Below are 191,868 nucleotides of genomic sequence, written 5' to 3'. Positions count from 1 at the left end.
TTTCATAAATGCTTAATGATGTATTATGAATTTAAATCTAATAAAAATTTGTATTCTTAAATGGCTGTATTTTATAATTTTAATTTTTATGAAAATTTTTTAAATTTCCCTTGACTTTTACATTGTTTTGATATATAATTGCCACTTCACAAAACAGGTGCTGGTGTAGCTCAGTTGGTAGAGCTACTGCCTTGTAAGCAGTGGGTCGGCGGTTCAAGTCCGTTCACCAGCTCCATTTTTTGTAACAGTGTTTGACCAGAAAATACCAAAATAGTTTATTAATGTTTAAGGTGAGATACTCAAGCGGCCAACGAGGGCAGACTGTAAATCTGCTGACTATGTCTTCCGTGGTTCGAATCCACGTCTCACCACCATTGTTATGCGGGAGTAGCTCAGTTGGCTAGAGCATCAGCCTTCCAAGCTGAGGGTCGCGGGTTCGAGCCCCGTTTCCCGCTCCAAAATTTGGGAAAATAAACTGGGAGCTGTATCTAGATTTTACTAAACACAGTTATTCCTTACTTTATTTTCAAAATTTTTAGTTGTTTGTATTATTTAATTGGAATCATCTCTGCCAAGCGTTTTTCGCTCATATGGCTCAGAGGTAGAGCACTTCCTTGGTAAGGAAGAGGTCGCGGGTTCAAGTCCCGCTATGAGCTCCACTGGTTAATATGATTTTATTATGATTATACAAATTTGGTAAGAAAAAGACATATATCACATACGGAGGAAAAGATGGCTAAAGAAAAATTTTCACGTAACAAGCCGCACGTAAACATAGGTACTATTGGTCACGTAGATCATGGTAAAACTACATTAACAGCTGCAATATCTGCTGTTCTTTCACGCAAAGGACTTGCTGAGCTAAAAGATTATGATAATATTGATAATGCTCCAGAAGAAAAAGAGCGTGGTATTACAATTGCTACTTCACATATTGAGTACGAGACAGAGAAACGCCACTATGCTCACGTTGACTGCCCTGGTCACGCCGACTATGTAAAAAATATGATTACAGGTGCTGCACAAATGGATGGAGCTATTCTGGTTGTTTCTGCAGCTGATGGCCCAATGCCACAAACTAGAGAGCATATTTTGTTATCACGCCAAGTTGGTGTTCCATACATTGTTGTTTTTATGAACAAAGCTGATATGGTTGATGATGCTGAGCTTCTTGAATTGGTTGAAATGGAAATCCGCGAATTACTTAATGAGTATAATTTTCCAGGCGATGATACACCTATTGTTTCTGGTTCAGCACTTAAAGCTCTTGAAGAGGCAAAAGCTGGTCAAGATGGCGAATGGTCAGCAAAAATTATGGAATTAATGGATGCAGTTGATAGCTATATTCCAACTCCAGTTCGTGCAACAGATAAAGACCTTCTTATGCCAATCGAAGATGTTTTTTCGATTTCAGGTCGTGGTACAGTTGTAACTGGTAGAATTGAAAAAGGTGTTATAAAGGTTGGTGACACAATTGAAATTGTTGGTATTAAGCCAACTCAAACAACAACAGTTACTGGTGTTGAAATGTTTAGAAAAGAGATGGATCAAGGCGAAGCTGGTGATAATGTCGGCGTTCTTCTTCGTGGTACTAAGAAAGAGGATGTTGAGCGTGGTATGGTTCTTTGCAAGCCTAAATCAATTACCCCTCATACAAAATTTGAAGGCGAAGTCTACATCTTGACAAAAGAAGAAGGTGGTCGCCATACTCCTTTCTTTAATAACTATAGACCACAATTCTACGTAAGAACAACTGATGTTACTGGTTCAATTACGCTTCCAGAAGGAACAGAGATGGTTATGCCAGGTGATAATGTAAGAATTTCTGTTGAATTGATTGCTCCAGTAGCACTTGAGGAAGGCACTCGTTTTGCTATCCGTGAAGGTGGTAGAACCGTTGGTTCAGGTGTTGTTTCAAAAATACTTGGTTAATTTATAAAAATTTGTCAAAGGGAGGATATTCCCTTTGATATCTTGATAAGGACTTATATGAGAATTAAAATTGGTTTAAAATGCTCCGAAAGTGGTGATATAAATTATACAACAACAAAAAATAGTAAAACTACTACAGACAAAGTTGAGCTTAAAAAGTATTGCCCGAGATTAAAAAAACATACTATTCATAAAGAAGTTAAATTAAAAAGTTAATTAAGAAGCTATTAGGGCAATAGCTCCAACGGTAGAGCGCTGGATTCCAAATCCAATGGTTGGGGGTTCGAATCCCTCTTGCCCTGCCACGACTAAGGTTAAGATTATGGAAAAAATTATAAATTATATTAGGCTTTCTAAATTGGAAATAATGAAGGTTATCTATCCTACAAAAGAACAAATTAGAAATGCTTTTTTTGCAGTTTTTATCGTAGTTGCTGTTGTATCACTTTTTTTAGCTCTTGTTGATGTTATTATGTCCTTTGTTTTATCTAAAGTTATATGATATAAGGAAAAAAGTAATGTCACATAAATGGTATGCTATACAGACTTACGCTGGAAGCGAAATGGCAGTAAAAAGAGGAATTGAAAATTTAGTAAAAGATCATGGAATAGAAGATCAACTAAAAGAAATTATAGTTCCTACAGAAGACGTAATAGAAATAAAAAATGGTAAGCAAAAAATCAACGAAAGAACTCTTTACCCAGGTTATGCTTTTGCGTGCTTAGATCTTGATACGGCTCTTTGGCACAGGATTCAATCTTTACCAAAAGTTGGACGTTTTATTGGTGAGGCCAAAAAACCTACGCCATTATCTGAAAAAGATATAAATACTATTTTGGAAAAAGTTCAAAAAAGGGCTGCACCAAAACCTAAGATATTCTTTGAGGATGGTGAGAGTGTTCGTATAACAGAAGGTCCTTTTGCTAACTTTACAGGTATTGTTGAAGAATATGACATGATACATGGCAAACTTAGACTTAATGTTTCTATTTTTGGTAGAAGTACCCCTGTTGATATTTTGTATTCACAAGTTGAGAAGATAATTTAAGGAGCAAGAAATGGCTAAAAAAGTTATAGGTGAAATAAAATTACAAATTGCTGCAACAAAAGCAAATCCTAGTCCACCAGTTGGTCCAGCTCTTGGACAAAAAGGTGTTAATATTATGGAATTTTGTAAAGCCTTTAATGAAAGAACAAAAGACATGGTTGGGTTTAATATTCCAGTTGTTATAACTGTTTATGCTGATAAGAGTTTTACATTTATCACAAAACAGCCTCCTGCTACAGATCTTATTAAAAAGGCTGCAGGTATAACAAAAGGAACTGATAATCCTTTAAAAAATAAAGTAGGTAAATTAACAAAAGCTCAAGTTCTGGAAATAGTTGAGAAAAAACTTGTTGATTTGAATACAAATGATAAAGAGCAAGCAGCCAAGATTATTGCTGGCTCAGCTCGCTCAATGGGTGTTGAAGTAGTAGACTAAAGCCTTTACCGTCAGGTTGATTAGCAAAAGACGGAAGCAATATATATGCGGAGAAATTTATGGGAAAAACTAGCAAGAGATTTCAAGAATTGCTCAAAAAAGTAGAGCAAGATAAAATTTATAACCTTAGCGAGGCTATTGACACAGTTAAAACTCTGGCTTCTGCTAAATTTAATGAAACAGTTGAGATCGCATTAAAATTAAATGTTGATCCAAGACATGCTGATCAAATGGTTCGTGGTTCAGTAGTTTTGCCAGCTGGTACAGGTAAAACTGTAAGAGTTGCTGTTATTGCAAAAGATGCTAAAGCTGATGAGGCTAAAGCAGCTGGTGCTGATATTGTTGGTGCAGATGATTTAGTTGAAGATATTCAAAAAGGTATAATGAATTTTGATGTTCTTATAGCTACTCCAAATTTAATGGGCCTTGTAGGTAAGGTCGGTAGAATTTTAGGACCAAAAGGATTAATGCCAAATCCAAAAACTGGTACAGTTACAATGGATGTTGCACAAGCAGTTAATAATGCAAAAAGTGGTCAAGTAAATTTCCGTGTTGATAAGCAAGGAAATATACATGCAGGCCTTGGTAAAGTTAATTTTACTAAAGAACAATTAAATGAAAATATTTCAACATTTATTAAAGCGATCAATAAACATAAGCCTGCAACTGCAAAGGGTAGATATGTTAAAAATGCTTCGTTGTCTTTGACAATGAGCCCATCTATAGCTCTTGATACTCAAGAAGTTATGGACTTAAAATAAAACTAAAAATTAAAATTTATATCTTAGATTGGAGATAGCCGAGGCCATTGGGCTTAATTGATTCGACCCGCTCTGCTTGAAATTACCGGTCGGAAAGGAGAAAAAGTGACACGTAACGAAAAAACTGAAGTTGTTGCAAAATTAGAGAGTGAATTTAAAACTGCTGAAGCTATTATAGTTTGTGACTATCGTGGCCTTTCAGTAAAGAAACTTGAAGTTTTAAGAAATTCTGCTAAAGAACAAAATGTAAAAGTTCAGGTTATTAAAAATACTCTTGCAAATATTGCTCTTAAAAATTCTGATAAAGTCGGAATGGAACTCAAAGATACAAATATCTATCTTTGGAGCGAAGATCAATTAGCAGTAACTAAAGTAGCCGCAAAATTTGAAGAGTCTAATGCTGATCTTTTCAAAATAAAAACAGCTTATATTGATGGCGAAGTTGCTAGCGTTGATAAAGTTAAAGCTCTATCTAAAATGCCTAGCCGTGATGAGCTTATTGCGATGCTTTTACAAGTTTGGAATGCGCCAATTCAAAATTTCACAATTGGTTTGAATGCGCTTAAAGAGAAAAAAGAACAATCAGCTTAATTTAAATTAAAAAAAATAATAAGGATTAAAAATGGCAATTACTAAAGAAGATGTATTAGAGTTTATATCTAATCTTTCTGTACTTGAACTTAGTGAACTTGTAAAAGAGTTCGAAGAGAAATTTGGTGTTAGCGCTGCTCCTGTAATGGTAGCAGGTGGTGCTGTTGCAGCAGGTGGTGCAGCAGCTGCAGCAGAGGAAAAAACAGAATTTAACATTGTTTTGGTTGATTCTGGTGATAAGAAAATCAACGTTATTAAAGTTGTTAGAGCGCTTACTGGTCTTGGTCTTAAAGAAGCTAAAGACGCAGTTGAGGGAACACCATCTGTTCTTAAAGAAGGCGTTAGCAAAGATGAGGCTGAGGCAGCTAAAAAAGAGCTTGAAGAAGCTGGTGCTAAGGTTGAACTTAAATAATTTTTTATTATTTGAGCTTAATATTTCAAGAGAGGGCAAAGCCCCTCTCTTTTTTAAATTTTAGATGCCTTTTTAAAAGGCTATACTTTTCTTTCAAAATTACCACGAGGTAGATGCAATGTTAAATAGCTTATACTCAGGAAATCGTCTTAGGGTTGACTTCTCTAATGTCGTTAAGGAGATAGACGTTCCGAACCTACTACAACTACAAAAAAAGAGCTTTGATAATTTTTTAAATTTAAATAACAATCAAGCAGAAAGCGGTATAGAAAAAGTTTTTAAATCAATCTTTCCAATACATGATCCGCAAAATCGTTTGACTTTAGAATATGTTGGCTCAGAAATTGGAAAACCAAAATATACGATCAGAGAGTGTATAGAAAGAGGTCTTACATACTCTGTAAATTTAAAGATGAAAATACGCCTTATCGTTCATGAGAAAGATGATAAGACAGGTGATAAAGTCGGTGTTAAAGATATAAAAGAACAAGAAATTTTTATACGTGAAATTCCACTAATGACTGATAGAATTTCATTTATTATAAATGGTGTTGAGCGTGTTGTTGTAAATCAACTTCATAGAAGCCCAGGTGTTATTTTTAAACAAGAAGAGAGCGCGACCGTTGCAAATAAATTAATTTATACAGCTCAAATAATACCAGACCGTGGCTCTTGGCTACACTTTGAATATGACACAAAAGATATTTTATATGTTAGGATAAATAAACGCAGAAAAGTACCAGTAACTATATTATTTAGGGCACTTGGATATAAAAAACAAGATATTATTAAGTTGTTTTACCCGATACAAAATTTAATTATTAAAAATAACAAATTTTTAACTCTTTTTAATCCTGAAGATTATTTGGGAAGAGTTGAATATGATATAAAAAACGAAGATGGAGAAATTCTTCACCAAGCAGGCAAACGTCTTACTAAGAAAAAAGCTGACAAGTTGATCGAGGATGGAGTAAAATTTGTTGAATACCCAGTTGAAGCACTTATTGGTAGATATTTGGCAAATCCTGTAATAAATACAGAGAGTGGAGAAATTTTATATGATACACTATCTGCTCTTGACGAGAATAAACTTGCAAAAATTTTAGCTGAGCATGAAAGTATTGAGATTATAAATAACTCTGCTGCTGGTGTTGATGATGCAATTATAAATTCTTTTATAGCTGACAACGATATGCTTAAGGTTTTAAAACAAACTGAGGGCGTGGATGATGAAAATGATCTTGCGGCTATTAGAATTTATAAGGTCATGAGACCAGGAGAGCCAGTTGTTAAAGAGGCTGCAAAGAGTTTTGTAAATGATATGCTATTTAACCCTGAGAGATACGATTTAACAAAAGTTGGTCGTATGAAAATGAACCATAAGCTCTCTCTTGATGTGCCAGAATACGTTACTTTATTAACAAGTGAAGATATCATAAAAACTGCGAAATATCTTATAAAAGTTAAAAATGGACAAGGTCACATTGATGACCGAGATCACCTTGGCAACCGCCGTATAAGGTCAATCGGTGAGCTACTTGCTAGCGAACTTCACCTCGGTTTTGTAAAGATGCAAAAGGCAATCCGCGATAAATTTACAAGCTTAAGCAATAATACTGAAGAGATTATGCCATACGACCTTATTAATCCAAAAATGATTACTGCTACGATTATGGAATTTTTTACGGGTGGTCAGTTAAGCCAGTTTATGGATCAGACAAACCCACTTAGTGAAGTTACTCACAAGCGCCGTCTATCTGCGCTTGGCGAGGGTGGATTAGTAAAAGAACGTGCTGGCTTTGAGGTGCGTGACGTTCACCCAACTCATTACGGCAGAATTTGTCCAGTTGAGACTCCAGAAGGTCAAAATATTGGTCTTATCAATACACTTTCAACCTATGCAAAAGTGAATGATCTTGGCTTTGTTGAAGCGCCTTACAAAAAAGTTGTAGATGGCAAAGTGACTGATGAGATAGTTTATTTAACTGCAACTCAAGAAGAGGGCAATGTTATAGCTCCAGCATCAACTAAACTTGATGAAAATGGACACATCGTTGAGGACTTGATTGAAGTTAGAAAAGATGGCGAGATGATGCTTGCCCGTAGAGAAGATGTTACTTTGATTGACCTTTGTTCTGGTATGATAGCTGGTGTTGCGGCTTCACTTATTCCATTTCTAGAGCATGATGATGCTAACCGTGCTCTCATGGGTTCAAACATGCAACGTCAGGCAGTGCCACTACTTCGCTCAACTGCTCCTATTGTTGGAACAGGTATGGAAAGCGTTATCGCAAGAGATGCGTGGGAAAGCGTAAAAGCAAGACGTAGTGGCGTGGTTGAAAAGGTTGATAATAAAAATATATTTATTTTAGGCGAAGACGAAGCTGGTCCATATATCGATCATTACTCTTTGGAGAAAAATTTAAGAACAAACCAAAATACGACTTTTTCTCAACATCCGATAGTTAAAAAAGGTGATGAGATCGTTGCTGGTCAAATAATTGCTGACGGTCCAAGTATGGAAAAAGGCGAGCTAGCCATTGGTAAAAACGCACTAATTGCATTTATGCCTTGGAATGGCTACAACTACGAAGACGCGATCGTCATTAGTGAAAAAATGATACGTGAAGATGCTTTTACAAGTGTCCATATCTATGAAAAAGAGATCGAGGCTCGTGAGTTAAAAGACGGAGTTGAGGAGATAACAAAAGATATACCAAACGTCAAAGAAGAGGAGCTTATGCACCTTGATGAGAGTGGTATTGTCAAAATTGGTACAGAGATCAAGCCTGGCATGATCCTTGTTGGTAAAGTATCTCCAAAAGGCGAGGTTAAGCCAACTCCAGAAGAAAGATTACTACGTGCGATCTTTGGTGAAAAGGCTGGCCACGTGGTAAATAAATCGCTATACGCTTCAGCTTCAATGGAAGGCGTAGTTGTTGATGTTAAAATTTTCACCAAAAAAGGATATGAAAAAGATAGCAGAACAAATAAAGCTTACGAAGAAGAGAAGACTCTTTTAGAAAAAGAACATCACGATAGACTACTTATGCTAGACCGCGAAGAGATGTTAAAAGTTACAGCACTTCTTTCTAAAAATCCACTAGCGAGTGATCAAGAGGTAAATAAAAAAGAGTATAAGAAGGGCTCAAAGATCAATAAGGCTGATCTTGAAAACATAAATAGATTTACTCTAAATGCTATCGTTAAAAGCTTTTCAAAAGATATCCAAAAGAAATATGATGAGCTAAAAAATTACTTCCAAAATGAGAAGAAAAAGCTCAAAGAAGAGCACGATGCTAAGATAGAAATTTTAGAAAAAGATGACATTTTACCAAGTGGCGTTGTAAAACTTGTAAAAGTTTATATAGCTACAAAACGCAAACTAAAAGTTGGCGATAAAATGGCTGGACGTCACGGTAATAAAGGTATTGTTTCAAATATTGTAAGAGAAGTTGATATGCCTTACCTTCCAAGCGGTCAGATCGTAGACATCGTGCTAAACCCACTTGGTGTTCCAAGCCGTATGAACATCGGTCAAATTTTAGAGAGCCACCTTGGTCTTGTTGGCTATCGCTTAGGTGAGCAGATAAATGAAATCTTTGAAACTAAAAAAGGCGAGTGGATAAAAGAGCTAAGAGCTAAGATGATAGAGATAGCAGGTGTTGCTAAGCTAATGGACGCTAAAAAAGCTCTTGGTAAGATGAGTGATGAGAAGCTTCTTGAATATGCAAAAGATTGGAGTAATGGCGTAAGATTTGCAACTCCGATTTTTGAAGGCGTTAAAGCTGACGAATTTGCAAAACTATTTGAGATGGCAAAGATAGATAGCGACGGCAAAACTGAACTATATGACGGACGCACAGGCTCAAAGATAAGAGAACGTGTTAATGTTGGTTGTATGTATATGCTAAAACTTCACCACTTGGTTGATGAGAAAGTTCACGCAAGAAGTACTGGACCATATAGCCTTGTTACACAGCAACCTGTTGGTGGTAAGGCACTATTTGGCGGTCAAAGGTTTGGTGAGATGGAGGTTTGGGCACTTGAGGCTTACGGCGCCGCCCATACACTAAGAGAGATGCTAACTGTAAAATCAGACGATGTTGAGGGAAGACTATCTGCTTATAAAGCTTTAACAAGAGGCGAAAACGTTCCTGAGACTGGTATCCCTGAGACGTTCTTTGTTCTAACAAACGAGCTAAAATCACTAGCTCTTGATGTAGAAGTATATGATGAGGATGAGACAAATGAAACTAACTAATTTAAAACCAGTTGAGATAAAAGAAGAGCATAGACCTCGTGATTTTGAAGCTTTTCAACTTCGTTTAGCAAGTCCTGAGAAGATAAAATCTTGGAGTTATGGCGAGGTTAAAAAACCAGAGACTATCAACTACCGTACGCTAAAACCTGAGCGTGACGGCTTATTTTGTGCGAAAATTTTTGGACCGATCCGTGATTACGAGTGCCTTTGTGGCAAATATAAAAAGATGCGTTATAAAGGCATCAAGTGCGAAAAGTGCGGTGTTGAAGTAACAACATCTAAAGTTCGCCGCTCTCGCATGGGTCACATTGAGCTTGTAACTCCAGTGGCTCATATCTGGTATGTAAATTTCTTACCAAGCCGTATTGGCGCACTTCTTGGTATTAAAATGAAAGACCTTGAGCGTGTACTTTACTATGAGGCATACATTGTTGATAATGCTGGTGAGGCTTATTACGACAATGAAAATTCTAAAAAAGTTGAGAAATACGATGTTTTAAACGAAGAGCAATATCAAAGCCTAGCTTCAAGATACGAAGAGACTAGTTTTACAGCTAGAATGGGTGGCGAGGTCATCTATGATATGCTAGCTGAGCTTGATTTGATGGAAATTTTAAATCAACTAAAAGAAGAGATGGAGTCTACAAATTCAGAAGCCAAGAAAAAAACTATAGTAAAACGTCTAAAAGTTATCGAGAGCTTTTTAAATTCAGGTAACCGCCCAGAGTGGATGATGATAACAAATTTACCAGTTCTTCCACCTGATCTTAGACCGCTAGTCAGCCTTGATGGTGGTAAATTTGCTGTTTCAGACGTAAACGACCTATATCGCCGCGTAATAAACAGAAATAGCCGTCTAAAACGTCTACTTGAGCTTGACGCACCTGAGATCATTATCAGAAATGAAAAGAGAATGCTTCAAGAAGCTGTTGATGCGCTATTTGATAATGGCCGCAGAGCAAATGCAGTAAAAGGTGCAAATAAGCGCCCACTAAAATCACTAAGCGAGATCATCAAAGGTAAGCAAGGCCGTTTCCGCCAGAATTTGCTAGGTAAGCGTGTTGACTTCTCTGGACGTTCTGTTATCGTCGTTGGCCCAAAACTAAAAATGGATCAGTGTGGTCTTCCAAAGAAAATGGCTCTAGAACTATTTAAACCACATTTGCTTGCTCGCCTTGAAGAAAAGGGCTATGCAACAACTGTTAAGCAAGCGAAAAAGATGATAGAAGATAAGACAAATGAGGTTTGGGAGTGCCTAGAAGAGGTCGTTAAAGACTATCCAGTCATGCTAAACCGTGCTCCAACACTTCACAAGCTTTCCATCCAAGCGTTTCACCCAGTGCTTGTTGAAGGCAAGGCGATTCAGCTTCACCCATTAGTTTGTGCTGCATTCAACGCGGACTTTGACGGCGACCAAATGGCTGTTCACGTACCACTATCACAAGAGGCTATCGCTGAGTGCAAAATTTTGATGCTTAGCTCAATGAATATTTTGCTTCCAGCAAGTGGTAAGGCTATCACAGTCCCTTCACAAGATATGGTTTTAGGAATTTATTATTTAAGCCTAGAGAGAAATGATGAAAAAGGTGCAAATAAAATTTTCTCAAGCGTTGATGAAGTAATGATCGCTGAAGAGGCTAACACTCTTGGCCTTCACGCTAAAATCAAGACTATGGTTGATAATAAGATCATCTTTACGACGGCTGGTCGCTTGATTTTAAGAGCTATACTTCCTGATTTTGTTCCTGAAAATATGTGGAATAAGATCATGAAGAAAAAAGATATTGCAAATTTGGTTGATTATGTTTATAGAAATGGTGGTCTTGAAGTAACGGCCGATTTTCTTGATAAGCTTAAAAATTTAGGCTTTAGATATGCGACAAAAGCGGGAATTTCTATCTCTATCGCAGACATCATCGTGCCTGATAGCAAGCAAAAATATATCGACGAAGCTAAGAAAAAAGTTCGCGAAATTCAAAAGCAATACGGCGCTGGTCTTTTAACAGATAGTGAGAGATATAACAAGATCATTGATATCTGGACAGATACAAATAACAGCGTTGCAAGCGAGATGATGAAGCTTATTCAAAGTGATAAAGGTGGATTTAACTCAATTTATATGATGGCAGACTCAGGTGCGAGAGGTAGTGCAGCGCAGATTCGCCAGCTAGCTGGTATGCGTGGTCTTATGGCAAAACCTGATGGTTCGATCATCGAAACGCCGATCATTTCAAACTTCCGTGAAGGTCTAAATATAATGGAGTACTTTAACTCTACCCACGGAGCTAGAAAAGGTCTTGCAGATACAGCGCTAAAAACAGCCAACGCCGGTTATTTAACAAGAAAACTAATCGACGTTGCTCAAAATGTTAAAGTAACAATGCACGACTGCGGTACGCACGAGGGCGTTGAAATCACAGATATTACTGAGAGTGGCGAGCTAATAGAAAGCCTTGAAGAAAGAGTATTAGGCCGTGTTTTAGCAGATGATGTGATCGATCCTATAACTAATGAAATTTTATTTAGTGAGGGCACACTACTTGATGAAGAAAAAGCTAGAGCTATAACTGAGGCTGGCATAAAATCAGTGAGCATTAGAACTCCTATTACTTGCAAAGCACCAAAAGGCGTTTGTGCAAAATGCTACGGCTTAAATTTGGGTGAAGGTAAACTTGTAAAACCAGGTGAAGCAGTTGGTATCATTTCAGCCCAATCTATCGGTGAGCCAGGTACACAGCTAACACTAAGAACATTCCACATTGGTGGTACGGCTTCTACTGAGCAACAAGATCGTCAAGTAATTGCTCAAAAAGAAGGTTTTATCAGATATTACAACCTTAATACTTATGATAACGGCGATAAGAAGATCGTTGCAAATAGAAGAAGCGCAGCTGTACTACTTGTTGAGCCAAAGATTAAATCAACGATTGACGGTAAAATAGAGATCGAATATGCCCACGAAGATGTAAATATCGTGATAAAAGGTAAAAAAGAAGAGGTTAAATATACAATTAGAAGAAATGATCTTGCTAAACCAAATGAATTAGCTGGTGTTAGCGGAAAGATCGAAGGAAAGATGTATATACCTTATGTAAGTGGCGATAAGGTAAAAGAGAATGAAAGTATCGTTGAGATCATAAAAGAGGGTTGGAATATCCCAAATCGTATCCCATACGCTAGTGAACTTAAAATTTCAGACGGAGATCCTGTAACTCGTAAAATTTTAGCCGACGCAAATGGTGTGGTTAAATTTTTCATATTAAAAGGTGATTATCTTGATAGGGTTAAAGATATCAAAAAAGGTCACAAAGTAACTGAAAAAGGTTTCTTTGTGGTTGTTTCTGATAAAGATGGACGTGAGGCGGTTCGCCATTATATCCCAAGAAATTCTATCATCCAAGTTTCTGATAATGATGCAGTTGAGAGAGCTACTGTAGTTTCATTACCTGAAAAAGATGATAAGTTGATTATTGCTGAGTGGGACCCATACTCAACTCCAACTATTGCTGAAGAAGCTGGTGTGGTTAGCTTTGAAGATATTGAACCAGGATATAGTGCGACTGAGCAAGCTGATGAGGCGACTGGACAAAGACGTCTTGTTATCAATGAATACTTACCAAGCGGTGTAAAACCTGCGATTATTATCGCTACTAAAAAAGGAAATTTAATCAAGTATCCGCTTGATCCAAAAACTGCGATCTTTGTCTCAAGTGGTGATGAAGTAGCTCAGGCTGATATTTTGGCTAAGACCCCAAAAGCTGTTGCTAAGTCAAAAGATATTACCGGCGGTCTTCCAAGAGTAAGTGAGCTATTTGAAGCAAGACGCCCTAAAAATACAGCTATCGTTGCAGAGATTGATGGCGTGGTTAGATTTGATAAGCCACTTCGCTCAAAAGAGCGCATAATCATCCAAGCTGAAGATGGCACAACTGCTGAGTATTTGATCGAGAAAAGTCGTCAGATCCAAGTAAGAGATGGGGAATTTGTCCATGCTGGTGAGAAACTAACTGATGGACTAATCTCAAGCCACGATATTTTAAGAATTCTTGGCGAAAAAGCACTTCATTATTATTTGATTAGCGAGATTCAACAAGTTTATCGCCGCCAAGGTGTTGCGATCGCAGATAAACATATCGAGATCATCGTCTCTCAAATGCTTCGCCAAGTCAAAATCGTCGATAGCGGAAATACAAATTTCATAGTTGGCGATATGGTCTCAAGAAATAAATTTAAAGAAGAGAACGAGCGTATCATGAACATGGGTGGTGAGCCAGCTATTGCTGAGCCGATCCTATTAGGTGTTACAAGAGCAGCTATCGGAAGTGATAGTGTGATCTCTGCTGCATCGTTCCAAGAGACAACTAAAGTCCTAACGGAAGCATCTATCGCTGCTAAATTTGACTATCTTGAGGATCTAAAAGAGAATGTTATCCTCGGGCGTATGATCCCAGTTGGTACTGGTTTTTATAAGGATAAAAAAGTAAAAATCAAAGAAAACTAATACTTCAAGCCCCTATTTTTGGGGCTTAACCTCTTTATAGAATTAAATCAATTAAAAATTTACAAGCTATTAACTATCACCTAATAAAATCCTTATCTTTAAATCACATCATGGAGAATTTATGAAAAACATTGATCTTGGACTTTTATTTATACGTTTAGGACTTGGTATCTGCCTTTTTATGCATGGTTTTGGTAAAATTTTACATGGACTTAGTGAGGTAAAAGGTATATTAGTAAATGCTGGTTTGCCTGGATTTTTGGCATATTTTTCTTACCTTGGAGAGGTCTTAGCGCCAATTATGTTAATTATTGGTTTTTATTCAAGGGTAGGCGCTATCCTAGTTTTAGGTACTAGTATTACTATTTTATACTCGTACTATGGATTTGCAAATTTATTTGCATTAAATGAAGTTAATGGTTTTAAATCAGAACTTATTTACCTTTATATTGCTATTTCACTTTGTATTCTTTTGATAGGTAGCGGCAAATATGCTGTCAAGCAAGACTAATACAAAATAAAGACAGCAGAGTTTTTATAAAATCAAGAATTATATGAGTAAGTCTAACTTATTAACCGTTATTTAAGTTTATTTTAAATAAAATTAGGTCTTTTTAATAAATTTAGTTGAAAGGAATTATTGTGCCAACCATAAATCAATTGGTCAGAAAAGAACGCAAGAAAGTGACTGTTAAGTCAAAATCTCCAGCGTTAAAAGAGTGCCCTCAAAGAAGAGGAGTTTGCACTAGGGTTTATACTACAACTCCTAAAAAACCAAACTCAGCTTTGAGGAAAGTTGCCAAAGTTAGGCTAACAAGCGGTTTTGAAGTCATCAGCTATATCGGTGGCGAAGGTCATAACCTACAAGAACACAGTATCGTTTTAGTTCGCGGCGGTAGGGTTAAAGACTTACCAGGTGTTAAATATCACATCGTTCGTGGTGCGCTTGATACTGCTGGTGTTGCAAAAAGAACAGTTTCTCGTTCTAAATATGGTGCAAAACGCCCTAAAGCTGGCGCTGCAGCTGCAACAAAAAAGTAAAAATTTAGGTTCGCAGACGTTGCTAAAATTTGCAAACGTTTGAGTAAAATTTCATAAAAATTTGAAGGAAAGATCAAAATGAGAAGAAGAAAAGCCCCTGTAAGGGAAGTCTTACCTGATCCGATTTACGGAAATAAAATAATCACTAAATTTATTAATTCTCTTATGTATGATGGCAAAAAAAGCGTCGCTACTGAGATAATGTATGGTGCTATTAAAGCCATAGAAAAGAAAAATGTTGAGGTTAAAGGTATCGACGTTTTTAATGATGCTATTGAAAATGTAAAACCTATTTTAGAAGTTAAATCACGCCGTGTTGGTGGTGCTACTTATCAAGTACCAGTTGAGGTTCGCCCAGCTCGCCAACAAGCTCTTGCTATCCGCTGGCTTATAACTTACGCCAGAAAAAGAAGCGAAAGAACTATGATAGATAAACTAGCAAATGAGCTCTTAGATGCGGCAAACTCAAAAGGTGCATCTTTCAAGAAGAAGGAAGATACTTACAAGATGGCAGAGGCTAATAAAGCATTTGCTCACTACCGCTGGTAAGAAAGAATTAATATGGCAGAGAGAAAAACGCCTTTACATAAGGTAAGAAATATCGGTATTGCGGCTCACATTGATGCTGGAAAGACAACTACTAGTGAGAGAATTTTATTCTTTACTGGCATGAGCCATAAAATAGGTGAGGTTCATGATGGTGCTGCTACCATGGACTGGATGGAACAAGAAAAAGAGCGTGGTATTACTATTACTTCGGCTGCAACTACGGCATTTTGGAAGGGTTATCAAATAAACCTAATTGACACTCCGGGACACGTTGACTTTACTATCGAAGTTGAGCGTTCTATGCGTGTTCTTGACGGTGCTGTTTCAGTATTTTGTTCTGTTGGTGGTGTTCAACCACAATCAGAAACCGTTTGGAGACAAGCAAATAAATATCACGTACCAAGAATCGTTTTTGTTAATAAAATGGATAGAATCGGCGCAAATTTCTTTAGAGTTGAAGAGCAGATTAGGGAAAGACTAAAAGCAAACCCGATACCTATTCAAATTCCTATAGGTGCTGAGGATAACTTTAGAGGTGTGGTTGACCTTGTAAGAATGAAAGCTTATGTTTGGAATGATGAGAAAAAACCAACTGACTATGTTGAAGAAGAAATTCCAGCTGAAGTTAAAGATAAAGCAGAAGAATATCGTGCGAAACTAATCGAAGCAGTTTCAGAGACAGATGATAGCTTGATGGAGAAATTTTTTGCTGGTGAAGATCTAAGTGAAGAAGAGATCAAAAAAGGTATAAAAGCAGGCTGCTTGAGAATGACTATCACACCTATGCTTTGTGGAACTGCGTTTAAAAACAAAGGAATTCAACCTCTACTTGATGCTGTTGTTGATTACTTGCCGGCTCCAGATGAAATTGAAGCTATTAAGGGCGTATATGAAGATGGCACTGAAGTAACTGTTGAAAGCACTGATAATGGTGAATTTGCAGCTCTTGCATTTAAGATTATGACTGACCCATTTGTTGGACAGCTAACATTTATTCGTGTTTATAGAGGAAGCTTGGAAAGTGGTAGCTATGCTTATAATACCGTTCAAGATAGTAAAGAGAGAATCGGTCGCTTGCTAAAAATGCACTCAAATAAACGTGAAGAGATTACTGAGCTTTTCGCTGGTGAGATCGGCGCTGTTGTTGGTCTAAAAAATACTTTAACAGGTGATACTCTAGCTAGTGAAAAAGATAAGGTTATCCTTGAAAGAATGGACTTCCCTGAGCCAGTTATTAGTGTTGCAGTTGAGCCAAAGACAAAGGCAGACCAGGAAAAAATGGCGATCGCTCTTCAAAAACTAGCTCAAGAAGACCCAAGCTTTAGAGTTAGCACTGATGAAGAGAGCGGACAAACTATCATTAGTGGTATGGGTGAACTTCACCTTGAGATCATTGTTGATCGTATGCTTCGTGAATTTAAGGTAGATGCTGAAGTTGGACAACCACAAGTTGCTTATCGTGAAACTATTCGTAAGACAGTTGAACAAGAGTATAAGTATGCTAAACAATCAGGCGGTCGTGGTCAATACGGTCACGTATTTTTACGTATTGAGCCGCTTCCAGCTGCTAGTGGATTTGAATTTGTTAATGATATCAAAGGTGGTGTTGTTCCAAAAGAATATATTCCAGCTGTTGAAAAAGGTTGCAAAGAGGCACTTCAAAGCGGTGTTCTTGCTGGTTATCCAGTCGAAGATGTTAAAGTTACCCTTTTTGATGGTAGCTACCATGAAGTTGACTCATCTGAAATGGCATTTAAACTTGCTGCTTCAATGGGCTTTAAGGAGGGTGCTAGAAAAGCAGGTGCTGTTATTCTTGAGCCTATGATGAAGGTTGAAGTTGAAACTCCAGAAGAGTATATGGGTGATGTTATAGGCGACCTTAATAAACGCCGTGGACAAGTAAATTCAATGGATGATAGAAATGGTGTGAAGATCATTGCAGCTTATTGCCCATTAGCTCAAATGTTTGGCTATTCAACAGATCTTCGCTCAATGACTCAAGGCCGTGCAACTTATTCAATGGAATTCGATCACTACGAAGAAGTTCCTAAAAACGTAAGTGATGAGATCATTAAAAAAAGAAATGGCTAATTAACCAAAGAAGGGCAGAGTAATCTGTCCTTTAAAAATTAAATTCTTATAAAGTCTATCTACAAAATATATGAATTGTCCTCATAGCTCAGCTGGATAGAGCGTAGAATTCCTAATTCTAAGGCCACAGGTTCGAACCCTGTTGGGGACACCATCCATCATGCAATCATTTTTGTAAAATATAAAGTGCTCAAACAAGTGTTTTTAAAATATACTAAAACGTATAATAAGATATAGCAATTTATAAAAAATATTCTTATAAAGATCGGCATAACGCAGGTTAAGGGAAAAATAAAAAGAATAAACTTTTAAGAATAAGATCATAAGTGATATGCAAATAAGATCACTAAAATCAAAGAAAAATTTTTATAAAATATGTGTAATGGTAAGCAGCTATATTTTTTGGTTTATCTATATATGCATTCGTAGTGGGTTTAGCTTTTTTATCAACACATTATATTATTAATTTTTATCTAAACTAATAAATTTTATCAACAAAAATTTTTATATATTTAATAATCCGTGCTAACATTTCAAAAATTTATTTAAGGAGAATAGATGAAAAAAATTTTACTTTTAGGAGCCGTTTGTTGCATGTTGTCAGCTGATGTTAAAACCGTTAACATAAGCCCAGATGAGATCAAAAAATATGATCAGATTATCGATATAAGAACTCCATCTGAGTGGCAAGAGACTGGCGTTATCGCAGGTGCAAAGACTATAACTTTTAATCCAAACGATAAGAGTGCATTTTTGGAGGAGCTTTCAAAGGCAGTTGATATCAAAAAACCTATTGCTCTTGTTTGCAGAAGTGGCAGAAGAAGTACGGCAGCAGCCGCAGTGATAGATAGCTCAGATCTTAAGATAATAAATTTAGATGGAGGTATGAGTAGCTTGATCGAACAAGGCTATAAAACTACGCCTTATAAAAAATAGATAAATTTTGTGATCCTACATTTGACTACAAGATAAATTTATTTTGTAGTCAAATTTTTATATCAAATAATAAAATTTATTATTTGATTAACTACCGATTAACTCTAGCTATATATAATTTCATCATATTTACAATAAAGAAGGAGACAAAATGTCAAAAGTTATTTTACAGTTAAATGTTATTCAGGCTGATGCAAATGCACTTTATATTAAATTTCACGACCTTCACTGGAATGTAAAAGGTATTCAATTTTTTAGCGTTCATGAATACACAGAAAAAGCTTATGAAGATATGAGTGAGATATTTGACGATGCAGCTGAGAGAGCTCTTATGCTTGGTGGCAGACCTATCGTCAAGGCTGAGGAGCTAGCAAAAGTTACTCATATCAAACACGAGCCAAAAGAAATTTACACTCCAACTGAGGTTTTAGAGATTGTCTTGGCTGATTATAAACACCTTTTGGGTGAGTTTAAAAAGCTTGACGAGCTTGCAGAAGGCGATACAACAACTCAAATGTATGCACAAGATCAAATCGCAAAATTTGAAAAAGCAATTTGGATGCTAAACGCAACACTTAGCAAATAACTACTAGCGGGAGTTTTCCCGCTCTATCTAAATAAATTCTGCTTTTTGGCGATATTGATTTTATAAATTTTAAGGGAGCCAAAATGAAAATTTCTCAAATCGCAAACTCATATAATAATTCAAGCCTAAAAGAAAATGTAAAATCAGAAATTTCGCTTCATAAAGATGAAAAGGATATCTCTAAAAAAGAGTCAGAAATTACAAATTTAACGGCCAAAGACATTTCAAATAGCTACTTTTTGCAGTATCAAAAAGAGATCGTTAAAAGTAGTAGTTCAAATTTATTAGCTCAAGGTGGCTTAAGCTTTAATGTGCCTAAAAATTTATCAGAAATTTTATCAGGACTTGATTTTGCAAGTATCGGCTATAACGGTAAATCCTTAAATGAGCTAAGTAGTGACGAGGCAAATGATCTTATTAGCGAGAATGGATTTTTTGGTGTCACAAATACGGCTGATAGGATAGCTAGCTTTGTGTTAAATGGTGCAGGTGATGACGTGGAAAAACTAAAAGCTGGTAGAGAGGGTGTGGCAAAGGGCTTTGAGGATGCGAAGAAAATTTGGGGAGGTGAGCTTCCTGAAATTTCTCAAAAGACTATTGAAAAGACCCTTGAGACACTTGATAAAAAGATCGCCGAGCTTGGCGGCAACGTTTTAAATGTTTCAGCTTAACTATCTTAGGTAGGCTCGCCTAAGATAAATTTGTATGATCGTGTATATAAATTTAAATACAAGCCTTTAATTTCCCACAAAATTTATTTAATCTTAAAAGTTATACTTTGCCGTTTTACACTAAGGAGAAGAGATGAAAGCTAAAATTTTACTTCCACTGGCAACTGCTATCATGTTTTTGGGTTGCTCATTTTTTGAGGACAATCCACCAGTGCGAAAACAGCCAAGACAGGTCATGCAAAATACACCAGTGAAAAGCTCGATCAAAGGTTTTATAAAAGAGGTTACATATAAAGATTCAAAATACTGCTATGAAATAGTGGCGAGCGATACAAAAAATCACAAACTCAATAAAGCAAATTTTTGTGCAAATAGATACTATTATGATAAAGGTGACTTGGTCTATGCGACCTTTTATGCAGATAAACTTATAGATATGCTTCTTATAAAAGAGGGCGGCTCTCGTGGCTTATATAATGGTATAAAAAAGCCGCAAAATGATGTAATTATTAAAAGAAAAAATGTAAAAACAAATATCGAAGTGCCAAAAGAGGAAAAAATTTCTTTTTAATTACCGTTGATTTACTGCTTGCTTATATAATTTCAACAGCAATCAAAACTAGAACTCCTTTTAAGGGGCAAAGCAACAGCCCCTTTTTCTTTTACTCCATTTTTTAGAGATTGTTTTTAAGGTTAAATCATCAAAATATACCTCTTTTTTGTCAAAACAGGTAAACGATCGGTAACTGAAATTAAAAATTTTAAGCTTCATATTAAATTTTATTGATTATAATCGTCAGCACAAAACCTTAAAAGGAGAAAAAATGAAACTAACAAAAATTAGTTTAGCCGCTTTGGTTGCTTTAGGTGCATTTTCAAGCGTAGCAAGTGCTACCCCACTTGAAGAAGCTATAAAAAATGTAGATCTTTCAGGATTTGCAAGATATAGATATACAAATACTCACAATAAAGATACAGATCAAAGTGATGTTGTAAAAAAAAGTAAAGCTAATCATCAATTTAGAATGGTTACAAACTTTAAAGCCGCTATTGATGATAACTTTTTTGGTGTTATCGGCCTAAGATACACTGCTAATGATGGTTCAGGCGATAATGCAGCTGGAACAGATACAACAAATACAACTGAAAAATTTAATGTTCATCAATTTTACCTAGGCTACAACGTAGGTGGTACTACTATCACAGCCGGTAAACAAGCTATTGGTTCATACTTTACTGATGATGCGGTTGGTACAGGTATAAGAATAGTAAATAAAGATATCGAAGGTCTTACACTTACAGCTTTAGCATTTGATGCGATTGAGAACGAATGGGTTGATGGCGAACTTCATGAAAAAATTGCTGCGAAGAGCTATGACGTAGGTAACTTATATGCAGCTGGTATCGCTGGCTCATATGATCCTATTAACTTCCAACTATGGTATGCTAGCTTAACAAATTTAGCTGACTTACTTGCAGCTGATGTTTCAGCAAATTTTGCTATTACTGATGATGTTTCTTTGGGTGCAAGACTTAACTATGTAAATAGTACAGCTGACGTTAGTGCAAAAAGCAAGCTTGGCTACAATGATGGTAACTTCTATGCTGGCGAACTTTCAACTTCACTATTTGGCTTTGATTTGGCTGGTGGTTATATCGGTTGGAAATCTCAAGATAAAGCTATTTCAGCATTCTCATTTGAAGACCAAGGTGACCTAATAGATGTTGGCGAAGATGTATTTGACTGGACACATGCAGAAGGCAAAGGTAACTTCTTCTATGCAACAAGTGCATATGCATTTGATAAATTTACAGTTGGCTTGGATTATGTAAAAGGCAATATAAAAACTGCAGGAGCAAATAATCAAGATGTAAAAGAGAAAATAGAAGAATTTGTTCCAAGATTTGCTTATCAATATAGCAAGAAGTTGAAATTTAGCTCATTCTATTCTTTCCAAACTCATAAAAAACCTAATGATGTGAAGGAAAAAGAAGACAAATTTAGATTTGAAGCTAAATACTCATTCTAATCGTAGCTCATTAATCAACTTATGATATAATCCCGGGTCGGAGCAATCTGATCCGGGATTTTTAAATTTAGAGCAAAATTTCAAGGAAAATTATGAAAAGTATTAAAATTTCTTTTTTGGCGTGTTTTTTGGTGGCAAATGCCTTTGCAGCTTCACAAGTCTACTATATAGAAGCTCGTGGTGAGTTTGGTAAAGAACTTGCTGAAATGGCAAAAAAGCAGGCTAATGATAGAAATGAAAAAGTAAATGTCTATGTTGATGAAGATCCAAGACGCTATAAAGATAATAGAATTTTAAAATTAGGCGTTGATAGAAAGGGCAGATATAGTGTTTCTTTAGGTAAGGAGCTTTATGAAAAGCAATGTGCTAGCTGTCATGGCGAGAATGCTGATAAAAGGCCATTTGGTTCAACGCCTCTAAAAAATATGGATGCTAAGGATATTGAAGATAGCATCATCTCTTATAGAAGTGACTCAAATTTTGGTGGAAGCGGTAAAAATGTAATGCAAAACCAAGCCAAAATTCTTTCAAATAATGACCTTGGTGCGATTCTTGCCTATCTAAAAGGTAAAGATGCATTTGCTGAACAAGACGCAAATGAAAACAAACCAGTCTCTACTCAAACAAAGCAAGGCAGTTATTTAAGATAAGTTTTACTTTGATAGCTTTGTCATAATATAAATAAAAGGAAGCAGATGTTAAATCCAAAATCATTATTTTTAAGTATGGGCTCAGCTATCATTTTGATGATAATCTTTGCCATAGCTAGTGGAGCCGCTACGATAATAGAAAGTAAAACTAGTACAGAAGCTGCATGGTACTATGTTTATGGTGCCAGCTGGTTTGCTCTCATTCAACTACTTCTTGGTATAAATTTGACCTATAATATCTTTAGATACAACTTAATAGATCCTAAAAAACTCCCTTCGCTTATCTTCCACCTTGGTTTTATCGTTATCTTAATCGGTGCTGGAATAACAAGATATCTTGGCTTTGAGGCTGATATGCATATAAGAGAAAAAACTCAGTCAAATATCGTTACGACAAAAATATCCTATTTAAATTTAACCGCATTAAACGATAATGGAGAAGAGATAAATGCTGCTTTGCCGTTAGGACTTTCTGATGTAAAAAAAGGTTTTGATCTAAAGCTAAAAATAGCAGATAATGAAGCTAATTTAAAATTTAAAGAATTTGTGCCAAATGCAAGCTATAAGTTTGTGGATGATAAAAATGGGCAACCAGTAGTGGAATTTGTGGTTTCAAACGAGAGTGAAAGCGAAGAAATTTTCTTATTGGAAGAAGAGGAAGCAAGAGTTGCAGATATTAGTTTTATCTTTAATGCTAAGCCAGACGAGAGTAAAAAATATGTGCTTTTTAAATTAGTGGACGGAAATTTCACAGTTACTTCAAATACTGATCTTTCAAAATTTACAATGAGCGATAGCTCAAAAACTGAGTTAAAAGCTGGTAGTGTAAATGATTTTGGCATGGGCAGTCTTTATACTATTTCAAATATAAATTTTGCTCCAAGATTAGTTTCAACTCATGCTTTAAGAAAGCTAGTTAGCACAAAAGATAGCGAATTTAACGCCTTGATAGCTGAATTAAATTATAAAGGCGAGAGTAAAGAGATGCATATTTTTTATAACTTAACAGAGCCTTCACGCTTAGCTGTGGCTGGACAAAAATTTAACGCTTCATGGGGTGCGCAGCAAGTTAAACTTCCGTTTAGCCTATACTTAAAAGACTTTGAGCTTAAAAGATATCCTGGTTCAAATTCGCCTATGAGCTACTCAAGTGAAGTTATTGTAAAAGATGATACAAACATGTCGGGGCTTGACTATAAAATTTATATGAATCATGTGCTTGACTATGATGGGTATAGATTTTTCCAAAGTTCATATGATACAGATGAAAAAGGAACCATTCTCTCTGTAAATAAAGATCCAGGCAAGATACCAACTTATATCGGCTACTTTTTGCTTGGACTTGGCTTTGTGTTAAATGTTGTAAATCCTGGTAGCCGTTTTAGAAAGCTAGCTAAGTTAATAGACAATGAATCAACAAAAGGCGGTAAAAAGGTTGTTGTTATCATTGCCATTATGCTTTTAAGTTTAAATTCTAGCTCATTAAAGGCTGAAGACTTTTTGCCTAATATCAGCAAAGAGCACACACAAAAGCTTTCTAGGCTTATTGTGCAAAGCTCAGATGGTAGAATGAAGCCATTCGATACTCTTAGCAAAGAAATTTTAAATAAAATACATAGAAGCGAGAATATAAATAGCCTAAACTCGAATCAAGCGATGCTTTCAATAATGGTAACGCCTGATTTTTGGCGAAATGAAAAAATTATCTCACTTGGGCAAAGCAAGGAGCTAAAAAAAGAGCTTGGCATAGATGAAAATGCAAAATATGCAAGTTTTAATGATTTTTTTAGAGCCACAAAAGATGGCGGAAGTGAATATAAACTCACAAAATTTGCCGAAATTGCTAATCGTAAGCATCCTGGATCACGCAATACATTTGATAAAGATGTGATAAAGATCGACGAGAGATTGAACGTTTTTTATATGATATTTATTGGTGAAATTTTTAAAATTTTTCCAAAACAAGATGACTCATCAAACTCTTGGTATTCGCCTGCTAGTGCTATGATGTACTTTCCGCCTAAAGAGGCCGATCTAGTCATTAATATGATGAGAGAGTATTTTGCAGCAGTTGATGCAGCAACAAAAGATAATGATTGGAGTAAGGCTGATGCTGCACTTGATAAAATTTCAGCCTATCAGCAAAAGTATGGTTCTGCTGTAATGCCAAGTGAAGAAAAGATAAATATAGAAATTTTGTTTAATAAAATTCAAATTTTTGAGCGATTGACACCGGTTTATCTTTTGGCTGGCCTTGCGCTTTTATTTTTTGTTTTTGTCAAAATGCTAGCTCCAAAAGTTCAGATAAATGGCATTGTAAGAGTTGTATACATTATAAATTTACTAGCTTTTCTTGCTCATACTGTCGGACTTGGACTTCGTTGGTACATTGCTGAGCATGCGCCTTGGAGTAATGCTTATGAATCGATGGTCTATATCGCTTGGGCTCTAGGACTTTCTGGTATCGTCTTTGCAAAACGTAGCCCTATCGCTCTTGCTCTTACGTCAATATTGGCTGGTGTTACATTGTTTGTTGCGCACCTTAGCTGGATGGATCCACAGATCACTACACTTGTACCAGTGCTTCAAAGCTACTGGCTAACAATACATGTTTCTGTCATTACTGCAAGTTATGGATTTTTAGGGCTTTGCGCGTTACTTGGTGGCTTTACACTATTGCTTATCATTTTACAAAATAAGAAAAAGCCAAATCCAGAAATTTCTCGCAATATCCTCGAAGCTACCCGTATAAATGAGATGGCTATGATACTAGGACTTAGCTTGCTTACTCTTGGAAATTTCCTAGGCGGTGTTTGGGCGAACGAGAGTTGGGGCAGATATTGGGGCTGGGACAGCAAGGAGACTTGGGCGCTAGTTTCGATACTTGTTTATGCCGCAGTTCTTCATATAAGATTTATCCCAAAACTAAACAACCAGTATGCGTTTGCAGTGGCTTCATTTTTTGCTTATTGGTCGATTATTATGACTTATTTTGGTGTAAATTTTTATTTAGCTGGCATGCACTCGTATGCAGCTGGCGATCCATTGCCAGTGCCTGATTTTGTCTGGATTAGTATCGTGATAATGGTGCTTATGAGTGTTTTAGCATTTACAAAGCGATCACTTTGCTCAAGGCTTTAGATGCTAATAAAAGGTCTAATAGTTTTCTTTATTGTATTGCTATTAATTGCAATTTGTGCGTTAATCTATATACTTTTAAGAAATAGAGATTATAGCACCGAAACAAAGGAACTTGCATTAGAAAAAGAAGAGATAACGATCGAAAAGCTTGAAAAGCTTGCGGGTGATAATAGTTTAAGTAAAAACGAGCTTTTCGAACTTATTCAAATCTTTGTAGGAAATTTTAGTATACCAGCCAAAAATAACCAAATCATGCCAAAAGAAGCAAATAACTATATAAATTTCATAATTTTAATCTGCTCTCATAAAAATTCTGATGCGAAGCTCATTAGTTTTTTGGACAAAGAAGCTAAAAAGAAAAACCCAAGCTACATTGTCGAAATAGAAGAGAGTGAAAAAATTGGCATAGAAAATCGCAAAAATCGTAGATAAATTTATTCAAAAAAGTGTAGTTAAAATATCTTAAAATTAAGTTTGGTATAAAATGAGTTCTTATGATATTGATTCTATGTACGTGATATTTCTTATTTTCTTTTTAATCGTATTGCCTATATTTTTGATAATTCCTGCAGGTAGATATAATATAAAGGTTTATGCGAGTAAATTTGATCTAATCGGACTTCATCTAATTTTTCCAATCATTATATTACCTACTTTGGTAAGTGCTTTTATTTTAGTTTGTAGCTTTTTAAATATTTCAGATTATACTGGTTTAAGCTTTGTTTTCTATGCTTTTTTGATTCTAATGATAGCTTATATAATTTATGGTTTTTATGTTTGTATCAGATATAACTACGGCTTTTTTCATTGTATCGTAGCGCTTTTTTTAAGATTTAATTATGTTACCCCGCTTGTTTATCTACTCTTTTTAGGTGGAAAAAATTACAAAGATGACGAAGGGATAACCTCTAAAAATATTAAGGGCTTAAATCTTTTCGATCAGTTTAGATTTTCTATTTATAATTTAATTGCTATTAGAAACTAAAAGTATTTTAATGGCATTAAAGGTTTTGCAATTAGAGAAAATGCCAAAAAGCAAGAGAAATTTTCATATTTAGCTTTTGCTTAGTTTTTATATCTTTCTTATCTTTAAAATTTTAGTCCAAAGCAGGCTTTTGTTTTGTCTTATCATTTTTAAGCTTATCTTTTTTGGCTTCAAACTCAGCTATTACATTTGCATCAGGAAATAAATATCCATCCTCAACCATCAGATCAACTGCCTTTTTAAACATAGGCAAGGCACTTTGAGCGCCGAAGTAGTAGTAAGGTCTTTTAGGATCCCTTGCTAAAACGCCTATTGTGTAGCTATTACCTCTTGTGTCGTTCACAAAGCCAAAAAATGAGCCATTGTAGGTGTTGCTGTATCCACCACTACCTGAAGCAATGTGTGCAGTTCCAGTCTTGCCACCTATCTCAAGTCCTGGCGTAAAGGCTTTTAGTCCAGTACCTTTTTCAACCGTTTTTATTAAAATTCTCTTCATTATCTTTGCGGTTTCTTGTGATATAACTTGAGCTGGCTCGGACTTTGGCAAATCGTATCTTTTTCCATTTCTCTCTAAGTAGGCAACCATGTGAGGAGTAACTTCAATGCCTTTATTATTAAATGTATTATAGGCTTTTAAAAGCTGCATAAATGTAGCTTGCAAGCCGTATCCGTAGCTCACAGTCGCCTTATATGTCGATGAGTTTAGCTTTGTAACTGTTGGCATCATACCTACTTGCTCGTAAGGTAGATCTATGCCTGTTTTTCTTGAAAAGCCAAAATTTAAAAGTCCTTGATAAATTTGTGGCCCATTTAAACGTTCAACAAGCTGAATCATGCCAATGTTTGAACTGTGCACGATTATATCTTCAGCACTCATAAAAGGCTCTGGATGGGTATCTTTGATTATCCTTTTGCCAAGTTGGTATCGGCCATTATAGGTATTTACAAGCTCGAATGGATTTACTTTCTTCTCTTGAAGTAAGATAGAAAATATAAATGGCTTAAAAACCGAGCCAACTTCATAAGCATATTCGCTAACGGTCGAATTTAGAGCGCTATAATCTTGCTTTCTTATGTTTGAAGGATCATATCTTGAGCTAGAAGCTAGGGCTAAAATTTCTCCATTTTTGCTATTCATTATGCATATGACTAGCTCTTTTGCATCTAGAAATTCACGCTTTTCATCTAAAATTTGCTCTAGTTTTGTTTGAAATTTTAATGGTATAGAGAGCATCGCATTGTAGCCATCTACTCTTGTTGCTAAATTCGAGTCACTTGTTAAAATGATATTATTTCCAATATCACGAGGCCCTAAAATTTTTGCATTTTGTATAGGGGCTAAATAATCTTCATAATATCTCTCAAGACCTTTTACACCTTTGCTTTTTGTAAGCGCGTCACTTTCAGTTTTGCTCACGTAGCCAATAGCTGGTGTGAGGGCATCCTTTGACATAAATTTACGATTTTGGCCGCTCTCCATTACTCTCATGCCCTGAAATGAAGCAAGGCCTGTTTTTGGGTCAAGATATGAAACCAAAATACTCTTGCGATTTAGCTTTCTTGAGAGCTCTTGAAGGTAGGTAGCACCCTTTGCATCAATACTATATGAGAGTGTAACGATGCCTTTTGTATCATTTATGATCTTTCTTACTTTGTTTGGATCATCGCCGCTGTAAAGCGAATATAGTTTGATAAACATCTCTTTTTTATTAGGATCGATGTTTCTAGTATCAAGCATCACTTTGTAGAGCTTTTGGCTTGAAGAGATGCTAAAGCCATCTTTTGTGATTATATTGCCACGAATTGCTGTGTTTATATCGCTTGTTTGAAGCCTAGGAAGCTTTCGCTCGATGCTTGCTCTATAAAATATGACAAGTACGAATATTGAAATTCCAAAAGTAATTAATAAAAAAAGTATGGTTATTTTTGATTTTCTGGAATTCATTAATGACTTAAATTTGTGTTCTAGAAATTTCTTTATAAGCACTTAGTGCTTTGTTGCGAATTTCTAGCATAAGCTTCATGCTAGTCTCTGCTTTGCCTATCGCGATAGCTGCTTGGTGCAAGTCTTTTACTTCGCCAGTTGCAAGATCAGCGATGGCTTTATCAGCATTGATTTGAACCTTGTTTAGCTCTTTTAAAGAGTCGTTTAATGCGTTTTCAAAGCCGCCTTCTTCGCCTGCTTTTGCTATTTTGTTTGAATTTTCGTTTTTATTTAACTTATCTAAATTTATACTATTTATCATTATGCTTGTCCTGAAATAAGTGATATCGCACTTTGTGCTATTGTTTTTGCGTTTTGAAATGACGCTACATTTGCTTGATAAGCCCTTGTCGCCTCGAGCAAGTCAGCCATCTCGATGACTGGATTTATATTTGGAAATGCGACGTAGCCATTTGCATTTGCGTCTGGGTGGCTCGGGTCATATTTTAGCTGAAAGTCCTTATCGTCACGCACCACTTTATCTACGATCACGCTAGTTAGAGCAGGGTGAGCGTTTCTTGGTGAGCTTGGGTCGTCGAGTGGATTTTCATACTCGAGTAGACTTTGTGAGCTTTTAAGCTGATCGTTTAAAATTTTATCAAAATTCATCTCTTTAAAGATGACCTCTTGCCTTCTATAAGGGCCACCTTCAGCCGTTCTTGTGGTTTGAGCATTTGCTATGTTTGAGCTGATGACGTTCATCCTGAAGCGTTGCGCACTTAGTCCGTATCCACTAATATCAAAATCATTTAAGTATGACATCATCTCTCCTAGTTCTTAGCACTTGCGTCTATTACGCTTTTAAAGATATTCCCCTGTGCCTTATAAGCACTATCAAGGGCATTGATCATAACTGTGTTTTTACCCATTTCTGTTGTCTCGACGTCAAGATCGACTGTATTTGCGTCATTTCTAGCCATGTGACCGTCACGCAAGAAAATTTGAGCTGTGTCACTTTTTGGAAAATCAACTGCAGCCATATGTGCTTCGTTTGTCTTAGCAAGTTGTAGTTTTTTTTGGCTTGAAGTGTTATAAATTTCATTTGCTTTTTCTTTTAAAACATCTTCAAATCTTATATCTCTAGCTTTATAAAATGGTGTATCAACGTTTGCAAGATTACCAGAGATTAGTTTTTGGCGTAGTTCTCTGCCTGCAAGAGCTGATTCAACAAGTGGGCTAGATTTTGATTTATCTAAAACAAACATTTAAAATCCTTATGAAATTTCACATTTTTATAAGCAAACGATGTTCCAAATACAATGCAAATTTATTTTGTCTCATAAATTTTTGCCAGATCTTCTTTCATTTTAGTGACTTTTGTGCCACCTAGATAATACTTAACTCCGTATTTTCCGCTATCAACGTCTGTTAAAACTTGATATTCGCCATTTTTTATCACTACTTTAAAAGGTAGTGCGATCTCGTGTTTATATTCGATATCTCTTACGATTTGCTCGGCAAGTCTGTCATTTATCTTTTGATCGTTTGTTATGAAATAATAGGCGTTAAATTTTTGCATAAATTCGTGCAAAACATACTCATTTGTGACATTTTCAAAATGAGTTAGTCCAATTAGTGTAAATTTATCTTTGTTTTCAAGCTGGTATTTTGTAAGCTCAGCTGCCTCTTTTTGACAAGGCGGGCAAAATGTACCAAAAATATCGATCATTAAAACCTTATTTTCATCATTTTTGATAGCAAAGCCATGATTTTTTCGAACTAAAATAAGCTCCTTGCCGCTTACGTCTATAAGCTTAACCTCTTCATTTGGGCTAAATTCTTTAAAATTTACGCTGCTGCTCTCATCATCGCCGCAACCAAAAAAAGTAAATAAAGTGATTATTAAAACAAGCAAATTCTTCATCTCATCCCTTAAACGTATCTTTTTATGGCAGCTCTTGCCTCTTTGTCTGCCTCGCGTCTTTTTAAAGTCTCACGCTTGTCGTGTAAATTTTTACCTTTTGCAAGGGCTAGTCTTGCTTTTACGATGTTTTTATCGCTTAGATAAAGTGCCAAAACAACTAGTGCTAGTCCATCTTGCGAGACTTGACCAAAAATTTTATCGATCTGCTTTCTATGCATCAAAAGTTTTCTAGCTGCTCGCTCATTTGGACGAAATGCGCTATGCGTAGTCTCAAGATAGCTGATATGGGCGTTTAGTAAGAAAAGCTCGCCCTTTATGACGCGCACAAAGCTATCTTTTAGATTTGCTCTACCAGCCCTTAGAGCCTTGACCTCGCTGCCTTTTAAAACGATGCCAGCCTCAAAGGTTTCAAGTATGCTAAAGTCATGCAAAGCTTTTTTGTTTTTTGCTAGATCTTTTATCAAAATTTTACCTTTTATTTTACGCTAAATACGCTACTGCCGCTGCCACTTAGAAATTTATCTTTAAACTCATTCATCTGTGGATAGAGTTTAAAACATGGGGCAAAAAGATCGTTTAACTCCCCATTTTTATAAATTTCAAGTAGCTCTTTGCTTTTTAAATTTTGCATCTTTTTTGCAGCATTAACGTCTATGTATTGTAAGAAATTGCTTCTAAATTCTTGATAAACCGCCGGTGTAGAGCAAAAAACATTTGGCGTGAAGATATTTAAATCAGGTACTTCATCATCAAATTCTTCTATGATCTCACCTATGCCGCTTACATTTGCCGCCTTGTAGCCACATACGAAAAAAGCGACATCTGCACCGATTTTAGACGCTATTTGCATCAAATTTTCATGTTTTATATTTAAATTTAGCTCATCATTTATCATTAGCAAAAAGGTGGCGGCATTTGAACTACCTCCACCAAGGCCCGCACCAATTGGGATATTTTTGTTGATGATGATTTTATGAGAGCTAAAAAACTCGTCAAGCTCGTTTGAAAAGCCGGCTCTTTTTAGCTCATCTATCGCTTTTTGAATGATGTTATCTTTTATATCGTGGTTGTTGCATTCTATAGCAAATGAATTTGACTTTTTAAAATAAATTTCATCAAAAAGCTGCTCACAGAGGATAAAGCGCGATAAAATTTCGTGGTAGCTGCCTCTAGTACCAACTATCTTTAAAAATATATTTATCTTTGCAAAGCTTTTCATTTCTCGATTTTTTTAGCTAGCTCATGAATATCGGCTTCACTTGCAGTTTTTGTGGCATGGATATTTTCATTTTTGATATCATTTGCTAGTTCGCTTCTTAGTATCATTGTATTTCGTGGCGCTTCGATACCGAGTTTAACAGTGTTTTTTGAAATATTTACTATGACAACTTTTATGTCATTTCCTATTAAAATTTCTTCATTTTCTTTTCTTGCTAGGATTAACATTTTTCAACCTTATTTAGAGTGTAATTTATAGTATCATCCGTGATTTGGATTACGCTCATAAATTTATCATAATTTAGCAAATAAATTCCTTGCTTTTGTGTTTCAAAATCGTTAATTTTTAATTTCTTGCCATCAAGAATATCATTTATATCCCCAAAGTATGTATTTTTCTGAATGTTTAAAAAATCACAAATATTCAAAAATTTTTCATTTTCGTAGCAAAATTTGCCTTCACTTATCCTTTTTAATGAGCTTAAAGTTACATTATAACTAAGCTTTTTTCCAAAAATTTCTGCATACGAACGGATATAACTTCCTTCGCTTACGCTTAGACGGATAGTTAAAAATGGGTGCGAATAGTTTAAAATTTGGCTATCAAAAATTTCCATCGTTTCTGTCTTTAGCTCAAATTCTTCACCATTTCTAGCTAGCTTATAGGCTCTTGTGCCATTTACGTGCTTGGCGCTAAATTTTGGCGGGATGTAGCTTATCTTGCCAGTTAGCTCGCTTTTTATGGCTTCAAGTTTTTCTAAAATTAGCTCTTTTACATTTGAAATTTCAGTGATATTTTCATTATCCATGCTTGGACTACTAGCACCTAGCCAGATCGTAGCTTCATAGACTTTTGGACTTTTGTCTAAAAATCTAAAAAATTTCGTATACGAGCCAAAAGCGACTATTAGACAGCCACTCGCAAATGGATCAAGTGTGCCTGAAAATCCAGCCTTTTTAACGCCGTATTTTTTCTTTAGTCGCCCTAAAAAGTGGTTTGAGCTCATACCAGCAGGCTTGTTTGCCACGAAAATGGCGTTCATACGGCCTTTTCCACGAAGCTTGACATTATCTCTCTTACATTGCCACCAAAATTTATAGTTAGTTTAAACTCTTTTTTGATCTTACTAACTGCGCTCACCCTGCCGATACCAAAAATTTTATGCTTAACAAGGTCGCCTTTTTTAAATTCATTGCTCTGCTCGATGACTAGCGAGCCATGCGTGATGCCACTCTCGCTTAAAAATCTACTTTTATTTAGTCTTGTTCGCTGACCCTTGTAAAAGCGTGAGTTTGCAAAGCTTAGACTAAGTGTCTTTTTGGCTCTTGTGATCGCCACGTATGCAAGCCTGCGTTCTTCTTCGATATCGCTGCCGTCGCCAATGAGTGGAAAAAATCCCTCTTCAAGACCGATCACAAAAAGGTGCTCAAACTCAAGTCCCTTGCTCGCATGCACGCTCATGATACTAATAGCCTCATCGCTAATGCCGTCTTGCTCACTTGTCAGCGTGATTTCGTTTAAAAACTCTTCCAGATCAAAGCTTGGATTTTGCTTGATCTGATCTTTTAAAACAGCGTAAAACTCGTCGATGTTCGCCGCTCTTTCAGCACCATCTGGCAAGCTCTCGTAGTATTTTTTCACGCCAAATTTAGCTTCAAATTTATCTATTAGGTCAAAAACTGAGCTGCTTTCTTGAAGCTCTTTTAGATTGTTTGCAAACTCAACAAGAGCTGATCTCACCTTTTTGCTAAAGGCTTCGTCGTTATCAGAGATGTTTGAGATCGCCTCGTAAATGGAAATTTTGCCTTCAAATGCCATTTTTTCAAGCTTATCAAGACTCACTTTGCCTAGCCCTCGTTTTGGGCGATTGATGATGCGCCTTATTGAAAAGTCATCGTTTGGATTATTTATAAGCCTTAAGTAGCTTATGATATCTTTAATCTCGGCCCGTTCGTAAAATTTTACGCCACCGACCATTTTATAGGCGATCTGCTCTTTATTTAGCCCATCTTCAAGCGAGCGAGAGAGCGCGTTTATGCGGTATAAGATCGCGATATCTTTTGCCTGCACGCCTTTACTTAAAAGCTCTTTTATGTTTTTTGCGATCTTGCCAGCCTCGACGCTCTCATCAAAGCTCTCTATCAAATTTACAGCCTCGCCTTCGCCTTTTGTGCCCACAAGCTTCTTGCCAAGGCGGTTGCGGTTATGATCTATTAGTTCGTTTGCAGCTTTTAGTATCGCTTCGCTCGAGCGGTAGTTTTTCTCAAGTCTTATGATCTTTACATCTTTAAATTGATCTTTGAAATTTAAGATATTATCTATCTTTGCACCGCGCCAGCCGTAGATACTTTGATCATCATCGCCCACTACGCAGATGTTTTCGTGGCATAGACATAGCTTTTTTAGCAGTTTATACTGAAGGTCGTTTGTATCTTGATACTCATCAACCATTATGTATTTGTAGCGGTTTGAAATTTCTCTCGCGAGATCTTCGTTTTCGTCTAAAATTTTATATGTAAGCCCCAATAAATCGTCAAAATCAACAAGATTATTTGTTTTGAGATAATCTTCATATTTTTCATAAATTTGAGCAGCTTGTTTGTAAAAGTTATCTTTGCTCTTGTCAAATGAAGAGAAATTTGCGTTTTTATAGACCTCTTCGACGCTTAAAAGTGAGTTTTTATAGTTTGAAATTTCACTTGATAAAATCGCCGTGGCGACTGAACTTTCAAAGCTTTTTATGATGCGCTTTTTATCGTCTGTGTCGATAATGACGAAGTTGTTTTTTCTGCCAAGCTTTTCTATGTAGAGCTTTAAAAATAAAAGTCCAAATTTGTGAAATGTACAAAGTAGCGGCGAGTAGTTTTTGCCGCTTTGGCTTAGCATCGCCATGGCTCTACTACGCATCTCGTTGGCGGCTTTGTTTGTAAAAGTAAGAGTTAGTGTATTTGCCGCATCTATACCGACCTCGCCGATGAGGTAGGCAAGCCTAGTTGTGATGGTCTTTGTCTTGCCGCTACCAGCTCCTGCAAGTATGAGCATCGGGCCATCTATGTGGGTGGCTGCTTCGCGCTGGGATTCGTTTAAATTTGATAGTAATTTTTCCATTTTTTGCTTTTTAAATTTTCTTTTGATTTTAGCCAAAAATGCTTAAAATTACTATTTTTTCTTAAATATATCTTTATTTTTAGGATTTTGTAAAAAGACTGAAACCGATTTTTTTGTGTGGTCTGCTTGCTTCTCTTTAGGCTTATGGATGGAAAAATTTACAAGAATTGGGCTATTTTCAACCAAAATTTGAACCACTGCACCGAGTGGAAAAGAGACCACAGAGGCAAAATTTTCACTACCAAAGCCGGCCTCAAAGCTAAGCTCATCTTGCGTTAACTTCGCACTCTCAAGCGTATAACCACCAAGTGAAAACATAATGACTGGCATGCTAAAGCTCCTGCTTATCTCATCTGGTAAGCTTGGCTCAAAGCTAACTAGCGGTAAATTTGCCATAACTGAGAAATTTGCTCCTTTTTCAAGCAAAAAATCAATGCACTCATAGACGTGCATTTTCATCAAAAGCGAAAATTTCTCATCATCTAAAATTTCGTCTAACATCTTAATCCTTTGAAATTTCTAAAAACTCATCTACTAGCTTTTTAACCTCGTTTATGCCGATCTGCCAGAAATTTTTATCATCGATATCAAAGCCAAATTTAGCCACAAGCTCCTTTGGACTAAGGCTGCCGCCAAGGCTCAAAAACTCGGTGTAAATTTCAACAAAATTTTTGCATTTGCCGCTTTTATAAAGCCCAAAAAGCGCAAGCACAAGAAGCTGCGCGTAAGAGTAGGCGTAGCAGTAAAATGGCGTGTGGATGAAGTGCGGGATGTAGCTCCACCAAATTTTGTAGTAGTCATTTAGTGTGACGCTTTTGCCAAACATCTTTTTGCTCTCTTTTAGCCAAATTTTATTTAGCTCGTCTAGACTGATCTCGCCCTCATGTGCGTGCACAGCTCGCTCAAAAGTGGTGAAATTTATCTGGCGGTAAAGCGTGGCAAATATATCCTCGATCTTGCCAGCAAGTAGTGAAATTTTCTCTTTTTTGCTAAGGCCGTCTTTTACGTGGTCAAAAACTAGCATCTCGCAAAAGACTGAAGCCGTCTCAGCCGTGGTTAGAGGAGTGTCTGAGTTTAGGTAGCTTACATTGTATGATAGCTTTTGATGCACGGCGTGCCCAAGCTCGTGAGCCAGCGTGAAAAGATCTCTTCGCTGGTTTGTGTGATTTAGCAAAACATAAGGGTGAGTGTCGCTTGATCCTGAGTGAGAAAACGCCCCACCTCGCTTGTTTGGTGCTGGATAAACGTCGATCCAGCCGTCACTAAAGGCGCTTTTGGCTATATCGCCAAATTTAGGTGAAAATGTCCCAAACGCCTTTAAAACTATCTTTTTGCACTCATCAAATTTATACTCGCCCTCGCTGCTAAGAGGAGCGTATCTATCGTAGTCATAAAGCTTTTTAAGACCTAAAATTTGTTTTTTTCGCTCGTAAAATTTAGCAACTAGATCAAAATTTTTCTCAGTTACGGCAATGAGCGAATCAACGCTTTTTTTGGTGATTTGATTTTCAAGGTGTCTCGGCTCTTCAGGAAGCTTGAAATTTCGTAGCTCGCAGCTTGTTTTTAGATCAGTCTTTATCATATTGTATATGTAGCCAAGAAGGTGCTGATGTTTGCTAAGCTCGTTTGAAAGGCTTTTGGCGGCTAGTTTTCGCACGCTTTGATTGTTGTCATGAAGCTTTGCTAAAATTTCCTCTTCGTTTAAAAGTTCGCCTTTAAATTTAAACCTCATCTTGCTCATACTCTCATCAAAAAGCCTTGAAAAGCCCTCAGCCCCAGTACTTGCTGTACGAAGTAATACTCTTTCTTCGGCAACGCTTAGTTGGTGCGGTTTTGCTTTAGCGAGATTGCTTAGATAGTAGCCATATTTTTTAGAGCTTTTTATGATCTCTTCTTGTTTTTTAGGGCTAAACTCATTAAATTTGATCTCAAAAAATATCAAATTTTCATTTGCTTTTGTCGCTATCTCATCGATCTTTGCGTAAAACGCACCCTTGCTTGTATCTTTGGCAAAATTTAAAAAAGCATAAGTCATTACTTTTGAAATTTTAGCGATCAAGTTTTCATATTCGCCAAATGCCTTTAAAAACTCGTCTGTTTTTAAATTTTCATAATTTTCAAGGTATTTATCTTTAAATTTCTCGCACTCTTTTTGTAAATTTAGTGCGTTTTGCTCGCACTCTTTTTCGTTTGCAAAAAGTGCTTTTAGATCCCAAATTTGCATATTTATCCTTTAAATTTTTGGGACATTTTACAAAAAAATGGATAAAAGTAAAATTTCAGCCAAAATTTAGCTGAAATTTTATGAAGGTTAGTTTGAAGTCTCTGAAGCTACTGCTGTAAAAAGAACGTCTGATGAGCTATTTAACGCAGTTTCGACTGAATCTTGGATGACGCCAATAGTAAAACCAACTGTTACAAACTGCATTGCTATGTCATTGCTGATACCAAAAAGACCGCACGCTAATGGCACTAAAAGAAGTGAGCCTCCAGCCACGCCAGATGCACCACAAGCGCCAAGAGCTGAGATGAAGCAAAGAAGCAGTGCGTCACCAAATGTGACTGTTATAGACGGGATAGAATTTACCGCTGTGAGCGCTAGAATACTGATCGTAACTGCTGCACCACCCATGTTTATAGTAGCTCCTAGTGGGATAGAGATAGAGTAGAGTTCCTCTTTTAACCCAAGCTTTTTGCAAAGCGCCATGTTTACAGGGATATTTGCAGCTGAACTTCTTGTAAAAAATGCTGAAATAGCACTCTCTTTTAAACAGATCATGACAAGTGGATAAGGATTTTTTCTAGTTAATACAAAAACCATGGCCGGATAGATGATAAATGCGACAACAAGCATTGCCCCAACAAGAACTAAGATCAGTTTTAGATATCCTGCAAGTACTTCAAATCCAGTTTCATGAATGCTGATAGTAACCATACCAAAGATACCAAATGGAGCTAGTCTAATGATAAATTTAACGATATGAGTCACACCATCGCTTATGTCTTTAAATACTTTTTTGGTCTCAGCTGTGGAATTTCTAAGTGCTATACCACTACCAACTGCCCAGGTGATGATACCTATATAGTTACCATTTGCAAGAGCGTTTATCGGATTTTCGACCATTTTATAAATGAGATCTTTTAAAACGTTAGTAATTCCTTGAGGTGCTGACATATCAGCACTTGCAAGACCTTTCAAAGAAAGCTCCACTGGGAATAAGAAACTAGCAACAACTGCAACAACGGCTGCTAAAAATGTACCAATTAGATAAAGTGTAATGATCTTTTGCATACCTTTTGTATGACCAAAATCTCTTAAAATGATAGATGTTGCCACTAAAACAAAGACAAGAATTGGTGCGATAGCTTTTAAAGCGCCTTTAAATAAATCTCCTAAAACTGAAGCTGAAGCCGCAATAGAATCGGCTGAACCGGCTTTTTCTTTGGCTTCGTTTAGCTGCTTGGCTTCATCCTGATTAAGGCGAGTTTTTATAACTTCATCTACGCTCAAACCACTTTCGTTTTGAATAGTTTGAATTTTAGCTGAGATCTTGTTGTAAGGAGCAGCTTCGTAGTGTGTGTAAAAGCCAACTAGGGCACCTAGGATGATACCAACTAAAATTTGAACTATCAAATTTCCATCGGCGTATCTTCTTGCTATATTTTTAAGCATATTCATTTGACACCTTAATAAATTAGTTTTTTGTTGATTTTAGCTAAACAATTTTTAAATATAAAGAATTTGATAAAGATTAATAAGCTTTTTAAATAGATTTGTTACAATTGCACAAAATTTAGTCAAGAAAAAAGGATGAAAATGTATCTATTTACCTCTGAAGTTGTAAGTCCAGGTCATCCAGATAAATGTGCTGATATCATCGCTGATAGCATAGTGGATACTATTTTAACGCAAGATCCAAATGGACGCGTCGCAAGCGAAGTTTTTGTGGCTGGGAAAAATATAGTAATAGGTGGAGAGATAAACTCAAAGGTAAAACTCTCTTATAAAGACTACGAAAAGATTGTAAAAGACGCTCTTGCGCATATTGGATATGATGGAAAGAGCAATTTCACAAAAGAGCAGTGCTTGCATCCAGATGATATCGAGGTTAAAGTTTGCATAAATCAACAAAGTCCAGATATAAATCAAGGCGTTGATCAAAGTAGTGGTGAGATCGGAGCAGGCGATCAAGGTATTATGTTTGGTTTTGCAAGCTGCGAAGCAAAAGAATTTATGCCAGCAGCTATAACTTACGCAAGAATGCTTTGCGAAAAAGTCTATAAATTTGCCAAGGCAAATCCTGATAAGCTTGGTGTTGATATAAAAACACAAGTTACTATTGATTACGGTAGCAAAGACAACTTTGAAAACTGCAAACCTCAAAGCATCCACACTATCGTCGTCTCTGCGCCTTGCGTGGAGAGCATGAAGATAGAAGAGCTTCGCGCACTAATACAAAATTTAATAGATGAAACTGGTCTTCCAAAAGAACTATATAATAAAGAAAAAACGATCATCTATATAAACCCAACAGGTAGATATGTAAACCATAGCTCACTTCACGATAGTGGCCTAACAGGCAGAAAACTAATCGTTGATAGCTTTGGTGGATATAGTCCAATAGGTGGCGGTGCTCAGTCAAGTAAAGACTACACGAAGGTTGATCGCAGCGGACTTTATGCGGCGCGCTGGATAGCTAAAAATATCGTCGCAGCTGGACTTGCTAAAAAGTGTATCGTCCAGATAAGCTACGCGATCGGTGTTGCAAAGCCAACTTCGGTTAGCGTTGATACCATGGGAACTCATGCAAACGGCGTAAATGACGATATGCTTTCAAATTTTGTAAGCGAGTACTTTGCTCTAACACCTCGCTGGATAACAAATAAATTTGGTCTTGATAAACCAAGCAAAGAGACCTTTTTATACGCAAAAGTAGCTGCAAAAGGCCAAGTGGGAAATGCAAAATACCCTTGGGAAAAGCTTGACACTGTCGATACTTTCAAAGCTTTACTAAAAAATAATCAAAAAAGTGGCTTTATCTAAAAAGCCACTTTAAATTTCTTTTAAAACTCATCCCAAAACGCTTTTTTAGGATTTATTATCTCACTTTTGGAACCATTTACGCTGTGATAGACTGCTTTATTATATTTTGTGGCAAGGTGTTTTATAAGTAGTTTTTGAAGCACAGGTTCGCTACTTGGCACAAACCAGCCATTGTTTGTGATAGCTACAACCACGTCAAATTCACCATTATAAAGCTCTTCTCTTGTCACCTCGTAGCAGATAGCGTTTCTGATTTTAACTCCGTCTATCTCATAGTCACTAAAATTTTCAGCCTTTTTAAAGTCACTAGCTCCACCAAAAAATAGCTTATTTACTGCGTCTTGCATAAATTTTGGCAAAGGAATTTCTTCGCCAAATGGCACTAAAAATTTCTTATCCATTCGCCTAAGAGTGCCATCTTGAAACAAAAAGGTAGAGTTATAAATTTGCTTATTTTCATAGGCAAGCGCGCCAGCTACGATAGTTATCTTTTTAGAAAGCTCTTTTAGCTCATCAACAAGTAGTGGCTCATTTGTCATAAATAGTGGAAATGCGCTCTCTGGCAGCACGATAAGGCGTTTTTGCTCGGCTACTGCGCTATTTATCAAGTCTAAATTTTCATTTGTAAATTCCATGCGTAAGCTTTTATCCCAGCGCACCCTTTGAGCGACATCGGTGTTTATTAGCTCCACGTCAAATGGCAAAGTCTTTGCCTCACCACTTTTAAACTGCAAGGCAGCGATGAGGCAGATAAAAGCTAGGATAAATTTTAAAATTTTACCTTTTAAACTCAAAGAAATGGCTGCTAAAAATATAAATATAAGCCCCCTAGTGCTTGGCTCAAAAGCTCCTAAAACAAGCGTGGCTTCAAGGTTAAACCAGTTAAAGCCAAATGGATGAACGTAGCTTACTAAAAATAGTAAAACAGCTCTTAGCACGACAAAACTAGGAAAAGAGGCTATCCAAAATATAAATCCGTAAACAATGGCTACAAAGAGAATGACAAATGGTATAAGCCAGATCAGATCGTAGTAGATAAAACTAAAGCTGATCCAATAAAACCATAAAATTCCTGTGAAAAATCCAGCCACGAAAAAACCAGCTCTGCTTAAATTTATTATAATGCAAATTCCAGTCAAAGTTAAAAATGGCGAGATAAAATTTAAGAGTAAATTTTCGAAGAGGCTTAAAAAAATAAAGTTAGAGAGCAAAAAAGCACCGACAAAGGCTTTTATTATAATTTTAGTGCTAAAATGCCCATTTAAAAATCTTACAAATAAGGAAATCCATGCAAAACGCTGATTTTTTAACATCTTCACCATTACTATTTTTTGTTGTGCTTTTCGCCATATTTTACTTTTTGGTTATCAGACCTCAACAAAAACAACAAAAAGCCCACGCAGCAATGCTTGCAGCTCTTGACAAAGGCGATAAGATAGTAACTAATGGCGGACTTATATGCGAAGTGATTAAAGCCGAAAATGATTTTATCAAAGTTAAACTTAACGATGATGTAATCGTTCGCATAGCTCGCGAGTTTGTAGCCAAAAAGATCGAAGATAAATAATGCGTAACGCAAGAGTCACATATAGGCTAATTATCTTAATATTAGCCTTGATTTTTGGTTTTGGCTTTTCGGTACCATCTTTTTTTCAAACTCAAAATGGGGCTAAAATTTCACTTGGCCTTGATCTTCAAGGCGGCCTTCATATGCTGCTTGGTGTTGAAACGAGCGAAGCTATTCACTCAAAAATAAAATCAATAGCTGGAAGTATAAATTATTATGCTAAAAAAGAAGATGTGTTAATTGATAAATTTAAGATTAAAGAAGAGAACATTGACTTTACTCTCCTTGATGGCGACGAGGCTCCAAAAGTAGATAAAGCACTAGCTGAGATAAAGGGGCTTGATATAAAAAAAGATGGTTTAAATTACAGCATATCTTTAACAGAACAAGAAAGAGTGGATACGATCGAATATGCGATCTCACAAGCTGTTGAGACCATTAGAAACAGGCTTGATCAGTTTGGTCTAGCTGAGCCAACGGTCGCAAGACAAGGTAAAGATAATATCCTAGTCGAACTTCCTGGCATAAAGACCGAAGAGGATGAGCAAAGAGCAAGAGATCTCATCGCAAAGGCTGCTCACTTGCAGCTTATGGCGGTTGATGATAAAAGACAAGATCAGGCTAATACAATGAGCGAGGCTGAAGCTGAGAGCTACGGCGACGTGATCTTTAAGGATGCTAAAAATGACCGCGTGAAATATGTCGTTAAAAATATCCCAGTGCTTGACGGCTCTATGCTAACTGACGCAAAGGTTGCATTTTCTCAGCAAAATAACCTACCGATCATAAATTTTACACTAAATTCAGAAGGCGCTAGAATTTTTGGTGATTTTACTGGCGCAAATGTGGGTAAAAGGCTTGCTATCGTGCTTGATGGTAAGGTTTATTCAGCTCCTGTTATAAATGAAAGAATAGGTGGCGGTAGTGGTCAGATAAGTGGTGGCTTTACCCTTGATGAGGCTCACGATGTAGCGATCGCTCTTAGAAGTGGCGCACTTTTAGCCCCTGTTAAGATGCTGGAAAAAAGAAGCGTTGGCCCATCTTTAGGACAAGAGAGTATTAACCAAAGCATGGTAGCTCTTGCTGCTGGATCTATCTTGGTTGTGCTATTTATGCTTGTTTATTACGGAATTTCTGGAATTTTTGCAAATATCGCGCTAGTTGCAGATGTTGTTATATTAGTCGCTGTGATGGCACTTTTTGGAGCAACACTTACACTTCCTGGTATGGCCGGTATCGTACTAACGATCGGTATGGCGGTTGATGCAAACGTCATCATAAATGAACGTATTCGCGAGCTTTTACGTGAAGGTGTTGCGATAAGAACAGCTGTGCAAAAGGGTTATGAGCACGCCATGAGCGCGATTATTGACTCAAACTTAACTACTATCATCACAGTTGCGGTACTTTACGCTTATGGTACTGGTCCAGTTAAAGGCTTTGCAGTAACAATGGCAATAGGTATCATGGCTTCAATGCTAACAGCTATACTTGGCACTCATGGTATGTTTGATGCTGTTATGGATAAGATAGAAAAAAGTGGAAATACCAGACTTTGGTTTGGTTATAAAAGGAGCTAATGATGCAAATTTTTACTAAGGCAAAAGTTTATGATTTTATGCGTTTTAGATTTGCTTCACTAGCATTTTCTATATTTTTATTTGTTGGCTCTATTGTTTTACTTGCTACAAAGGGGTTAAACTACGGCATTGATTTCTCTGGTGGTACGCTTATTCAGCTAAAATACGACACCAAAGCACCACTCGATAAAATCCGCGACGCTTTTGGCACAAATGAAGTACTTAAAAACGCCTCTGTTACTGAGTTTGGAAGCGAAGATGAGGCTGTTATTAGATTTTCAGGTTCAAGCTCAAATTTAACTGGCGACATCGGCACTGAGATAAAGCAAATTTTAAAAGATACTGGAAATTTTGAAGTAAGACGTGTTGATATCGTTGGTCCAAAGGTTGGTGACGAGCTTAGGCAAAAGGGCTTGATGGCTCTTGGAATTTCACTAATTGGAGTACTTCTTTATATAACATTTAGGTTTGAATGGAGATTTGCACTAGCTGCGATCGCAACTGAGATTCATGATATAGTCATAACTGTTGGTGCTATTTCGCTATTTGATATTGATGTAAATTTGGACACATTAGCTGCTGTTTTAACGGTTCTTGGCTACTCACTAAATGATACGATTATTATCTTTGATAGGATAAGAGAAGGCATCAAAGAGAGTAAGAGAACTGATATTGAAGGTGTTATAAACGAGTCAGTCTCAGCCACACTTTCTAGAACTATCTTAACTTCAGCAACTACGATGATGACAGTTCTTGTGCTATTTTTATTTGGTGGAGATATGATACATGGATTTTCATTTATTCTTATCGTTGGTATTGTCATAGGAACGATCAGTTCGATCTACATCTCTTCGCCGTTTCTTATCTGGTTTAAATTTAGCATCGAGCATTTTAGAAGTAGAGAGACTGAAAAACAAAAGATAAAAAAAGAGCGCGAAAAAGAGCGTGCTATGTTTGAGAAAGGCGTTGTGTAAGGAGGGATAATGAACTGGGGAAAAGTTATCTACATATTTTTTGCATTGATGAGTCTTACGACTACGGCAGAATTTTTATATGATAAAAACGAGATTGCACTCTTTGTGGCGGCTAGTATAAATTTGGTTTCAACGCTACTTAAGATCGGTGTTAAAAATTTACTCTCAGCTGAGCTTTTTGCAAGCTCGCTGGTTGCTGACTTGCACCTTATACCAGCTTTTGTTATTTTGCAAGTCTCTGAAAATATAACACTTAGCTACTCTTTAGCTATCGGTGCAGTCATCGCAAATATATTTTCACTAGCCTTGGTTTTAATAGAATCAAGTAAAGCTCAAGAAGAATTTTAGGAGAAAAAATGGCTGAAAAGAGAAAATATGAGCCTTTAAAGATAGAAAAAAAATGGCAAGAAATTTGGGATAAAAATGAAGAATTTGAACCAAAAGACGATCTAAGCTTGCCGAAAAAATATATCCTAAGTATGTTTCCTTATCCAAGTGGACGCATACATATGGGGCATGTAAGAAACTACTCTATCGGCGATGCACTTGCTAGATCATATAGAAAAAGCGGCTACAACGTGCTTCATCCTATTGGCTTTGATAGCTTTGGCATGCCAGCTGAAAACGCAGCCATAAAACATAAAATTCACCCTAAAATTTGGACCTATGAAAATATCGACTATATGAAAAAAGAGCTAGCAAGCCTTGGCTTTTCATTTTCTAAAAAGAGAATTTTAGCCACATCTGACCCACTTTATACAAAGTGGGAGCAAAGCTTTTTTATAAAGATGTTTGAAAAAGGGCTTGTTTATAGAAAAAATGCAATTATAAATTGGTGCGAATACGATCAAACTGTGCTTGCAAACGAGCAGGTGGAGGATGGCAAATGCTGGAGATGCGGTAATGATGTTGTACAAAAAGAGCTTCCAGGATATTACTTTAACATCACAAAATACGCTAGCGAGCTACTTGATGATCTAAAACTTCTTGAAGGCAAATGGCCAAATCAAGTAATTACAATGCAAGAAAACTGGATCGGCAGAAGCTACGGCTTGGAGTTTAAATTTTATCTTGATGAAGCTTCAAAAGAGGCTTTAGGTGGTAAATTTGATGGCTTTAAGGTATTTACTACAAGAGCTGATACGATTTACGGCGTTAGCTACACAGCCCTTGCACCTGAACATCCCATTGTAAAAGCATTGCTTGAGAGTGATAAAATTGATGAAAACAAAAAGACAAAGATAAAAACAATCCTGAACCAAAGCCCAAGAGAGCGTCAAGCGAGCGAAAAAGACGGAGAATTTTTAGGAATTTATGTTGTTCATCCGCTCACAAATGAAAAAATCCCAGTTTGGGTTGCAAATTTCATCCTAGCTGACTACGGCAGTGGCGCTATCATGGCTGTCCCTGCGCATGACCAAAGAGATTACGAGTTTGCAAGTAAATTTAATCTTCCTATAAAGCCAGTCGTAAAGCCACTTGAGGGCGAGAGCGACGGTTCTAAAGCATACTCTGAGTATGGAATTTCTATAAATTCTGAGCTTATAAATGGACTTACTTCAGAAGAAGCTAAAAATTTCATAATAGAAAAATTTGAAAAAGATGGTTTAGGCAAAAGAATCACAAACTACAAATTAAGAGACTGGGGAATTTCTCGTCAAAGATATTGGGGTGCGCCAATACCAGTAGTGCACTGCAAATGTTGCGGCGTAGTGCCTGAAAAAGAGGAAAATTTACCTATCGCGCTACCTGAAGATGTCGAGATCACAGGCGAGGGCAATCCTTTAGATAAACATCCAACTTGGAAATTTACAAAGTGTCCAAAATGCGGTAAAGATGCGATCAGAGAGACTGATACGATGGATACGTTTGTGGAGAGTAGCTGGTATTTTGCTAGATTTGCAAGCGATGAGATGACGTGGGAGCAAAAAGCGCTTGATGAAAAGAGCGTGAATTACTGGATGAATGTAGATCAGTATATCGGCGGTATCGAGCATGCGATATTGCACCTTTTGTATGCTAGATTTTTCCAAAAGGTCTTAAGAGATCTTGGTTATCTAAGGGATGACGAGCCATTTGAAAATTTACTAACTCAAGGCATGGTTTTAAAAGATGGTAAAAAGATGAGCAAAAGCAAGGGCAATGTCGTAGATCCTGATGATATTATCAATAAATATGGTGCCGATACGGCAAGGCTATTTATCCTTTTTGCAGCACCTCCTCAAAAAGAGCTTGAGTGGAATGACAGCGCAGTTGAGGGTGCATTTAGATTTTTAAATAGGCTTTGGGAGAAGGCACAAACTATTAAAAAGATAGATAAATTGCCTGAGATAGACCATGAAAGTCTAAACAAAGATGAGAAATTTGCAAGGCTAAAAATTTATGAAGCACTTAAAAAATCAACCGAGGTTTTTGGCGACACATTTGCTTTTAACACGTTGATTGCAGCCTGCATGGAGGCGCTAAACGCTATAAATGCTCAGGATAACGAAGATGTAAATGCTGAGGGCTTTTTCATCATCTTAAATTTATTAGAGCCTATCGTGCCACATATCGCAAATGAGCTTAGCGAAGAGCTTTTTGGTAGAAAAAATTTCACAAAGATAGCCGTAAAAGAAGAAGTCTTTGTAAAAGATAGCATCGCTCTTGCAATTACAGTAAATGGCAAAAAAAGAGCCGAGTTTGAAGTGGCAGCGAGCCAGAGCGAGGGTGAAATTTTAAAGCTAGCTAAGCAAAATGTGGCTAAATGGCTTGAAGGAAAAGAAATTTTAAAAGAGATTTATATAAAAGGCAAATTAGTAAATTTTGTCATTAAAGGATAAATTTTGAGATACTTTTTAGCTTTTTTTGTAGCGATATTTATCTGTGGGTGTGGCTATAAACCAGTATCAAAGATCACACATGATCTAGTTGGCGATAAAATTTACGTTGATGTGATTATCAGTAAAGAAGAGCCAAAAAATAGTGTTTGGATAAAGGATGCTGTAAAAGAGGGCATGGTCGCAAGGCTAAATAAAAATTTATCAAGTAAAGAGAGTGCTGATACTTCGATAATTGTTTCGGTAAAAAATTTAAATTACGAAGCAATTATTTATGATGAATTTGGCTACATTACGTCATACAAAGCACATCTTAGCTTAAATTATAAGACTAAATTTAAAGATGGTAGCGTGGTTGATATTCCAGCCACTGGCGAGTATGACTTTAGTGTCGCAAGACGTCAAAAAGATGTAAGATTTGCTGATAGCGTTCTTAGTGATACTCAAAAATACGAAGCTATCAAAGAGGCATCAAAAGAGGCCTTTGATGAGTATATCGCAAGTTTAGCGGTAAAAGGATATAGAAATGGCAGCAGTAACCGTTAGTCAAATAGTCAAGGAAGCCTTAAATGAGATCAAAGATCGCCATTTGATGCTAACGCCAGAGAATTACACTGAAGTCTATAATGAAATTTCTAAAAAACATGGCTTTACAACAGAAGAGAGTAAAAAGATAGAAAAATATATCTCAAGGCTTGGCGATGAATATAAAAATCAAGCCCTAAGCCTTCATATAAAGACGGTCGATGAGTTTGTCGCTTTTATGACTGCCAGGCTCTCTAGAGGTGCTCAACAGGGAGTAGGACTTGCGACTGATGATAAAAAACTACAGTCACTAAATGCATTTGCTAGAAGAATTCTACAAGCTATCTCAATGCTTCACAATAAAGATGCAAAAAGCTTAGCAGAGCAAAGTATGCAGCTGCTTGCCAGAAGATATGATGAGAAAAACCTTGAAGAGATGTGCCTTAGATGGTTTGATTTTGTTAGCTCGTATGACACTGAATTTTTAGAATTTTTGAAATATTATGGTGTTAGAAATTTTGATGATTTAAAGACAATGAGTTATGAACTTGAGAAATTTCTTACACAAAAAGACGAAAATGGCGAAGAGGATGTTTTGATTCAGCTTTTAAGCCTTACTCTTGAGCCTTCTATCACAAAGGATCTTGATGAAGAGCTTAGCACGATAAGAAGTGCTTTAAAACAAAATCCTAAAACTTTAAATAGCAAAGAATTTCAAGAAAAGGTAAAGGCATTCGTTGATCGCAGAATAGAGGAAGATAGAACAGAGATCATAGAAAAAGTTGGTTCGCTAAATAATGTCTTACAAAATATAAGCGAGAGAATTTCTGATATTGCAGTTAGTTCACAAAGTAGTTCTGATAAAGTAAAAAGCATTAAAAATGATCTAAAAAATGTAAATTTAAATACAAATAGCATTGATCAAGTAAGGAGCATGCTTATTGAGATCGCTGGTGCTTTGGAGATCGAGAGCAAAGAGCTAGGTATCGAGATGCACAATAGACAAGCTACTATTTTAGAGCTTCAAAATAGAGTGAACAGCCTTGAAAAAGAGCTTGAGGAAGCTAAACTGGAGAGCAAAGAGGACTTTTTGACAAAAGTATCTACTAAACGTGCTTTGATGAATGAGATTCAACGCATTGAAGAGGCATATAAACGCTATGGGACTGATTACTCTATATGCTTTGTTGATATTGACTTTTTCAAAAGCATAAACGATACTTATGGGCATGAGGCTGGAGATGTTATTCTTTCAGCAGTGGCTCAAGTACTTAAGAAAAACGCTAGAAAGGTTGATTTTGTTGGTAGATATGGTGGTGAAGAATTTGTAATCTTGCTTCCAAGCACTGGCTTAAAAGATAGTGTTAAATTTGGAGATAAGCTAAGAAGTATGATAGAAAATTTTAAATTTATCTATAAAAACGAGCGTATCAAGGTTACTATCAGCTCCGGTATAGCGACAAGAAGTGCAAATTTAAGCGAGACGATGACGCTTGAGGCTGCTGATAAGATGCTTTATCTCTCAAAAGAAAATGGTAGAAATCAAGTAATGCCAAAGATAATCGAGGAAAAATGAGCCTAGCTAAATTTCTTGATGGCAAACCACTTTACTATAAAGAGATTGACTATGGCAGGATTATTAGAGCGTATGCGACTATAAAAGAGCACATAAAGCCATTTAAGATTATTCACATAATAGGCACAAATGGCAAAGGTAGCAGCGGCCGCTTTTTAGCACAAATTTTAAGCCAAAATGGCGCAAAAGTAGGGCACTACACAAGCCCTCATATATTTAAGTTTAATGAGCGATTTTGGCTAAATGGCGAGGTCGCTAGTGATGAAATTTTAGAGGCAGCTCATGAGCGCTTGCAGGCTCTTCTAAATGATGAATATAAGATAAAAACGAGCTATTTTGAGTATATGACATTGCTTTCTGCGGTGCTTTTTGAGGGTTGCGACTATTTTGTCTGCGAAGCTGGTATGGGCGGTGTGCTTGATGCGACAAATGTTTTTGAAAAAGAGCTAAGCATCTTTACTCCGATCGGCTTCGACCACACGGTGATACTGGGTAGTAGCTTAGAAGAAATTTCACGTACGAAATTTGAAGCCATGGGCAAAAGAGCTATTTTAAATGATGAGATGAACGAGATAAGCGTTGCTATCGCAAAAGAGATCGCAAGCGAGAAAAAAGCGGTTTTAAGCTTTCCAAGAGAAATTTTGACCAAAGAAAATTTAAATGAGATCGCAAACTATGCAGATAAATTTAATCTACCAGAGTTTTTGCGCTCAAATTTAACTCTAGCCTACGCCGCAGCTAAAATTTTAGATAGCAGCATAGATATCAAAAAGCTTGGCGCTCTTACGCTTCGAGGCAGATGCGAAAAGATCGCTTCAAATTTATACGTTGATGTCGGTCACAACGAGCTTGGCGCAAAAGCTGTTGCTAAGAAATTTAGCCAAGGTGAGTTTACCGGCAAAAAGCTTACCTTGGTCTATAATTCGTTCTTAGATAAAGATTTCAAGGCGGTTTTGGCAGCTTTAAAGCCAGTCGTTGAGGAGGTACTACTTTATCACTACTACTGTGAGGGTAGGGAGCTTGGCGGAGAGCTCATAAATAAAGCGCTAAATGAGCTTGAAATTTCACATAGAGAGTTTGAGTCAAGCGATATGAACGATATAAAAGAGGCAAAAAATGGTAAAATTTACCTAGCATTTGGCTCGTTTTACCTGGCCGAAGCCTTTTTAAAAGAGTACTATGCAAGCAAAGGTCTATGAGTATCTTTTAACACACGCCCCACAAATTCTCATCTGCGAAGATGACAAAGAGGCGGCACTCTGCGCTGATGCGGCCAGTTTTGCTGGCTTTAGCGCCTTTAAACTACCTGATTTTAGAGCTAAAAAGGGCGATGATCTAAGAAGCTTTAACGAAGAGCTCTTTGAAATTTCATCCGTTCTTAGCAAATACTATAAATTTGATGGCAAAAAGATCATCATAAGCCCATTTAGCACGCTTTTAAACCCACTTCCAACGCAAAAAAACCTAGAAAGCTCAACGATCAAGCTAAAAGATAATCTAAATTTAAGCGAATTTGCCGACTTGCTCATACGATTTGGCTACGAGTGCGTCGATATCGTTGAGAGCGTTGGTGAGTTTAGCATACGCGGCGAAGTGATCGACATTTATGGCGTAAATATGGACGATCCTGTTAGAATTTTACTCTTTGGCGATGAGGTGGAGAGCATTAGAAACTACAACACCGCCACGCAAATTAGCAACAAAAATGAGCTAAGTGAAGCCGAGATCGTGCCGTTTATCGCAAATTTGAGCAAAGATGAGTTTGAAAAAGTTAGCCAAAAGATCGAGGATATGCAAAGCGATGCCTTAGTGAATGACCTAAATTCGCTTGGATTTTGGGCGATAGATAGCTTTAGTGACTACTTGAAAGAATTTGACTCAAAGCTTGTTAAAAAGATCGATTTCGAGATTTATGATGTGCCCAAGGAGAAATTTAAGGGCATTGAAATTTTGCCTGAGCCAAAGGTTTATAAAGATCTAGAGGTTACTTTAAATTTTGACTTTTTTGAGCTAAATAAGAGTAAAAGTATAACCGTTCTTTCAAAAAATGAAGGACTTTTTAAGGGCTATGAGCTTGATGGCTTTGCAAATGTAAAGCTTGAAATTTCGCCTCTTGTGGTAAATATAACTTCAAGCGACAAGATCGTAGTCTCACTTAATAAATTTGAGAAAAAAAGGCGAGTTAAGCGCTCAAGCCTCGTGGTGGATGAGCTAAAAGTAAATGACTATGTCGTGCATGAAGATTATGGTATAGGACGTTTTTTGGGGCTTGAAAAGATCAAGGTTTTGGGCGCGACGAAAGAATTTGTGGTTATCGCCTACCAAAATGACGATAAGCTTCTTTTGCCAGTTGAGCATCTAAATTTGATAGACCGCTACATCGCTCAAAATGGCTCTATGGCGGTGCTTGATCGCTTGGGTAAGGCAAATTTTGCCAAGATAAAAGAGAAGGTTAGAGAAAAACTCTTCGCGATCGCTTCAAAGATCGTAGCAATGGCGGCAAAAAGAGAGCTGATCGCAGGCAAAATTTTGCAAAAAGAGGATATCTCTTATCTAAATTTTGTCCAAGACGCTGGCTTTTCATACACGAATGATCAGCAAAAGGCGGTAAATGATATAAAAGATGAGCTAAAAAGCGGCAAGGTGATGGATAGGCTACTTAGTGGTGATGTTGGTTTTGGTAAGACTGAAGTTGCGATGAATGCCATATTTACCTGCATAAAATCAGGCTTTAGTGCGTTTTTCTTTGTGCCAACGACGCTTCTTAGCTCACAGCACTACAAGACGCTAAGCCAAAGATTTAGCAAATTTGGCATAAAGGTCTTTAGACTGGATCGCTTCTCAAGTGCTAAAGAAAAGGCGAGCCTACAAAAAGCGCTAAAAGAAAATGAGCCGATAGTTTGTGTGGGAACGCATGCGCTTCTTGGTGTAAAGGCTGAAAATTTAGGGCTGATCGTCGTTGATGAGGAGCATAAATTTGGCGTTAAGCAAAAAGAGCAGCTAAAAGAAATTTCTCAGCACTCACATATCTTAAGTATGAGCGCCACGCCGATACCAAGAAGCCTAAATATGGCGCTTAGCAAGATAAAAACATATAGCATTTTGGCCACTCCTCCAAGCTCAAGGCTGGATGTTAGAACAAGTGTGAGAGAGTGGGACGAAAAGGTTGTCAAAGAGGCGATCATGCGTGAGCTAAGACGTGGTGGGCAGACTTTTTACATTCACAACCACATCGCAGACATAGAGCAGACAGCAAATGATCTAAGAAAAATTTTGCCAAAGCTTAGGATATTAATCCTGCATTCAAAGGTAAATGCGAAAGTCACTGAAGATGAGATGATGAAATTTGAGCGTGGCGAGTACGACTTGCTACTTTGCACCAGTATCGTTGAAAGTGGTATTCATTTGCCAAATGCAAACACTATAATAGTAGAAAATGCCAATAAATTTGGCATGGCTGACCTGCATCAGCTCCGTGGTCGCGTGGGTAGAAGCGACAAGCAGGCCTACTGCTACTTTTTGGTGGAAGATAAAGACGCCATTAGTAAAGACGCGCTAAAACGCCTTGTAGCACTTGAGGGTAACTCATTTTTGGGCGCTGGCTCAGTGCTTGCCTATCACGACCTTGAGATAAGAGGTGGTGGTAACATCATCGGCGAGGCGCAAAGCGGCCACATCGAGGCTATCGGCTACTCGCTATATCTAAAGATGCTAGAAGATGAGATAAATAAGCTTCTTAATCAAGGCTCCGCAAAGCTTGACAAGATCGATCTAAAACTTAGTGTGAGCGCCTTTTTAAATCAAGAATTTATAAGAGAAGATAGACTACGACTTGAAATTTATAGGCGCCTTAGCAAGTGCAAAGAAGTGAGTGAGGTCTATGAGATACAAAGTGAGCTTGAGGATAGATTTGGCAAGATAGATATATTTACAAAGCAGTTTTTAGACGTCATTATTATCAAAATTTTAGCTCTAAAAGCTGGTATAAAAACGATCTCAAACAGCGAGCAAAATATATTAATAACAAAAAATGATGATGAGAAAATCAGGCTAAAGTCTCGTAGCAAGGACGATGATGATGTTTTGGCTGAAATTTTGGTCTATCTAAGAAAGGATAAGAAATGATAGATTGGGGTGTGAAATACGCAGCGATTTATAGAAGTACAAAAGGGATGTTAAAGCCGGTTGAGGATATCGATTTTGTCGATATCGACTCGCTTTATGGGCTAGAGAAACAAAAAGAAATTTTGCTGAAAAATACTCTAAATTTTATAGAAGATAAAGATGCAAATCACGTGCTTCTTTGGGGTGAGAGAGGATGTGGCAAGTCAAGTCTCGTAAGGGCTGTTTTTACTAAATTTTATAAAGCTGGGCTTCGTATTATTGAGATCGGTTGCGAGGATCTAAAATATCTTGGCGACATCATCGATGAGATCAGAAAAAGCGAGTTTAAATTTATCATTTTTTGTGATGATCTAAGCTTTGAAAATGGTAGCAATGAGTATAAATTTCTAAAGTCTATCATGGATGGCTCTATCCAAAAGCCGCCAAAAAACGTCCTTTTATACGCTACATCAAATCGTAGACATCTAATAAGTGAGTTTAAAAGTGAAAATGAAAACTCAGAGCTAATTGACGGAGAAATTCACTACAGCGACGCAGCTCAGGAGAAAATTTCTCTCTCAGATCGCTTTGGCCTTTGGATCAGCTTTTATCAAGGTAACTACGACGAGTATCTAAAAATGGTTGATTTTTACTTCAAAGACTACGCAGGTGACAAAGAGGAGCTTCATACGCTTGCTAAAAATTTTGCCACGCTAAGAGCCAGCAGAAGTGGTAGGACAGCAAAGCAGTTTTATCTAACTTTTAAAGAAAATTTAAAATGACTTCAACCGATCTATTTTTAACCTTATTTAACCACAAAGGCAAAAATTTTGACGAGCTAAAATGGCTAGGTGAGGGCACTTTTGAGGTTATTTTGGGTGCGATCCTAGTGCAAAATACCAACTGGAAAAATGTAGAAAAGGCACTAAATAATCTAAAAAAAGCTGGAAAAGACAGTTTAGATGGCATTTGTGCGCTTGAAAACAGCGAGCTTGCCACGCTTATAAAGCCAAGTGGCTTTTACAACACAAAGGCAAAACGGCTAAAGATGCTTTGCTTAGCTATAAAAAATGAATTTGGTGACTTTGAAAACTTTAAAGAAAACGTAGGCCGCGAGTGGCTCATAAGCGTAAGAGGCGTTGGCGCAGAGACTTGCGACGCGATACTGGCATATGCTTGCGGCAAGCCTTATATGGTCGTTGATGCTTACGCGCTTAGGATAATGGCGTATTTCGACTACACTTTTGAGAGCTACGACGAGGCAGCTGAGTGGTTTAGCTCACTTGATTATGATGAAATTTATAAAATTCTTGATAGCGAGGAATTTGATGAGGTTGAAATTTTAAAACTCTATCACGCTCTTATTTTGGAGTTTTGTAAAGAGAATTTCAAAGGTAAAATTTTAAGCCAAAATGGCCAAAAAATATTAAGCAGCATTAAAAATTAAACTACTAATATGTAACAACTCTTTATAAATTTGCCAAAGACTGGGGCTTTTTATAATCTATTTTAAAATTCTGTGCTAAATTTACACAAAATTTATCTTATTTAATTTAGGAGGAGTGATGATTTACGATAACATCGTTAAAACGATTGGTAATACACCTATTGTAAAGATAAAAACAGGTGCTGATGAAGCCGAAATTTACGTAAAATTAGAGTTTTTTAACCCAGGTGGCTCTGTAAAAGATAGGATTGCATTTAATATGATAACTAAGATGCTAGCTGACGGCACGCTAAAACATGGTGATACTATCGTTGAGCCAACGAGTGGAAATACTGGTATTGGTGTAGCGATGTGCGGTGCTGCACTTGGCTTTAAAGTGATCCTTTGCATGCCAGAGAGCATGAGTATAGAAAGACGCAAAATAGTAGCTGCTTATGGTGCACAGCTTGAGCTAACTCCTGCGTCTGGTGGCATGAAAGCAGCGATCGTAAGAGCTACAGAGCTAGCAGCTCAGCCAAATCACGTAATGCTAAGCCAGTTTGAAAACAAGTATAACCCACAAGCTCACGAGCTAACAACAGCAGCTGAAATTGTGGCTGATTTTAGCAAGCTTGATGCATTTGTAGCTGGCGTTGGCACAGGTGGTACAATAAGCGGCGTAGCAAAAATTTTAAAAGAAAAAGGCTATGATACTAAGATCATCGCAGTAGAGCCTGAAGCATCGCCGGTTTTAAGTGGTGGCAACCCAGGACCGCATAAAATTCAAGGCATTGGAGCCGGATTTTTACCAAATACTATGAATATGAGCTTAGTTAGCGAGGTAGAAAAAGTAAGCAACGATGACGCACTAAACGCAGCTAGAGCAATTGCAAAAAGTGATGGACTCATGATAGGTATAAGCGGTGGTGCTGCTTACGTGGCTGCAAAAAGAGTAGCTAAAAGACTTGGCGCTGGCAAAAAAGTACTTTTCATAGCTCCAGATAATGGCGAAAGATACTTAAGCACAGAGCTTTACGGAGCATAAAATATGTGGGAGAGTCTAAAGGAGCTAGTTCAAACTGTTCGTGAAAAAGACCCATCGGTACATAAGTGTTGCTTTTTGGCAATACTTATAAACACTCCTGGCATCCATGCGGTTTTGTTTCATAAAATTTCTCATTTTTTATATAAAAAAGGGCATTTTTTTCTAGCTAGACTCATCTCGCAAATTGCAAGATTTTTAACGGGCATCGAGATCCATCCTGGAGCAAAGATCGGCAGGAGATTTTTCATAGATCATGGCATGGGTGTGGTTATCGGTGAGACAGCTGAGATAGGCGATGATGTAATGATGTATCATCAAGTAACACTTGGAGGCACCGGAAAAGAGTGTGGCAAAAGACACCCGACTGTAAAAAATGGTGTGACTATCGCAGCTGGCTCAAAGATACTAGGTGCCATAACGATCGGCGAAAATGCCAAGATCGGCGCAAACTCAGTCGTGTTAAAAAATGTCCCAGCAAACGCGACAGTCGTTGGTATACCAGCGAGAATAGTTCGAGTAAATGGGACAAAATTTGAACCAGAGTTTATTATCTAATCTTAAGGATTAGATAAATTTATTCTTACTTTTTATGCTTTAAAATTTGAGCATAAATTTCGTCTTTTAGTTTTAACTTCTCTTTCTTTAAATTATCAATTTCAGATGGTTTTGCTAGATTGTCGTCTATTTTTTTATTTAGCTCATCATGTTTTTTGCAAAGAGTAGCAAAACGAGCATCGGTTTTCTTTAGCTCATTTATAAGGTCTGTATATTCATGTAACATATCGGCTCCTATAAAAATTTGAGAAATTTTATCAAGACTTTGTAAATGCTTGGATATAAAAAAGGTGCCAAGCCATTGCTTAAATTTTTAAAAAGAGTGAGTAGAAAAATTTATTTTATACGTATTTAAATTCTTCAGGTTTGTGTTTGCTTTTTACAACACGCTTAGTTAGACGTATTCCATCAACGGTACCGATGACTAAAAGCTTTGATCCTGTTCCTACTAATGTATCGCCATTTGGCATTGGCACAAAATTATTATTTATATCTCTAATGCCTACTATGTCCGCATTTGTTATGTTTCGTAGATGAGTTTCTTTTAATCTTTTAAATCTTATCCAAGAGTAATCAGGCACAAGAATTTCTTCTATATCGATAGGTGAATTTTTTGTATACAAAAACTGCTCTAATAAATTTTCCATGTCCGGCCTTACGCTCATAGCACTTAACCGCTGCGCGACTAATCGAGATGGGCTTACTACATTGTCAGCGCCTAATTTTTTTAATCTTTGCGTATCGTCTTCTGTCTCTGCATTTGTGATGATATGATAAGGCTTTCTGCGACCTATCTCTTTTTCATAAAGTCTTACAGATGCTATAAGGGCGATGTTATCAGCAATATTTGAGCTAAGAGTTATAAGACCTTTTGCACTTGATAGATGTGTTTTTAAAAAGGCAATTTGTGTATGTGGCTGAGCTTTTATGAAATATGGATATTTATAAATTTGAGCTAGCTCTGCGATATCTTCTCTATCATCGACCACTACAAAAGGTATATGATTTTCGCGAAATTGAGCACTAAGTTCGATTGTGTATAGATTGTGATAACAAATAACGAAGTGATTCTTTAGTCTTGCGATCCTATAAAGCATGCGTCGTTCCTTTAAAATGCTAATTAATGTACCTCTTTTTAAAACCTCAACCACAATACCAATCGATAGTGTAAATATAATAAAACCAATAAGTATAAATGTGATAGTAAAAATTCTGCCCTTTGGAGTTATTGGAGCAACTTCGGTAAAACCAACTGTTGTAAAAGTCATGCCAGCTTGGTAAAAGGCATCTATTAGCGAGAAATTATCTATTAAGACATAACCTAATGTTCCAAAAAGTAACAGCAATACGACTGAAATTAGTGGAAATCTAAAAGGTTTTAATTGTTCGTAAAGCTCAGTATCTAGGCTTATTTCTGGTTTTGTAGAGTTCGACCAGTTGAGGAATTTTAAAAGTCTTGAGAGAAAAGACATAAATTCCTCTTCATTTTATATTCTTAGTTTGATTGTTTTTTCATCGTTCTTAGAGTAGAAGCAGCAACTTTTATCTTTCTTGTAGTACCATCTTCTAGTGTAATACGAATCGTTCTAAGATTTGGCAAGAATCTTCTTTTAGTTTTATTGTTAGCGTGGCTCACATTGTTGCCTATCATCGGTCCTTTGCCTGTTATCGCACATCTTTTTGACATTTTTTTTCCTTATAAACAAAAATTTCTGCTGATTTTATCTAAAACAAACAAAAGTAATGCTTAAATAGATTCTTTTTTAAAAGAATTGATTTTTATTAATAATCTAGATAAAATAACATCTTTGCCTATAATTATAAATAGCAAAAATATTTAGAAATCTTGAGTGATACAAAATGCTTAGTAAAGAGTTGATCGAAAAAAATGTTGATTTTGTTTTACAGATGCCAACTCTTTTTGAAAAGGTCGAGCACTTTTTGTTAGCTGGTAATGTAACTGAGGCAGTTGCTACTTTACAAAATATAGCATCTTTTAAAACTTATTTTAGCTCCATTTTTAAGCGTGCAAAATTTGATATTCCTTATGATGGCAACGATTTGGTAGTAATAGCAAATATGCTTGGCATTGATGCTTTTAGAGCGATAGTGCTTTCTTATTTTATATTTTTAAAATCTCCAAAAATTTATAAGGTATTTAATTTTAAAATCGTCGATTTGATCGAGCTTAATGCTAAAATTTTATCAGATTGGCTAAAGGTATTAAATTCTTTTAAAGAAAAACACTATAACTATTTATCACTTGCTCCGTATTCTATGGCCTGTATTATAGTGTGTGAAAATTTATTTTCAAAATATCCATCTTGTATGTCAGATGTTATTTTGTATTCTGATGTAAGCTATAATAAAATTTTGCAAAAAAAATATGGCTTTAGTCTTTGGGATATTTTTTTAAAAGTAATGAATATGAATAAACAATCATTAAGCAAGATTGATAAAGAGATGCTTTGCTTTTTTGAGATTTTGCTCTCTTATGAGTCCAGCAGGCCTGAATTTTATGATTTTGGAGTTGATAAAATTTTAGATATCAGTGTTTATCCAGAGATGCAAACTATTATATTTATTAAAAAAGCTCTACAAAAATGAAATTAACTTTTAATGGTTCTATGGCAATTATAAGGCCTTTTGGTTTTTTGGAAGCAGAGAACGTTCCATTAAAATTAAGTGAAAAATATATAAACCAAATTTCATCGCGCGATATCAGCGCTATACTGCTCTCACTAAAAAATGTTACATTTTTTAGTCCTATTTGGCTTGGTAGAATAATTGAAAATTTAAGCGAAGAAGCGCAAAAGCTTGGCGTAGTATTTGCGATTTGCGATTATAATGAAATTTTTTATGAATTGATGATGAAAACAGTTAAGAATATTTTAAATATTTCGATGTTTGAAAGTGAAAATATCGCAAGCTTGTTTTTAAATAAATTTCTAAATAACGCAAATGACAAAGTTTTTATTTATAACTCAACTGAGCAGTATAAGCACTATTTGGCCAATTATCTCAAAAATCGCTCATTTGATGTGGTTGAGGCTAGAGATGCGACCGAGTTTAATAAAAAAAAGAATTTATATAGTTATGCAGTGTCACAGCTAAATCATGTGAGATTAAGACAAAATCAGATAGATACTTTTATAAAAGATGGTGTCGTTGTTTATGCCATAAAAAGTTTTATGGACTCAGATTTTATTGAAGATTTTGATATGTCAGCTCATGACATTATGCTAAAAATCGGATATAAATTTTTTATTTTATGGGTAAATATTTCTGGTGCTTTAAATATAAGGGGTGCAAAATTTCTAATCAAACTTGCTAGCATTAGCAAAAGATCAGGTGCATTTATTTCGCTTTGTGGTATAAACGAATCAAATTTATCTATTGAATTAGTAACGTATCTTAAAGATGCAAATATATTTATCTATAAAAATTTAAATGACTTTTATAAAGATGACACTATTTTTTATCTTAAAAAAAGAGACTTTAATGCAGAGCCAGTAGATATCAACAAGAGCGTTGCTCAAATTTCATCTTATGTGACGCAAATTGCGAGCAAAATTATCTCACAGTTAACAGAAGAAGAAATTTTGTGCGTTGATACCAAAGTTAGTGCCCTTGACATAGAGGACGAGTGCGATTACTTGCGTATTTGTGTTCAGTATTATGGTGATATTTACGCAAGAGTGCTATTTGGAGTAAAAAAAGATAAATTAGACAAAATTTGCTCTATTTTTATGCCTGAAGGCGATGATTTAAATGATTATTTAAGTGGATATTCTCAAATTTTTAGTATCATTACAGATAAATTTTTGACTCATCTTTGGCAAAAAGGCATAAAAGTAAAAGTCAGCTTGCCTAAAATTTTATCCGATGATGTTTTTTTTGATCACAATAGTGTAGGCATCATGAATAGACTAGATGTAAAAGATGACGAAATAGGCTTTGTATTTGTAACCAAGTAAGGAGAAGAAATGTACGTTGCACCTAGTATTTTATCGGCTGATTTTGGAAATTTGGCAGCTGAGATAAGAGCCATTTGCGAGGCTGGGTGTGATCTGGTGCATGTTGATGTTATGGATGGACATTTTGTGCCAAATTTAACTATCGGACCAGTCGTGGTAAATGCCGTTGCAAAAGCAGCCACGAAGCCACTTGATATACATTTGATGGTTGAAAATAACTCATTTTTTGCTGATCTTTTCTTGCCACTAAAGCCAAAATTTCTAACCTTTCACATCGAAGAAGAGAAGCATCCATTAAGGCTCATCGATCACATCAGAAAAAATGGCGTTGGCCCTGGTATCGTGCTAAATCCGCATACGCCAGTTAGTGTGATCGAACACATTATCGATGAAGTCGATATGGTACTTTTGATGAGCGTAAATCCTGGCTTTGGCGGTCAGAAATTTATGCCAGTCGTGCTTGAAAAAACAAGGGCGCTACGAGAGCTGATAGAACGAAAAAACGCTAAGTGCCTCATCGAAGTAGATGGCGGCATAAACGGACTAAATGCACCTGATCTTGAAGAGGCCGGAGCTGATATTTTGGTGGCTGGCAACTACATCTTCTCATCAAATTCCTACGAACAAGCCATCCGCGCCATAAAGCTTGAGTTTTGAAACCAAAAAAACAGCGTTTAGAAAATAGCATAGAAATTTTAGCTAGGCAAAATTTAAGCTATCATGAGTTTATTTTAAGATTTAGCGATATCGAGGAAATTTCATCTATTATTGACGTGCGTGACCTTGATATGTGGCGAACTCTTGGGCTTGACATCACTAGAAATGAAGAGAATGAGATCGAGCTTGGTACGAGATTTCGTGATATTAGTGATCAAGAATTTTGCGTGGTTGATATCGAAACGACTGGCGGTACGACGAGCGGACAGATCATTGAAATCGGTGCGATAAAAATGAAAAATAGCGTTGAGATAGGGCGTTTTGAAAGCTTTATTGCAGCTCCTGTGGTGCCTGAAAATATCACCGAACTAACTGGCATAAAGGCGAGTGATCTAGTTGGTGCACCAAATTTATTAAACGTGCTTGAGCGGTTTAAAATTTTTCTAGGAACTAGCGTCTTTATCGCGCACAACGTAAATTTTGACTATGGCTTTATCTCTCACAGCCTAAATGAGATCGGCCTTGGCATGTTGCTAAACAGAAAGCTTTGCACCATCGATCTTAGTCGCCGCACTATCGCTTCGCAAAAATACGGACTTGGCTCGCTAAAAGAACTCCTTGGTATAAATAACACCCACCACAGAGCTCTAAATGACGCAATAGCAGCAGCTGAAATTTTTAAAGTCTGCCTCACATGCCTACCTTTTAGTATCCAAACTACAGAGGATCTCATAAGCTTTAGCAAAACAGCTCCAAGCGTGAAGCTAAAACCTGAACCAGTTTTGTGTGCGAATTAGCGGTAAAAAATTATCCATAATCCTAAATTTAATCATTAATTTTTATGCGATCTTTGTTTTTAAAGGATTGTGGGCAGTTTGCTAAATTTTACAAAAAAGGAGGCAAATGAGTCAGAAAAATTTAGTTTCAAATTTTATCTCAGCTGACGATGAGATGCTTGCTTTTTTATCAAATTTTAGCAATAAGTGGTGCGTGAGTAACGATGGGGCGAAATTTATAGAGCAAAATTTTACCTTCATTGGCTCAAAGCCAGTTTTGCAAAATTTAAAAGGTTACAAAACGGCTGAATATAAAAATTTTACCGACATTAAAAAATTTCTCAGCTCAAATCCAAGCATCAAAAGTAAAATTTTAAGTGGCGAGATAAGCTACATCGGCGACAACTTAACAAATATAGAGGTTAAATTTGCACCCGAGTATTTTTATGATTTTTTAAAATTTATAGTTGAAAATATCCCAGAACATCACTATTTTTGTAGTCCCAAGGATGGCTGGATATTGTTTATTGCAACAGAGGGATATGTAGAATTTGGTGTTTTGCACTAATAAATTTATTTTTAAGCAGTTGTCTAAAATTGTCCATAAAAACAAAACGTGAAAGAAAAATTATTCGTAAAAATTCTTAAAATTAACAAAAAACTGGGCTTGCATCCCAACACCGCTTGTTGCTAGCAAAATTTAATCAATTTTTTTATATAATCCCTATTTTTCACAAAGGCAAAAAGATGGATAGAAAATCTTGGAGTTCAAGGCTCACATACATTTTAGCTGTTGCAGGAGCTACGGTCGGCTTTGGTGCGACGTGGCGTTTTCCGTATTTGGTCGGGCAAAATGGCGGCGGTGCCTATGTACTCGTGTTTTGCATCGCTATGATCGTGATTGGCATACCGATGATTTTAGCCGAAAACGCGATCGGTAGACGTCTAAAATGCAACGCTGTGGATGCTTTTGGCGGATCGATAAATGGTAAAAAGATCAGTAAAAAGTGGCAGATCGTTGGCTGGATGGGACTTATTGGTGCATTTGGCATTATGGCTTATTATATGGTTATCGGCGGCTGGGTGTTAAACTACATTGCCCAAATTTCATTTGGTTTGCTTGACCTATCACATGTGGTTAGTTTTGAGGAGACAAGTGTGTTTTATGAGCAAAATATCGTGAACAATCCACTTGCTATAAGCTTTGCGACACTTGTTTTTGTGCTAGTTAATTACGCTATTTTGGTGCAAGGCGCGGTCGGCGGTATCGAGCGATCAGCAAAATTTTTAATGCCACTACTTTTTATTTTAATGCTTATTATGATCGCTAAAAATATCACGCTTGATGGTGCAATAGAAGGCGTAAAATTTTACTTAACGCCTAATTTCTCAAAGATAAATTTAAAGCTTTTCGTTGATGTTTTGGGGCAGGTCTTTTTTGCTCTTTCGCTTGGTTTTGGTGTGATGATCACACTTTCTAGCTTTGTGAAAAAGGATGAGGGTTTGGTTAAAATTTCTATCATTACAGGTATTTTAAATACGGTAATTGCCGTGCTTGCAGGATTTATGATTTTCCCTTCTCTTTTTAGCTATGGTGTATCGCCGGATAGTGGTCCAAGTTTAGTGTTTAAATCACTACCAATTGTTTTTTCTCACATGCCATTTGGTGGTTTTTTTGCGGTTGCATTTTTTACACTATTAATGATCGCTGCACTTACGACATCGCTACCAATATATGAAGTAATAATCACAACACTTCAAGAAAAATTTAAGATAAAACGCAAAAAAGCAATATTTTTAGTCCTTGGGGGTATATTTATTTTAGGAAATTTACCTTCGCTTATGGCCACAAATATACTAAGCCATGTAAGCATTTTTGGTAAGAATATTTTTGACGCATATGATGCAATAAGTGCAACGATATTTTTTGTATTTACTTCATTTGGGTGTGCAATATTCGTAGGTTGGGTGCTAAAAGATGATGCAAAAAAAGAAATTTTGCAAGGTAGTGAAAAACATGCAAAACTAATAAATGTCTGGTTTTGGTATATCAAATTCGTCGTACCGTTTATCATTTTGGTGCTTTTTATCAGCTCGTTTTACGATAATTTTTTAAAATAGGGCGTAAAAATATGTTTTATTTTTTACTCGGTATTTATTTTTTTTACGTCGCCGCAAAGGTGTGGCTAGCGATTTTGCAGATAGGCTTTATCCGTGCAGAGGCTAAAAAGCCGGCCGTCGTGCTAGAGCAGGGGGAGTATAAAACCGCAGCCGCCGCAGCGATAAGCAATCAAAAATTTGAGATAGCTAGCCTATTTTATCACGCCACGATATTTATGATGTGGGCGTGCTGGGGGCTTGGCGCGATATCGGAGCATGCCTATAAAACGGGAGATATAGGCGATAACGTCTTTATGGTTATGGTATTTTTGCTAGTTTCGTCGCTGCTGGAGCTACCGCTAAATATCTACGAAACCTTCGTCAAAGATAAAAAGCTCGGCTTTTCGAACGTAACGCCTAAAATTTTTGCGCTTGATCTACTTAAAACTCTCGCGCTAACGCTGGTGTTTGGTACGCTGTTTGTGTGGCTAGTGCTGCTTTGCATTAGATTTTTGGGCGATTTTTGGTGGTTTTGGGCGTTTTTGCTGAGCTTCGCGGTCGCGCTCGTGATAAATCTCATCTATCCGACGCTCATCGCGCCTATCTTTAATAAAATGCAGCCGCTAGAAGAGGGCGAGCTAAAAAGCCGTATAGAAGGACTTTTGACGCAGTGCGGCTTTAAAAGTAGCGGCGTTTTTACGATAGACGCCAGCAAGCGCGACAACCGCCTAAACGCCTATTTCGGCGGCCTTGGCGCGACTAAGCGCGTCGTGCTTTTCGACACGCTCGTTAAAAAACTAAGTTTAGAGGAGATAATCGCCGTTTTGGGGCATGAGCTTGGGCACTTTAAGCACAAAGATATCCTAAAAATGATCGCCCTAAGCGCGGTTATGCTTTTTGCGATGTTTTTTATATTCGGCAACATCCCTGACGAGGCGTATCAGGCACTGGGGCTTCATAGCGGAGGCGGCGGAGTGATCGTGTTTTTGCTACTTTTTTCGCCGATTTTTGGGTTTTTATTCTCGCCTATTAGCTCGTATTTTAGCCGCGCGAACGAATTTGGCGCCGATAAATTCTCAGGCGAAATTTCAAACAAGGCCGACATGATAAGCGCACTAAAAAAACTAGGCAGCGAAAACAAGGCCTTCCCGAAGGCTCATCCGCTTTATGCGTTCGTCTATTACTCGCACCCAAGCCTTTTTGAGCGTATAAACGAGCTGGAAAATGAAAATTGAAGAGGCTCTTAAAGAGGCTAGTTTAAGGCTAAGCTCACTTTGTCAAAATCCAAGCAGAGTGGCTAAAATTTTGCTTATGAACTATCTTGATGTAAGCATTGAATGGATATTTTTAAATCAAAAAAATGAATTTGATGAGAGCGGCTATTTTGCTCTAGTTAAAAGGTATGAAAACTACGAGCCTCTTGAATATATAACTGGTAAAGCTAGCTTTTATGGGCTTGATTTTTACGTGGAAAGCGGAGTGCTGATCCCAAGACCTGAAACAGAAATTTTAGTGGATAAAGTAATAGAAATTTCACGCGAATATAATGAACCAAAGATCGCAGAAATAGGCGCAGGAAGTGGAATTATTAGTATCATGCTAGCTTTAAAAACAAATGCAAATATTGTAGCGACAGACATAAATGAAAAAGCTTTGATGCTTGCTAAAAAAAATGCAGATAAATTTGATGTAGGTGGGAGGATCAAATTTTTAAACTGCTCTTATGTGGATGAAATTTTAGAAGATATTGATATTTTGGTTTCAAATCCGCCATATATTGCAAGAAGCTATAAACTTAGTAAATTTGTACTAAATGAGCCAGAAAGTGCGCTCTTTGGAGGCGAAGTAGGAGATGAAATCTTAAAAGACATTATTCTCATAGCCAAAGATCGTAATATCAAAAACGTTGCTTGTGAGATGGGGTACGATCAAAAAGCAAGTATGCAAAAATTCTTAGAGGCCAATGGTTTTGAGTATAGCTTTTACAAAGATTTGGCTGGCTTTGATAGAGGCTTTTGTGCGAAGTTAAAAATATAAAGGAGAGAGTTTGAGAGGAATTTATTTTTTGCTTTTGGCAGTACTTATAGGGGCTGAGCTAACGCTTGGTATTTTGGTAGCGCCAGTCATATTTTTTCCGCAAAACATCATAGGAGATGGCGTACTTACGCATTTTATGAGCGGTCAAATGATGACAAAGATATTTTTGAAATTTAATTATATTTTGCTTTTTGTAAGCATAGTTGTAATGATTGGTGAACTATTTGATCTTAGAAAAAAGCTTATTTTTTCACTAAAATTTAGCATGTTAATGCTTGCCTTTTTAAATTTGGCTTTAGCTTTTAGCTTTGTATTTTTCTTTACGCCTTTTATAGTTTATGCTCAAAATTTGGGGGTCGATGCGACGCAGACGGCTGAATTTGCCAAAATGCATAGTGCGAGTGAATATGTGATGAAAATCATGCTTGTTTTGCAAATCATTTTATTTTTTGTGAAATTTAAGATTAGCCAAAATGAACGCAAAGCCTGATATTCAAGTCTTAACAAATTTTCTAGCCGAATACACGAGTGCGATGGTGAGCGCTGGCACCTACACAGCGCGCGTCGAAAAGTGCGTTGACCGCATAGCTAAACACTACGGCTACGATATTAGCGTGACGATTTTCGTGAAGTATTTTACGATTAGCGTCATGGATTCGGCCGACAACTCCCTGCGCCGAACCTACGTAAAAAAGATCCCGCTGGGACAGGTGAGCTTTAACCGTATTTCCGAGCTTTCGTCGCTTAGTTGGCGAATTTTGGATGAAAATTTAAGCTTAAACGAGGCCAAAGAGCAGTTTGAGGGCGTCATGCGAATAGGGGCGAATAAATTTACAAGCTCGCTTATTTTGATCAGCCTTGCAAATGCGGCGTTTTGCAGGCTTTTTGGCGGCGATGCTGGCTCGGTAGCTTGCGTATTTTTCGCGACGCTCGTGGGTTATAGCCTTAGATTTGCGCTTGCTAAAATGGGCGTAAATTTAAAAATTCAGTACGTTTTGGTATCGTTCGTCGTCTCTTTTATCGCCTATCTTGGCGTATTTTACGGCTTTACGCACACTAGCGACGTGGCGATCGGCTCGTCGATACTATTTTTGATGCCGGGCGTTTTTCTCATAAACTCGGTCTTTGATATCCTAAACGACAACACTCTCGTAGGCATCAGCAGGGCCGTGAGTACTGGCATCCTGATACTTTGCATCGCGGTGGGCGTCTATATCACGCTCTCGCTTAGCAATGCGGAGATTTTACATGTTTGAGCTTTTTACCGCGACGCTTATAGACGGCGCTTTTGCGGCGGTGGCGGGGCTTGGCTTTGCTTACGCTAGCTCGCCGCCTAAAAGGACTCTCGCATTTTGCGCGCTGCTTGCGGCATTTGCGCATGCTAGCCGCTTTTGGATCATGCAGATGGGATTTTTTAACATCAGCGTCGCCACTCTTGTCGTCTCATTTTTAAACGGGATTTTAGGTATGCTCTTTGCCAAACGGCTCAAAGTGCCCGCCGAGATCATCGCATTTCCGGCGCTTTTGCCGATGGTGCCTGGAGTTTACGCGTATAAGGGCATTTTGGCGCTGTTTTCGTTTCTAAACGAGCCTGATATCGCTAAGAAAAACGAATATCTAATCATATTTTTCGACAACGCCATCACGACCACTACTGTCTCGTTAGCGCTTGGCGTCGGGGTTTCGGTGGTGCTTATTTTATTTTACGATCAGTCCTTGATGATTACTCGCGGCGCTAAGTGCGATCTGGCGACGAGAAAAGCGAGAGAAAGGTAAAAAGTAGATGATGGATAACCAAGACTTTTTAAATACTCGCTAAGATACTTAGGTGTAATAAAAGAGGCCTTTTAAAAGAATAATTAAATAAAATGAAGCTAGAATTTGAAATAGAAAAATACCGGAAAAGGAATAAAATTAGGATGGGACATTTAATAACTATTAAAGAAAAGCAAGTTCCGACTAAGTTGGAAGAGCATCAAGTAATGATGACTTATGTTTTTGACAAATTAAATTTACCGCATAAAGATATATTTGTTTCAATAGATGAAAGGAAAGTTGTATTTGATAATATTGAAAAATTATTAAAGCCGATTAAAACCTCTGCTAGGAATGAGTCATATTATATTTCAAAATTTTTGGCAGCAATATCTTCTGGTTTATTTGATGCTGCCCTTAACTATATTTGGGATGAGGCAATCTCAAATTTAAGACAAAAAATTTTGAATTATGACTTGGATTATTTTTTTGATCAAATAACAACATCTATGGATAAAAAATCTAAATTTAAAGAAGATGATTTAGATGGGGTTTCAGATCAGGAATTAATCGAAGGCGCTAGGAAGATAGAACTAATTTCAGAAGTTGGATATAAGCAATTGGATTTAATTAGGTATATGAGAAATTTTGCAAGTGCAGCACATCCAAATCAAAATGGCTTGTCGGCCTATCAATTAATGGGATGGTTTAGTGTGATTATTAAAGAAGTAATTGCTATTAATGAACCTAGCACAGCAGTTAATATTAAACAATTACTAAGTAACATAAAGATTAATAAGGTTGACAACGAGCAAAAAGCTAAAGAAATGATAAGCTTTTTAAAAGGTGCACCTCAGATACAAATAAACAATCTATGTAGAGGGCTATTTGGTATTTATACAAGACAAGATGCAAATCAAATATCAATAGATAACATCAAGTTGCTGTTGCCAAAAATATGGTCTCTTGTGGGGGATGATACTAAGTTTGCAATCGGCATTAAGTATGGTAATTTTGTGGCAACTAATGATGTTAAAAGCGCAGACAAAGCAAAAGAATTTCTATCTATATGTCCAGATGGATTGCAATTCCTGCCAGAAGGAACAAGAATATTGGAAATTGAAGAGACGCTTGATGCATTAAGTAGAACACATAATGCAATGAATAATTTTTATAATGAAGTAATTTTTGCAAAAAAACTTTCAAATATAATAGGATCCACTAGTATTCCCAAGGGCATAGTTGAGAAATATGTATTAACCTTAGTAAATGTTGCTATATCAAATGGTTTTGGGGTTGCGCAAAGCGCTAACCCTATTTATTTTGATTTAATATCAAAATTTGATACAGAGCAGACATCAATTGCAATTTTGTCATTTCAAGATGAAAAAATTTCTTCAAAACTTGTTAGTAGGCTTTGTAGGCAAAAATTTCTAGAAATTATCGAGAAAATGAAAGAAAAAACAGTAAACTCATTGGAAAAAAATATAATTGATGCGATTATTAACTTTTCTGCGCCTTTTGACAAATTGAAAAATGATACAAAAATAAAATTACTTGTTAAGGCAATCGAGGATACAAAATAAAAACTGACGATTACGCTAATGTACAAAATTATACTAGTTGTAACTTTATAATATAGTATATAATGATTGAAATTGTTTTGTGCAAAAATGTTGATTGTCGAGATATAAATTTAGTATTTATGCCTATTCTTTGCGATTAATGTAGTATTTAATTGGGCTGAATATATAAATAATATCATGCAGTTTTTAATTTAGAGGAAAACATGAAAATACGAATCTACTACGAAGATACTGATGCTGGTGGCATAGTCTATCATACAAACTACATAAAATTTTGTGAGCGAGCTAGAAGCGAAGCATTTTTTCAAGCTGGGCTAAATTTCACAAAAGAGAGTGGATACTTTGTAGTTTCGTCGCTTGAGGCTAAATTTATAGCTTCTGCTGTGCTTGGCGATGAAGTATTTGTTAGAACCAAAATTTTAGAGCTTAAAAAAGCTAGTCTTGTTTTGGAGCAAGAAATTTATAAATTTGATGACAAAAATGCCGAAAAGCTACTTTTTAGAGCGACGATTACGTTAGCCTTTATGAAAGAAGAGAAGCTTGCTAAGATAAATGACGAGATAAAGAAATTTTTGGAGAATTCTAAATTTTAAATCGTGGCTAAGTTTAGAAATTTAGCTTTAGCCACTTTGTGCTTTTACATTGAGCTATTTTGATCGAGCAAAATTTCTTGATTTGCTTCGTCAAAGTGGTCGCCTTTTGCGTTATAAATTTTAACTCCATATAAGACTTGAGAGTTTTCAACTCTTTCGGCAAAAATTCTATCAGCGCTTTTATCTATAAAATTTGTGTATATATACTCGGCGCCAAAAGCACTTGAATAGCCGATTTGTGAATATCTAAAATCTACATCAAAAAGATCACCAAGTCCTAAAAACAAGTCGTTAACAGGACTTAGTGAGTTTGCGATGAAAAGATTTTGTCTATCTCTTTGCGCGATGGCATTAAAGATATTTGGTAAAAAATTTATCTGTGTGCTTAAAAGTGCGTATGACTTTATTTCAAAGCCTCTCATCTGCGTTGCTACAAGAGAAGCTTTGACGATCGGAATGTTTAAAAATATACTTGCATTATCAAACTTGGATTTTTTACTTAAAGTGTCGTTTAAATTTATATCTTTGCCTACGATAGAGGCTTCATGATAATCGCTACTTTGCATGCGGACATATTCATTTAGCTTTTGCCCTAATGAACTGCCATCATCAAATGCAACTATCTTTTCATTCGAGTAAGCTAGCAAAGCTAAAATTTGGTCTTTATAATTAATGCCACCAAAAATTAAATTTGGCTTTGGATTTATGATAAAAGAGCTATGAACGCTTGGAATGTAGATAAGCTCATTTGGTAGAACTAGCGAATTTATAATGTTTGCACCATTTGATGTAAGGGCTGCGATAAAATAATTAAAGCCTTGGGCTCTAGCCGCTTGCATAGCATTTGTAAGACTTTGTGGGCTTTCATCTTTGCTATTTATAAATTTGATCTCGATATCTGCGTCTTGCTTTAAGACATAGCTTAAGACCGCATTTGATACAACATTTGCATAAGATTTTATAATCTTTTGTGGGATGATTACAGCAATTTTGCCGTTTTTATTAACTTTTAAAATAGCTTCACCACCAAGAGAGATATAAAGCTCTAAAAGAGCGTTATCGTCTATTTTTGCTGGCTCAAATCTCGCCATAAAACTAGCTAGTAAATCGGCTTTTATAAGCTCATTTAAGCAGGCATTATCACAGAATTCTGGTTCTAAATTTATATAAGTAATCTTTGCTGGAGGTATGCTTGATAGACTTTGGTTTTTTGTAACATTACTCTCAAAATTTATCTCATCTTGCGATGCAAGAATAGTCGAAAAAATAGCTAGAAAAAGTAAAATTTTTCTCATATCACTCCTTTGATCTTTCTTAAATCATCTATAAAAATATTTTCAAAACTAGGATTTTTGCTGATCCACTCTGGCGAAAACGTTGGCAAAATAAGGCTATTTTCATTTTTTAAAATACTACCTCTTATGCTTGCAAATCCGCCTTTTAATAATAAATTTGGATATAAATGCATAAAAGCTTTCTCTCCTAAAGTCACGATTATCTTTGGCTTTATCAGCCTAATCTCTTCAAGCAAATAAGGACGACAAAGCTCGATAGAACGGCTTAAAATCGGACTTTTATCATCATTTTGCGAAATTTCACAACGAAGTAGAGAGCTTATATAAATTTCTTTTATATCTAAATTTAAACTATTTTTTATGGCATTTTCTAAAAATTTTTTACTGTTATTTTCATAAGAATCATTTTTTTTAGAAAATAATATAAACATGATTTTGCTATTTTCATTGCCGATACCAGCTGTTACGCCTTTTGAGCTATTTCGCAAAGAGCAAAGAGAACATTTTTTTACTTCGCGGTTTAGCTCATCAATATTGTTGTAATCATGATAATTACTTAGACTAAGAAAATTTTTATCAATAAACTTATAGCCAATTAGTTTTAAGAAAAATAATTTTTTTAAAAGCCTATTGTCTTTATTAAAATTCATTTTTGGATTATAACTTGATTTGCTTAAAGTTTGAGTTATGGCTTTTTAAGCTAAGTTATTCAAAGGAATTTAAGTATTGCTTTGATAAAATCCCACTTTTTATATTAACTTTAAGGATAGAAATGAAAAGGACTTATCAACCTCATAAAACCCCTAAAAAACGCACTCATGGCTTTCGCTTAAGAATGAAAACTAAAAATGGCCGAAAAGTAATAAACGCTAGACGTGCCAAAGGTAGAAAAAGATTGGCTGCTTAGCTGGTTTTGAGTCGTTAAGCGGCTCAAAAGAATTCTCTCAAGTTTATAAAGAGGCTAGCAAGTGGCATTGTGATGCTTGCATTGTTTTTTATAAACCAACAAATGAAAAAAAAATAGCAGTAGTTGCTAGTAAAAAAGTAGGAAAAGCGGTAGTTAGAAATAGAGCTAAAAGACTTTTGAGAGCCGCTTTTTTTAACATTTCTAGTGAATTAAAAGATGGCACATATATTATGATCGCAAAAAATGGAATTACAGAGATTCCATTTGAAAAAATTTGTAAAAATTTAAGTTGGTCTACAAAAAAAATGGGATGTTTAAAATGAAAAAAATTGCGATTAAAGCTATCGCTTTTTATCAAAAATATATTTCCATACTTCTACCAAAAAGCTGTCGCTATTACCCGACTTGTTCACAATACGCGATTTGGGAATTTCAAACAAATAGTTTTTTTTCTGCTTTTTTTGCAACATTTATGCGAATTTTAAGATGCAATCAACTTTTCAAAGGCGGTATCAATTACCCAATCATCTACAAAAAATTTAACTTATGTTTTATATCTCAAAAAAGTGATACCAAAAATATAAATTTTTGGTTTGTCCCTTGTCAGAATAGTAAATTTTATGTCGTAAAAGTATTAGATAAATTAAAGGAAAAAAATTAAAATGGAACAGATGTCTATGCAAAAAAGGTTGCTTCTTGCAGCACTTTTATCTATTGTTTTTTTTATAGTGTATGATTTTTTTATGCCAAAAAGAGTGATGCCTGAGCAAAACCAAACTACAATGTCTCAAACAATAGATCAAAATAAAGCTCCAAATATAAATCAAAATACACCAAAATCAAATGAAAATTTAGCTTCAAATGAGATAATCGCTACTATCAAAGGTCAAAGCTACGAAGCAAAAATAGATAAGCTAGGAAGAATTTCAAAATTCTATCTAACTGAAGAGAAATATAAAACAGAAGATGGCAACAAAATTGAGCTTGTCTCACAGAATCCATTGCCACTTGAGCTTAGATTTAATGATAGCACGCTAAACGCTGATGCTTTTAAGGTTGCATATAGCAGTGACGCTAGCGAGATAGATGCTAGCAGCGAGCCTAAAACTATAAAACTTACTCAAAGCTTAGATGGCGTTACGATTACAAAAAATATCAAATTTTACCCAAATGGCAGATATGAAGTTGAAGTAAATTTAAGTAAAAGTGTTAATTATTTCATCACTCCTGGCTTTAGACCAAATATTGCGATAGATAGTTATACAGTTCATGGTGTTATGCTTAGAAACACAGATGATAGCCTAAATATTATAGAAGATGGTGACGCCAAAGAGGTTAAAAACTATACAAATACCACAATAGCGGCCGCATCTGATAGATACTATACGACGCTATTTTACTCATTTGAAAAGCCATTTGAAGTAGCCGTAGATAAAGATTCTAACAATAATCCTATTCTTTTTGTAAAGGCAAATGATAATTTAAAATTAGGCGCATATATCGGACCAAAAGAGCATAAAATTTTAAGTTCGATGGATGAGAGGCTAAATGATGTTATTGAGTATGGTTGGTTTACATTCATAGCAAAACCGATGTTTGCATTTTTAAATTTCTTGCATAACTACATTGGCAACTGGGGCTGGGCTATAGTTGTGCTAACACTTGTTATAAGGATAGTTTTATTCCCGCTTACATACAAGGGTATGCTATCTATGAATAAGCTTAAAGAGCTTGCTCCAAAGGTAAAAGAGCTTCAGACAAAATATAAAGATGATAAGCAAAAAATGCAGGTTCATATGATGGAGCTTTATAAAAAGCATGGTGCAAATCCGATGGGTGGCTGCTTACCGATCTTGCTTCAGATTCCGGTATTTTTTGCAATCTACCGCGTCTTACTAAATGCGATCGAGCTAAAAGGTGCTCCTTGGATACTTTGGATACACGATCTTTCAGTAATGGATCCATATTTTGTATTGCCTATTTTGATGGGTCTAACGATGTTTTTACAGCAAAAGCTTACACCAACGACATTTACTGATCCTATGCAAGAAAAGGTGATGAAATTTTTACCTCTTATATTTACATTTTTCTTCGTGACATTCCCAGCTGGTCTTACACTTTACTGGTTTGTGAATAACGTTTGCTCGGTTGTTCAGCAAGTGTTTGTAAATAAACTTTTTGAAAAACATAAAAAAGCTACGGAGGTAAAGGCTTAATGAAAATAGAAGCAAATACCCTTCAAGAGGCATTTCAAAAGGCAGCTGAGCAGCTTAATTGCTCAGTAACTCAGCTTGATATAAAAGTTTTACAGCATCCAAGCAGTGGTTTTTTTGGATTTTTTAAAAGAAGTGCGATCATTGAAGCAAATTTAGAAAATCAGCCAAAACCACAACATAAACCAAAAAATGATAGAAATTTTACTAAAAAAAATGATGAGAGTGAGAGTGTAAAAGAAGAGAAAAAGCAGAGCAAAAAGCACGATCATAATGATAAAAAGCGAAATCCTAAAAAGCATAAAGATGAGAAAAATGAGGCTAAGTCTGAGCAAAAAGAGCATAAAAATGAAAAGTCAAATTTAAGTGAAAAAAATGAAGCTCTAGCTAAAGATGCATTTGCTCAAAAGAGTGAAGAAGAGGCTGAACCAGGATATGTGATAAAGAGGCTTGATGAGTCAAAAGAAATAAAGGAGCCACAAGCTGGTAAAAATACTCCTAAAAATATTTTAGATAATTCTATTATTGAAAATTTTAACCAAACTGATGAAGAGAGTGCAGCTCAAGCTTTGCAAAAAGAAAAAAAAGAAAAAGCAGCAATCGACTTTGATAAAATTTTACCTGAGATCAAAGATGGCATGAATCGTCTTTTTAAGGCAAGTTGTTTTGATATTAGCAAAATTGAAGTTAGAAAATTTGACGATGAAACGGTGCTTATAGAGCTTGATGGAGCTGATGCAGCACTACTCATAGGCAAAGAGGGCTATAGATATAAGGCGATATCTTACATGCTTTATAACTGGTTAAACTCAAAATACAACCTTGCTATCCGCCTTGAGATCGCACAATTTTTACAAAATCAAGAAGCGATGATGGATCAGTATCTAAATGGCGTGATCGAGCGTGTGCAAAATAGCGGTAGAGCCCAGACGAAGCCACTTGATGGGGTTTTGGTTAAGATCGCACTTGAAAAACTTCGCGAGAAATTTCCGGATAAATATGTCGGCATAAAAAGCGGCAATGACGGTAAATTTGTCGTTGTAAATGACTTTTTCAAAAAATGAGTGAGACCATTGCAGCCCTTGCCACAGCTTATGGCATCGGCTCAGTTTCTATCGTAAGGCTTAGCGGCAAGGACGCCCTGGCCACCTCTTTAAAACTTCTTAAACTTTCAAATTTAGAGCCAAGATACGCGAAACTAGCCAAAATTTACTCCCTTGATGATGAAATTTTAGACGAGGGCATCGTTATATATTTTAAGGCTCCTGCAAGCTTTACTGGCGAGGATATCGTCGAGTTTCAAACTCATGGTGGCGTTATGGTGAGTGAGAGAATTTTAAACGAGCTAATAAAAGCTGGTGCAAGGCTTGCTATGCCAGGCGAGTTTAGCAAGCGAGCATTTTTAAATGGCAAGATGGATCTAGCTAAGGCTGAGGCTATGCAAGGACTCATCACTTCAAAAAGCGAGATCGCAGCTAAAATTTTAACCCGCCAGATGCAGGGCGATCTTAGTAAATTTGTAGGCGAGATCAGAAGTGAAGTGGTCAAAACTCTTGCCTTTGTTGAGACGATGATTGACTATGCTGATGATGATTTGCCTGCAAATTTACTAGAGCAGACCAAGCAGATGCTTTTAAAAAATAGCGAGAAACTAGAGCGCATAGCCACTCTTAGCGAGCAAAGAAGGGGGCTAATAGATGGCTTTAAGATCGCTATCGTTGGCAAGCCAAATGTTGGCAAAAGCTCCATTTTAAACTCATTTTTGGCATACGAAAGAGCGATCGTTAGCGACGAAGCGGGCACGACTAGAGATAGGATAGAAGAAAATTTCAAGATCGGCTCGCATCTAGTTCGCATAATAGATACCGCTGGCATCAGAAAAGATGCTGGAAGGATCGAACAAATCGGCATAAACTACTCGATTTCTGCCATAAATGAAGCTGACATCATCCTAGCTGTCTTTGATGGCTCATCTGTAAGCGACGAGCAAGACAAAGAGATAATAAAGCTCGTTTCTAACTCAAATAAAAAAGCCTTTTTTATCCTAAACAAAAGCGATCTGGCATTTAAATTTGACATAGAGTTAGAGGGCGCTATCAAAATTTCAGCAAAAAACGATACGAGCGTAGTTTTAAAAGAGCTTGAAAGCTACCTCAAGACGCAAGACACCGACGAGATCATGCTAAGCTCAAACCGCCAAATTTTAAGCTGCAAAGAGGCGAGCGAGGCTTTAAAAAGGGCGTTTTTAAGACTAAGCGAAGAGGAGCTAGAAATTTTTGCTTATGAGCTAAATAGTGCGATAAAGGCGCTTGCAAGCATCACAAAGCCATTTGAGAGAAGTGAAATTTTAGACGAGATGTTTAGCAGCTTTTGTCTAGGCAAATGATCAAATTTACTCTCTAGAAAAGGAAAACAATGAAAAAAATCATATCTATAGCCGCTCTAGCTGCGTTGCTGGGCGGTTGCATGCCTTCACAGGATCATCTAACGGCTAACGTAGTATCGCCTGAACCGGACTGGATTAAATATCTAGAAAACGACGGCACCGTCGGCGATGTCGCATTTTTCTCAGAAAATTTGAGCGCAACTTATGCGCAAAAAAACGGCGATATCATCGGTATGGCGATCGTAAAAAGGGCTGATATGGCGCTGAAACTGGGCGATATGTATGCGCTAAACGGGATTTCGTTTACGGTACTTGAACTTGACGACAAGGAAAAATTCGGCTATCACTACGTAAATATGCGCGATAAAGCCGAGCATGAAGCCCTCAAAAAGGCAAAAACGGTCAAATTTTATCAGTTTGGTGGCGGCATATTAGAGAGCGTAGTTTTTAGCGCGGACTCGGGCGCCGTGTGCGAGAGTTTTGCGGCGGGCAAGACGTTAAAAGCTCATGCAGTCACTAATTATTACGATAAAGAAAGCGCCGACAATAGCGAATTTTTCGCGACTCTGATGGATATCGGAGTGAAAAAAGGCAAAAGCGCCGAGATCAAAAATCTAGACTTTAAATTTTTCGTTAGCGACGGCAAGCTTGCTAGTGCGCAAACGCGGGCTCGCTCGGCAGATTTTAGAAGCGAAGTCATAGAGGCCGACGCTAAAAAACAGGAGCAAATCCTATCAAACATCGTGTGCGCCGCGCCTAAAAACTGATCGCTTTTATCAAATTTAAACGCGAGCGCGAGATGAAAAAATTATTTCTAGCGGCTATTGCGGCATTGGCGTTTTGCGGTTGCGCGGCCATCACAGGCGAGATGGGCGGCGAGAGAGCGTGGCGTACGTATATGGAAAACGACGCTAGTATACAGCAGATCGGATTTATAACCGAGACTACGGTCTATGAGGCGAGCGGCGGCAAAAAAGAGGAAAAATTCGGCGACTATAAGGGTGGGGCCGAGGTGAAATCGCCTGGCGAGAGCGACTCGGCGAGCCAAAATCTAGGCTGGGTTTACTCAAGCGGCGACGGCGTAAAAACCCTGATAGTGATTGATCTAGATAGCGGTAGAAATGTAGATTTGAGCGATAAAGACGAGATAAAAAAGCTGTAAAACTCAAAGAAATTTAAGTTTTACGAATTTGGCGGTGGGATCCTTGAGAGCGTGATTTATAGTGCGCAAAAATCTCCCGTTTGTAAGACGTTTTTTAGCGGCGAACCTATAAGCGCCAGAAGCGTAACGAACTACTACGTGGGCGCGTCTGACGAGTTTTTCGCTACCGTGATCGACGCGAAGATAGTCGGCAATAAGGGCTTTGAGATAAAAAATTTGGATTTTAAATTTAACCTGCCAAGCGGCAAACTAGCCGAAGCTAAAGAGCAGGCGACCTCTGCGAAATTTAGAAAAGATGTCATCGAGCAAGACCTCAAAAAGCAAGGGCGTATCCTGCTAAACATACTTTGCTACTATAGCATGCCGAACAAGTAGGCGTTTGTGGCGGGTAATCACCCGCCGAATTTGATGCAGAATCGAATTTGCTTGCGTCAAATTTAGGCTACTAATATATTTAAATTTTAATTTCCACAGCTATTTCAAATTTGGCATTTGTCTAAAATTTGAGCCGCTCGCCGTGACCCGCACTGCAAAAATGCCGATTTTCTGTCAAATTTAAAGCCGAACCAACAATTATAAACAGAATATTTTTAGCTTGCCGTATGAAATTTAGGCTCTTGTTTTATTTGTCAAATTTGTCTCGTTTTCGTCCCTTTGGTTTATCAAGTTTTTATGCGAATTTAAGTAAAATCAACCAAAATTTTTTAAAGGCTAAAAATGGACAAAACTACTGTAGAAGCGCACAAAATCAGCGATCAAGAGTATGAGGAGATCCTAAAGATCCTAGGCAGAGAGCCAAATTTGCTTGAGCTTGGCATATTTTCAGCGATGTGGAGCGAGCACTGCAGCTATAAATCAAGTAAAAAATACCTAAATGGCTTTCCGACAAAAGCTCCTTGGGTCATACAAGGGCCTGGTGAAAATGCCGGCGTCATCGACGTTGGTGACGGGATCGCAGCTGTGTTTAAGATGGAGAGTCACAACCATCCAAGCTTTATCGAGCCGTTTCAGGGCGCTGCAACTGGAGTTGGTGGAATTTTAAGAGACGTCTTTACGATGGGCGCAAGAGTTGTTGCGAACATGAATTCACTTCGTTTTGGTGAGATAAGAGGCGAGAACGAGCTAGCGAAAAAACATAGATATTTGCTAAAAGGAAGCGTGGCTGGTATCGGACACTACGGCAACTGCATGGGTATCCCAACAGTTGGCGGCGAAACTACGTTCGATCCTAGCTTTAATGGCAATATCCTAATTAATGCCTTTGCACTTGGCCTTTGTAAGAGTGATGAAATTTTCTACGGCAAAGCTGAAGGTGTTGGTAATCCAGTGATCTACGTGGGCTCAAAGACCGGCAGAGACGGCCTTGGCGGCGCTGTTATGGCGAGCGATAGCTTTAACGACGAGAACAAATCACTTCGTCCAACGGTGCAAGTGGGCGATCCGTTTGCTGAAAAGCTGCTTATGGAAGCTTGCTTGGAGCTCTTTAAAAAAGACTACATCATCGGCATCCAAGATATGGGTGCAGCAGGACTAACAAGCTCTAGCTTTGAGATGGCAGGCAGAAGCGGCAGTGGTATGAAGATGTATCTAGACCGCGTGCCAATGCGAGAAACTGGCATGACCCCTTATGAGCTAATGCTAAGCGAATCCCAAGAGCGCATGCTAATATGCGCCAAAAAAGGCTATGAGCAAAAGGTGCTTGAAATTTTTAGAAAGTGGGACCTTGACGCTGAAATCATCGGCGAGGTCACAAGTAGCGGCGTGATGCAGCTTTATTGGCATAATGAGCTTGCAGGTGAAATTCCTATCGGACCACTTAGCGAGGCAGCTCCAGTGCTTGATCGCCCAGTTGCACGTCCAAAATACCTTGATGAGATAGCAAATTTAAAAATTCCAAATAATATTGATAACAAAACTGCATTTTTTAAGCTTTTAAAAGAGCCAGAAGTGCTGAATAAAAGCTTTATCTACGATCAATACGACGCAAATATTCAGACAAATACTATAAAACAGCCTGGCCACTTAGGTGCTGCAAGTATCAGAGTAAAAGGCACTAAAAAGGCCGTCTCTATGGCCGCGCAGTGCGATCCTAGAGCAAATTTCGTTGATCCAAAAATTGGTGCTGCAAGAGCCGTCGCTGCAGCTGGTAGAAAAGTAGCGATGAGCGGTGCTGTGCCACTTGCGATCACCGACTGCCTAAACTACGGCAACCCACAAAATCCAGAGGTGATGTGGCAGTTTAAAGAGGGATGTGAAGGCATAAAAGAGGCTTGCCGTGAGCTAAATACGCCGGTCGTTAGCGGCAACGTGAGCCTTTATAACGACACAGATGGCATAAGCGTCTATCCAACGCCAGCCATCGTCACAGTTGGCGTAAATGAAGATGTGAACTTAAATCTAAAAAGCACATTTTTAAGCGAGGGCAGGGCGATTTACCTTCTTGGTGAGACAAGTGGAGAATTTGCTGCATCACTTTACGCAAAGGCGCTATTTGATGTAGTCGGCGGCAAGTTAAAAGAGGTTGATTATAAAGCTGAGCGAGCTCTTTGGGACCTAGTGACCTGGGCAAATAAAGAGCAAATTTTAGAGTTTGCAAATAGCATAGGCGTAGGCGGTCTTGCTATTACGCTAGCAAAAATGGCTAGTATCTCAAATATCGGCGTAAACTGCGAGGCTAAATTAAAAGAGTCAAATTTCATCTTTGATGAAAGCTTTTCAAGAGCAGTTGTTGGCGTGAAAGATGAGGCTAAATTTGAAGCGCTTGCTGCTAAATTTGGTGTGAAATTTGAAAAGATCGGCGTTAGTGGCGGCAGAAGATTTAAACTAAATGATATTGATGAGAACATGGACGAGATAAGAGAAATTTATCTAAATGAGTTTGTAAAAATCGTTAGAAAAGAGGATTAAAAAATGGCTTTGAAAAAGGGCAAGGTCGCTGAGGCTGAAAATGAGCAAAAGGAAGCAGAACAAGTTGAAAAACGAGGCGTAGCAAAGCCGCCAGTACTTTTTAGTAAGACACAAAATTTAATAAAATCAATCGAAAAAAGACTAAACGCTACTTTGATAACTTACTATAATTCAAACGCTGGTAGTGTTTGCGGCAACGACGCAAGTGCTATGTATGAAATTTTAAAGGGTAAAAAGATAGATACTGCTTATCTTTTTATAAAAAGTGACGGCGGAAGTGGTATTGCCGCTCTTAGGATCATCACTACGCTTAGAAATTACTGCAAAAATTTAATAGCTCTAATACCTGCAAACTGCGCCTCGGCTGCTACTATGATGGCACTTGGGGCAAATGAGATCGTCATGGGCCCACTTGCCTATCTAACGCCTGTCGATACCTCGCTCAAACACGAGCTTAGTCCGACAAACAAAGGTAATGAGCTTGTGAGCGTTTCGATGGATGAACTAAGTCGCGTGGTCAAGCTTTGGAAAGAGCAAGATAAAGATAGGCCAAACGACACAAACCCTTATAACTCACTTTATGAGTATATCCATCCGCTAGTATTTGGTGCGGTTGATCGTGCTAGCTCGCTATCTCTTAAAATTTGTACCGAGCTTCTTAGGTATCACATTGAGGATGATAAAAAGATCGCAGAAATTTCTGAAAGACTAAATGGCGACTACCCAGCTCATGAATATCCAATCCTCTTTAGGGAGGCGCACGAGATCGGCCTTCATGTAAAAAAGATGGATGATGATCTAAATGAAATGCTTCAAGAGTTAACGCTACTTTACTCTGAGATGGGACAGCGAGCTTTTACTGACTATGATGAAAATAGCTACCACGATAACAATATCGCAAATATCATTGAAACAAATGGCAAGCAAATTTACTATCAGATAGACAAGGACTGGTTTTATCGTCCTGAAGAGCGTCGCTGGAACGTGATGAATGACGAGAGCTCTTGGCGTAAAAACGAGCTAGTAAATGGCAAAATAAAAAATACTATCTATCACTTGTGGTAACATGTCTGGTATCTTATTTTTATTGATACTAGGCGGTGCTATATTTTTGCTGCTAAAGGTACAGTTAAGCAATAACCGCAGAAAACAAGCAAACGTAAATGAGGCTAAATTTTTAGTCTCACTCTTGGCAAAAGTGGCTAAAAGCGACGGTAGAGTAGGCGAATTAGAAGCTAGGCTTATTAGTCAGGTGCTTGATGATCTAAGTAAAAAAGTTAGTGGCGTTAGCGGTGTGCGTGAGTATCTAAAAGATGTCTATAACAGTCAAAAAGAAAATGTAGATAACGCCTACGAAACCGCCAGAAACTATAAGCGTGCGTTTAATCTAAACTACGATATTTGTGTCGCCAGACTCACATTTTTTCTAAATTTAGCCTATATTGATGGTGAGTTTAATGCAAGTGAGCAAGCCGTCATTCGAAATATCGCTTATGGATTTGGCATTGACAAAGATACACTTGATGAGATCATCTTAAAATTTGATAATTTTTATAGTTCAAGATTTAAGACAAATTCTAATACCGGTATAGAAAAAAATGATCCATTTGAGGTTTTAGGACTTAGCAAGAGTGCAAATTTTGATGAGGTAAAGCTTCGTTATAAAGAGCTTGTTAGGCAGTATCATCCTGACATCTTGATGGGTAGAGGCGAGAGCAAGGAAGTGATAGAAAGCTCGACCAAAAAGCTTCAAGAGATAAATGAGGCTTATGGGCGATTAAAAGAGAAATTTGGAGTTTAGATGAAGAAATTTATTATTTTGCTGCTAGCGGTGGCTGGCTTTTGTAATGATTTTAAAGTGATAAATGTCGATGGAAAAGAGATAAAATTTAAGCTTACACAAAGCGAGCTTTATCAAGATCAAAGGTTGGTTATCAGCAACTACGATGTTAAAGATAGCAATGTGAGCATAATATTTGTCGATAAAGATGGCAACAAGAGCGATATTATGTCAGTTCAAGTAAAAAAATTAAATGAAATTAGTGAGTATATCTTTTCGTATGATCGCGGCATAAAGGTGATGAAATTTAGCTCGAAAAAGCCGATATGCGAGGCGCTTGAGAAAGAGGAACCTGTAAATTTAAGCGTATTAGATGCGAGATATTTTGATGGCAATCAAATTTCAAGCTATGCCTTTAGTGTTGATATTGCTGGTCAAAAGCGTGAAAACTTTGTAGAGAGAAAAGACTATTATATAGATGCAGCTGCAAATGTTATGGTTACGCTAGAAGCCTTATCGATAAAGAATATCGCAAAGGATATAAAAATGGGGCAGCTTCTGCTAGTAAAAGGTATGTGTTTAACAAAAAGATAAAAAATTTAATAAAGGAGAAAAAATGAGAGCATTGCTTAGCGTTAGCGATAAAGAGGGCATTGTAGAGTTTGCAAAGGGGCTAGAAGAGCTTGGCTGGCAGATACTTTCAACTGGCGGTACATTTAAGCTTTTAAAGGAAAATGGCATAAAAGCTACTGAAGTTAGCGAATTTACGGCTTCACCTGAGATGTTTGAGGGCAGGGTAAAGACGCTTCATCCAAAGATACATGGCGGTATTTTACATAAGCGTGACGATGCTACACATGTGGCTCAGGCAAAAGAGCATGGCATCGAGGGCATTGACCTAGTTTGCGTAAATTTATATCCATTTAAAGAGACTACGATTAGGACTGATGACTTTGCTGAGATCATCGAAAATATCGACATCGGCGGCCCAGCCATGGTAAGGAGTGCTGCTAAAAACTTTAAAGACGTGCTCATCGTCACAAACGTGCTTGACTACGATGAAATTTTAAAGCGCCTAAGAGAGAAAAGCGATGATTTTGAGTTTAGAAGATCGCTGATGATAAAGGCATTCGAGCACACAGCAGCTTATGATAGCATGATCGCAAACTATATGAATGATAGATTTAATGGCGGTTTTGGCGATGCTAGATTTATCGTGGGAAGCAAGGTTTTTGATACAAGATACGGAGAAAATCCACACCAAAAAGGGGCGCTTTATGAGTTTGATTATTTCTTTACAAATAACTTTAGAGCCTTAAAAGGCGAGGCAAGTTTCAATAATATGACCGATATAAACGGCGCATTGATGCTTGCAACTAGCTTTGATGATGCTCCAGCAGTGGCTATCATCAAGCATGCTAACCCTTGCGGCTTTGCGGTAAAAGATACATTGCTTGAGAGCTACGAGGCTGCGCTTAAATGCGATCCGATCTCAGCTTACGGCGGTGTAGTCGCGATAAATGGCACACTTGATGAGAAGCTAGCAAAAAAGATAAATGAAATTTACGTTGAGGTAATAATAGCTGCAAATGTCGATGATGCTGCGCTTAAAGTATTTGAGAGTAAAAAACGCATCAAAATTTTCACTCAAGATAATAAATTTTTAGTACGTTCAGATGATAAATTTGACTTTAAACATATTGATGGTGGCTTTGTATTTCAAGAAAGAGACTTTGTAAAAGACGAAGAGCTTGAAAATATGAAGCAAATGAGCAAAAAACATGCAAGTGGTAACGAGCTAAAAGACGCTCAGATCGCGTGGAAAGTGGCTGCACTAACAAAGAGCAACTGCGTGGTTTATGTAAAAGATGGCGCGATGGTGGCTATTGGTATGGGTATGACTAGCCGTGTGGATGCTGCACGTGCAGCCGTAGCAAAGGCAAAAGAGCTTGAGATCGACCTAAATGGCTGCGTGCTTGCAAGTGAGGCATTCTTTCCATTTAGAGATAGCATCGACATCGCTAGTAAGGTTGGTGTAAAATGCGTCATCGAGCCAGGTGGCAGTATCAGAGATGATGAGGTGATAGAGGCTGCTGACGAGCATGGCATGTCGCTATACTTTACTGGCGTTAGACACTTTTTACACTAAAATTTAGGGGTGCTTGCCCCTTTCTTCACACTTTATAACTTTAATTTTCGTATAATCTTTCAAAAACGAAAGGAGATAGAATGAAAAAGATCTTAAAATTTATCTTAATGGCGGTAGTGTTTTTTGGTCTAAATTTGATGGCAAAAGATGAGCTTATAAAGGAGCAGACGATGGCAGGGCAAAATTTGAAAGAAATTTATCTAGCAGGCGGTTGCTTTTGGGGTATGCAGGGGTATTTTAAAAAGATATTTGGCGTAGTGGATACAAAGGTAGGCTACGCAAATGGCAAGAGCGAAAATACTAGCTACCGCGAGCTTCATGAGAGCGATCATGCTGAGACGCTTTATGTAAAATACGACGAAAATAGAGTCGCTTTGGCTGAAATTTTGGCTCATTTTTTTAGAGTAATCGACCCGACCTCTCTAAATAAACAAGGCAATGACGTCGGTAGGCAGTATAGAAGCGGAATTTACTATGTGAGCGAAAGTGATCTGCCAACGATAGAGAGCTTTATGAAAATAGAGCAAAAGAAATTTAAAGATAAGATCGTGGTTGAGGTGGCGCCACTTAAAAATTTCGTCTTAGGTGAGGAGTATCATCAAGATTATCTTGATAAAAATCCTTTTGGATATTGTCACATCGATCTAGGTTTAGCCGATAAACCGCTTTACGATGAAGCGAAATTTAAGCCGCTTAGTAAAGATGAGCTAAAGAAAAATTTAAGTAGCGAGCAGTATGCCGTGACGCAAGAAGCAGCGACTGAGAGGCCATTTAGCAGTGAGTATGATAAATTTGATCAAAAAGGCATTTATGTAGATATAACGAGCGGAAAGCCACTTTTCTCAAGTGCAGATAAATTTGATGCAGGATGTGGCTGGCCAAGCTTTACAAAGCCTATCACAACAACAGCTCTTTCATATAAAGAAGACAACTCTTTTATGATGAAAAGGGTCGAAGTTAAGTCTCAAAATAGCGATGCGCACCTTGGGCATGTTTTTGATGATGGTCCAAGCGATAAGGGCGGGCTAAGATATTGCATAAACGGTGCGAGCCTTAAATTTATACCGCTTGAAGATATGGCTAGGCTTGGATATGAGGAATTTATACCTTACGTAAAATAGCTTTTGTTGAAGCAAATCAATAGTTTAAAAAGTTTAATCAGAGTATAATTCTCCAAAATTAAAAGGAGAAAAAATGAGTGTTTTTTTCAAAAATGCGGAGCAGTTTAATGTCGATGGTGCAACCGTGCCATTTTATAAATTTAATGAAAATGGTGTAAATTTTGTTGGCTTTGACTCACGTCCTTGCGTGCCGCCAGAGCCAATGGTCAATGCATTAATCGCTATTAAATTTGCTGATAAAAACACAAAAATTATGATGCTAAATCATAAATTTCCAGCTGGTCTTATACCAAAGATAGATAAGAGCTTTGACATAGAGCGTGAAGATATAGATGGTGGGGCTGTAAAGATGATTTTTAGCCTAAAAGACGGCGCAAACATAGAAGACGTAGATACGAGTCTTTGTCACTAAGATGCTTTTAAATACTTATGCGCCACCATTTAAGTTAGTCGGTGGATATTTTATTGCTGGAATTTTGTTTTTGGCATTAAGTGTGCCGGTATTCTTTTATGCAGATTTTGATGCGATTAGCTCACTAAACACAGCTGGTTTTTTGCATATATTTTTTGTTGGCTTTGTTATGAGCATTATCATCGGAGCGCTCTATCAGCTAACCTCAGTCATTTTAGAAAAGCCATTTTTTACCGCAAAAGGTGCTATTTCAAATTTGGCTATTTTTTGTCTATCATTGCTGGGCATGTGCTACGGGATGTTATTTTCTGAGGCTAAAATTTTACAAATTAGTGGAGTTTTGCTTTTTTGCTCACTTGCCTTTTTTGCTACGACTTATGCACTAAGCTTTATGGATAATGAAAAAAAGAGCTTTGCGGCCTTTGCACTTTTTGTTTCAGCTATCTTTTTGCTAATTGGAATAACGCTTGGTTTTTGCTTGCTTATGATACTTAGTGGCACGCTGATGCTTGATTTTGAGATGACACTAAAATTTCACGTTTATTTTGTGCTGGGATTTGTATTTCTTGTGATACTTGGAGCTGCTAGCGTACTCCTACCTATGTTTGCGCTAGCTCACGATCTAAAATTTACACTTAGTAAAGCCTCACTAGCATGCTATATTTTGGGTGGTATCTTACTAGCTTTTAATGAAAATTTATCTATTTTGTCAATATGCGTGGCAGCTTTACTTTTTATAGCTCAAGCACTTTATATTTTAAAAAAGCGTGTTAGAAAGGCGTATGATTACTGGAATGTAAATATCGTACTTTCATTGGTGGCTTTGCTTGGTACTGCTATTTTTATAGCCTTAGGCAAATTAAATTTAGCTGCATATTTTTTAATATATGGCTTTTTATTTGCTTTTATAGTAGCCCATCTTTACAAGATTGCACCATTTCTCATATGGTATCACTACGTAGCACCTTTTGTCGGAAAGGTAAAAGTGCCACTTCTTGATGCTATGATACTAAAAAAGATAGCTTATTTTGGTATAGCTTTTAATGCTATCTCGCTTCTTTGCTATCTTCTCTCAACTTGCTTTGAACTAGAAATTTTAGTACATGTAGGTATTATTTTTATAGCTCTTAGTATAGTTTTGCTATCAATCAATATAATAAATATTTTTAGATTTACTGGTTTTAAAGGATAAAAAATGAAAGAAAAAATTTATAACGCACTGTCAAATATCGTTGATCCAGAAGTTGGCTTTGATATCGTTTCGCTCGGACTTATATATGATGCGAGCTGCGATGAGAATGGCAAAGCAAAAGTTACTATGACGCTTTCAACTAAATCTTGCCCACTGCACGAAATGATACTTGGCTGGGTAGAAACAGCCGTGCTTAATATAGAAGGTGTCAAAGAGTGCGAGATCGACCTTGTTTGGGAGCCTGAGTGGAATATACAAATGGCAAGTGATTTTGTAAAAGCACAACTTGGAGTTTAATTTTTAAGTTTTTAGATTTGAAAGTTTGTAAATTTTTATAAGCTAGAGAGCAAAAGCTCTCTAGAAATTTTAAGGAGTTTGTTTTTTTATTAGTCCATTTGATGGCGCATAAATGATGGCACATCAAGTTGCGACATATAGTCTTCGTCATATCCACCACTAACTTTTTTAAGTCTTAATATACGCTCTTTTTTTATGATATCGTTTGCATTAGAAGTTTGTACTTCATCTTTTTTCTCAGCTTCTTTTTGTGAGCTTTGAAAACCTGTGGCTATTATTGTAACTTCAACTTTATTATCTTCTATTTTGTCATCAGTTGTTGTACCAAATATAATTTCAGCATCTTCATCCGCTGCCTCATGAATAATACTCATCGCATTATTGATATCAGCTAGTGGGCAACTAGGGCTTATTCTAAAATGAACTAAAATACCAAATGCACCATTTATTGTCATGTTATCAAGAAGTGGTGATTGTATAGCATTTTTTATAGCTTCTTGCGCTGCATCCTCGCCACTTGCTTCGCCAACACCCATTAAAGCTAGTCCTCTATGGCTCATAATCGTTCTAACATCTGCAAAGTCTAGATTTATGTCGCTTTTTCCTGAGTCAAGTACGATCGTACTCATACCATTGACGGCTCTTGCAAGTACTTCATCAACCATTTCAAAGCTTTCTTTTATGCCAGCATTTTTATCAATTAATGTTAGGAGTTTATCGTTTGGAATGACAACAATAGAATCGCTTTCTTTCCTGAGCTCTTCAAGGCCACAATCAGCCAATTTTCTACGTTTTTTTCCTTCAAACATAAAAGGCATAGTAACAACTGCAACTGTTAGTGCACCAATATCTTTTGCAGCTTGAGCAACTACTGGAGCTGCACCTGTACCAGTTCCACCACCAAGTCCTGTACCGATAAAAACTATATCTGATGTCTCAAGTGCACTTTTTACTTCATCGTAGCTCTCTTCAGCAGCAGCTTTTCCTATTTCAGGTCTCATGCCTGCACCTAGACCTTTTGTCGTCTTTTCTCCAAGCTGTATTTTTGTATGTGCAAGAGAATTTTCAAGAGCCTTAGCATCTGTATTAGCAACAATAAGATCTATATTTAAATTTGGATTAACTCTTATTATATGGTTGACCATATTGCCACCACCTCCACCTACACCTACGACCTTTATCTTTGCACCATAGATGCTTTTATTTTCTTCTACTGTGAAGCTACTCATTTTTGAAATTCTCCTTAAAATAATTGTGTAATACTATACCAAAATTTTGCAAAAGCATTTGGCTTTTTTTCTTGTTTGCTAATATCTGCAATATTGGCAAGTTCTTCTTTGCTTTTTGATTTATTTGCTACCTCTAATTCAAAATCTTTATCAGAAAAACTATCCTCTTTTTCATTTGGATCCTGCGTCTCTTGTCCAAAATTTTGTACATTTTCCTCTTCTGCAAAAACATTTCTAAAATTTGCTTTCGGTTTTGAGGCTATTTCCCCTTGGTATCTCATTTTTTTCTCAGAATCAATCTCGTATGGGCTAAAGTTGCCAGCACCATACAAACAAAGCCCTATAGCACAAGAATTTGCTGGATCTCTTAAAATTTCAAATAATCCATCCATTTCTTTTGGTTTTGCTATACGAACTGGCATTTTGTCAAATATTGCGGATGCAAGATCTCTAATGCCTTCTAACTTAGTCATACCGCCAGTAAGTATTATTCCAGCACCAATGCTATCTTTATAGCCGCTATCTTCTAGCATCTTAGCAAGTACCATAAGGGTTTCTTCTGCTCTGGCATATATAACATTTGATATTATGTCTAGTGAAACTTCGTGGCTTTTTGTTTCATCTCCAAGGATCGGGAGCTCTATTAGATCAACTGACTTATTTATTAAAGCGCCATAACCTAATTTTATCTCTTCTGCCTTTGGAAGAGGTGTATGCAGAGCCATAGAAAGATCATTTGTAATGTTTGCTGAGCCAACAGGTAAAAATTCATTGTATCTTATAGAATTTCCAGAATGTACCACAAGATTACAAGTCGCACCACCCATATCAACAAGTGCGGCACCAAGTTCTTTCTCATCTTTTGTTAATGTTGCTATCGCAGAAGCATATCCTGAAAGTACTATATTATCTAGTTGAACACCTGCTAAATTTACGGCTTTTCTTAGGTTGCTAATAGATGACTTTTGTACTGTAACAATATGTGTTTGAACTTCTAGCCTACTACCGTTCATACCTATTGGATCTTCAATATGTTCTTGTCCATCTACTTTAAAATTATAAGGAAGAACATGTAGTTTTTCATACTCATGAGGTATATCAGCAGTATGATCGGCCATTTGCATAGCACGCTCGATCTCTTTTATACCTATTTCATGATTTGGTATATTCACTACACCACTACTGTCAACGCTTTTTGTATACGCACCAGAAATAGAAACTATAACTTTTTCATAGCGTGTTCCTGCAACTCTTTGTGCTTCTATTAATGCATTTTTTATTGACTTTGCAGCTTGCTCTATATTAGTTATAACACCTTTTCTTATTCCCTGCGTTTTTTCAGTTCCAATTCCAATTATCTTAATACCATTTTCATCATGTTGTGCTATTACTGCACAAATCTGGAAAGAGCCGATATCTATACCTAAAATTTTTGTACTCAAGATAAATTACCTTTTGATATATTCTTTAATTTCATAGTATTTTTTAAGTTTGTTTGTTAAATCTTTTATTAACTCATTATTTTTAAGCATTGTAACGTTTTGCTGTGTTATTTGCTTATAGTTATTATCTATATTATCTACAAGCAACCTTTGTTCCAAAATATCGTATATAACGGCCTTATCTTCTAATATAACATAATCTTTTTTGTTGTTAGTTTCAAAAAGTTGAGAAACAAAAGCTCTAGTTTCGCTTTCATTTAGTCCTGAGATAGAGCTATTTATATCTCTACTAATAAAGCCTATATCAGTTCCTTTGAAATTTTGTAAAGACTCTTTCGCTATGGTTGTTAAGTTTTCTTTTTTCTTTTTATCTTTGTAAATTTCAAGTACCATTGCTCTTGCTTGTTCAAAACTCATAGGCTGTGGAGGAGTTATGCTTTTTACTCTAACTATTAAATATCCATCTTTATATGTAAATGGTTTTATAACCTCACCAACTTTTGCACCTTTTATTTCATCAAGCGAGAATGTTGCATTATCTTCATTTATACTAATAAATTCATTTGTTGCAAGCTCAGCTTTTTTTATAGAGGTATATTTTTTTAAAGCATCAGTCTTGCTTTTCTCGATATTGTAGTCTTTAATAACTTCAGTCTTTACTTCGTCAAATGATTTGATTTTATCATCAGAGCCTTTATATCTCTCCTTGTTTTCGTTGTAGTAGTCACTCAAAGTAGTTTGATTTACATCATTTTTGTTTGACTCTATAAAGTATGTTTCAAGACCGTATATAGTCTTTGTCATATAGTTGTTTTTATTTGTTTCCCAAAGATCCTTTAGCTCTTTTTCATCTATTTTTATATCACTTTGATTAGCATTTATTATCTGTATTGCTAATTTGTCTTGCATAAAAAAGCTTGCTTCCATCATTGCAATGTCTTCTTTGTTGGCTGGTAAATTTAAAATAGTTCTAAGTTTATCAAGTAGTATTGTTAGTTTTAAATTTTCTTCAAAATCAGTTGGATTTATTCTAGCTCTTCTTAAAATATCGTAGTATAAATTTTTATCAAAAGCACCATCTTTTTGAAATGTTTGATCAGCGATTATATATTTTAAAATATCATCTTTACTAACACTAAGACCTATATCGTCTGCGAAATTTAATAGTAAATTTTCTTGAATTGTAGCCTGAAGCGCAGCATTTTGTAAGCCTAACTCATTAGCCTTTTCTTGCGTTAATTTGCCATCGAAAAGATTATTGTAGTATTGATATAAATTATCGTATTTTTGTTGTAGTTCTTGAATGCTTATATTTCTGTGTCCTACTTTTGCTACTGAAGTGGCTCGATTGCTGTTTAAATCATATGCTCCCCAGCCTACAAAGCCTGCTCCAACAAAGGCTATTGTACTTACCCAAATGGTAACAACTAGGTATTTTTTATGTTTTTGCATCCAAGACAACATTAAATTTTCCTTTAAAAGACTAACGAAATTTGTATGATATATTATATAAAATTGCCTTAAATAAGCTTAAAATAGGGGCTTTAAAAATATCTTTGTGGAGGATTTCGCTAACAATTTTTTAGTATTGTTAGCAAAATTTTAAATACTATAATCGCTATAACCACTAGTTAAATGAAGCAATTTGCAGCTATTTTCTAGCAAAGCTATCTCTTTTGCAAGAAGCTGAGGGCTTCTACTGTATGCGTAAATGCCATATCCTTTAACGATAATAATGTTTGTGTTTTTTTCTAGCATATATCTATAAATTTCAGTTTCTGCACGTTCATACCAGTCATCATATTGTTTTGGATCATAGACTAAAATTTCATTAAATCTCATATATCCAAAATAATCTTTCGGTACAATTTTTTCATGTTTCATTGCGTAGGCAGTTGCGTATGGTGGCATCGCGTAGCAAACAAATCTTGCCTCATTTATATTTTTATAAATATTTAAGTGTATATCAGCATCAAGACTAGCTTCATTCCAGCGATAGTCTTTTTTTGATGAAAGAAGCGTCAAATCATCATCTTTTAAATTATCAAAAATGGCATTTTGTTTATTGATTATAAATTGATTTTTTTCGACTCTTGCCGAAATTGAGCCATGAAAGACACCAAAAAAATTCTTTCTGAACATAGAAAGTGATATCGTTTTTATCTCATTTATTGAGTGTTCTAGCTCCATTTTTCCTCCTACGTTTAAGCGATTATATTTAAGCTAACTTAAAATTTATGTAAAATTTTGTGTAATGATAGCTTTTTAAGTAAAATTTCGATAAATTTTCCACACTATTTACTATAAAGAGGCAGCGTTGCAAAGTCCACATATCAGTGTTTTACTTGATGAAGTTCTATCTTTTTTTAAAAATTTAAATGGAAATTTTATAGATTGCACGCTTGGATATGCCGGACATTCTAGTGCCATTTTATCTCAAAATGAAAATTTAAATTTAATTGCCTGTGATAGAGATAACGAAGCTATAAATTTTTCACTAAAAAAACTTGAGCCATTTGGTAGTAGGGTTAAAATTTATAAAAGTAACTTCTCTGAATTGACTAGCAAGCTAAGTCAAGAAGAAATTTTAAATGTTAGAGGAATTTTGGCTGACATTGGTGTTAGCTCGCTTCAGATAGATAAAGATGATAGGGGCTTTAGTCTTGGCTCAAGCACGCTTGATATGCGCATGGACAAAGAGCGAAATTTTAGCGCATATGACGTTGTAAATGGATACTCTTTTGACGAGTTGGTTAGAATTTTTAGAGATTATGGCGAGCTAAAAAATGCTGCCGGGATTGCAAACAAGATTATAAATGCTAGAAATTTTGGCAAGATAACGAGTGCAAAAGAGCTTGCAAATTTAATAGGTACAACTCAGATAAAAGGGCGCGGAGTTAGCCCTGCGATACTTGCCTTTCAAGCCATCAGGATAGAGGTAAATGGTGAGCTAGATGAGCTAACAAATTTACTTGATAGTATAGAAAAATGTGGGTTTAAAGATTGTCTTGTGGCGATTATTACATTTCACTCGCTTGAAGATAGGATCGTAAAAGAGCGTTTTAAAAAATGGGCAAATAGCTGTATCTGCCTACCTGGCATCTACCGATGTGAGTGCGGAAATAACCACGAATTAGGAGAAATTTTAACCAAAAAGCCACTAACAGCAAGCCAAAATGAGCTAAAGATAAACTCACGAAGCAAGAGCGCAAAACTGCGGGTTTTTAAGATAAAGGGATAAAGATGCAAGAAAAAGAAGAGCTACTAACGCTTCACGACGAGGAGCAAAAACGTGAGGTAAATTTAAGCTTTAAGACATTAGTGATGGTCTATTTAGCTGTTTTTATAGCTCTAGCTATATTTTTGCCAAAAATTTACATAGCAAATCAAATTTATTATATAAGTAGAGATATAGCGGACATTAGCGGTAAGCGGGATATGCTTTTAGAGGAAAATAGAGCTCTTAATATAAAGCTTGAAAATTTACGTTATAAAAATCAAATTTTAAATAATATGCAAGAGCGTCAATGGAAATAACGAAACATTTAAAGTTTTTTAAATTTTGGCGATTCAATTATATTGGCAAATAATATAGCCATTTTGTATATAACTGCGTAAAAATAAAATCAGCTCAATAAACAAAGCTTATTTTTAACTTGCTAATTGCTTTCTTTTTGAGAGATTAGCTTTTCATATATATATTGTTCTAAATCTTTTTTTGATATGTCATTTTTTATAGCAGTATTATAAATTTCTTCGACCTTGCTTGAGTATTTTTCATAGCTAAAATAAGGAAAATGCACACTCCAAGCTTTTTTGATAAGATCGTGGCTTATCTCTCTTCTTGCCCAAACTTTAAACATATCAAAGCCAATGAAAACGGCCGAAGTGACGACAGCAGTCGCTATTATCGATATATGCGCGTCAGTTTTTGCTAAAAAATGATGCGTGATGATTAACAATGGAAATAAAATGACAAAACAGATAAGTGCGTAAATCTGATAGAGCTTGATGTGGTTAAATCTAAAATTTAGCTTTGCTCCATCTATTAGCATACCTTCGTTAAAAAGGGCATTCGCTTCAAGTAGATCCCTAAATAAAACTGGCTGTTTTGAAACAAAAAAAACGTTTTTTATGATTCTATCTTTTAAAGTTTCTTGCATTTTTTATAGACTTTTTACCTTTGAAATTTTGGCTCATTATATCTAAGAATCTATAAATTCAAACAAAATTAGATACAATTTGCCCAAAATTTAAGGAGCTAAAAATGGCAGATCAAGCTTTACAAACCGTCTTTTTAAATGGAGAATTTTTGCAAAAAGACGAGGCAAAAGTTAGTGCTTTTGATAGAGGATTTATATTTGGCGATGGAATTTATGAGGTTGTGCCTGTAATAAATTCAAAAATGGTTGATAAAGATGGATTTTGGGCGAGATTTAAAAGAAGCTTAAATGAAATAGATATAAGTTTGCCCTACGAAAAGGAAAAATTTGAAGCGATCTTAAATGAGATAATCACTAAAAATGGCCTAAAAGAAGGCGGAATTTACATGCAAGTAACAAGAGGCGTGGCGTTTAGAAATTTCTATTTTATAGAAAATTTAACACCAAGCGTCTTTATCTTTTGCTACGAGAGTGAAATTTTAAACAATCCTGCTGCAAAAACTGGCATAAAAGTCGTGAGTGTCGAGGATATCAGGTGGAAAAGGCGTGATATCAAGTCTATCTCACTTCTGGCTCAGTGCTACGCTAAAAATGAAGCTCATAAAAAAGGTACAGATGAGGGCTTTATGGTGGAAAATGGCTTTGTGACAGAGGGCTGTAGCTCAAGTGCTTTTATTATCAAGGATAAAACACTCATAACCAAACCACTTTCAAATGAAATTTTGCCAGGCATTCGCCGTATGAGACTTTTAAAGATCGCCAAAGATATTGGCCTTAAGATAGAGGAGCGAAAATTTAGCATGGATGAAGTTTATAGTGCTGATGAAGTCTTTATCTCGGCTGCTACGCTCATACTTTTGCCAGTCGTTTATGCTGATGGCAAGGCGATAAATGGTGCAAAAGTAGGAGAAATTTCAAGCAAACTTCGTGAAATTTATGCTGGTGAACTTTTAAAAGAAGCCGGGCTTTGAGAGAAAAAATCTTAATAAGTGCTTGCCTAGCTGGCATAAACTGCAAATTTAACGGTGAAAATAATCTTTTAAATAAAGATGTTTTAGATGAAATTTCAAAGAGATTTCATCTGCTTTTTGTTTGTCCTGAAGTTTACGGTGGACTTAGCACGCCAAGGGAACCGGCTGAGATGAAAAATGGTGTGGTTGTTTGTAAATTTTCAGGCAAAGATGTGAGTGAAAATTTCAAAAATGGAGCAGAAATTTGCCTAAAGATAGCTAAACTAAATGGCTGCAAAAAGGCTATTTTAAAATCAAAAAGTCCAAGTTGTGGAAGTGGGAAAATTTATGACGGAAGCTTTAGTAAGAGGCTTATTTTAGGCGATGGCATCACAGCAAAACTGCTAAAAGAAAATGAAATTTTAGTTTACAGCGAAGATGAGATAGTAGGGCTTGATGTTTGATAGGCTAAAAGACAACATTATACTTGAGGTGATTTTTAAGTACATCATCTTGTTGCTGCTTTTTATCTGTGTGATCGGTCTTTTTATGAGCGGCGTTCTTTTCTTGAATGGGGAGATGAGTGAAAATTCGCTGAATTTACACATTTTCTTTGGCTTTAGTTTGGTTGTTTTGACGATCGTTCATAGTTATGTTAAGAAGAAAAAGTTAAAAAAGCTTAGCCTTGAGTTTAAAAATATTTTAAATCACAAGCCAGTGCAGATGGATTGCAACACTACTAGATTTTTAAACGCTCTAAATGATTTAAAAGTGGGCGAGCTTTCAAAGAAATTTGGCTCTGATATTGTAGGAATTTTAAGGTCAAATGACATAAAAGTAAAAAGCGAGAATGAGACTATGAAACAAATTTGTAAAAATAACGATGAAAAGATGTTTTATATTTTTGTTTTGATTGTAGAAGCTATTTTTAAGGATAAGGAAAAAAGTTGAAAAAGGGCATATTTTTAGCATTTAGTGTTGCTTTGTTTTTGGGATGTTCGCAGACCCAGCCAAAGCCAAGTGTGCAAAATTCTTTACCGGATGAAAATGTATATAAGCCAAATGAACGCATTAGTTTGCTTGATTTTGAAATGAAGCAAGATGCCTCGTCGCTACCGCAAAATATGCAAAGTGCAAGCTTTGACCAAGAAGAAATTTTAAAAAGAAGGTTTAAGGTTTTTACATTAAGGGGCGTAAAATTTAATTCAAACGATGTCTTTTGGGCATTTAATATATATAAGCCAAGTGAGAAGAGAAAGTATTTTGGCTCAAATTTTAGACAGATACCTCAAAGCTGGTTTGACGCACAAAAGGATAATGCAAATTTTTCAGCTCTTTCAAGCATCTCTGCTTATGCTTTAACTTCGGCAAACACAGCTTTAAGAAATTTTCCAACCGATGAGCCGATATTTTTAAACCCGCAAACTCCAGGCGAGGGCTATCCGTTTGATTATCTACAAGAATCAACCCTAAGCATCGCTCATCCACTTTTTGTCTCACATCTTTCTAAAGACAGGGCTTGGGCGTTTGTTAGTGATGATGCGGTTTGGGGCTGGGTAAAGGTCGAGGATATAAAATTTATAAGTGATGATGAGGCAAACGCCTATCAAAAGTCAAGTTTTGTGACTATAAAAACGGATAAAATGCCAGTTTATGACAAGGCCGGAAATTTCTTGTTTTATTCAAGAGTTGGAGCGATACTGCCTGTTTTGGCACAAAATAGTAAAAACTACTACGGTAAAATTTATGTAAGAAATCTCTTGAGAGAATTTGTGTTGCCAAAATCTCTTGGCGCTCTTTTTCCTCTTAAATTTAATGACTCAAATCTAAAAACACTTATTAGCTCCCTTCTTACTCAGCCTTATGGCTGGGGCGGGGTCGATAAGCTAAGGGATTGCTCGCTTTTCACCAAAGATTTGCTAGCAAGTTTTGGCGTGTGGTTGCCCAGAAACTCAAGAGCTCAAGCAAATATGGGACAAAAATTTGATCTAAAAGGACTTAGTAACGCCGCTAAGACAAAAGAGATAAAAGAAAAAGGTGTGCCATATCTTACGCTTGTGCATCTGCCAGGACATATCATGCTTTATGCCGGATACAAGGGCGATGATATATATGTGGTGCATGATGCTTGGGGGTTAAAAACCGAAAATAACGGCAGGGCATTAATCGGTGCTACGGCAGTAACTACGTTAAATATCGGACAAAGCAGAAGCGATATACAAAACTCAAATTTGCTCATTTCAAAGGTCGATTCTATAAATGTGATAAAGCCTGAAAATGTAATAAGCGATAAAGCTAGAAAAATTTCAGCTTTACAAAGGGCTTATGATGTTAAGGTTGAGGATAATCTGGTCAAATTTGGTGATGGAACAATATTTGTCTATGATGACTTTAAACAAAAAGATGATGAGTGTAGTATTGGTGCTGATATAGAGGATATGAATGCGCTTGATTACGCCGCATTTTCGCCGCTTAGCACCGCACTAAGCGATGCTGGTAGATGTAGAAATTATGAATTTTTAGGCAAAATTTATGGCTCAAGCGAGAGTGAGGTAAAAGCAAATTTGGTAGATGTTGTTTGGCTAAAAGATAGCCTTGCTCTAAAGCTACCATTTAGCTCTAAAAATGGAGCCGCGGCTGCTTTGCAAGACGTAAGCAATGAGCTAAACGATATGGTTAAAAGTGATGCTAGTTTGCTTGAGTATTTAAAAAATCCAGGTGGAACATTTAAGTGGCGAGTGATTGCTGGCACAAACCGCTTGAGTTCGCACAGCTACGGTATCGCGATCGATATAAATGTGAAAAAGAGCCACTATTGGCAGTGGAGCAATGGCTACCAAAACCTCATCCCTGAAAAGATAGTGCGTGTTTTTGAAAAACATAAATTTATCTGGGGCGGACGCTGGAAGCACTTTGATACGATGCACTTTGAATATCGCCCAGAGATGTTTGAGTAGATGCTAGAACAAATTTTAGAAATTTTATCTCGCTCAAACGTCTTTTTAACAGGCGGCGGTGGTGTTGGCAAGAGCTATCTAACGGCCTCTGTCATCAGGCACTACAAAGAAAATTTTAAAAACGTCATAATCCTTGGCTCAACTGGTATAAGTGCCGTTAGCCTTGGAGGAGTTAGTTTACATAGCTTTTTTAAATTTGGCTACTGCAAGGACTACGAGGAGCTAAGGCGCTTTGACTATCATCAAAAAGATAAACTAAGCAAGCTAAGAAATATGCTAGATGCTTGTGATTTGCTTGTAATTGATGAAATTTCAATGGTGAGCTCAAGTCTCATGGAGATGATAAGATATCGCCTGCTCACCTCTAAATTTAAAGGCAGGGTGCTTATAGTGGGTGATTTTTATCAGCTTCCACCAGTGCAAAAAGAGCAAAACGAAAATAGGCTTTTTAATTTTTTATACGCTTTTAACTCCAGTGCGTGGGAGGATATGAAATTTACAAATGTCGAGCTGCTCGTCTCAAAACGCACAAATGATCTTAAATTTTATGAGATTCTCTCTAGGCTGCGAGTAGGCGAGCTAGATGATGAAATAATGAGCTATGTAGAGAGTTTAAGAGTGGCCAAGATAGAGCCAGATGATGATACGAGTGTGCTTTTTGGTATAAACGCCGAGGCTGAAATGCTAAATCAAAAAAGGCTTTTAGAACTTGACACACCACTTGAAATTTCAAATTCAGATGTGAGCATTTTGGATGAAAATTTAGATAAAAAAGAGTTTGAAAAGTGGGCAAACACACTAAATATCTCAAGGGATTTGGAGATGAAGATAGGGGCAAAAATCATCTTTACTTCAAATAAATGGGGCGAATATTACAACGGAGAGCAAGGCAAGATCATGCAAATTTTAAAAGAAAATGGTATTATTTCAAGCGTGATCGTGAAAAAAGATAGCGGCGAAATTTGTGAGATAGAAAAAGCTGCTTATACATTTAGTGCGTTAAATTTAAATGAAGATGAGATCGAAGAAAATGTACAAGCCTCGCTCTATCAGTTTCCATTTAAGCTCGCTTACGCTCTAACCATCCATAAATCTCAAGGAATGAGCATAAACTCGCTCATTTGTAATATCAACCATATTTTTGCCAAAGGACAACTCTACGTCGCACTTTCTCGTGCAGTAAGTCCTAAAAATTTAAAACTTTTTTATGATAAAAAAAGTGATTTTAGGCAGCATTTAAGAAAAGTGGTTAAAATTGACGACGAAGTTAAGAAATTTTACCAAGAAAACGTATTTTTACATATTAAGGAGAATTTATGAAAAAGCTATTTTTAAGCCTTGCTTTTTGTGTTTTTGCATTTGCAGACGTGCTAAAAGTAAGAGATTTTCAAACAGATATCTACTCAAAAGCTGGACAAAATTTAACAAAAAAGATAAATATGAACCTTGAGGTTGTCGGACGTGATGTTGAAGAAAATGAAGCGTATGTGCTTGATGCTTTAAACATAATAGTTGGTAGCTTTTACGTGGAAGATATTTTAACCTCAATGGGAAAAGAGAAATTTAAAGAGCTTTTCATAAAATACGCAGTCAAAAAGCACTCGCTTGACATCGATGATGTGCTTATCTTAAATATAAAAGTGATAAATAATCTTGAGCTAAGCGAGATCATAAAAGCGATAAAAAGCCAAAATTTATGCTCCGATCCAAGTGTTAATGAAGAGATTGTAACAAAACCAGAAAAGAAGAAAAAGGGCAATGAGATCATCATCTCGCCAGATCCAAATGATGTAGTTCAAAAGCCTATTGATCTAAATAATGTGCAAGAATTCGGAAAAGACTTCGGAGAGAAGTGAGTAAATTTGACTAAAAGCTAGCCAAATTTATTGATTTACAATGTCATAACCTTGCGGGATAACTGGAGTTAGCGTTTCCTGTGGTATGAGCGCATCTTTTACTGGGTTGCTTAAGGTTATCTTTATTTTATTTGAAAGCTTATCTTTATAGTCAATCGTCGTTGGAAGCGTGTTTTTAATAGTTATAAAGTACTCAACTCCGTCATATATCGCTTTGTAAAGTGTTGGTTGAATTTGCTCTGCGTGAGCTAAAATTTGCGTCAAATTTGGCGTATCATCAAGCTTTGAAATGATGGCTTGCTCAAGCTCGTCTTCAATCACGATCACACGCTCTTTGTTAAAATAAATTCTCTTTGGCGTTGGACTTTCATATATCCAAAGTGCAGTATTGTCGTTTTTTGCGTAAAATCTACCCTTATAATTTATGCTTTTGCCTTCGCTAAAAACAGTTTGAGTAAAGTCACTTTGAAGGCTTTTGAAATTTAAGCCAGCACCAAATGAGCAAACTGCGACGAGAGATGCAACTAGAAATTTTCTCATTTTTTATCCTTTTTTGGCGTATTCTAGCCCAGTTTAATTAAATAAATAGTTAAACTATGCTAATATCCAAAGTTTAAAAATTTAGGAAGGTAAAGTAATGATTTCATCGGTATTTAGAAAGATTTTTGGCACGAAAAACGATAGAGAAGTCAAAAAATATATAAAACGTGTGGCGCAGATAAATACGCTAGAGCCTACTTATGAGAAGATGAGCGATGATGAGCTTAAGATCAAATTTAATGAGCTAAAAGCCCAAGTAGTAGAAGAAAAAGTCACTTTAGATGAAATTTTAAATGATGTTTTTGCGATCGTTAGAGAGGCTAGCAAAAGGGTGCTTAAGATGCGCCATTTTGACGTACAGCTAATAGGCGGCATGGTACTAAACGAGGGCAGGATCGCTGAGATGAAAACGGGCGAGGGTAAGACCTTGGTGGCAACTTTGCCAGTTATATTAAACGCAATGAGCGGCAAGGGCGTGCACGTAGTAACAGTAAACGACTACCTCGCAAAGCGTGACGCTACACAAATGGGCGAGCTTTATAACTTTTTAGGCTTAAGCGTCGATGTGATACTAAGTGGCGGATATGATGATAACGTAAGACAAGCTGCTTATAATGCCGACATAACATACGGCACAAATTCAGAATTTGGCTTTGACTATTTACGTGACAATATGAAATTTGAAGCTGGTCAAAAGGTACAAAGAGGCCATAATTTTGTTATCGTGGACGAGGTCGATAGTATCTTGATAGACGAGGCTAGAACTCCGCTTATAATCTCTGGTCCAACAAACCGCACACTTGATGGCTACATAAGAGCAGATCAGGTCGCAAAACAGCTTACTAGAGGTACTCCAGCTGATCCAAACGTACCAGGCTCAAAGCCAACAGGGGACTTTATAGTCGATGAAAAAAATAGAACGATAATGATCACAGAAGCTGGCATCAGCAAGGCTGAAAAATTATTTGGTGTTGAAAATTTATATAACCTTGAAAATGCCATACTAAGCCACCACTTAGATCAAGCTCTAAAAGCTCACAACCTCTTTGAAAAAGACGTTCATTATGTCGTAAAAGATGGCGAGGTAGTCATTGTTGATGAATTTACTGGACGTCTAAGCGAAGGCAGACGCTTTAGTGAGGGGCTTCACCAAGCACTTGAGGCAAAAGAGGGCGTAAAAATCCAAGAAGAGAGCCAAACTTTAGCCGACACAACATATCAAAACTACTTTAGGATGTATAAAAAGCTTGCAGGTATGACTGGTACGGCTCAGACTGAGGCCACTGAGTTTTCTCAAATTTACAACCTTGAAGTTATCTCGATCCCTACAAACCTGCCAGTTAAGAGGATCGATCAAAACGATCTTATCTATAAAACTCAAAATGAGAAATTTAAAGCAGTTATTGATGAGGTCAAAAAGGCTCACGAAAAGGGTCAGCCAGTACTTGTGGGAACTGCAAGTATCGAGCGCAGCGAAGTACTTCACGAGATGCTTAAAAAAGCTAGCATCCCACACTCTGTGCTAAATGCTAAAAACCACGAAAAAGAGGCCGAGATCATCGCTCAAGCTGGTGTAAAAGGTGCTGTAACTATCGCTACAAACATGGCAGGACGCGGTGTTGACATTAGGATCAATGATGAGGTTAGAAATTTAGGCGGTCTATATATCATCGGCACCGAAAGGCACGAGAGTAGAAGGATAGATAATCAGCTCCGTGGCCGTGCTGGACGTCAGGGCGACCCTGGTATGAGTAGATTTTATCTAAGTCTTGAAGATAATCTTTTAAGAATTTTTGGTAGCGACCGCATAAAGGCGATCATGGATAGGCTTGGTATCGACGAGGGCGAAAGCATCGAGAGTCGAATGGTAACAAGAGCTGTTGAAAATGCCCAAAAGAAAGTTGAGAGCTTACACTTTGAGGCTAGAAAGCACTTGCTTGAGTATGACGATGTGGCAAATGAGCAAAGAAAGACCATCTATAAGTACCGTGACGAGCTACTTGATAAGAGCTACGATATGAGCGAAAAGATTACCCAAAATAGAGTCGAATACGTTACAAATTTACTTGATACGGCTGAAATTTTCCACGGTGGCTTGAAAGATGACTATGACATTAAAAATTTATGCTCTATCATCCTTGCAGATTGTGGCGAAGAGATCGACGAGAGCGAACTAAAAGGGCTAGAGTATAATGAACTAGTAGAGAAAATAGCGCAAATTTTAGAGGTTAGATATAACGAAAAGATGAGCGTGCTAAACGAGGAGCAAAGAAGGGATATAGAGAAAATTTTATACCTTCAGGTGCTTGATAATGCGTGGAGAGAGCACCTTTATCAGATGGATATCCTAAAAACTGGTATCGGCCTTAGAGGGTATAACCAAAAAGATCCATTAGTGGAGTATAAAAAAGAGAGCTACAACCTCTTTATGGAGCTAGTTGGTAGGCTAAAAACTGAGAGCGTTAAGACGCTTCAAGTTGTTAGATTTAAGAGCCGTGAGGAACAAGAAGAGCAAGCTAGGATGATGCTAGAAGCTAGCCAAAATGCTGAAAATGAGCCCCTAAGCTATAATAACCAAGGTGGAGATGAAAATTTCACACCAGAAAAAAAGATACCAAGAAACGCTCCATGCCCTTGTGGAAGCGGTAAAAAATATAAAGATTGCCACGGAAAAAGTGGCCCTAAAAAAGGCATATTTGCTTAAAATTTCTACTTTTAAGGCGTAAAAAGCGCCTTAATCTTTTAAAGGCTATTTGATGACAAGCTTACCAAAGTACCTACTTTTTAAATATTTAAGATTTGATAAAACTCAGCCATTTATCACTCTAAGTGCCTTGCTCGCCTTTCTTGGTGTTAGTATTGGACTTATGGTCTTAATAGTTGCGATGGCGATCATGAACGGATTTGATAAAGAATTTGAGCGCAAACTTTTTACGATGAACTATCCTATAACCGTTCAAAGCGCTTTTAAAGGCTCTATTGATGATGGCTTTGTAGATGAGCTAAAGGCTAAATTTAGCGACCTAAAATTTAGTCCATTTATAAGCACACAGGTCATTTACCGCTCGGCAAATGCGCTTGAAGGTGGGCTAATTTATGGTGTAAATTTTAAAGATGAAAAGCAGATAAACTCGGTTGTAAACGAAGCTTTGAAAGAAAAAGAGCTAGAGAGCTTTGAGATACTTGTGGGAAGTGGCATAACGAGTGAGTTTAGGCTAAGAAACGATGAAAAACTAACGCTTATCTTTACAAAGGCTGATCCTGCTGGCTTTTCGCTAACGCCAAAGATGAAGCGCTTTGATATTGGCGGCTCATTTACATCTGGGTTAATCGCCTATGACAAGGCATTTTCATATACTTCAGTTGATGCTTTGAGGAAAATTTTAGACTATCCAAAAGGCGTTTATGATGGAATTCATATCTTTTCAAATAAGCCATTTGATGATATAAAAAGAGTGCGTGAGGGACTTCCAGTTGGTACGGTGGCTATTGGCTGGTGGGAGCAAAACGGCAACTTTTTCTCAGCGCTCGCACTTGAAAAAAGGGCGCTTTTTATCGTTTTGATGCTAATTATCCTTGTGGCGTCGCTAAATATCATAAGCTCACTACTAATGACTGTGATGAACCGCAGGCAAGAGATCGCCTTGCTTCTTGCACTTGGGGCTAGTAAAAGTGAGATAAAAAGAAGCTTTTTCTATCAAGGGCTAGTAATCGGCGGGGGTGGCATTATATTTGGCTTAGTGCTTGGCTTTTTAGGGCTATTTTTACTTGGAAATTTCAACATTATAGACTTACCAGCTGACGTTTATGGCTCAAGCAAACTACCACTCGAGCTTTCAACCATCGATCTTGTGCTTATTGTGGTTGGAGCTGTATTTATCGTGGCTATCTCGTCTTATTATCCAGCTAAAAAAGCCACAGAAGTAAATGTACTTCAAACTTTAAGAAATGAGTAGAGCCTAGAGACTTAGGCTTGCTCGTTGCTTGTAAAAGTTATTTTTAAAAGATTATTTTAAAACCGAACATAAACTCGTAAAATTCTAGAATAAATTTATACTTTTACGCTCTTATATCATGATCGATTTTGCATTGAAGAGCCTCGTGCACTAGTGTTTTTGCCATGACACGCTCTTCATTTATTAGGTGAAAATTTTTACCTAACTCACCAAAGATATCTTTATTACCCTCGCCATTTATTTTTATTATAGTTTGGGTATTTACGCCGTAGTCTTTTATCTTTTGCGCGATGAGCTCCACTCTTTGCTCATTATTAACAGTTATAATAACAGCAGCTGCATCGCTTAGGCAGGCATTTTCAAGTGTGTGACTTTGAAGAACGTTACCTAAGAATACATTTTCCCCGCGGCTTCTACCAAGCTCAACTAGACTAATATCGTTATCAAGCACAAGGTACAAAAGCTTTGTCTCTTTTAGTCTTAAAACGACCTCTTGCCCAAGCCTTTCATAACCAAAGACTACGATGTGATTTTTTATTTTTTGCGGCTTTAGAGTTTCATTTGGTTCAACAACGATCTCACGTTCTATGAGGTCTGCTATCGCGTCTAGTTTTTTAAGTATAAAAGGCGTAGCAAACATCGATACAACTGATGCTGCGATAAAAATTTGAGCTGTTTGTATATCAAGTAAATTTCTAGTAGTCATTAGTCCAAAAACAGCTAGTGCAAATTCGCCTATTTGACAAACACTAAGTGCAGTTTTTGCAGCAACTCTTCGCTTTAAGTAGATGTTTAAGATAGCAAAAACGACAACTGCTTTTATCACCATGACACTAAATACTAGGCCAAGGACAAGCCAGATGTTTGAGATAACTACAGCAAAATTTATCTGCATACCAACGGTTATAAAAAATAGCCCTAAGAGCAAATCTCTAAAAGGTATGAGATCAACTTCGATTTGGTGTTTATACTGTGTCTCAGCCATCATCATACCGGCCAAAAATGCACCCAAAGAGTATGAGAAGCCAAAGAAGTGAGCCAAAGTGCTAGAGCCAACGACCATAAATAAAATCGTAGCTATAAAAACCTCTTGCGAATTTGTTTGAATAACTTTATAAAATATCCAGTTGATGACATATTTACCAAGCAAAAATAGCACAACGATAAGAATAATCGCACTTGTAAATGTCTTTAGCAAAAGCTCATTTATTGAAGCATCTTGCGAGCTAAACATATCAATCATAAGTAAAATAGGGATGACCGCAATATCTTGAAATAGTAAAATTCCAAGTGCTTTTCTGCCGTAAATTTTACTCACATCGCCACTATCGTTTAGCGTCTTTAACACGATCGCGGTTGATGAGAGTGCAAGCGCAAGACCTGCAATAAGTGCTGTTTCGTCTTTTAAGCGAAGGACATAATAAAGCATCACACCCATTATAAAGCCACTTAAACAAACCTGTAATCCGCCATTTAAAAAGACCTCTTTTTTCATGCCCATTAAGTGCTTAAAGCTAAACTCAAGCCCAATGGTAAACATCAAAAATGCGATACCAAATTCCGCGATATGAGAAATTTCATCATTGCTTTTTAGATTGAAAAATTCTGATATAAGCGTACCAGTTACGATGTAACCGATGATGGTTGGTATCTGAAATTTCTTAAAAATGACGTTTAACGCGACTGAGATCGCTGCAACAAGCAAGAAACCTTCTAAAATTTGTTCCATATATTATTTTTTGCCTTCATAAAATACAAGATCAAAGCTACTTTTTCTCTTTACAAGCGATCTTTTGGTGCTTGTTTGACTGGTAGCTTCGTGTAATTTTTTATTTAGCTCATCAATAGTTGATTCTAAATCGTCAATTTTTTCTTTCAACTGAAGTATCACATCAACGCCGGCTAAATTTACACCTAATTCGCGGGTTAAATTTAGTATAGTTTTTACGCGATCAACGTCTTTTTGTGAGTAGAGCCTCATCTTGCCATCTGTTCTTGATGGCTCGATGAGTCCCTCTCTTTCATATTGTCTTAAAGTTTGTGGATGTATGCTTAAAACCTTTGCAACAACGCTTATTAAAAAAAGTGGTTCTTCATAATTTTGCATTTTTTACTCCGGTAATTTTTCTTTTAACTCTTTTGCTAAGCCTTCATCAAGCTCACTGATATTTGGAAGTTTTACTCTAGCTTTTAAGTAAAGATCTCCATAAATTCCGCTCTTTCTATTTTGTACACCATATCCTTTTAAGCGGATCTTTGTGCCTGTTTTTGAGTTCTCAGCGATCTTGATCGTGACATCTTTTTTGTAAGTATGTACATTGACTTTTCCGCCAAAAAGCATAGTTTTTAGTGGAATTTCTATATCTTTATAAAGATCGTCTCCGACTCTTTCATATTCGTCGCTTGGCTCAACGCTAATAGCAAGTATAAGATCGCCTTTTTGACCACCAGCGCTTTTACCTTTGCCTTTTACGCGAAGCTTCTCACCACCTTCTATACCGCTTGGAATTTTTATCTTAATGCTTTCGCCATTAAAATTTATCTTATGTTCGCCACCAGTTACAGCTACGTCAAAGGGTATAGAAATTTTTGCATTTACGTCTAAATCAGCTCCGCCAAAGCCAAATCCACCACTACTAAATCCGTCAAAGCCTCCAAAATTACTACCAAATCCGCTGCTAAATTTAGCTCCACCGCCGCCAAATCCGCCTGAGAAGATATTCTTTAAAATTTCATTTAGATCACCCATATCGGCTGAGCTACTAGCAAAGTCGTGAAAATTTTGACCGCCAAACATAGTATCGCCGTACTGGTCGTATTGAGCTCGTTTTTTATCGTCGCTTAAAATTTCATAAGCAGCATTTATCTCTTTAAATTTATCTTCTGCTCCAGGGTCTTTGTTGATATCTGGGTGATATTTTCTAGCAAGTTTTCTATAAGCTTTTTTTATCTCGTCGCTTGAGGCACCCTTTGAAACTCCTAAAGTCTCATATAAGCTTTCACTCATATATTCTCCTTATATTTTTTTGATACGGATTATATCACAAAGCTTTAGTCTATGCAAGTCAAGTTTATTTTTGTTTAATAACAAGAAAAAGTGTTAAGATTTTATTTTTTCACTATATTTATAATTTGCAAAAATTTTTAGTTTAAAGGAAAAAAATGAAAAAGATTGTGCTAATTTCATTAGTAGCAGCTTCTTTTTTAGTGGGGGCTGATATTAAAATTAATGAAGCTAACTCTAATATCACGAGAGTCTCGCCACTTAGCGATAAAAATAGCGTACTTTCTTATTATGACTCGATCGCTCAGGCAAAGCTTTCAGTTGTAAATATCTCAACTACAAAAACGGTAAATAACGCTGGCATTGAGCAGATGTTTAATGACCCTTTCTTTAATGAATTTTTTGGATTTAACTTTGCAAAACCAAAAGAAAAAGAAAAAACTACTTCGCTTGGTTCTGGCGTTATTATCTCAAATGATGGATATATCGTTACAAATAACCACGTTATAGAAGATAGCGATCAAATAGTCGTAACTCTTGCAAATGGTGGTAAAGAATTTAAAGCCAAATTAATAGGAAGTGACCCAAAAACCGATCTAGCCGTCGTAAAGATAGAAGCAAACGGGTTAAATGCTATCACTTTTGCAGACTCATCAAAACTACTTGATGCAGACGTTGTATTTGCAATAGGCAATCCATTTGGCGTTGGTGAAAGTATCACTCAAGGTATCATTTCAGGTCTAAATAAAGATAATATCGGCCTTAATCAATATGAAAATTTCATCCAAACAGATGCTTCGATAAACCCAGGAAATTCAGGTGGAGCTTTGGTTGATAGTAGGGGATATTTAGTCGGAATAAACTCAGCCATACTTTCAAAAAGTGGTGGCAACAACGGCATTGGTTTTGCTATCCCATCAAATATGGTCAAAGATATCGCTAAAAAGCTGATAACTGATGGCAAGATCGAGCGTGGCTTTATCGGAGTTACGATTGCAAATTTAACAGATGAGCAAAAAGAGCTTTACACAAATAAAGAGGGTGCTTTAATAAGTGGCGTAGAGCAAGGCATGCCAGCAGATGAGGCTGGGCTAAAAAGAGGCGATTTGGTCATATCAGCTAATGATAAAGCTATCAAAAATGCAAATGATCTTAAAAATTTCATCGGTTCACTAACTCCAAATAGCAGCGTTGATATAACTTACGAGCGATCAAATAAAATAATGAATGCAAAAATCAAGCTTGCAAACGCTGATCACAATTCAAAAGACATAGCAAAAAGCATTATCATCGAAGGACTTAGCGTTAGCAATCTAAGCGATGAGATAAGATATAAATACAAAATCAGCCCAGATACTCAAGGCGTGCTAGTAACTGATGTGAAATCAGGCTCAAAAGCTGAAGACTTTGGCTTTGAAAGAGGCGATGTGATCGTGCAAGTTGGTGAAGAGAGTATAAAAGATCTTCAAACATTTGCAAATACGGTCAAAAATACAAAAGGTAAAAAGACACTAGTGTGGATAAATCGCGGTGGTATCATACAAGGTCTTGTTATAAAATAATCATCTAAGAGCTGAAATTTCAGCTCTTAACCCTTTTAAATTTTTAAAATCTTAATCTGCTATAATCCTTAAAAATAAATTTACAACAGGAAAAATCATGACTAGAATTTTAATGATAGAAGATGATATGGAGCTTGCTGAAATTTTAACTGAATATCTAGAAAACTATGATATTGAAGTAGTGACTGCCGAAGAGCCATATATCGGACTATCTACGCTAAATACAAGTAAATTTGACCTAGTGATACTAGATCTTACGCTGCCTGGTATGGACGGATTAGAAGTTTGTAAAGAGATCAGGAAAAATCACAATATTCCTATTATCATATCAAGTGCAAGGCATGATATAACAGATAAGGTAAATGCTCTTGATAACGGAGCAGATGATTATTTGCCAAAGCCATATGACCCACAAGAGCTTTTGGCTCGTATCAAAAGTCATCTAAGAAGGCAGAGTATCACCCCAGCAAATGAAGCGAGAAATTTAAATAAAGACTTAGTTTTAAAAGAGTTTGAACATGAAATTTTATTTAAAGGCAGCGTCTTAAATTTAACTGCCGCAGAATACGATATCTTAAAATATCTACTTTTAAAAGAGGGCGGAGCGGTTACTAGAGAGGAACTCATCTATAACTGCGAGAGCATAAATGAAGATAGCTCAAACAAAAGTATAGATGTCATCATTGGCAGGATTCGCCAAAAATTAAATGAAAATCCAAAAGAGCCAAAATACATCCACGCGATCCGCGGTATCGGCTATAAATTGGTTCTTTGATGCCAAGATCTTCTATATTTATCACGATAACGTTTATCTTTGGACTCGCGCTAGTTTCGATATTTCTAGCTTTTTTGTGGCTCATGGGTTTTGACAAGCAAAACTATACAAGAGAGCTAAATAACAAATACTCAAACGTTGCTAGGACAAATTTATTTTATATGGGTGGCATCATAAATAAAGCTCAGTATGATCGCCAGCTTTCAAATATCGATATGCCAGAGATAATAGACGAGAAGAGAAAAGATGAAATTTTAAAGCAAGCGACCGTTTTAGAAGAAATTTCAAGCGATCTAGGCTCAAGTGCGATCTTGCTTTATGATAAGCATCATTACTTAAGGATTGAGCATTTAGACGAGCTAAAGCTTTTAATGGATAAAGAATTTCAACCTTACAGATACGAGGTGATAAAGGCTGTTTTTTTGGTAGTCGCGGTCATTTTGCTAGGTGCTTACATTTTTGTCATATATAAGATAAAACCACTTAGAAAGCTAAAGCGTCAGATTGTGAAATTTGCAAATGGCGAGCTTGATGGCGTACAAAATGTCGGCAATGGCAAGGATGAAATTTCTGAAGTTTCAGAGGCATTTTATGAGGCGGTTTGTCAGATCAAGGCACTTAATGACTCAAGGCATCTTTTTTTAAGAAACATAATGCATGAGCTAAAAACTCCTATCACAAAAGGCCTGATAGCCGCTCAAATGATAGAAAAAAGTAAAAATCAAGAGAGGCTGATCTCTGTCTTTCATAAGCTTGAAAATTTAATAAACGAACTTGCAGCGATCGAGCAGATTACTTCAAAAATAGGACTTAGCAATAAAACGCCATGTTTTATGAGGGATCTTATCGATGAGGCTATTGATATAGCCATGGTTGAAAAAGAGTGTGTTGGTGTAAGCGAGCTTGATGAGGTTAGGGTGCTTGTTGATTTCAAGCTATTTTCAGTCGCTATAAAAAACATGATAGATAATGGCATAAAATATTCAACTGATAAACATGTAAATATCATCGTTAATAAAGAACACATGAAATTTATAACTCAAGGCGAGAAGCTAAAAAATGATCTTGACTTTTATGTCCAGCCATTTATCAAAGGAGAGGATACTCAAAAGAGTTTTGGCCTAGGTTTATATATAGTTAGCAATATACTTGATGCTCATGGACTCAAATTTAGATACGAATATAAAAACGGAATGAATGTCTTTGTTTTTGAAAATTTACAAGATATAATAGTGACTTAAATAAAACATAATAAACAAAAGAGGGCTAAAAATGGCAGCAAAAATTTTCTCACCAGATGATATCTTATCAATAATAGATCTTGAAATAGCTTTTATAAATCGTTATAAAAATGTAAAAGATTATGCAAAAAATTTATCTTTGATATATTTTTCTTTGCCAAGTACTAAAGAGTATAGTGAACTCTTTGAAAAATTTTTAAGACAAACTGATGTTGTTGTAAGAGAGAACGAGCATTATGTGGTCGTGCTTCATGGAACAAATGAAAGAGGAGCTAGTGAGCTATTATCTGGTATTCAAGAGTTTTTAAACGCTGAGCCAATTGATTTGATTGTAAGCTATCCAAAAGATGGAAGAAATGCCAAAGAGCTTACTACTAAGCTTCAAGATGAGATAAAAGATAACTATGGTGTATTGCTTGAAATTCTTTCAAATCAAGAAAAATTTGAAGCTTTTGAAAGCATGATTTAATATAAAATTGTGGAGTTGGATTGGAGAATTTACTACTATTTTTTGCGGTTTTGCTTATAACCAGTATTCTTCTTAGTAAGATCTCTGATAAATTCGGAATTCCATCTTTAATAATATTTTTAGGTGTTGGCATGCTGGCTGGCTCAGACGGCTTGCTGGGTGTAAATTTTGATGATCAAATGATCGCTCAAAATGTCGGCATGCTGGCACTCATATTTATACTTTACGCTGGTGGGCTAGATACTGATTTTGCAGCGATTAAACCTATTTTTGCTAGAGGTTTAGCACTTGCTACACTTGGTGTTTTCTTAACCGCGCTAGCTATCGCTCCAGTTGCAAAATATCTGCTTGATTTTACTTGGGCAGAGGCATTTTTACTAGGCTCTATCATCTCTTCGACAGATGCAGCAGCTGTGTTTGCCATACTAAGAGCTAAGAAAATTTCACTTAAAAATAGAATTGCGCCATTGCTTGAACTTGAATCTGGCTCAAACGATCCAATGGCGATATTTTTAACTATGACGATCATTCAAATGATCTCACTAAATAGCACTCCAAGTGCGTCAGAGTGGGCGATTACACTGGTTAAGCAGTTTGGTATAGGTATTGCTATGGGCTATCTATTTGGCGTTGCTTTGCCAGCTATCTTTAATAGACTTCGCCTAAAAAGCTGGGGTCTTTATCCAGTTTTTTCTATCGCTTGGATATTGCTTTTATACACACTTTGCTTTAAGGTTGGTGGCAATGGCTATTTGGCTGTTTACATAGCTGGAATTTTCATAAACAAAAAAGAGTTTTCTCATAAGAAAAATTTAGTCGGTTTTTACGATGGTATCGCTTGGACGATGCAGATAGTTGTCTTTTTGACGCTTGGTCTTTTAGTAAATCCTTCCCAGCTTCCGGCAACAGCACTAATGGCACTTGTTTTGGCCTTGTGGCTTATGTTTTTTGCAAGGCCACTTGGTGTTTTTGCATCGCTTGTATTTTCAAAATTTAAGATAAATGAGCAAATTTTTATCTCTTGGGTTGGGCTAAGAGGTGTTGTGCCAGTTGTGCTAGCTACTTATGTTTACGTCGATGGCGTACGTGATGCGGATATGATTTTTAACATTATATTTTTTATGGTTTTGATTTCGATTTTGATACAGGGTATGTCACTTGGCTTTGCGGCTGATAAATTTAAGGTCAAAGAGAGCGAGCAAGAGGATGTTAAGCCGGTAGAAAACTCGCCGATCTTAAGCTACACACTTCGTCAGCATACCATTCACTATGGTTCAAAACTAATTGGCAAAGATTTGGCTCAGCTTGAGCTTCCAAGCGAATTTTTAATAATCTTAATAAAACGAAAAAATGAGTATCAAAAGCCAACTGGCTCAACAATCTTTGAAGAAAATGACCTGCTACTGATACAATGCGAAAATCAAGTGCTTTATCAAGATACGATTAAGTATTTAACGTATTAAAATTTTTGATAAAAATTGCCACATTTTATTTCTCTTTGTAAATTTTAAAACTTTACTCGCTCGCCTTAGCAGACTACTAAATTTAGGCTACACTTCGTTTAGCACTAAATTTAGAGCCGTGATATGCTCGCTCATAAATTTTAAAATTTACCAGAGTTTTTAATAGTATGCGGCGCTTTAGCACCTTTGCGTGCTACCTCTAATATGCGAGTGATTTTAGTGGATTTAAAAGAGAGATAAGGAGACGACTTCTCGTATCTGCCGTGTAGTTGCGAGCCTGCGAAGTAAAATTCAAGCCCCCTTGTCTCCATTTTGATGAAACAAAACTTTAAATTTCTAAAAAATATTTTTGCAAATTTTAAAATTTCATTCACTCGCAAGAATTGACTACTAAATTTTGGTTTCGCAAAGCTTGCCACTAAAATCAGAGCTGAAATTAATCGTTTATGAAATTTTAAAATTCGATAGACCTTTAACTAAAGCTATGCGATGTGGCGCATTTTCAGTATATGAGAAAATTTACATTGATTTATTATTTTGATCAAAAGCATACAGAAGGTTTAAAAGTTGAGTTAAATTTCTAGCCCAAAATGAGCTAGAAATTTCTTTATTCTAAAGCTTGAGCTAGATCAGCGATCAGATCCTCGGCGTTTTCAAGACCTATGCTAACTCTTATTAGTTCTTTTGTGATGCCGGCTTTGATGAGCTCTTCACTGCTTAGCTGTTGGTGGGTCGTTGAGGCTGGGTGTGTGATGAGTGACTTTGTATCGCCGATATTTACCACGATCTTAAAGAGTTTTACGCGCCCTAGCATCTTTTTTGCGCGCTCAAAGCTATCAGTCTCAAAGCAAAATAGTCCATTTGCCATGCCATCTTTAAAGTATTTTTGCGCCTTTGCGTGATCTACGTTGTCGGCAAGCCCTGGGTATGCCACGCTTTTTATATGCTTGTGAGAGTTTAGAAATTTAGCCACTTTTAGTGCATTTTGTGAGTGCCTTTCAACTCTAACGGCAAGCGTTTCAAGTCCTTGTATAAGCTGCCAAGAGTTAAATGGAGAGATCACGGCGCCGATGTCGCGCACGATGGCAAGCCTCATTCTTAGCGTATAGATATCAAAACGATCCGTCATATCAGCATATACGATGTCGTGATAGCTCGCATCTGGGACGTTAAAGTGCTCATATCTCTTGTTGCCTTTTAGCTTTTCGTTTAGGTGATTTGCGCTTACAACAACACCTGCTAGGCTAAGACCCTGACCGCTCATATATTTGCTAGCACTATGCACGCAAACATCGACACCGTGGCGAAGTGGCTGAAAGATGATAGGCGTTGGCACGGTGTTATCGGTAATGCTGATGATGCCATATTTGTTTGCGATTTCTACGATTTTTTCGATATTTGGGATAGAAATTTGCGGATTTGAGAGCGTTTCAAAAAATATAGCCCTCGTTTTATCATCTATCAAGGCCTCCAGATCATCAGCAGTGTCGCTGTCAAAGACTCTAGCCTCTATGCCAAATCTTTTTAGTGTGTGCGTAAAAAGTACTGTCGTGCCGCCATAAATTTTTTTGGCGATGATGATGTTATCACCTGCCTGGGCTAAATTTATTATGCTGTAAAACAAAGCTGACTGACCGCTTGCAGTCGCTATCGTAGCGGCTCCGCCTTCAAGTGCGGCAACCCTTTTTTCAAAGATATCTGTCGTTGGATTGCCAAGTCTTGTGTAGATGTGGCCGCCATCTTTTAGATCAAACCTAGCTGCGGCTGTCTCGGCACTTCCAAAGTCGTAAGCCGTGCTTTGAAAAATAGGCACAGCCATCGTGCCAAAGCCCTCATGTGTGTCGTAGCCTACGTGGATCGCAGCGGTTTCTTGCCTCATTTTTGCTCCTTTTAAGGTGATTTTGGCGTAAATTATACATTAGCAAAGCCAAAATTTAGGGGATAAAATCAAATTTTGATATAATTTGCCAAAAAAAGGAAAAATTTGAACCAAGTTACGGACAAATTTAAACGTGTAAAATATCTTCGTGCGCTAGAAAAATTTGCAAAATCAGCGATAAATGGGCTAAAAAGAGATGACTTTGACGAGGCTGAATTTCGCCAAAGAGTGGAGAAAAACGCGAAAGTCATCGAAAAAGTCGAGGCTGTCTATCTTGATCAGCCATACTCAAAGGCGCTAGAAAATTTTATAAATTTGCTTATCAAAAACGCCCCAAAAGAGGAGCTTTTAAAGGCGGCAAATCTGCTTGATAAGCTAAAAAATCAAAAGACGTATAAAAAAGAGAAGCATAAAAATAAATTTAAGGATGAGGATTGAAAGTAGTTATTTTTGATATGGATGGCACAGTGATCGATAGCGGTGAGGCGATATATAAAACGGTAAATGAAGTAAGAGATGAGCTAAATTTAGCGCCACTTGAAAAAGAATTTATCATAAAAGCGATCAATGAGCCAGGTAGAAATTTGGCCCTTGAGTTTTACGGCATCGACACGCCAAGCAAGAGTTTAAAAGAGGGCTTTGAAGAGAAATTTAAGAAGTTTTACGATGAGTATGCGACTACATATGAGGGTATAAAAGAGCTTTTGAAAAAGTGCAGAGAGGATCACTATAAGGTCGTTTTGGCAAGCAACGCACCGCACGATACACTAGAGAAAATTTTAAAGAAAAATGAAATTTATGAGCTATTTGACGAGGTCATCGGCGCTAGCAAAGAGATACCACAAAAGCCAGATCCTGCAATGCTTCACCTAGCTGTTAATAAAACTGGAGCCAGCAAGGCGATCTTTGTTGGAGATAGTCTAAAAGACGAGCTAGCTGCCAAAAATGCAAACATGCCCTATGTGCAAGTTTGCTGGGGATTTGGCGAGGAGAGCAAAACAGCGACCTATAATGCTAAAAACGTTAGCGAGGCTTGGGAGATAATATTAAATTTTTAACTTAGTTTTAATTGGCTATAATCTTAAGAAATTTTCAAAGAAACAGCGATGATAGATATATTTGAGGGCAGCGCGAGGGATAAATTTTATGACATTTTGTTTAACGCAAATGCCGTTTTGGTTAAAAATGAAATAGATAAAATTTTTGAGAAATTTGTGGCTATGAGCGAGCTTTGCGAAAAGTATGGCATTAGCGAGGATGAGATCAGAAATTTTATAGTCTCAGAGCAAGATAAAATTTATAACGGAGTAAATGACCTATATATCGAGCTTAGCGGAGAAATTTTAAGCCAAAATGAGTAGAATTTTTGTGCTCATTGCTTTGCTAACCGCTCTTGTCTTTGCAAAAGAGCCAAATTTTGATCCAAGCTCAGTGCATACATTTGAGCTTAAAAAAGATGAGTGGGCGCGGGTCTTTATAACTGAAAAGCGAACTCAAAGGGTTGAAACGTTTGACTTTCGCTGGACGCTATTTGATAGCACAAATATCACCGTGCAAAGCTTTTTTAGGCGTTATCCAAGGCAGATGGTCTTTTCGCTAAGACAAGGGCAAAACACCTATATGCAGCAAGTTTTGCCTGATTTTACGATGCCGCCAAATGAGAGCGTAAGCCTTTACATATCATTTATTGATTTTAAGGACAAAAAGGCGCATTTTAGGGTGGCTCTGCTAGATGAGAGCAAGCGTGTGGATGTGGGTTTTAGAGATCCAGATGAGGCTAAATAGAAGGATAAAAATGGATAAAATCGATGAAATAATGGGTAAATTTATAAGCGAGCTTGGCTACAAAGAGGCGTTTGATATGTTTTTAAAGATAAGCTCAGGCAAGAAGCTACGCTCAAAGCTTCTTTTAAAGATCGTGGGCGAGAGCGAAATTTCACTTAAACTTTGCGCTATCATCGAGCTCATCCACCTTGCAAGCTTGCTGCACGACGACGTCATAGACGAGGCAAATATAAGACGCGGCAAACCAAGCATAAACGCACTTTTTGGTAGTAAAAACTCAGTCATGCTAGGCGACATCCTCTACTCAAAAGCCTATTTTGAGCTTACAAAATTTGATCCAAATATCGCAGCTGTCATCTCAGATGCGGTCAGTAAGCTAAGTATCGGCGAGATGATGGATGTGAAAATGGCTGAAAATTTTAATGAAAATGAGCAAGAATATTTAAAAATGATCTACTATAAAACAGCCGTTTTGATAGAAGCCACGGCTATTTGTGGGGCAAAGCTAGCTGGCAAAGATAGTGAGAAATTTGGAATTTATGGTAAAAATTTAGGTCTTGCATTTCAGATCGTTGATGATATATTAGACATAACTCAAGATGAAAAAACGCTTGGCAAACCAGCACTTAACGACTTCGTTGAAGGCAAAACGACACTTCCTTACATTTATATTTATAAGAGCTTAGACGAAGCTGGCAAAGCAAAGCTTAGATCGCTTTGGTCAAAGAAGCTAAACGCGGGCGAAATTTCATGGCTAAAAGAGGAATTTGTTAAGACAAATTCGCTTCAAAAAGCAGTAAATGAAGCAAAAAGGCTTGGGATTGAAGCGATAGAATCGATAAAAGAGTATAAAAATGCCGAGCTTGAAGGGATCATAAAAAGTATGATAGATAGGGAATTTTAATGCACTATTTAGATATAAGTTTTACATATAAAAATACTGATATTTCAGTCAGAGAAAAGCTTGCATTTGATAGCGATGAGAAAAAAGAGCAAATTTTAAAACTACTAAGATCAAACAAAAGTATAAACGAATGTATGGTTTTAAATACATGCAACCGCGTTGAGATAATTGCAAGCGTTAGTGATCTAGAAAGTGCAACGACGCATGCATTTAGGTGCATGTCTGTATTTTCAGGTGTTTTTGAAGATGAGCTTTATGAAAGGGCTGATATTTATGAAGATAGCGGAGCCGTGCACCACCTCTTTGCCGTGGCAAGCTCGCTTGATAGCCTAGTCGTCGGCGAAACTCAGATCGTTGGTCAGTTAAAAAATGCCTTTAAATTTGCTTACGATAGCTCAGCTTGCGGCGAACAAATCAGTAAAATCATCCATTATGCATGCAAATGTGCTGCTAAAGTTAGAAATGAAACTCAAATTTCTAAAAACCCGATCTCCGTTTCAAGCGTTGCTGTGGCAAAAGCAAAAGAAATTTTTGGCACGCTTGAAGGTAAAACTGCTATCGTCGTAGGCGCTGGTGAGATGGGCGAACTAGCAGCAAAACACCTAATCTCAAGTGGCGCAGAAGTTATCATTATAAATAGAAGCTCCGAGCGTGTTGAGCAGCTAGTTGATAGCCTTGGTGACAACGCTAGCTGGGATAGCATTTTAAAATTAAAAGAGTATGTAAATAATTATGATCTAATATTTTCAAGCACCGCAGCCCCACACGCTATCATCACAAACGCCATAATCGAACCAAGAGAATTTCACAGATACTTTTTTGATATTGCCGTACCAAGGGATATTGATCTTATAAATACAGAATTTATTAGTGTCTATACGGTCGATAGTTTAGAGGAGATAGTAAGGAAAAATTTAGCTCTAAGAGAGGAGCAGGCACAAAAGGCTTATTCGATCGTAGGTCAAGGCACAAGCGAATTTTTAAAAATTTTAAAAGAAGATATGAGCGTGCCACTCATAAAATCGATCCGCAAACAAGCTGAAATTTGCGCTAAAAACGAGCTAGAAAAAGCGATAAAAAAAGGATATTTAAAGCATAGTGATTATGAGGAGGCACAAAAGCTTATTCATCAAGTTTTTAAAGCCTTCTTACATCAGCCAACGATGAAGCTAAAAAGCCTTGCGGACGAGGAGAGATCTAGCGAGCTCTCAAATGGAGTTAGATTTTTATTTGATATAAAAGAAGAGCAAAATTTTCAAGTGGGAGATATAGATGAGATTTAGTAAATTTTATGCACCAACGACCAAAGAAGCACCAAAAGACGCCTCTTTACCAAGTCATAAATTTTTAATAAGAGGTGGATTTGTCGAGCAGATAGGCTCTGGTCTTTATAACTATCTGCCGCTTGGAAAGATCATGCATGAGAAAATTTCTCGTATCGCACGAGAGGAGATGGATGAGGCTGGTGCGCTAGAGGTTAGCTTTAGCGTGGTTACTTCAGGCGAGCTTTGGAAGCAAAGTGGACGTTACAATGTCTTTGGCAAGGAGCTTTTACGCTTTAAAGACAGAAAAGAAAATGATTTTGTTATAAGCCCTACAAACGAAGAAGCAGCCGTTGCCTTGGTGCGTGGTAAGGTTACTAGCTATAAGCAGCTGCCATTAAATTTATATCAGATAAATACTAAATTTCGTGACGAGGCAAGGCCACGCTTTGGCTTGCTAAGAGGGCGTGAATTTACTATGAAAGATGGCTATAGCTTTCACTCAAGCAAAGAGGATCTAAAGCGTGAGTTTGACCTTATGGAGGCAACTTATAGTAAAATTTTCACTCGTTTGGGGCTAAATTTTAGAGCCGTTGAAGCTGATAGTGGAGCTATCGGTGGCAGTGGCAGTAAAGAATTTATGGTGCTTGCAAGTAACGGAGAAGATGACATTCTTTGCTGTGAGGCTTGCAAATACGCTGCAAATATAGAAGCTGCTAGAAGAAAAGCTAGAACAACCGATGCTGAAGCGCCAGAGGCTGATGCGGCTAAATTTAAGACACCAGATACAAAGACTATAAAAGGTGTGGCTGAGTTTTTTAAAGTTAGCGAGTTTTACTGCATAAAAGCTGTTATTAAAAAAGCTATTTATGAAGACAAAGAAGAGGTTGTGGTCTTTTTTGTAAGGGGTGATGACGAGCTTCAAGAGACAAAGGCACAAAATGCTTGTAATGCACTCGAGCTTGTTGATGCTAGCGAAGAAGAGATTATAAAAGCTGGGCTTGTGGCTGGATTTTGCGGACCAGTTGGGCTAAAAGATGTGAAATTTTACATAGACAACGAGCTAAAAGGCGCAAATAATATGATATGTGGTGCCAACGAAAAGGATTACCACTTTGTTGGCGTTAGTGTTAGTGGGTTTAACGAAGAGAGATTTAAAGACCTTGTAAAGGTAAAAGAGGGCGATAAATGCCCAGAGTGTGGCGAAAATTTAAAGCTTAGCAAAGGTATTGAAGTCGGTCACATCTTTCAGCTAGGCGATAAATATTCAGCTGCGATGAATGCGACATATCTTGATGAAAATGGTAAAGCTAAGCCATTTTTGATGGGCTGCTATGGTATCGGTATCAGTAGGCTAATAGCCGTAATGATAGAGGCTAGCCACGATGAGAAGGGCTGCATCTGGAAAAAAGAGTGTGCGCCGTTTGACGTGGAGATCATCATCTCAAATTTAAAAGATGAGGCGGGCGTGGAATTTGCATTTGAGCTTTATGAGAGCCTTAAAAAAGCTGGCGTTAGCGTCATCATAGATGATAGAAACGAGAGATTTGGCGTTAAGATGAATGATTTTGAGCTTATCGGCTTTCCTTATGCGCTGCTCGTGGGTAAAGAATTTGCAAATGGCAAGGTTGAGTTTATAACAAGAGATGGTTTAAGCAAAGAAACGATCGACGAAAATGAAGCCTTTAAAAAGATAAAAGAAAGCTTATGAGATTTTTCGCATTTTTATTTTTTTTGATAGAAGCGATATTTATCTATCTTTTTATTGATAAATTTGGCTTTTTAAACTACTTTCTTGAGGTGTTAGTCTCTGGATTTGTGGGTATCGCACTTCTTTTAAATGCTGGATTTTCTAGCTTAAATTTGCCTCAAGTGGCGCTTAAAAGCTTTCTTGGCGGAAATTTATTTAGTCAGTTAGGGCTTAGCTTTGGCGGAATGCTTTTGTTTCTGCCAGGAATTTTAACAGATATTTTTGGTATAGCCGTAGTCGTTTTTTCTTTGATATTTAAGAAAAATGTGGCAAAAAACGAGAGTTATCAGGAGTTTAAATTCCAAAATTTTAGCGAGCAGAGTGCTAAAAAAGATGATGGCGAGATTATCGACGTTGAGGTCATAGAAGAGCCAAAAAGAGTAAATTAGGAGAGACGATGAAAGAGATAAAAATAGCAACTAGAAAGAGCATCTTAGCTCTTTGGCAAAGCGAGCATATCAAGGCTAGGATCGAGGCGCAGCACAATGGAATGAAGGTCGTGCTTGAGGGTATGAAGACAAAGGGCGATGTGATACTTGACGCGCCACTTGCAAAGATCGGTGGCAAGGGGCTTTTTACAAAAGAGCTTGAAGATAGCATGCTAAAAGGCGAGACTGATATCGCCGTGCATAGCCTAAAAGACGTGCCGGTAGTCTTTCCAAAAGGGCTTAAACTTGTAGCGATTTGCTCACGCGAGGATACAAGAGATGCGATGATAAGCGAGAAATTTGCTAAATTTAGCGACTTGCCATATGGAGCTAAAGTTGGCACAACGAGCCTACGCCGTAAGATGCAGCTACTTATCATGAGGCCTGACCTTGAGATTATCTCGCTTCGTGGAAACGTGCAAACTAGACTTAGAAAGCTAAAAGAGGGCGAATTTGACGCGATTATTTTGGCGATGGCTGGCATAAATCGCTTAAATATCAAGGCTGAAGTGGCACATATCTACACATTTGGTTTTGACGAGATGATACCTGCAATGGGGCAGGGTGCTCTTGGGATAGAAGCCAGAGATGAGAAGAAAATTTTAGATGAGATCTCTTTTTTAAACGATGAAAATGCAGTCATAGAAACGACTATAGAGCGTGACTTTGTAAGCGTTTTGGAGGGTGGCTGCCAGGTGCCAATAGGCATAAGCGCAAGACTAAAAGGCGATGAAATTTCTATCGATGCGATCGTTGGTCTGCCTGATGGAAGTGAGTTTATAAAAGATAGCTTAAAGACTAGCAAAGATAAATTTCAAAGTGTCGGCAAAGAGCTAGCGCATAAATTTATAGAAAAAGGGGCGAGAGAGCTTTTAAAACGCGCCGAGGAGATGGTGTAGAGGCGTGTTTGAGCTAAATTTTAAAGCAAAAGTCATAGCCGCTACCAAAAACAGCAAAGACAACTACTATATGATCGGTCTTGCAGACGACAAATACGACTACAAAAACTACATAATCTTTCAAAGACCGATCAAACTCAAAAAAGATGACGACGAAAACTCCGACATAAACGGCATATACGCAGAGTGTAATGGCGACGTTTGCTACAACGCTTGCAAATGCGTAACTATCACTGATAAAACTATCATTTTTGAGGTGCAAGATAGCGTTATTAGCATTGATATAGAGGGTGTTAAGCTTAGTGATCGCTTTATAAAATACAGCAAAGAGATATTTGGCGAGCTACTAAAATGTAATATGTCGGAGTAATTAATAAAATTTACTGCCGTTTTTAAAACCACGATGCTATCTAGCGTTTAAAAAAATTGTAATGAATCACTTTGGAAAAGACGTAAGTATGCCGGCGATGTGTGGCTGTGCGTTGAGTACCAGTTTGCGGACGTTATGACAATGGAGTATAAATTTAGTGCTTGTATCTATTTAAACAATGAGGCAATACCGCAAAGACTGCGTCCGAAATAGCGATCGATACTCTGATAGCTATCGGTGCGTGCAGCAAATAATAAATACTCGCTTTGCTTAGCCTTTTTCAGCTATTTTTGGCTAAAATCGCCCAAAAATCAAAAAGGCGAAATATGGACTACATCAAGCTTTTAAAAGAAAATAATCTACTTCGTGTTATCGACGAGCCAACAGATATTGATCTTGAGATCGCGCACGCTAGCTACATCGAGGTCAAGCGTGAGGGCTCGCAAGCGCTACTTTTTAAAAACCCAGTCTGCAAAAAAACTGGGCGTAAATTTGCTCCAGTGCTTACAAATATCTACGGCTCAAAACGCGCACTTGAGCTGATATTTGGCGTGCAACCTGATGAGATCGCAGCCGAGATAGAAAAGCTTTTAAAGCCCAAAAAACCTGAGAATTTCAAAGAAAAGCTTGATTTTTTGGCCTATCTTTTTAGCATGAGAAAGATTTTTACTAAAAGGCTAAAAGGCGAGGGTGAGTGTCAGCAGGTAAAATTTATAGGCGAAGATGCTGATTTGCTATCACTTCCAGCACTAAAAACATGGCCGCATGATGGTGGCGCTTTTATTACGATGGGGCAGGTCTATACGCAAAGCTTGGACGGCTCTTTGCAAAATTTAGGCATGTACCGCCTACAAATTTATGACAAAAACCGCCTTGGCATGCACTGGCAGATCCACAAAGACGGCGCAAATTTCTTTCACGAGTACAAGCGTGCAGGCAAAAAAATGCCAGTCTCTGTAGCCATTGGCGGCGATCCGCTCTATATCTGGTGCGGTCAGGCGCCGCTACCAAAGGGCGTGTTTGAGCTGCTGCTTTACGGCTTTATCCGCAAAGAGCCCGCCCGCCTCGTAAAGTCGCTAACGAACGAAATTTACGTCCCGCACGACGCGGACTACGTGATCGAGGGCTTTGTGGACACGACTAAGAGCGAGCTTGAGGGGCCATTTGGCGATCATACTGGCTTTTATACGCCTATTGAGCCTTTTCCGGTGATGGGTGTAACGGCGATAACTAGCAAGCATGAGTCGATATTTCACGCGACTGTGGTTGGAAAGCCGCCACTTGAGGATAAATATATGGGCTGGGCGACTGAGCGGGTTTTTTTGCCGCTTTTGCGAACGACCGTGCCTGAGCTTTTAGACTACAATATGCCTGAAAATGGCGTCTTTCACAACCTTATCCTAGCTAAGATCAACGCACTTTATCCAGCTCATGCAAAGCAGGCTATGCACGCATTTTGGGGCGTTGGGCAGATGAGTTTTGTAAAACATGCCATTTTTGTTGGAGCCGATGCGCCTAAGCTTAAAGATTATGATGAATTTACTAGCTTTGTTCTAAATCGTTTTGGTAGCCAGAGTGTGCTAATAAGCCAAGGTGTGTGTGATCAGCTTGATCATGCTAGTCCAAATTCGTGTTTTGGTGGCAAACTCGGTGTAGATGCGACGCAAGATTTTTGTAAATTTAGCCCTGTGGTTTTAAGCGACAGCGAGCTTTTGGCTAAGTTTCAAAGTATAGCGCCAAATGTAAAAGAGCTTAAGCAGTTTAAAACGGATGCCAAAACGCCTATTTGTGTGGTGAAATTTGAAAAAGATTGTGTGGTAAAAGAGCTTTTTGACAAACTTTTGACATTTAGAGAATTTTTCAAACTCCTTATCGTTGTGGATATGCAAAATCACCTTGAAAACCCATATATGCTACTTTGGCGTGTGACAAATAATATCGATGCTTTGCGCGATATTTTCATAGATGGTGAAAATTTCTGCGTAGATGCCACTAGTAAAGATGAGCGTGAGGGATATACGAGAGGTTGGCCATTACAAACGGATTGTGACCGCGAAGTGGTTGCTGATCTAGTTAAGCGCGGTATAGTAAAAGATGAGCCAGAGTTATTTAAAAAATTTGAAATATTTGGTTAGCTTTGAGATGCTCAAGTAAATTTATAAATTTTGCTTTTTGCTGTAGATTTGAAATTTTTAATAAGACTTGCTTAATCAAATACTAGTGCTTGTTTGCTAATTTAAAGATAGCTTTTAGACTAGGTCTAAAAGCTTAATTTATTTTTAACTCTCTTTTAAGAGCTTGCTTGCGAGCATATCGGCTTTGGCTTTGTCGGTATCTTTCTTGACGGATTTGTAAATTTTAGAGATGTAGTTTTCTAAAACTTCGTGGCAAGATATTACTTTTTCATTTTCACCTCTTGCTACTTTTACGTATTCACCACTATTTTGTAGCTCAAAAGCTAGGTCGTTATCGCTTAGCTGAAGCTCTAAAATTTCAAGCAACCTCTCTTGAAGTCTTGGCTCAAAGATAGGCGTCATAAGCTCCAAGCGACGCTCTAGATTTCTTGGCATCCAGTCAGCACTTGAGATATAAATTTTTGGCTGAGCATGTTTAAAGTATAAAATTCTAGCGTGCTCTAAGTATTTGCCGATTATTGAGCGAACTTTTATATTTTCGCTTTTGCCTTTTATGCCAGGCCTTAGTCCGCACACACCACGAACTATGAGATCGATCTTCACACCTGCGTTTGATGCGCGGCTAAGCTCATTTATCACATCTTCATCGATTAGCGCATTCATTTTGGCAATGATCCTACCCTCGCTGCCTTTGCTTGCTTCCACTCTTATCTTTTCAATGATACGCTCTTTTATCTGAAAAGGCGACATGCTAAGAGCGTTTAGGCGACGGTTTTTATTATATCCTGAGAGGATGTGAAAAAACGAAGTCGTGTCTTGGCTAAATTCTTCTTTGCTCGTAAATAGGCTCACGTCGGTGTAAATTTTAGCCGAACTGCCGTTGTAGTTGCCTGTGCCAAAGTGCATATAAAATTTAAGCTTATCGCCGATTTGGCGGATGACCTGGCTAACTTTTGCATGCACCTTAAAGCCTGTAATGCCATATATCACATGCGCGCCTGCATCTTCAAGTGCCTTTGCCCAGTGCAGGTTATTTTCTTCATCAAACCTTGCTTTTAGCTCAACCATCACAGTTACTTGTTTGCCATCACTTGCGGCGTCTATTAGGCTTTGAATTATTGGTGAGCTTTTATCGACTCTATAAAGTGTCATTCGAATAGATATGACTTTTGGATCTTTGCTAGCTTCTTTGATAAAGCTTACAACTGGATCAAAGCTCTCAAATGGATGCACTAAGAGCACATCTTCTTTATCTATGGCGTCAAATACTGAGATGCCATTGCCAAATGGTGGCAGTGTCTTTGGAACATAAGGTGCATTTGCTAGGTGGGTAAAATTTTTACTTCCAGCTATTTCCCAAAGTGAGCTAAGAGTGAGCGGAATGCTTGAAAAATAGACATCTTTATGAAAAATTTTCATATGAAAATTTAAGAAGTCTAAGATATCAGCGTCTACGTTTTTATCGATTTGCATACGAACAAAAGCCCCTTTTCTGCGAAGCTTTAGCCCTTGCTCAAGTATCATCATAAAATCATCTGCTTCTTCTTCTTCGATGACGATATCAGCGTTTCTTGTCACTCTAAAAGCAGCCGAGCTAAGTAGCTTATACCCTGGAAAAATTTCTTCTGCGTGGCGATGTACGATCGTTTCAATCGGCACAAAAACATTGCTACTTGGCTGTGTAAAACGTGGCAAGACTCTTGAAATTCTTATCATGCCGTATTTTAAAATTTCTGGATGCTCTATATCAGCAAGCTTAACGGCAAGAGAGAAGCTAAGGTTGTTTAGGTGCGGAAATGGATGAGTCGCATCGACAGCGATAGGAACGATGACTGGCAAGATATTTGAGAAAAAGTATTCGTCGCACTTTTGCTTCAAGCTATCGTCAAGCTCGTCATAATTTTTTATAAAAAGCCCCTCTTTGCTAAGAGCATTTACTGTTTTTTTATAGTGATCTTCTACTAAATTTTGCTCATTTTGTAGATATTTTCTAATCTCTCTTAGCTGATCAAGTGGGCTCATGCCATCGCCACTGCTCGTAGTAGCTCCAGCTGCAAAAAGCTGCTTTAAGCCAGCGACTCTAATCATATAAAACTCATCTAAATTTGTCATATAGATCGCTAAAAATTTTAGCTTTTCAAGTAAAGGAATTTCCTTTTCACATTGAGCGAGTACCCTTGAATTAAAGCGTAGCCAGCTTAATTCTCGGTTTATAAAAAGAGTTTCCTTTTCGCTCATCTTTTCTCCTTGTATAGTTTTTTGTTATTTTATGATATATGCGGTTATAAAGTTCTTACTTTATTTAAAATTTTGGTTACAATAAGCCAAAACTTAAATTTAAAGGCTTATTATGTCTGATTATGTGATATTAGTTGGTATCTTTTTAGTGGCAGTCGTTGTTTTTGCGCTTATTAAAAAGATATCGTTTTAGCTTTTAAATTTCTCCCACCACAAATAAGCAAAGATAAGCCCAAAGCCTTTGACCTTGCTCTCGTCAAAGGCAAATTTAATCATATCTTCTCTTTTTATGAAAACAAGCTCGATATCTTCGCCATCGACGCCACCGCCAGAATTTACCTTCATGCTCTCATTGATCTTTGCGTAAAACATAGTTTGCATGTTGCCTCCAAAGCCAAAAGCACCGTATGTCATTGTGATACGCTCTATCTCTTTTAGCTCATAGCCCACTTCTTCGATCGCTTCTTCTCTAGCTGTTTGCTCTTCGCTAAGTCCTTTATCCATAAGCCCTGCACAAAGCTCGTAAGTAAAGCCTTGCTCATTTGTTTTGATGCCTTCTTTCTCTTGCGAGTACCAAACTGCAGGACGAAACTGCTTGACAAATAAAAAGGCATCTTTTTGCTCGTGATATAAAAAAATACTAACGCTATTCATCACTTTTACGCAGTCCCAGTCTCTTTGGACACCATTTTGCATAAATTTCATCTTAAATGGCTTTAGATATTTTGACTCACCAAGAGGCAGAATTTCTAAATTAGTTATAGTAGTATCCATTTTGCAAGTCCTAAAAAGCTAAAAAATCCTATCGCATCAGTAAAAGTAGTAAGAATGACGGCTGAGCCGACTGCAGGATCTATGTTAAAGCGCCTTAGTGTAAGAGGTATGATCGTGCCAAAAAAACCAGCAAAGAATAAATTCGTAACCATACTAAGTCCGATAACAACGCCAAGCATACCTTTGTCAAACCAAACAGAGGCGATTATGCCCATTACCACACCAAAGATTAGTCCATTTATGAGTGAAATACTAACCTCACGTTTTAAAACATTTTTGGTATCTTTAAACTCGATCTCGCCAAGTGCTAGACGGCGAACTGTAACGGCAAGTGCTTGTGTACCGGTATTTCCGCCCATTGATGCAACTATTGGCATTAAAACAGCAAGAGCGACGTAGGCTGCGATTGTCTCGTCAAAAAGTCCGATTATAGACGAGCTAAAAAGAGCTGTTAGTAAATTTACACCAAGCCAAACCGCACGACCACGACCAGCCTTAAAAAGCGTATCGTCCTCTTCTGACTCGTCATCAACGCCGGCCAGGTTATAAATTTGCTCAGTTGCACTCTCTTGAATGTAGTCGTGGATGTCATCAGACGTGATACGACCAAGTAAAATTCCAGTGCTACTAGTAACTGCAATAACGTTTAAATCGTACTCTTGAAACATATCAGCGACATTTTGCATAAGGTCCATATCATTTGCAATATGTGGCTTGTAGTGATCAATCTGCGCTAACTCGATATTTTGCTTTAGTGTCTTTGTAAAATCAAAAAGTATAAGATCCTCAAGTGGGATAGCATATTGTAAAACACCGTCTTTATCTATAATGAAAAGCTGAGAGATATTTTCTAACTTACCTTCTTGCTTTTCTCGTCTAAGCCTTGCTACTGCATTGCCAAGCTTTTCTTCAAGGTGAGCCGAAAAAAGCTCTGTTTGCATGTGCGCACCGGCTCTATCTTCTTCGTAGCTTCTAAGTCTTAAAATTTCATTTTGGTTTTCTCTATCAAGCTCGTTAAAGAGCTCTCTAGCTTTATCCTCGTCGATATCCTCGATGTATTGAAGCAAATCAGTCGCATCATCACTCTCTAGTTCTTCAAGTGCTTCTACGATTTTTTCAGCTGGAAGTTGTTCGATCACATCTTTTAGCATGTGATCAGGTAGCTCGATAGCAACATCACCTAAAATTTCAGGATCTAGCTTTTCAAGATAGTGAGCAAAAAGCTCTTCGTCGTGTTTTTTAAGTGTTTTTAGGTGTTGGGCTAACTCGTAAGGCGAGAGTTCGTTATCTTCTAAATTTTCATCTAAATGCTGATCTATCAGCTCTTTTGCTTCTTCTAGTTCTTGGCTCAAGTTTTACCTTTAAAATTCTATTACATTAGGAAAAAATTCCACTTTGTGGTACTCTTTTTCATTATTTAAAGCATTTTTTATTAGCTCGTCATTTTTACTAACAACTGCTTTAAATTTAGCTGATTCTTTTTTGTCTTCAAGGCTTTTAACGACCTTTATTGCACTTTCTGGATTGATAGGCTTATTATCTCTATAAAGACCAAAATGCAGGTGCGGTCCTGTACTCATACCACTTGTGCCAACGTAGGCTATAAGTGTACCTTGCTTGACTTTTAAACCAACTTTCATACCTTTAGCAAAGCCATTTAGGTGAGCATAAAGTGTCTCATAGCCGCCAGCATGAGAGATGATGACGGTTCTGCCATATCCGCTTTTTTGTCCGACAAATTTTACTGTGCCATCACCTGCTGCCTTGATAGGTGTGCCTTTTGGAGCACCGTAGTCAACGCCAAGGTGCGCTCTATATCTTTGTAAAATAGGGTGCCATCTTTTTAGGGTAAAAGCCGATGTGATTCTGGCGTTTGAAAGAGGGCGGACTAGTAAAAATTTATCATTTTTCTTGCCATTTTTATCATAAAATTTATCTTCAAATTTATACATGACATATCGTTTATTTTTTGTTTCTATCATCGCAGCATAAATTTCTGGAGTACCAAAAGAGCGGCCCATGCGTATTTTTTGATTATAAACGATAGCAATCGTATCGCCTTTGTTTATCTTTTTAAAATCAATGCCACTTCCTTTAAAAATTTCTTTAAAGCCAAGAGCTAGCGTGCCAGAGCCAGTGTAGTCAAAAATGTCTTCAGAGACTGATTTGTCCACCTTTAAGGCTAAAAATTTATCTTCGCTTTGATAAGAGATGGGAAGAAATTCTAGCTTAAATTTATCATTGTCATCTCTAAAAATATGCATTTGAAGCTCGTCACTAACAGGGATTAGTACTTGTTTGGTGTTGCCGTTGTCGTCTTTATAAATTTGATACTTTGTGCCAGCGATGATCTCTTCTGTTAGTTCTTGATCTTCGGTTGCTAAATTATAGTAAAGTGAAAGTGGGATTTTGTTTGTCTCTAAGAAATTTAAGAAGTTACTTCCATTTGGCCAGCTAAGCTCGTCGACACTTGGCTTTATAGCGTATAAATTTATAGATAATATTGCAAAAATTATAAAAATACGAGGCATTAATGTCCTTTTAAAAAGCTGGTGGGATTTTAACTAAAACTTGCTTTAATTTTGCAAAAGATAAAGCATTTTAGGCTATAATCGCTCTAAAAATTTAAACTTAGGAGATATTTTTGAAACGTATATTTGTGATTTTATCGCTAGTTTTTGGCTTTGCTTTTGGGGCTAATTTTTCTTTAAATGAGTATAGAACTCCTATAATTAGCGTCGATAGTGATGGTACAGCGACGATAGTTGATAGTCCAGAAATTTTAATCGGCTCAAGTGGTGTCGTACTTCATAAATTTGACACTGATAGCTCTATCATCGCGAGAGTTAGCGTTATCTCAAAAAATTCTGGCTTTGCTAAGATTAGATTTGAGGTGTTTGATCTGCTTGAACAAAAGGCGCTCCCACTTCCAGGCATTGCGCCTGCAAATGGCGATATGGTCGTGCTAAACTATCTTTATAACCGCTCATTAATCATCGTACCAAATAAAGAAATTTATGAAGAGATCACATCTGCGTTTCCAAATATGATATTTATCCATCCAGATCTTATTGGAGCATATCTAAGCTACGAGTACAAGCCAAATCCAAGCAGAGATGACTTTAGAAAGATGTGCGCTCAAAGTGCAGCCGGTTTAATTTTCATAGCAATGGACGGCAGAAGTGTTTTTGCTGATTGCCAAAGTTTTAATGTGCTAAAAGAATTTAAAAGCGGCGAGGTTGAGTACTATCAGCTTCCTTTTTATACAAGAGTTAGTGATATAGACACTGTGTTTTGGAAGCTAAATAGCGAGCACATCAACAACTACGATGCTCACTACGAAAAACTTTTTGAAGAAAACAACTAATAAATGAGCCGTTTGTCCTTAAGCAAGCAAAATTTAAAGGAGCTTTTAAATTTGCTCCCAACACTTAAGGACAAAGAGCTCTTTCACTACGCCTCAAGCCTTAGTTTTCATACGATTTTATCGATCATTCCGATGCTTCTTATATCGTTTTCTATTTTTACAAAATTGCCTAGCTTTGAGGAATATTACGCCAAGATTCAAGATTTTATATTTTCAGCTCTTTTGCCAAGTAACCAAGAGATCATCTCAAACTATTTGCAAAATTTCTTAAAAAATAGTGGAAATTTAGGTATAGTTGGCTTTGTAGCGATGATATTTACATCGGCCATGTTTTTTAGCGACTATGAATATGTAGTTTTAAAAGTGACACGTGCAAGTAGAGCTAGAGGATTTTGGTCAGCACTTAGCTCGTATTGGACTCTTATCACGCTTGCGCCACTTGGTCTTGCTGGTAGTTTTTATCTTTCAAGCCTCATTCAAGAGATGCTAAACTCAAACGTAATCACAAGCTCGATAAATTTTTTGAGCATATTCCCATATCTCATCATCTGGGCGATATTTTGCATCACATATCTCATCTCAGTAAATGACGAGATAAAGTTTAAAAGCGCACTTTTTAGCTCGTTTGCAGCCTCGCTTGTTTGGTATCTTGGAAAGTCAGCCTTTGTCTACTACGTCCTTTACAACAAAACCTATCTAAGCGTCTATGGCTCGTTTTCGGCTGTGCTTTTTTTCTTTGTTTGGATCTATATATCGTGGATCATCTTTTTATATGGGCTAAAGCTTTGTGCTTATCTCTCAAATAGCTCAAAATTTAAAAGATAAATTTAATAGTTCACACCAACTGGCAATATATTTTTATAAATTTACCAACTAGTGTGATTTGTATTATTTTATGTAAAATCTTATGTAAAATCAGCGTTTAAACTCGCAAATTTCTATCTTTACGCCAAGTTCTTTGCTAAATTCTTTAGTCTTTTTCTCTAGCTCGTCTTTGTCAAAGCAGATAAGATCTATGTAAGATCGCATCTCGCCATTTGCTTCACCTATGATCTCGCAAATTTCACTCTCTTTTAGTGCATCTGAAATTTTGTTTTTGCTATCAACGCCAAACTGTATGTCGCCACCGTGAGATATGGCTAAAAAGCAAAAATTTATGCCAAGCTCAAAAGCTTCGTTATAAGTATCGCTTGCACCGTCGTAGTACTCGTTTAGTAGCTCGCTAAGAGATGTAAATCCTGTGAAAACGTCGTCACGTAGCTTGTTTGAACGAGGCTCTAGCTCATAGACCATAAAATTCTTAAGCGGCTCGTTTGAGGCTTCTTTACCAAATTTCTCATCTATAAGATCGGCAAAGTCGATCAGTGGCACGCCTTTTTCTCTTGGCTCGTCTATTATCTCAAATTCTCCAAGCATATTTATCATGATCATCTCGCCAACTACGTTGTCACAAAGTATGAGCGATAATGTATAAGCCTTATTTTCATCTTCGCTTTTAAGCTTGCTTAGAGTTTCGTTATATAGGCACATATCTACACTTTTGTCGTTGAAATTTGCATAGACCATGACCTCATTTGCATCAACGCTTGCGCCATACATTTGTATAGTAGCGACGTTTCGTGGTGCACGTGGTTTGCCAAGTGTGCAAGCAAGCTTTGCCTCATACTCTTTTGGCATGCGCGATTTGATAAATTTAAGCCACAAAAGCCTATGTTTAAGTCCTTCTGGAGTGAGTACTAGATCGATCTTGCCATCAATAAGGCCTATCATAAAAGTTGGATCAACTAAACATAAATTTAGCGCTTCTTCGGTCATTTTGCTTGCAGCTTCAAAATTTTTATCTTCTAAATTTTGTTTGATGGCGTCTAAATTTTTGCCAAACTCGCTCCAAAATTTATCAACTCTGCTTGCAAAGCTAGAGCTCTTTTTAGAAAACCACATTTTTTATCCTTGTTTATTAAAATTTTCAACATTTTTTTGCGTATAAATTTTCATCGATGGAAATTCTAAGGCACTTAGCTCGTCATATCCTTCTTCGTTAAAAACACATCCTGTATCGATATTGGCGCTATTCGTATAGAGCTTAGCCTCACGCACTGGCGTATGTCCGTAGACATTAAATATACCTTCAACTTGCATCATATCGCCTCTGCCTGATAGTACATGCCTTCTAAACTCATCTCTTGAGCTATCATCATCTCTTAAACCCCAAAATTTACCAACAGCCGAGTGCGAAACGACCAAATGCTCACCGTTTTGGTTTTTGTGGTCTTTAAACTCTAAATATACTGGAATACTCTCTAAAAATTCTATGTGTTTTTCTCTAAAATTTATGCTTTGAATTAGATATGATCTGTATGTCTCTTCGCCGCCATTATTGTAAAACCAACTTGTATCAAATGGTATTTTATTTTTTAAAAAGAAATCTTTGTTGCTTAGCAGCCTTCGCTCGTGATTTCCCATGACCATTTTGTAGCCATTTTGTATGATTAGCTCGAGTGTCTCGCAGCTACAAGGCCCTCTATCTATCACATCTCCTACAAAGCAAATTTGTGATTTTTCTTTGTTTGGAAACTGCTTGATAAGCTCTAAAAGCGTGTTAAAACAGCCGTGAACGTCGCCGATAATGTAAATTTGCTCGCTCAAATTTTCTCCTTTGCGCCAAATTTTAGTCTATTAAACTTAAAAATAAAGATTGTTAATTGTTGATAAATTTAGAAAGAAATTTTATTTATGAAATTTAAAGCAGTAGGGAGCCTAAGCCCCCTAAAATCATTGTGCGTAAAAGCCGCTAACCTTGCCAGTAAGGTCAATCATGATGTTTTTCATCTGAGTGTAGTGCTCAAGTATGATCTTGTGTGTCTCGCGGCCTATGCCTGAGTTTTTATATCCGCCAAATGGGCTGCCTGCTGGGATTTGATTATAGGTATTGACCCAAACTCTGCCAGTCTCCATAGACCTTGCCACGCGGAGTGCTTTTGTGATGTCTTGCGTGAAAATTCCGCCACCTAGACCATATTCGCTATCATTTACCATTTTGATAAGCTCGGCTTCATCTTTAAATTTGATGACAACGCCAACTGGTCCAAAGATTTCCTCCTGAGCCACTCTCATATCATTTGTCACATCAACTAGCAGCGTTGGCTCGACAAATGCGCCCTTGTCGCAACCATTTGCTGTGTAGGCTTTGCCACCGACTGCCACTTTTGCACCTTCTTTTTTGCCGATCTCTACGTAGTTTAAAATTTGCTCAGCTTGTTTTTTATTGATCTGAGAGCCCATTTGAGTCTTAGGATCAAGCGGATCGCCAACTTTTATAGTGCTAAATTTCTTAACCGCAGCCTCGATAAATTTGTCATAAAAGCTCTCTTCTACGAAAATTCTAGATCCTGCGCAGCAAACTTGACCTTGGTTAAACAAAATTCCAAGCTGAAGACCATCAAGCGCCTTGTCTAAATTTGCGTCGCTAAAGAAGATATTTGCACTCTTGCCACCAAGCTCAAGTGTGGCTGGGATAATGCGACGTGCAGCAGCTATGGCGATATCACGGCCGATCTCGGTTGAGCCAGTAAATGCTAGCTTGTCAAGGCCTGGGTGGTTTTTGATCCACTCGCCACTCTTGCTGCCTCTGCCTGTTACTATATTTATTAAGCCTTTTGGCAAAATTTTATCTATCAGCCTAAATAGCTCAAGCACGCTTAGGCTTGTCTCGCTTGAAGGTTTAAACACGCTCGCATCGCCTGCTGCGATAACCGGAGCTAGCTTCCAAGCTGCCATTAAAAATGGAAAATTCCAAGGCACGATCTGACCCACTACACCTATTGGCTCGCGTAAAACGATAGAGAGTTGCTTCTCATCAAGCACGTTTGCGCTGCCTTCTTCGCCCATGATAACGCCAGCAAAGTACCTAAAATGCTCGGCTGCAAAAGGGATATCGACATTTAGCGTCTCTCTAATCGGCTTGCCGTTGTCCATACTCTCGACTTTTGCGAGGTGCTCTTTGTGCTCATCGATGATATCAGCGATCTTGTTTAGTAGCTTTGCTCGCTCGCTAATTGTGGTGTGTTTAAATTTCTTAAAAGCCTCACGTGCAGCACGAACTGCGTCATTTACATCTTCTTCGGTAGCGTCAGCGATCTTTGCAAGGTGCTCGCCGTTTGCTGGATTTTTGGCATCAAGTGTAGCGCCGTCTTTTGCATCACGCCACTCACCATTTATGAAAAGCCCGTATTTTTCAAGTAGTTTCATACTTTTCTCCTTGATTAAGATTTTGTAAAAGGATTATAATATTAATAAAATTTATCAAAAATAAATTTTGGACATAAATTCTCTTTTTTAATAAATTTTATTATTTAGAGTAGGATTGTTTTAAATTTAACTCTGCCAGGAGAGCGAAAACGTAGTCTTGCCATCAAGCTCACTTTGGCATTTTACGGCGATACCGTTTTTCTTGCAGCACTCTTTAACTAAATTTAGCCCTATGCCAAAGCCACCTTGATCGTCGTTAAATCTCGTGTAACGATCAAAAATTTTCATCTGCTGCTCTTTACTGATGCCACGCCCAGTGTTGCTTATGCTAAAGAAATTTGGCTCTAAAATGATGCTAACTTTTGAATTTGGTGCTGCATATTTTGAGGCGTTGCTTAAGAGGTTGTCTAAAATTTTACTCACATCTTCAAGGTCTGCGTTTATAAAACTAGGCTTTAGGCTAGCATCTATCTTAAGTCCGCGTTTGGCAAAAAAAGGCGAGAAATAGTTCAGCCTTTGTTTGGTTAGTAAATTTAGGTCTATGAGCTCTTTTTTGCTAGGCTTATCTAGGTTAAAGCTTAGATGAACGAGCGCGTCATAAATGTTATTTAGGCTCTTTGCAGCAAGGCTGATGTTGTTAAAGCGCTTTAAATTTCGCTCATTTAGGTTGTCAAGATCGGCTGTTTCTATGCTCATTGAGATGACGCTTAGAGGCGTGTTTATCTCGTGTGTTGAGTCTTTTATAAAGCGGTTTAGCGTATCTATCTTTTCATAAAGCGGTCTTAGGCTCAGTTTTGCTAGGTAAAAGGCGACAAAGAGCAGAGCAAAAAAGAAAAAGAGTGCCTTTAGCGTGGTTGAAATTTGTAAAGATAAAATTTCAGCCTTGATATCTTTACCAACTAGAAAAATATCTGCGTGTGAGAGCTCGTCTGTAGTGTTGTCGTCCATGTACTGGATATTTTCAAATATCGCGACCTTGCCGCCGATCAAATTTACATTTTTGCTTTTGTCGATCTTTTGGCAGTCAAAGTCTTTATAAATTTTCTCACCATTTTTTAGCACGATGCAAGCATGCACGCCTTTTTCTTTTGTTAGACTTGAAATTGAGTCAAGTCCATTCATTCTAGCTTTCATGTAAATGCCCATTTTTATCTCTTTTAAAGACTTCACCTCGTTTAAAATGAGCGTTTCTTTTTTGTTTTTATAGTCATGTATGAAAAAATATCCTAAAAATAGCACAGTGCTAACAAGATAAAGGGATAAAATTTTAAATAAAATTTGTGTCTTTTCAGACATATACATAGCCGTCCCCACGCCTATTTAAAATGGCATCTTTGCCTAAAATTTGGCGTAAATTTTTGATATAGACACGAAGGCTAAGCTCGCTTGGCTCCTCGTCAAATTTCCAAATTTTATTAAAAATCTCATCTTTGGTTAAAATTTTGCCTTTGTTTTGCAAAAATAGCGCGAGTAGGTCGCTCTCTTTACTCGAGATATTTACATTTTTACCATCTTTGCTTAGTGTTTTGCTCTGTGGATGAAAGCTAAATTCGCTTGAAATTTTGATCGCATCGCCACTGTGATGCGAGAAATTTCTCTTTAGAAGTGCTTGTATACGTATGAGTAGTTCTTTTAGCTCAAATGGCTTTTTTAGATAGTCGTCGCAGCCACTTTTGTAGCCTTTTTCAAGATCATCAATAGTATTTAGCGAGGTGGTAAAGATGCTAGGTGCGCTAACACCTAGCTCTCTTAAGGAAGAAAGAAGTGAAAAGCCATCTCCTTTTGGGAGCTTGACGTCAAGTATAAGCAGGTCGAAATTTTGCTCGTAGGCGAGATCAAGCGCTTCTTTTGCGTTATCTGAAGTGGTGACATCGTAGCCATTTTCGACTAGATACTCACTGATGAGATCAAGTAAAATTTCATCATCTTCAACGAGCAAAATTCTAACCATTAAGCACCTTTACATGCCTTTTTTCATTTCGTCTTTTTTCATACCCATGTCGTCTTTTTTCATTTCGTCTTTCATGCCCATGTCATCTTTTTTCATTTCATCTTTTTTTATCATGGGTTTTTTGCCCATGTCATCTTTCATCATCTGCTCTTTCTTCATCATCTCGTCTTTGCCCATGTCATCTTTTTTCATCATTTCAGTAGCATTTGCAAGACCACCAAGCATAAACATAGCACCAAGTGCAACTAGTAGTAATTTCTTCATAACGTCTCCTTTAAATGAAATATGATGAAATACTATCTCTTTAGTGTTAAGTGAGTGTGAATTTACGCAAATACAAAATAGATAACCGGAAGCGTGATAAATGAAAACAGCACGCCTATGGCCACTGACGAGATGGCTAGCGAGCTATCAAGCCCAGCTTTTATGATCATTGCGCTTGCAAGGGCTGATGTTGGCATTGCACATTGAAAAAGACCAACTACCCATGTTCTATTCATTTGGATACCTGAAAATTTTAATATGATGAAAAATATGATAGCTGGCAAGATCATCTTGCATAAAAGCACGACACTAACACCTTTGTATGTGCTTGTGATACTGCTAAAGTTAAGTCCAACACCAATCGCAAAAAGTGCCACCGGAGTAACGCTACCTTCAAACATCCTAAGTGGCGCAAAGATAAAATCTGGAAGTGGGACTTCTTTTAAGATAAGAGCCATAATAAGCGCAATAAATGGCGGAAATTTTAAAATTTTCATCGTATTTTGAAATAGAGAAACCTTCTCTGGTGCAGCAAAAGAGAGGATAAGTGGCCCAAGGATCGAAAGTGGGATACCAGTGGCTATTTGATCGTAAAAGATGACCTCATTTACCATCGCATCGCCAAAGAAGCCTTGAATGACAGGCATACCGACAAATAGGGTATTACCAAAAAGGCTTAGCATGACCATACTAACAGTTGTTACTTTAGTAAATTTAAAGATCTTACCAAGTACCAATGCCATGACAGCACTGATAGCTGTTGAGCCAAAGCCAATTAAAATTGTATTTATAAGCGAAACATCGACGTTTACGTGATAAATTTTGTCAAAGATTAGCGCAGGCATTGCAAAACAAAGGACAAAATCCACAAATGGGATCGAGTGCTTTTGCTCAACAATGCCGACTTTTTTAGCAAAGAAACCAGTTGCGATTATGAAAAAAATTGCAAAAAGTGGAGTAAAGTTCATGGCATTCTCTTTATAAATCTAAATTTTTACGGAAAATTGATTATAGGACCCATAAGATTAAATTACAATAAACCTTTTTTAAAATTTGCTCTCAAAATTTATGCCTTAATATCAATCTTTTTATAAAATTTATCTCTCTCATCTATCTTTTCTTTACTCTTTAAATCATTTTCAAGATAGCTGATATTATAAATTTCTCTTGTAGATATGCTTTTGCCATTATTTAGACTGATTAAAAATTTACTCTCAAATTTATTAGATAGATTGGCAATAGCGATCGCTCCAGCATCTTTTAGGCTTACGATTTTATCACCTTGCATGAAGCCAATATCTTTAAAATCCAAGCTATTTAGCTGCACATTATTCATCTCTTTTGCCTCTAAATTTATGCTAGTTTTTAGCTCACTTGATGTATTTAGCTTGCCAGTATCGTTATAAAGCTCTTTTACGTCTATCTCTCTACCACTATCAAATTTTAGTCTTATGGTGCCATCTTTGTTTAGCTTCATAGCTATGACACTATCGCTATCTTGCAAAGATGCGGCAGCTGTGGCTTCATTTGTTATAAAAGCCTTTTTTACTTTTTTTAAATTTGAGACACTAAACTCAAGTCCAGTTGCTTGCTTAAATTCATTTTCCATCGCGATCATTTTGGCTGATTTTGTCTTCTCAAGCTTTGATATATAAGCGTCTGCATTTTCTTCAAATTTCTTTAAATTATTGCCAAGATTTTCTATCATCTTGTTATATGCGTCAAACTCAGCGTTATAATCTTTGTAAAATTTCATAAAACTATCTTTTTGAAATTTTGTATATGAGAAATTTTCATCTTTTTTGTAATCTTTGCTCGGCTCAATGATTGGATTAAACTCGCTTAATCTTGCAGTATCATCAAAACCCACTTTAAGATAGGCAAAATTTTTAAAAGAGCTATCTTTGCCAAAGATATTATTGTGTCTTAGATCGACCCAGCCGTCATTTTGGGCATATTTTTTAAAGAAATTATTTATATCATTTTTCTCTATCTTTTCATATCTGTTTTCTGCAGCGAATAAAGTATTTGGATCTGAGGCGTAGTAAGAGTGTCTATAGTCAATATCTTTTGTATCTACGTAAAGATCGGGATTATTTGTGATCATTGCTTTACGATTTAGCTCTTCTCTTTCTATTTGGTTGTGATTTATGATGTTTGTGCTTATAAACTGCCTAAGATCAACCCTTGGCATCACATCGCTTAAATTTGCTATTTTTTCATTTCCATCTTTGTCGTAACCCCTTACTTTTAGCTTATCAAAGAGTATATCTTTTTGGTCTAGCACGCCGTCATTGTTGCTATCAAAGCTAAAAAGATAGCTATTATTTTCTAATTTTGTAGTGCCAAGCTTATCGTTATCGCCGTAAATATCTAAAAATACTTCTACTTCGCCATATTTTGTTTTTAAAGTGTTTGAGTAAGCGTAATCGTTTAAATTTTTAAATTTTGTATTTTCTAAGTATCCACTTTTTAGTGTAGATAGCATGCTGCTACTATCTGAAGCTTTTATATTTTCAAAGTAGGCATTTTCACTAAAATGATATCCTCTAGAAAGTTCATCGGAGTGAATTTTATTGTTGCTGTAGATGAGATTTTTTGAGTAGTTATTTAAAATTTCTTCTACTTTTTGTAGGATTTTGTGTCTATTTTGCTCTTTGATCTCGGAATCAGTGATATTTATAACCTTGCTTGCCTTGATACTTTCTTTTAAATTCGAAATTTGTTCGTTATTTATCTCTAAACCTTGTTTATTTTTAAAGGCATGGAGCATATCTGTAGGATTTTCTAAATCTTTTAAATTTATAAAGTTATATTTTAAAGATGCAATATTCATCTAAAATCCTTTTTAAAGATGTTGCAGATAATATCGGATAAATTTAGAAATTATTTAGGTAAATAATGGTGCCCGAGGTCGGATTAATATGTAAGCATAAATGGTTGATTGTTTTAGCTCGTTCTTCTCTCAAAGCAAAGCTACTAAGGAGAGCTTGGTGGGTTTTGCCGATGCTGGTCGGACGATAGGAAAGGTTTTTGTGGCGGTTATAGATTTCGTAACTAAGCCGCTTCAGTGGATAATAGGCGCGATAAAAGATATATTTAATTTCATAGTTGACTCTAAGCTAAGAAAATGGATAAGCGGAAAAACGGGCTTAAGCGAGGCGAAAAAACGTCTCCGGCGCGATCGGCGAACAAACTACAGCCGGGTCTGTGGATAAAATCGCGCAGGATCGCCGCGAGATGAGGTCGCAAATGAGCCAAAATCAAATAACCGATAACAAAAAGATCGATATAAATTTATACGGATCGCAAGCTACTCCGCAAGCTGTGGCGCAGGCCGTGAGCGATAACGGGTATAGTTTTGGGGATTAGCCGTGAGTAGTCGCGGCTAAATTAGGCAAAGACGAGAGATATTAAAACCATTATTATAAGGCAAAGATACAGCGGCGCCAGAGACCAAGAGAATATAATGCAACAATAATTAAATTTCGAATTTTTAAGTCTCTCTTTTGCGCTTAGATTAAAAAGCTCGTATTTTTCTCCTTTTATAACATCGTTATATATATCTCGGTAAGCCCTCTCCATCCTTAAATAATAAGCATCCAATATCCAAAATATCAGTATCATGGCAATATAAAATACCAGCGCCGATTTATCGTAGTTTTTGTTGTAAAAAAACGCTATTATGGCGGATGCTATAGTAATGGCAAAGGTTTTTATCTGAAATGAATTCGTATTCATCCTTGTTATAATGTTTTGTAAAAATTCAAGATATTTAAGCATGTTTTCGTTAGTCTTCTCCATTTTAATATCCTAATTCTTTAAAATACTTAACAAGATCATTTATGCCGGAAATTTCATCAAAAATGTCACTATCTGGCTTGTAATCAACTGTTATAAGCTTTATTAATGCCTGACTTTCATTTATTGATTCTAAATTCAAAGATCCTTTAGGTTTTTTATAAAAAATATTTTTAGCTATTTGGTTTTCAAAATATAACCAAGGCGAGTCCATTCTGTCAAGTTTTATTGAATTATCAGTTTTTATAAAAATAAAAAATTTACTATTTAATAATGCTTGATTTAATGACGTAGATAGTATAATATCAAATGCCCTATAAAAGTCTCGGGTAATACAACAACTATACTCTCTTGTTATGTGTCGCTCTAAAATATTTATATTTGCCCAAAGTTCAGAATCTATAAAGCCGGTAAAATTAAATTTATCCCATAGAACATCTCTTAATTTTTTAGCCAGGCCTATGTCTGCATGAGAATGAGATATAAAAATATCGTATTGGTTGTCGCTATTGAAGTGGTTATTTCTTATAACCTCTGCTTTTATTTTTTCGTATTCGAGCAGCGAGACAATATATTCTTCAAAAGCTCGCTTCATCTCCCCTTGGTCTGTTTTATATGATAACCCTTTACGATCTCGGTCATTTATTAGGGTATCTTTATTGTAGCTATTTTTGCCGTGAAGTACTCTGCACCAATTTATCCCAGCCCAAAAAACGGTTTTTTCTAGTTCTTTCATTCTTTCCTCCTTAATTAGTTTTATTCTTTTGCGAAAACGTCTTGAACTGGATAGCTTTTTAAAATTATTGCTTTCCATATTTTTTATAATCCGCCATTTTTATAAAAATTTCTAATTTCTGCTAGCTTGAGCTCATCTATACCCTTTATACTAAGTATTTGCTCATCGCTTAGTTTTTCAATATCCTCTAAATTTTCATATCCTGCTTTTACAAAAGCGGCGGACGACGGTAGTCCTTGCAAGTTTTGAATTTTTGAGATCATGTCTTTATGGCCATGCCATTTTTTGTTATGCCGTCTTTTACGAGCGTTTTGAAACGTCCTTTACTGTGATTATAATCTTCTAGGGTAATCTTTTTAAAAAATCTCTTTTCGGTATCGGTTAAAGCCCTATAATCTTGCGGGTCGATTATTTCGCCTATGCTATGTATAATATTTTCGGTGGGACATTCGTAATAAAATACGGTTTTTAAATTTAATGGAAAATCTCCGAATTTTATATAATACCCGTAAGGTTTGTGGCATGCTTTATAGTAAGCTATGCGGCGCGGATCGTTAAAGTTGAGATACGAAACGCCGCGCCCCAGCTCGCTCAGTTCCTGAGGAGTCGTTATGCCGTCGGCTATAATATCGGCCTCTGTTAGCTCCTCTTGGGTCGCATCGGGTATCTCTTCTGTTTCGCCTACGTTCATAAATTTAGTAAATTTGCCATCGTTTAGATCCTTTGTTAGGTCATTAATATTATATTGCTCTGGCTTTTGGTTTAAACTTTTTTCAGATTGTTTTAATAGATCGCTTAAAGATTGGTTGGATTCTTGAATTTGCTTTAATACGTCATCGCTACTATTGTTTGATTGGAGGCGATTACTGGCATATATATTTTTATCGCTTTGCCATTCTATATCCGCGTTTTCCTGATTAACCTTCTTTTTTGTTTGTTTTGACGCAAGCGCCCAAATCATTAAAATGGACGGTATCAAAAAGCTAAACCCTCCGCCTATATCGCCGACATAAAACATCGATATGCTCATAATAATGCAAAAGAATGAGATTATAGCGCCTACAATAAAGAGCATTTGCTTCTCCTTAAAATTTAAACTATACTCTTTACTACTTTACCCACGATTTTAAAATGCTCCTGGGTTTCGTTTAGATCGATCTCGTAGCTTTGAAAATTCGGATTAACCGAAACGATTTTAAGCATGCCGCGCGGCGTGAGTTGCAGGATTTTTACCATGAGCTGATCGCTAAAATTTACCACGTAAAGCCCGTCTCCGGCAAATGCGCCGTCCTCGCGAAAAATAACCCAATCCCCGCTCCTTAGCATCGGCGTCATGCTCTCGCCGTCCACCTCCATGCTACTCAGGTTTTTGCCGGGCGGAACTTTAAAGAAGGCCTTGGCAATCGGCATCAGCTCGCCCGTTTGGTAGCTCTTCACGCCCTCTAGCTCGTTACCGCCGCCCGCGCTTGCTTTAACGGATGTCGTTTTACGGATGAAGTAGAGATCGGCATCATCCAAATTTTGATGACTACTGTTTTTTTCTATACTAATTTTTAATAAGTATTTTGTGGGTATTTTTCTATCTTTTCTCCAAGCTGCTATTGCCGAATTGCTACTTAACGCAAGTTTTTTAGATAGCTGATTATCGTTTGCAACACCGTAATAATCATATAATTCTTGCATTTGCCCATCAAAAGCGTCCATTTTACCCCTTTCTCTAATACTAAAAATAATTAGTAAAATACTAAATTTATCTTGATATACTCATAAAAATTTAGTATAATTCAAATATTAATTAAGCAATTATATCAAAAAGGATGAAAAATGAAACTTCAAAACGCAGTTAAGCTCTTGAAAAGAGTTCGGAGAGGTTAAGGAGCACGAATGCGGCGCGATATAGTAGGCTGATTGCCAAATTTAATTTAAAAGCGAATAGACCGCTTCATCATCTCAAGCAGCCTTTTATCTCTATATAGGGTATTTGGCTCTACGCTAGCGGCTTTTATTTCAAGCTATCTTTGCGCGAGCTTTTTAAAATTAGCCTACTCGTTTATCTAGCTCTCACGTTTGACGTCGATGCTGTCTCTTACCTTTTGCTCTAGCTTAAATCTCTCCTTGCGTACCATGGCCAAACTAAACTCGGGAGGGGTCTCCTAAATTTAGCCTTTTGATTTTATTATCGGCCGGGCTTTTGTATTCGAGAGCAAAATATTTACGACCGCAAGGATCCACGAAAATATATAAACCTCTGACGTCGCATTTCTTACAAATCTTATCCTTCGGCTTTTAGTATCCTGATCTCTCTATCCGTTAGCGGTGTGTGTATCTTTGGCATTTTTTTACGGAGTCCTTTTGTGCTTTTTTATTTTACTCCATTATTATTTAGTAAAAAATGATTATTTGCAAATATATTTTTATATCCTTTGGTATTTTAAAATATACGCAAAAATATCTTTAAAATCCGTCTATATCGGGAATTTTTATACTTTTGGATGTTTTTGGGAAGTCTTAAGATTTAGTGTTATGGTGCCCGAGGTCGGACTCGAACCGACACAAGGTTGCCCTTACCAGATTTTGAGTCTGGCGCGTCTACCAGTTTCACCACTCGGGCTAAAGTAAGATTGAAATTTAAATTTTGTGTGAGAGGAAAAAGGGGAGAGTTGCTCCCCGAAAAAGAAATTATTTCTTTTTACCTTTTTTAGCAGCACTAGCAGCAACTGCTTCTTTAAGTTTTTTGCCAACTTTGAATTTAACTGCTTTGCTAGCAGGAACGTCGATAACTTTTTTAGTTCCAGGAACTCTAGCTTTTCTTGCAGCTCTGTCAGCAGTACCGAAAGTACCAAAGCCTATAAAGCTAATTGTATCGCCTTTTTCAAGAACTGCTTGGATTGTCTCCAAAGTAGCATCAACAACTTTTAGAGTATCTTTTTTTGAAAGACCAGCCTTATCGGCAACAGCTTGAATAAATTCAGCTTTTTTCATGAACCATCCTTTTAAGAAGTTATGTGGCTATATTACACTCTTTTAAAAAAAAATACAATACTTTTTCCCTAAATTTAGCTCTTTTTTACGTTTTTTTAACAAAAAATGCTATTTTTTTAAAAATTTACTCGCAAATTTCAAACATAAGCTCGGTCTTTAGATCAATCTTTTTCATATCAATAAGCTTTAAATTTTTAAAATTTAAGCTCATTAGTTCATCTTTATTTTTTATAAGTTTATTTGCTATCTGGCGCAAGACTTCGCCTCTATACGCTTTTGCGTGATGACTCACTATTTTTTTATTTTTTACAAAACAAAAAGTTATGTATTCTTTTTTTATAGTGTAAAATTTTTCATAAAACTTAGCTCTAAGGTCTAAGATCTCATCATTTTGTAAAAAATCATCAACCGCTTTACTAAATTTTTTTTCATAAAATTTTGAAATTTCAAAGCTACCTAGCTTTTCACCTTGCTTTAGTTTGTATTCAGCTATCTCATCTTTTGCTAAGATAGGTCCAAATAAATTTGAAAATATTAAAACATTATTATCTATATATTTTTGCGCCTCATTGTCTAAACCACGATAGTTTAGATGTTTATAAGCCACTCCATCATACCTTAAAATAGCTTTTATGCTGCCTTTTTGAGATAGGCTTTCTCGCAGCTGCTTACTCTCTTCAAGCTCTTTTAGTCCAAAAAGCTTTTTTATCTCGTCTAAATTTGCGTTTTTTAAAAACTCATCGTATCTGTTTAAAATTTCAACTCTTTCGTCAAAAAGCTCTGGAAATATCAAATCCTTACCATTAAATTTATTATTCGTATTTAGAGAAATTTTACTTTCGCTTGGGGAAAAGAGAATTTTTAGTGCCATTTTTCTTACCTATTTTATATATAAATTTTTATTGGATTATACAATAAAATTTTTGTGCTAAAAAAAATCAAATTTTTACCGATATAAAAACAAGCGGAATCATTTTTGCTTAGAGTGAATAAAAATTTAGGAAAAAATTATGAGAATAACAAACCAACTACGTTTTAGTCAGACTTTGCATGACTACCAAAAAAATATGACTGGTGTAAATAAAAGCTATAAGCAGCTCTCAAATGGTTTGAAAATTCAAGATCCATACGATGGTGCTGCGACTTACAATGATGCGATGAGGCTTGATTATGAAGCGACTACTCTCACTCAAGTAGTTGATGCCACTGGCAAATCTGTAAATTTCTCAAAAAATACAGATAATGCATTGCAAGAGTTTGAAAAACAGCTTGAAAATTTTAAGACGAAAGTAGTCCAAGCAGCTAGCAGCGTGCATAGTAAGACATCGCTAGAGGCTTTAGCAAATGATCTTCAAGGCATAAAAAATCACCTTGTGAATATTGCAAACACTTCGGTTAATGGACAGTTCTTGTTTTCTGGAAGTGCTGTTGATACAAAGCCAATAGATGGTGCAGGAAAGTATCAAGGTAACCGTGATTATATGAAAACATCAGCTGGCACTCAGGTTGAGCTTCCTTACAATATCCCAGGATATGATCTATTTTTAGGAAAAGATGGTGATTACAGTAAAATTTTGACTACAAATGTTCGTTTGGCTGATCAAACTAGAACCGACATCTCTTATGCGCCAAAATTTCTAAACGATAACAGCAAGATAAAAAATATGATCGGACTAAATTACGCTAGTGATTCAGTGGTTAGAAGTGACGGCTCTTACAATGGCACAATAAATCCGGATTATGATTTTTTAGATAATTCAAATGTAAATTTTCCAGATACATATTTTTTCATGCAAGGCAAAAAGCCAGACGGCACGACATTTACTAGCAAATTTAAGATGAGTGCAAATACAACAATGGCTGGACTTATGGAAAAAATCGGTATGGAATTTGGCAATACAAAAACGACAAAAGTTGTTGATGTAAGCATAAATAACGATGGACAATTTAATATAAAAGATCTTACTAAAGGTAATCAAACTATTGACTTTCATATGGTTGCAGCCACATCAGTAGCACCAAATCGCGGCGCAATCGCTCAAAACAACGCGCTTGATGCGGTAAATTCTCTTGAAGACCTTGAAACTATGGCAAATAACGTTCCAAAAACGGTTCATATCACTGAGTTTGTAAAGAGCAAATATACCGATAAAGATGGAAATGCGACAAATGCATTTGACTATGATAAGGTTAGATTTGAAAGAAAGGATAATGAGCTAATTGCAAATTTACCTCAAGTAGCCAGAAGAACGGGCGAATATGCAACAGATCAGACAAAGCTAAGCGAAGTCTCTGGTACAAAAGAGAGCTACGATAGAAATTTATATCCAAAAGATGTTGATGCTAGAAAGAGAGAGCTTTTTAATATCGACAACCAAGAGATAAATTTACAAGTAAAGTCAATCACTGGTACAAAATATGACATAAAGGTAAAAATGGGCACAGCAGGGGGTATAGATACTCCAGTACAATTTGAAATAACATCTACACCACCAGGCGGCACACCTTCTGCAACTAGAACTTTAACAGTCTATAACTCAGATGAGTTTGGAAGTTACAGAACTTACGCTAGCGATTTTACTTATAGGCAGCTCATGGATATCGTTGCTATGGCAGCAAGCGACAATATCCCAAACCCTCCACATGCAGAAAACGCAAATTTTGATACAGATATTGAAAGGGTAAAAAGAGATCAAAACTATAATGCCTATAAAGAGGCTTTGTCAAAAACAAAGGGCGCAGTAGAGACAACTTTAGATGATAAAGGCAGAATGGTTTTAACTGATAAGACAAAATCAGTAACAAACATAGAAGTAACTATGCATGATGCAAAAAATAGCGATAAATTTGATGGCGATAGCACTGGTAGAGATACGGCTGGTAATGCTGGCCACCCTCAAGGAAAGGGTTCTGTCTTTAGCTTTAATGAAAATAATGCTTTAACTATTGATGAGCCAAGTACGAGCGTTTTTCAAGACCTTGATAATATGATCGAAGCTGTTAGAAAAGGATATTATAGAGCTGATGCAAATAGTAATGACCCACGAAATACCGGCATGCAAGGTGCATTACAAAGGCTTGATCATTTAATAGATCATGCAAATAAAGAGCTTACAAAGATCGGCTCTCAATCAAGACTTTTAACAGCTACAAAAGAGCGAGCCGAAGTAATGAAAGTGAATGTGCAAACTGTTAAAAATGATGTAATTGATGCAGACTATGCGGAGTCATATTTGAAATTTACGCAGCTTTCACTATCTTATCAAGCAACCCTACAAGCAAGTGCAAAGATAAATCAACTAAGCTTGCTAAATTATTTAAATTAAAATTTAAATCAGCAGGCCGCCTAGCTTGCTGATTTTTTAAAATTAAACTCAAGCGTGCTATAATAAGCCTTTTTTATAAAGGATCTAAAATTTTACGACATATATTATTTACAATTTTTGTTTGCATTTTTATATATTTTGGTATCGCTACAGCTGCTCCAACTGCTGATTTTGTTGGCTCGCTTGGACAAAGCCTTGGTATTTTAAATATCAAATATTTTGGACTTATCGCGTATGTTTATCCATTTTTATTGATCATTTTGGGCTATTTTGTCTATAAAAATTTTAAGAAATTTGATTTTGATTTTGCTCAGTTTTTGGTAGGAATTTTTCTCTTTTTTATAGCTTTTTTGATGTTTCAAGCCTTGAGTGCTTCAAGTACAAATGGCGGTATAATTGGAAATTTTATAGTTAGTGCCTTAAAAGAGGTGATCGGCTCTATCGGCACTGCGGTTGCTATACTTATGATGTTTATTATCTCACTTGGGCTTGCTTTTAGGGAAAATTTTATCATTGTTTTAAGAAAGGCTTTTGTAGATAAAGAGATAAAAGTCCATGAAGAGAGAAATTTAAAAGAGATAAAACAAAAACAACTTCCAAAAATCGAACGCAAAAGACAAAAGAATAATGATATAAAAGAAGAAGAGCTTATAGAAGCTCAGGTACTAAATGATGATGAACAGAATTTAGATGAAGAGCTAGAGCCTGAGCCAGAAATAGAGAGTAGGGCCTCAACTATAAACGGAGTTGAAATTTTAAACGAAGTGGCTGAGAATAAGAAGTTGCTTGATCAAATAGAGCGAGGAAATGTGGAAAAGCCAAAGAATTTTGTCTTACCACCGCTTAAATTTTTAAACGATCCACCAAAACGCTCGCACAGCGTAAATGAAACGGAAATCGATCAGCAAATTTCTAATTTGCTTGATAAGCTCCGTAAGTTTAAAATAGACGGCGATGTGGTTAGAACTTATACTGGGCCTATCGTTACGACATTTGAATTTCGTCCAGCTCCACATATCAAGGTAAGTAAAATTTTAACACTTCAAGATGACCTAGCGATGGCACTAAAGGCTCAAACGATCCGTATCCAAGCGCCGATCCCTGGTAAAGATGTCGTAGGCATCGAGGTGCCAAATCAAAATTTAGAAACTATATATCTAAAGGAAATTTTAGAGAGCGAAGTCTTTAAAAATGCAAGTAGCCCGCTAACTATGGCACTTGGTAAAGATATCGTCGGTGCCCCTTTTGTGACTGATCTTAAAAAACTACCTCATTTGCTAATCGCTGGAACTACAGGATCTGGCAAGAGTGTGGGTATAAACGCGATGCTTTTAAGTTTGCTTTATAGAAATAGCCCACAAACTTTGCGCCTAATGATGATCGATCCAAAAATGCTTGAATTTAGCATATATAACGATATTCCACATCTTCTAACTCCAGTTATTACAGAGGCTAAAAAAGCGATCACTGCACTTGCCAATATGGTCGCTGAGATGGAGCGAAGATATAAGATAATGAGTCAAACTCGTACGAAAAATATAGAGAGCTACAATGAAAAGATGAAAGAGGAAGGTGGTGAGCAGTTCCCGTACATCGTTGTGATCATTGACGAGTTAGCCGATCTTATGATGACTAGTGGCAAGGATGTGGAGCTTTATATCGGCCGCCTAGCACAGATGGCAAGGGCTAGTGGTATCCACTTGATAGTCGCCACTCAGCGCCCAAGTGTAGATGTCGTGACTGGGCTTATAAAGGCAAATTTACCAAGTAGGATAAGTTATAGAGTAGGGCAGAGGATCGATAGTAAGGTTATCCTTGATCAAATGGGAGCTGAGAGCTTGCTAGGGCGCGGTGATATGCTGTTTACACCTCCTGGAAGTCCTGGAGTGATCAGACTTCATGCACCATTTGCTAGCGAAAAAGAGATAGAAACGGTTGTAAATTTCTTAAAAGAGCAACAAGATGTAGTTTATGACGAGAAATTTTTAATAGAAGAAGGTACAAGCGGAAGCGTGGCTGCTGGTGCTCTAGGAGAAGATGAACTTGATGAGCTTTATGAAGAGGCTAAAGAGATCATTTTAAGTGAGCAAAAAACGTCGATCAGTTATCTGCAAAGACGTCTAAAAATAGGCTACAACAAAGCTGCAAATATAATAGAGCAAATGGAAAAAATGGGTGTTTTAAGTCCAGTGAATGCAAAAGGTCAAAGAGAAATTTTATAGCTAAAGTCATAAATTGCTTTAATTTTAGAATTTTAATTTTTATTAAAATTCTAAAAAGTCTTGACAAAGCACATTAAAATCTATATAATTACAACTCTTAAAAACATTGGGGTATCGCCAAGCGGTAAGGCAACTGGTTTTGGTCCAGTCATTCAGAGGTTCGAATCCTCTTACCCCATCCACTTTTTAAATCCAAAATAATACTTATCGCGGAGTAGAGCAGTGGTAGCTCGTCGGGCTCATAACCCGAAGGTCGGCGGTTCAAATCCGTCCTCCGCAACCAAATGCCCATTTTATCGATATTTGAAACACTTTTTAAAATGCTTAAACTATCCTGAAATTGATTTTAGTAAATTTTCGATAGTTTCTTTAGATTTTTTAACGTTTGCAGTAATATATTTTTGTGTTGTAGTTATATTTGTATGCCCCAATGTAAATGATACTTGCTCGATCGGAATTTTTAAATAATTAATTGAATATGTGCCGATCAAATGCCTTATATCGTGAAGCCTGATTTTAGGTAAGTTATTCTTTTTAAGAAGTGAAGCCCAGCTTTTACGCAAGTCTTTAAATTTATCGTTAGTCATAGGATTAATAAAGACATAATCGTTTAGCTTATTTTCTTTCTTAGCTATCAAAAATCTTTTATAAAGACGATTAAAAAGCTCATCGCTCATTTTATAAATCATATTTCTTTTAGCCTTATTGATTTTAAAGGGGATAATATAAGTCCTAGTCTTAAAATTTATATCGCTAAATTTTAAGCTTAATACTTCATTCTTTCGTCTACCATGAAGTAGAAAAAAGAATATATCAGAGCTTGCATCTGTATTTTCACTAATAGCCTTAATAAAGCGTTTTTGAATAGCGATCGAGTAATCAAAATACCTTTTATTATCAAACTTTGGCAGCTCAATAAAATCGCAAGGATTTTTATTTATTAACTCTAGCTTTATACCTAGCTTGAAAATAACCTTTAGCTTTGCAACGATATTCTTAATAGTCTTTATCTTGTAATCTTGCTTTATAAGATCATTGCAAAACTTTTGTATATCGATAAAATTTATATCTTCTATTTCTCTTAAGCCAAGTGAGTTTTTAAAATGCTTGTTATAAGTAGCTATATCGCTTCTTAGAGTGGTTGGGCTTAAAATAAGCTCGTAAAAGCTAATGTAATTATTAAAAAGCTCATTTAGTGTCATTAAATATGCTCAAAACAATCATAATCAAATTTTTTAGCAAAAGCATCAAGAAGATCATCAAAACTAGAAAAATCACACAAACCATATTTAGAAAAAGAATAATAAGTTTCAAAAAAGGTATTATCAAATTCTTCATAATTATATAAATGAAATTCTTCTACAGAAATACCTAAATCTAATTGTGGAAAATAACAAAAAGGATAGTGAGAACAATCAACTAATAAATTTTTCATAATATACTCCTTAAAACTCATTACAAATCAAAAATCTATCTACAAAGCTATCAATATCAGGAGCATTTAAATCGTGCCTTTCATGATAGTGTGTAAAATTATCTAAATTTCTATCAAGCATTAAATTTTCAACATAGGCTAAATGCTGGGCATTTACATCGCCACCCAAGCTTTGATAATAATTAACTAGCTCGTAATCTTTCATTCTACTTACTGGTTTAGGCTTTTCATCGCTTTTAAAAAGCTCATCGCAAAGCTTTAAAATTTGCCTTTGTTTTAAGGAGTTGCCAAAGCTCTTTATTTCATCTTGGGCGTTTTCATCTTTTTGGCCATCAATTTTCAATCTATCGTAAAAATTCATAAGCCTACCGCTTATATAATGCTCCAATCTGCCATTTAAATAAATAATCTCTTCTTTATTGAAAGGCAAATTTATATATATGTAATCATCTTTTTTATACCACTCGAGTATTGCTCTGTGGTCGTTTGTTAAGTCGTTTAAGTGATAAAAATCTTGCATCGTGCTAATAAAATTAATCTTCCTATATACCCATAATGGCACTTTAGTACGTGAGCTTATAAATCTTCTTACTTTGTGTTTTACATACCAGGCTGAAAGTTCGTCAAAATCTTGGGTTTCTTTTAGGTTAATGAAAGTCTTTTGGATATACTTCATAACATAGCCACTAGGATTATTGATACTGGTTTGAAAGCCGTTTAATTCGCCGTTTTTTTCTTGCTCGCTTGTGATAGCATTTGTTTTTAGGTTTTGTGGAGCATAAAAAATATCAGTATAAATTCTTTTCATAAAGTCTATTGTATGAGCTGGGACGTAAAATAAAGCGTGAATGTGTGGCACGCCGTCTTTTTTATGTGGCTCGAAGCACCTTATATAGCTTCTGTCGATTTTTTTAAATTTATAGGAATATCGCATAATAAATAAATTCCATTGATGATTAAGAACGGCCACTAAATCAGAAATACTTAAAGGTGCTGAATTTTTAGCCTTATACTTAACTTCATCAGGCAAATATCTATAATCAATCGGCATAAATTTAGAATAATTGCCATTTAATGCACCCCTAAAGCAGCCGTTAAGAGTGATAGTTAAAAATACTGGGACTTGAAAATAATCAATAGCAAAAGAGCTAAATACATTCACGCGGTTGGACACTTCGGCGTAATATTTATCGCTAAAGTTAGCCGACATTGAAATATCTAGCAAATTTCTAACCTGGCCATTAACATTAACAAAAGAGAAAGAGCGCATATATTCCCTTTGGCTATCAAGCTTTGCTTGGCAAAGCTCAACGTCAAGGGGAGAAACACCATATAAATTTCTCGCTCGCATAATCGCTTCCTTAAACCTAAGAGTTTTTTATTAATTTGACAAGGGCTGCTTTGTGGCGGACTTCGTCCGCCCAAAGGCAGCCTTTTTTGGCTACGCCAAAACACATATAGGCGGAAAGGGTGTTTTAAACCCAAAAAGCATATTAGCTGCACGGCTCGATTAGGCAAAACGTGCCAATAGGCTTTAATACTCGCCTTTTGTAGGGGAAATCCCCTACACCCCTAAAACAATTAAATAATTTGGATTGTGAGCGTTAGAACAGAATTTATCTCGCTGTCTTGCTCGACTGAAAAAAGATACTTCAAAAGCCATATATCTTTAAGGATAGGAACGCCATTTCTTAGCTTAGAAGTGGTTGTCTTATTGATACCACTAAGCACAAGAACGTCGCCACGCTTTAAAGAATATGAGCTTTTAAGCTCTTTTTTTGAAACAATGGGCGTTAATGATGAACTTTGCGACAAGATATCTTCAAGAATTAGATGTAAGTCAAAATCAATATGATCAGATAAAATGATAGGTTTTAAATTTATCTTTAGACCAATGTCTTTATATTCATAGCTATCGGTTTTTTGATAATTTGCGTTTGATATATCAGTTTTTGAAACAAGATAAGGGATATTCTGAACGGAACTAAAATAAACTTCGGTGTGATTTTTTGCCGTCAATACTGGCGAAGAGATAATTTTTGTAATGCCATTCGTATCAAGAAAATTTAATATGCCAAAAAAGGCACGATCATCGTTTTTAATAATATTTGAATTAGAAATATAAGGGGAAGTAATCAGATTAATATAATAAGCTAAATCGCCGTGATTAAGTGGCTTAAGTAAGCCTTTTAAATTTGTGCCTAAATCTTTAATGTCTTTTAAATTTGTTTCAGTGATAGTTAGCTTAAAAGTTACTTGCTCCAGGCTCTTATCAATTTTCGAAATGGCTTCTTTAATTTGATCAAATATATAGTCATCAGCCCTAAAGAAAACTGAATTAGAAGACGTTGAGTAAGTAGCATTTAAATCAAACTGGCCAAGAATTTTATTTACATCATCGTAAACATAATTCTTTAGATCGATACGCCTAAGATCATAATCAGGCAATTTTTGAGAGCTTACATAATAAAAATTGTCCTTTTTGTAAAGATATAAATTCTTTGCTTCAAGCATCTTTCTAAACATTGCAATCGTGATCTTAACTTCATCTTCATAGATAAAATAATATTCGCCCTGGTGTATGCTTTCATCGGTTACAATGGCTATATTATTAGCTTTACTGGTAAGACGTGCGAAATCTAAAAGATCGGTATAAATTTCAGCAGCAAACAAACTATTTAAAAACAGAAGTGGAAGAATTAGGAACTTGATTAAACTTTTCATCGGAAACACCTTTGTTATTTTTTGAAATTAAATTTTGGAAAACTGGCTTGTCAAATACATAGTAATATTTGACAAGCTCGTGAGATTTTGGCTCATAATAGAAATATAATGGCGTATACATTGAAGATATGTAACTAAGTAATGATAATGGATATAGATGATAATCTTCGTCAAAATGGCAAGATGAATTAACGCAAGTAATGTTATAAATATAAATTTCTGGAATATCGGAGCTGGTTTTATTTTTTTGTTTAGAAGTGTCTTTGAATATATCTGGAAAATCTGAAATACTATTTTTTTGAGAATTTGGAAAAGAAGTTTTATCTTGGTTTGATAAATTGTTTTCAGCTGGAGTGTCAGGCTTAAAAATAGACATAACAACAAAATAAAAATAAATTAAAAGAAAAATAAATACAACAATAGCTAGTAAAAAATAAAATCTTACAAATGATTTTTTATTTGAACTTTGTCCAGAGTGGTATAAATTAAATACTTCTTCAAGATATGGAATATTAATAATCTCTAATCTATCTTTTTTATAAAGCCTATAAGATGCAAAAACTTCATAACGAAATTTCTTTGAAAATAATCTTTTTGCGCTATCAACAGCCCTATAAAATTTCTCTGCTATACGTTTATATTCATTATTTACTAGGGTTAAATCTTGGGTAATTAAATAGATATCCTGGTATAAATGGCGATGATATGTAAGCCACCAAACTAAAATTTCGTCTTTTTTATCTTTGAAGAAGTTATGACACTCATCAAGGAAAAACACACAACCATATAAATTTAACTCTTTGGCTTTCTCATTAACTTCGTTATCAGTCGCACCAGTCTTATATAAAGCATATAAATTTCTTAAGCCTAGATAAAACTCATCAAAATCGAACTTTTTAAATTTATCTGATAATTCAAATTTAAACTCATTTATATTTGTGTAGCAAAATAAATAACTAGGCTTTTCTTTAGGCTTAACAAATTTAGATAAAAATGTTTTCTTTGGCTCAAATAAAAAGGTCTGGTAAATCATATATACTGCGTAATATGTTTTACCACTTCCAGGGTTGCCAACTAAATAAGTAATCATTTTTAAAGCTTTGCCAAAATAAATGTAACAAGAGTTTCACGAACAAATCTAAAAACAGTAATGCCAATTTTTGTCGCATAAATTACAAAGAAAGAAAGAAAAATAGGCGAAAATATAGAAAAGACATCACAAAAGGCATTCCAAGCACCAAGAGATTTTAAAATAGAAAAGGCAGTCGTAACGATCTTTTCATTGCCTACTGAAAGATTATTAACATAATCAATAATATAGTTAAATTTAGAATAGATGAAATTAATAATATAAATAACAGCAGCGGCATAAGATAAAACAAGAGCACCTAAAATTACGTTAATAACAACCATTTTAGAAAATGTAACTGCTTTAAAAACAAAATTAATAGCATTTTCCCATTTAAAAAAGCGAAAGAATAAAACAATAGTAGCTATAATTGCTTGCATATCTTACCACCCCATAAAAGTAAAAATAAATAGCTTGGCTATTAAAAATAAAAACAACAAAAAGAAAGCTACAAAGAAAAAGACATAAAGAGAAGAAGCAATCGGCGAAAGAATACTACAAAAATCAAAGACAACTTTTTTACTGAAAAAAACCATATCTATATCAAAACTTAAAGGGCAAGTGTTAGGAATACCGCCTTTTTTTAAGCTCATTAAATTGCCATCTTTGATTTTTGAGATAGTATCATTTAAGCTTTTTTTAATACCATCAATAGGCTCAAAAAGATTATTAATATTTTCCTTATACGTATTTGCGAGATCAGCGGTTCTTTCTTCAAGCTCGCCATAATCTATATTGCCAGGTGTAGCGTTTTCAGAATTGCCGTTTCCTTGTCCGCCACCTGAGCCGCTACCTGAGCCGCCACTCGATCCGCCGCCAGTACCACCAGATGAACCGCCACCAGTGCCGCCAGTACCACCAGATGAACCGCCACCAGTGCCGCCATTATTGCCACCAGAGCCGTTATTATTGCCACCGCTAGAACCGCTATTGTTTCCATTACCAGGTGTAGAACTGTTATTGTCTTTGTCTTTGTCTTTATTCGGATTTTCTTTATCTTTGTCTTTATCTTTGTCTTTATCTTTGTTTAGATTTTCTTTACTTTTGTCAAATTTGAAAGTAATCAATCTTTCATCTTTGCAATGAGCATTAACAATATTAGGTTTTTCAGGATCCCAAGCATAACCAGGATTATAAGAAGAGCCAAGACCAGAACAATAACACCTTGCAATATCATCTATTGTTAAAGCACTAGAACAATCTATACAAGTATAATCAGAAGTAAAAAATTTATGATTATCTTCATCGGTACAATCAACAACACAAGCATTAGTTTCAACATTCCATAATTGACCAGCCGGACAAGCATCAACACATTGCATAGTATCGGTGTTAAATTCTTGATTTAAAGAACATCTAGCTATTTGCTTTGAATTAAAAAGTATAAAATCATAATAAGTAAAAACTGGGTCTTTTGAATAATCAGAAACAACATAATACTCATAATCACCAACGCCACCACGTTGACCAAAGCGACCAGTTTTTGGAGTGCTATGTATATAGGAGTAATCATTACCAAACCCCTTATAAAAACCAGGCTTATGTGAGCCAGCAAAATAATAAGCTTCTTGAAAAATTATAAAAGAATAGATAAAGTAATAACCATATTCAGGCGACCTAAAACCAAAATGATTTCCTTTTAAAAATTTGGCATCAATAGGCTTAAAAGAACTATCCAAGTTACGATCAAGCACAGCCAAACATAAGCCATCACCAGCGCAATTTTTAGAAAAAGCAAGAGAACATAAAAGAGATAAGAAAATGAAATATCTAGCTAGAAATTTCATCACAAAGCCTTAAAAAAATCTTTTTGTTAAAAGAGTTAAAGCAGCACAAATGGGTAAAGATAAGACCATAAACCATATAAAGATAGAAAAGAAGTAATCAAAAGCCGGAATACCAATAACATCAAACATTTTAAACACCTTTTTTAAATTCTCGAGAGAATTATGAAAATAAACAAGCAAAGCAAGAAACCGCATAAAGTCCCAGTCATAGACATCAAGAAGTTATATTGCTCTATTGTTAAGTTAAGAAAGACTTTATCCATAAATTTAAACCCCAAAAAATTACTGACGCACTTCGTTTGTCGGCTTAAAGCTTTGCTTTGCACTCTGCTTTAAGCTTTAAAATTTATGTGCTAATTTTTAAAAAGACTAAAAGCAGAAGTAATGGCAGTAACACAAGCAAAAAAGACAATTACAATAGCAAAGAAAGAATTTAGAAAAAATCCTAATTTAGTAACGTCTATAAAATCAAAATACACTTTTAACCTTTTTAAAAATTAGCCCCCAATAAAGGGGGAACAAGCTATTTTAAAAGAGAAAGACCTTTTTTAACAGCAAAAATTGCAGCCAAAACAACAATAACCGCACCAGCTACGCCCATAAATGGAGTAATATTAAGATCGCCAGTTACTGTGCCATCTGCACCCATTGTTATACCAGCTGCAAGAGCATTACTTGACATTGCGCCAACAGCAGCAACACCACCTAGAACCTTAGCTTTAGTAGAAGAAAGAAATTTTTTCATCTCTAACCCTTTTTGTTTAAATTTAGTAGCCTTTAACTACTTATCTAAGGAAACACGGACTTAAATAAGTAGTTAAAGGGGATAGACCCCTTTATTTATTTATTTTCAGGTTTTTTTGCAGGCTTTGTGTCGTATAGGAAGTATTCGACCGGATTAGCGATCGTAATTATTCTTTGATCATTAGGGAAGCCACCTTCAACCGGTATCTCTTCGCCTTTTTTAAATTTTTCTTTTATTGCAGCCGCTACAAGTCCAGCGGTATTGTTATCTGGGCAGATTATTTTAAAAACTACTTTTTGCTCTACTTCATCGGTAAAGCCAGTCTTTTCATTAACAACGTCATAGATATTTGATGAAGAAATACGAACAGAAGAAGAGTAATCATTACCTTCAAACTTACCAGAAGCCGAACTTCTAACAAGACCACCCCTAAGAACATACTTTAAATCATATTCAGATTTAACGATTTGCATTTTTAACACCTTTTTTTAATTTATTTTTTTGAAACACCATTTAACATAGCCCCGAAAAGGTGTTTCGTCCAAACGGGGCTAAAATAGTTTAATGCCATATTCAGGGCAAAACCTATGCAATTTTTGATATAATTTTGTTGCGAACAAAAATCAAAAAATTATGCACAATAATTGTGCATTTGGATAATGAAATGTTAAATAAAAAACCCTTAAAAATTAATAAAATGCAAAATAATTTGTCAAAAAGTATGAAAAATGACTAGACAAGAATTAGCAGACAAATTAAATATTACTAGAAATACACTCACAAATTGGGAAAAAGAAAAGCCAGAATTAATACGATTAATAAATCAAGGTTTAGCACTAGATGAACAAATTTTAGAAACCAAAAAATTTCTAGAAAGATTAGAAAAAATAAGAGAAAAAGCAAACAATGGAAAAATAAATACTAAGATAAATAAATCAGAGGAATAATGTTGGAACAAAATTTAAATCTAATTATTCCACTCATAAAAATTTTTATATCTGTAATGCCTATTTTATTATTTATATTTTTAATAAAATTAATAATAAATTTTATAGAAAAACAAGTAAGAAAAACAAATTTTAAAAAAAGGAATTTTATGCAAATTATAACAGCAAAACAAATAGCAGAAGCATTTAATAAAAATTCAAAAGAGATAAACGAAGCTTTTGTAAATATAGGTTATGCCGAAAAATGTAGTAATGGATATACAGTAACACAACTTGGAAAAAGTAAAGGTGGAGAGCAAAATTTTTATATGGGAAAAGCAAATATTAGATGGACAGAAGAAATACTAAAAGATGATATCTTTATAAACGAAATAAAAAAAGAACAAAAAGAAGAAAAAGAACAGAAAGAAGAAAAGCAAGAAAATTTTAGAGATAAATTTAAGGCAGAGTATAGAACTAATGATGGACACTATGTAAGAAGCAGGGCTGAAGTAATTATATCAAACTGGTTATTTGGAGAGTGTATAGCACACGCTTATGAAAAAAGAGTTCCAATAGAAGAAGATATGTATTGCGATTTTTATATACCAAAAGGAAAAATTTATATAGAATTTTGGGGATACGAAGAAGATGAAAAATATTTAGCGAGAAAGGAAAAGAAGAAACACCTTTATAAAAAATATGGTTTAAATTTAATAGAAATAGATAATGAAATAATAAACAATATAGATGACTTTTTACCAAAAGAGCTTTTAAAATTTGGGATTAAATTAAACCTTGATTAAGATATATTAAGCATAAACAAGCTTAATATCAAGAGCATTAACAACCTTAAATATACTTTCAAATCTAGGTTTTGAATTTTCTTTAAACATTTTATAAAAGCTTTCCCTATTCAAATTTGCTTTTTTTGCAACTTTCTCAATACCTTTTGATTTTGCTATATAAAACAAAGCCCTTTTAAATTCTTCGATATCGCCATCAGACAAAACCTGATTTAAATACTCTTTTCTTAATTCATCGGTTGTTAAATAGTCTTCTAAATTAAATTTTGTAAATTCTTCTTTCATCTATAATCCTTTAAAATCTCTTTTGCTTTTTTAATATCATCGCTTTGGCTATCTTTATCACCAGCATTTAACAATATAATTATTTCATCGCCATTAAAAGTAAAAAATATTCTTATTCCACCACGATTAAAAAACCTAAGCTCATATAAATCGGTATCAATAAATTTATAATCTCCTAAATGATCTTTAGTTTCTATTTGATCCAATCTTCTTAAAATAGAAATTTTAACAACCGGATTATTTAATTTATTTAACCATTTATCAAACGTAGTACTTTTTAATATTTTCATAAAATAGATTTTAAAAAAATGTAGCTTAATGGCTACTTATAAAAAGACCCTAACGCTCATAACCCGAAGGTCGGCGGTTCAAATCCGTCCTCCGCAACCAAATGCCTCATATCTTTATCATCTAAAAACTAAACGCCAACTCCTGTGCCATCGCGTATATCATCAACATTGAGATGAACGTAGTGTAAGCTACTTTTAATATCTGTATGACCCATAAAAGCCATCAATTTATGAGCATTAAATCCCTTCAAACTCACTAACCTAGAAGCCACTGTATGGCGTAATACGTATAGTCCGTGAGTGTTGTTTTCTCCCTTATATCCTAGATGGTTTCTTGCAGCCCACCACATACGATTTGCTGTATCGTGGTTTAGATGAGTTATAGGGCACTTGTTTAAGGGTGGGTCTTTGCAGTTATCATAAGCCCCTTGAGATACCCAGTAGTAAGCCATACGAAGCACTTGGTCGTCTTTTGTTTCAGTAAAGAGTTTACGAGCCTCTATTTTACTTACGCTCTTAGCTATCTCTAAGCGTTGTTTTATGGCTTTGAAGACTAGAATAGTTTTGTTTTAATATGTAAAAAGGAAGATTTAGTAAAAATAGGTTTCATAACTTTTAAATATAAAAAGAGAAATTCCCATCTACTATATGTTTTATGGATTATTAGTATAAATTTAAAAATACAGGAGGGGCGAATGCCCCTAATTATTATTTTAAAGTTTGGATGTATTCAGCTACTGCTTTTGCATCTTCGTCACTCATTGGAGCAGCGATTGGTTTCATCATAGCGCCAAGACCAAATTTATTTGCTCCTGTTTTATAACCCTTTAGTGCCTCTTCGATAGCTGCTGCATCAAGAGATGTTAAAGCTGGAACTTTATTATTAAACATTTTTTCAGCTTTTGCACCATGACAGGCGATGCATTTTTTGTAGATAGCAGCACCATCTGCAGCAAAGGCAGCAGTTGAAAGTAGAGCCGCAACGCTAGAAACAATTAGTAATTTTTTCATTTTTCATCCTTTGTAAAAAAGTTTATGCATTATAGTACAAAAAGGTAAATTCGCAAGAAGCTAGTTAAAATATTTTGGCTATAATCATCAAATGAATAAAAATGAGCCTATTAAAGCACTTTTTCTGGATAGAGACGGCGTAATAAACGAAGATGCTGGATATGTTTACGAGATAAAAGATTTTAAATTTATCAATGGCATTTTTGACGCATTGAGAGAATTTAGCGATGCTGGCTATAAGCTCTTTGTTGTGACAAACCAATCAGGTATCGGCAGGGGCTACTACACGCAAGAGCAGTTTGACGCTCTAAATAAATTTATGCTTGAAATTTTTAAAAAAGAGCAAATTTTTATCACCAAAGTCTACTTTTGTCCGCACGCTCCAGAGGCGGATTGCGCTTGCAGAAAACCAAATCCAAAAATGATATTTGATGCCTGCAAAGAGTTTGACATAGACCTTGGAAACTCGCTCATGATAGGCGATAAGCCAAGCGACGTCGAGGCTGGCAAAAGAGCAGGTATTGGTAGAAATTTCTTGCTTGATGGCATAAATTTTAAAGATGTAAGAGATGTTTTAAATAAGCTAAAAAAGGAAAAATCACTATGAATTTAAATGGAAAAAAGATAGTTATAACTGGCGGCGCTGGCTTTATCGGCTCAGCTTTGGCGCATTATTTTGATGAAAATTACAAAGACGTTCACGTGCTTGTTGTGGATAAATTTAGAAACGATGAGAAATTTAGCAACGGCAACCTAAAAAGCTTTGGTCATTTTAAAAATTTACTTGGTTTTAAGGGTGAAATTTACGCTGGCGACATCAACGATCCTAGCACGCTTGAAAAGATAAAGAGCTTTCGCCCAGATGTTATCTACCACGAGGCAGCGATCTCAGATACGACCGTAAAAGAGCAAGACGAGCTAATAAAAACAAATGTAAACGCTTTTGTAAATTTGCTTGACATCTGCGAGAGTTTGGGCGCAAAGATGATCTATGCAAGTTCAGGCGCCACTTATGGTAACGCAAAGAGCCCACAAACCGTTGGCGAGTGCGAAGCACCAAATAATGTCTATGGCTTTAGCAAACTAAGCATGGATAATATCAATAAAATTTATGCAAAGCGTGGCGTGAGCGTGGTTGGGCTGAGGTATTTTAACGTCTTTGGCAAGGGCGAGTTTTTCAAAAACAAAACCGCCTCGATGGTGCTTCAGTTTGGCCTGCAAATTTTAGCTGGCAAGACCCCAAGGCTCTTTGAGGGCAGCGACCAGATCAAGAGAGATTTCGTCTATATAAAAGATATCATTGACGCAAACATAAAAGCACTTGACGCGCCAAGTGGCGTCTATAACGCAGCTACTGGCAAGGCTAGAAGCTTTCAAGATATCGCTGACATCTTGCAGCGAGAGATCGGCGTAAATTTAGGCAACGAATATATCAAAAATCCATTTATTGGCTCATATCAGTTTCACACCGAGGCCGACGTAGCCCCAGCTCGCGAGGCATTTGGCTTTAGTGCGACTTGGAGCTTGGAAGAAGCGATAAAAGACTACTTGCCAGAAATAAAGAGAATTTACAAGGAAGAGATAAATGGCTAAGAGAGTTAAAATTTTAGTCGTCGGTGATCTTATGTTGGACCACTATATCTGGGGTAGCTGCGACCGTATCTCGCCTGAAGCGCCGGTGCAGGTTGTAAAGATAAATAACGAAACCTACACGCTTGGTGGCGCTGGCAATGTTGTGAGAAATTTGCTCTCGCTTGGCGCAAATGTGAGCGTGGCTAGCGTCTTAGGAGATGATGAGGCTGGCAAAAAGATAAAAGAAAAGCTTGCTGAGCTAAACGTAAAAGATGAGCTCATACTCACCGAAAAAGGACGCGAAAGCTCGATTAAAAGCCGTATCATGGCATCGCACCAGCAAGTTGTCAGGATCGATAAAGAGAGCGTTGTAAAGATAAATTTAGAAGATAAACTCGTCTTAAAAGTCAAAGAAAACCTTGCAAATTTCAAGGCCGTCTTGCTAAGTGACTACGGCAAGGGCGTGCTTAGTGAGAAGGTCTGCCAAGAAATCATAAACGAGTGCGTGAGGCTAAAAATACCAGTTCTTATCGATCCAAAAGGCAGTGACTACTCAAAGTATAAAAACGCGACCCTTCTAACGCCAAATAAAAAAGAGGCGAGCGAGGCTACAAATTTAAAGATAAAAGACAAAGCTGAGCTTGAAAAGGCGATAAAACAGCTAAAAGACAAGCTAAATTTGACCTATTCGATCATTACGATCTCAGAAGAGGGCATCGCGCTATATGATGACAGATTGCACATCTTTGCGGCCAAGGCAAAAGAGGTCTTTGACGTCACTGGCGCTGGAGATACGGTGCTTGCCACACTTGGCTACATGCTAGCAAATGGGGCTGATATAAAAGAGGCGATAAAGATAGCAAACCTCGCAGCAGCCGTTGTCGTAGCAAAGATAGGCAGCGCAACGGCTAGCTTTAGCGAGATCGAGCAGCTGCTAAATAGCTCATTTGGGGCAAATTTCGAGCATAAGCTTAAAAGTGTCGAGGAGCTAGAGGAAATTTTGAGCCAAAAGGGTAAGAAAAAGGTCGTTTTCACAAATGGCTGCTTTGATATCCTGCACGCTGGGCACGTAAAATACCTAGCGCGCGCAAGAGAACTTGGCGATCTTTTGGTCGTTGGACTAAATTCTGATGCTTCAGTTAAGAGGCTAAAAGGCGAGACAAGACCTATAAACTCGCAAGATGATAGAGCCTGCGTGCTAAGTGGGCTTGGATTTGTTGATTATGTCGTGATTTTTGATGAGGATACGCCTTTAAATTTGATAACACAGATAAAGCCTGATGTGCTTGTAAAAGGGGCTGACTATAAAGATAAAGAGGTCATTGGTAGCGATATCGTAAAAGAGGTCAGGCTAATTGACTTTGTCGAGGGCAAAAGCACAACAGGGATAATAAAAAGGATAAAAGATGCTAAAAACAATGATAAAAAATGAGCTCGAGGCTCACCAAAAGACCTTTAGCGAGCATGTAAATTTGCTGGGTAGCTTGGAGCGCGCTTGCCAGATGGTAGCTGATACGCTAAAAAATGGTAAAAAGGTGCTGATATGTGGTAACGGCGGCTCTGCGGCGGACGCGCAGCACTTTGCAGCTGAGTTAACTGGCAGATATAAAAGTGAGCGCCAGCCACTACCAGGCATCGCGCTAACCACTGATACTTCGGCTCTTACGGCCATTGGCAATGACTACGGCTTTGACTATGTTTTCTCACGTCAGTTTGAGGCCTTGGCTCGTCCTGGTGACTTGCTTGTGGCGATCTCAACAAGCGGCAACAGCAAAAACGTCCTTGAAGCTATAAAAAGTGCCAAGAAAATGGGCGCATCAGTGCTTGGACTTAGTGGCAAAGGGGGCGGCGCTATGAATGAGGATTGTGATCTAAATTTAGTCGTTAGCTCAAGCGATACTGCAAGGATACAAGAGTCGCACATATTTTTCATACACACAATTTGCCAGGCCGTAGATGAGGCTTTTAGGAGTTAAGATGCAAGAAGCGATGGATAAATTTTTAAGTGATCCTAGCCAGCAAAATGAGATAAATTTGATAGCGGCTTTAAAAAAGGCTAGCTTTTTCGCTCCAGTGCTTTTAAACCAAGCACTTGCAAAGCCTGATGGTGGTGTGGTTTATGAAGAAGAGGGCTCAAATATCAAATTTATCCTGCTTGAAGATGAGGGCGAGAAGCTTAGCTATTTTCCAGCATTTACTAGCAAAGAGGCGATGAAGCTTTGGCGAAACGACAGCGAGCAAGAAAGCATTGAGATAGGACTAAAAGAGTATCTTGCGATGCTAAAAGAGAGCAGTTATGCTGGCGTTGTGGTGGATGCTTTTAGCTATGATTTTATTCTTAAAAAAGAGCAGATAGTAAAAATTTTAGATTAAAATTTTTATCGCACTATTGCCAAAGTCGCTGATTTGCTATTTAGCAAGTTTTTATTAATTTTAAGCTAAAATCAGCCAAGCTAAATTTAAGGAAAAAAATGAAAGACAATCTACTTGAATTAACCCAAGATATCGCATCTGTTGATATCGAAGAGTCTATAAAAACTAGCTATCTTGACTACTCCATGAGCGTTATCGTCGGACGTGCTTTGCCTGACGCTAGAGACGGATTAAAGCCAGTACATAGAAGAATTTTATACGCTATGGACAATCTTGGCGTTGGTAGCAGAAGTGCCTATATGAAGTCAGCTCGTATCGTCGGTGAAGTAATCGGTAAGTATCACCCACACGGCGACACAGCGGTTTATGACGCACTTGTTCGTATGGCTCAGAAATTTTCTATGCGTTATCCAGTCGTTGACGGACAAGGAAACTTTGGCTCAATTGACGGCGACAGCGCAGCTGCGATGCGTTATACCGAAGCTAGAATGACAATGCTTACTGAAGAGCTTTTAAAAGATATCGACAAAGACACGGTTGATTTTGTACCAAACTACGACGATAGAGAGGTCGAGCCAGATGTACTTCCAAGCCGTGTGCCAAATTTATTGCTAAACGGCTCAAGCGGTATCGCGGTTGGTATGGCGACAAATATCCCACCACACAGTCTTGATGAGCTTATAGATGGTCTTTTACTCCTTCTTGAAAACAAAGAGGCGACACTTGAAGAGGTGATGGAATTTATAAAAGGTCCAGACTTTCCAACTGGCGGCATCATCTTTGGTAAAAAAGGCATCATAGAAGCCTACCGCACAGGTCGTGGCAGAGTCAAACTAAGAGCCAAAACTCACATAGAAAAAAAGCCAAACAAAGATGTCATAGTAATCGACGAGCTACCTTATCAAACAAACAAAGCAAGGCTCATTGAGCAGATCGCCGAGCTTGTAAAAGATAAGCAGATAGAGGGCATTAGCGAGGTTAGAGATGAGTCTGATAAGGACGGCATCCGTGTAGTTATTGAGCTAAAACGCGACGCTATGAGCGACATCGTGCTAAACAACCTATTTAAATCAACCACGATGGAGAGCACTTTTGGCGTTATTATGCTTGCTATTAATAACAAAGAGCCAAAGGTATTTAACCTTATTGAGCTGCTTAAGCTATTTTTAAATCACAGAAAAACAGTTATCATTAGAAGAACGATATTTGAGCTCGAAAAAGCGCGTGCAAGAGCCCACATCTTAGAGGGTCTAAAGATCGCACTTGATAATATTGACGAGGTGATCGAGCTTATTAGAAATAGTGCTGATACATCGGTTGCTAGAGAAGGCTTGATGAGTAAATTTAACCTCTCAGAGCTTCAAGCAAACGCTATCCTTGATATGCGCCTAAGCAAGCTTACAGGCCTAGAGAGAGAAAAACTAGAGGCCGAACTAGCCGAGCTTATGGCTGAGATCGCAAGACTTGATGAAATTTTAAAGAGCGAGACATTGCTTGAAAATTTGATCAAAGAAGAGCTTCTTGAGATCAAAAATAAATTTAAAGTACCAAGAGTTACTGAGATCGTTGATGACTACGATGATATCGACATCGAAGATCTCATACCAAATGAAAATATGGTCGTAACCATAACTCACCGCGGCTACATCAAGCGTGTGCCAAGCAAGCAGTATGAGAAGCAAAAACGCGGTGGCAAGGGCAAAGTAGCGGTCACGACATACGATGATGACTTTATAGAGAGCTTCTTTACTTCAAATACCCACGATACGCTTATGTTTGTGACTGACCGCGGACAGCTCTACTGGCTAAAAGTCTATAAGATCCCAGAGGGAAGTCGCACGGCAAAGGGCAAAGCGGTTGTAAATTTGATCCAGTTGCAGCCTGATGAGAAGATCAAAGCGATCATCCCAACGACTGACTTTGACGAGAGCAAATCGCTAGCATTCTTCACTAAAAATGGCATCGTAAAACGCACAAATTTAAGTGAGTTTAAAAACATCCGCTCAGTTGGCGTAAGAGCAATAAGCCTCGATGAGAACGACGAGCTTGTAACTGCACTCATCGCTCAAACATACGATGATATGCCAGTAATTGACCCAGAAAATGAGCTAAGCGTTGAGACAGAGGTGCTTGAAGTAGAAGAGCTTCAGAATGAGATCGATGAAGATAGTGTAAATGCTGAAGAGGACGCAAACTCAAGCGATGAGACAATGCTATTTGTCGTTACTAAAAAGGGTATGTGCCTTAAATTTAAGATCAGCAAAGTTCGCCAAATGGGCAGAACTGCACGCGGCGTAACTGGCATTAAATTTAAAGAACCAGGCGACGAGGTTGTGGGTGCTGCAGTCATCGAAAGCAATGACCAAGAAATTTTAAGTATATCTCAAAAAGGTATCGGCAAGCGAACAACCGCTGATGAGTACCGCTTGACAAATCGCGGCGGCAAAGGCGTCATCTGCATGAAGCTAACAAGCAGAACAGGCGATCTAGTAGGCGTTGTGATGGTTGATGAAGAGCAAGACCTTATGGCTCTAACATCAAGTGGCAAGATGATCAGGGTTGATATGCAAAGCATCCGCAAAGCAGGACGTAATACAAGCGGCGTGATCGTCGTAAATGTCGATGGCGATGATGTTGTAAGTATCGCAAGATGCCCTAAGGCAGATGATGGCGAGGACGAGGATGAAGCACCAAGCGAAGATATGGGGCTTTTGGAATAAATTTTGCTATTAAATTTTAAATAAAAGCATAAAAAAGGTTGTTTATGAAGGTTAAAATTTTATCTTTTGCTTTGATGATTGCTATTTTTGGCGGCTGCTCATTTAACGGCTTTATGGGCGAGCCAACTAGCACATCAAACCGCAACGTAGTCATCCAAAAGGTCGATAAAGACGATCTTAGAGAGGTGATGAAAAAAGAGAAGATGATATATGATAGCGCTCCAAGAGAGACCACTTTTAGAGCCACAGGCGAGGGCATAGCTCCGCTAAATTCGCTCTCATACGCTCAGTCGGTCACTCTTGCAAAAAGAGCAGCGATGGCTGATGCTTATTCACAGCTTGCAGGCAAGCTTTATGGCGTAAAGATCAACGCTGAAGACACCGTAAGAGACGCAATGCTAAACGACTCATCTATCACTTCAAAGGTTCAAGGTCTTGTTAAAAACGCAAGGATCGTGAATGAAAATTTCAAAGATGGGCTTTATAAGGTAAATATGGAGCTTAAGATAGACGAAGATAAGTGGCGAGAAGTCTTTTCTTACTAACGATACTTTTAAATTTTGCCTTTTGCTTGGAAGAATTTATCTTCTGGGCGAAGGTCGATACAAAAAACCAAATAGTTGCCTTTGAAGAAATTTCATTTTCAAAGGCGATGACTTTAACATCAAATCCAAAACCAAAATTTCTTTGCCAGATAGATGCTTTTAAAGATGAAAACACCACAACTCTTGGCTTTTTAAATTTACACAAAGATGAGATTTTTGACTGCTTTGCCTTAAAAAAAGTGATGATAAAAAATGAGCTAAATGTCAAAAATGCGCAGGTCACAAACGCTTCAAATTTGAAAATTTTGCCAGTTAGATTTATGGTGGAATTTAAGCCAAAATCCGCTATCATCGGCACACTTCAATAAAAAGAGATCAAATGAATATCGTCATAGTAGAAGATGACATCAATATGCGAAAGTCGCTTGAGATCGCACTTGGCGAGTATGAAGAGCTAAACATCAAAAGCTATAAGAGTGCAGTTGAAGCCCTAAAAAAACTAAGCGACGACACTGATCTAATCATAACCGATATAAACATGCCAAAGATGGACGGACTTGAGTTTATTAAAGAGCTAAACGGCAAATTTGACGTCATCATAATGACAGGAAATGCGACGCTTAATAAGGCGATCGAGAGCGTTAGACTCGGCGTAAAGGACTTTTTAACCAAGCCGTTTGACGTCTCAACGCTATATGAAGCGATAAAAAGGGTCAAGCTTCTTAAGCAAAAAACTCCAAAAACTATAAAAAAAATAGAAACAAAAAGCGAAAATAACGGCTTTTTAGCTACTTCAAAGGCACTTGAAGCGACGCTAAATATCGCGCTAAAAGCTGCAAGGACTGACGCTTCAATAATGCTTAGTGGCGAAAGTGGCGTTGGCAAAGAGGTTTTTGCTAAATTTATCCACGCAAACTCACCTAGAAAAGATGCTGTATTTGTTGCTTTAAATATGGCGGCGATCCCTGAAAATTTGATAGAAAGTGAGCTTTTTGGCTTTGAAAAGGGCGCATTTACTGACGCTGCGACTACCAAAAAAGGGCAGTTTGAGCTAGCAAATGGCGGAACACTATTTTTAGATGAGATCGGCGAGATGCCCATAAATTTACAGCCAAAATTGCTTCGTGCCTTGCAGGAGCGCGAGATAACAAGGCTTGGCGCTACAAAGAGCGAAAAGATAGACGTTCGCATCATCTGCGCTACAAACGCAAATTTAGAGCTTGCGATGAAAGAGGGCAGGTTTAGAGAGGATCTTTTCTACCGCCTAAACACGATCCCACTTTTTATCCCACCACTTCGCGAGCGAAAGGATGAAATTTTGCCTATCGCGCAGGATGCTTTGGACAAATGCTGCAAAGAGTATGGCTTTGAGTCTAAAAATTTCTCAAAGGCAGCCAAAGAGGAGCTTTTGGACTACGACTATCCAGGCAACATAAGAGAGCTCATTTCAGTCGTGCAAAGAGCGGCGATACTAAGCGAGGGCGATGAAATTTTGCCAAATGATCTATTTTTACAAGCCAGAAGCAAAAAATAGCCATAAATTTAAGTAAAATTACGAAAATTAAAAGAGATAAGGAGAGCAGATGAGAAAATTTAACGTAGCAGTCGTTGGTGCTACTGGAGCGGTCGGCGAAGAGCTTTTTAGAGTGATGGAAGAGGTTGAGTTTCCAGTTGGAGAGCTTTTGCCGCTTGCTAGCGCAAAAAGTGCTGGCAGCGAGATCGAATTTAATGGCAAATATTACAAGGTAAAAGAGCTAACTGAAAAGGTTTTTAGCGAGCACGAGATAGATATCGCATTTTTTAGTGCGGGCGGTTCAGTCTCAGAGAAATTTGCCAAATTTGCAGCTGATAGTGGCGCAGTAGTTATCGATAACACCAGCCATTTTAGGATGGATAAAGACATCCCCCTTGTTGTGCCAGAATGTAATCCAAGTGATATAGCTATGTGGAAAAATCGCGGTATCATCGCAAATCCAAACTGCTCAACCATCCAAATGGTGCAAATTTTAAAACCACTAAATGACGCTTTTAGTATCAATAGAGTCGATGTTTCTACATACCAAGCAGCAAGCGGTGCTGGCAAAGAGGGCATGGAAGAGCTTGTCATTCAGATGCAAAAATTCTTTGAGTTTAAGCTTGATGAGTGTGAGCCAAAGGTATTTGCGCACCGCCTAGCACTAAATGTGATCCCTCACATCGATGTCTTTTTGGACAATGACTACACAAAAGAAGAGATGAAAATGGTCAATGAAACGCAAAAAATTCTTCACAAAGATATAGAAGTTAGCGCTACCTGTGTGCGTGTGCCAGTGCTTAGAAGCCACTCTGAGGCGATCACTATCCACTTTGATAAAGATGTAAGTGCGGATGCAGCGAGAGAAATTTTAAGCAAAGCTCCAAGCGTCGTCGTAGTCGATAATCCGGCAAATAAAGAGTATCCGATGCCTATCATTTCAAGCGATACAAATGAGACTTATGTCGGTAGGATCAGAGTTGATAATTACAGACCTAATGTGCTTCATCTTTGGTGCAGTGCCGATCAGATACGCGTAGGGGCTGCGACAAATGCCGTCAGGATCGCACAAAAGTGGATCGCGATGCAAGAGTAAATAAAAAGGATTTTTATTGCGTAAGATATTTGAAAAAATTTTGCTTGCAAGCAACAGCTTTACACTTTTTCCAGTAATTTTTGGACTTTTAGGTGCGATCGTACTTTTTATCATCGCAAGTTACGACGTCGGCAAGGTACTTTTAGAGGTTTATAAATATTTCTTTGCTGCAGATTTTCACGTTGAAAATTTCCACTCAGAAGTCGTTGGTGAGATAGTTGGAGCGATCGATCTATACTTGATGGCGCTTGTTCTTTATATATTTAGCTTCGGAATTTACGAGCTTTTCATCTCAGAGATCACACAGTTAAAGCAGTCAAAGCAGAGCAAAGTCTTAGAGGTTCACTCTCTTGATGAGCTAAAAGATAAGCTTGGCAAAGTGATCGTCATGGTCTTAATCGTAAATTTCTTCCAAAGGGTGCTTCACGCAAACTTTACAACTCCGCTTGAGATGGCCTATCTTGCGGCTTCTATCCTTGCACTTTGCCTTGGACTTTACTTCCTTCACAAGGGAGATCACTAAAATTTTAAGCGTTTTTACGCTTAAAATTTCCCCTACATCTTTTCTTTAGCTATTTTTAGGTAATATCCCTTTAAAAATTTAAAGGAAATTTAATGATTTTTATAGACGCTTGTCTTAAAAAACCTACCCCTTATACGCCTGTTTGGATGATGCGCCAAGCTGGTAGATATCTACCAGAGTATATGCGAGTACGCGCGCAAGCAGGGGATTTTTTGTCACTTTGCAAAGACTACAAAAAGGCTAGCGAAGTCACGCTTCAACCAGTTGAAATTCTAGGCGTTGATGCGGCGATTTTATTTAGCGACATCCTTGTTGTGCCTCTTGAAATGGGTATGCATCTACGTTTTGAAAAGGGCGAGGGGCCAGTTTTTAGTGAGCCTTTGCGTGATAAGGCCGCACTTGATGCACTTAGTATCGAAAAATCGACTAAAAATTTAGCATACGTCTATGACACGATCAAGCTCACAAGAGAAAAATTAGCCAAAGATAAGGCACTAATTGGCTTTTGTGGCGCACCTTGGACGATAGCTACATACATGATCGAGGGTGGTGGCAGTAAAACTTATGCGGTCTGCAAAAAAATGCTCTATCAAAATCCAGAATTTTTACATCAAATTTTAGAAAAAGTTACGCAAGCTCTCATCCTTTATGTCAAAGAGCAGATAAGAGCAGGCGTAAATGCGGTACAAATTTTTGATAGCTGGGCAGCTGCACTTGAAGAGCAGGCTTATTTTGAGTTTGGATTTAACTACATAAACAAGATAGTTGATAGCGTTAAGGCTGAGTTTCCAGAAATTCCAGTCATCGTTTTCCCAAAAGGAATAAGCGGCTATCTGGATAAAATTTCAGGAAAATTTGATATTTTTGGTGTCGATTGGAGTACACCGATAGAGCTAGCCAAAGCAAAACTTAGTCCAAGATATGTCCTTCAAGGAAACATGGAGCCAACAAGGCTTTATAGCAAAAAGGCGATAGATGAAGGCGTAAATAAAATTTTAAGCACGATGAAAGGCGTGCCTCATATTTTCAATCTTGGTCATGGAATTTTGCCTGATGTGCCAGTTGAGAATGCAAAATATTTCATAAAACAGGTGCAGACAAAAAGTGCAAGGTAACAAGCCTTGCATCGTCTTTGGACCGATAAATTCTCGCCGTTTTGGCATGAGCCTTGGCATAGATCTAAGCCCAAAGCAAAAATCATGTAATTTTGACTGTGTTTATTGCGAGCTAAGTGGCGCTAAAGTAATCAATGCGATAGAAAATCCACCAAGTGTTGACGAGATCATAAGCGATTTAAAAGAAGCTTTAAAAGCTTATCAAAATATCGACGTCATCACGCTTACAGCAAATGGCGAACCAACTCTTTACCCACACTTAAAAGAGCTGATAGCAAAAGTAAATGAGCTAAAAGGTAGCGCAAAAACACTTATTTTGAGTAATGGCTCAGGCGTGTGTGATCCAAAAATTTGTGAAGCGCTACATGGGTTTGATATAGTGAAATTTAGCCTGGATAGTGCAGTACAAAGTACTTTTAAAAAGATAGACCGCAACAAAAGCGGCATAGAAGTTAGCGAGCTCATAAAAGCGATGGCTAAATTTCGTAAGGAATTTACTGGCAAGCTTGTGCTTGAAATTTTGGTTGTGACTGGATTTAACGACAAAGAAGAGGAATTTATAGCTCTAAATGCAGCGATAAATGAGATAGCTCCGCACCGAGTGGATATTGGCACGATAGATCGCCCACCAGCTTATAATGTAAAGGGTGTAGACGCCAAAAAACTAGAGGAGCTAGCCAAGCAGATAAGTGGCGTACCGGTTAATATAGCTAAAGCTCACAAAATAGAGCAAAAGTATAACTTTAGTGAGGAAGAAATTTTAGAAATGCTAAGGCGTCGTCCGCAAACTATCGCAAATGTTGAAGAAAATTTCTCAGAGCACTCAAAGCAAATTTTAAACAAGCTCTTGCAACAAGATATGGTTTATCTAGCCGATGTTGCTGGGGTAAAATTTTACAAACTAAGAGCATAAATGAAAAGAATCCTTACAATACAAGATATCTCGTGCGTTGGCAAATGTTCCCTTACTGTCGCGCTTCCGATAATTAGCGCTCAAGGCATTGAGGCGTGCATATTGCCTACTGCGCTACTTTCGACTCACACTGGCTTTAAAAATTTCACATTTTGTGATCTGACTGATGAATTTGACGCGGTAACACAAGTATGGCACAAAGAAAATATCAAATTTGATGGAATTTATACCGGATTTTTAGGTAGCTTTGGTCAGCTTGAGCTGATAGAGAAAATTTTTAATGAGTTTAGTGGCTCTGCTCCGCTAATACTTGTAGATCCTTGCATGGGCGACAATGGCAAGCTCTATCATGGCTTTGATGAAAAATTTGTTATGAAAATGCGCGAACTTTGCTCAAAAGCTCATGTTATTACGCCAAATATAACTGAAGCAAGCTTTATGTGTGGCAAGCCATTTTTGAGAGATGAATATAATGAAGATTATATTTTGGAATTACTAGAAAATTTAGCGAGTTTTGGTGCGTATAAGATCGTGTTAAAGGGTATTAGATACAAGCAAAATGAATGTGGCATCATAGCTTACGACGCAAAGACAAAAGAGAAAGTAGAGTATTTTCACGAGTTTTTGCCATTTCACACGAGTGGAACTGGAGATATTTTTGCTTCAGTGCTTTTTGGCTCGCTAGTAAATGGCGAAAGCATGCAAAATGCCATCAAAAAGGCAGCAAATTTTGTGCTTAGTAGCATTAAAGTCACGCTAAAAGATAAGAACCGCACATGGTATGGTGTGCAGTTTGAAAAGATGCTTGGTACTCTTGCAAAATAGGCGGGCAAACTACTTATTTAAAATTTTTAATAACACAACGATATGGCAAAGATTTATATCTTTGCTAGCTGTTAGAAGTGCTATATCGCCATGCTCTTTTTCCAATTTTTTTAGCATTTTAAAGCAAGATTGCGCTGTTTTATTATCAAGCTCGAGCTCAAATTTCTCACAAAACTCATCAAATCTAGCTTCTCTATCTTCATGAAACCACTCTCTTAAAGCAGTGCTTGGTGTGATACCTTTTAACCAAAGAAAATTTGAAAATATCTCTTTTCTTATGCCTCTTGGATAGAGTCTATCAACAAAAGCTGCCTTCATATCCAAACTATCATCTTTGATAAAATCATAAATTCTATAAGCTTTAAACATGTTGTGATTGTAATCCTATAATGTTTATAAATAAAAAAATATTCTTAGTTATCTTATATTTTTTATACTTGTTTAAAATTTAAGGTTTGTAAAATCAAAGCTCAAATTTTTGATTGTGGTGATAAGAATTAAACTAGGGCTAGAAAATAGTCCTAAAAAGAATAAATTTAAATTAAAGCTCGTTTCGATAAAATCCCAACATAAAAATCACTAAAAAGGTTATCATTATGAGAGGCTATAAAATTTTCTCAGGAACGGCTAATATTGAGCTTTCAAAGAAAATTTCGCAATATCTTTCACTTCCTCTTAGCGAGGCAAGTATAAAAAGATTTAGCGATGGAGAGATCAGCGTGCAAATCGGCGAGAGCGTGCGCGGAAAAGATGTTTTTGTCATTCAGCCAACATGTGCACCGACAAATACAAATTTAATGGAGCTACTTATCTTAACTGACGCTTTAAGACGCAGTAGTGCAAGCTCTATAACAGCGATTGTGCCGTATTTTGGCTACGCTAGACAAGATAGAAAAGCAGCTCCTAGAGTACCGATCACTGCAAAGCTAGTGGCAAACATGATGCAAACAGCAGGTATCGATAGAGTCGTCACTATGGATCTTCACGCAGGACAAATTCAAGGATTTTTTGATATTCCGGTTGATAACCTTTATGGAAGTATTATTTTTAATGACTACGTAAGAGCTAAAAATTTACCAAATCCAATCGTTGCAAGCCCTGATGTAGGTGGCGTTGCTCGTGCTAGAGCTTTGGCTAAAAATCTAAATCTTGACATGGTTATAGTAGATAAGCGCCGCGAAAAAGCAAATGAAAGCGAAGTGATGAATATAATCGGCGATGTAAATGGCAAAGATGTGATTTTAGTTGATGATATGATAGATACAGCTGGCACGATCGTAAAAGCAGCTGAAATTTTTAAAGAGCGTGGCGCAACTAGCGTTATGGCGTTTTGCACGCATCCAGTCCTTAGTGGGCCAGCTTACGATAGGCTAAGACTAGGCTTTTTGGATGAGTTGGTGGTAACAGATACGATCCCTCTAGCCGAGGAGCTTCCTTGTATAAAAGTGCTAAGTGCGGCTTCTTTGTTTGGCGAAGTGATACGCCGTGTATATCACAATGAAAGCGTAAATAGCTTATTTTAATTAATCTTGGCTTTTGCTTTGAGTGTTTCAGGCAAAAGCCAAATCTTTCAATATTTATTAGAATTTAATTTTGATAAATCAAAATTTGTAGCAAAAAGATAACCTCTATTTATAGCTGGAATTTTTAAAATTCTAGCCTTCTCTTTAAAAATTTTTGGCATTATGGTTTTACAAAATGGAGTTACTAGAAGGTAAACATCTGCGTATCCGACAGCGATCTTGCCGCTTAGCACCACGCTTGTTTGCTTTGCTAAATTTGCACTTAGCTCATCTTTTTGCGCTTTGCTTAGAAGCACGTTTAGCTCTTTTGCCGCCATATCAACGCCTCGTATCGCATTACTATCATTTTTTATGATAAAAATTTCATCACTTATTTTTGTGATATTTGGCATTAAAATTTGTCTATCGGCTTCTAAAAACTCAAAGCTTTTTTTTACGCCATTAAAATAATTATCTAAAAAAGGTTCGCTAAAATTTAGCCTCATGAAGCTTCTTTTTAACTCGCCTTTCAAATTTGTCTCATCAATAAAATAGTGTAAATTTCTCTCATCAAGATAATTTTGAAGCTCTTTTTTGCGTAAATTTAAAAGCGGCCTAACTAGCCAAAAGTACTTTCTTCTTTCAAGCTCACTCATGCCAAAGAGCTCTTTTAGCCCAGCACCCTTACTAATCTGCATCAAAAACCACTCAAATTTATCGTCAAACTGATGCGCTAGGATTAAATTTTCGTAGTCAAATTTTTGGCAAATTTCTCCAAAAAATTCATATCTTACCTCGCGCGCGTTTTTTTCAAAATTTGACTTATCTAAAAAAACGCTTTTGGTATAAATTTTTTTACCAAATTTATCCGCGAGCTCTTTTGCACTTTTTATCTCGCTTTTACTTTGCTCTCGAACATTGTAATCAACCATCGCTAGATCAAATTTGATCCCAGCCTCTTCTAAAATGTAAAAAAGTGCAGTGCTGTCTATGCCGTGCGAGAAGGCTAGTAGGTTTGCACCTGAGCTTAGCTTTTCTCGCACATTCTGGCTTATCATTTTGCTTTTTTGATAATTTTAGCGATCAGTTTTTGATCGACCAGGTCAGTGACCTCACAAAGGTAGAGTGAGCCGATCTCAAGCTCTTTTACATCGCTCTCGTTTATTAGGATTTCGCCGTCTATATCTTTATCCCAGATGTCTTTTTTGGCTGCGTAAAACATCTCGCCCTCGCTGCTTTCGCCCTCAAGAGAAGCATAAATTTGCTTGCCAATCTCTTTTTGCAAGCTCTCATTTATCGATTTTTTAGTTATCTTTTCTATCTTATTTAGTCTTTTTGAGATGATCTTGGCTGGGATTTGTTCCATTTCAAAAGATGCTGTGTCTTCTTCTTTTGAGTAGGCAAAGGCTGAAATTCTATCGAAATTAAACTCTTCTAAAAATTTGCAAAGCTGCTCAAAATCATCCTCGCTCTCTCCTGGATGACCCACAATGACACCAGTTCGTAAGAATGAATTCTTGGCATTTCTCATTAAATTTAAAAGCTCTTTGATCTTTTTAGCGCCACTTCCACGCTTCATTATCTTTAGCATGTCTTCGCTGATGTGCTGAATCGGCATGTCAAAGTAGTTGTGAAAGATAGGCGAGGTGATGATACGCTCAATTAGCTCCTTGCTGGTCGTACTTGGGTAGAGATAAAGTATCCTAGCACTCATTACGCCTTTTATCTTTTCTATCTCATCTATTAAATTTATAAGCCCGTCGCTAACGCCTTGATCGCGCATATATGAGCTTGAGTCCTGAGATAAAAAGCTAAAGTCGTAGTAGCCTTTTTTGACTAAATTTTTGACCTCATTTACGATGTTTTCAAGAGAGCGTGATTTTAGCTTGCCTTTAAAAGTTGGAATGGCACAAAAGCTGCATTTTTGGTTACAGCCCTCTGAAATTTTGATGTAGGCGTGGTAGTTTGAGCCAGTTATCACACGCTCTTCATTTGCTTGTAGATAAGTTTGTGGGCTAAATAAATTTTGCTTTTTTAAGATGATCTCATCAATCTTGTCATAGTCAGCCACACCGGTAAAGAGATCGACCTCTGGTAGCTCTTTCATAAGCTCATCTTTATATCGCTGCATAAGACAGCCAGTTACTACTAGTAAAGAGCCATTTTTACGAGCTTCGTGCATCTCAAGTATGGTTTGTATGCTCTCTTCTTTGGCGGATTTTATAAAGCCACAGGTATTTACGATGATGACGTCGGCATCGCTGATGTCATCGGTAATATCGTAGTTTTGCAATCTACCAAGCATTATTTCTGAATCAACTAAATTTTTGTTACAGCCAAGTGAAATTAAGTGAAGTTTTGGCATTTTTATATCCAGATATTATCTATTAGTCTAGTTTTGCCAACGTAAGCTGCTACTAAAATGATGGTGTTATTTTTTTCTATTTTGGAAATTTCATTTAAATTTCTATCCGTAATAGCGACATAATCAACCTTTAGTGGCTCTAGCACTTCAAGCATCTTTGTTTTGATCTCGCTTGCGTCCTCTTCGCCGTTTTGGATCAAATTTTGTGCTTTATTTAGCGATCTTGAAAGCCTTAGAGCATTACATTTATCTTCGTCGCAGATATAGACGTTTCTGCTTGAAAGCGCTAAGCCGTCTGGCTCTCTAACGATATCGCAAGCTACTAGCTCGATTTTTAGGAAAAATGTCTTTATCATGTTTTGCACGATGATTAGTTGTTGTGTGTCTTTTTTGCCCATGTAGACGCTATTTGCACGAGTTAGGCAAAATAGCTTGTTTAGCACTCTTAGCACGCCGTCAAAGTGTCCAGGCCTAGTTTTGCCCTCTAAGATGGCTGAAAATTTCTTTGGAGCGACGATTAGAGGTTCATCTTCAAAGTAAAGTTCACCAGCATCTGGGATAAAAATAGCGCTAGCGCCATTTTGCTCACAAACTTTAATGTCATTTTGCTCGTTTCTTGGGTATTTGTCTAGATCTTCGCCTGGTAAAAATTGAGTTGGATTAACGAATGTTGAGACGATACTTATCTCATTTTCGCTCACGCATTTTTTAATAAGGCTAACATGTCCGTCATGAAGTGCGCCCATGGTTGGCACAAAACCGATCTTTGCGCTTGTGCTAGAGACGAAATTTTCAAGTTCTTTTATAGTTCTTATGATTTGCATTTTTGACTCTTTTTGTTTGAAATTTTAACTTGGCATTTTAACAAAAAAGGATTAAAAGGGCGTAAATTTAAAAATGTAAGCAACTTTTGGCTAAAATCGCCAAAAATTTATGGAGAAAAACTTGGATAACTACGAATACAACGAGCTTTTAAAGAAGCTACAAACAAAAGTTGAAAACATAGGCTCTATCGTAAAGCCTGAAGAGATCAAGGCTAGACTAAAAGAGATCGAGGCCACCGAGCAAGATCCTGATTTTTGGCAAGATATCGCTAAAGCAGGGGCGCTAAATAAAGAAAAAACTAAAATTTCAAATATGCTTGAAAAATTTAACGACGCTAATCAGGCAGTAAGTGATGCAAAGGAGCTTTTTGAGCTAGCAAATTCTGAAAATGACGAAGAGACTATAAATTCTCTTTTTGATGACGCTAAAAATTTAGATGAAAAGATAGTAAATCTTGAAATTTCTATGCTTTTAAGTGGCGAAGATGATGGCAAAAACGCGATCGTATCGATCCATCCTGGAGCTGGTGGCACTGAGAGTAATGACTGGGCGAGTATGCTTTATAGGATGTATCTTAGATTTTGTGAGCGTGAGGGCTTTAAGGTCGAGACCCTTGACTTTCAAGAGGGCGAAGAGGCTGGACTAAAGGACGTGAGCTTTATAGTAAAAGGTGAAAACGCTTATGGCTACTTCAAAGCAGAAAATGGCATCCACAGGCTCGTTCGCACAAGTCCATTTGATAGTGCAGGGCGCCGTCATACGAGCTTTTCAAGTGTCATGGTAAGCCCTGAAATAGATGATGACATAGAGATCGAGATCGAAGAGAAAGATCTAAAGATAGACACTTATAGAGCCAGTGGTGCAGGCGGTCAGCACGTAAATAAAACTGAATCAGCCATCCGCATCACGCATATACCAACTGGCATCGTCGTGCAGTGCCAAAACGACCGCAGTCAGCACAAAAACAGAGCTACAGCGATGAAAATGCTAAAGTCTCGTCTTTACGAGCTTGAGCTGATGAAACAACAAGAAGCTAGTAACAGCGTAGAAAAAAGCGAAATCGGCTGGGGTCATCAGATAAGATCATACGTACTTTTCCCGTATCAGCAGGTAAAAGATAACCGCAGTGGCGAGGCATACTCACAAACTGACGCGATACTTGATGGGGATATCAAAAAGATGATAGAAGGCGTTTTGATCGCTCAAAAGGCTGAGGCGTAATAAATTTATAAAAAGAGATGAGAGCTAAAATTTCATCTCTTTTAGCTTTGTGCAAGCTTCTTCTTTACCTTTAAAGCAAGCTTCATCAAGATAAATTCTCGCTTTTTTATAGTCATTTTTGCCTAGATAGATAAGTCCTAGATCGTAGCTAGCCTCGCTTGAGCCAAGGCTTGTAGCTTTTTCATAAAAATATATCGCTTTTTCTAAATTTTTGTTTACTCCAAGGCCGTACTCATAGATATATCCGACACTTCTTAGGCCGTCTATGTTGCCGTATCTGCCAGCTGTTTCAAACCAAAAAAGTGCTCTTAAAATATCTTTGCTAAAGCCTTTGCCGTCACGAAAACATGCGCCAGTTTGTTGCATAGCTAGGACATTGCCGTCTTTTGCGTAATCATAAAATCTCTTGCAAGCTTTTGGATAGTTGCCTTCATTGTATAGATAGATGGCGTCTGCGATCTGCTCGACTTCAGGATCAAGTGGTGGCTGGCTAAGGCCAAAATTTTGTGAAATTTGATCTAACGAACATCCCCAAAATAGCAAAATACTAAACACAAAAATGATAAATTTTTTCATATTTGTCCTTAAAAATTTAGGCGATTTTATCCAATTTTATCTTATAATGCCCACAAATTTTAAGCAAAAGGAACGATATGGATCATAATGCACTTTTAATCCAGCTTGGCTATAACGTCAATGAAACGACCACTGCTCAAATGTGTAGAATTTTAAACAATACTGATGGTCTTTTGCCAAAGAGCATAATTGAACTAAACGATCATTTAAAGCCGCACCTTTGTTTTGTGGCGATGAGTGGAAGTGAAGATAGACTAAAGATAAAAAATGTAGCTATCGTTAATGAAATAAAAGAGCGAGTTGATGAGATTATAAAAAACTGGGCTAATAAATATAAAATGGAGCTAAAAAAGATAAATGAAACAACTTACTATATAATGGGAAAGATAAGGGACTGAAAATGAAATATGATATTGTAATTATTGGTTTTGGAAAAGCTGGCAAAACGCTAGCGGTTAAAGCTGCCGCACTTGGCAAAAAAGTGGCTCTTGTAGAGAGATCGCCAAAGATGTATGGAGGCACTTGCATAAATGTTGGCTGCATACCAACCAAACGTCTAATAACGGCCGCTAAAGAGGCAAAATTTGTAAATAATAGCGTTGAAAGCGAATATTACACGCTTAGTGTGGAAAATAAGAATAAGCTAATCTCAGCCTTGAATGCTAAAAACTATGCGATGCTAAATGATAAAGAAAATATCGATGTGATCGATGGTGTTGGCTCTTTTGCTAGTGAAAATAGTGTACTTGTAACAACGCCAAGCGGCGAGAAAAAGATAATAGAGGGCGATTTTATTATCATAAATAGTGGCTCAAAAGAGGCAGATGCTCCTTTTGAGGTTGTAAGCTCAAATGTATTTTCAAGCCAAACTTTGCTTGATCTAAAAAATTTACCAAAGCATTTTGTCATTATCGGTAGTGGTTTTATCGGTATAGAGTTTGCATCAATGTTTGCAAATTTTGGCTCAAAAGTGACTATTATAGGGCGTTCAAAACTATTTAAAAACGAAGATGATGATATAGCTAATAGCGTAAAAGAAGCTCTTAGAGTCCAAGGCGTTGAAATTTTAGAGGGTTGCGAGATAGAGTGCATTAAAGAAAATGTATTAAATTTCAAGCAAAATGGCGAGCAAAGATGCCTTAGGGCTGATGCATTTTTGATCGCACTTGGCAGAGTAGCAAATGTAGATGATTTAAATTTAAAAGCTGCTGGAGTTGAGCTAAATGAAAAAGGCTTTATAAAGACAAATGAAAATCTTCAAACAAATATGCCAAACATCTATGCGGTAGGCGACGTGCGCGGCGGAGAGCTTTTTACCTACACGAGCTTGGATGATTTTAGGATAGTTTATTCACAAATTTTTGGTGATAAAAAGAGAAATACTAAAAATAGAAGCATTCATGCAAATGTGCTGTTCACCGACACTCCACTAGCAAGAGTTGGAATGAACGCCAAAGAAGCAAGTAAATTTGGGCTAAATTTTAAAGAGCTAAAGCTTAGCATGGCAACAGTACCAGGCGCAAAAGTACTAAATCACGATGTAGGCATGCTAAAAGCTATCGTTGATGCACAAAGTGGAGAAATTTTAGGAGCTAGCTTTCACTGCATCTATGCAAATGAGCTGATAAATGAAATTGTAATTGCTATGAATTTAAAAGCAAATGCAAATTTCTTTAAAAATCAAATTTTCACTCATCCAAGTATCAGTGAAGCACTAAATGACTTATTTGGACAATTTTAAAAGGAAAAGAATGAAAAAATATTTATTGCTTTTATCGGCTTTATTTTTCACTGGCTGCTTAAACGTGATTGGTGTAGGACAAAAACAAGATGATTCGTGGCAGCAACCAAAGGATGAAAAAATAGTGCAAAATAAAGAGCAAATTTCAAGAAATGCGATCGAAATTTTAATACCAAAATGCGAAGAAGGCGATGCGGAAGCCTGCAATGATTTGGGTGTAAATTACGAGCTTTTAAAAGAATATGAAAATGCTTTAACAAATTATAAAAAGGCTTGCGATGCTAAGGTGCAAGTCGGTTGTGCAAATTTGGGCACTCTTTATGAGCTTGGACTCGGAGTCAAAAAAAATCCAAAAAAGGCAATTTCGATTTATAAAGAAAGTTGCAATGGCGGAGGCATGCAAGCTTGCTATCATTTAGGCAATGCTTATAGAAAAGGTGAGATCGTTAAGCAAGATTATTACTTAGCAATGCAAGCTTATACAAATGCATGCAATGCTGGCGATTTGCCAAGTTGTGCTAATATCGGAGCGATGTATGAGCTTGGTCTTGGTGTCAATAAAGACGAAAAAAGGGCTTATGGAATTTATAAAGTCGCTTGCTTTCGTGGGCTAAGCAAGGCATGCCCGCAGATGAAAAGACTAGGCACAAAGCTAGGAATGTAAGTGAAAAAGGTCTTAAATTTTGGTCTTATTTTGGCTATGGGCTTTATGCTTAGTGGTTGCTGGTCGTGGCAAAAGATGGTAAGCTTTGGCTTTTGGCAAAGTGATGAAGAGGCGAGGGCAGAGCGTCTTGAGCTTGAAAAAGAGAAGATGGTGCAAAACTGCGAGAGCGGAAATAGCATCGACTGCAACAATTTAGCCGTAAATTTTAGCAACGAAAAGGACTTTGTAAAAGCAAAAGGCTACTACGAAAAGGCTTGCAATGCTGGTCTTGCGACGGCTTGTTCTAATTTGGGTCAAATTTATGAGCAAGGGCTTGTTGATGAGCAAAAAGATATGGAAAAAGCCTTAAGACTATATAAACTAGCTTGTGATAGCGGTGATGGCGTTGGCTGCTATAACGAAGCAATGGGGCTAAAGTCTTACATCGAAAGCGAAAATTTAAAAACTCATAAGATAGATAGAAACAAGGCTGAGGCTAGAGTGCTAAGGCTTTTGGCTAAGAGCTGCGAGCTTGAGTATGCTCAGTCATGCTTTTTGCTTGCAAAGCTAAGCGGCGATGAAGCAAAAGCAGACGCACTTTACAAAAGAGCTTGTCAGCTTGGCAAATGCGTGGATAAAAAGTAATACTAGCAAAATACTATTCTAAAAATTCGCAATAAATCAACAAAGGCTCTTTTTTGAGTCTTTTAAAATTTGATGTTTTATTCGAGAAATTCTAAAAATGCCTTCAAATGTGTGCAAATCCGGATAACATCTTGTTTGGGGGTAGTCAGTCCTCAAGGCTCATATAGCTTACACCAGCTTCTTTACTAGCTTCTTTTATCTTGTTTGTTTCTATTGCATAAGTGTGACAGCCGCTTAAAACGATATCTGTTGCACTATCTGCTTTATATTCATCTACAAATTTTTAATAGCATCAGATATTGCGTCGTTTTTGTACATTACAGAAGAGGGGCGTCTTTAAGTAACGTTTGGCGATATTTTCTACAAGGTTACCTTGTGTACTCATATTATTTTTAAAATTTGTAGTTCCTGTACAGCTTTCAAAAGCTACTACATCCGCTTCTATACTTGCTCTTCCATATTCAGTAGCTACGATCGAGGCATATTGATAGCCTTTTTGTTCTAAAATTTCTTTTATATCGCGTACTATTTTTATGACACTAAAACTACTTGATAACAAAAATAGATCACAAAAATTATCTTGATTATCTAGTATTGCTACTTTTGTAGATGTTGAGCTTATATCAATACCGATGAAATACATAAATTTATGTCTATAAAAATATGATTTCTATAACTAAGAACTTGAGAGAAATGTTATCTGTTTGTAGCTTTTTATTAAATGAAATCTAAAATTTTACTTCAACCCAAAAACTTTTATATTAAAAGTAGTATGGATTTTATCCTTTTCGCCTTTCATGACGATAGGAAATTCGGTCTTTACGATACTGTCATAGCTGCTAAGCGCATCTAAAAAGTCATAAAATTTTTGCGGTGTCCTTAGAGAGCTAGTTACATTTAGGCGAAATCTAAAAAATTTCTCACTAGCGTTATTATCACTTTCTTCTATTTTACTAAGGCTTACTTCACTGAAAAATTTAGAGGCAAATTCTATAAATTTATCTTTATCAAATTTAGTATCAAAAGCTGAAATGATAGCCCCATCTTTTTGTTTGGTTGCTTCAAGAGCTTTAAATTTGGCTTCAAATTCATTTTTTACTTTTGTATAAGATGAGGTTTGTGAATAATTTTGTCTAGTTAGGCTTTTAAATTCTTTTATATTAGGCACGATAAAACCAAATATCATAATGAAGCAAACTACAATAAAAGCAAATATAAAAAGTAAAAGCTTAATGGGATCTATTTTTTCTAAGCTCGTATCTTTTTTACTCATTATATCCCTCAGAATTATCAATTTTATTTGTGCTTATAAAGCCATACCAGCCGTTTTTGCTTTGATAAAAGCTAGTATTTGAAGTCGTAAAAATAGATCTTAAAGGTGAAGCTAGAAGCTGATTAAATACATCTTTTGTCGGCGTTATACCACGAATGATAAGTGAGTTTTTATCCATAAAAACCTCTTCAAGCGTTATGCTGTCAGGCACTAGATCAAAAAGATTGTGCAAGCTTTGCTTGAGAATAGAATTTGACGTGAAGATATCATTTGCAGATTCTATTTGTACGGCCAGTTTAGCTGAAATTTCATCTGTTGTGACTATTTTTTGACTAAGCTCTTTTTGCTCATTTGATAAAAAAATTATATTTTTTTCAATTGAATAATTTTTATAGAGTATAAAGAAATTTGTTGCCAAAAGAGCTACAAAAACAAAGCCTATAAGGCTTAGCCAAATTTTGCTAAAGATAGATATAAGTGGTCTTGGCTCTGGGGCAATAAAGCTAAATCTCATAATATTATCTCTTCTTGCATGATTTCATTCATAATATGATTTGTATTCACTGGATACACAGAAGTCTCCACTAGAAGCTCAGATTGCAGATATTGTAAAAAAGTTGCACTTGTTTTTGTATTTTCAAAAACAATGATTTGCTCAATAAAATCACCACCGTAGAGAGGATTTTCGTAAAATTCTTTTACAGCCTTTACGATGTAATCAAACATCTTCATGTCATACCCAAAAATAGCAACCGATTTTTCTACATTTGTAGAAGCTGGCATGTTTAGTTCATAATTTAGGTCTTCAAATTCTTTTGGTTTATCATCACTTAAAAAATCGTCTAAACTTTTAAAATCATCAAGCGACGTTGCGTCATTTTCTTCTTTAATGATTAAGTTATCAATATCTGTTATATCTTCTTCTTTTAGGCTTTCAGCTTCCTGATTAGTTTCCTCAATACCAGCCATATTTAAAAAAGTGGATAACTTCATTTGTTTATCTTTAAAGATCGCAAGTGTAAACGAATGTGCATGGATATAAAGATAAAGTGTAGTTTTTGGAGAAATTCCGCGTTTTAAAAGCTCGTGAAAGAGTAGGGCAATAGGTGAGTAGATGAGATCTACACTATCTTGTCCAAATAAATTTTTATATTTTTTTATAGCATTTAAATTTGCATAAATACTCCAGCTATCCTGCATGATAAGGCTTGTAAGATTTTTAGTATTTATATTAAATTTTTTGTATTCGTCAAAGCTAACACTAGGAAGTGCGCCTTGCGAGTCGTCATTAAAAAAAACTGAAACATACACACCAAAATATGTTTTTTCTTGCTCTTCTATATATTTTATGATTTTTTCATCGACACTATCGATGCTTATATCTGTAAATTTAGCATTTATGGTTTTTAAAAGTTTGCCATTTCTAAAGACCTGACCGAAGAATATGCACTCATTGCCCTCCAACACGACGCTTAAAAAAAGGTTAGAAAAAAGCTTTTTGACTCTAAAAGACATAAATCTCCTAAATTTAGTGCATAATTTTCGTTATGGTAGCTAAAAAGGGATTAAATAAGTTTAAAACAGCTCGTTTTTAAGTTTAACGAAAATTTCTTTTGTGTTTAAAGCTTCATTTTTTAGCTCACTATCAAGTAGGGCCGAGTTTTTAAGGTCGTCAAAATCCTCTATCATCACATCGCACATCATCTTAATGCGTTCGCTATCAGCCTTGCTAACGCTACTTTGACTCATTTTTTTGATACGCTCAAGATACTCTTTGCCATTTTTTATGTATGAGCTAAATTTCATAGCAGCCTTGCTTTGGTTTAGTACGGTATTTGCCATTTTGTTATAAATATCTATATCAAGTGCTTTTTGGCTTAAATTTAGAGCCTTTTCGTATTCTTTGTTTTCGTATAAAAATTTTGCTTCAAGGGCGAGCTTATAGGAGTTGTCGCTGTAAAAAAATAGTCCAAATAAAATAATTAGAAAAATGGCTATAAAGATAGATAGTTTATTTTTCATAAATTTCGTCCAAAATTTCTCTTATCTCGTTGCTGATTTGCGGATTTTTATGTGCGTACTTTTTCCACCAAATTTTTAAATTTGATCTAAAATCCTCTTGGTTTTGCTCCACGCTCTTACCGCCGTCATTTTGTGAGGCTTGCCAAAGCTCGTTTTTTATCTTCTCCTTTGCCTCTTTTTGCTCCAAATTTTTCACACTAAAAGGGGCTGATAGACTAAAATTTATAGTCGAAAATGGCTTTGGAAGTATCATCTTATCCCAGCTTTTAAACTCCCAAAACGAGTTTGCTTCAAAATTTAGAGCATAAATTTCACAAGATGACTTTTGTGCGATCACCGCGGCTCCGTCTGCTACGCTGTGCCTTGGTCCGCGTGGGCCATCTGGCGTGATGATGACGTCGTGGCCTTGCTTTATCTCTCTTAGAGCTTCTATAAGTGCCCTTGCACCGCCTTTTGAGCTGCTGCCTCTAATGGTACCGATGCCAAAAAAATTGATTATTCTGGTGATTAGCTCGCCATCTTTGTGATCGCTGATTATCACCTTACCTTGTTTTCTATTTTGTCTGCTCCACCAGCGCCTATAGGCAAAGCTCATAAAGCTAAGTCTGCCGTGCCAAAAGACGACGACGCAGCCATTTTGTGGTAAAAAATTTGGAGTGTAACTCTTTTTGCAGGTTAGAAAAATGAGCCACATCAAAATGTAGATAAAAAAGACACCGACACTTAGGGCGACCTTTTCAAGGGTGTTTTTAAATTTGCAACTCGCCATACAAAACCATTCGTTTTGGGTTTGTGATCTTGATTTTTTGTGTAGTGCCAAGAAGCTCTTCGCTACCATCGACTTGAACTAAAAAGTTGTTAAAGCTTCGCCCAGCAACGCCGCCGTTTGCTCTTAGCTCTTCAAAATATACATCAAAAATTTTATCTTTTTGTGCTGCCACGATCTCGTCTAAAATTTCATTATGGCGATTTTGTAGGCGCGTGAGCCTTTCTGAAGCGGTTTTGTCATCTATTTGATTTGTAAAAGTAGCTGCCTTTGTAAGCGGACGAGGCGAATACTTAAAACTAAAAATTTGCTCAAATCTAACTTGCTCAAGCACGTCCATCGTGTCTTCAAACTCGCTATCACTCTCGCCTGGAAATGCGACAATGATATCAGTTGAGATGCTCACGTCCGGGCACATCTTTCTAAGTCTTAGCGCGCGGTCTAAAAACCACTCTTTTGTGTATCCGCGCTTCATCTCGCGCAAAACTTTGGTGTTTCCGCTTTGAAGTGGCATGTGCATAGACTTGCAAATTTTTGGGTTATTTGTGAAAATTTCAAGAAATTTATCATCCATGTGAAGTGGGTGCGGACTGGTAAATCTTATCCTCTCAACGCCATCTATCTCGCTTATCTTTACTAAAAGGTCGCTAAAATCGATATTTTCTTGCACGCCTGAAAATCTTTTGCCGTAGTTATTGACATTTTGCCCTAGTAAAAATATCTCTTTTGCACCGCTTTTTGCTGCCTTTTCTACCTCTTTTAGGATGAGGCTTGAAGGGATAGAAATTTCATCGCCTCTAGTGTGTGGGACAATGCAGTAGGTGCATTTTTTGTCGCAGCCGATCGAGATGTTGATGTGGCTTTTATATGGCGAGCCTCTAAATTCGCCAAATGCGTATTCGCTCTCGTCATGGTTGATGTCGGTTGAGATAAATTTAGGTGTATTTACCGCTTTTGTGATCTTGCTAACGTTTCTTGCACCAAGAACAAAATCAACATAAGGTGCGCGCTTAAAAATTTCGCTACCTAAATGACTTGCAGTGCAGCCGCAAACGCCTATTTTGGCACCTCTTTTTTTGGCTTTTTCAAAGGCTCCGACCTCGCTAAAGAGCTTGTGGACCGGTTTTTCACGAACCGAGCAGGTATTTATAAGGATTAAATCAGCTTCTTCGATGTTTTGTGTTAAGGAGTAGTCTTCTTTTTGTGAGAGCTCGGCTATGATATGCTCGCTGTCACGAACATTCATAGCACAGCCTAAAGTTTGGATAAAGAGTTTTTTACTCATTAAAGTATATGCACTTCATACATGTAGTCGCTATCATCAAGTCCGTATTTTACGGTTCTGTGATAAACACTTAGCCCTTTTTCTTCAAAATGCTCGACTAAGGCGATTAGTTGTTTGTGTGTGTTTTCTTTATCAAAATAGAAAATTTTCTGACCCTCTTTTTCGACAGCTGCCTCTATTTTTTCTAGTGAAATCGTTTTTGGTTTTGCGTCTAATTCAGCTCTTGCAAGTTTTAGCTCCATTTTTAATCCTTTCAAAATCTTAAATTTTAATCGGTCAATATATCCAAAACATCATAAAAAAATGATTAAATAAAAGTTAATAATAAGCTTAAAGTTATTAAAAGTATGGCTTATGTATAATTTCAAAACTTCACGAAAAATCCCCGAAATTTATCGTTACAATGGAGAAAAAATGGAAAGAATTTCAGATATCATCGAGTCAATTGCAAATGAGAAAAATTTAGAGATAGAAGATGTAAAAGAGCGCGTTATAAGAGCCTTGATAAATACTGCAAAAAGAGTTTATGGCGAAAATTATGAGTATGACGTGAGTATCGATGCAAATAAAAATTTAAAGCTTTATCAAAAAATTTCAATCGTAGCAAACGACGATGAGAGGCTTAAAGAAGACAATGAACACTTTTTAAGCTTAAAAGAGGCTAAAAAGATAGATATTGGCGTAGAGATCGGAGATGAGCTCACATACGAGCTAAGCCTTGATAACCTTGGAAGAACCGCAGCCCAAACGCTTCATAAGGAGCTTGAGTATCACATTCAGCGCCTAGTAGAAGAGAAAATTTTACAAAAATATAATGAAATGAGCGGTCACATGGTCTTTGGACCAGTTGTTAGAGTCGATAATGACGAAAACACATTTATCGAGATAGACGAACTTCGTGCTATATTGCCACGTAAAAACCGCATAAAAGGCGAGAAATTTAAAGTAGGCGACGTGGTAAAAGCAGTCATTAGAAAAGTTTTTACAGATAAAAATTTAGGTATAAAGGTCGAGCTTTCAAGGACTTCACCTAAATTTCTTGAAGCGCTGCTAACTTCAGAAGTGCCTGAGATAAAAGATGGTGGCATCATAATTCAAGGAAGTGCGAGAATTCCTGGCGAAAGAGCTAAAGTAGCGCTCATCTCAACCACTCCAAACATCGATCCAGTCGGTGCAACTGTTGGCACAAAGGGCGTTAGGATAAATGCTGTAAGTAAAGAGCTTCACGGTGAGAGTATAGACGCGATCGAATACACCACAGAGCCAGCGATCTTGGTAGCTCGCGCTATGGCACCTGCGATCATTACATCTGTAAAGATCGAGGAAAACAAGGCGATCGTGACACTTGCGAGCGAGCAAAAAAGCAAGGCTATCGGTAAAAACGGCATAAATATCCGCCTAGCAAGCATGCTAACTGGCTATGAGATCGAGCTAAATGAGCTTGGCTCAAAAACTAGCAGTAATGCAGAAAATAATGAGCCAATCAAAGATCTAAAAGCACTTTTTGGTGATAACTAATGAAATTTCAAATAAGAAAAGCGACTAGAGCTGATATAGATGTAATTTGCGAGCTTGTAAGAGAGCTTGCTAGCTATGAGAATTTGAGCGATCAAGTCACTTTTACAAATGAAATTTTTGCAGACTCTATCTTTGATAAAAACTACGCAAAAGCCCTTGTATGTGAGAGTGAGGGTAAGGTGATTGGCTATGCTATCTATTTTTACACATTTTCTACATTTTTGGGGCTTGGTGGGATCTATCTTGAGGACATTTATGTCAAAAAAGAGTTTAGAAATCAAGGCATTGGGAAATCATTTTTTAAATTCTTAGCTCAAATTTGTAAGGATGAAAATTTAAAGAGGCTTGAGTGGTGCTGCCTAAACTGGAATGAACCAAGCATTAAATTTTATGAAAGTATGGGAGTAAAAAATCAATCTCATGAGTGGAGAACCTACCGCTTAGACGGCGAAAATTTAGAAAAGCTAGTAAATTTATAGCTTATTTTTGAAATTAAAAGCTCAAATTTCCTTTTGAATTTGAGCTTTTTGAACACTAAAATTTATATGTATATCCCAAATAAAGACCCACGTTTGTCTCTTTTGTTTTTGCATTATCATATTTTGCTATAGAGCGATATTTTGTTCTATCTGCTTTTACGCCAAACTCAACTGCGTTGTTTTCATTGATAGAGTACTCAGTACCAATTCTTGCACCTAGTATCCAGCCATTTGTATTAGCTTTTTCAGAGCCGTCATGAATATCAAATACATCCATTTTGAGCTTTGAGTAGCAAGTGTAGCCGCCAAGAACTAGTTTTATGTCCTTTGTTAACTCTGGTGTATAGTCTGCGCCTACTAGAAATTTGTGGGTGCTCCATTTTATTACTGTACCATCTTCATCGCCAAGTGACTTTTTGGCTTGAAAG

At 36.8% G+C, this 191,868-nt stretch carries 198 protein-coding genes, 9 tRNA genes and 3 pseudogenes (1 of these 210 running past the window's edge); 133 read left to right on the top strand and 77 right to left on the bottom strand.

Features of this window, described 5'->3' with window-relative positions; genetic code table 11:
- The first annotated feature begins 159 nt into the window (after window positions 1-159).
- The 29 genes from F3G75_RS02100 (at window position 160) to F3G75_RS01960 (ending at window position 26,626) form a co-directional block, all read left to right on the top strand.
- Window positions 160-235 (top strand) — tRNA-Thr (locus F3G75_RS02100).
- A gap of 54 nt (window positions 236-289) precedes the next feature.
- Window positions 290-374, top strand: a tRNA-Tyr gene (locus F3G75_RS02095).
- 7 nt (window positions 375-381) lie between these two features.
- A tRNA-Gly gene (locus F3G75_RS02090) sits at window positions 382-458 on the top strand.
- A gap of 126 nt (window positions 459-584) precedes the next feature.
- Window positions 585-659, top strand: a tRNA-Thr gene (locus F3G75_RS02085).
- A gap of 73 nt (window positions 660-732) precedes the next feature.
- Window positions 733-1,932, top strand: coding sequence for an elongation factor Tu (tuf, locus tag F3G75_RS02080; RefSeq protein ID WP_021090663.1), 1,200 nt, complete (start codon window positions 733-735; stop codon window positions 1,930-1,932).
- A 57-nt stretch (window positions 1,933-1,989) separates the two neighbouring features.
- Window positions 1,990-2,148, top strand: a complete 159-nt coding sequence (rpmG, locus tag F3G75_RS02075) for a 50S ribosomal protein L33 (RefSeq protein WP_035167196.1) — start codon at window positions 1,990-1,992, stop codon at window positions 2,146-2,148.
- A 13-nt stretch (window positions 2,149-2,161) separates the two neighbouring features.
- A tRNA-Trp gene (locus F3G75_RS02070) sits at window positions 2,162-2,237 on the top strand.
- Window positions 2,238-2,254: 17 nt separating this feature from the next.
- Entirely contained in the window at window positions 2,255-2,434 is a 180-nt protein-coding gene (secE, locus tag F3G75_RS02065) for a preprotein translocase subunit SecE (RefSeq protein ID WP_035167317.1), read from the top strand.
- A 16-nt stretch (window positions 2,435-2,450) separates the two neighbouring features.
- Window positions 2,451-2,981: a transcription termination/antitermination protein NusG gene (nusG, locus tag F3G75_RS02060; protein ID WP_021090793.1), complete on the top strand. Its 531-nt coding sequence runs from the start codon at window positions 2,451-2,453 to the stop codon at window positions 2,979-2,981.
- Between the two features lie 10 nt (window positions 2,982-2,991).
- Window positions 2,992-3,417 (top strand): 50S ribosomal protein L11, encoded by a 426-nt coding sequence (gene rplK / locus F3G75_RS02055; RefSeq protein WP_021091067.1) that lies wholly within the window; start codon window positions 2,992-2,994, stop codon window positions 3,415-3,417.
- A 59-nt stretch (window positions 3,418-3,476) separates the two neighbouring features.
- Window positions 3,477-4,178 (top strand): 50S ribosomal protein L1, encoded by a 702-nt coding sequence (rplA, locus tag F3G75_RS02050; RefSeq protein ID WP_021091006.1) that lies wholly within the window; start codon window positions 3,477-3,479, stop codon window positions 4,176-4,178.
- A gap of 105 nt (window positions 4,179-4,283) precedes the next feature.
- A complete protein-coding gene (gene rplJ / locus F3G75_RS02045; protein WP_072594865.1) occupies window positions 4,284-4,769 on the top strand; it encodes a 50S ribosomal protein L10 in 486 nt (161 codons plus the stop codon).
- Between the two features lie 31 nt (window positions 4,770-4,800).
- Complete coding sequence (rplL, locus tag F3G75_RS02040; protein ID WP_021090592.1) at window positions 4,801-5,181, top strand: 50S ribosomal protein L7/L12; 381 nt, start codon at window positions 4,801-4,803, stop codon at window positions 5,179-5,181.
- 118 nt (window positions 5,182-5,299) lie between these two features.
- Complete coding sequence (gene rpoB, locus F3G75_RS02035) at window positions 5,300-9,445, top strand: DNA-directed RNA polymerase subunit beta (RefSeq protein ID WP_149716372.1); 4,146 nt, start codon at window positions 5,300-5,302, stop codon at window positions 9,443-9,445.
- Complete coding sequence (rpoC, locus tag F3G75_RS02030; protein ID WP_149716371.1) at window positions 9,432-13,946, top strand: DNA-directed RNA polymerase subunit beta'; 4,515 nt, start codon at window positions 9,432-9,434, stop codon at window positions 13,944-13,946. The genes rpoB and rpoC overlap by 14 nt, the downstream gene beginning before the upstream one ends.
- A gap of 121 nt (window positions 13,947-14,067) precedes the next feature.
- Window positions 14,068-14,457: a DoxX family protein gene (locus F3G75_RS02025; protein ID WP_149716370.1), complete on the top strand. Its 390-nt coding sequence runs from the start codon at window positions 14,068-14,070 to the stop codon at window positions 14,455-14,457.
- A gap of 131 nt (window positions 14,458-14,588) precedes the next feature.
- Window positions 14,589-14,987 carry a 30S ribosomal protein S12 gene (rpsL, locus tag F3G75_RS02020; protein WP_021090705.1) on the top strand — a complete coding sequence of 133 codons (399 nt, stop codon included), beginning with the start codon at window positions 14,589-14,591 and terminating at the stop codon, window positions 14,985-14,987.
- Between the two features lie 78 nt (window positions 14,988-15,065).
- Window positions 15,066-15,536 carry a 30S ribosomal protein S7 gene (gene rpsG / locus F3G75_RS02015; RefSeq protein ID WP_149716369.1) on the top strand — a complete coding sequence of 157 codons (471 nt, stop codon included), beginning with the start codon at window positions 15,066-15,068 and terminating at the stop codon, window positions 15,534-15,536.
- A gap of 12 nt (window positions 15,537-15,548) precedes the next feature.
- A complete protein-coding gene (gene fusA / locus F3G75_RS02010) occupies window positions 15,549-17,627 on the top strand; it encodes an elongation factor G (RefSeq protein WP_103624494.1) in 2,079 nt (692 codons plus the stop codon).
- A 77-nt stretch (window positions 17,628-17,704) separates the two neighbouring features.
- Window positions 17,705-17,781, top strand: a tRNA-Arg gene (locus tag F3G75_RS02005).
- Window positions 17,782-18,185: 404 nt separating this feature from the next.
- On the top strand, window positions 18,186-18,563 hold the full coding sequence (locus F3G75_RS02000) for a rhodanese-like domain-containing protein (RefSeq protein ID WP_149716368.1): 378 nt from the start codon (window positions 18,186-18,188) through the stop codon (window positions 18,561-18,563).
- Window positions 18,564-18,714: 151 nt separating this feature from the next.
- A complete protein-coding gene (locus F3G75_RS01995; RefSeq protein ID WP_021090517.1) occupies window positions 18,715-19,149 on the top strand; it encodes a Dps family protein in 435 nt (144 codons plus the stop codon).
- 83 nt (window positions 19,150-19,232) lie between these two features.
- On the top strand, window positions 19,233-19,820 hold the full coding sequence (locus F3G75_RS01990; protein WP_149716367.1) for a hydrogenase-4 component G: 588 nt from the start codon (window positions 19,233-19,235) through the stop codon (window positions 19,818-19,820).
- 133 nt (window positions 19,821-19,953) lie between these two features.
- Window positions 19,954-20,391 carry a hypothetical protein gene (locus F3G75_RS01985; RefSeq protein WP_149716366.1) on the top strand — a complete coding sequence of 146 codons (438 nt, stop codon included), beginning with the start codon at window positions 19,954-19,956 and terminating at the stop codon, window positions 20,389-20,391.
- 253 nt (window positions 20,392-20,644) lie between these two features.
- Window positions 20,645-21,850, top strand: coding sequence for a major outer membrane protein (locus F3G75_RS01980; RefSeq protein WP_149716365.1), 1,206 nt, complete (start codon window positions 20,645-20,647; stop codon window positions 21,848-21,850).
- Between the two features lie 92 nt (window positions 21,851-21,942).
- The gene (locus F3G75_RS01975) at window positions 21,943-22,500 is read left to right on the top strand and encodes a c-type cytochrome (RefSeq protein WP_149716364.1); all 558 of its coding nucleotides are present in this window, start codon (window positions 21,943-21,945) and stop codon (window positions 22,498-22,500) included.
- 45 nt (window positions 22,501-22,545) lie between these two features.
- Window positions 22,546-25,641 carry a cytochrome c biogenesis protein CcsA gene (locus F3G75_RS01970; RefSeq protein WP_149716363.1) on the top strand — a complete coding sequence of 1,032 codons (3,096 nt, stop codon included), beginning with the start codon at window positions 22,546-22,548 and terminating at the stop codon, window positions 25,639-25,641.
- A complete protein-coding gene (locus F3G75_RS01965; RefSeq protein WP_149716362.1) occupies window positions 25,642-26,073 on the top strand; it encodes a fatty-acid--CoA ligase in 432 nt (143 codons plus the stop codon).
- Window positions 26,074-26,125: 52 nt separating this feature from the next.
- On the top strand, window positions 26,126-26,626 hold the full coding sequence (locus F3G75_RS01960; RefSeq protein WP_223154371.1) for a hypothetical protein: 501 nt from the start codon (window positions 26,126-26,128) through the stop codon (window positions 26,624-26,626).
- A 112-nt stretch (window positions 26,627-26,738) separates the two neighbouring features.
- Here F3G75_RS01960 and F3G75_RS01955 read toward each other — a convergent pair whose 3' ends face one another.
- The 13 genes from F3G75_RS01955 to sstT all read right to left on the bottom strand — a co-directional run bounded on the left by F3G75_RS01955 (window position 26,739) and on the right by sstT (window position 38,480).
- Window positions 26,739-28,571: a peptidoglycan D,D-transpeptidase FtsI family protein gene (locus tag F3G75_RS01955; RefSeq protein WP_149716361.1), complete on the bottom strand. Its 1,833-nt coding sequence runs from the start codon at window positions 28,569-28,571 to the stop codon at window positions 26,739-26,741.
- A gap of 7 nt (window positions 28,572-28,578) precedes the next feature.
- Complete coding sequence (gene fliE / locus F3G75_RS01950; protein WP_002941937.1) at window positions 28,579-28,872, bottom strand: flagellar hook-basal body complex protein FliE; 294 nt, start codon at window positions 28,870-28,872, stop codon at window positions 28,579-28,581.
- Window positions 28,872-29,372, bottom strand: coding sequence for a flagellar basal body rod protein FlgC (gene flgC, locus F3G75_RS01945; RefSeq protein ID WP_149716360.1), 501 nt, complete (start codon window positions 29,370-29,372; stop codon window positions 28,872-28,874). Before flgC ends, fliE begins: the two co-directional genes overlap by 1 nt.
- A gap of 8 nt (window positions 29,373-29,380) precedes the next feature.
- Entirely contained in the window at window positions 29,381-29,815 is a 435-nt protein-coding gene (gene flgB, locus F3G75_RS01940) for a flagellar basal body rod protein FlgB (protein WP_084040658.1), read from the bottom strand.
- 62 nt (window positions 29,816-29,877) lie between these two features.
- Window positions 29,878-30,474: a thioredoxin domain-containing protein gene (locus F3G75_RS01935; RefSeq protein ID WP_149716359.1), complete on the bottom strand. Its 597-nt coding sequence runs from the start codon at window positions 30,472-30,474 to the stop codon at window positions 29,878-29,880.
- An 8-nt stretch (window positions 30,475-30,482) separates the two neighbouring features.
- Complete coding sequence (gene smpB, locus F3G75_RS01930; RefSeq protein WP_035170093.1) at window positions 30,483-30,935, bottom strand: SsrA-binding protein SmpB; 453 nt, start codon at window positions 30,933-30,935, stop codon at window positions 30,483-30,485.
- A gap of 14 nt (window positions 30,936-30,949) precedes the next feature.
- Window positions 30,950-31,693, bottom strand: a complete 744-nt coding sequence (locus tag F3G75_RS01925) for a 4-(cytidine 5'-diphospho)-2-C-methyl-D-erythritol kinase (protein WP_149716358.1) — start codon at window positions 31,691-31,693, stop codon at window positions 30,950-30,952.
- Window positions 31,690-31,920, bottom strand: a complete 231-nt coding sequence (csrA, locus tag F3G75_RS01920) for a carbon storage regulator CsrA (protein WP_021090864.1) — start codon at window positions 31,918-31,920, stop codon at window positions 31,690-31,692. The genes F3G75_RS01925 and csrA overlap by 4 nt, the downstream gene beginning before the upstream one ends.
- Window positions 31,914-32,735, bottom strand: a complete 822-nt coding sequence (gene truB, locus F3G75_RS01915; protein WP_149716357.1) for a tRNA pseudouridine(55) synthase TruB — start codon at window positions 32,733-32,735, stop codon at window positions 31,914-31,916. Before truB ends, csrA begins: the two co-directional genes overlap by 7 nt.
- A complete protein-coding gene (locus F3G75_RS01910) occupies window positions 32,732-34,801 on the bottom strand; it encodes an ATP-dependent helicase (protein ID WP_149716356.1) in 2,070 nt (689 codons plus the stop codon). Before F3G75_RS01910 ends, truB begins: the two co-directional genes overlap by 4 nt.
- 51 nt (window positions 34,802-34,852) lie before the next feature.
- A complete protein-coding gene (locus F3G75_RS01905) occupies window positions 34,853-35,302 on the bottom strand; it encodes a hypothetical protein (protein WP_149716355.1) in 450 nt (149 codons plus the stop codon).
- A gap of 1 nt (window position 35,303) precedes the next feature.
- Entirely contained in the window at window positions 35,304-37,025 is a 1,722-nt protein-coding gene (locus tag F3G75_RS01900; RefSeq protein ID WP_149716354.1) for a M3 family oligoendopeptidase, read from the bottom strand.
- 87 nt (window positions 37,026-37,112) lie between these two features.
- Window positions 37,113-38,480, bottom strand: coding sequence for a serine/threonine transporter SstT (gene sstT, locus F3G75_RS01895; RefSeq protein WP_410470362.1), 1,368 nt, complete (start codon window positions 38,478-38,480; stop codon window positions 37,113-37,115).
- A 138-nt stretch (window positions 38,481-38,618) separates the two neighbouring features.
- Between sstT and metK the strand changes: the two genes are divergently transcribed.
- Window positions 38,619-39,845: a methionine adenosyltransferase gene (gene metK, locus F3G75_RS01890; protein WP_149716353.1), complete on the top strand. Its 1,227-nt coding sequence runs from the start codon at window positions 38,619-38,621 to the stop codon at window positions 39,843-39,845.
- A 20-nt stretch (window positions 39,846-39,865) separates the two neighbouring features.
- Here the strand turns inward: metK and F3G75_RS01885 are convergent, their stop codons facing one another.
- Complete coding sequence (locus tag F3G75_RS01885; protein WP_149716352.1) at window positions 39,866-41,158, bottom strand: apolipoprotein N-acyltransferase; 1,293 nt, start codon at window positions 41,156-41,158, stop codon at window positions 39,866-39,868.
- Between F3G75_RS01885 and yajC the strand changes: the two genes are divergently transcribed.
- The 13 genes from yajC to epsC all read left to right on the top strand — a co-directional run bounded on the left by yajC (window position 41,134) and on the right by epsC (window position 56,016).
- The gene (gene yajC / locus F3G75_RS01880) at window positions 41,134-41,412 is read left to right on the top strand and encodes a preprotein translocase subunit YajC (RefSeq protein WP_107953385.1); all 279 of its coding nucleotides are present in this window, start codon (window positions 41,134-41,136) and stop codon (window positions 41,410-41,412) included. The genes F3G75_RS01885 and yajC overlap by 25 nt on opposite strands.
- The gene (gene secD / locus F3G75_RS01875) at window positions 41,412-42,992 is read left to right on the top strand and encodes a protein translocase subunit SecD (RefSeq protein ID WP_149716351.1); all 1,581 of its coding nucleotides are present in this window, start codon (window positions 41,412-41,414) and stop codon (window positions 42,990-42,992) included. The genes yajC and secD overlap by 1 nt, the downstream gene beginning before the upstream one ends.
- 2 nt (window positions 42,993-42,994) lie before the next feature.
- Window positions 42,995-43,966 (top strand): protein translocase subunit SecF, encoded by a 972-nt coding sequence (gene secF, locus F3G75_RS01870; RefSeq protein ID WP_149716350.1) that lies wholly within the window; start codon window positions 42,995-42,997, stop codon window positions 43,964-43,966.
- A gap of 9 nt (window positions 43,967-43,975) precedes the next feature.
- Window positions 43,976-44,314, top strand: coding sequence for a DUF6394 family protein (locus tag F3G75_RS01865; RefSeq protein WP_021090699.1), 339 nt, complete (start codon window positions 43,976-43,978; stop codon window positions 44,312-44,314).
- Window positions 44,315-44,322: 8 nt separating this feature from the next.
- Window positions 44,323-46,788 (top strand): leucine--tRNA ligase, encoded by a 2,466-nt coding sequence (gene leuS, locus F3G75_RS01860; protein ID WP_149716349.1) that lies wholly within the window; start codon window positions 44,323-44,325, stop codon window positions 46,786-46,788.
- Window positions 46,789-46,791: 3 nt separating this feature from the next.
- Window positions 46,792-47,331 (top strand): LPS assembly lipoprotein LptE, encoded by a 540-nt coding sequence (gene lptE / locus F3G75_RS01855; RefSeq protein ID WP_149716348.1) that lies wholly within the window; start codon window positions 46,792-46,794, stop codon window positions 47,329-47,331.
- Window positions 47,312-48,886, top strand: a complete 1,575-nt coding sequence (locus F3G75_RS01850; protein WP_149716347.1) for a GGDEF domain-containing protein — start codon at window positions 47,312-47,314, stop codon at window positions 48,884-48,886. Before lptE ends, F3G75_RS01850 begins: the two co-directional genes overlap by 20 nt.
- Complete coding sequence (locus F3G75_RS01845) at window positions 48,883-50,085, top strand: folylpolyglutamate synthase family protein (RefSeq protein ID WP_149716346.1); 1,203 nt, start codon at window positions 48,883-48,885, stop codon at window positions 50,083-50,085. Before F3G75_RS01850 ends, F3G75_RS01845 begins: the two co-directional genes overlap by 4 nt.
- Window positions 50,066-53,011, top strand: coding sequence for a transcription-repair coupling factor (mfd, locus tag F3G75_RS01840; protein WP_149716345.1), 2,946 nt, complete (start codon window positions 50,066-50,068; stop codon window positions 53,009-53,011). The genes F3G75_RS01845 and mfd overlap by 20 nt, the downstream gene beginning before the upstream one ends.
- Window positions 53,008-53,772: an ATP-binding protein gene (locus F3G75_RS01835; protein WP_149716344.1), complete on the top strand. Its 765-nt coding sequence runs from the start codon at window positions 53,008-53,010 to the stop codon at window positions 53,770-53,772. The genes mfd and F3G75_RS01835 overlap by 4 nt, the downstream gene beginning before the upstream one ends.
- Window positions 53,769-54,437, top strand: coding sequence for an endonuclease III domain-containing protein (locus F3G75_RS01830; protein WP_149716343.1), 669 nt, complete (start codon window positions 53,769-53,771; stop codon window positions 54,435-54,437). The genes F3G75_RS01835 and F3G75_RS01830 overlap by 4 nt, the downstream gene beginning before the upstream one ends.
- A 118-nt stretch (window positions 54,438-54,555) precedes the next feature.
- Entirely contained in the window at window positions 54,556-55,461 is a 906-nt protein-coding gene (cysK, locus tag F3G75_RS01825) for a cysteine synthase A (RefSeq protein WP_149716342.1), read from the top strand.
- 3 nt (window positions 55,462-55,464) lie between these two features.
- Window positions 55,465-56,016 (top strand): serine O-acetyltransferase EpsC, encoded by a 552-nt coding sequence (gene epsC, locus F3G75_RS01820; RefSeq protein WP_103640774.1) that lies wholly within the window; start codon window positions 55,465-55,467, stop codon window positions 56,014-56,016.
- A gap of 25 nt (window positions 56,017-56,041) precedes the next feature.
- Here epsC and F3G75_RS01815 read toward each other — a convergent pair whose 3' ends face one another.
- The 3 genes from F3G75_RS01815 to rpmB form a co-directional block, all read right to left on the bottom strand.
- Window positions 56,042-56,242: an HP1242/YdcH family protein gene (locus tag F3G75_RS01815; protein WP_084108294.1), complete on the bottom strand. Its 201-nt coding sequence runs from the start codon at window positions 56,240-56,242 to the stop codon at window positions 56,042-56,044.
- A gap of 115 nt (window positions 56,243-56,357) precedes the next feature.
- Window positions 56,358-57,488: a potassium channel family protein gene (locus tag F3G75_RS01810; protein WP_021090478.1), complete on the bottom strand. Its 1,131-nt coding sequence runs from the start codon at window positions 57,486-57,488 to the stop codon at window positions 56,358-56,360.
- A gap of 23 nt (window positions 57,489-57,511) precedes the next feature.
- Complete coding sequence (rpmB, locus tag F3G75_RS01805) at window positions 57,512-57,703, bottom strand: 50S ribosomal protein L28 (RefSeq protein ID WP_149716341.1); 192 nt, start codon at window positions 57,701-57,703, stop codon at window positions 57,512-57,514.
- A gap of 173 nt (window positions 57,704-57,876) precedes the next feature.
- Between rpmB and F3G75_RS01800 the strand changes: the two genes are divergently transcribed.
- The 13 genes from F3G75_RS01800 (at window position 57,877) to F3G75_RS01740 (ending at window position 69,497) form a co-directional block, all read left to right on the top strand.
- A complete protein-coding gene (locus tag F3G75_RS01800) occupies window positions 57,877-58,623 on the top strand; it encodes a hypothetical protein (protein WP_149716340.1) in 747 nt (248 codons plus the stop codon).
- Between the two features lie 47 nt (window positions 58,624-58,670).
- Entirely contained in the window at window positions 58,671-59,993 is a 1,323-nt protein-coding gene (locus F3G75_RS01795; RefSeq protein ID WP_188115373.1) for a hypothetical protein, read from the top strand.
- A 9-nt stretch (window positions 59,994-60,002) separates the two neighbouring features.
- Entirely contained in the window at window positions 60,003-60,650 is a 648-nt protein-coding gene (rpe, locus tag F3G75_RS01790) for a ribulose-phosphate 3-epimerase (RefSeq protein WP_149716338.1), read from the top strand.
- Complete coding sequence (locus F3G75_RS01785) at window positions 60,647-61,447, top strand: 3'-5' exonuclease (RefSeq protein ID WP_149716337.1); 801 nt, start codon at window positions 60,647-60,649, stop codon at window positions 61,445-61,447. Before rpe ends, F3G75_RS01785 begins: the two co-directional genes overlap by 4 nt.
- Window positions 61,448-61,553: 106 nt before the next feature.
- Complete coding sequence (locus F3G75_RS01780) at window positions 61,554-61,994, top strand: hypothetical protein (RefSeq protein ID WP_149716336.1); 441 nt, start codon at window positions 61,554-61,556, stop codon at window positions 61,992-61,994.
- A 179-nt stretch (window positions 61,995-62,173) separates the two neighbouring features.
- On the top strand, window positions 62,174-63,547 hold the full coding sequence (locus F3G75_RS01775) for a sodium-dependent transporter (protein ID WP_149716335.1): 1,374 nt from the start codon (window positions 62,174-62,176) through the stop codon (window positions 63,545-63,547).
- A gap of 11 nt (window positions 63,548-63,558) precedes the next feature.
- A complete protein-coding gene (locus F3G75_RS01770; RefSeq protein WP_149716334.1) occupies window positions 63,559-64,761 on the top strand; it encodes a M48 family metallopeptidase in 1,203 nt (400 codons plus the stop codon).
- Window positions 64,751-65,563: a peptide chain release factor N(5)-glutamine methyltransferase gene (prmC, locus tag F3G75_RS01765; protein WP_149716333.1), complete on the top strand. Its 813-nt coding sequence runs from the start codon at window positions 64,751-64,753 to the stop codon at window positions 65,561-65,563. Before F3G75_RS01770 ends, prmC begins: the two co-directional genes overlap by 11 nt.
- 10 nt (window positions 65,564-65,573) lie before the next feature.
- On the top strand, window positions 65,574-66,053 hold the full coding sequence (locus F3G75_RS01760) for a DUF4149 domain-containing protein (protein WP_149716332.1): 480 nt from the start codon (window positions 65,574-65,576) through the stop codon (window positions 66,051-66,053).
- Window positions 66,037-66,819 carry a threonine/serine exporter family protein gene (locus tag F3G75_RS01755; RefSeq protein WP_149716331.1) on the top strand — a complete coding sequence of 261 codons (783 nt, stop codon included), beginning with the start codon at window positions 66,037-66,039 and terminating at the stop codon, window positions 66,817-66,819. The genes F3G75_RS01760 and F3G75_RS01755 overlap by 17 nt, the downstream gene beginning before the upstream one ends.
- Window positions 66,812-67,339 carry a threonine/serine exporter family protein gene (locus F3G75_RS01750; protein WP_149716634.1) on the top strand — a complete coding sequence of 176 codons (528 nt, stop codon included), beginning with the start codon at window positions 66,812-66,814 and terminating at the stop codon, window positions 67,337-67,339. The genes F3G75_RS01755 and F3G75_RS01750 overlap by 8 nt, the downstream gene beginning before the upstream one ends.
- Before the next feature lie 143 nt (window positions 67,340-67,482).
- Window positions 67,483-68,904, top strand: coding sequence for a hypothetical protein (locus tag F3G75_RS01745; protein ID WP_223154425.1), 1,422 nt, complete (start codon window positions 67,483-67,485; stop codon window positions 68,902-68,904).
- Between the two features lie 203 nt (window positions 68,905-69,107).
- On the top strand, window positions 69,108-69,497 hold the full coding sequence (locus F3G75_RS01740; protein ID WP_107788330.1) for a YbgC/FadM family acyl-CoA thioesterase: 390 nt from the start codon (window positions 69,108-69,110) through the stop codon (window positions 69,495-69,497).
- A 44-nt stretch (window positions 69,498-69,541) separates the two neighbouring features.
- Here the strand turns inward: F3G75_RS01740 and F3G75_RS01735 are convergent, their stop codons facing one another.
- Together F3G75_RS01735 and F3G75_RS01730 are read right to left on the bottom strand one after the other, a co-directional pair.
- Window positions 69,542-70,792, bottom strand: a complete 1,251-nt coding sequence (locus tag F3G75_RS01735) for a hypothetical protein (RefSeq protein ID WP_149716329.1) — start codon at window positions 70,790-70,792, stop codon at window positions 69,542-69,544.
- Entirely contained in the window at window positions 70,789-71,442 is a 654-nt protein-coding gene (locus tag F3G75_RS01730) for a uracil-DNA glycosylase (protein WP_072594908.1), read from the bottom strand. Before F3G75_RS01730 ends, F3G75_RS01735 begins: the two co-directional genes overlap by 4 nt.
- Before the next feature lie 122 nt (window positions 71,443-71,564).
- Here F3G75_RS01730 and rpmH point away from each other — a divergent pair, with 122 nt between their 5' ends.
- The 18 genes and pseudogenes from rpmH (at window position 71,565) to F3G75_RS01645 (ending at window position 87,318) form a co-directional block, all read left to right on the top strand.
- The gene (rpmH, locus tag F3G75_RS01725) at window positions 71,565-71,699 is read left to right on the top strand and encodes a 50S ribosomal protein L34 (RefSeq protein ID WP_002940373.1); all 135 of its coding nucleotides are present in this window, start codon (window positions 71,565-71,567) and stop codon (window positions 71,697-71,699) included.
- The gene (gene rnpA / locus F3G75_RS01720; protein ID WP_149716633.1) at window positions 71,687-72,022 is read left to right on the top strand and encodes a ribonuclease P protein component; all 336 of its coding nucleotides are present in this window, start codon (window positions 71,687-71,689) and stop codon (window positions 72,020-72,022) included. The genes rpmH and rnpA overlap by 13 nt, the downstream gene beginning before the upstream one ends.
- Window positions 72,019-72,360 carry a membrane protein insertion efficiency factor YidD gene (gene yidD / locus F3G75_RS01715; protein WP_107686500.1) on the top strand — a complete coding sequence of 114 codons (342 nt, stop codon included), beginning with the start codon at window positions 72,019-72,021 and terminating at the stop codon, window positions 72,358-72,360. Before rnpA ends, yidD begins: the two co-directional genes overlap by 4 nt.
- A gap of 1 nt (window position 72,361) precedes the next feature.
- Entirely contained in the window at window positions 72,362-73,915 is a 1,554-nt protein-coding gene (yidC, locus tag F3G75_RS01710; protein WP_149716328.1) for a membrane protein insertase YidC, read from the top strand.
- Complete coding sequence (locus F3G75_RS01705; RefSeq protein ID WP_149716327.1) at window positions 73,915-74,976, top strand: Jag N-terminal domain-containing protein; 1,062 nt, start codon at window positions 73,915-73,917, stop codon at window positions 74,974-74,976. The genes yidC and F3G75_RS01705 overlap by 1 nt, the downstream gene beginning before the upstream one ends.
- Complete coding sequence (gene mnmE / locus F3G75_RS01700; RefSeq protein WP_149716326.1) at window positions 74,973-76,298, top strand: tRNA uridine-5-carboxymethylaminomethyl(34) synthesis GTPase MnmE; 1,326 nt, start codon at window positions 74,973-74,975, stop codon at window positions 76,296-76,298. Before F3G75_RS01705 ends, mnmE begins: the two co-directional genes overlap by 4 nt.
- 29 nt (window positions 76,299-76,327) lie before the next feature.
- The gene (locus F3G75_RS01695; RefSeq protein ID WP_149716325.1) at window positions 76,328-77,065 is read left to right on the top strand and encodes a DUF8095 domain-containing protein; all 738 of its coding nucleotides are present in this window, start codon (window positions 76,328-76,330) and stop codon (window positions 77,063-77,065) included.
- Between the two features lie 32 nt (window positions 77,066-77,097).
- Complete coding sequence (locus tag F3G75_RS09260) at window positions 77,098-77,460, top strand: hypothetical protein (RefSeq protein WP_188115372.1); 363 nt, start codon at window positions 77,098-77,100, stop codon at window positions 77,458-77,460.
- Window positions 77,461-77,472: 12 nt separating this feature from the next.
- Window positions 77,473-77,835: pseudogene (locus F3G75_RS09255) on the top strand (DUF8095 domain-containing protein); the annotation flags it as partial.
- A gap of 342 nt (window positions 77,836-78,177) precedes the next feature.
- Window positions 78,178-80,367: a phosphoribosylformylglycinamidine synthase subunit PurL gene (gene purL / locus F3G75_RS01685; RefSeq protein WP_149716324.1), complete on the top strand. Its 2,190-nt coding sequence runs from the start codon at window positions 78,178-78,180 to the stop codon at window positions 80,365-80,367.
- 3 nt (window positions 80,368-80,370) lie between these two features.
- Window positions 80,371-81,432: an SDH family Clp fold serine proteinase gene (locus F3G75_RS01680; protein ID WP_085657508.1), complete on the top strand. Its 1,062-nt coding sequence runs from the start codon at window positions 80,371-80,373 to the stop codon at window positions 81,430-81,432.
- 1 nt (window position 81,433) lies between these two features.
- Window positions 81,434-82,168, top strand: a complete 735-nt coding sequence (locus F3G75_RS01675; protein WP_107686493.1) for a TerB family tellurite resistance protein — start codon at window positions 81,434-81,436, stop codon at window positions 82,166-82,168.
- The gene (locus F3G75_RS01670) at window positions 82,169-82,741 is read left to right on the top strand and encodes a hypothetical protein (protein ID WP_149716323.1); all 573 of its coding nucleotides are present in this window, start codon (window positions 82,169-82,171) and stop codon (window positions 82,739-82,741) included.
- Between the two features lie 22 nt (window positions 82,742-82,763).
- The gene (gene purH / locus F3G75_RS01665) at window positions 82,764-84,296 is read left to right on the top strand and encodes a bifunctional phosphoribosylaminoimidazolecarboxamide formyltransferase/IMP cyclohydrolase (protein WP_149716322.1); all 1,533 of its coding nucleotides are present in this window, start codon (window positions 82,764-82,766) and stop codon (window positions 84,294-84,296) included.
- Between the two features lie 80 nt (window positions 84,297-84,376).
- Window positions 84,377-85,417, top strand: coding sequence for a peptide-methionine (R)-S-oxide reductase MsrB (msrB, locus tag F3G75_RS01660; RefSeq protein WP_149716321.1), 1,041 nt, complete (start codon window positions 84,377-84,379; stop codon window positions 85,415-85,417).
- 73 nt (window positions 85,418-85,490) lie between these two features.
- On the top strand, window positions 85,491-85,829 hold the full coding sequence (locus F3G75_RS01655; protein WP_149716320.1) for a hypothetical protein: 339 nt from the start codon (window positions 85,491-85,493) through the stop codon (window positions 85,827-85,829).
- Window position 85,830: 1 nt separating this feature from the next.
- Window positions 85,831-87,021 carry a peptidase M50 gene (locus F3G75_RS01650; protein ID WP_149716319.1) on the top strand — a complete coding sequence of 397 codons (1,191 nt, stop codon included), beginning with the start codon at window positions 85,831-85,833 and terminating at the stop codon, window positions 87,019-87,021.
- 3 nt (window positions 87,022-87,024) lie between these two features.
- Window positions 87,025-87,318 carry a metal-sulfur cluster assembly factor gene (locus F3G75_RS01645; protein WP_149716318.1) on the top strand — a complete coding sequence of 98 codons (294 nt, stop codon included), beginning with the start codon at window positions 87,025-87,027 and terminating at the stop codon, window positions 87,316-87,318.
- A gap of 89 nt (window positions 87,319-87,407) precedes the next feature.
- On the opposite strand, the gene ftsZ is transcribed toward F3G75_RS01645, so the two are convergent.
- From ftsZ to F3G75_RS01625, 4 genes are all read right to left on the bottom strand, one after another.
- On the bottom strand, window positions 87,408-88,547 hold the full coding sequence (gene ftsZ / locus F3G75_RS01640) for a cell division protein FtsZ (protein ID WP_087584329.1): 1,140 nt from the start codon (window positions 88,545-88,547) through the stop codon (window positions 87,408-87,410).
- A gap of 14 nt (window positions 88,548-88,561) precedes the next feature.
- The gene (gene ftsA / locus F3G75_RS01635) at window positions 88,562-89,989 is read right to left on the bottom strand and encodes a cell division protein FtsA (RefSeq protein ID WP_103604400.1); all 1,428 of its coding nucleotides are present in this window, start codon (window positions 89,987-89,989) and stop codon (window positions 88,562-88,564) included.
- Window positions 89,990-89,995: 6 nt separating this feature from the next.
- Window positions 89,996-91,453, bottom strand: a complete 1,458-nt coding sequence (locus tag F3G75_RS01630) for a peptidylprolyl isomerase (protein ID WP_149716317.1) — start codon at window positions 91,451-91,453, stop codon at window positions 89,996-89,998.
- A 138-nt stretch (window positions 91,454-91,591) separates the two neighbouring features.
- Window positions 91,592-92,179 carry a class II aldolase and adducin N-terminal domain-containing protein gene (locus F3G75_RS01625; RefSeq protein WP_054196472.1) on the bottom strand — a complete coding sequence of 196 codons (588 nt, stop codon included), beginning with the start codon at window positions 92,177-92,179 and terminating at the stop codon, window positions 91,592-91,594.
- 127 nt (window positions 92,180-92,306) lie between these two features.
- Between F3G75_RS01625 and rsmH the strand changes: the two genes are divergently transcribed.
- Window positions 92,307-93,230: a 16S rRNA (cytosine(1402)-N(4))-methyltransferase RsmH gene (gene rsmH, locus F3G75_RS01620; protein ID WP_149716316.1), complete on the top strand. Its 924-nt coding sequence runs from the start codon at window positions 92,307-92,309 to the stop codon at window positions 93,228-93,230.
- Window positions 93,231-93,232: 2 nt separating this feature from the next.
- Window positions 93,233-93,526, top strand: coding sequence for a hypothetical protein (locus F3G75_RS01615; protein WP_021090986.1), 294 nt, complete (start codon window positions 93,233-93,235; stop codon window positions 93,524-93,526).
- A gap of 122 nt (window positions 93,527-93,648) precedes the next feature.
- Here F3G75_RS01615 and F3G75_RS01610 read toward each other — a convergent pair whose 3' ends face one another.
- Entirely contained in the window at window positions 93,649-94,152 is a 504-nt protein-coding gene (locus tag F3G75_RS01610) for a hypothetical protein (RefSeq protein WP_021090515.1), read from the bottom strand.
- A 104-nt stretch (window positions 94,153-94,256) separates the two neighbouring features.
- Here F3G75_RS01610 and F3G75_RS01605 point away from each other — a divergent pair, with 104 nt between their 5' ends.
- From F3G75_RS01605 to F3G75_RS01580, 6 genes are read left to right on the top strand one after another with little or no spacing between them, the layout of a single operon-like run.
- A complete protein-coding gene (locus F3G75_RS01605) occupies window positions 94,257-95,123 on the top strand; it encodes a D-amino acid aminotransferase (protein ID WP_149716315.1) in 867 nt (288 codons plus the stop codon).
- Window positions 95,120-95,566: a 2-thiouracil desulfurase family protein gene (locus tag F3G75_RS01600; RefSeq protein WP_149716314.1), complete on the top strand. Its 447-nt coding sequence runs from the start codon at window positions 95,120-95,122 to the stop codon at window positions 95,564-95,566. Before F3G75_RS01605 ends, F3G75_RS01600 begins: the two co-directional genes overlap by 4 nt.
- Window positions 95,559-96,053 carry a chemotaxis protein gene (locus tag F3G75_RS01595; RefSeq protein ID WP_149716313.1) on the top strand — a complete coding sequence of 165 codons (495 nt, stop codon included), beginning with the start codon at window positions 95,559-95,561 and terminating at the stop codon, window positions 96,051-96,053. Before F3G75_RS01600 ends, F3G75_RS01595 begins: the two co-directional genes overlap by 8 nt.
- On the top strand, window positions 96,050-98,059 hold the full coding sequence (locus F3G75_RS01590; RefSeq protein WP_149716312.1) for a bifunctional C40 family peptidase/M15 family metallopeptidase: 2,010 nt from the start codon (window positions 96,050-96,052) through the stop codon (window positions 98,057-98,059). The genes F3G75_RS01595 and F3G75_RS01590 overlap by 4 nt, the downstream gene beginning before the upstream one ends.
- Window positions 98,060-99,379, top strand: coding sequence for an ATP-dependent DNA helicase (locus tag F3G75_RS01585; protein ID WP_149716311.1), 1,320 nt, complete (start codon window positions 98,060-98,062; stop codon window positions 99,377-99,379). It abuts the gene before it with no gap.
- Window positions 99,376-99,915, top strand: a complete 540-nt coding sequence (locus F3G75_RS01580; protein ID WP_149716310.1) for a hypothetical protein — start codon at window positions 99,376-99,378, stop codon at window positions 99,913-99,915. The genes F3G75_RS01585 and F3G75_RS01580 overlap by 4 nt, the downstream gene beginning before the upstream one ends.
- 27 nt (window positions 99,916-99,942) lie before the next feature.
- On the opposite strand, the gene lolA is transcribed toward F3G75_RS01580, so the two are convergent.
- Window positions 99,943-100,455: a LolA-like outer membrane lipoprotein chaperone gene (lolA, locus tag F3G75_RS01575; RefSeq protein WP_054196481.1), complete on the bottom strand. Its 513-nt coding sequence runs from the start codon at window positions 100,453-100,455 to the stop codon at window positions 99,943-99,945.
- Between the two features lie 97 nt (window positions 100,456-100,552).
- On the opposite strand from lolA, the pseudogene secA reads away from it, so the two are divergent.
- From secA to F3G75_RS01565, 3 genes and pseudogenes are all read left to right on the top strand, one after another.
- Window positions 100,553-102,949: pseudogene (gene secA, locus F3G75_RS01570) on the top strand (preprotein translocase subunit SecA); the annotation flags it as partial.
- Window positions 102,950-103,057: 108 nt separating this feature from the next.
- Window positions 103,058-103,159: pseudogene (locus tag F3G75_RS09565) on the top strand (SEC-C metal-binding domain-containing protein); the annotation flags it as partial.
- Between the two features lie 52 nt (window positions 103,160-103,211).
- Complete coding sequence (locus F3G75_RS01565) at window positions 103,212-104,411, top strand: ABC transporter permease (protein WP_149716308.1); 1,200 nt, start codon at window positions 103,212-103,214, stop codon at window positions 104,409-104,411.
- Between the two features lie 103 nt (window positions 104,412-104,514).
- Here the strand turns inward: F3G75_RS01565 and F3G75_RS01560 are convergent, their stop codons facing one another.
- From F3G75_RS01560 to F3G75_RS01550, 3 genes are read right to left on the bottom strand one after another with little or no spacing between them, the layout of a single operon-like run.
- Entirely contained in the window at window positions 104,515-106,140 is a 1,626-nt protein-coding gene (locus tag F3G75_RS01560; protein WP_054196484.1) for a cation:proton antiporter, read from the bottom strand.
- 3 nt (window positions 106,141-106,143) lie between these two features.
- On the bottom strand, window positions 106,144-106,518 hold the full coding sequence (locus F3G75_RS01555; protein ID WP_084041465.1) for a heat shock protein transcriptional repressor HspR: 375 nt from the start codon (window positions 106,516-106,518) through the stop codon (window positions 106,144-106,146).
- Between the two features lie 3 nt (window positions 106,519-106,521).
- Window positions 106,522-107,418: a DnaJ C-terminal domain-containing protein gene (locus tag F3G75_RS01550; protein ID WP_149716307.1), complete on the bottom strand. Its 897-nt coding sequence runs from the start codon at window positions 107,416-107,418 to the stop codon at window positions 106,522-106,524.
- A gap of 155 nt (window positions 107,419-107,573) precedes the next feature.
- On the opposite strand from F3G75_RS01550, the gene F3G75_RS01545 reads away from it, so the two are divergent.
- The 5 genes from F3G75_RS01545 (at window position 107,574) to F3G75_RS01525 (ending at window position 112,925) form a co-directional block, all read left to right on the top strand.
- On the top strand, window positions 107,574-108,977 hold the full coding sequence (locus F3G75_RS01545; RefSeq protein WP_149716306.1) for a Do family serine endopeptidase: 1,404 nt from the start codon (window positions 107,574-107,576) through the stop codon (window positions 108,975-108,977).
- 97 nt (window positions 108,978-109,074) lie between these two features.
- On the top strand, window positions 109,075-109,752 hold the full coding sequence (locus F3G75_RS01540; protein WP_085657484.1) for a response regulator transcription factor: 678 nt from the start codon (window positions 109,075-109,077) through the stop codon (window positions 109,750-109,752).
- Window positions 109,752-110,993 carry an ArsS family sensor histidine kinase gene (locus tag F3G75_RS01535; protein ID WP_149716305.1) on the top strand — a complete coding sequence of 414 codons (1,242 nt, stop codon included), beginning with the start codon at window positions 109,752-109,754 and terminating at the stop codon, window positions 110,991-110,993. The genes F3G75_RS01540 and F3G75_RS01535 overlap by 1 nt, the downstream gene beginning before the upstream one ends.
- 31 nt (window positions 110,994-111,024) lie before the next feature.
- Complete coding sequence (locus F3G75_RS01530; RefSeq protein ID WP_149716304.1) at window positions 111,025-111,462, top strand: pyridoxal-5'-phosphate-dependent protein; 438 nt, start codon at window positions 111,025-111,027, stop codon at window positions 111,460-111,462.
- A 20-nt stretch (window positions 111,463-111,482) separates the two neighbouring features.
- Window positions 111,483-112,925: a potassium/proton antiporter gene (locus F3G75_RS01525; protein ID WP_149716303.1), complete on the top strand. Its 1,443-nt coding sequence runs from the start codon at window positions 111,483-111,485 to the stop codon at window positions 112,923-112,925.
- A 607-nt stretch (window positions 112,926-113,532) separates the two neighbouring features.
- Here the strand turns inward: F3G75_RS01525 and F3G75_RS01520 are convergent.
- Window positions 113,533-114,804 carry an O-acetylhomoserine aminocarboxypropyltransferase/cysteine synthase family protein gene (locus F3G75_RS01520; protein ID WP_149716302.1) on the bottom strand — a complete coding sequence of 424 codons (1,272 nt, stop codon included), beginning with the start codon at window positions 114,802-114,804 and terminating at the stop codon, window positions 113,533-113,535.
- A 105-nt stretch (window positions 114,805-114,909) separates the two neighbouring features.
- On the opposite strand from F3G75_RS01520, the gene F3G75_RS01515 reads away from it, so the two are divergent.
- From F3G75_RS01515 to F3G75_RS01465, 11 genes are all read left to right on the top strand, one after another.
- The gene (locus tag F3G75_RS01515; protein ID WP_072594946.1) at window positions 114,910-115,242 is read left to right on the top strand and encodes a hypothetical protein; all 333 of its coding nucleotides are present in this window, start codon (window positions 114,910-114,912) and stop codon (window positions 115,240-115,242) included.
- Entirely contained in the window at window positions 115,239-115,862 is a 624-nt protein-coding gene (locus F3G75_RS01510) for an HAD family hydrolase (RefSeq protein ID WP_103579609.1), read from the top strand. Before F3G75_RS01515 ends, F3G75_RS01510 begins: the two co-directional genes overlap by 4 nt.
- 48 nt (window positions 115,863-115,910) lie before the next feature.
- Entirely contained in the window at window positions 115,911-116,165 is a 255-nt protein-coding gene (locus tag F3G75_RS01505; protein ID WP_149716301.1) for a DUF2018 family protein, read from the top strand.
- Window positions 116,158-116,589 carry a hypothetical protein gene (locus F3G75_RS01500; RefSeq protein WP_149716300.1) on the top strand — a complete coding sequence of 144 codons (432 nt, stop codon included), beginning with the start codon at window positions 116,158-116,160 and terminating at the stop codon, window positions 116,587-116,589. The genes F3G75_RS01505 and F3G75_RS01500 overlap by 8 nt, the downstream gene beginning before the upstream one ends.
- A gap of 10 nt (window positions 116,590-116,599) precedes the next feature.
- Entirely contained in the window at window positions 116,600-117,493 is an 894-nt protein-coding gene (locus tag F3G75_RS01495) for a polyprenyl synthetase family protein (protein WP_149716299.1), read from the top strand.
- Window positions 117,493-118,776 (top strand): glutamyl-tRNA reductase, encoded by a 1,284-nt coding sequence (gene hemA, locus F3G75_RS01490; protein ID WP_072594950.1) that lies wholly within the window; start codon window positions 117,493-117,495, stop codon window positions 118,774-118,776. Before F3G75_RS01495 ends, hemA begins: the two co-directional genes overlap by 1 nt.
- Window positions 118,766-120,466 carry a proline--tRNA ligase gene (locus F3G75_RS01485; protein ID WP_149716298.1) on the top strand — a complete coding sequence of 567 codons (1,701 nt, stop codon included), beginning with the start codon at window positions 118,766-118,768 and terminating at the stop codon, window positions 120,464-120,466. Before hemA ends, F3G75_RS01485 begins: the two co-directional genes overlap by 11 nt.
- Window positions 120,463-120,894 (top strand): FxsA family protein, encoded by a 432-nt coding sequence (locus tag F3G75_RS01480; protein ID WP_149716297.1) that lies wholly within the window; start codon window positions 120,463-120,465, stop codon window positions 120,892-120,894. Before F3G75_RS01485 ends, F3G75_RS01480 begins: the two co-directional genes overlap by 4 nt.
- A gap of 8 nt (window positions 120,895-120,902) precedes the next feature.
- A complete protein-coding gene (gene hemC, locus F3G75_RS01475; RefSeq protein ID WP_149716296.1) occupies window positions 120,903-121,832 on the top strand; it encodes a hydroxymethylbilane synthase in 930 nt (309 codons plus the stop codon).
- Window positions 121,833-121,836: 4 nt separating this feature from the next.
- Entirely contained in the window at window positions 121,837-122,202 is a 366-nt protein-coding gene (locus tag F3G75_RS01470; RefSeq protein WP_149716295.1) for an Imm10 family immunity protein, read from the top strand.
- Window positions 122,203-122,528: 326 nt separating this feature from the next.
- Window positions 122,529-124,337: a menaquinone biosynthesis decarboxylase gene (locus F3G75_RS01465; protein WP_149716294.1), complete on the top strand. Its 1,809-nt coding sequence runs from the start codon at window positions 122,529-122,531 to the stop codon at window positions 124,335-124,337.
- Between the two features lie 144 nt (window positions 124,338-124,481).
- Here the strand turns inward: F3G75_RS01465 and F3G75_RS01460 are convergent, their stop codons facing one another.
- The 4 genes from F3G75_RS01460 to F3G75_RS01445 form a co-directional block, all read right to left on the bottom strand.
- A complete protein-coding gene (locus tag F3G75_RS01460; RefSeq protein WP_149716293.1) occupies window positions 124,482-126,575 on the bottom strand; it encodes an RNA degradosome polyphosphate kinase in 2,094 nt (697 codons plus the stop codon).
- A gap of 189 nt (window positions 126,576-126,764) precedes the next feature.
- Complete coding sequence (locus tag F3G75_RS01455; RefSeq protein WP_149716292.1) at window positions 126,765-127,349, bottom strand: NUDIX domain-containing protein; 585 nt, start codon at window positions 127,347-127,349, stop codon at window positions 126,765-126,767.
- Window positions 127,334-128,701, bottom strand: a complete 1,368-nt coding sequence (mgtE, locus tag F3G75_RS01450; RefSeq protein ID WP_149716291.1) for a magnesium transporter — start codon at window positions 128,699-128,701, stop codon at window positions 127,334-127,336. Before mgtE ends, F3G75_RS01455 begins: the two co-directional genes overlap by 16 nt.
- A gap of 9 nt (window positions 128,702-128,710) precedes the next feature.
- Window positions 128,711-129,880 carry a peptidoglycan DD-metalloendopeptidase family protein gene (locus F3G75_RS01445; protein ID WP_149716290.1) on the bottom strand — a complete coding sequence of 390 codons (1,170 nt, stop codon included), beginning with the start codon at window positions 129,878-129,880 and terminating at the stop codon, window positions 128,711-128,713.
- Between the two features lie 113 nt (window positions 129,881-129,993).
- Between F3G75_RS01445 and F3G75_RS01440 the strand changes: the two genes are divergently transcribed.
- Together F3G75_RS01440 and F3G75_RS01435 are read left to right on the top strand one after the other, a co-directional pair.
- Window positions 129,994-130,716 carry a plasminogen-binding N-terminal domain-containing protein gene (locus F3G75_RS01440; RefSeq protein ID WP_149716289.1) on the top strand — a complete coding sequence of 241 codons (723 nt, stop codon included), beginning with the start codon at window positions 129,994-129,996 and terminating at the stop codon, window positions 130,714-130,716.
- Between the two features lie 3 nt (window positions 130,717-130,719).
- Window positions 130,720-131,541 carry a YihY family inner membrane protein gene (locus tag F3G75_RS01435; protein ID WP_149716288.1) on the top strand — a complete coding sequence of 274 codons (822 nt, stop codon included), beginning with the start codon at window positions 130,720-130,722 and terminating at the stop codon, window positions 131,539-131,541.
- Window positions 131,542-131,631: 90 nt separating this feature from the next.
- On the opposite strand, the gene F3G75_RS01430 is transcribed toward F3G75_RS01435, so the two are convergent.
- The 8 genes from F3G75_RS01430 to F3G75_RS01395 form a co-directional block, all read right to left on the bottom strand.
- Window positions 131,632-132,657, bottom strand: coding sequence for a hypothetical protein (locus tag F3G75_RS01430; RefSeq protein ID WP_149716287.1), 1,026 nt, complete (start codon window positions 132,655-132,657; stop codon window positions 131,632-131,634).
- A gap of 3 nt (window positions 132,658-132,660) precedes the next feature.
- Window positions 132,661-133,362, bottom strand: coding sequence for a metallophosphoesterase (locus F3G75_RS01425; protein WP_149716286.1), 702 nt, complete (start codon window positions 133,360-133,362; stop codon window positions 132,661-132,663).
- A 126-nt stretch (window positions 133,363-133,488) separates the two neighbouring features.
- Window positions 133,489-134,964 carry an aldehyde dehydrogenase family protein gene (locus F3G75_RS01420; RefSeq protein WP_149716285.1) on the bottom strand — a complete coding sequence of 492 codons (1,476 nt, stop codon included), beginning with the start codon at window positions 134,962-134,964 and terminating at the stop codon, window positions 133,489-133,491.
- A gap of 126 nt (window positions 134,965-135,090) precedes the next feature.
- Window positions 135,091-136,260 (bottom strand): sensor histidine kinase, encoded by a 1,170-nt coding sequence (locus F3G75_RS01415; protein ID WP_149716284.1) that lies wholly within the window; start codon window positions 136,258-136,260, stop codon window positions 135,091-135,093.
- Window positions 136,253-136,915 (bottom strand): response regulator transcription factor, encoded by a 663-nt coding sequence (locus tag F3G75_RS01410; RefSeq protein WP_149716283.1) that lies wholly within the window; start codon window positions 136,913-136,915, stop codon window positions 136,253-136,255. The genes F3G75_RS01415 and F3G75_RS01410 overlap by 8 nt, the downstream gene beginning before the upstream one ends.
- Window positions 136,916-136,924: 9 nt before the next feature.
- Window positions 136,925-137,179, bottom strand: coding sequence for a pyruvate kinase (locus F3G75_RS01405; RefSeq protein WP_054196512.1), 255 nt, complete (start codon window positions 137,177-137,179; stop codon window positions 136,925-136,927).
- A 62-nt stretch (window positions 137,180-137,241) separates the two neighbouring features.
- Window positions 137,242-138,147 carry an AEC family transporter gene (locus F3G75_RS01400; protein WP_149716282.1) on the bottom strand — a complete coding sequence of 302 codons (906 nt, stop codon included), beginning with the start codon at window positions 138,145-138,147 and terminating at the stop codon, window positions 137,242-137,244.
- 98 nt (window positions 138,148-138,245) lie between these two features.
- Window positions 138,246-140,015, bottom strand: a complete 1,770-nt coding sequence (locus tag F3G75_RS01395; RefSeq protein WP_149716281.1) for a response regulator — start codon at window positions 140,013-140,015, stop codon at window positions 138,246-138,248.
- Between the two features lie 100 nt (window positions 140,016-140,115).
- Between F3G75_RS01395 and F3G75_RS01390 the strand changes: the two genes are divergently transcribed.
- Together F3G75_RS01390 and F3G75_RS09250 are read left to right on the top strand one after the other, a co-directional pair.
- Window positions 140,116-140,397, top strand: a complete 282-nt coding sequence (locus tag F3G75_RS01390; RefSeq protein WP_223154424.1) for a hypothetical protein — start codon at window positions 140,116-140,118, stop codon at window positions 140,395-140,397.
- Window positions 140,390-140,551 (top strand): hypothetical protein, encoded by a 162-nt coding sequence (locus F3G75_RS09250; RefSeq protein WP_188115370.1) that lies wholly within the window; start codon window positions 140,390-140,392, stop codon window positions 140,549-140,551. The genes F3G75_RS01390 and F3G75_RS09250 overlap by 8 nt, the downstream gene beginning before the upstream one ends.
- A 21-nt stretch (window positions 140,552-140,572) precedes the next feature.
- Here the strand turns inward: F3G75_RS09250 and F3G75_RS09385 are convergent, their stop codons facing one another.
- The 8 genes from F3G75_RS09385 to F3G75_RS01345 all read right to left on the bottom strand — a co-directional run bounded on the left by F3G75_RS09385 (window position 140,573) and on the right by F3G75_RS01345 (window position 145,569).
- A complete protein-coding gene (locus F3G75_RS09385) occupies window positions 140,573-140,983 on the bottom strand; it encodes an AC76 family protein (RefSeq protein ID WP_149716279.1) in 411 nt (136 codons plus the stop codon).
- A gap of 1 nt (window position 140,984) precedes the next feature.
- Complete coding sequence (locus tag F3G75_RS01380; protein WP_149716278.1) at window positions 140,985-141,716, bottom strand: hypothetical protein; 732 nt, start codon at window positions 141,714-141,716, stop codon at window positions 140,985-140,987.
- Between the two features lie 83 nt (window positions 141,717-141,799).
- Window positions 141,800-141,979: a hypothetical protein gene (locus tag F3G75_RS01375; protein ID WP_149716277.1), complete on the bottom strand. Its 180-nt coding sequence runs from the start codon at window positions 141,977-141,979 to the stop codon at window positions 141,800-141,802.
- The gene (locus tag F3G75_RS01370) at window positions 141,976-142,791 is read right to left on the bottom strand and encodes a hypothetical protein (RefSeq protein WP_149716276.1); all 816 of its coding nucleotides are present in this window, start codon (window positions 142,789-142,791) and stop codon (window positions 141,976-141,978) included. Before F3G75_RS01370 ends, F3G75_RS01375 begins: the two co-directional genes overlap by 4 nt.
- Before the next feature lie 17 nt (window positions 142,792-142,808).
- On the bottom strand, window positions 142,809-143,420 hold the full coding sequence (locus F3G75_RS09245; RefSeq protein WP_149721924.1) for a S24 family peptidase: 612 nt from the start codon (window positions 143,418-143,420) through the stop codon (window positions 142,809-142,811).
- 820 nt (window positions 143,421-144,240) lie between these two features.
- Window positions 144,241-144,327 (bottom strand) — tRNA-Leu (locus tag F3G75_RS01355).
- 68 nt (window positions 144,328-144,395) lie between these two features.
- Window positions 144,396-144,698 carry an HU family DNA-binding protein gene (locus tag F3G75_RS01350; protein WP_149716275.1) on the bottom strand — a complete coding sequence of 101 codons (303 nt, stop codon included), beginning with the start codon at window positions 144,696-144,698 and terminating at the stop codon, window positions 144,396-144,398.
- A 124-nt stretch (window positions 144,699-144,822) separates the two neighbouring features.
- A complete protein-coding gene (locus tag F3G75_RS01345; RefSeq protein WP_149716274.1) occupies window positions 144,823-145,569 on the bottom strand; it encodes a YaaA family protein in 747 nt (248 codons plus the stop codon).
- A 139-nt stretch (window positions 145,570-145,708) separates the two neighbouring features.
- Here F3G75_RS01345 and F3G75_RS01340 point away from each other — a divergent pair, with 139 nt between their 5' ends.
- The 4 genes from F3G75_RS01340 to F3G75_RS01325 all read left to right on the top strand — a co-directional run bounded on the left by F3G75_RS01340 (window position 145,709) and on the right by F3G75_RS01325 (window position 150,529).
- On the top strand, window positions 145,709-148,024 hold the full coding sequence (locus F3G75_RS01340; protein ID WP_149716273.1) for a flagellin N-terminal helical domain-containing protein: 2,316 nt from the start codon (window positions 145,709-145,711) through the stop codon (window positions 148,022-148,024).
- Window positions 148,025-148,065: 41 nt separating this feature from the next.
- On the top strand, window positions 148,066-150,246 hold the full coding sequence (locus F3G75_RS01335; RefSeq protein WP_410470368.1) for an FtsK/SpoIIIE family DNA translocase: 2,181 nt from the start codon (window positions 148,066-148,068) through the stop codon (window positions 150,244-150,246).
- 107 nt (window positions 150,247-150,353) lie between these two features.
- Window positions 150,354-150,428, top strand: a tRNA-Gln gene (locus tag F3G75_RS01330).
- Between the two features lie 26 nt (window positions 150,429-150,454).
- Window positions 150,455-150,529 (top strand) — tRNA-Met (locus F3G75_RS01325).
- A gap of 46 nt (window positions 150,530-150,575) precedes the next feature.
- Here the strand turns inward: F3G75_RS01325 and F3G75_RS01320 are convergent.
- The 9 genes from F3G75_RS01320 to F3G75_RS01280 form a co-directional block, all read right to left on the bottom strand.
- On the bottom strand, window positions 150,576-151,448 hold the full coding sequence (locus tag F3G75_RS01320) for a tyrosine-type recombinase/integrase (protein ID WP_149716271.1): 873 nt from the start codon (window positions 151,446-151,448) through the stop codon (window positions 150,576-150,578).
- On the bottom strand, window positions 151,448-151,681 hold the full coding sequence (locus F3G75_RS01315; protein ID WP_149716270.1) for a hypothetical protein: 234 nt from the start codon (window positions 151,679-151,681) through the stop codon (window positions 151,448-151,450). The genes F3G75_RS01320 and F3G75_RS01315 overlap by 1 nt, the downstream gene beginning before the upstream one ends.
- 10 nt (window positions 151,682-151,691) lie before the next feature.
- Complete coding sequence (locus F3G75_RS01310) at window positions 151,692-153,032, bottom strand: rolling circle replication-associated protein (protein ID WP_149716269.1); 1,341 nt, start codon at window positions 153,030-153,032, stop codon at window positions 151,692-151,694.
- A 230-nt stretch (window positions 153,033-153,262) separates the two neighbouring features.
- Window positions 153,263-154,405: a type II secretion system protein GspD gene (locus F3G75_RS01305; protein ID WP_149716268.1), complete on the bottom strand. Its 1,143-nt coding sequence runs from the start codon at window positions 154,403-154,405 to the stop codon at window positions 153,263-153,265.
- The gene (locus F3G75_RS01300) at window positions 154,356-155,495 is read right to left on the bottom strand and encodes a zonular occludens toxin domain-containing protein (RefSeq protein ID WP_149716267.1); all 1,140 of its coding nucleotides are present in this window, start codon (window positions 155,493-155,495) and stop codon (window positions 154,356-154,358) included. Before F3G75_RS01300 ends, F3G75_RS01305 begins: the two co-directional genes overlap by 50 nt.
- 2 nt (window positions 155,496-155,497) lie before the next feature.
- Window positions 155,498-155,914, bottom strand: coding sequence for a hypothetical protein (locus tag F3G75_RS01295; protein ID WP_180998551.1), 417 nt, complete (start codon window positions 155,912-155,914; stop codon window positions 155,498-155,500).
- A 3-nt stretch (window positions 155,915-155,917) separates the two neighbouring features.
- On the bottom strand, window positions 155,918-157,321 hold the full coding sequence (locus F3G75_RS01290; protein ID WP_149716266.1) for a hypothetical protein: 1,404 nt from the start codon (window positions 157,319-157,321) through the stop codon (window positions 155,918-155,920).
- 523 nt (window positions 157,322-157,844) lie between these two features.
- Window positions 157,845-158,066: a hypothetical protein gene (locus F3G75_RS01285; protein ID WP_084108104.1), complete on the bottom strand. Its 222-nt coding sequence runs from the start codon at window positions 158,064-158,066 to the stop codon at window positions 157,845-157,847.
- Window positions 158,067-158,161: 95 nt separating this feature from the next.
- Entirely contained in the window at window positions 158,162-158,539 is a 378-nt protein-coding gene (locus F3G75_RS01280; RefSeq protein WP_107776181.1) for a hypothetical protein, read from the bottom strand.
- Between the two features lie 255 nt (window positions 158,540-158,794).
- On the opposite strand from F3G75_RS01280, the gene F3G75_RS01275 reads away from it, so the two are divergent.
- The gene (locus F3G75_RS01275) at window positions 158,795-159,013 is read left to right on the top strand and encodes a helix-turn-helix domain-containing protein (RefSeq protein ID WP_054196526.1); all 219 of its coding nucleotides are present in this window, start codon (window positions 158,795-158,797) and stop codon (window positions 159,011-159,013) included.
- A gap of 2 nt (window positions 159,014-159,015) precedes the next feature.
- Window positions 159,016-159,798, top strand: a complete 783-nt coding sequence (locus F3G75_RS01270) for a hypothetical protein (protein ID WP_223154423.1) — start codon at window positions 159,016-159,018, stop codon at window positions 159,796-159,798.
- A gap of 6 nt (window positions 159,799-159,804) precedes the next feature.
- Here F3G75_RS01270 and F3G75_RS01265 read toward each other — a convergent pair whose 3' ends face one another.
- From F3G75_RS01265 to F3G75_RS01250, 4 genes are all read right to left on the bottom strand, one after another.
- Window positions 159,805-160,083: an addiction module antidote protein gene (locus F3G75_RS01265; RefSeq protein ID WP_054196527.1), complete on the bottom strand. Its 279-nt coding sequence runs from the start codon at window positions 160,081-160,083 to the stop codon at window positions 159,805-159,807.
- On the bottom strand, window positions 160,080-160,373 hold the full coding sequence (locus F3G75_RS01260; protein WP_149716265.1) for a type II toxin-antitoxin system RelE/ParE family toxin: 294 nt from the start codon (window positions 160,371-160,373) through the stop codon (window positions 160,080-160,082). The genes F3G75_RS01265 and F3G75_RS01260 overlap by 4 nt, the downstream gene beginning before the upstream one ends.
- 128 nt (window positions 160,374-160,501) lie before the next feature.
- Window positions 160,502-160,915, bottom strand: a complete 414-nt coding sequence (locus F3G75_RS09560; RefSeq protein WP_410470367.1) for a tyrosine-type recombinase/integrase — start codon at window positions 160,913-160,915, stop codon at window positions 160,502-160,504.
- A 166-nt stretch (window positions 160,916-161,081) separates the two neighbouring features.
- Entirely contained in the window at window positions 161,082-161,384 is a 303-nt protein-coding gene (locus F3G75_RS01250; protein WP_149716263.1) for a c-type cytochrome, read from the bottom strand.
- A gap of 91 nt (window positions 161,385-161,475) precedes the next feature.
- Here F3G75_RS01250 and gmhB point away from each other — a divergent pair, with 91 nt between their 5' ends.
- From gmhB to F3G75_RS01180, 14 genes are all read left to right on the top strand, one after another.
- Window positions 161,476-161,991: a D-glycero-beta-D-manno-heptose 1,7-bisphosphate 7-phosphatase gene (gene gmhB, locus F3G75_RS01245; RefSeq protein WP_149716262.1), complete on the top strand. Its 516-nt coding sequence runs from the start codon at window positions 161,476-161,478 to the stop codon at window positions 161,989-161,991.
- Window positions 161,988-162,977, top strand: coding sequence for an ADP-glyceromanno-heptose 6-epimerase (rfaD, locus tag F3G75_RS01240; protein ID WP_149716261.1), 990 nt, complete (start codon window positions 161,988-161,990; stop codon window positions 162,975-162,977). Before gmhB ends, rfaD begins: the two co-directional genes overlap by 4 nt.
- On the top strand, window positions 162,970-164,388 hold the full coding sequence (rfaE1, locus tag F3G75_RS01235) for a D-glycero-beta-D-manno-heptose-7-phosphate kinase (RefSeq protein WP_149716260.1): 1,419 nt from the start codon (window positions 162,970-162,972) through the stop codon (window positions 164,386-164,388). Before rfaD ends, rfaE1 begins: the two co-directional genes overlap by 8 nt.
- Window positions 164,363-164,932, top strand: coding sequence for a D-sedoheptulose 7-phosphate isomerase (gmhA, locus tag F3G75_RS01230; protein ID WP_149716259.1), 570 nt, complete (start codon window positions 164,363-164,365; stop codon window positions 164,930-164,932). Before rfaE1 ends, gmhA begins: the two co-directional genes overlap by 26 nt.
- Window position 164,933: 1 nt before the next feature.
- Window positions 164,934-165,329 (top strand): SseB family protein, encoded by a 396-nt coding sequence (locus F3G75_RS01225; RefSeq protein WP_149716631.1) that lies wholly within the window; start codon window positions 164,934-164,936, stop codon window positions 165,327-165,329.
- Between the two features lie 98 nt (window positions 165,330-165,427).
- Window positions 165,428-168,049 carry a DNA gyrase subunit A gene (gene gyrA, locus F3G75_RS01220; RefSeq protein ID WP_149716258.1) on the top strand — a complete coding sequence of 874 codons (2,622 nt, stop codon included), beginning with the start codon at window positions 165,428-165,430 and terminating at the stop codon, window positions 168,047-168,049.
- Between the two features lie 44 nt (window positions 168,050-168,093).
- Complete coding sequence (locus F3G75_RS01215) at window positions 168,094-168,594, top strand: LPP20 family lipoprotein (protein WP_002939671.1); 501 nt, start codon at window positions 168,094-168,096, stop codon at window positions 168,592-168,594.
- Window positions 168,570-168,962 carry a hypothetical protein gene (locus F3G75_RS01210; protein WP_103628293.1) on the top strand — a complete coding sequence of 131 codons (393 nt, stop codon included), beginning with the start codon at window positions 168,570-168,572 and terminating at the stop codon, window positions 168,960-168,962. Before F3G75_RS01215 ends, F3G75_RS01210 begins: the two co-directional genes overlap by 25 nt.
- Before the next feature lie 11 nt (window positions 168,963-168,973).
- Window positions 168,974-170,128 carry a sigma-54-dependent transcriptional regulator gene (locus tag F3G75_RS01205; RefSeq protein WP_149716257.1) on the top strand — a complete coding sequence of 385 codons (1,155 nt, stop codon included), beginning with the start codon at window positions 168,974-168,976 and terminating at the stop codon, window positions 170,126-170,128.
- A 49-nt stretch (window positions 170,129-170,177) separates the two neighbouring features.
- Window positions 170,178-171,203, top strand: coding sequence for an aspartate-semialdehyde dehydrogenase (locus tag F3G75_RS01200; RefSeq protein ID WP_103580175.1), 1,026 nt, complete (start codon window positions 170,178-170,180; stop codon window positions 171,201-171,203).
- A 16-nt stretch (window positions 171,204-171,219) separates the two neighbouring features.
- Window positions 171,220-171,726 carry a YqhA family protein gene (locus F3G75_RS01195; protein WP_085657434.1) on the top strand — a complete coding sequence of 169 codons (507 nt, stop codon included), beginning with the start codon at window positions 171,220-171,222 and terminating at the stop codon, window positions 171,724-171,726.
- A gap of 92 nt (window positions 171,727-171,818) precedes the next feature.
- Window positions 171,819-172,841, top strand: coding sequence for a uroporphyrinogen decarboxylase (hemE, locus tag F3G75_RS01190; protein ID WP_148790043.1), 1,023 nt, complete (start codon window positions 171,819-171,821; stop codon window positions 172,839-172,841).
- Window positions 172,842-172,887: 46 nt separating this feature from the next.
- On the top strand, window positions 172,888-173,754 hold the full coding sequence (locus F3G75_RS01185) for a radical SAM protein (protein WP_103580217.1): 867 nt from the start codon (window positions 172,888-172,890) through the stop codon (window positions 173,752-173,754).
- A complete protein-coding gene (locus F3G75_RS01180; RefSeq protein WP_149716256.1) occupies window positions 173,755-174,579 on the top strand; it encodes a pyridoxamine kinase in 825 nt (274 codons plus the stop codon).
- Window positions 174,580-174,588: 9 nt separating this feature from the next.
- On the opposite strand, the gene F3G75_RS01175 is transcribed toward F3G75_RS01180, so the two are convergent.
- Window positions 174,589-174,948: a DUF488 domain-containing protein gene (locus tag F3G75_RS01175; protein ID WP_149716255.1), complete on the bottom strand. Its 360-nt coding sequence runs from the start codon at window positions 174,946-174,948 to the stop codon at window positions 174,589-174,591.
- Window positions 174,949-175,175: 227 nt separating this feature from the next.
- On the opposite strand from F3G75_RS01175, the gene F3G75_RS01170 reads away from it, so the two are divergent.
- Complete coding sequence (locus F3G75_RS01170) at window positions 175,176-176,102, top strand: ribose-phosphate pyrophosphokinase (RefSeq protein WP_072594149.1); 927 nt, start codon at window positions 175,176-175,178, stop codon at window positions 176,100-176,102.
- 47 nt (window positions 176,103-176,149) lie between these two features.
- Here F3G75_RS01170 and tilS read toward each other — a convergent pair whose 3' ends face one another.
- Genes tilS through panC form a run of 3 tightly spaced genes read right to left on the bottom strand, consistent with a single transcriptional unit; the run spans window position 176,150 to window position 179,270 of the window.
- Complete coding sequence (gene tilS, locus F3G75_RS01165; protein WP_149716254.1) at window positions 176,150-177,139, bottom strand: tRNA lysidine(34) synthetase TilS; 990 nt, start codon at window positions 177,137-177,139, stop codon at window positions 176,150-176,152.
- Window positions 177,136-178,446 carry a 30S ribosomal protein S12 methylthiotransferase RimO gene (rimO, locus tag F3G75_RS01160; RefSeq protein WP_149716253.1) on the bottom strand — a complete coding sequence of 437 codons (1,311 nt, stop codon included), beginning with the start codon at window positions 178,444-178,446 and terminating at the stop codon, window positions 177,136-177,138. The genes tilS and rimO overlap by 4 nt, the downstream gene beginning before the upstream one ends.
- A 2-nt stretch (window positions 178,447-178,448) precedes the next feature.
- A complete protein-coding gene (gene panC / locus F3G75_RS01155; protein WP_149716252.1) occupies window positions 178,449-179,270 on the bottom strand; it encodes a pantoate--beta-alanine ligase in 822 nt (273 codons plus the stop codon).
- A 121-nt stretch (window positions 179,271-179,391) separates the two neighbouring features.
- Here panC and prfB point away from each other — a divergent pair, with 121 nt between their 5' ends.
- A complete protein-coding gene (prfB, locus tag F3G75_RS01150) occupies window positions 179,392-180,492 on the top strand; it encodes a peptide chain release factor 2 (protein WP_149716251.1) in 1,101 nt (366 codons plus the stop codon).
- Between the two features lie 24 nt (window positions 180,493-180,516).
- Here the strand turns inward: prfB and F3G75_RS01145 are convergent, their stop codons facing one another.
- Window positions 180,517-181,068: a tetratricopeptide repeat protein gene (locus F3G75_RS01145; RefSeq protein ID WP_149716250.1), complete on the bottom strand. Its 552-nt coding sequence runs from the start codon at window positions 181,066-181,068 to the stop codon at window positions 180,517-180,519.
- A 77-nt stretch (window positions 181,069-181,145) separates the two neighbouring features.
- On the opposite strand from F3G75_RS01145, the gene F3G75_RS01135 reads away from it, so the two are divergent.
- Genes F3G75_RS01135 through F3G75_RS01120 form a run of 4 tightly spaced genes read left to right on the top strand, consistent with a single transcriptional unit; the run spans window position 181,146 to window position 184,097 of the window.
- Complete coding sequence (locus tag F3G75_RS01135) at window positions 181,146-181,466, top strand: type II secretion system protein (protein ID WP_149716249.1); 321 nt, start codon at window positions 181,146-181,148, stop codon at window positions 181,464-181,466.
- Between the two features lie 2 nt (window positions 181,467-181,468).
- The gene (locus tag F3G75_RS01130; protein WP_149716248.1) at window positions 181,469-182,809 is read left to right on the top strand and encodes a dihydrolipoyl dehydrogenase family protein; all 1,341 of its coding nucleotides are present in this window, start codon (window positions 181,469-181,471) and stop codon (window positions 182,807-182,809) included.
- A 10-nt stretch (window positions 182,810-182,819) separates the two neighbouring features.
- Window positions 182,820-183,473: a tetratricopeptide repeat protein gene (locus F3G75_RS01125; protein WP_103600093.1), complete on the top strand. Its 654-nt coding sequence runs from the start codon at window positions 182,820-182,822 to the stop codon at window positions 183,471-183,473.
- Window positions 183,474-184,097, top strand: coding sequence for a tetratricopeptide repeat protein (locus F3G75_RS01120; RefSeq protein ID WP_149716247.1), 624 nt, complete (start codon window positions 183,474-183,476; stop codon window positions 184,095-184,097).
- 145 nt (window positions 184,098-184,242) lie between these two features.
- Here the strand turns inward: F3G75_RS01120 and F3G75_RS09555 are convergent, their stop codons facing one another.
- The 9 genes from F3G75_RS09555 to F3G75_RS01080 form a co-directional block, all read right to left on the bottom strand.
- On the bottom strand, window positions 184,243-184,341 hold the full coding sequence (locus F3G75_RS09555) for a hypothetical protein (RefSeq protein ID WP_410470366.1): 99 nt from the start codon (window positions 184,339-184,341) through the stop codon (window positions 184,243-184,245).
- Between the two features lie 48 nt (window positions 184,342-184,389).
- On the bottom strand, window positions 184,390-184,740 hold the full coding sequence (locus F3G75_RS09240) for a hypothetical protein (RefSeq protein WP_188115369.1): 351 nt from the start codon (window positions 184,738-184,740) through the stop codon (window positions 184,390-184,392).
- A 93-nt stretch (window positions 184,741-184,833) separates the two neighbouring features.
- Window positions 184,834-185,370: a hypothetical protein gene (locus tag F3G75_RS01110; protein ID WP_149716246.1), complete on the bottom strand. Its 537-nt coding sequence runs from the start codon at window positions 185,368-185,370 to the stop codon at window positions 184,834-184,836.
- Window positions 185,363-185,884, bottom strand: coding sequence for a PilN family protein (locus F3G75_RS01105; RefSeq protein WP_103577260.1), 522 nt, complete (start codon window positions 185,882-185,884; stop codon window positions 185,363-185,365). The genes F3G75_RS01110 and F3G75_RS01105 overlap by 8 nt, the downstream gene beginning before the upstream one ends.
- Window positions 185,881-186,885: a DUF8341 domain-containing protein gene (locus F3G75_RS01100; RefSeq protein WP_149716245.1), complete on the bottom strand. Its 1,005-nt coding sequence runs from the start codon at window positions 186,883-186,885 to the stop codon at window positions 185,881-185,883. Before F3G75_RS01100 ends, F3G75_RS01105 begins: the two co-directional genes overlap by 4 nt.
- 60 nt (window positions 186,886-186,945) lie before the next feature.
- A complete protein-coding gene (locus F3G75_RS01095) occupies window positions 186,946-187,392 on the bottom strand; it encodes a hypothetical protein (RefSeq protein WP_149716244.1) in 447 nt (148 codons plus the stop codon).
- A complete protein-coding gene (locus F3G75_RS01090; RefSeq protein ID WP_149716243.1) occupies window positions 187,382-188,161 on the bottom strand; it encodes a lysophospholipid acyltransferase family protein in 780 nt (259 codons plus the stop codon). The genes F3G75_RS01095 and F3G75_RS01090 overlap by 11 nt, the downstream gene beginning before the upstream one ends.
- The gene (gene miaB / locus F3G75_RS01085) at window positions 188,142-189,443 is read right to left on the bottom strand and encodes a tRNA (N6-isopentenyl adenosine(37)-C2)-methylthiotransferase MiaB (RefSeq protein WP_103649304.1); all 1,302 of its coding nucleotides are present in this window, start codon (window positions 189,441-189,443) and stop codon (window positions 188,142-188,144) included. Before miaB ends, F3G75_RS01090 begins: the two co-directional genes overlap by 20 nt.
- Window positions 189,443-189,685 (bottom strand): HP0268 family nuclease, encoded by a 243-nt coding sequence (locus F3G75_RS01080; RefSeq protein ID WP_002941786.1) that lies wholly within the window; start codon window positions 189,683-189,685, stop codon window positions 189,443-189,445. The genes miaB and F3G75_RS01080 overlap by 1 nt, the downstream gene beginning before the upstream one ends.
- Before the next feature lie 172 nt (window positions 189,686-189,857).
- Between F3G75_RS01080 and nusA the strand changes: the two genes are divergently transcribed.
- Window positions 189,858-190,961, top strand: coding sequence for a transcription termination factor NusA (gene nusA, locus F3G75_RS01075; protein ID WP_149716242.1), 1,104 nt, complete (start codon window positions 189,858-189,860; stop codon window positions 190,959-190,961).
- Window positions 190,961-191,440: a GNAT family N-acetyltransferase gene (locus F3G75_RS01070; protein ID WP_149716241.1), complete on the top strand. Its 480-nt coding sequence runs from the start codon at window positions 190,961-190,963 to the stop codon at window positions 191,438-191,440. Before nusA ends, F3G75_RS01070 begins: the two co-directional genes overlap by 1 nt.
- A gap of 55 nt (window positions 191,441-191,495) precedes the next feature.
- On the opposite strand, the gene F3G75_RS01065 is transcribed toward F3G75_RS01070, so the two are convergent.
- Window positions 191,496-191,868, bottom strand: the 3' portion of a protein-coding gene (locus tag F3G75_RS01065) for an outer membrane beta-barrel protein (protein ID WP_149716240.1). The gene runs 227 nt beyond the window's last position; only the last 373 of its 600 coding nucleotides appear in the window; the start codon falls outside the window, past its right edge — the gene reads right to left on this strand; the stop codon is at window positions 191,496-191,498.

Source organism: Campylobacter concisus (assembly GCF_902460705.1).
Classification (GTDB): Bacteria; Campylobacterota; Campylobacteria; order Campylobacterales; family Campylobacteraceae; genus Campylobacter_A; species Campylobacter_A concisus_Z.
This window is presented reverse-complemented; position numbering and strand designations above follow the sequence as displayed.

Bases quoted from the DNA above. Each gene is read 5' to 3' on its own strand.
- tuf (WP_021090663.1), top strand. From the start codon at position 733: ATGGCTAAAGAAAAATTTTCACGTAACAAGCCGCACGTAAACATAGGT.
- rpmG (WP_035167196.1), top strand. From the start codon at position 1,990: ATGAGAATTAAAATTGGTTTAAAATGCTCCGAAAGTGGTGATATAAAT.
- secE (WP_035167317.1), top strand. From the start codon at position 2,255: ATGGAAAAAATTATAAATTATATTAGGCTTTCTAAATTGGAAATAATG.
- nusG (WP_021090793.1), top strand. From the start codon at position 2,451: ATGTCACATAAATGGTATGCTATACAGACTTACGCTGGAAGCGAAATG.
- rplK (WP_021091067.1), top strand. From the start codon at position 2,992: ATGGCTAAAAAAGTTATAGGTGAAATAAAATTACAAATTGCTGCAACA.
- rplA (WP_021091006.1), top strand. From the start codon at position 3,477: ATGGGAAAAACTAGCAAGAGATTTCAAGAATTGCTCAAAAAAGTAGAG.
- rplL (WP_021090592.1), top strand. From the start codon at position 4,801: ATGGCAATTACTAAAGAAGATGTATTAGAGTTTATATCTAATCTTTCT.
- rpoB (WP_149716372.1), top strand. From the start codon at position 5,300: ATGTTAAATAGCTTATACTCAGGAAATCGTCTTAGGGTTGACTTCTCT.
- rpoC (WP_149716371.1), top strand. From the start codon at position 9,432: ATGAAACTAACTAATTTAAAACCAGTTGAGATAAAAGAAGAGCATAGA.
- F3G75_RS02025 (WP_149716370.1), top strand. From the start codon at position 14,068: ATGAAAAACATTGATCTTGGACTTTTATTTATACGTTTAGGACTTGGT.
- rpsG (WP_149716369.1), top strand. From the start codon at position 15,066: ATGAGAAGAAGAAAAGCCCCTGTAAGGGAAGTCTTACCTGATCCGATT.
- fusA (WP_103624494.1), top strand. From the start codon at position 15,549: ATGGCAGAGAGAAAAACGCCTTTACATAAGGTAAGAAATATCGGTATT.
- F3G75_RS02000 (WP_149716368.1), top strand. From the start codon at position 18,186: ATGAAAAAAATTTTACTTTTAGGAGCCGTTTGTTGCATGTTGTCAGCT.
- F3G75_RS01995 (WP_021090517.1), top strand. From the start codon at position 18,715: ATGTCAAAAGTTATTTTACAGTTAAATGTTATTCAGGCTGATGCAAAT.
- F3G75_RS01990 (WP_149716367.1), top strand. From the start codon at position 19,233: ATGAAAATTTCTCAAATCGCAAACTCATATAATAATTCAAGCCTAAAA.
- F3G75_RS01985 (WP_149716366.1), top strand. From the start codon at position 19,954: ATGAAAGCTAAAATTTTACTTCCACTGGCAACTGCTATCATGTTTTTG.
- F3G75_RS01980 (WP_149716365.1), top strand. From the start codon at position 20,645: ATGAAACTAACAAAAATTAGTTTAGCCGCTTTGGTTGCTTTAGGTGCA.
- F3G75_RS01975 (WP_149716364.1), top strand. From the start codon at position 21,943: ATGAAAAGTATTAAAATTTCTTTTTTGGCGTGTTTTTTGGTGGCAAAT.
- F3G75_RS01970 (WP_149716363.1), top strand. From the start codon at position 22,546: ATGTTAAATCCAAAATCATTATTTTTAAGTATGGGCTCAGCTATCATT.
- F3G75_RS01965 (WP_149716362.1), top strand. From the start codon at position 25,642: ATGCTAATAAAAGGTCTAATAGTTTTCTTTATTGTATTGCTATTAATT.
- F3G75_RS01960 (WP_223154371.1), top strand. From the start codon at position 26,126: ATGAGTTCTTATGATATTGATTCTATGTACGTGATATTTCTTATTTTC.
- F3G75_RS01955 (WP_149716361.1), bottom strand. From the start codon at position 28,571: ATGAATTCCAGAAAATCAAAAATAACCATACTTTTTTTATTAATTACT.
- fliE (WP_002941937.1), bottom strand. From the start codon at position 28,872: ATGATAAATAGTATAAATTTAGATAAGTTAAATAAAAACGAAAATTCA.
- flgC (WP_149716360.1), bottom strand. From the start codon at position 29,372: ATGTCATACTTAAATGATTTTGATATTAGTGGATACGGACTAAGTGCG.
- flgB (WP_084040658.1), bottom strand. From the start codon at position 29,815: ATGTTTGTTTTAGATAAATCAAAATCTAGCCCACTTGTTGAATCAGCT.
- F3G75_RS01935 (WP_149716359.1), bottom strand. From the start codon at position 30,474: ATGAAGAATTTGCTTGTTTTAATAATCACTTTATTTACTTTTTTTGGT.
- F3G75_RS01925 (WP_149716358.1), bottom strand. From the start codon at position 31,693: ATGAAAAGCTTTGCAAAGATAAATATATTTTTAAAGATAGTTGGTACT.
- csrA (WP_021090864.1), bottom strand. From the start codon at position 31,920: ATGTTAATCCTAGCAAGAAAAGAAAATGAAGAAATTTTAATAGGAAAT.
- truB (WP_149716357.1), bottom strand. From the start codon at position 32,735: ATGAACGCCATTTTCGTGGCAAACAAGCCTGCTGGTATGAGCTCAAAC.
- F3G75_RS01910 (WP_149716356.1), bottom strand. From the start codon at position 34,801: ATGGAAAAATTACTATCAAATTTAAACGAATCCCAGCGCGAAGCAGCC.
- F3G75_RS01905 (WP_149716355.1), bottom strand. From the start codon at position 35,302: ATGTTAGACGAAATTTTAGATGATGAGAAATTTTCGCTTTTGATGAAA.
- F3G75_RS01900 (WP_149716354.1), bottom strand. From the start codon at position 37,025: ATGCAAATTTGGGATCTAAAAGCACTTTTTGCAAACGAAAAAGAGTGC.
- sstT (WP_410470362.1), bottom strand. From the start codon at position 38,480: ATGAATATGCTTAAAAATATAGCAAGAAGATACGCCGATGGAAATTTG.
- metK (WP_149716353.1), top strand. From the start codon at position 38,619: ATGTATCTATTTACCTCTGAAGTTGTAAGTCCAGGTCATCCAGATAAA.
- yajC (WP_107953385.1), top strand. From the start codon at position 41,134: ATGCAAAACGCTGATTTTTTAACATCTTCACCATTACTATTTTTTGTT.
- F3G75_RS01885 (WP_149716352.1), bottom strand. From the start codon at position 41,158: ATGTTAAAAAATCAGCGTTTTGCATGGATTTCCTTATTTGTAAGATTT.
- secD (WP_149716351.1), top strand. From the start codon at position 41,412: ATGCGTAACGCAAGAGTCACATATAGGCTAATTATCTTAATATTAGCC.
- secF (WP_149716350.1), top strand. From the start codon at position 42,995: ATGCAAATTTTTACTAAGGCAAAAGTTTATGATTTTATGCGTTTTAGA.
- F3G75_RS01865 (WP_021090699.1), top strand. From the start codon at position 43,976: ATGAACTGGGGAAAAGTTATCTACATATTTTTTGCATTGATGAGTCTT.
- leuS (WP_149716349.1), top strand. From the start codon at position 44,323: ATGGCTGAAAAGAGAAAATATGAGCCTTTAAAGATAGAAAAAAAATGG.
- F3G75_RS01850 (WP_149716347.1), top strand. From the start codon at position 47,312: ATGGCAGCAGTAACCGTTAGTCAAATAGTCAAGGAAGCCTTAAATGAG.
- F3G75_RS01845 (WP_149716346.1), top strand. From the start codon at position 48,883: ATGAGCCTAGCTAAATTTCTTGATGGCAAACCACTTTACTATAAAGAG.
- mfd (WP_149716345.1), top strand. From the start codon at position 50,066: ATGCAAGCAAAGGTCTATGAGTATCTTTTAACACACGCCCCACAAATT.
- F3G75_RS01835 (WP_149716344.1), top strand. From the start codon at position 53,008: ATGATAGATTGGGGTGTGAAATACGCAGCGATTTATAGAAGTACAAAA.
- F3G75_RS01830 (WP_149716343.1), top strand. From the start codon at position 53,769: ATGACTTCAACCGATCTATTTTTAACCTTATTTAACCACAAAGGCAAA.
- cysK (WP_149716342.1), top strand. From the start codon at position 54,556: ATGATTTACGATAACATCGTTAAAACGATTGGTAATACACCTATTGTA.
- epsC (WP_103640774.1), top strand. From the start codon at position 55,465: ATGTGGGAGAGTCTAAAGGAGCTAGTTCAAACTGTTCGTGAAAAAGAC.
- F3G75_RS01815 (WP_084108294.1), bottom strand. From the start codon at position 56,242: ATGTTACATGAATATACAGACCTTATAAATGAGCTAAAGAAAACCGAT.
- F3G75_RS01810 (WP_021090478.1), bottom strand. From the start codon at position 57,488: ATGTCTTTTCTCTCAAGACTTTTAAAATTCCTCAACTGGTCGAACTCT.
- rpmB (WP_149716341.1), bottom strand. From the start codon at position 57,703: ATGTCAAAAAGATGTGCGATAACAGGCAAAGGACCGATGATAGGCAAC.
- F3G75_RS01800 (WP_149716340.1), top strand. From the start codon at position 57,877: ATGCTTAGTAAAGAGTTGATCGAAAAAAATGTTGATTTTGTTTTACAG.
- rpe (WP_149716338.1), top strand. From the start codon at position 60,003: ATGTACGTTGCACCTAGTATTTTATCGGCTGATTTTGGAAATTTGGCA.
- F3G75_RS01780 (WP_149716336.1), top strand. From the start codon at position 61,554: ATGAGTCAGAAAAATTTAGTTTCAAATTTTATCTCAGCTGACGATGAG.
- F3G75_RS01775 (WP_149716335.1), top strand. From the start codon at position 62,174: ATGGATAGAAAATCTTGGAGTTCAAGGCTCACATACATTTTAGCTGTT.
- F3G75_RS01770 (WP_149716334.1), top strand. From the start codon at position 63,559: ATGTTTTATTTTTTACTCGGTATTTATTTTTTTTACGTCGCCGCAAAG.
- prmC (WP_149716333.1), top strand. From the start codon at position 64,751: ATGAAAATTGAAGAGGCTCTTAAAGAGGCTAGTTTAAGGCTAAGCTCA.
- F3G75_RS01755 (WP_149716331.1), top strand. From the start codon at position 66,037: ATGAACGCAAAGCCTGATATTCAAGTCTTAACAAATTTTCTAGCCGAA.
- F3G75_RS01750 (WP_149716634.1), top strand. From the start codon at position 66,812: ATGTTTGAGCTTTTTACCGCGACGCTTATAGACGGCGCTTTTGCGGCG.
- F3G75_RS01745 (WP_223154425.1), top strand. From the start codon at position 67,483: ATGGGACATTTAATAACTATTAAAGAAAAGCAAGTTCCGACTAAGTTG.
- F3G75_RS01740 (WP_107788330.1), top strand. From the start codon at position 69,108: ATGAAAATACGAATCTACTACGAAGATACTGATGCTGGTGGCATAGTC.
- F3G75_RS01735 (WP_149716329.1), bottom strand. From the start codon at position 70,792: ATGAGAAAAATTTTACTTTTTCTAGCTATTTTTTCGACTATTCTTGCA.
- F3G75_RS01730 (WP_072594908.1), bottom strand. From the start codon at position 71,442: ATGAATTTTAATAAAGACAATAGGCTTTTAAAAAAATTATTTTTCTTA.
- rpmH (WP_002940373.1), top strand. From the start codon at position 71,565: ATGAAAAGGACTTATCAACCTCATAAAACCCCTAAAAAACGCACTCAT.
- yidD (WP_107686500.1), top strand. From the start codon at position 72,019: ATGAAAAAAATTGCGATTAAAGCTATCGCTTTTTATCAAAAATATATT.
- yidC (WP_149716328.1), top strand. From the start codon at position 72,362: ATGGAACAGATGTCTATGCAAAAAAGGTTGCTTCTTGCAGCACTTTTA.
- F3G75_RS01705 (WP_149716327.1), top strand. From the start codon at position 73,915: ATGAAAATAGAAGCAAATACCCTTCAAGAGGCATTTCAAAAGGCAGCT.
- mnmE (WP_149716326.1), top strand. From the start codon at position 74,973: ATGAGTGAGACCATTGCAGCCCTTGCCACAGCTTATGGCATCGGCTCA.
- F3G75_RS01695 (WP_149716325.1), top strand. From the start codon at position 76,328: ATGAAAAAAATCATATCTATAGCCGCTCTAGCTGCGTTGCTGGGCGGT.
- F3G75_RS09260 (WP_188115372.1), top strand. From the start codon at position 77,098: ATGAAAAAATTATTTCTAGCGGCTATTGCGGCATTGGCGTTTTGCGGT.
- purL (WP_149716324.1), top strand. From the start codon at position 78,178: ATGGACAAAACTACTGTAGAAGCGCACAAAATCAGCGATCAAGAGTAT.
- F3G75_RS01680 (WP_085657508.1), top strand. From the start codon at position 80,371: ATGGCTTTGAAAAAGGGCAAGGTCGCTGAGGCTGAAAATGAGCAAAAG.
- F3G75_RS01675 (WP_107686493.1), top strand. From the start codon at position 81,434: ATGTCTGGTATCTTATTTTTATTGATACTAGGCGGTGCTATATTTTTG.
- F3G75_RS01670 (WP_149716323.1), top strand. From the start codon at position 82,169: ATGAAGAAATTTATTATTTTGCTGCTAGCGGTGGCTGGCTTTTGTAAT.
- purH (WP_149716322.1), top strand. From the start codon at position 82,764: ATGAGAGCATTGCTTAGCGTTAGCGATAAAGAGGGCATTGTAGAGTTT.
- msrB (WP_149716321.1), top strand. From the start codon at position 84,377: ATGAAAAAGATCTTAAAATTTATCTTAATGGCGGTAGTGTTTTTTGGT.
- F3G75_RS01655 (WP_149716320.1), top strand. From the start codon at position 85,491: ATGAGTGTTTTTTTCAAAAATGCGGAGCAGTTTAATGTCGATGGTGCA.
- F3G75_RS01650 (WP_149716319.1), top strand. From the start codon at position 85,831: ATGCTTTTAAATACTTATGCGCCACCATTTAAGTTAGTCGGTGGATAT.
- F3G75_RS01645 (WP_149716318.1), top strand. From the start codon at position 87,025: ATGAAAGAAAAAATTTATAACGCACTGTCAAATATCGTTGATCCAGAA.
- ftsZ (WP_087584329.1), bottom strand. From the start codon at position 88,547: ATGAGTAGCTTCACAGTAGAAGAAAATAAAAGCATCTATGGTGCAAAG.
- F3G75_RS01630 (WP_149716317.1), bottom strand. From the start codon at position 91,453: ATGTTGTCTTGGATGCAAAAACATAAAAAATACCTAGTTGTTACCATT.
- F3G75_RS01625 (WP_054196472.1), bottom strand. From the start codon at position 92,179: ATGGAGCTAGAACACTCAATAAATGAGATAAAAACGATATCACTTTCT.
- F3G75_RS01615 (WP_021090986.1), top strand. From the start codon at position 93,233: ATGCAAGAAAAAGAAGAGCTACTAACGCTTCACGACGAGGAGCAAAAA.
- F3G75_RS01610 (WP_021090515.1), bottom strand. From the start codon at position 94,152: ATGCAAGAAACTTTAAAAGATAGAATCATAAAAAACGTTTTTTTTGTT.
- F3G75_RS01605 (WP_149716315.1), top strand. From the start codon at position 94,257: ATGGCAGATCAAGCTTTACAAACCGTCTTTTTAAATGGAGAATTTTTG.
- F3G75_RS01595 (WP_149716313.1), top strand. From the start codon at position 95,559: ATGTTTGATAGGCTAAAAGACAACATTATACTTGAGGTGATTTTTAAG.
- F3G75_RS01585 (WP_149716311.1), top strand. From the start codon at position 98,060: ATGCTAGAACAAATTTTAGAAATTTTATCTCGCTCAAACGTCTTTTTA.
- F3G75_RS01580 (WP_149716310.1), top strand. From the start codon at position 99,376: ATGAAAAAGCTATTTTTAAGCCTTGCTTTTTGTGTTTTTGCATTTGCA.
- lolA (WP_054196481.1), bottom strand. From the start codon at position 100,455: ATGAGAAAATTTCTAGTTGCATCTCTCGTCGCAGTTTGCTCATTTGGT.
- F3G75_RS01565 (WP_149716308.1), top strand. From the start codon at position 103,212: ATGACAAGCTTACCAAAGTACCTACTTTTTAAATATTTAAGATTTGAT.
- F3G75_RS01560 (WP_054196484.1), bottom strand. From the start codon at position 106,140: ATGGAACAAATTTTAGAAGGTTTCTTGCTTGTTGCAGCGATCTCAGTC.
- F3G75_RS01555 (WP_084041465.1), bottom strand. From the start codon at position 106,518: ATGCAAAATTATGAAGAACCACTTTTTTTAATAAGCGTTGTTGCAAAG.
- F3G75_RS01550 (WP_149716307.1), bottom strand. From the start codon at position 107,418: ATGAGTGAAAGCTTATATGAGACTTTAGGAGTTTCAAAGGGTGCCTCA.
- F3G75_RS01545 (WP_149716306.1), top strand. From the start codon at position 107,574: ATGAAAAAGATTGTGCTAATTTCATTAGTAGCAGCTTCTTTTTTAGTG.
- F3G75_RS01540 (WP_085657484.1), top strand. From the start codon at position 109,075: ATGACTAGAATTTTAATGATAGAAGATGATATGGAGCTTGCTGAAATT.
- F3G75_RS01535 (WP_149716305.1), top strand. From the start codon at position 109,752: ATGCCAAGATCTTCTATATTTATCACGATAACGTTTATCTTTGGACTC.
- F3G75_RS01530 (WP_149716304.1), top strand. From the start codon at position 111,025: ATGGCAGCAAAAATTTTCTCACCAGATGATATCTTATCAATAATAGAT.
- F3G75_RS01520 (WP_149716302.1), bottom strand. From the start codon at position 114,804: ATGAGGCAAGAAACCGCTGCGATCCACGTAGGCTACGACACACATGAG.
- F3G75_RS01505 (WP_149716301.1), top strand. From the start codon at position 115,911: ATGATAGATATATTTGAGGGCAGCGCGAGGGATAAATTTTATGACATT.
- F3G75_RS01500 (WP_149716300.1), top strand. From the start codon at position 116,158: ATGAGTAGAATTTTTGTGCTCATTGCTTTGCTAACCGCTCTTGTCTTT.
- F3G75_RS01495 (WP_149716299.1), top strand. From the start codon at position 116,600: ATGGATAAAATCGATGAAATAATGGGTAAATTTATAAGCGAGCTTGGC.
- hemA (WP_072594950.1), top strand. From the start codon at position 117,493: ATGCACTATTTAGATATAAGTTTTACATATAAAAATACTGATATTTCA.
- F3G75_RS01485 (WP_149716298.1), top strand. From the start codon at position 118,766: ATGAGATTTAGTAAATTTTATGCACCAACGACCAAAGAAGCACCAAAA.
- F3G75_RS01480 (WP_149716297.1), top strand. From the start codon at position 120,463: ATGAGATTTTTCGCATTTTTATTTTTTTTGATAGAAGCGATATTTATC.
- hemC (WP_149716296.1), top strand. From the start codon at position 120,903: ATGAAAGAGATAAAAATAGCAACTAGAAAGAGCATCTTAGCTCTTTGG.
- F3G75_RS01465 (WP_149716294.1), top strand. From the start codon at position 122,529: ATGGACTACATCAAGCTTTTAAAAGAAAATAATCTACTTCGTGTTATC.
- F3G75_RS01460 (WP_149716293.1), bottom strand. From the start codon at position 126,575: ATGAGCGAAAAGGAAACTCTTTTTATAAACCGAGAATTAAGCTGGCTA.
- F3G75_RS01455 (WP_149716292.1), bottom strand. From the start codon at position 127,349: ATGGATACTACTATAACTAATTTAGAAATTCTGCCTCTTGGTGAGTCA.
- F3G75_RS01445 (WP_149716290.1), bottom strand. From the start codon at position 129,880: ATGCCTCGTATTTTTATAATTTTTGCAATATTATCTATAAATTTATAC.
- F3G75_RS01435 (WP_149716288.1), top strand. From the start codon at position 130,720: ATGAGCCGTTTGTCCTTAAGCAAGCAAAATTTAAAGGAGCTTTTAAAT.
- F3G75_RS01430 (WP_149716287.1), bottom strand. From the start codon at position 132,657: ATGTGGTTTTCTAAAAAGAGCTCTAGCTTTGCAAGCAGAGTTGATAAA.
- F3G75_RS01420 (WP_149716285.1), bottom strand. From the start codon at position 134,964: ATGAAACTACTTGAAAAATACGGGCTTTTCATAAATGGTGAGTGGCGT.
- F3G75_RS01415 (WP_149716284.1), bottom strand. From the start codon at position 136,260: ATGTCTGAAAAGACACAAATTTTATTTAAAATTTTATCCCTTTATCTT.
- F3G75_RS01410 (WP_149716283.1), bottom strand. From the start codon at position 136,915: ATGGTTAGAATTTTGCTCGTTGAAGATGATGAAATTTTACTTGATCTC.
- F3G75_RS01405 (WP_054196512.1), bottom strand. From the start codon at position 137,179: ATGAAGAAATTACTACTAGTTGCACTTGGTGCTATGTTTATGCTTGGT.
- F3G75_RS01400 (WP_149716282.1), bottom strand. From the start codon at position 138,147: ATGAACTTTACTCCACTTTTTGCAATTTTTTTCATAATCGCAACTGGT.
- F3G75_RS01395 (WP_149716281.1), bottom strand. From the start codon at position 140,015: ATGAATATTGCATCTTTAAAATATAACTTTATAAATTTAAAAGATTTA.
- F3G75_RS01390 (WP_223154424.1), top strand. From the start codon at position 140,116: ATGGTTGATTGTTTTAGCTCGTTCTTCTCTCAAAGCAAAGCTACTAAG.
- F3G75_RS09385 (WP_149716279.1), bottom strand. From the start codon at position 140,983: ATGGAGAAGACTAACGAAAACATGCTTAAATATCTTGAATTTTTACAA.
- F3G75_RS01380 (WP_149716278.1), bottom strand. From the start codon at position 141,716: ATGAAAGAACTAGAAAAAACCGTTTTTTGGGCTGGGATAAATTGGTGC.
- F3G75_RS01375 (WP_149716277.1), bottom strand. From the start codon at position 141,979: ATGATCTCAAAAATTCAAAACTTGCAAGGACTACCGTCGTCCGCCGCT.
- F3G75_RS01370 (WP_149716276.1), bottom strand. From the start codon at position 142,791: ATGCTCTTTATTGTAGGCGCTATAATCTCATTCTTTTGCATTATTATG.
- F3G75_RS09245 (WP_149721924.1), bottom strand. From the start codon at position 143,420: ATGGACGCTTTTGATGGGCAAATGCAAGAATTATATGATTATTACGGT.
- F3G75_RS01350 (WP_149716275.1), bottom strand. From the start codon at position 144,698: ATGAAAAAAGCTGAATTTATTCAAGCTGTTGCCGATAAGGCTGGTCTT.
- F3G75_RS01345 (WP_149716274.1), bottom strand. From the start codon at position 145,569: ATGGCACTAAAAATTCTCTTTTCCCCAAGCGAAAGTAAAATTTCTCTA.
- F3G75_RS01340 (WP_149716273.1), top strand. From the start codon at position 145,709: ATGAGAATAACAAACCAACTACGTTTTAGTCAGACTTTGCATGACTAC.
- F3G75_RS01320 (WP_149716271.1), bottom strand. From the start codon at position 151,448: ATGACACTAAATGAGCTTTTTAATAATTACATTAGCTTTTACGAGCTT.
- F3G75_RS01315 (WP_149716270.1), bottom strand. From the start codon at position 151,681: ATGAAAAATTTATTAGTTGATTGTTCTCACTATCCTTTTTGTTATTTT.
- F3G75_RS01310 (WP_149716269.1), bottom strand. From the start codon at position 153,032: ATGCGAGCGAGAAATTTATATGGTGTTTCTCCCCTTGACGTTGAGCTT.
- F3G75_RS01305 (WP_149716268.1), bottom strand. From the start codon at position 154,405: ATGAAAAGTTTAATCAAGTTCCTAATTCTTCCACTTCTGTTTTTAAAT.
- F3G75_RS01300 (WP_149716267.1), bottom strand. From the start codon at position 155,495: ATGATTACTTATTTAGTTGGCAACCCTGGAAGTGGTAAAACATATTAC.
- F3G75_RS01295 (WP_180998551.1), bottom strand. From the start codon at position 155,914: ATGCAAGCAATTATAGCTACTATTGTTTTATTCTTTCGCTTTTTTAAA.
- F3G75_RS01290 (WP_149716266.1), bottom strand. From the start codon at position 157,321: ATGAAATTTCTAGCTAGATATTTCATTTTCTTATCTCTTTTATGTTCT.
- F3G75_RS01285 (WP_084108104.1), bottom strand. From the start codon at position 158,066: ATGAAAAAATTTCTTTCTTCTACTAAAGCTAAGGTTCTAGGTGGTGTT.
- F3G75_RS01280 (WP_107776181.1), bottom strand. From the start codon at position 158,539: ATGCAAATCGTTAAATCTGAATATGATTTAAAGTATGTTCTTAGGGGT.
- F3G75_RS01275 (WP_054196526.1), top strand. From the start codon at position 158,795: ATGACTAGACAAGAATTAGCAGACAAATTAAATATTACTAGAAATACA.
- F3G75_RS01265 (WP_054196527.1), bottom strand. From the start codon at position 160,083: ATGAAAGAAGAATTTACAAAATTTAATTTAGAAGACTATTTAACAACC.
- F3G75_RS01260 (WP_149716265.1), bottom strand. From the start codon at position 160,373: ATGAAAATATTAAAAAGTACTACGTTTGATAAATGGTTAAATAAATTA.
- F3G75_RS01250 (WP_149716263.1), bottom strand. From the start codon at position 161,384: ATGAAAAAATTACTAATTGTTTCTAGCGTTGCGGCTCTACTTTCAACT.
- gmhB (WP_149716262.1), top strand. From the start codon at position 161,476: ATGAATAAAAATGAGCCTATTAAAGCACTTTTTCTGGATAGAGACGGC.
- rfaD (WP_149716261.1), top strand. From the start codon at position 161,988: ATGAATTTAAATGGAAAAAAGATAGTTATAACTGGCGGCGCTGGCTTT.
- rfaE1 (WP_149716260.1), top strand. From the start codon at position 162,970: ATGGCTAAGAGAGTTAAAATTTTAGTCGTCGGTGATCTTATGTTGGAC.
- gmhA (WP_149716259.1), top strand. From the start codon at position 164,363: ATGCTAAAAACAATGATAAAAAATGAGCTCGAGGCTCACCAAAAGACC.
- F3G75_RS01225 (WP_149716631.1), top strand. From the start codon at position 164,934: ATGCAAGAAGCGATGGATAAATTTTTAAGTGATCCTAGCCAGCAAAAT.
- gyrA (WP_149716258.1), top strand. From the start codon at position 165,428: ATGAAAGACAATCTACTTGAATTAACCCAAGATATCGCATCTGTTGAT.
- F3G75_RS01215 (WP_002939671.1), top strand. From the start codon at position 168,094: ATGAAGGTTAAAATTTTATCTTTTGCTTTGATGATTGCTATTTTTGGC.
- F3G75_RS01205 (WP_149716257.1), top strand. From the start codon at position 168,974: ATGAATATCGTCATAGTAGAAGATGACATCAATATGCGAAAGTCGCTT.
- F3G75_RS01200 (WP_103580175.1), top strand. From the start codon at position 170,178: ATGAGAAAATTTAACGTAGCAGTCGTTGGTGCTACTGGAGCGGTCGGC.
- hemE (WP_148790043.1), top strand. From the start codon at position 171,819: ATGATTTTTATAGACGCTTGTCTTAAAAAACCTACCCCTTATACGCCT.
- F3G75_RS01185 (WP_103580217.1), top strand. From the start codon at position 172,888: ATGAGCCTTGGCATAGATCTAAGCCCAAAGCAAAAATCATGTAATTTT.
- F3G75_RS01180 (WP_149716256.1), top strand. From the start codon at position 173,755: ATGAAAAGAATCCTTACAATACAAGATATCTCGTGCGTTGGCAAATGT.
- F3G75_RS01175 (WP_149716255.1), bottom strand. From the start codon at position 174,948: ATGTTTAAAGCTTATAGAATTTATGATTTTATCAAAGATGATAGTTTG.
- F3G75_RS01170 (WP_072594149.1), top strand. From the start codon at position 175,176: ATGAGAGGCTATAAAATTTTCTCAGGAACGGCTAATATTGAGCTTTCA.
- tilS (WP_149716254.1), bottom strand. From the start codon at position 177,139: ATGATAAGCCAGAATGTGCGAGAAAAGCTAAGCTCAGGTGCAAACCTA.
- rimO (WP_149716253.1), bottom strand. From the start codon at position 178,446: ATGCCAAAACTTCACTTAATTTCACTTGGCTGTAACAAAAATTTAGTT.
- panC (WP_149716252.1), bottom strand. From the start codon at position 179,270: ATGCAAATCATAAGAACTATAAAAGAACTTGAAAATTTCGTCTCTAGC.
- F3G75_RS01145 (WP_149716250.1), bottom strand. From the start codon at position 181,068: ATGAAAAAATTTATCATTTTTGTGTTTAGTATTTTGCTATTTTGGGGA.
- F3G75_RS01135 (WP_149716249.1), top strand. From the start codon at position 181,146: ATGGATCATAATGCACTTTTAATCCAGCTTGGCTATAACGTCAATGAA.
- F3G75_RS01130 (WP_149716248.1), top strand. From the start codon at position 181,469: ATGAAATATGATATTGTAATTATTGGTTTTGGAAAAGCTGGCAAAACG.
- F3G75_RS01125 (WP_103600093.1), top strand. From the start codon at position 182,820: ATGAAAAAATATTTATTGCTTTTATCGGCTTTATTTTTCACTGGCTGC.
- F3G75_RS09240 (WP_188115369.1), bottom strand. From the start codon at position 184,740: ATGTATTTCATCGGTATTGATATAAGCTCAACATCTACAAAAGTAGCA.
- F3G75_RS01110 (WP_149716246.1), bottom strand. From the start codon at position 185,370: ATGAGTAAAAAAGATACGAGCTTAGAAAAAATAGATCCCATTAAGCTT.
- F3G75_RS01105 (WP_103577260.1), bottom strand. From the start codon at position 185,884: ATGAGATTTAGCTTTATTGCCCCAGAGCCAAGACCACTTATATCTATC.
- F3G75_RS01100 (WP_149716245.1), bottom strand. From the start codon at position 186,885: ATGTCTTTTAGAGTCAAAAAGCTTTTTTCTAACCTTTTTTTAAGCGTC.
- F3G75_RS01095 (WP_149716244.1), bottom strand. From the start codon at position 187,392: ATGAAAAATAAACTATCTATCTTTATAGCCATTTTTCTAATTATTTTA.
- F3G75_RS01090 (WP_149716243.1), bottom strand. From the start codon at position 188,161: ATGGCGAGTTGCAAATTTAAAAACACCCTTGAAAAGGTCGCCCTAAGT.
- miaB (WP_103649304.1), bottom strand. From the start codon at position 189,443: ATGAGTAAAAAACTCTTTATCCAAACTTTAGGCTGTGCTATGAATGTT.
- F3G75_RS01080 (WP_002941786.1), bottom strand. From the start codon at position 189,685: ATGGAGCTAAAACTTGCAAGAGCTGAATTAGACGCAAAACCAAAAACG.
- nusA (WP_149716242.1), top strand. From the start codon at position 189,858: ATGGAAAGAATTTCAGATATCATCGAGTCAATTGCAAATGAGAAAAAT.
- F3G75_RS01070 (WP_149716241.1), top strand. From the start codon at position 190,961: ATGAAATTTCAAATAAGAAAAGCGACTAGAGCTGATATAGATGTAATT.